Below are 228,973 nucleotides of genomic sequence, written 5' to 3' on the forward strand. Positions count from 1 at the left end.
TAGGCAACCGCACGGCGGTGCGCCCGGAGCAATTGGGGCCAGACTCTACGCGCCCGTGCCGGAACGCTTTGCCGCCTTGCCGCGGTGCGGCATTCTCAGTAGGCTTGCGGGATATCACCCGCTATTTTGTCTTCGACCAGGAGCAGCAATGATCGTGTTCGTCACAGGCGCGTCCGCCGGCTTCGGCGCCGCCATCGCCCGTGCCTTTGTCAACGGAGGCCACCGCGTCGTCGCGACCGCGCGTCGCAAGGATCGTCTCGATGCGCTCGCCGCCGAACTCGGCGATTCCCTTCTGCCGCTCGAGCTCGACGTACGCGATCGCGCGGCCGTCGAGGCCGTACCGGCCGCCCTTCCCGCCGAATTCGCGGCGATCGACGTGCTCGTCAACAACGCCGGCCTCGCGCTCGGCGTCGAGCCGGCCCAAAAGGCCAGCCTCGACGAATGGCACACGATGATCGACACGAACTGCACGGGCCTCGTCACGGTCACGCACGCGCTGCTGCCCGGCATGATCGAGCGCGGCCGAGGCCATATCTTCAATCTTGGCTCGGTCGCGGGTTCGTACCCTTATGCCGGCGGAAACGTCTACGGGGCGACCAAGGCTTTCGTCAGACAATTCAGCCTGAACCTGCGCGCCGACCTGCTCGGCACGCCGTTGCGCGTCACCGACGTCGAGCCCGGCCTGTGCGGCGGCACCGAATTCTCGAACGTTCGTTATCGCGGCGACAACGAAAAAGCGGCGAACGTCTACAACAACGTCCAGCCGCTCATGCCCGAGGACATCGCCGACACGATCTACTGGATCGCGACGCGCCCGGCGCACGTCAACGTCAACACGATCGAGCTGATGCCGATCGCGCAAGCACCCGGCGGCCCAACCGTCCACCGCGGCTGAAGCCCCGCTGGCCGGCCCCTCCGGGCCGGCCCGCAGTGTGCTGCCGCATACTACATTCCGTTACGAATCGGTTACGAATCAGGCTCCTGCCTTCCGGTAGAATGCGCGCCATGACCCAGCCTACCCGCTCCCCGGAAGCGCCCTCCGGCTTCATCTGGCCGGTGCGCGTGTACTACGAGGATACCGACGCAGGCGGCATCGTCTTCTATGCCAACTACCTGAAGTTCTTCGAACGCGCCCGCACCGAGTGGCTGCGCGCATGCGGCATCGACCAGCGTCGGCTCGCCGACGATACCGGTGCGATCTTCGTCGTCCGCAGCACGTCGCTCGACTACCGCGCACCGGCGCGACTCGACGACACCCTGGCGATCACGAGCCGGCCCGGACGCATCGGCCGCGCATCGGTGGAGTTCACGCAGGAAGCCTGGTGTGGAGACACGCTGCTCGTGGCCGGGCACATCCGCCTCGGTTGCGTCGACCGTACCGGCATCCGGCCCGCGGCGATCCCGCCGGCCGTGCTCGACGCGCTGGAACGCGGGCCCGTCATCGACGACGGACAGACTGCACTGTCAACGAAGCTCGCATGAGCGCCGTTTAGACACAGCCTATGAACTTGCCTTTCTGATTCGATACTAAGCAAGGTTCGGCGCCAGGCATGGCCGGCGCGCCGCGCCGCACGCATACCGGGCGCCCCGAAGGGACGTTACTCAAACCTCTATGAACACTTCTCAAGACCTGTCGATCATTTCCCTCGTCCTCAACGCGAGCGTGCTGGCCCAGGCCGTGATGGGGCTGCTGCTGCTGCTGTCGCTGATGTCGTGGACCTTCATCTTCCGCAAGTGGTTCGCGATCCGCCGCGCACGCGCGCAGACCGAACGCTTCGAGAAGGACTTCTGGTCGGGCGGCGACCTGCAGGCGCTGTACCAGAGCGCAGCCAACAACCGCCACACGATCGGCGCGCTCGAGCGGATCTTCGAATCGGGCATGCGCGAGTTCCTGAAGGCGAAGGAAAAGCGCATCAGCGATCCGGGCCTCGTGCTCGACGGCGCACGCCGCGCGATGCGCGCGTCGTTCCAGCGTGAAATGGACGTGCTCGAAGCGAACCTCGCGTTCCTCGCGTCGGTCGGCTCGGTCAGCCCGTACATCGGCCTGTTCGGCACGGTCTGGGGGATCATGAACTCGTTCCGCGGCCTCGCGAACGTGCAGCAGGCCACGCTCGCGAACGTCGCGCCAGGCATCGCCGAGGCGCTCGTCGCCACCGCGATCGGCCTGTTCGCCGCGATTCCGGCCGTGGTCGCGTACAACCGCTACGCGCACGACATCGACCGCCTCGCGATCCGCTTCGAGACCTTCATCGAAGAGTTCTCGAACATCCTGCAGCGTCAGGCCCAGTAAGGAGCGCGCCATGGCAGGAAGCCCCATCCGATCCAGCATGCGCGGCGGCCGCTCGCGCCGTGCAATGGCCGACATCAACGTCGTGCCGTACATCGACGTGATGCTGGTGCTGCTCGTGATCTTCATGGTCACCGCACCACTCGTCGCCCCGTCGATCATCAACCTGCCGACCGTCGGCAACGCCGCGCCGCAGGAGCAGACGCCGCCCGTCGTCGTCAACATCAAGGCCGATCGCACGATGAGCGTCAAGTACAAGGGCGACTCGGGCGCGACCCAGGAAGACACGATGACGAAGGCCGAGCTCGACAGCTTCATCGTGGCCCGGCAGGCCGATCATCCCGACCAGCCGGTCGTGATCGCGGCCGACAAGACCGTGCAGTACGATGCGGTCATGACCGTGATGTCCGATCTGAAGGCGCGCGGCGTCAAGCGCGTCGGCCTCCTCGTCAAATCGCAATGAACCGGCAGCAATCCACGCGCAGCTCCGCCTACCCGCCTCAGCCTCCCCGCGAGCGCGGTACCTGGCGCGCATTCGCGCTCGCCGCGCTGATGCACGTGCTGCTCGCGCTGTTCCTCTATCACGGCGTGCAGTGGCAGAACAGCACGCCGGCCGGCGCCGAAGCCGAGCTATGGACCGAGGTGCCCGACGTGCCCGCGCCGCGGCCCGTCGTCACGCCCACGCCGCCCGTGAAGGTCGCGCCGCCCGCTCCCCCCGTGCGCGACGAGCAGGCCGACATCGCGCTGCAGCAGAAGAAGCGGCAGCAGGAAGCGGCCGCGCGTGAAGCGCTGCTCGAGCAGCAGCGCCGCGCACAGCAGTTGAAGGCGCAACAGGAAGAGGAAGCGCGGCGCGCGCAGCTTGCCGCGCAGCAGGCAGCCGCACTCGCCGCGCAAAAGGCCGCGGAACGCGACCGGCAGAAACAGGCCGACAAGCTCAAGCAACAGCAGCTTGCCGAACAGCAGAAGCTTGAGCAGCAGAAGCTCGAACAGCAGAAACTCCAGCAGCAGAAGCAGGCGCAGCTCGAAGCGCAGCAGGCGGCGAAGGCGAAGGCCGACGCGGCCGCGAAGGCAAAGGCGGAAGCCCAGGCCAAGGCGAAGGCCGAAGCCACGGCACGCGCGAAGGCCAATGCGGCGGCGAACGCGAAGCTCGACCGCGAGCGCAGTGCGCGCCTCGCGCAGATGCAGGGCCTGTCCGGCGCCGGTGAAGGCGGCGGCGAAGGCCTCGCGAAAAGCGGCACCGGCACGGGTTCCGGCGGCAATGCCGCGACGCCCGGCTATGCCGACAAGGTGCGCCGCCGCGTCAAGCCAAACATCGTTTGGGGCGGCGAGCGGGCAGGCCTGACCACCGTCGTCAAGATTCGGTGCACGCCGTCCGGTGACGTATTGAGCGCATCGGTCTCCCGCTCCAGCGGGAATTCGGGGTGGGATCAAGCCGTGGTCAATGCGATCCACGCATCGGTCCCGTTGCCGCCCGATTCTAACGGTCGTACCCCGTCGGACATTACGATTACCTTCAAGGCGGCGGAGTGAAACGAAATGCGCTTACACTCCGGGCGTCGCTGTCGGACGGGAACGAATCGGGTATTTTTACTGTCTCTGCCGTTGCGCAGCGATCCAAGCCATACGGGAAGCAAGAAGCATGAGTTTGATGACAAAGCTAGGTTTCAGGGCACTCGTGGCCTCGTGTCTGATTACGGCGGGCAGCGCCGCTAACGCCCAGGTCAACGTGCTGATCACCGGTGTCGGGTCGACCCAGTTCCCCATCGCCACCGCGAATTTCGCGAACGAGGCGAACCTGCCGCAGCAGGTCACGTCGATCGTCCGCGCCGACCTCGCCCGCAGCGGCAAATTCACCAACATCGACGCAGGCAGCACGCCCGTGCCGGAAACCGCATCGGTCGATCTCGGCGCATGGAAGGCCAAGGGCGCCAATGCGTTCGTCGCCGGCAGCGTGAACCGCGAAGCGAACGGCCAGTACAAGGTCAACTTCATCCTGTACGACACCGTGAAGCAGCAAAGCCTCGGCGGCCTGTCGCTGACGGCCACCGACACCACGCTGCGCACGGCCGGCCACAAGATCGCCGACTACATCTACCAGAAGCTGCTCGGCGTGCGCGGCGTGTTCGCCACGCGCCTGTCGTACGTGATCAAGACCGGTAACCGCTACCAGTTGCAGATCTCGGATTCGGACGGCCAGAACGCGCGCATCGCGCTGTCGAGCACCGAGCCGATCATCTCGCCGTCGTGGTCGCCGAGCGGCACGAAGGTCGCGTACGTGTCGTTCGAGCGCAAGAAGCCGATCGTCTACATCCACGACCTGCCGACCGGCCGCCGCTACATCGTCTCCGACCAGAAGGGCAACAACAGCGCACCGGCATGGTCGCCGGACAGCAACACGCTGGCCGTCGCGCTGTCGCTGACGGGCAATACGCAAATCTATTCGGTCAATTCGACGGGCGGCGGCCTGCGCCGCCTCACGCAGAGCAGCTCGATCGACACCGAGCCGTTCTACTCGCCGGACGGCCGCTGGATCTACTTCACGAGCGATCGCGGCGGTGCGCCGCAGATCTACCGGATGCCCGCACAGGGCGAAAGCGCCGGCGCCGCGCAGCGCGTGACCTTCACCGGCAGCTACAACACGAGTCCGCGTATCAGCCCGGACGGCAAGCTGCTCGCTTACATCTCCCGCACGGGCGGGGGCTTCAAGCTGTACGTTCAGGATCTGCAATCGGGCGCGGCGAACGCCATCACGAATACGAATCGCGACGAATCGCCGAGCTTCGCGGCAAACGGCCAGTACCTTCTGTACGCTACCCAGTCGGGTGGTCGCAATGTTCTGGCAGCAGTGCCCTCCGACGGCAGCGCGCCGCCGCAAATCCTGTCCGTCCAGGGCGGCTCCGTACGTGAGCCGTCGTGGGGGCCCTTCATGCAATGACCACAAGGAGAGTAACCATGATGTCGAATAAAGCTCGTCTGGCCCTGGCCGTGATGATGATCAGCGCGCTCGCAGCGTGCAAGTCGGGCGTGAAGCTCGACGACAAGGCCAACAACGCGGGTGCGGTCAGCACGCAGCCGAGCGCCGACAACGTCGCGCAAGTGAACGTCGATCCGCTGAACGACCCGAACAGCCCGCTCGCGAAGCGCAGCATCTACTTCGACTTCGACAGCTATTCGGTGAAGGACGACTACCAGTCGCTGATGCAGCAGCACGCCCAGTACCTGAAGAGCCACCCGCAGCGCCACGTGCTGATCCAGGGCAACACCGACGAACGCGGCACGAGCGAGTACAACCTCGCGCTGGGCCAGAAGCGTGCGGAAGCCGTCCGTCGTGCGATGGCACTGCTCGGCGTGAACGATTCGCAGATGGAAGCCGTGAGCCTCGGCAAGGAAAAGCCGCAGGCAACGGGTCACGACGAAGCATCGTGGGCGCAGAACCGTCGCGCCGACCTCGTCTACCAACAGTAAGTAACGGAAGAATCGCCGTATGACGCACCGTGTATCCCTGCTGCGCGTTGCCGCAGCATTCTGCGTCGCGGGCGCGGCGTGGTCGGTCGCGCCGGCGCACGCCGGCGTGTTCGACGACAACGAAGCGCGCCGCGCCGTGCTCGATCTGCGCACCAAGACCGACAACCTGGCCAGCCAGTTGTCGGCCGCCCAGCGTACGATCCTCGATCAATCCGGCCGTCTCGACCAGCTGAACCAGCAGGTCGCGACGCTGCGCGGCGAGAACGAGGATCTGACGAACCGGCTGACGACGCTCGAACGGCAGCAGAAGGAGTACTACCAGGATCTCGACACGCGGCTCAAGAAGTTCGAGCCGCAGCAGGCGACGATCGATGGTGTCGAAGGCACCGTGCAGCCGGGTGAAACGGATGCGCTCAATGCGGCGCAACAGCAGTTCCGCAACGGCAACTTCAAGGCGGCCGCGGCTTCGTTCCGCGCGTTCATCGCGAAGTATCCGCAGAGCCCCTACCAGCCGACCGCGCAGTACTGGTACGGCAATGCGCAATACGCACTGCGCGACTACCGCGGTTCGACTGCAACGTGGCAAGGGATCGTCAGCAAGTTCCCGCAGCACCCGCGCGCGGCCGATGCCCTCGTGGCGATCGGCACGAACCAGCTCGAGCAAGGCCAGAAGGCGGCCGCGAAGAAGACGTTCGAGCAGGTCGTTTCGCAGTACGCCGGGTCGAATGCTGCACAGACGGCGCAAGGCAAGCTTGAAACGATCAAATAATTATCGCGGCGGGTTGTTGACAGCCTGACACTCCGTCGCTATAATCTTTTGCTCTTTGGGTCGTTGCCCAAGTTGTTCAAGCAACGAACCAACAGGTTTCAAGAACGTGGGGTGGTAACTCAGTTGGTTAGAGTATCTGACTTTTAATCAGAGAGTCGAGGGTTCGAGTCCCTCCCACCCTACCAACTATCTTTGATAGTGCAAATAAAGCCTCCCAAGCGGAGGCTTTTTTGCGTCTGTCGCATCCGTGTCGATGGCAGGCATCTCCGCGATGCCTGCCGCACTACCCAGCGCCCTCCCCCCGGCTTCGGCAGAAGCGACTTTCCCTTCAAGCCGGCGCAAAGAAAGCCATCGTGAACGCGATCGAGATGATCGACTCGAGCCACATGTTCGTGAACGTGTCGACTGTTGCGCCGGCTTGCGGCCTGGCCGGGTCGTAGCGCACGGGCACCGTGTCGCCGAACTCCACCGTCACGAAGCTCCCCGGAAACGATACGCGTTCGCCGCTTTTCGTCACGAGCTCGATCAACGGGTGATGCGCGCCGTGGGTCAACCGGACGACCGTCCCCTGCACGGCAACGGACGCTCCGATAACCGCGAGCCCCGTTCGTCGATCGTTTCCGCACCCCCACACCGCCAGGATCGTGCCGATCGCCAGCGCCACGTAATTGAACCTCGCAGGCTTGTCGACCATCATGTTCCTGGTATCGATCCGCTCATGATTCCCGCCCCGTCCACGCGTCAACGCGTCAACGCACGCTGACGTCGCGCAGCACCTCGCCATATCCCGCATACAGATTGCCGTCAGACAGCAACTGCCGCTGCACGAGCTGCCGATGCACGGCCGGCAGGTGATGGAACGGCATCCGCGTGAACAGGTGATGCTCGATGTGGAAATGAATCGCGTGCGGGCCGAACAGGAACGTCTGCCACGAACGCCGGGCGATCGTGCGCGCGTTGCGGCTCTGGTCGGCATCTGCCGGCAGCCCCGCGTGCTCGAAGATCGCGCGCACCTGCCCGGCGAGCGGCAGCAGCGTGACGGACGGCACGATCCACAACGTGACGTACAGCAGCGGATGTCCGGCCCACGCGAGCGCACCGAACAGCACACCGTTGCCTGCGAGCATCGACACGACCTCCCACGCGGCATACGCGCGCGACTTCCCGACCTTCGGCAACGCATGGGCGAACTCGCCGCGGGCGAGCTTCACGACACTCGTCACGTAACCGATCCCGCACGCGTACGCGAACAGGCGACCGATCAGGCGCCCGCGCGTCACCGGATAGTCGTGCACACCGAACAGCAGCGCGACGGGATCGTCCGGCTGCATCGGCGCGCGATGGTGCTTCAGATGGCCTGCACGATACGTACGCAGCGACAGCCACAGCGGGCCGGCCGCGAACAGCTGGCCCAGCGCGTCGTTGACGCGCTGGTTCCGCGCCAGCAACCCGTGCGCGCCTTCGTGCATCATGACCGCGAGCGCCAGCTGGCTGCGCGCGATCACGACCGCTGCCAACGCGTACACGAGCGGATGCACAAACGCGATCGCAACGGCGAACGCAGCGGCAATCATCAGCCAGTCGCCCGCCAGCGCCGCACCGACACGCGCCGCGCTCACGCGAAACAACGCGGGATCGGGCACGAACCGCGCCAGCTCAGCATTCGACCCGGCCGGGTGCACGCGGGTATCCATCAGGCGAGCCTCCTGCGCGGCGAACGCCGCTCGACCCACCACGCACTGACCATCGCGAGCGCCACGCCGCCCAGTACATCGGCGACCGTATGCTGCTTGAGCGTCAGCGTCGACGTGCAGATCAGCAGGCCGACCGTCACGGTCACGAGCCGCCGCCGGTCCGCCAGCATCCGGCAGGCCAGACACGTCACCGCGACGTGCAGGCTCGGAAAGCCGTTGGCCGCGAGATCGAGCTGCCACATGCGCGCGAGGCGGTGGCGTACGAACGCGTTGCCGATCTCCGCGACGTCGGGTCTCGGCACGGCTTCCGGAAACAACAGAAAACACACGACACCGAGCACGAACGCGATCAGCACCGCTTCCTTGAACGCGGCGAACGCAGGCGGCCGGGCATACCCGGCAAGCGCAATCACGAACGGAAAGAAGCCGACATAGACGAACCACGACCACGCGATGAACGGAATCCGCGCATCGATCGCCGTGGCGAACACATGGCGCGGCGTGACGCCGCGCTCCAGCAGAAAGAAGATCGCGAGACCGGCCGCCATGCCGAACGTCGCGGCCAGCATCTGCCGGATATCGGGCCGGCGATCGTCACGAAACGACAGTGAATTCATCGTGGTGCCGGCTCCTCGCATCGCGTATCCGCATCGGCCACCTGCGCGCACGGACGCAGCGCGAGGAGGCGCGACGTCCACGCATCCACGCGCGCACGCGCATGCTCGCGGCCGGCGATCGTTCCTGCCTGCGTACCGGGATCGCGCATCAGCTCGGCCGCGGCCTGCCCGACTTCCCGCCGGAACGCGGCCGCATCGCCGCGCCATGTGACGACGCGGTGCACGAGTTGCAGGCGTGCAGCGCGCGCGGCGTTGCTCGCCTGCTCGGGCTGGTCGGACTGGACGAGCAGGATCGGGCGGCGATACACGCGTGCGATCGACAGCGCGGCCATGCCGGGTGCCGACACGATCAGTGGTGCATGGGCGGCCCGCGTCACCCAGTCGGCATCGACGCCGGTCCAGCCGTCGTGCCCCGCATAGCCCTCGCCCACACGGTGTGCGGCGAGCCCCGCGTCGCGCATGCCGGCCGACAACGCATCGGCGAGCGCGATATCGCGGAAGTGCGGATTCAGATAGACGGCTGCGGCGGCCGGCTCCGAGGCCGGCCGTTCGGCAACGATCGGCACCGGAGTCGGCAGCCGGCAATGCGCGTGGGCCTGCCGGACTTCGTCGGCGGCATCATATGCGAAATCGTGTTCGATGCAGCCCCGCGCCGAATCGATCTGCCAGTCGACGATCCGTGCGAAAGCGCGCGCCAGCACACGCGGCAGCCGCGCATCGAAATTCGCGGTCAACGCGCGGCGCAGGCTGCCGCCGTACACGTGCACGACGCGGCGCCGCCAGCCCGGCATCGCGCCCATGAACAGCAGCGCCGGATGAAACGAGTCGTTGATCACGAGATCGGCATCGCGGCCGATCGCACGCAGCCGCGCGATGTCGCGCAGCATGCGCGTCGGCCGGAACACGTAATGCGCGACATTGCGATCGGTCGCATCGCGCAGCATGTTCTGCCGCTCGTCGAACTGCACCGCGTAGTGACGGGACAGCACGGCTGCGTCGATGTCGAACGCGGCCAGGAACGCCTGCCCCGCATCGGACGTCGTCAGCACGTCGACCTGCGCGCCGCCCGCACGCAACGCATGCACGAGCAGTTGTGCACGCATCAGGTGGCCGCGCGCGTCGGCCGTCGCGAGATAGACGATCCGCGGCATCATGCGCGCGGACGAAGCGACTGGAGCCAGCCGGCCGCGTACATCGCCAGCGCGCCCGTCACGCCGAAACCGGCTTCGATCGCGCGGATCTCGTCCAGCAACGCGGCGAGCCGCGCAAGCTCGGACGGCGCGACGAGACGGCGCAGCGTGTCCGCGCAGAGCCGGACGTGCCGCGTCTCGTCCGCGAGCACGCGCGAGAGCAGCGGATACAGCGGATGGGCAGCGCCGATCGTCGCGCAGTGGCGCGCGAGCACACGCATCGCCATCTGTTCCGCGCACAGCCCCGTCGCATAGGCCGGCACGAGCACGCCTTGCGCGAAATGCGGCGCATGGCGCTGCGCGAGCCGGCGCCACCGCATGATCTTGCGCCGGCTCAGCCAGTCCGGCTCGTGCGGCGCGGTCGACGGCGCGACGCCGCGTGCGCGCAGCGCATCGGCGAACGCGGCCGCGTGGCGACGCTCGTCCGCGAGATGCTGCTCGATCCGCGGCGCGAGCCAGTCCGGCGGCTGGCCGGTCCAGTCCTCGTGCAACGCGCACTCGGTCGCTTCCTCGCCGATCAGGTACATGCGCAGCACCCAGCGCTCGCCATGCGTGCTGCGATGAAGCTGCCGGATCGCCGCCCGCTTGATGCGATCGACGAGGTATGCGCGCACCCGCGCCGCACCGCGCGGCGCGGGCGCATCGAGACAGTCGAAGCGCCCATCGGGCGCCGCCGGCGGCGACGCGGGAAGCTCGCCTGCCGCGGTCATGCCGGCACGCCCCGTGCGGACGCGGATTTCGTCGCGGATGCCGCGGCGGCGGCCGGATCGCGACGCCATCCGAGGATCAGGCCGATGAAGCTTTCCTGCATGAACGCATACGCGGACGCGGTCGCCCCCGGGAATGCCTCCTCGCGGCCGTTCACGCGCAGGTAACCGTTGCCGTCGCGCGCGCCGAATTCGATCCGGTCGCTCTTGCGGAAACCGCGCTCGCGCACGTCTTTCAGCAGCGCACTGCCGTCGAGACCGAACAGGAACAGCTCGCGCTGCGCGACCCACACCGGAATGTGATCGCTCAGTGCGTCGAAACGGATCGACCACGTGCCCGATGCCAGTGCGCGATCGACGTCCGCATCGTGCGGCGCGCTCGACGTGAAGCTCGCGCGCGCGACCGACTTCGTCAAGCCGCCGACGCCGAGTGCGATCGTGATGTCGTCCGCGGACGGCTGCTTCGGATCGGTCGCGCTCACCTTCACGAGATGCCGCGCGAGCCGCGATGCCAGCGACGGATGCGCGAACAGCGCCAGCATTTCATCCGGCGTGAGCACGTCGTGCTCGCCATCGCCCTCCTTCACGCGCACGCGATACGGATCGATCCGGACATCGGTGAACGTGCCGTGCACGGGCGCATGTACGTACACGTCACGGTCCCATTTCGCGCCGTCGCGACGCAGCAGCAGGTGCACGCTCAACGGCACGCGCCGGCCGTCGCGGTCGACGCCCGTGCCCTGAAGCAGCACGTCGCCGAGCACGTCCTTCGTGCGGCGCGTCGCATCGCTCGAGAAGACGATCGCGTGCGCATCGGTATCGATGCTCGCGTGAACGTCGGGCGCATCGAGCGCGACGCGATTGCAGTCGGCGGCGGCCGCGTTCGCGAACGGGCAACCGCTTTGCGACGCGAAGTGGTAGATCCCGCGCCCCGCGTGATCGACCGGCGCGGCATGGGCGCCGGCGCTGGCGGCAAACAGGGCGACGCAGGCAACACGGGTGGCGAGAGAAGGCATGGTCGTGGTCGGAATGAAGGCAGGGTGCGGCGTATCGTGGCCGCGCGCGATGCGCGGCGCCGGTTCAATGACGGTGATAGGACAGCGCCTCGAGATCGCGCCGGGCCGATGCGCGCCCGACGAGACCGAAACCGCGCGCGAGCGCACCGAGCGTATCGACGGCGGACGCCGCGATCGTGACGCCGACGGCCGCGAGATAACGAAGAGCGCCGAGCCGCGGCAACTGCTGGCGATCGAGCGCGCGCAGGCTGTAGCCGAGCCGCATCGCCATCACGCAGAACGGGCCGAGCGGGCCGCTGCGTCCGAGCCACTGCCATCCGCGCGGCAGGTACGCGTTCACGAGATACGGCGTCAGCCCGACGCTGTCCTCTCCGCGCATCCAGCGCAGCTTCAGCGATTCGCGATGCGTGTCCGGCAGCCGATGCTCGGTATGCGCGGCCGGCGCGAATTCGACGGCCACGCCGGCCGCCTGCATCCGCAGCCCCATCACCTGGCAATGCGCTCGATAGACACCGTCGAGCGGCTCGTAGCGAAATTGCGCGAACACGTCGCGCCGGAACGCGACGTTGTTCGCGTAGAAGTTGCGCGTCGCGCTGGCGCGCAGCGGGCTCGGGAAATACATGAAATCGATCGACGTCAGCGCGATGCCAAGCACGTTCGGCGCATAGCTCGTGCGCCCCGCCACCGCGACGGGTGCATCGCCGGCTTCGCGTGCAAACGGCGCGAGCAGGTGCTCGAGCCAGTCGTCGGCCGGGCGGCAATCGGCGTCGCCGAACACGACGATGTCGCAGCGATCCGCGTCGACGCGATCGAACCCGTCGTTCTTCGCATCGTAGTAGCCGGTGCTCGCGCCGATCTCGACGAAGTCGATCGGGCAGCCGGCCAGCGCGACGATCTCCGCGCACGCATCGGCCGGCAGCCCGTCGTGCGTGATGATCCATTGCGCGAGTGCCGCGGGCGGCACGGTCTGCTTCGACAGCGCCGAAACAAGGCGCTTCAGGCTATCGACGGCCTGCGCGAGGCCGGCACCGCCGCGCAGGTTGTTCGTTTCCAGCACGAGCGCGGCCTTCGCCGCCACGGCGTGAGCCGCCGTGCGCGTGCGCGGCGAGGTTTCCGTGATGTCCGGCATCCTGAATGTCTCCATCGTCATGCGCGACGGCATGGATGAAACGAATGGGCGGCGAGCCCGCGCGCATTGGCGGATGCGGGTCGCCCGCGACCGTCGTCGCAAAACGGGCGGCCCGGAAGGCGCCCGCTTCGCGTGTGGTCACTCCTGGACGGACGGCGCCGATTCGGCGTCGGTATAGCGCGGCTTCGCGTTCTGCAGGTCGCGCGTGTTCTTCTGCACGGCCACCGAGCCGAACAGCGCGAGCACGAACGACATCGCGTAGAAGCCTTTCTCGCTCAGTTGCAGCGTCGCATTGAAGAGGCCGACGATCAGCAGCGCGATCGACAGCAGCAGCGCGATCCAGCTGAGGCCGTAGTAGATGCCGGTGACGGGAATGCCTTCCGCGCGGTCGCGCACGCTCTTCTGCAGCGAGATCGCCGCGTAGAGGCCGAACACCAGCACGGTGAAGTAGTAGCCCTTCTCGTTGAGCTGCATGCCGGCGTTCCAGAGACCGATCAGGAATGCCGCGAAACCGGCGAGCAGCGCGGCCCACGACGCGGCCACGAACGCGAACGACGGTTGCTGGATGGTGGTCTGGTTCATTGCTTTGCCCTCTCTTTCTTCTTGTTCGAAATCGTTTTCGTTGAACTGCGTTTCGCGCATGGTAGCAGCTTTGGCACGCGGCAAGACGGCTTGCTTGCAGTCTTACGATTCGCGCCGCGCGCGTCGCCAGCGCCCCGGCGTCGTGCCGAGCACCGCGCGAAACGCCTTGCCGAACGCGGCTTCCGACTGGTAACCGACCGCCTGCCCGATCTCCGCCTGCCCGCGCTGCGTGTCCTGCAGCAGCGCGCACGCATGCATCATCCGGATCTGCGCGACGAACGCGCCGACACTCATTCCGGCCCGCTCGCGGAAATGCCGGGCGTACGTCGCACGCGACATCGCGGATGTGTCGCCGAGCGACTCGACCGTCCACGGCTTCTCCGGCGCCTGCAGGACGGCCTGTACCGACGGGCCGAGCCGCGCATCGGCAGCGAGCGCAAGCCAGCCGGACGGCACGCGCGCGCCACGACCGTATGCGCGCAACGCATACGCGAGCAGCGCCTGCCCGAGCGCGTTCACGATCGCGCCGGCGCCCGGCTGCCCATTCGACGCCTCGGTACGCAGCACGCTCGTCAGCAGTTGCAGCGGTGCGAACCCCGATGCCTCGCGCAGCCCGACATGCAGCACGTGCGGCAGCGTACGCATCAGCAGTTCGCCCGCGCCGCGCGCATAGACGAACCGTCCGCAGAGCAGATCCACGCTTGCGCCGCCCGGTTCGGCCGGATCGAGATTCGTCTTGACCGGCAGCACCGCGCCGCCGCCGGCACCGTGTTCGCGCAGCGCCGCAACCGGCCGCGACCGGCCCGCGCCTGCGTCAAGCAGCTCGTGCGCGCCGCCCGCGGGCAGCAGCACGAAATCGCCGTCGGCGAGCTGCAGCGTGCGCCCTTCCGCGGTATGCAGCCGGCACGTTCCGGCCAGCACCAGGTGAAACGCCGCCTCGCCCGGCGGCAGCGGGTCGTGCGGCATCGCGAACGGCCCGCCGAGCAGGCAGCGCACGTCGAGCTCGACATGGCTGCGGCCCAGCGACAGCAGTTGACTCAGGGCATCCATGAGACGATTGCGCTAAAAATTGACACTCTAGCGTATCGAAACCCTCAGCGCGAACGATCAGAATAACCCTGCATCGCCCGAGATCGCGGCGGCCGCCGCCTTCCTCACCTCTTCTCGAAAAGGACGCATCATGCTGAACTGGAACGAATACCGGAAGGAACTCTCGACGCGCATCGGCGACATCGCCAAGCTGTCGCCGGACACGCTGGCCGGCTACCAGGCGCTGGCCGGCGCCGGCGCCAAGACAGGCCATCTCGACGCAAAAACGCGCGAGCTGATCGCGCTCGCGGTGGCGGTCACGACACGCTGCGACGGTTGTATCGCCGTGCACACCGCCGAAGCGACCAAGCATGGCGCGACGAAGGAGGAAGTGGCGGAAGCGCTCGGCGTCGCGATTGCGCTGAACGCGGGTGCGGCGCTCGTCTATTCGGCGCGCGTGATGGACGCGCTCGGCGACTGAACCTGACGGCCGCGGCGCTGCCGTCGCGTGGTGGCGCCCGGCTGCATGGCTTCAGGCTGCATGGCTGCCCGGTTGCTCACCGCACATCCGGGCAAATGACGTATGAAGATTGGCCAGCGCATCTGCCCGAATGGCTGGCCGGGCGCACGCAGGCGAGGATGCGCCGCGAAGTCGGCTACCATGCGCGAACGATCCATCGTGAAGGAGCGCTTCATGTGCCGCTGGCTCGCCTATACGGGTAATCCGATCCATCTGGAAACCGTGCTGTTCCGCGCGAAGCATTCGCTGATCGACCAGAGCCTGCATTCGGAGCTGGGGGCGACGACCACCAACGGCGACGGCTTCGGCATCGGCTGGTACGGGCGCCCCGACGAACTCCCGTTCCGCTACCGCTCCGTGCATCCCGCGTGGAACGACCGCAACCTGCGCGAAGCCGCACGCGCGATCCGCTCGCGGATGTTCATCGCGCATATCCGCGCGGCTACCGACACGCCGGTACAGGAAACCAACTGCCACCCGTTCCGCCACGGCCGCTGGCTGTTCGCGCACAACGGGCTGATCCGCGACTTCCACAAGCTGCGCCGCGACCTGACGATGAAGGTCGATCCCGCGCTGTTCCCGACGCTCGAAGGCTCGACCGACTCCGAACTGATGTTCCGCCTCGCGCTGACCTACGGCCTCGAGCAGATGCCGCTGCCCGCGCTCGAGCGGATGGTCGGCATGGTCGAGGAAACGGCCGCGCGGCACCGCGTGGACGAACCGCTCAACATGACGATCTGCGCGACCGACGGCGAGCGGATCATCGCGGTGCGTTATTCGAGCGAACGGCAGTCGCGTTCGCTGTTCCACAGCACGTCGTTTAAGCACCTCCATGAGCTGTATCCGCACAACCCGCGCATCGCCGAAGCCGGCGACGACGCGTTCATGGTCGTGTCCGAGCCGCTCGTCGACCTGCGCGGCGCGTGGGAGGAAGTGCCGGAGAGCATGGCGATCGTCGCGCAGGGTGCTGACGTGCAACAGCGGCCGTTCGCGCCGCGGCGAAAGTGACGCACTGCAGTCCTGACGAAATGAAGCGCATTCCGGTATCGAGCACGTCAGCGCGACATGGTAATCGCAGCCGTCCCGTTTTCAGGAGCCGGCACTCGCTACCGCGACGGTAACGGGAAGGGATGCGCACCCGCGCCCGAAAAAATAATAGAGCAGGACTCCGCCAATAATGCCCCAATTCAATAACTCAGCGACGGAGTAGAGCTACGGAAGCAAACCGCGAGAGCGTTTCTGCAGAATCCGCCGAATAAAAAATTAATACTCTTGCAATTTCATGCCAGCCAGGAATCGAGTGACATAATCAGCTGACGATCGGGGATGTTTGCAGGAATTCTGCGGCACCTCTCCTGGAAATCGTCGTCTTTCTTCTAACAAATACGGCACCAGTCGTTTGCTCTCCCGGCGCCCCCCCCGTGGCACAGGCCCCCACCGGGACTTGCGGCAAGCGCGACTGGAAGGCGAAAGGGGCAGAGATTCTACGCGCCTTTACACCTTCTCGGCCACGCGCGTTTATTTCGATCCGTTACGAAGAACCGGAAATCATTACCGAGCAGATACTGCGTGCAAGCCGTCGCACCACACATGGACAAAGCCTTATTCCTGATTAAAATATTCAAGTTACAAAAATTCAGAAGGCACGTTACAATTCGCCTACGGACGAATCCGAACCACAATAAAGTAGCGACGCAGTTTCCGGCACAACGAATCCGAGATGACTCAAGATCTCCAGACCTCTCTCCCTGTCACGCTGACGGGTAATCAATCCGTGCTTTCCAGCATGAAACAGGATCATGCCTTCGTGGTATGGCTCACCGGGGTTTCCGGTGCCGGGAAATCGACGCTATCGAATCTCCTGAAGGAACAACTCGATGCTCGAGGCCTTCGTTCCTTTCTGCTGGATGGCGACCAGCTCCGTGAAGGATTGAATCAGGATCTGGGATTCAGCGACGCGGACCGCCACGAGAATATTCGTCGGACGGCCGAGGTCGCGCGCCTGATGGTGAATGCAGGGCTTGTCGTTATCGTCGCCCTGATCTCGCCGTTTCAGGAAGCGCGCGCCCGGGCGCGCGCGCGCTTTGCGCCCGGGGAGTTTTTCGAAGTCTTTGTCGACGTTGAGCTGGATGTCGCGGAAGCGCGCGACCCAAAGGGGCTGTATGCGTTGGCAAGGCAAGGGGCCATTCGGCAGTTTACTGGCATCGAATCGACCTATGAAAAACCGGTGTCGCCCGACGTGCATGTGCGCACGGGTAAAGCAAGCCCGCTGGAATGCGTGCACGCAATCATTCAGAAATTGCCACTGAACGGCTGATACCGGCACGACCGCCGGCTCGTCTGCTCGCCTACTACCCTCACCTTTTTCGGCGCGCCATTTTGGCGGGCGACGGTTGAACCGCCTGCTGTAAGCCTCGCCGACCAACTGTCATGGTTGGCCGCGACGATCGAACCGCATCCGCACCGAATCAAGTCCGGCGGGCAGCCGGCGCGAACGGGCGCGCGGCCGCGGCAGCGCGGTGAACCCGAGCCGTTCGTACAGCGCGCGGGCCCGCACGTTGCGGGTCAGCACGTCGAGGACGACATCGCGGCTGCCGTCGGCCGGCAATGCCCCCGCGTCCAGCGCGTCGCGGAACAACGCACTGAAGATCCCCGTGCCGCGCTGTCGCTCGTCGGTTGCGCAATGCGCGACGAGAATCTGCGAACGCTTCGGCGCCGGAATTTCCGTTTCGAGAATCAGCCCGCGCAACAACTGCCCCATCGTGCGGCGCACGCCGAAGAAGCGCGCCAGTGCCCACACGACATGCACGTCGTCGAACATCGTCCGTTGCCCGTCGTGAATCGCCATCACGGCGAGCACGGTGCCGTCTTCACCGACCGCGACGCGATGCCGGAGCCACGAGAAGCGCCCATGGCGCGACCGGAATGCCTGCTGCAGGAAAGCGATGCAGCGCGCATCGCTTTCGCCGAGAAAAAACCCGAATTCCGCCACGCCGGACGCAAACACGAGCGGCCCGCACGACGCCGCGTCGTTCGCCTCGGCCGCACGAAACCGCACGCGCTCGCCGGCACGCGGAGCCGCTTGCGCGAACGCACCAGCCAGCGTCATGCGCTGCGCCCCGCGAGTCGCGACAACACGGCGACCGTCCGGCTGATCTGTTCCGGCTCGTGCGTCGAGCAGATGAAGAAGCGCAGGCGCGCAGCCTTTTCCTCGACGGCCGGATAGAAGATCGGCTGCACGTTGATCCCTTCGTCGAACATCGCATTGGCCCATTGCGCGGCCTTCAGCGAGCTCCCCGTGATCACCGGCACGACCGCGAACCCGGCACTCGTGCCGGTATTCAGCCCGGCGGCGCGCGCTTCGTTCAGGAACTGCCGCCCGCGCGCCTGAAGTTGCGCGACGCGCCCAGGTTCGGCCTGCAGGCGCTCGAGCGCGGCCAGCGACGCTTCGGCGAGCGTCGGCGCCAGCCCGACGCTGTACAGGAAGCCCGGCGCCAGATGGCGCAGCATGTCGACGAGCGGCTGGCAGCCGGCGATGAAGCCGCCGCAGCCGGCCAGCGTCTTGCTCATCGTGCCCATCCACATGTCGACCTGGTCGGGCGCGACGCCGCAATGCTCGCGGATGCCCTTGCCGGTCGCGCCGAGCACGCCGAGCGAATGCGCCTCGTCGACCAGCAGGAATGCACCGTGGCGCGTTTTCACGTCGACGAAGCGCTGCAGGTCGGGGAAATCGCCGTCCATGCTGTACAGCCCTTCGATCGCGATCAGCACGTGCCGGTATTCGCGGCGTACGCGCGCAAGCAGTTCGTCGAGCGCCTGCCAGTCGTTGTGCGCGAAGCTCAGCCGCTTCGCGCCGCTCAGCTGCGCGCCCTGCACGATGCTGTTGTGCGCGAGCGCATCGTGGACGATCAGGTCGCCCGGGCCGAACAGTGCGCCGATCACGGTCACGTTCGTCGCGTGGCCGCTCACGAACGCGACGCAGTCGTCGGTCTCGTAGAACGTGGCCAACGCACGTTCGAGATCGCGCTGCACCGGGCGTTCGCCCGCGACCATCCGGCTCGCCGATGCCGACGTGCCGTACCGGTCGATCGCGGCCTTCGCGCGCGCGGACACGTCCGGATCGCCAGCCAGGCCGAGGTAGTTGTAGTTCGCGAAGTTCAGGTATTCGCGTCCGCCGATCTGCGTCGTCGCACCGGCGACGCCGTCGTGCACGCGGAAAAACGGCGAGTCGACGCGCAGCTTCTCGCCCATCTCGCGCATGATCCGGACCTGCTGATACTGCGGCATCGATTCGAAGCGGCTGCGCGCCGATGCGGTCTGCGCTGCCTGCGTGCCGGGCACGCCCGGTGCCGCGGCAGCATCCGTCGCGCGCTCCAGCTGCCGTTTCAGCGCTTTCGCCGCCAGTTGCTGGCGAAGATGCTCTCCCAGTGCCATTGCTTCCTTCGCTTAATCTCGAAAAGACGCTATGTTACGCCGCGCGTCATGAAAAGACGTGGTGTCGCGCGTCGGAAAACTCGGCCCACTGCCACGCGTCGGGTGCGGCCAGCAGCGCGTCGACCAGCCGGAAATTCATCTCGTGGCTCGGCCGCAACGCGCTCACGCGCGCCAGCAGCGGCGCGCCGGCCAGCGCGAGATCGCCGACCAGGTCGAGCACGCGGTGCCGGACGAATTCATCCGGCAAGCGCATCCCGCCCAGCACGCGGCTGCCGACGATGGATGCGGTACACGACGGCCGTGCGCCGCGCAGGATCGGCACGCCGCGCAGATAGCCGGCGACGATCGCCGGCACGGCCCATTTCACGCGCCCGTACGAGCGCGACGGCGCGATTTCGGTTTCGAATGCGGCCGGCGTCAGCGCACCGTCCCAATGCATGTCGCCGAAGCCGCGCAGGTCGTTGCGCACGCTCAGTTCGTAACGCGGCGCCGGCTCGACCCGCATTTCGCGCCGCTGGTCGCCTTCGCCGTCCGTGACGACGACGGGCCGCAGCACGCGGATGAAGCGTTTCGGCGCATCGAGCGCGACCCGGCCGCACGCGTGGATGGCGTCCACCCACGGCGTGGCGCTGCCGTCGAGAATCGGCACTTCCTCGGCGTCGATCTCGACGATCGCGTGATCGATCTCGCATGCGAGCAGCGACGCGAGCAGATGCTCGATCGTGCGAACGCCGACGCCGTCGGCATTGCGCAGCATCGTGCAGAGCGGCTGGGCGCGGCGCAGCGCGGGATCGACCGGCAGCGTCGCGAGCGTGCGCCCCTGCGCGACGCGACGGAACACGACTCCCGTCACGCCGTTTTCCGGCCGCGCGGGCAGGATCCGCACACCCACCCGGCGCCCCGTGTGCAGCCCGTGACCGTCGATCGCCAGCGGACCTGCCAGCGTGCCCTGGCGCGTCGCCCAGCCGGACGGCGCGCTCATCGCGCGACCTCCAGCGTCGGCGACACCTGGCCCGCCACGGGCGCCGGCCGCGTATCGAGCATCGCGCGCGCCTCGCCTTCGATCGCGTGTTTCGCGGCAAGCGCCGCGACGGCTTCCTGAGCGGCATCGGTCGCCGCCCCGGCGTCGGACGCATCGGCCGACGCGCCGATCGAATCGACGATGCGTCCGGCCAGCGTCGTGACCGACGCGCCCTCGGCAATCGCCATCACCGACAGCTTGACCTCGAACGCTTCCTCGACCGCCAGGCCGAGTTCCATCCCCATCAGCGAATCCATGCCCATGTCGAGCACCGACTTGTCGAGCGCGATGCGGTCCGGCGTCATGTGCAGGATCCGCGCGATCTGTGCCTGCAGCGTCCGGGCAACCAGCGCGATCGCTTCGTCGCGCGGCAACGCCAGCACTTCTTCCCGCAACTGCGTGCCGCCGTCGCGCGCATCGCCGCCCTTCGCATGCGATTGCAGCAGCGAATACCGGCGTGCCTTCGCGGCGGGCATCCCGCGCGCCACGGCATGCCAGTCGAGCCGGACCACGGCTTCGCCGGCCGCACCCGCGACCAGCGCGCGCTCGAGCGCGGCCATCGCCTCGTCGGACGTGATCGATGCACCGCCGATCCGCGACTGCAACGCCTCGCGCGTATCCGCGTGGCGCGCGAGGAAGCCGACGTCCTCGAGCGGGCCCCACGCCATGAACGTGCCGGGCAACCCGGCCGCGCGACGATGTTCGACGAGCGCCTCGAGGAAAGTGTTGGCCGCGACGTAGTTCGACTGCCCCGGGTTGCCGAGATAGGTCGTCGCCGACGAATAGACGACGAACAGGTCGAGCGGCAGCGCGCGTGTCGCGCGATGCAGGTTCCACGCGCCGGCCACCTTCGGGGCGAGCACCGCGGCCATGCGCGCATCGTCGAGATTGCGCACGAGGCCGTCATCGATCGACATCGCGGAATGCAGCACGCCCTTGAGCGGGCTGCCGCGCCGCGCGATCGCGGCAATCATCGCATCGACCGCCGCGGCATCGGTCACATCGCACGAGACGACATCGACCGTGACGCCGAGCGTCGCGCGCCAGTGCTCGACCTCCTCTCGGGCCGCACCGGCAAGCTCGCCGGAACGGCTCGCCAGCGTCAGCCGGCGAGCGCCGCGCCCGACCATCCAGCGCGCGCTTGCAAACCCGAGCCCGCCCGTGCCGCCGACCACCAGGTACGTGCCACGCGGATCGAGCGCGAGCGAGCCCGCGCGCGTGACGCCGCGCGTCGGGGCCGGCGTGCCGGACGGATAGGTCACGAGTACCTTGCCGATCTGGCGCGCCTGCTGCATGTAGCGGAACGCATCTTCGGCCCGTTCAGCGGGGAACGCGCGATACGGCAGCGGATGCAGCACGCCCGCGGCGAACAGCGCCATCACTTCGCCGAACAGGCGTTCGGTCAGCTCCGGCAACGCACCCATCAACTGGTCGGCATCGATGCCGAAATAGCTGATGTTGTTGCGGAACGGCCGCAGCCCGATATGGCTGTTTTCGTAGAAATCGCGCTTGCCGAGCTCGAGGAAACGACCGAACGGACGCAGCGTGTCGATGCTGCGCACCATGGCTTCGCCGGCGAGCGAATTCAGCACGATGTCGATGCCCTGCCCGCCCGTCAGCACGCGAATGTCGTCGGCGAACGCGAGGCTGCGCGAATCGAGCACGTGGTCGGCACCGAGCAGGCGCACGAACTCGCGCTTCTCGTCGCTGCCGGCCGTTGCGAACACTTCCGCGCCGAAGTGGCGCGCAAGCTGGATCGCGGCGATCCCGACGCCGCCCGCGCCGCCGTGCACGAGCACGCGCTCGCCGCGGCGCAGCCGCGCGAGTTCGACGAGTGCGTAATACGCGGTGAAGAACGTGGTCGGCACGGTCGCCGCTTCCTCGAACGTCAGACGCTCGGGTTTCAGCGCGATCGCCTGCGCGCGCGTCCTGACGCGCGTCGCGAACGAGGCCGGCGCGAAGCCGAGAATCGCATCGCCCGGCGCGAATGCCGTCACGGCACCGCCCACCCCGACGACGCGGCCGGACAGTTCCATGCCGATCGTCGCGCCCGCGAAACCGGTCTCGACCGCCTCATCGGACAAGAGCCCCATCGCATACATCACGTCGCGGAAATTGAGGCCGGTCGCAACCGGCTCGATCTCCACCTCGTCCGCGCCCAGCTCACTTTCCGGCAACGCGAACCATTCGAGATTGCGCAACGAGCCCGGTGCATCGAACGCGAGCACGGCCGCACGCGCGATCGCGCCGTCGCTGCGGGCCGCGGCCTGCGCGGCCGTCAGCATGCGCGGCACCAGACGCCCGTGTGCGCCCAGGACGACTTCTTCCTCGACCGCCGAGCCGGTCAGCTCGCGAATCAGTGCGTCGGAAATTCCGTCCACCGCGCGATCGACGTCGATCAGGCGGCACGCGAGTTCAGGATGCTCGTTCGCCAGCACGCGACCGAGGCCCCACAGCGTTGCCTGTTCCGGATGCGCATTCGCAGCCCCGGCGAACGGCGCGCCGCCGCGCGTGACGACGGTCAAGCGCGTGGCCGCGTTCGGCTGCGCGCCGAGCGCGCGGACGAGCGCGGCCAGCGCGATCGCGCCGTGACGCTGCGCAGCCATCAGGCCGTCGCCCGTCGCCGATTCGACCAGCGGCGTTTCCGGTGCGCAGAACACCACGTGCGCCGGCTGCCCGGCCGGCAACGACGCGATCGCGTCGGCCGCATGCGTGATGTCCACGATGTCGGCCGGATAACCCGCGCGCGCCAGCGCATCGGCCAGCTGCCCGCCGAAACCGCCGGCCGCACCCGGCGCGTGCATCACGAGCCATTGTTCGTTGCGTGCGAGCGTATCGAGATCGCTCGGGTCGCCGGTGCGTTGCGCAGCAGCGGCGCTCGCGGGGTTGCGCGCGATGACGAACGTCGGCGTACCGTCCAGATCGAGCGATTGCTCGACGTGCCGCACGACGTCGACGTAGCCCGCGCGCGCGAGCGCTGCCTCGAGATCCGCCGGCGCCAGCGGCGCGGGGGCAGCGGCTTCCGTCGACGTTGCCTGCGAGGCGAACACGATGTCGGAGAAGCGGCCGTGGCGCGACTCGGCCAGCAGCAGCAGTCCGCCCGGCGCCAGCCACGACCGCATTGCATTCAGTGCATCGACCATATCATGACGGTCGCTCAGCGCGCGGTTCGCGACGATCAGGTCGTAAGGCCCGGCGTCATCGGCCGACAGCGACAGCCGCTCGCCCGACTGCAGTGCCACCGTGCGCACCGCCGCTTCCGCATCCGTGTCGAACCCGGCCAGCTGGCCGGCCGTCGCCGCGATCGTGTGGTCGCAGCGCGCGGCAGCGAGATGCATGCCGAGCGTCTGCAGCACGTCGCCGTCCGTCGCGCCCAGTTCGAGCACGCGCAGCCGGCGCGCCGGCTGCCATGCATCGACCGCCTGCTCGACGCTTGCGGTCAGCAACGCGTGCACGTGCTGCCACGTCGGCGACGCGGCAAGGAGCTGCTCGACCAGGCTGTGCCCGGTCGGCGACAGCAAGCGCGCGCCATCCTTCGCGCCGCCCAGCACGTCGGGCAACGCCGCACCGCAATGCGCGAGCAGCGTCAGTTCGGCCACGTGCCCCGGCGATTCGGCCAGCAACCCGCGCCACAGCTCGTCGAGCGGCGGCAACGCCGCACACGCTGCGTCGTCGCGCACGAGCAGCGCGCCGTCGCGATGAGCGAGACCATCCTCGACCAGCATGTCGGCAAGACGCGCGGCCAGCGCCGCACGCCCGGCCGCCGGCTGCCACGTGCCGGCGAATGCGCCGAGCGCATCGAACGCGCGGAGCGCATAGAGGCTCGCCAGCACGTCGAGCAGCGGCAGGATTTCGGTCAGATGCTGCGTCCGGCGGACGTCGTTACCGGTTGCGTCCAGCCGCACGACGGCCTGCGCGAGCAGCGCGTCGGGGGCCGGCAAACCGGCTGCATCGACGTCGCCCGGCAGCGGCATGTCTTCAAGGCGATAGACGAAGCGTGCAGGCAGGTTCTGCCGACGGCCGACGAGATCGACGCGCCGGAACCGGCAACCGCCGAGCCGCGCGACGATCGCGCCCTGCGCGTCGAGGAATTCGAAATGCGCGACGATCGAATGCGGGCTGTGCCGGTCGATCTGCACAAACACCCGCTCGACCGTGTCGCCGCGCAGATAGTCGACCCGGCCGATCTGCACCGGCACGTAAGCCGGATGCTCGCCTTCGCGTGCGTGCGCCGCCAGCAAGGCGAACAGCGGATGAAACCCGCTGTCCATCAGCGCCGGATGCAGCAGATACGCGGACAAGGCCTTCGCATCGCCGCATGCGGCCGGCGCGGCGACGTCCGCCAGCGCCGCACCGTCACTCGCGGCAACCCGCACGGTGCGAACCCAGCGGAACGCCGGCCCGTACCCAAGGCCGATGGCCGCGGTGTTTGCGTACAACGTGTCGCCGCCGGCCGCGGGCAGCGCGAGCAGACGATCGAGCGCGGCGGACGGCACGACGCTCGTATCGCCGAGCGTGTTGCCGCTTTCCAGCATCCGCCCGGTCACGTTCAGCGTCCACGCGCTGTCGGACATCCGGTCGCGCGTCTCGATCGTGAAGGTCGCGGTGCGCGGCTCGATCACGAGCCGGAACAGTTTCGCCTGCTGCGGCTGAAATACGACCGGCGTGCGGATCTCGACGTTTTCGAGCGCTGCATCCGGCGTATCGAAGAACGTCCGTGCCGCGGCGAGGGCCATTTCCACGTAACCCGCGCCCGGGAACGCCACGCCGCCGTCGACGACGTGATCGGCCAGCATCGGCAGCTTCGCCGGATCGAGCTGGTTTTCCCACGCGAATGCGTGCTCATGCAGGCGATAGCCGAGCAGCGGATGCTCGCGGCGGCGATTGACGAGGCCGTACCCTTCGACGGTAGGCGTCAGCCAGAAGCGGTCGCGCTGCCACGGATAGAACGGCAACGCGGCGCGCGATTCGCCCGGCGCGAAGCGGTCGGGATCGACGCTCGCGCCATGCGCGATCGCCGCGAGAATCGCTTGCCGCAGCGTCGCCGCGCTGCCGTGACCGCGCTTGAGCGTCGGCAGCGCCATGCCGGTTGCACCGGCGGCCATGAGCGCCTGCTTCACGTACGTACGCAGGATCGAATGCGGCGAAACCTCGACGAACAGGCGCACGCCCTGCTCGATCAGATGCGCGATGCCGTCGCCGAAGCGCACCGGCTCACGGATATTGCGCCACCAGTAGCGCGCGTCGAGCTCGGTGCCGGCAAGCGCGCCGCCGGTCACGGTCGACACGTACGTGCCGTTGCCCAACTGCGGCCGCAGGCTCGCCAGTTCGGCCAGCACGACCGGTTCGATGCGATCCATGTGGCTGCTGTGGAACGCGTAGTCGAGATCCAGCATCTGGAAGAACTTGCCGCTGCCGCGCAGCGCCGCCTCCAATGCCTGCAGACCCTGCAGCTCGCCCGCGAGCGTCACCGCGTCGGGGCTGTTGATGCCGGCGATCTCGACACGGCGCGCAAGCCCGTGGCGCGCGATCAGTTCGCGCGCCGCTGCATCGCCGATGCCGACGGCCGCCATCCGGCCGCTGCCGCGCGTCATCGCCTGCGCGCGGCTGCGGATCTTGATCACGCGCACCGCGTCGGCGAGCGACAGCGCGCCCGTTACCCACGCCGCCGCAATCTCGCCGACGCTATGGCCGATCGCCGCGTCGTAACGCATCCCGTGCGCGTCGATCACGCGGATCATGCCGACCTGGATCGCGAACAGCAGCGGCTGCGCGTTCTCCGTCGCGGCGAGCCATTCGGCGCCCTGGCCGGCCAGCCATTCCGCGCTCGGGCCACCGCGCATCACGTCGACCAGCGACGGGCTGCCGTCGGCGCACCACAGCGCGTCGACTTCGTCGAGCGCCGCGCGGAAGACGGCGTTCTCGGCATAAAGCTCGTTGCCCATCCCGACCCACTGGCAGCCGTTGCCCGAGAAGACGAGCGCGGTGCGTGGCGTGTCGGCCGGAGCCTGGCCGGTCGCCACGCAGGCGGGCAACCCTTCCGGTGCCGGCTGGGCCAGCGCCGAGAGTGCCGCACGGCCTTCGGCCGCGTCGGCCGGCGCGACGATCGCGCGATGCTCGAGCCATTGGCGGCGACGTGCGGCCGCGGCGGCAAGCGCCTGCCAGTCGCCGCCGTTGTCGAGCATCGACAGATAGCGGCCCGCGAGCGCACCGAGTGCATTCGCGCTGCGCGCGGTCAGGACGAGCGGAGACAACTGCGCGTGAGTCGGCTCGGGCGCGGCCGCCGACGTCTGGTTTGCAGCGGGCGCCTCGGTCAGCACGACGTGTGCGTTCGTCCCGCCGAAGCCGAACGAGTTGACGCCGACCGTCAGCGGCGCGTCGCCCGCGTCGAGCGGCATGAAGCGATCGACGACACGCAGACGCCCGCCGTCGAAATCGATGCCCGGATTGGGCGTGACGAAATGCAGCGAGCGCGGTACCGCGCGATGCTTCAGGCACAGCACGGCCTTCAGCAGCCCGGCCATGCCGGATGCCGTCTCGAGGTGGCCGATGTTGGTCTTCACCGAACCGATGAGCAGCGGACGATCGGCCGGGCGCTCGCCCGACACGACGTCGATCAGCGCACGCGCCTCGATCGGATCGCCGACCGCCGTGCCGGTGCCGTGCGCCTCGAGATACGCCAGGGACTGCGGATCGATGCCCGCGCGCGCGTAGACGCTGCGCAGCAGCGAGGCTTGCGCGGCCGCGCCCGGCACGCTGATACCGCCCGGCGAGTGGCCGACCGAGTTCACGCCGGAGCCGGCGATCACCGCATGGATCGTGTCGCCGTCGGCGAGCGCGCGATCGAGCGGCTTGAGCAGCACGAACGCGCCGCCTTCCGAGCGGACATAACCGTCGCCGGTTGCATCGAACGCGCGGCAACGGCCGCGCGGCGACAACATCGACGCCTTGGAGAAGCTGACGAAACCGAACGGGTGCAGCAGCAGGTTGACGCCGCCCGCGAGCGCCACGTCGGCTTCGCCGGACTGCAGCGCCTTGACGGCCTGGTGGAGCGCGACGAGCGACGACGAGCAGGCCGTATCGACGGACATGCTCGGGCCGCGCAGGTCGAACAGGTAGGACACGCGGTTCGACGCGATACTCAGGGTGTTGCCGGTCGCCGAATACGGATCGATCACGTTCAGATCGTCCATGTTGCGGTTGCCGTAATCCATGCTGGCGGCGCCGACGAAGACGCCGCAGTTGCTGCCGCGCATGTCGGCCGGGCGCACGCCCGCGTCCTCGAACGCTTCCCATGCGAGTTCGAGCAGCAGGCGCTGCTGGGGATCCATCTGGGCCGCTTCGCGCGGGGAAATGCCGAAGAACGCGGCGTCGAAGCCGGCGACGTTGTCGACGACGCCGGCCGAGAACGTGTAGCTCTTGCCCGGTTCGCGCTTGGACGGGTGCTGGTAGAAATCGGTGCCGAAGCGGTCGGCGGGGATTTCGGTCACTGCGTCGCGTTCGTCGCGCAGCAGTTGCCAGAAGTCGCCAAGATCGTTAGCGCCCCCGGGAAACCGACAAGCCACCCCAATTATTGCAATCTTACTGTTCATCTTTTATGTCGCTTTCTCGGATGCGCACGGTTGTTGCGTGCGGTTTCCGTCATCTTGTACCACATGCAAAAGTACCGACCCGAGCTCCTCGGCGGTCAGATTTCGGCACTCGGGAACGTCTGCGCCAAAATTTCGCCATATGAAGTAGTCGCTGGTTTGCGGAGATACGCCCAGCTTTTCGAATACACGAGGCAACGCGGGCACGTGGTCGCCGTAGAAGCAAACGACCGTTTCACGATCAGAGGTGCGCAAATGATCGAGCAAGCGACCAATCATTGCATCCGCATTTTCAATGTGCCGCAAGTATGCTGTCAGGTCGCGCCAACAGGCGTCTTCACCAAGAGTATGCCGTGAAGTCGATTCGCCGGGCAAAACCTGCTCGAGGTGCAGTGGCCCGTGGTTCTCCATCGTCATTGCGAACACAAAGCGCGGGCGGTCACTTCGTTCGTTCAACTTCGAGATAATTGTGTCAGCTACGGCAGAGTCAGCAACGTATGCGCCGACACGTGCCGCACGCTCAAAATGCCTGATATCGAGGAACCGTTCAAAGCCAAGCAACGGAAATACGCGATCACGGCCGAAAAAATCCGCGTAATACGGATGAATCGCAAACGTCGCGTAACCCTCGCGATCGAACCATCTCGCGAGTGACATACACGCGCGCCGAACAAATGCATACGGGTAAAACCGTGCGTAACCCAGCGCAGCAGAAGGAACTCCGGACAACACGGCAAACTCCGTGCGCATGGTGTTCGCCCCCCATGCCGGCACAGTCAACTCACCGAAATACACCGACTCTCGTCGTGCTCGCTCGAACTGCACAAATCCAGATGGTTCAACGGCGTCACACGCGCGCCGAATATCAAAGAAGGACTCGCTCTGAACGACAATCACGTCGGGGCAGCCCGGCAGTACACCTGCAGCAAAAGAACTTGCCGTCGTGGCCTGATGAAAGGCTTCCACCGTCACTCTGCTCAATCCATTCGATAGATACGCAACAAACACAGAAAAAAACCCGTGCCTCGACTGATCCACGCATGGCTCCAGTGAAAGGAGTAGTCGACTGGCGAGCGTTCTAATCGTGATGAACAGCAAGGCCAAAAGCAGCAAGGGCACCCATGCTCCCGCTCGCGAAGCTGCGGGCTCCGCAAAGAAACCACCGATTACGAGCACAACGCCAACCGCAATTGCGACAATCTTGCCAATGCTTAAAAATGGCAAATACAGGCGTGGATGTGAAAAAAGCTGGCTGAAGAGACTCAGATCCGTAAACACGAAAGGCTCGCGCAGCGACTCATATTTTGCGTTGCTGACTGCGACGACCAAACCGACAAGAGCCAATGCGATAAATGCCGAGAAGATCGGGCGAGATGTGATGACCAATACTAAGTCAGCAATCCATATAACCGAAAAAATGTGAAGCAATGACGCCGAAACGGATCGACGCAACCGAACATTCGGCTTCGCCCACCCATCCAAGACAAATGAAAGTGCGATTACGATGGCGATCGCCATCCAGAACGCGCCGTTCAATTGGAGTCCACCTTGCGCGGCACATAAGACAGGCGCGCAAGAATCGCGTCCGCAATCCCGGCTGGCAGCAGAGGCAACAGACGCATGCCAAACACGAGCGGCCCCGGAAACGCAATTTCGGCGCGCTCTACATCAAGCTTGCGTCGAATGTAGGCTGCCGCACGATCGGCTGTCCACATGAAACGCTTGCTCCCGGGAAACACATCGCTCATCGCTGTTTTGATGAACCCGGGAAGTATGATCGAAACACGGATCCCATCACGGGCTAGCAGCGGTCGAATAGAATCCCCATAAGCTTTGATTGCCGCCTTGCTCGCACAATATGCCGGTGAAATAGCCATGCCACGTAATGCCGCAATCGAACTGACCATCGCAACATGGCCCCTGCTACGTTCCCGCATCCGTTCGACAACCGGCAGCACAGCATGTACTACGCCGTAAAAATTGGTGTCCACAATCGAAGCAATTTTCTCTTGCCCCTCCCAATCCGACGCGGACGCGATTGTACTTGCGATGCCTGCATTGGCAATCAGCAAATCAATTGGGTGAATATGATCGAACTGGCGCAACCATTCCGCCAGCGTTGAGGAATCGCGCACGTCAAGGGAGGCCGTCACCACTTCCGCACCTCGCGCGCGGCATGCGACAGCAGTCTCTTCCAGTCGCCGCGCATCTCGCCCAACTAGCCCTAGCATGACTCCAGGCCCAGCGTAGGTTTGCGCCAAGGACCGCCCAAGCCCGGCACTTGCGCCTGTCACTATGATGGAGCGCACAGCCCTGCTAGTCATGCTTTGCCTCGAGACGCTTGATCGCTCCCGCCGTCGCCATAGCAATCCCACTCTGAGTGTAGAAATCACCGTTGATTTGGGTGTGATGCATCACATAGTCAAGAAATGACCGATACAAGTGCATGTCGGGAGGCGCCGCGCTCGACCAGAAATCATCGAGGTCTCCTTGCCAAGTCAAACCTGGAATCCCATATATAGCGGTACCAAGTGCAACCAGCGGTCGATGGTGGTGTAGCGCCGACAATCCAACCGTACTATTGACCACCACGACACCCCTCGCATGCTCGAGTAAGGTCGGCAAGTGCCCTCCGTCAATGAAGTGCAGTCGATCGCCCACTCCTAACACCTCGGCAAGACGCAAAGCATAGCTCCGGTAGTTGATCAATCCTGTGTCGAGTGGATGATTTTTTACGACGAGTCGTGCACCATCGGGAGCGCGGCTTGCAAACGATCGAATCACTCGATCAATGGCGTCTCGAACACCTTCGAACGGAGAATGAACTGCTATCTGAGCGTCGGAATTGAGTTGAAGTGGAAACAAAAAATAGGCGCTTCGCTCAAGAAGCAGTTCGCGCGTCACACGTTCTGCTTCAGCATCATATCCACGTTGGCGAAGCGCACGGGTAGCCAATCCAGCGTATTCGATCAAACCGTTTCGCGGTCGATGACTGCGGTAATGCGGAAAGCGCCTCGCATAGAATGCGTTGGCGCCTCGGTAACGGATATCATGATAAGCGCGCTCGTACAGATTGTAGCCTGTCGCACGAGCTGGCGGACTCGCTGGCGTCACTGCTCGATGAGCCCGGTACCAGTCTGGATCGCGGGGAAGCAGCGAACGGCCGTTGACACCGTAATGCTCAAGGGTAAGCCAATGAGGGCGCACGTACCCCTCCTCGAAGACGCTAACCCGAAGCCCAACCTCCGCCGATATCGGGTGCATGTGCCGATGCACTTCGCGACAATCACCGAACATGACCACGTCGGTGAACGCACCCGACCGCACGATGTTCGCATACCACTCCGGCAACTCATGAGCGTATCCGCTGAAGTTCAACGAGTTGCTCTGACCGTCGTATGCCAAATCTCCACCGCAAAAATTGACACGCTGAACTGCGTGGCCTCGCTCCCTCAGCCCATCGGCTAAACGGCTAAAAAAGGGGGAAGCCGTGCCCTGCAGGGCAAGGAATGAGCGAGACATGCGAGTGGTATAGACGACAGGAAAGGCAACGCAGACGCCTCGGAACCGCCGAGTGTCGCGCCCAAGTAAAGAACGCCGACTTTTGGTCAACACAGTTTTGAGTGCGGACAGAAGAATATCCCATAATCGAAGTGGGATGTATCAATTAGCGTAAAACTGACCTAGATTTGTTGCAGGCTGGCGCCCCCCTGCTGGCGCCCCGCGCGCTGGATCGCTATAATCATCCGCCCACTGAATCATGCAGTTCCCGCCTTCCGGACGGGGCACGTTTCGATGGCCGCCGCACCGCCAACAAAACGAACTACACGCTCAGTGTGACGCAAGTATGTAGAGCGGCGAGAACTCCCCATCTGATCAGCTGTTTTGGTTAGCGGGATTCGCGCCACACCGACCTTCGGCTCCTTGCCATTTTAATGCTCAGCGGTCAACGGCGAAAAAGGGGCGACTTCATCGTGGAAACAAGTTGGAAAATGCATCTACCGGCATGACGACTCCTCCCAGTGACAAGAAAAAGTCACTGATCGAGCGGCTGAGGAAAATTAATCGTCTCTTCGCATTCACCGTATTGGCCCCCACCGCCATTGCGGTGGTTTATTTTGGCTTTGTTGCTTCGGACATTTACATTTCCGAATCCAGATTCGTCGTTCGAGGTGCGCAGCGACAAACACAAACCAGCGTCGTCGGAGCATTACTTCAAGGAACGGGATTCTCGCGCGCCCAAGACGATACGTATCCAGTCATCGATTATATCGAATCACGCGATGCGCTGCGCGAATTAAATCAAAACGATCTCATTGCAGAGGCATACTCCAAGCACGGGGATTTTATTAGTCGTTTTCATAAATTTTTCGACGACAGTTTCGAAGGATTATGGAAGTACTACACATCCCATATCGTGTCAGTCGACTTCGATGCCACATCTGCTATCGCTACCCTGCAGATCCGTGCCTATACAGCGCAGGATGCATCTAAGATTAACGAACGACTTTTGGATATTAGCGAGCGCCTCATTAATCGCATGAACGCACGCGCGGCAACCGATACTGTTCAATTTGCACAGCACGAAGTTGACCTTGCCGCGAAACAAGCAAAAGACGCCGCAGCAGCACTAGCAACCTATCGAAATTCACATACGGTATTCGACCCCGAACGTCAATCTGCACTCCAACTGCAACAAGTCACAAGCCTGCAGACGCAAATGTTCGCCGCTCAGACACGACTCATGCAACTGCAGGCGATTTCACCTCAAAATCCACAAATTCCGGCCCTTCAGTCCAGCATCGATACCATTCAAAAGCAGATAAAAATTGCAACCGGCGATGTCACCGGCGGACAGGACTCCCTGTCTCAAAAGGCGGCCGGATACGCTCGCCTACAACTAGATGCCCAGTTTGCCGATAAGCAATTGGCCTCAGCACTAGCAGCCCTGGAAAATGCTCGAGGAGAGGCAGAACGGCAACAACTTTATCTAGAGCGCCTCGTACAACCCAACACGCCAGACAAAGCTCAAGAGCCGCGTCGCGTCAAACGTGTGATTGAAGTGTTTGCACTCGGAATGCTCGCCTGGGGTATCTTGAGCTTGTTGTTTGCAGGAATTCGTGAACACAGTGACTAAGACACCTAACACATCTTTGCGTCGAGGCGCGGTCGTTCAGACGCGCGTGATATTTGCATTGGTAATGCGAGAAATCATCACGCGCTACGGACGCAGCAATATAGGTTTTCTCTGGCTTTTTTGTGAGCCGATGCTATTTACAATCGGCGTCACATTACTATGGAGCTTTACTAAACATTTACAAAAAGGCCCCATATCCATTGTCGCTTTTGCAATAACAGGATATTCAACCGTCTTACTTTGGCGCAATACGTCCGGGCGATGCGTGCATGCTATCGAGCCGAATCTGTCACTACTCTATCATCGAAACGTCAAGGTCCTTGACGTCCTGCTGGCTCGTATCTTTCTAGAGATCGCCGGGGCGACCGCCTCTTTTACATTGTTGACGCTAGTCAGCTGGTTGCTGGGCCTCACTCATCTCCCAGCGGACATTTCCAAGGTACTCCTTGGCTGGGTTATGACCGCATGGTTTGGTATGTCGCTCGCACTTGTTCTCGGAGCCCTCAGCGAGCGAACAGATCTCGTCGAACGAACCTGGCACACAATCAGCTATTTATTGTTTCCACTTTCCGGCGTACTTTTTATTGTGGATTGGCTCCCAAAGGCTGCTCAAAAATACATTCTACTCCTGCCAATGGTCAACGGAGTAGAGATGATTCGCGAAGGCTACTTCGGTGGAGTTCAGAGATTTCACTACGATCTCCAATATATGCTTTTCGCATGCGCATCTCTGACTTTGATTGGTTTACTCTTAACCAGGATCGCCGAACGGCATCTGGAAATCACATGATCAGACTGGAAAATATTCGCAAGCGATATCGCACACAACATATGCAACGAGATGTGCTGCGGGACGTTAGCGTGACAATAAAAAAAGGCGAAAAACTTGGCATATTGGGTCGCAACGGCGCCGGCAAGTCTACGCTAATTCGCATTATTAGCGGAATTGAAAACCCAACTGCTGGGCACGTCACCCGAAATATGAGCATATCTTGGCCACTCGCCTTTAGCGGTGGATTTCAAGGAAGCTTAACTGGATTAGACAATCTTCGCTTTACCTGTCGGGTCTACGGGATCGACTACAAAAGCGTAATCGATTATGTTCAAGATTTCGCCGAACTCGGGAAATACTTTCGAGAACCCGTAAAATATTATTCAAGTGGGATGCGCGCCCGCCTCGCCTTCGCCTTATCAATGGCCATTGAATTTGATTGCTTCCTAATAGACGAAGTTGTCGCGGTAGGCGATCAGCGATTCAGAGAAAAATGTCATCGAGAGTTATTCGAAAATCGAAAAGATCGCTCAATTATTCTCGTCTCACATGAATTGCATGCAGTGCGAGAATATTGCGACCATGTGTCGATTCTGGATCAAGGCATTCTAAAATCATTCGATAGCATCGACGAAGGCCTCGCCTTTTATGAATCCCTTTAGCTCACTGAGCTTTGTTGGCCATGCAAATTCTTATCGACGGCTTAAATCTTGCACTTGAACAGGGAACCGGCATAAAGACTTATGCCCTCAATCTCGCCGCAACGGCGAAGGAACTAGGCCATTCCGTTCAATTGCTCTACGGAAAAAATGCGTCGACTTCTAGCGACCCCATCGTTAGAGAAGTCACATTTTACGACGCAGCCCTCCCCCGAAAAGGACTGCAATTACTCAAACCGTGGCAATTTACAAGAGACGCAGTCTCTGGATTTTATCCAGTAGATATTCCAAACAATTCCGTCGTCATAAAGAACGCTATTGAAACTCCCGGCTTTGGAGCATACAAAAAATACAACGCCCCCCGATTATTTCAACGAGCGAACGACATATTCCAGGCATTTTCACGCTTCAGCCGAGTACATCTACCTGAAAAAGTGAATATCGCACACTGGACATATCCAATGCCATTACGGGTAGATGGCGCAGCAAATGTGTACACTATTCACGACCTCGTTCCTCTGCGTCTCCCGTACACCACAACAGATAGCAAAAAGCGATTTTATAAGTTGTGCAGGCAAATTGCGGCAACTGCCGATCACATCATAACTGTTTCGGAAGCATCTCGACGAGACATTATCGATATTCTAGGCGTCGACGAAAAGAGAGTTACCAACACGTATCAGGCAGTTCAGCTCAACGCCGCAGATATGCCATCGGATACTGAATCGGCTAGGTTAATAGAGAAAATCTATCACCTCCCTCCAGGTGGCTACTTTTTGTTCTTTGGCGCTATCGAACCCAAAAAGAACGTCAAGAGGCTCGTCGACGCGTTCATTTCGAGCAAGGTCAAAGCGCCTCTTGTAATCATTGGAGCCAAAGCATGGCTATCCGATCGAGAACTGTCGACGCTTGAGGGGCTTCAAAAGGCCGGGCGAGCACCACAGAATATTATTCAACTAGAATATGTTCCAAGAAATATCCTATATGCATTCATCAAGCAAGCTAAGGCTGTTTGCTTCCCATCAATATACGAAGGCTTCGGATTACCGATTATCGAAGCAATGATGTTCGACACCCCAGTGCTTACGTCGAATGTTAGCTGTATGCCAGAAATAGCGGGTGATGCAGCGCTGAAAGTGGACCCATATGCGATACACGAAATCTCTAGAGCGCTCGAACAACTCGACACCAGTGCGACTTTACGTGACGAACTCATAACAAAGGGACGCGAACGCGCCAGCCTTTTTTCAGTCGATCGCTACCAAGCCGAATTGATAAATCTATATAAGAAAATTAGCTAAAATGCCGCAATCACCATTCATTTTAGACCAATTCCCTCGCGAGAGCGAAACCGCCCGACGCGTTATGTCGAGCCGCAGAATATTGTTCGACGGCAATTTCAAGGGCGACTATAGCCTCGCGATTGTTAATCGCGAGCTCGGGAAGGCCTTTGGAAATCTCGGAGTTCGGTGTGATTTTTATCCACACGACCACGATTGGCTCGACGATCCAGCAATAAATTCTGAAGTTGGTATCCGCACCAATTTGCTCTATAGCAAACCGGAAAGTGCCGACTATGACATTCACATTCGAAACACGTGGCCGCCACGCGCGGACGATATGCATGCGAATCTGAATGCGTACGTGTGCTTTGCGTGGGAAGAGACTGAATTACCAGCCAATATCGTTACGCACTTTAACCGTCACCTTGACGTCATCCTCGTGACGGCTAGTTTTGTCAAACAAGCCATGATTTTGTCTGGTATCACCATTCCAATTTGGATTGTTGGAAATGGTTGCGACCATCTGATTAAAAAATCCTCACCGCCCGACACCTCGTCGATCGCTCGCCGCTATCGACGCACTCCGAAGCGTTTTCTTCACATCTCGTCGTGCTTCCCAAGAAAGGGAGCCGAACTCCTTGTCGACGCATTTTGCGAAGAATTTGGCGACAACCCTGAATGGGAGTTGCTTATTAAGACCTTCCCAAATCCGCACAATAAAATAGAAAAATATGTCGCGAAGAAGGGGGACGGCAAGACCGGGCCATCCAACATTAAAGTTATAAATAAAAGTGTCGCAGCAAATGAGATTGCGGCTTTGTACGAGGACGCGATCGCTCTAGTGGCACCTAGCAGAGGCGAAGGGTTTGGTTTACCATTCGCAGAAGCCATGCTCTATGGACTTCCTGTAATTACCACCGGATTTAGCGGGCAAACTGACTTCTGCAACGATCAAACTTCGTGGTTAATTGATTTCACATTGCAACCGTCTAACGCGCACGTATCCGGCCCCAATAGCCTATGGGCCCAACCGGATATATCTGATTTGCGTCGGAAGCTACGCGAAGCTGGAAACAATCCCCAAGTCGCCGCAGCGAAATCCATTGCCGCGTACTCAATGGTCAGCGAGCACTTCACCTGGGAAAAAGTAGCCAAACGATCCATACTTTGCCTTATATATCCCGACCTCGGTGCCACGAAATTGCCTGAAATCAATATCGACTTGGTAAGCACTTGGCAGCAAGTGTGCGGCATCGCAACCTATGCGGAACATCTCTATACGACTCGCGCACTGTCAACTCGAACGAAAAATATATTCGCCCGTAGACTACACGGCGACGAACTCCCTTTTCCGCGTGAAGCTTTGGCCGATGCTCAAATCATTCGGCCGTGGGGATATACTAGCACCGAAATTCAGGCACTTTGCTCCGAGATAGATAGATCTCGAAACAATACAATTTGGATTCAACATCACCCTGGATTTTTTTCTGCGGAAGATGGCGCTCGCCTGATGAGCGCGATGAAGCGTGCGAAATACAAAACAAAGCTCATTACGCTTCATAACGTGAAGGATATGGATATCGAAAAATCAGCCTGGCTGACTGACTTCGACGCCATTTTTGTTCACACGGCAAATGATGCGGCCTTGCTTTCAAGTGGCAGACTAAAAAATATCTATGTTATACCTCACGGGATTTTAAATTTTCCGGACGGCGCGCACTCGCAGCCCAAAGACGAATTTACCGTTGGGACATTCGGTTTTCTGTACCCTCACAAGAAAATACTGAATTTACTGGCCGCAGCGCGCATTGCTCGCGAGTACATTCCAAATATTCGACTTAAGTTACTGACCGCCGTTAGAGCCGATACAAAATCAAGACTTGAACGGGCTACTGTTGAGACATATATCGACATGTATGCGATGACGGATTATGTCGAATCAAGTTTTGATTTTCTCGAAGAGGATCAAATCATTCGCGAGCTCTCCGAATGCAATGTCCTCGTCTTTCCCTATGACGAATCCACAGAATCTGCAACTGGAGCAGGAAGAATTGCCGTATCCACAAAGCGGCCGCTGCTTTCTTCCCGTTCGTCTGTACTCAGAGATCTCCACGATTATTCTCATGTTTTAAAGAACAACTCACCCGAATACATCGCGGAAACATTAATACAATTAAGCATCAACCCATCCGTACTCCACCTTCACGACAAAAAGCGAAACGACTACCTAGCGCTAAACGACTACGAATCCATCGCAAACCGATATTTGTCGATAATAAGTCAAATTGCAAATTAAATTAATCATGGAAACTAAAGACACCATACGCGCAGCGGATTTCGGCCTCGCACCCAACGAATTTGTTCGTCGTGTTTTTAAAGTAAAATTCGATCGTGACATTGACGAACTTGAAGATCAAATCAACTTTCTTGCATACCAACTCATGCAAGGAGTACCTCGCCTTGAAATTATTTCTGCCGTCGAGCGTTTAGCGCAAGGGCGAATCGGCGACAATGGGACTATCCCGAATTCACTAAGTCAACTCGAGCCCCCCTTTCTCAATGCCGACATTTTAGAGGCATTTTCGCCTGAAGATAACGAGGCATTTATCGATCTATGCTGCGATCGCATGCTTGGAAAAAGACTCCCTGCCGCGCTGCGTATCCAATCGTCTTTTGAACTTCGCAAAGGTTCGATTACGCGCAAGGATTTCATCAACTCGCTATTGAAATTCGCGAATTTCGATGGGAAAAATATTAATTTATTCGAGTTCGGAGCCAGCGCCAAGACTATTGAGCTGCAGCAGCATGTCATCAATGACGGTATCCTCGATGGTCAATACGTATTCGCTCGCCGATATCAGAATGGTCTTAGCGTGTTCAGCGCCGATGGTTGGCACCAAAAATTAGGGATCTCTGATATCAACCACCATATTCATCCTGGATGGTTGTTCTCCGGCCCCAAAAAGAATCTGCCCGCGGGAAAATGGGTAATTAGTCTCGACTGCGCACAAGGATCAAATGATCAACTTGTTCTCGACGTGGTAGCAGATTGTGGTTTAACCAATCTATTAGATGTCACACTTGAAGGATCGTGTGTCGCCAATTTCTCATTCCAAATCAAGCCAGAACATTCATTCATCGAGATTAGGCTACGGCGCACTGACAGAAGTGGAACGGGTATCGTTCGTGTCAATAATTTCAGCGTGATCCGAGGGGAAACGTAATGAATGCACTTCTTGTTCGCCTGCGATCTAGCCGAAAACCTACTCCGTATCGATCTGCGCTCGCAACTGCGGAACAGGAAATGCGAATGCGGGCATGGAGTAATGCAGCTGATGCGTATCAACGAGCATTTGATCTTTCGCCCAAGTCCGTGGAGCTTCTGGTACAGATCGGGCATTGCAAAAAGGAGTTGGGAGATTTTGCGTCTGCGGCATCTCATTACAACAAATATCTCACGATTCGTCCGAATGATGTTTCGGTTCGCGATCACTTGAGCTTCGTTATTGGGCGTCAGCGCGCTACGACGCCCATTGGGGATGTATCTTCCGAGAAATCTCATATTTCTCCTGGCGCAGTGACGGAGCGGGAAAAGGCGCTCGCCCTGCTGTCGGCCAAGCATTGGAAAGCAGCCGCAAAAGCACTCGAATTCCTATGCGGCGACGAAAATGAGAACCACGATGATCTATGGTGCCTTCTCGGTCACGCACGGAAAGAGTCCGCTGATTTCGACGGCGCGAAAGACGCTTATCAACGCTATCTTCATTATGCTTGCACATATTCGCCTGAAAAAATATCCGATGCATATTTACAGCTTGGACACCTCTGTAAAGTTGAAGGAGATTATCGGATGGCTTTCGATTTTTACATCAAAGCCACTGAACATATAGGTGATAGCAACGATCGAGGCGCTGATGAAATCGAAAATGAGTTACGCGAACTCGCCACCCTATTATTTCCGACATTCTCACCGATCAAATAAGATAAACTGAGATCACGATCACGCAAATAAAGCACATGATCTTCAGTTAAATTCAAATAATATTGAAAGATTTGCGGTCAGATTGTTAGAATAGCGAGAACTTGCACTTTACGCCCATCGTCGAGCATACATCAAAATTGCCTCCGATTTTGGGCGTCACTATTTATTTTAGCGATGTTTTTTAGCGCATCGCGCTCGCTCGATGAACATGGGGAAGGGATTTTATGCTCGCATTTATACACATTCCAAAATCGGCCGGCACATCCATTGTAAATTGGATTTCCAGAAATACGAACAATAAGGTACTCATCCTCGAACGCGATTGGTTCAGCCACACGGCCACACCCGAGGAAATGAGTGACGTAAATATAGTTTTTGGTCACTTTTCATACGACACTGCGAAATATCTAAACTATGATTCGCTGGCATTTTTCATGCGAAATCCGTTGAATCGTGTAATTTCACAAGTCGCAGATTGGCAGTACAAGCAAATCAATGCAATCGAATCAGATAATGTATCGCGCTATAGGCGAATAATTGACCCGGCACTCCCATTCGAGACCAATCTCGTCTCCCTGCTTGAATCCGAGTACGAGATGGAGCGTTTTCTCGACATTTCCAATACAGCAACCTACCAGCTTGGCGCACACGTTTACGATCGATCTATCGATATTGATTCCGCCATTTCCAGAAGCATGCACAATATCGAATGTGCAGAATTCATCGGTATTCATGAGCAGATGGCCGAAAGCCTTCACCACCTAGCGCATGTATTGAACCTTGATCCGTCAAATCCGATGGAAATGCGAAATCAAGGACGAGTGAACACAGCAAAGTTGGCGGAAACACTCAGCAAAGACACCATTAATTTGATAAAAAGGCACAACGAGGCCGATTTCTTTATTTACAATTATTCATTGGAGATTGCAAAATCAAGGCGCAAAGAAATTCGTTATTTCGACTTCTCCGCATCAAAACTCACCGAGGTCGAAAATAACGATCTGCAGCCTGCGTCTAACGTATTAGATGTTCACGAGGTAAGCGAACGCTGCACATTCAGCCAGAGATTCCTTCAAGTACTTAGTGACATTTATCACTGGAATTTAAATAGAACCAAGGTTCCCCATGTGTCCATCATCAATGGCTGTTCCGAACGCGAGCACAAGTTCTATAACGCGCTAGCAAATCCATCCAACGTTTTCATATTTCGCGAAGGCGAGCATACTTCACTCGCAAGCGTTTATGATCCGTTGGTTAACCCCATATACGGCACTCCGATCCCCACTCTTCCAGACATTTACAATACCAAATGTCAGTTGGTTGTCGTCACTGAGACCTGGGATGCCAACGCACTAAAATATGCATTGAAAAAAATAACGACCTCAGAAACAATCATTGTTCTCGGGCAAGTTATCAAAACAACCAAACCGATAAATATTACCGTTTTAAGCGAACTACTTTCGTCCAGCGAATTTGACCACGTACCGACGGCGCTTATCGACGGTAATTTATATTTAACATCAGCAAAAATTAAAATTCAGATACAGGACATTATTCGAGCAAAGCTTAATGGCCTCGAAATACTTCGCGGCAACCTATTTGGCCACATCTGCCTTATTGCATCGACCGATTACTGATCGAAAATTTAGCAATCACAGAAAATCCGCTGACAGCACTCAAAGAGTCGCCCCCTGATCGATCAAGGGGCGACTCATGATAAAACGCAATTCCACACGATTTACTTAAATGTCTGCACTCCCGTCACAACAGGATATACTACTGAAAACACCAAATTCAGAACCTTTTGCACCTCCGTTACCGGCGCATTCGACACATACAACACATCTTTGTTGTCCATCATAAAACTCTGCGAGACAAAAAACGAGTTCGGATCCTTAAGATTTATCCGATAAATGACTGGAACTTTCCCGTCAACTGTCGTTCGAATAGGCTGATTCGGCCAATTAAGCGCACTCGCATTCTCTAGACGAAAAACAAACACACCCTGAGCATCTGAACGCGAATCCTGAAGTCCACCGGAACGCGCCAACGCCTGCGCCAACGTAATTCCCTGTGCCTCGAAATTGATTTCTTCGTTCTTGCCAGTCGCCCCAAGCGACGTAAAGCTGTAGGGCTGAAATAGGGCGGTAACGACATCGCCGGCACGTAACGGAACATTTTCTCGGGGATTACGAATTACTGTCTCCATAGGCAGTGACGCCACTGTGTTACCGCGTGTCACCTGGAGCGTAATTTTGTCCACAGGCTGCCGCACGCCCCCCGCCGCTGCAAGTGCATCCAGCAATCGCTCACCACGTGCGCTCAGTTGCATACGTGTACTTCCCACGACATCACCGACGACCGTGACATAGGAGGTTTCGTTCTTTGCCAACCGCACAAGAACCTGCGGGTCATGCGCCTTGTTTTTTAGTTGACCAACTATGTAGTTTTGCAATTGTGTCGGCGTGCGACCTGCAGCTTTGATCGGTCCGACGAATGGCACATTGATGGTTCCATCTCCGTCGACCACCTGTGCTGGCAGCGTCGTTCCGCGTGCACCGCTCGGTGTACCTGCAATCGCAGTCTCCACAACATTGCCGCCAAACAAAGTCGCAGGTGGCGCCTCCCAGATCGAAATTTCCACGGCGTCGCCAACACCAAGTTGCTGACGGAACGCGGTGTCATTGCCAAGTATCGACGAAAAATCCGTGGTACCACGCTCGGCGTAGAGCTTTCGTGCCACTGCATCGGTTACATCGACAATCTGAATTCCTTCAGGATTGCTCTGCGCGGCGGCATTGCTGATCTGGGAGCGACTTGGCCCCGATGTTGGGACCATTGAACAAGCGCTAAGCCCTACCACGCCACCAACAATAATGGTCACCCACGCGCTGCGGTATAAAATTGACATTCTTTGTTGATCCAATCCGGTCATTCAATCGCGGCATGGATTGTCGCACGATGTAGAATGAAATACGCGCTTTATCGACGCGGACCTCAAACTTCCCGCCGTCGAAACGCACGGCACGTAACAGTGCCGACCACAAAAATACTGCACGCGTGTTAAACATCTTCCTCGACATCTCCCGCCTGCTTTCCCGTCTGGCCAACGGCCTTCACCCGACAGGGGTGGATCGTGTCAGCCTTGCGTACGTTGAGCGATACCATTCTCAGGCCCGCGCGATTCTGAGTGAACTCGGCTACTCCAAAACGCTTACCCGAAACGATTCCGAACGCGCATTCAGCCTGCTCCTCGGACCGATGCCCAGTCGCACTGCCATCCGAACTCTGGTTGCGCGCAGCGTCTTGACTCCGCATCGAGAACGTTTCGAACGGGCGGTACTGTTGCACACCAGTCACAATGGTATGGAACATCTTCGCTATTATCGTGCGCTGCAACGCCGCAACATCCGTTCGGTTTTCATGGTGCACGACCTGATTCCGCTCACACACGCCGAATATTGCCGCCCGGGCATCGACGAGGCACATCAACGGCGCATACATACGGCATTGCGTCATGCGGACGGCTTGATAGCAAATTCTCAAGACACTCTTGATGCATTGAACACGGAGGCGCGCCGCGCAGATCTGCCCTTGCCGCCCAGCGTTGTCGCCCGCCTCGCACCGGGCATCACCTCCCGCGCGCACGCGTCGCGCCCGCTCGAGCATCCGTATTTCGTGATGCTCGGTACGATTGAACCACGCAAGAATCATTGGTTTATGTTGCACATCTGGCGACGGCTCGTCGAAACACTCGGCGAACATGCGCCCAAACTCGTCGTGATTGGCCGCCGCGGGTGGGAATGCGAGAACGTCGTGGACATGCTGGAACGCTGCGAACCGATTCGCGGCGCGGTAATTGAAGAGACCGACTGTACGGACGAGCGCCTGCGTGCATGGTTACTACATGCGCGCGCACTGTTGTTTCCGTCCTTTGCTGAAGGCTACGGGATGCCGCTCGTCGAGGCGCTAACGCTTGGCGTCCCCGTGTTAGCCAGCGACCTTCGCGTGTTTCATGAGATCGCGGGAGATATTCCTGACTATCTTGATCCGCTCGACGGCCCAGGTTGGCTTGCACGCATCCACGCATTCGCACACCCTGATAGCGCAGACCGTACGGCCCAGTTGGCACGCATAGCTCACTTCCAAGTCCCGACGTGGCAGACACACTTTGATCACGTCGATCAGTTTCTGGAAACCCTCGTCCCGTGAACGCAAGCACGCCCACCCCCCCTCGCGTCTCTACTCGCGTTTGGCCGAATGGCATCATGCCACGCGAAAAAGGACCCGTGCTCTCGTGGTTCACCGCTCCCCTCGAGTCGCAAACTGCAGAAGCGTGGATTAATTGCATCGATGCCGAACACGAGACTTCACCAGCAATCGGCACCGCATTGGATACCGTGCGACTCATGAAACGATTCCGTGCTGCCAATGCATTCGATCCACCGAGTTGCGCAGCGCGCGTTCCGCCCGGCTTGCGCGAGCGCAGCACTGCGCAACGCGTGCTGGTGCTCGACGAACCCGCGTCGGTTTATTTGCAAGCACCACGCAAGGAAAGGGAACGACAGTTTGCCCGAATGCTCAATACCGTACGTATTGAGCAACCAGAAGCAGAAATTTGGTTCGCACGTAGCCGTATGCAGGACTCGGTAGAATGGCTTTCGTCAACTCATCCGGAAATCCTCACCTCAAAATGGCACATCGGCACCAACGAATCACTCTGCGCTTCCCTCCCGTATTTCAACCACGTCTATACACTCTCTGCGGTTGAAGGCATGCAAGCGTTGCTTTGCGGCGTAGCTGTACACGTATTCGGTTCGCCGTGCTACGCCGGCTGGGGACTGACACACGACAACGTGCCCCAACCAGCAAGGCGATCGCGCGCGACGCTGGAGTCATTGTTCGAAGCTTTGTTCATGCGGCTTTCCCGCCACCGCACCCCTGTTGGAACGACATCGGACTCTCTTGAAGCGCTCCTCGATACGATCGAGGCTCATCGCACGACCGTACTTCGCTTCGCCGATCTACGCCATGTGGCGGGCATCCGCTTTCAGTGGTGGAAACGCCCATTCGCTACCCCCTTCCTGACCGCAGGAGGCGGAACCCTACGCTGGATCAACGATGCAGGAAGGCTTCGCGAAGGCGAACATGCCGCATTCTGGGGCGCACGCAATACGGAAGAACTACCGCCCAACGCGTCGACGGTGCGCATCGAGGATGGTTTTCTGCATTCGACCGGACTCGGTTCCGACCATGTCGCACCGTACAGCCAAATTATCGATCGTCGCGGTCTTTATTTCGATCCAAGCCGCCCAAGCGACCTGACAGTAATCCTGAATGGAGTAGATTTCGGCGAAGCCGAACTCGCACGGGCTTGTACGTTACGCGAAGAAATCGTGCGACTGGGTTTGACAAAGTACAATCTCGGACGGCGTAAGCCGGCTTGGCGTGTGCCGACGGACAAACGCGTAGTACTCGTACCAGGACAAGTCGCAGACGATGCATCAATCCGCCTCGGAACACGAGGCATCACGACGGCCGAAGATTTACTCCGAACCGTTCGTGCCCAGCGCCCGGACGCATTTATTGTCTACAAACCTCACCCTGACGTCCTATCAGGTAATCGTCGCGGGTTACTTGAAGCGTCAGCTTTAGCCGATGTGATGGAGCAGGATTCGGATCTAATTTCGCTGATCGAGATAGCCGATGAAGTGCATACACTTTCCTCGCTCTCGGGTTTTGAGGCTCTGATTCGGCGAAAAACCGTGTACACATATGGCCTTCCATTTTATGCTGGTTGGGGGTTGACACACGATGCACTGACACTGCCATGGCGCGAACGCAAGCTCTCGCTCGACATGCTGACGGCCGGCGTATTGTTGAGATATCCGATCTACTGGGATTGGGCCCTCCAACTGTTTACGTCTCCCGAGATCATTATTCAAAAACTAGCTAAACCTGCGCAGCGACCACTCATGAAAATTCGTGGCAACCGTTTGCGCCCACTTCTGAAAGCCATTCGCTGGAGTAAGAATGGGATCCAGCACCTCGCATGGCGCTACAGGAAATAACGAGCACTCGGTCAATGATGGCAACCATGTCGTCCGACACAGCGACGAATCGATCTCAGCCAATAGCTTTTATACGATGGTATGAGTGTGAGAAAATAAGACACCTCTTTTAAATTTGCGATCTTCCATTAACACATACACTACGCCATCGGTATCGACGATATTTTTTCTTGTAATTTGCTAGACGTAGTCAAGACATTGGCGCACTTCAGTGTGCGCTTTACATCGGCAATTCGGAACCTTTCTCCATGAACATTCATCCGGTTATTCTGTGTGGCGGCAGCGGCACCCGCCTTTGGCCAATGTCGCGCGGCGGCTATCCGAAGCAATACCTGAAGCTGACGGGCGATCAGACTCTCGTCCAGCAGACAGCGTCCCGCCTTCAACACATTCCCGGCGCTGCGGCCCCCATCGTCGTCACCAACAACGAACAACGCTTCCTGGTCGCGGAACAGCTCCGCCAGGTCAACATCACTCCGTCATCGATCGTGCTCGAGCCGGTAGGTCGCAACACCGCGCCCGCAATCGCGATCGCCGCGCTGCTCGCTCTGCACGAATCCCCCGACGCACTGCTGCTGGTACTGCCGTCGGACCATGTCATCCTCAACGAGCCCGCATTCATCGCTGCGGCCAATGAGGCGGCGACCATCGCAGCAGATCAGCACCTTGTCACGTTCGGCATCACGCCGACGGAAGCGCACACCGGCTTCGGCTACATCCGCCGTGGCCCGGCCATCGCAGACGGCAAGCAGGTCTATAAGGTTGACGCGTTTGTCGAAAAGCCCGACGCACCGACGGCCGAGCGCTTCCTCAACGACGGCAACTACTACTGGAACAGCGGCATGTTCATGCTGAAGGCGTCCACGTACATGGAGGAGCTGCATCGCCATGCACCGGAAATCGCCCGCCACGCAGAACTCGCGTTCGAATCCGCCAAGCGGGATAACGACTTTCTCCGTCTCGACGCCGAAGCGTTCGCAGCCTGCCCGAATGTCTCGATCGACTACGCGGTAATGGAGAAGACCGAACGCGCAGCCGTCGTCGCGGCGGCCGACCTCGGCTGGAACGATATCGGGTCGTGGAGTGCGCTTGCAGATATCGCAGACGCCGACGATCAAGGCAACGCACTGATCGGCGACATCTTCACAGACTCGGTAAAGAACTCGTATATCCGCGCAGAGCACCGGATGGTTGCCGCCCTCGGCCTCGACAACATCGTGATCGTGGAAACCGCCGATGCCGTGCTGGTCGCCCATCGTGACAAGACCCAGGACGTCAAGAAAATCGTCGAATGGCTCAACGCCTCAGGCCGCCACGAATCGGTCACGCACCGCCGCGTCATCCGCCCGTGGGGCTCGTACGAAGGCATCGACCAGGGCGACCGCTTTCAGGTCAAACGCATCATCGTGAATCCCGGCGCACAGTTGAGCCTGCAGATGCACCACCACCGCGCGGAACACTGGATCGTCGTCAAGGGCACGGCAATGGTCACGAACGGCGACAAGGAAATCATGCTGACCGAGAACCAGTCGACCTACATCCCGCTCGGCGCGACCCACCGGCTGACGAACCCCGGCAAAATCCCGCTCGAACTGATCGAAGTCCAGTCCGGCGCGTACCTCGGCGAGGACGACATCGTCCGCTTCGAAGACACCTACGGCCGCGCAGCGTCGTAATCACCGCAAAATCCGGCTCGCGCGCCGCACACGGCCGCGATCCCGATACGCCTCCAAAACGGGCAGCACGCACCCGCGTCCTGCCCGTTTTCCATTACGTCAAGCAGTGTCAGACAGGTTGCCGCCCCTCCCGGCTCAGGTTATAAAAGCGCCACCCACCCGGTGCATGCGCCGCCCTTTCTACCCTTGACTTCGGAGAACGCATGATCGATCTCGCCACCGCCCAGCAATTCCTGATGACCCGCGGCCTCGACTTCGGCCTCAACCTCCTCGCCGCGATCGTCTTGTGGTTCGTCGGCCGCTGGGCGATCCGCATCGGTACCCGCCTGCTCGGCAAGGTCGTGCGCCGCAGCGGCAAGGTCGACCCGACACTCACCGACTACCTGACCTCCGTCGTCGGCGTGCTGCTGACGATCCTGCTGATCCTCGCGATCCTGCAGATCTTCGGCGTGCAGACCACCTCGTTCGCCGCGCTGCTCGCCGGCCTCGGCCTCGCGATCGGTACCGCCTGGGGCGGCCTGCTCGCACATTTCGCCGCAGGCGTGTTCATGCAGGTGCTGCGTCCGTTCAAGATCGGCGACGTGATCAGCGCGGGCGGCGTCACGGGCACGGTCAAGGAGCTCGGCCTGTTCGGCACGACGATCGTCACGCCGGACAACATCGTGACGATCGTCGGCAACAACAAGATCTTCTCGGACAACATCGCCAACTACAGCGCAACGTCGTATCGTCGCGTCGACCTGACCGCGAAGATCGCGAACGGCGTCGATGCCGTCGACGCGATCAACCGCCTGAAAGCGTCGATCCAGCAGATCCCGAACGTGCTGACCAGCCCGGCGCCGGACGTCGGCGTGCTTCAGTTCACGCCGGAAGGGCCGCTGCTGTTCGTGCGCCCGTCCACGCAGCCTGAAAACTACTGGCAGGTGTACTGCGACACCAACCGCGTGATCCTCGAAACGTTCCGCGACGCGCAATACCCGACGCCCGAAACGCCGCTCTTGCATCGCAGCGCATGACGGCGGCACCGGACGAAAAAAAAGCGTGGCACCCGCCACGCTTTTTTATTGCCTGAAACCGAAACGTCCGGGCTTACCGCCCGCCCGTCTTCTGCGCGTTATCCGACTGCTTCCCGCGCACCAGCTTCCACACCGCGCCGAGCGCGACCGGCACGATCGCCGCACCGATACCGACCAGCACGATCACGTTCAGGTACTGGCGGATGAACGGGATGTTGCCGAAGAAATACCCGAGCAGCACGAGCAGCAGCACCCACACCAGCGCACCGATCACGTTGAAGAGCTGGAAGCGCGCGACGCTCATCGACGACGCGCCCGCGACGAACGGCGCGAACGTACGCACGACCGGGATGAAGCGCGCGAGCACGATCGTCTTGCCGCCGTGCTTGTCGTAGAACGAGTGGGTCTTCTGCAGCGCGGCGCGGTCAAGGAAGCGCTCGAGCACCGGGATATGCGTATTGAACACCTTCGGGCCGACCCAGCGGCCGATCAGGTAGTTCACGGTGTTGCCGGCGATCGCCGCGACGAGCAGCAGCACGATCAGCGCGCCGACGTTCATTTCGCCCGTCGCCGCGAACGCGCCGCCGATGAACAGCAGCGAATCGCCCGGCAGGAACGGGAACACGACGAGCCCCGTCTCGCAGAACACGATCAGGAACAGCACGAGATAGACCCACGCGCCGTACTGCCGGATGAAATCGCCGAGGAAGGCGTCGATATGCAGGACAAGGTTGACGAAATGAAGCAGCGTATCCAAATGCGATTCCTCGAAGGCGATAGGGCCGGAACGGCCGAAACAGGCCAGACTTGGCGGAAGCGCCCGCCGGCCAAGGCGGCGCGCGAAACGGAGCCATGATACCGAAACTACCTTAAGGCTCCGTGAAAAAACGTAACGCTCCGCCGCCCCGGCACGCATCCGCCGCCTCGCTATAATTCGGCCATGTCCGAAATCACCGAAACGGCCGCGGGCGACACGCCCGCCCCTGCTCCGCGCCCGCTGCGCGCGATCCAGCCCCTGCCCGACCAGCTGATCAGCCAGATCGCCGCCGGCGAGGTCGTCGAACGTCCGGCGTCGGTCGTCAAGGAGCTGCTGGAGAACGCGATGGACGCCGGCGCCACGACGCTGCGCATCGTGCTGGAAGAAGGCGGCGTCAAGCGCATCTCGATCACCGACGACGGCTGCGGGATTCCGCCCGACGAGCTGGCGCTCGCGCTGATGCGCCATGCGACCAGCAAGATCCGCTCGCTCGAGGAGCTCGAGGCGGTCGCCACGCTGGGTTTCCGCGGCGAAGCGCTCGCGTCGATCGCGTCGGTGGCCGAGATGTCGATCACGAGCCGGACGGCCGATGCCGCGCATGCGATGAAGATCGACGCGCAGACGGGCGTGCTGTCGCCCGCCGCCGGCGCGACCGGCACGACGATCGAGGTGCGCGAGCTGTACTTCAACACGCCCGCGCGGCGCAAGTTCCTGAAGAGCGAGCAGACCGAGTTCGGCCACTGCCTGGAAATGATCCGCCGCGCGGCGCTCGCGCGGCCGGACGTCGCGATCTCGGTGCTGCACAATGGCAAGGCCGTCGAGCACTGGAATGCGACCGAGCCCGCGCAGCGCGTCGCGAAGATCCTCGGCGACGGCTTCGCGACCGCGCACCTGCCGCTCGACGAACAGGCCGGCCCGCTCGCCGTCTACGGCTGCGCAGGCCTGCCGACCGCAAGCCGCGGGCGCGCCGACCAGCAATATTTCTTCGTGAACGGCCGCTTCGTGCGCGACAAGCTGCTGACGCACGCGGTGCGCGCGGCCTATGAGGACGTGCTGCACGGCGACCGCTACCCGTCGTACGTGCTGTTTCTCGACCTGCCGCCGGAAGCCGTCGACGTGAACGTGCATCCATCGAAGATCGAAGTGCGGTTCCGCGATTCGCGCTCGATCCACCAGTACGTGTTCCATGCAGTCCAGCGCGCGCTCGCGCGCCATGCGGGCGCGTCGCCGGAAACCACGGCGGGCGGCCATGCTGCGCATATCGAACCGGCTCCGCGCGGGCCGTCGTCGTTCCTGGACACGCCGCTCGGGCAGAGCCAGGGCCACGCGACCGGCGGCACGGGTGGCACGGGCGGCAGCGGCTTCTCGTCGCCGTCGTCCTCGTCGGCAGGCAATACCTGGATGCGCCAGGCGCGGATGACGCAGGGCACGCTGCCCGTCGCGCAGCCGCTCGCGCTCTACGACGCGATGTTCGGCCGCAAGGATAGCGGCGCCGGCACGCCGGACGGCACGACCACCATTGCGCGCGACTCGGCCGACACGCCGCTCGCACCGCTGCCCGGCTTCACTGTATCGCCGATCGCCGCCACCGCGCACGACGAGCAGCCGCTCGGCTTCGCGCTCGGCCAGATCCACGGCATTTACGTGCTCGCGCAGAACGCGCACGGGCTCGTGATCGTCGACATGCACGCGGCACACGAGCGGATCCTGTACGAACAGTTCAAGAACGCGCTCGCCGACCGCTCGGTCGCCGTGCAGGCGCTGCTGCTGCCGATCTCGATGACAGCCACGCCGGTCGAAATCGGCACGGTCGAGGAAGAGCGCGACACGCTCGAGTCGCTCGGCTTCGACCTGGCGGTACTGTCACCGACGACGCTCGCGATCCGCGCGGTCCCGGCGCTGCTGAAGGATGCCGACCTGCAGTCGCTCGCGCGCGCGGTGCTCGCCGACCTGCACGCGTTCGGCGGCTCGCGCGTGCTTACCGAGCGCCAGCACGAGCTGCTCGGCACGCTCGCCTGCCACCACGCGGTGCGCGCGAACCGGCGGCTGACGCTCGACGAGATGAACGCGCTGCTGCGGCAGATGGAGGCGACCGAACGCGCGGACCAGTGCAATCACGGCCGGCCGACGTGGTATCAGCTCACGCTGAACGATCTCGACCGCCTGTTCATGCGCGGACAATGAGCGCTTCAACGCAGTCCTCTCCGACGACGATCGCCTGCCTGCTCGGCCCCACCGCCTCGGGCAAGACGGCCGCGGCGCTGGCACTCGCCGCGCGCCGCCCGATCGAGATCGTCAGCGTCGATTCGGCGCTCGTCTACCGCGACATGGATATCGGCACCGCGAAGCCTTCGCGCGAAGAGCGCGCGCGCGTGCCGCACCACCTGATCGACATCATCGATCCGGCCGACGCGTATTCGGCCGCGAGTTTCCGCGCCGACACGCTGCGCCTGATCGGCGAGATCGCCGCGCGCGGCCGCACGCCGCTGCTCGCGGGCGGCACGATGCTGTACTACAAGGCATTGACGCAGGGGCTCAACGACCTGCCCGGCGCCGATCCGGACGTGCGTGCGACCCTCGATGCGGAAGCCGCGCGCGATGGCTGGCCCGCGTTGCACGCGCGACTCGCGCAGGTCGATCCCGACACGGCCGCGCGGCTCGCGCCGAACGATTCGCAACGGATCCAGCGGGCGCTCGAAGTGTTCATGCTGAGCGGGCAGCCGATATCGGTACTGCTCGCCGCCCCGCGACGCAACGACGATGCGGCCGCCGCTTACCGCTTCGTGCCGGTCGCGCTCGAGCCGTCCGATCGCGCGGTACTGCACGCACGGATCGCACAGCGCTTCGATGCGATGCTCGACGCGGGCTTCATCGACGAAGTCGAGCGGCTGCGCCGTCGCGAGGACCTCCATCCCGACTTGCCGTCGATGCGCTGCGTCGGCTACCGGCAGGCTTGGGAATTCCTCGACGGCGACACCGACTACCGGACGATGCGCGACAAGGGCATCTTCGCGACGCGCCAGCTCTGCAAGCGCCAGATCACCTGGCTGCGCGCGATGCCGGAGCGGATCGTCGTCGACTGCATCGCGCCGGACGCCACGGCCCGCGCGCTCGACGCGCTCGAACGCGTGCTCGACGGCGGCACGCCGGCCTGACCGTCAGCCGCGCGCGCGTGCTGCCACGCGCGCGCGGGCGCCGTCGACGATCAGCGCGACGCCGCGCTCGAACGCTTCGTCGCCGCCGCGCGCGCGCAGCGCGGCCCAGCCCTTGGCGAGCAACGGAAACTCGGCCGCGTCCGGCAGCGGCGCATCGGCCTCGCCTTCGGGTTCCGCCTGTTCCTCCAGCACCCATCCAACCACGAAGCGGCCCAGCGCATACATCACGTCGACCGCCTCGTCCGGCGCGAAACCCGCTTCGCCGAGCAGCGCGACCTTGCGTTCGATCGAACTGAAATGCAACGCCCGTGGCCGGGTACCGGCATGCAGGCGCGCGCCGTCGCGATAAGCCAGCAGCGCGCGGCGGAAACTGCGTGCGTTGTCGAGAAGCCACGCATCCCACGCCTCGCCCGGCCGCGGCAGCGACGCATCGTGCCGCTCGAGCATGATCGCCTCGGCCATCGCGTCGAGCAGTTCGGCCTTGTTCCGGAAATGCCAGTAAAGCGTCGGCGACTGTACGCCGAGCCGCTCGGCGAGCCGCCGCGTCGACAGCCCATCGATGCCGACTTCATCGAGCAGGTCGAGCGCCGCGCGCAGTACCGTGTCGCGCGTCAGCCGCGCCCCTGTGTCCTTCATCTCTATCACCGATAGGGAAAGTTGTGGAATAATCGCCACTCTATCACCGATAGAGTTACACCCTTGAATCCGTCCCTGATTGCCATTCTGGCCACGGTCCTGCTCGACGCGATCGGCGTCGGGATCGTGATGCCGATCCTCCCCGGGCTCCTGCGCTCGCTCGCCGATGCGGGCAGCACCGACACCCACTACGGGATCCTGCTCGCGCTGTACGCGTTCGCGCAGTTCCTGTGTGCACCGCTGCTCGGCGCGCTGAGCGACCGCGTCGGCCGCCGGCCCGTACTGCTCGTGTCGCTCGCGGGCGCCGCGCTCGACTACCTGCTGATGGCGCTCGCGCCGACGCTCGCCTGGCTCTACGTCGGGCGGCTGATCGCGGGCATCACCGGCGCGAACGTCGCGGTCGCGACTGCATACGTCACCGACGTCACGGCCGAACCCGACCGCGCACGACGCTTCGGCCAGCTCGGCGCGATGATGGGCATCGGCTTCATCGCGGGCCCGTTGATCGGCGGCCTGCTCGGCGCGCTGCATGTGCGCGCGCCGTTCGTCGCGGCCGCCGTGCTCAACGCACTCAACCTCGTGCTCGTCTGGCGCGCGCTGCCGGAATCGCGGCCGCGTTCGGCCCGCGAAGGCCAAACGGCCTGCGCGCTCAACCCGTTCGCCAGCCTGCGCCGGCTGACCGGCTCACCGGCGCTCGTGCCGCTGATCGGCATTTACGTGATCGTGGCGCTGGTGTCGCAGGCGCCCGCCACGCTGTGGATCCTGTACGGCCAGGAACATTTCGGGTGGTCGACACCGATCGCGGGGCTGTCGCTGGCGGGCTACGGTGCGTGTCACGCGCTCGCACAGGCTTTCGCGATCGGGCCGCTGATCGCGCGGCTCGGCGAGCGCCGCGCGCTCGCACTGGGCCTCGCGGGCGACGCGCTCGGGCTCGTGGCGATTGCGTTCGCGACCGCCGCGTGGGTGCCGTTCGCGCTGCTGCCGCTGTTCGCGGCGGGCGGCATGACGCTGCCGGCGCTGCAGGCGATGCTCGCGCGGCAGGTCGACGATGCGCGCCAGGGTGAATTGCAAGGCGCGCTCGCGAGCGTGGCGAGCCTGATCGGTGTCGCGGGGCCGCTGGTCGTCACCGCAACCTATGCGGCGACACGCGCGACCTGGCCGGGGCTCGTCTGGGCCGCGGCCGCGCTGCTTTATCTGCTCGTCCCGCCGTTGCTGGCCGGTGCCCGGCCAGCGGGCGCGGCGCGGCCGTCCGCCTGAGCGCCGGCCGGCACCGTCACGCCCGCCGTCGTGCTCAATGCGCGAGCGTCACGAGATTGGCATCGCGGACGAGCTGCCAGCGGCCGTCGGCCTTGCGGAAGATCGTCAGCGTATGGCCCGAACGGCGGATCGTCTCGCCGCCCGGCGGAGTCGCCTCGATCTCGATGAAATTGCGCATGTACGCCCAGTCGCCCAGCACGCGCAGTTCGTCGATCCGGTAACGGCCGTCGATCGTCGGCGCAGGCCCGCCCCCGGCGTTCGCGTCACGCGATGCGGCCGCAAACGCCGCCTTGTCGAACGGCGGCCTGCCGGCCACCATGAAGATCGCGTCGTCGGCGATCAGGTCGAGCACGGTCGCCAGGTCGCCGCGGCGGCTCGATACGAACCAGTTGTCCACGAGCTCACGGATCGCGCGTTCGTCTTCGGTCATCGTCGCTCCTCCTTCAGCGGCGCGCGCCCGTACGCCGCGCGGCGCCCGAAAAAAAAGCCGCCCGGATCGACTCCGGGCGGCTTTCCTTGCTGCATCTGCTGCGGCCGTGCGTCAGACCACGACGGTCTGCGCCTCGCCTTCGCGGGTCGCACGGACGGTGCCGATCTTCCACACCTGTTCGCCGGCGGCGGTCAGGTCGGCGATCGCTGCGTCGGCATCGGCCGCCGAAACGATCACGGCCATGCCGATCCCGCAGTTGAACACGCGGTGCATTTCCGCGTCGGCAACGCCGCCGTGCTCCTGCAGCCACTTGAACAGCGGCGGCAGCGGCCACGCGTTCTGGTCGAGCTCGGCGGTGAGGCCTTCGCGCAGCACGCGCGGAATGTTCTCGACGAGGCCGCCGCCGGTGATGTGCGCCATGCCCTTCACCGACAGCTTCTGCATCAGCGCGAGCAGCGGCTTCACGTAGATGCGCGTGGGCGCCATCAGCGCGTCGGCGAGCGAACGGCCGTGGAAATCGGCCGACAGGTCGGGGTTCGCGCGCTCGATGATCTTGCGCACGAGCGAGAAGCCGTTCGAGTGGATGCCGCTCGATGCGAGGCCCAGCACCACGTCGCCCTCGGCGATCGTGCTGCCGTCGATGATCTTGCTCTTCTCGACCGCGCCGACCGCGAAGCCGGCCAGGTCGTATTCGCCGTCCGGGTACATGCCCGGCATTTCGGCCGTTTCACCGCCGATCAGCGCGCAGCCGGACAGTTCGCAACCCTGCGCGATGCCCTTGACGACCGTTGCCGCGGTATCGACGTCGAGCTTGCCGCACGCGAAGTAGTCGAGGAAGAACAGCGGCTCGGCGCCCTGCACGAGGATGTCGTTCACGCTCATCGCGACGAGATCCTGGCCGACGGTGTCGTGTTTGTTCAGATGAAAGGCCAGCTTGAGCTTGGTGCCCACGCCGTCGGTGCCCGACACGAGCACGGGCTCCTTGTACTTCTTCGGTACTTCGAACAGCGCGCCGAACCCGCCGATGCCGCCGAGCACGCCGTCGCGCAGGGTTTTCTTCGCAAAAGGCTTGATCTTGTCGATGAGCGCGTCGCCCGCGTCGATGTCGACGCCTGCGTCGCGATAGGACAGACCTTGGGCGTCGGGAGCGGATTTCGGAGGATTCATGGGGGAATGCGAGAAGGTCGGTAAAATGCGATTTTACCCGAAGCCGGCCCGTTGGCCGGAATTCCCAGCACCGAATCGTCAGGGATTGCATCTTGGTCAACACGTCCCCGTTTTCATCGCCGAGCGAACCGCGCCGAAACCGGCGTGGCGCCGTGCGTGCGGGCGCGCGTGAAGCCCGCGAAGGCGCAGTTCCCGGCGCGTGCCCGGCGTACGGCACGCGTATTTTCAACCGACCCGCATTGTGACTGTTGTGTCCCGTCAACTGACGCTCGATCTCGGCACGCCGCCGCCCGCCACGTTCGACAACTTCATCATGAACGAGGAGAACGACGAGCTCATCTCGCGCCTGCAGAAGCTCGACCTCGCGCTCGCGGCGGGCCCCGTGCCGGACCGGTCGTTCTATATCTGGGGCGAGCCCGGATGCGGCCGCACCCATCTGCTGCAGGCGCTCGTGAGCGACGCCTCGTACGGCTATGCGCGTTATCTCACACCGCAAAGCCCGCTCGGCGCGTTCACGTTCGACCCGCGCATCGGCATCTACGCGATCGACGACTGCGACCGGATGAGCGACACGCAGCAGGTCGCGCTGTTCAACCTGTTCAACGAAGTGCGCGCGCACCCGTCGAGCGCGTTCGTCGCGGCCGGCCCCGCGGCGCCGCTCGCGCTCGACGTGCGCGAGGATCTCCGCACGCGCCTCGGCTGGGGGCTCGTGTTCCACCTGTCGCCGCCGTCCGATGCCGGCAAGATCGCCGTGCTCAAGCTCGCGGCGAAGGAACGCGGGATCGCGCTCACCGACGACATCGCCGCCTACCTGCTGACCCATTTCCGCCGCGACATGCCGAGCCTGATGGCGCTGCTCGACGCGCTCGACCGCTTCTCGCTCGAGCAAAAACGCGCCGTCACGCTGCCGTTGCTGCGCCGCATGCTGGCGCGTCCCGGCGACGACATCACCCCACCGGGCACGGGCCCGAACCGCTTCGAGTAAAATGCGCTTCCATGACTAATCTGGCACTCTTTGACCTCGATCACACGCTGATCCCGACCGATAGCGACCACGAATGGGGTCGCTTCATGGTGAAGCTCGGCATCGTCGACGCGGAAAGCTTCTCGCGTCAGAACGACCAGTTCTTCGCCGACTACAAGGCCGGCAAGCTCGACATCCACGCGTACCTCACGGCGATGCTCACGCCGCTCGCGAAGTATTCGCGTGCGCAGCTCGCGCAATGGCACGAGCAGTACATGCACGAGGTGATCCGGCCCGCAATGACGCCCGCCGCGCTCGAACTCGTGCGCAAGCACCTCGATGCAGGCGACCTGTGCTGCGTCGTGACGGCGACCAACGAATTCATCACGCGCCCGATCGCCACCGCGTTCGGCGTGGACACGCTGATCGCCTGCGAGGTCGAGACGACCGACGGGCATCCCGATTCGCCGTACACGGGCCGGCCGACCGGCACGCCGAGCTATCGCGAAGGCAAGATCGTGCGGACCGAAGCGTGGCTCGCGTCGCTCGGCAAGCAATGGAGCGACTTCACGCACACCTACTTCTACAGCGACTCGCACAACGACATCCCGTTGCTCGAGAAAGTCACCGACCCGATCGCGACCAACCCTGACGACACGCTGCGCGCGCATGCAAGCAACCGCGGCTGGCGCATCCTCGATCTCTTCTGAACGTCGTGATCAAAAAATTCATTCGCAAACTGCTCGGCCAGGACGAAACCGAGCAAACCTCTCCCGCAGCGGCCCCGGCCGACGAAGCGGCCCCTGCTACCCCGCGTGCCCCGAAAGGCGCCCGCGGCGGCACGAAAAAGCCGCGCAGCAACCATGAGCCGACCGTCGTGCCGGCCAGCGTGCACGGCATCAACCCGGCACTGATCTCGAAGAATGCCGTGCGCGTGACCGACACGCTGCAGCAGGCGGGCTTCCGCGCCTTCATCGTCGGCGGTGCGGTACGCGACCTGCTGCTCGGCATCGCGCCGAAGGACTTCGACGTCGCGACCGATGCAACGCCCACCGAGGTGCAGCGCCTGTTCCGCCGCGCGCGCCTGATCGGCCGCCGCTTCCAGATCGTCCACGTGCAGTTCGGCCAGGAGCTGATCGAGGTGTCGACGTTCCGCGCGCTGGTCGATGCGCCGCCCGAGGCGGCCGCTGCCGAGCCGCCGAAGCGCCTGAAGCGCGACGAACTCGATCGCCGCACCCATGCGGTCGACGCGAGCGGCCGCGTGCTGCGCGACAACGTGTGGGGCGAGCAGCACGAAGACGCCGCACGCCGCGACTTCACGATCAACGCGATGTACTACGACCCGTCGACGCAGACGGTGCTCGACTACCACGACGGGATGGCCGACGTGCGCGCCCGCCTGTTGCGGATGATCGGCGATCCGGCCACGCGCTTCCGCGAGGATCCGGTGCGGATGCTGCGCGTCGTGCGCTTCGCGGCGAAGCTCGGTTTCGAGATCGAGCCGCACACGCGCGAGCCGATCAACGCGCTCGCCGACCTGATCAACAACGTGCCGGCCGCGCGCCTGTTCGACGAAATGCTGAAGCTGCTGCTGTCGGGCCACGCGCTCGCGTGCCTGCAGCGGCTGCGCAAGGAAGGCCTGCACCACGGGCTGCTGCCGCTGCTCGACGTCGTGCTCGAACAGCCGCAGGGCGAAAAGTTCATCACGCTCGCGCTGAACAACACCGATGCACGCGTGCGCGCCGGCAAGCCGGTTTCCCCGGGCTTCCTGTTCGCGACGCTGCTGTGGCACGACATGCGCCAGCGCTTCGAGCAATACACGGCCGAAGGCGAAATCCCGGTGCCGGCGCTCCATCGCGCGATGGACGACGTGCTCGACATGCAGACCGAGAAACTCGCGATCCACAAGCGCTACTCGGCCGACATGCGCGAGATCTGGGGCCTGCAGCTGCGCCTCGAGAAACGCTCGGGCCGCAGTGCGATGAGGCTGCTGGAACACCAAAGGTTTAGAGCGGGGTATGATTTCCTCCTGTTACGCTGCGAATCCGGCGAGCTCGATGCGGAAGTCGGACAGTGGTGGACGGATTTCATCGAAGGCGACGCGGCCGCTCGCGAGGCATTGCTCACGCAGGGCGGCTCGAAGGAAAAATCGCCCCGCAAGCGGCGCCGCCGCGGCGGTGCGCGAAACCGCAAGCCGGGTGAAGGTGCCGCCGAGCAGGCACCGGACACCTCGGGCGGTTCCGACGACTGACGCGCACGACGGCGAACGACGTAGGAAGTGATGCCATGACGGTTGCATATATCGGACTGGGGGCGAATCTCGGCGATGCGCGCCAGACCCTGAAGGACGCGGTGGTGTGCCTCGCGCAGCAGCGCACCATCTCGATCCTCGGCAAATCGAGCCTGTATCGCACGGCGCCCTTCGAAGCGGGCGGCGACGACTACTACAACTGCGTCGTCAAGCTCGACACGACGCTGTCGGCGCGCGAGCTGCTCGCGCTCTGCCAGAAGATCGAACATCACTTCGGCCGCGAGCGCCCGTATCGCAACGCGCCGCGCACGCTCGACCTCGACATCCTGCTGTTCGGCGCCGATTCGATCGACGAACCCGACCTGATCGTCCCGCATCCGCGCCTCACCGATCGCGCGTTCGCGCTCGTGCCGCTCGTGGAGATCGAGCCCGCACTCGACATTCCCGCGCGCGGCCGTGCCGATACCTTCCTCGCCGCCGTCGCGGATCAGCGTGTCGAGAAGGTGCAGACCTGCCAGTGCCTGATGCAGAAGGCGCTCGCCGCCAGCGAAGACGCCGACAAGAACCGCTGCCGATGACCCCGACACCCCTCACCGTCACTGCGCCCGACCTGCGCGCCCCGCACCGCTATCTCGTGATCGAAGGCCCGATCGGCGTCGGCAAGACGACGCTCGCGCGCCTGCTCGCCGAACGCTGGTCGATGCAGACGCTGCTCGAGCGCCCGCAGGACAACCCGTTCCTCGAACGCTTCTATCGCGATACCGCGCGCTACGCGCTGCCCGTGCAGCTGTCGTTCGCGCTGCAGCGTGCGCAGCAGGCACGCGAGCTGATCGGTGCGCTCGAAACGGGCCGCCCGGTCATCGCCGATTTCATGCCGCAGAAAAACGACATCTTCGCGCGGCTGAACCTGCCGGAAGACGAGTGGCAGCTCTACCGTTCGGTCGCCACGCACGTGGACGTGCCGCAGGCGCCGTCGCCCGACCTCGTCGTCTACCTGCAGGCGAGCCCCGAAGTGCTGTTCTCGCGCATCCAGAAGCGCGGGCTGCCGATGGAGCTGCAGATCAGCGACGCGTACCTGCGCTCGCTCGTCGACGCGTACAACGAATTCTTCTACCACTACGACCGCACGCCGGTGCTGACGGTCGCCGCGGAACACCTGAACCCGCAGGATTCCCCCGAAGATCTCGCCCTGCTGGTCGAGCGCATCGAGACGATGCGCGGCCGCAAGGAATTCTTCGTCAAGGGCGAGACGACGCGCTGACGCGTCCTCGCCTGTCGTTCCTCATCCATTCGAACCGGATTTCCCATGACCTATCTCCAGGAATCGAGCCGGCCTGCCGTCACGGTGCCCAAGCTGCAGGCAATGCGCGTCGCCGGCGAGAAGATCGCGATGCTCACCTGCTACGACGCGAGCTTTGCCGCCCTGCTCGACCGTTCGGGCGTCGACGTGCTGCTGATCGGCGATTCGCTCGGCAACGTGCTGCAGGGCCAAACGACCACGCTGCCCGTCTCGCTCGACGACATCGCGTATCACACCGCCTGTGTCGCCCGCGCGCAGCCGCGCGCGCTGGTCGTCGCCGATCTGCCGTTCGGCACGTACGGTACGCCGGCCGAGGCGTTCGCGAGTGCCGTCAAGCTGATGCGTGCCGGTGCGCAGATGGTCAAGCTCGAAGGCGGCGAATGGCTCGCCGAGACGATCCGCTTCCTCGTCGAGCGCGCGGTGCCTGTATGCGCGCACGTGGGCCTCACGCCGCAATCGGTGCACGCGTTCGGCGGCTTCAAGGTGCAAGGCAAGACCGAAGCCGGTGCTGCCCAGTTGCTGCGCGACGCGCGCGCGATCGAGGATGCGGGCGCGCAGCTCGTCGTGCTCGAAGCCGTGCCGACGCTCGTCGCCTCCGAAGTCACGCACATGCTCAAGATTCCGACGATCGGCATCGGCGCGGGCGTCGACTGCTCGGGCCAGGTGCTCGTGCTGCACGACATGCTCGGCGTGTTCCCCGGCAAGCGGCCGCGCTTCGTGAAGGATTTCATGCAGGGTCAGCCGAACATTCAGGCGGCCGTCGAAGCGTACGTGCACGCGGTGAAGGATGGTTCGTTCCCTGGGCCGGAACATTCGTTCTGACGTCCGTGGCGGGGCCTGCGGTGCGTGCGCCGATGCCTCGATGTAAAAAAGCGCGGCGCCCTTTGCGGGGCGCCGCGCTTTTTCTTTCATACGCTGCAAGTTGCCGGCTACCGGTTACTTCAGTACCGCGTCGAGCACGCCGCGCAGCGCGTTCGTCAGCAGCAGCGCCTCCGCACGCGCGAGATCGTCGCGGGTCACGACCCGCTCCGTCGCGCCGAACACGCGATCGTCGAGCAACACGCCACGCATCACCCCCGGCAGCACGCCGGATTCGAGCGGCGGCGTTGCCCACTGGCCGTCGAGCTTCACGAACACGTTCGAGCGCCCGCCTTCCGTCACCTCGCCGCGCTCGTTGACGAACAGCATGTCGAAGCACCCGAGCGCCTCCGCCGCCTGCCACGCGCGATCGTATTCGGCGCGGCGCGTCGTCTTGTGCAGCAGCAGCGCATCGCTCGCACGGGTCGATGCGAAGCCGTGCGCGGACGCCAGCAACACGCCGACCGGCCCCGCCGGCAATGGCTTGAGCGGTGCCGCGACGATCTCGATCGTGCCGTCCTTCGCGAGCGCGAGCTTCATCCGGCAGGTGACGTCGCCGTCGAGCGCCGCGCAGCGCGCGTCGATCTCGCGACGTAGCGCCTCGGGGTCGAAGCGGAAGCCGAACGCATCCGCGCTACGCTGCAGCCGCGCGAGATGACGATCGAGGTGCCGGATGCCGTCCGCACGCGTGGCGGCGGTCGTTTCGAACAGCTGGAAGCCGGGATCGGCATCCGTCAGGAATCGTGCTTTCAATTCGCACTCCGCATATTCGTCGGCCGCGACACTGTCGAGCACGATGCCCGCGCCGACCCCCATCGTGCCACGGCGCCGGCCGGCGATTGGCGTTGCCGGATTGCGTGCTTCGGCACCGGTCGCACCTTCACCGGTAGCATCGAGCGTCAGCGTCCGGATCGCGACCGACAGGCAAAAATCGCCACAACCGCCCAGGCGCTCACCCGGCGCGTCGGAATCGGCGCCTTGCTTCGCGGCGTCAAGCCAGCCGATCGCGCCCGTATAGAGGCCGCGCGGCGTCGACTCGATCGCATCGATCAACTGCATCGTCTTGTACTTCGGCGCGCCCGTGATCGATCCGCACGGAAACAGCGCACGCAGCATCTGCGCGAACGTCGTCCCTGCGCGCCAGCCGGCCTCGACCGTCGACGTCATCTGCCACACCGACGCATACGGCTCGACGGAGAACAGCGCCGGCACGCGAACCGTCCCGGTGCGCGCGATCCGCGATACGTCGTTGCGCAGCAGGTCGACGATCATCACGTTTTCCGCGCGGTTCTTCGGATCGTTCGCGAGGAACGCGGCCGCCGCCGCATCGTCGCGAGGGTCGGCCGAACGGGGTGCGGTGCCCTTCATCGGCCGCGCGCGCAGCACGTCGCCGTGCTTCTCGACGAACAGCTCGGGCGAACACGACACGACCCACGCCCCGTCGGGCAACGCAACCAGCGCGCCGTAGCGCACCGGCTGGCGCGCACGCAGCCGCCGGTACAGCGCGAGCGGCGTGCCGAACACGTCGAAGTTCAGCCGGTACGTGTAGTTGACCTGATACGAATCGCCCGCGCGCAGCGCGTCGTGCACCGCGGCGATCGCCGCATCGAACGCATCGCGCGACACGCTCTTCGCGACATGCGCGACACCCGCGATCGACGGCGCGTCGCTGCCGCCGTCCTGCTGCGCGAGCCACGCGTCGACTTCGTCGCGCGACAGGCGTTCGCAGCGCGCATACAGCAAAAAGCGCAGCGGGGCATGGCCCGGCTGCGCCCGTTGCAGGTTGCGTCCGAATTCGTAATCGCCGACGACGACCGCGTGCAGCCCGTCGCGCAGGTCCTGCGCCACCGCCGCATCGACTGCGTCGAGCCGCGCCGGATCCGTGCACACGCGTTCGCGCACGAATCCCGAATACAAACGACTCGACCGCGCGGACGCGGTCGAGTCGCAATCGTCCAAGAGCGCGAACGACGCGCTCTCGTTGCCTTCAGTCATGCTGTTACTCGAGTTACTCGAAGAAGCTCTTCACACGGTCGAACCAGCTCTTGCTCTGCGGGCTGTGACGCGCGCCGCCCTCGGCCAGCGACTTCTCGAACTGCTTGAGCAGGTCGCGCTGGTTGTCGGTCAGCTTCACGGGCGTCTCGACCTGCACGTGCACGTACAGATCGCCCGCGATGCTCGAACGCAGCCCCTTGATGCCCTTGCCGCGCAGCCGGAACGTCTTGCCCGACTGCGTGCCTTCCGGCACCGGGAACGATGCACGGCCGGCCAGCGTCGGCACCTCGATCTCGCCGCCGAGCGCGGCGGTCGTGAACGGGATCGGCATCTGGCAGTGGAGATCGTCGCCGTCGCGCTCGAACACCGAGTGCGGCTTGATGTGGATCTCGACGTACAGGTCGCCCGGCGGCCCGCCGTTGATGCCCGGCTCGCCGTTGCCGGCCGAGCGGATGCGCATCCCGTCGTCGATCCCGGCCGGGATCTTCACTTCGAGCGTCTTGGTTTCCTTCACCTTGCCCGACCCGTGGCAATGCACGCACGGCTCCGGGATGTAGGTGCCCGTGCCGTGGCACTTCGGGCAGGTCTGCTGGATGCTGAAGAAGCCCTGCGACATGCGCACCGTGCCCTGGCCATGACAGGTCGGGCAGGTTTCCGGCTTCGTGCCGGGCTTCGCACCCGACCCGTGGCAGACCTCGCACGACACCCAGCTCGGCACGCGGATCTGCGTGTCGTAGCCGTGTGCGGCCTGCTCGAGCGTGATTTCCATGCTGTAGCGCAGGTCGGCACCGCGATACACCTGCGGGCCGCCACGGCCGCCGCGCGCGGCGCCGCCCGCGGCCTGGCCGAAGATGTCGCCGAAGATGTCGCCGAACGCATCCGCGAAGCCGCCGAAGCCCTGTGCGCCCGCACCGCCCATGTTCGGATCGACGCCCGCATGGCCGTACTGGTCGTACGCGGCCCGCTTCTGGCTGTCCGAGAGCATTTCGTAGGCTTCCTTCACCTCCTTGAAATGCTCTTCCGCATCCTTGTTGTCCGGATTGCGGTCAGGGTGATACTTCATCGCAAGCTTGCGATATGCCTTCTTGATTTCGTCGTCGCTCGCATTCTTCGCGACGCCCAGAACCTCGTAGTAATCCCGTTTCGCCATATCGATTCACTGTGCCGCCACGCATCGCGCACGCGGCGGCTCCTTTCGCCCGCAGTAAAGTCTCTCGACTCGTCTGGCGCTGCGCCCGTCCGCGGACGGCTCGTGCAGCACCCGCCAAAAAACAAATGTGCCCGGAGGGCCGCAAAGCCCGCCAGGCGTGGAGTCGATCCGGCCATCCGGAAGGAAAGACAGACCGCTTGTCAGCCAGCCCGTCAGCCGCGCCGCGCGCGTGTTGCGCGCGCGGCGTGCGGCACCGGGGCAACCCGGCTTAGTCCTTCTTCACTTCCTTGAACTCGGCGTCGACGACATCGTCGGCAGCCTGTTGCGCGCCGCCCGCGTGGGCCGCACCTTCAGCTGCACCCGCTGCGCCGGCCGCACCCGCTTGCTGGGCCTGCATGTCGGCGTACATCTTTTCGCCGAGCTTCTGCGAAACCTTGCCGAGTTCCTCGACCTTCGCGTCGATCGCAGCCTTGTCGGCCGACGTGTCCTTCAGCACTTCCTCGAGCGACTTCAGCGACGCTTCGATCGCTTCCTTCTCGCCCGCGTCCAGCTTGTCGCCGTACTCGGTCAGCGCCTTCTTCGTGCTGTGGACCAGCGCATCGCCCTGGTTGCGCGAATCGGCCAGCTCGCGCAGCTTGTGATCTTCCGCTGCGTTCGCTTCCGCGTCCTTGATCATCTGGTCGATTTCAGCCTCGGACAGACCCGAGTTCGCCTTGATCGTGATCTTGTTTTCCTTGCCGGTCGCCTTGTCCTTCGCGCCGACGTGCAGGATGCCGTTCGCGTCGATGTCGAAGGTCACTTCGATCTGCGGCACGCCGCGCGGTGCGGGCGGGATGCCTTCGAGGTTGAACTCGCCGAGCAGCTTGTTGCCGGCTGCCATTTCGCGTTCGCCCTGGAACACCTTGATCGTCACGGCGCCCTGGTTGTCGTCCGCCGTCGAATACACTTGCGCGTGCTTCGTCGGGATCGTCGTGTTCTTGCTGATCATCTTCGTCATCACGCCGCCGAGCGTCTCGATACCGAGCGACAGCGGGGTCACGTCGAGCAGCAGCACGTCCTTGCGGTCGCCCGACAGGACCTGGCCCTGGATCGCCGCGCCAACCGCGACGGCTTCGTCCGGGTTCACGTCACGGCGCGGATCCTTGCCGAAGAACTCCTTCACCTTCTCCATGACCTTCGGCATGCGCGTCTGGCCGCCGACCAGGATCACGTCGTCGATGTCCGACACCTTGACGCCTGCGTCCTTGATCGCGATGCGGCACGGTTCGATCGTGCGCTCGACGAGGTCTTCCACCAGCGCTTCCAGCTTCGCGCGGGTGATCTTCAGGTTCAAGTGCTTCGGGCCCGACGCGTCCGCCGTGATGTACGGCAGGTTGATTTCGGTCTGCTGGCTCGACGACAGCTCGATCTTCGCCTTTTCAGCGGCTTCCTTCAGGCGCTGCAGCGCGAGCACGTCCTTCGACAGGTCGACGCCCTGCTCCTTCTTGAACTCGCCGATGATGTAATCGATGATGCGCTGGTCGAAGTCTTCGCCGCCGAGGAACGTGTCGCCGTTGGTCGACAGCACTTCGAACTGCATTTCGCCGTCGACGTCCGCGATTTCGATGATCGACACGTCGAACGTACCGCCGCCGAGGTCATACACGGCGATCTTGCGGTCGCCCTTCTCGGCCTTGTCGAGGCCGAACGCGAGCGCGGCTGCGGTCGGCTCGTTGATGATCCGCTTGACTTCGAGGCCCGCGATGCGGCCGGCATCCTTGGTTGCCTGGCGCTGGCTGTCGTTGAAGTACGCCGGCACCGTGATCACGGCTTCCGTGACCGGCTCGCCGAGGTAGTCTTCGGCCGTCTTCTTCATCTTGCGCAGCACTTCCGCCGAAACCTGCGGCGGCGCGAGCTTTTCGCCGTGCGCTTCGACCCATGCATCGCCGTTGTCGGCCTTGATGATGCTGTAAGGCATCAGGCCGATGTCCTTCTGGACTTCCTTCTCTTCGAAGCGGCGGCCGATCAGGCGCTTCACTGCGAACAGCGTGTTCTTCGGGTTGGTCACCGATTGACGCTTGGCCGGCGCGCCGACGAGCACTTCGTTGTCGTCCATGTAGGCGATGATCGACGGCGTGGTGCGCGTGCCTTCCGAGTTCTCGATGACCTTGACCTGGTTGCCTTCCATGATGGCAACGCACGAGTTCGTGGTGCCGAGGTCAATACCGATGATCTTTCCCATTTTTCCTAATCTCCAGAAATGCTTGTTTGCTGCGCAAAACCCCGCGTTTTGGGGCGGTTTCGCGCGCCAGAATTCAACTCTGTTCCCGAAATGCGTCCGGCCGATCCGTTTTCAAGACCCGCCGAGCGATGCGGATATTAAATTTTTTCAATCGCCGCCGGCTAGGGGATCGCTGCCCGCCGCTGCGATTTTCGCGCGCGCCGCCGACACGGCCGCCTGGAACTGCGCGAGGCCATGCCAGCCCGTCGCGCGGCCGAGCCGCTTGCCGCGGTGGAAGAAGAACCACGTCGGCACACCGTGCAGCCCGAAGCGGCGCCCCAGCTGGTGGTGTTCGTACACGTTGCAATGGAACCACTTCAAGCCCAGCGCGCGGATGGCGTCGGGCTGGGCGAGCATCGCCTTCTTCGCGATCTCGCAGTTGAAGCAGTCGACGCCCCAGAAGAACACCACCGCAAGCGCGTCCCCCGCGCCGTCGATCGCCGCGTCGAACGTGCCGGCGTCCAGCGCCTGCATGTCGAACGCGTCGAATGCGGCCGGATCGACGCCGGCGGGCACCATCGCGACGCCCTTACTTCGGCTGCGCGACGGTGACGAGCGCCGGACGCAGCACGCGGTCGGCGATCGTGTAGCCCTTCTGCAGCACCGTGACGACGGTGTTCGGCTCCTGCTCGGCCGGCACCATCGAAATCGCCTGGTGCTGGTGCGGATCGAACTTCTCGCCGACCGGGTTGATCGCGACGACGCGGCCCTTCTCGAGTGCGCTCGTCAGCTGGCGCAGCGTCAGCTCGACGCCTTCACGCACCTTCGCGATGTCGCCGGACGTATCGTTGACGGCCGCTTCCAGGCTGTCCAGCACGGGCAGCAGGTGCTCCGCGAAGCTCTCGATCGCGAACTTGTGCGCCTTCGAGACGTCGTCCTGCGCGCGGCGGCGGACGTTCTCGGTCTCGGCCTTCGCCCGCAGGTAGCTCTCCTGCAGCTCGGCGACCTTGGCTTGAGCCTCCGCGAGCGCCGCGTCGGCTGCTTCGGCGGCGGGAGCAGCGCCTTGCGCCGCCTGCTTCTCGCTGCCGATATCTTCGGCCGATTGGGTAGACGGGTTCTCTTGCGTGTTTTCCATGTCGCTGAAAGTCGATTAGAGGTTGAAGCCAAATCGGTAACCGCCGGACCGTATACCCGGCGGCACCGCACATTGCTGGTGCAAATAAGGGTGAAAACTGCGATTTCAAGAGGGTTATTCGCCGGCATTCTCCAATGCCGCGAAACAACCGCGCGTCGCACCGGTGCATCGCACGCATAGTCCGCCAAAGCAGGCGAAACGGGCTGTAACAACGCTTACCTGGCAAGTACTAGCTTGGCACAGTCCCGCTGCACTACACTCCACTCAAGCGTCGGAAAAGCGTGTTTACCCTTAGCTGACCGACGCCTTACAACCACCACCTGGCGCCGTTTTCACCCCTTCTCGAGGGGAGTACCGTGAAACTGACCTTTGCGATATCGGTGGTCGCGCTGGTACTCATTGCCGGCACCACCACCATCTGCCTGTCGGGAGCCGTCACCGACCGCACGACCGAATACGGGAGCGCGCGGGCGACGTTCGACCAGATGTTCAGCTCCCACCAGAAAATCTGTCGATGATGCGCCGGTCGCGCTTCGTCGGCCGGCCGTGCAATTCGGCCGCCGGCTCGCGATACGTGCGGCGCCGCTCCAGTTCGGCGAGCCGTGCGGCTCGCCCCGCTTCCGTTTCCTCGTAAAGCGTCTGCGCGACGCTCGCCGGCCCGCGCACGTCGCACACGCCGAGTACGGCAATGTGCCAGACGATGCCGTCGATCGCAATTTCGACCTCGTCGCCCACGCGCACTTCCTTCGCCGGCTTGACTGCAGCCCCACCGATCTTCACGTGCCCCTTGTCGACCGCATCGGTTGCAAGCGAGCGCGTCTTGAAGAACCGGGCCGCCCACAGCCATTTGTCGATGCGCAGCTTCGCGCCCGGTTCGGTCGAAATCTTGTAATTCATCGCACCTCACCCACCGTTTCGGGCTGCGCGGCCTTGACCGGCCAGCCCTGCAGATTCTCGGCGACGATCTCGCCAAGCGCGCCGATCCACGCGGGCGCGCCGTTCAGGCACGGAATCCGGTGGAATGCCTTGCCGCCACCGGCGAGGAACTCGTCGCGCACTTCCATGCCGATCTCCTCGATCGTCTCCAGGCAATCGGCCGTGAAACCGGGACAGAACACGTCGGCCCGCTGTACGCCGGCCTCGCCGAACTCGCGCAGCGTCGGCGCGGTATAAGGCTGCAGCCATTCGGCCTTGCCGAAACGCGACTGGAACGTGACGCGGCACTCGGTCGTCGACAACCCGAGCGCGGCCATCAGCAGCGCGCCCGTCTGCTGGCACTGGTCGTGATAGGGATCGCCGAGGTCGAGCGTGCGCTTCGGCACGCCGTGAAAGCTCAGCACGAGCTTGTCGCCGGCCGCGAAGTCCGGCCGGCCGTGCTGCGCCCAATACTGGCGCACCTGCTCGGCCAGCGCGTGGATATAGGCCGGATGGTCGGCGTAGTGCCGTATCGTGCGCACCTCCGGCTGGTTGCGCATGCGCGAGAGCGCGTCGAATGCGGCGTCGAATGCGGTGGCCGTGGTCGACGCCGAGTATTGCGGATACATCGGCATCAGCAGCACGCGCTCGACGCCGGCGCGCTTGAACTGCGCGAGCGCGTGCGAAATGTTCGGACTGCCGTAGCGCATCGCGTAGTCGACCTGCACTTGATAACCGTTCGACGCGAGCAGGTGCCGCACGCCGTCGGTCTGGCGCACGGTATGCACGCGCAGCGGCGAGCCCTCGGGCATCCAGACGGCCGCGTATTTCTTCGCGGACGCGCGGCCGCGCAGCGGCAGGATCAGCGTGCGCAGCAGCACTTGCCAGATGGCCTGCGGAATCTCGACGACCCGCGGATCCGACAGGAATTCGGCCAGATAGCGCCGCACGGCACGCGGCGTGGGCGCATCGGGCGTGCCGAGATTGATCAGCAGCACGCCGATGCGATGGGCAGCCGCGATACTCGAAGGCGGCTCAAGATCGAAACGCATGGGCAAGAACGTGCTCGGGGCACGGGACCGGACGGCTCTCAATTATAGCGGGCCGCCTCGCGCCGGTCGGCTGGCCGTTCGGCCGACTGTCGGCGCACGCGGCGCCGCGGCACGATGACGGGGCGGGATCGGGCTGGCGCTCGCAGGCTACTGCTGGCTCAGCGTGAGCGACAGGAGCCGCGCGGTGATGTCGACGATCGGGATCACGCGGTTGTACGCCATGCGGGTCGGGCCGATCACGCCGAGCGTGCCGACGATCTGCCCGTTCACCTCGTAAGGGGCGGTAACGACGCTCATTTCCTCGATCGGCACGAGCGTCGATTCGCCGCCGATGAAGATCTGCACGCCCTGGGCGTGGCTCGACACGTCGAGCAGTTGCAGGAGGCCCGTCTTTTGGTCGAATACGTCGAACAGCTTGCGCAGCCGGGCCATGTCGGACGAGAGATCCGCCACCTCGAGCAGGTTGCGCTCGCCGGAAATCAGCACGGTGTCCTCGGTGTCGGGCACCTCGGTGCTGGCCGTCACGGCCGCATGCATCAGCGTGGTCATGTCGCCGCGCAACTGGTCGATCTCGTCGCGCAGGCGACGGCGCACCTCGTCGAACGACAGTCCGGCGAAATGCGCGTTGATGTAGTTGGACGCCTCGGTCAGTTGCGACGGCGAGTAGTCGCGCGGCGTCGCGAGCATCCGGTTCTGCACGTCGCCCTCGGGCGTCACGATGATCAGCAGGATGCGCTTGTCCGACAGGCGCATGAACTCGATCTGCTTGAACACGTGGCTGCGGCGCGGCGTCAGCACGACGCCCGCGAACTGCGACAGGTTCGACAGCACGCTCGCGGCGGCCGCCACGACGCGCTGCTGCGGCTCGCCGGCCTGCAGCGTGTTCTGCACCTGCCGCGCGACGGCCTCGGCGTCGATCGGCACCTCGACCGTCAGCATCGTGTCGACGAACAGCCGGTAGCCGCGCGGCGTCGGCACGCGGCCGGCCGACGTGTGCGGGCTCGACACGAGGCCGAGCTCCTCCAGGTCGGACATCACGTTGCGGATCGTCGCCGGGCTCAGCTCGAGCCCGGAGTAACGGGACAACGTGCGCGATCCGACTGGCTGACCGTCGGCGATATACCGTTCGATCAGGGTTTTCAGGAGGGTTCGTGCGCGAGGATCTAGCATGGTGGAAAATTTTAGCGCAACCGCGCGACCGCGGCGAGTGGCGTCGGCCACCGATGCGCGGGCCGACCCGATCCGGCCCCGTCAGCGCACAGCCGGTTCTTTTCGTCAACGAGCTATGGTGTAATGCCGGCATGAAAACCGGTAATCAGTTCAACACTGTCGCGCTCGTCGGCCGGAGCAACACGCCGAACATCGCCGAGCCGCTCGCCACGCTGGCCGCCTGCATCGCCAAGCGGGGCTTCGAAGTCGTCTTCGAAGCCGAGACCGCGCGCGAGATCGGCATCACCGGCTACCCGGCGCTGACCCCGGCCGAAATCGGGGCGCGCGCCGACGTGGCGGTCGTACTGGGCGGCGACGGGACGATGCTCGGCATCGGCCGTCAGCTCGCGCCATACAAGACACCGCTGATCGGGATCAACCACGGGCGGCTCGGCTTCATCACCGATATCGCGGCGGCCGACATGCAGGCCCTCGTCCCGGTGATCCTGTCGGGCAAGTTCGAGCGCGAGGAGCGCTCGCTGCTCGAGGCCCGGATCATGCGCGACGGCGAACCGATCTACCACGCGCTCGCGTTCAACGACGTCGTCGTGAACCGCAGCGGCTTCTCCGGGATGGTCGAGTTGCGCGCGTCGGTCGACGGCCGGTACATGTACAACCAGCGTTCCGACGGCCTGATCGTCGCCACGCCGACCGGCTCGACCGCTTACGCGCTGTCGTCGGCCGGCCCGATCCTCCATCCGCAGCTGCAGGGCATCGTGCTCGTGCCGATCGCGCCGCACGCGCTGTCGAACCGGCCGATCGTGCTGCCCGACGATTCGAAGATCGCGATCCAGATCGTCGGCGGGCGCGACGTCAACGTGAACTTCGACATGCAGTCGTTCACGTCGCTCGAGCTGAACGACACGATCGAGGTGCGCCGCTCGAAGCACACGGTGCCGTTCCTGCACCCGATCGGCTACAGCTACTACGCGACGCTGCGCAAGAAGCTGCACTGGAACGAACACGCCTCGAACGAAGACGACAAGGCGTCCTGACGCCGCTCCGCCCGACACCATGCTCCGCCACCTCTCGATCCGCGACTTCGTCATCGTCGCCGCGCTCGATCTCGAATTCGACAGCGGCTTTTCCGTCTTTTCCGGTGAAACCGGCGCCGGGAAATCGATCCTGATCGACGCCCTCGCCCTCGCGCTCGGCGAACGTGCCGACGCGAGCGTCGTGCGCACCGGCTGCGGCCGCGCCGACATCACCGCCGAATTCACGCCGCACGACCGCGTCGCGCGCTGGCTCGACGAACACGCGTTCGACACCGAGGACACCGTGATGCTGCGCCGCGTGATCGACGCGAACGGCCGGTCGCGCGCGTTCATCAACGGCACCAGCGCGACGCTCGCGCAGCTGCGTGAACTCGGCGAAATGCTCGTCGACATCCACGGCCAGCATGCGCACCAGCTGCTGATGCGGCCCGACGCGCAGCGCGAGCTGTTCGACACGCACGCGGGGCTCGTCGCCGATGCGGCGAACGTCGCGCGCGCGTGGCGCGTGTGGCGCGACGCGACGCAGGCGATCGAGGCCGCGAAGGCGCACGAGCGGGAGCTGCAGCTCGAACGCGAAAAGCTCGCGTGGCAGCTCGCCGAGCTCGACAAGCTCGCGCCGCAGCCCGGCGAATGGGACGAGGTCAGCAACGAGCACAAGCGCCTGTCGCATTCGGCGAACCTGATCGACGGCGTGCGCGGCGCACTCAACGCGTTGTCCGAGGCCGACGACGCGATGCTCGCGCAGCTCGGCGCGATCGTGTCGAAGCTGCGCAGCCTGGCCGACTACGACACCGCGCTCGGCGACGCGCTCGCGTCGCTCGAACCGGCCGAGATCCAGCTGCAGGAAGCCGTCTACTCGCTGTCGCACTATGCGCAGCGCGTCGATCTCGATCCCGAGCGGCTCGCGCAGGTCGAAACGCGCCTCGATGCGCTGCACTCGACCGCCCGCAAGTTCCGGTTGCCGCCCGACACGCTGCACGAAGAACACGCGGCACGCCGCGCGCAGCTCGCGGCGCTCGACGCGGCCGCCGATCTCGGTGCGCTCGAGGCGACGCAGGCCAAGGCGCGGGAAGCCTACCTCGCCGATGCCGGGCATCTGTCTAAGGCGCGCGCGCAGGCCGCCAAGGCGCTCGGCACGGCCGTCACGGCCGGCATGCAGGAACTGTCGATGGCGGGCGGAAGCTTCGAAGTCGCGCTCGTCCCGCTCGCCGACGGCGGTCCGCACGGGCTCGAGCAGGTCGAATTCCGGGTCGCCGGCCACCCCGGCGTGCCGCTGCGGCCGCTCGCGAAGGTCGCGTCGGGCGGCGAACTCGCGCGGATCAGCCTCGCGCTCGCGGTGATCGCAAGCGCGGCGAGCCCGACGCCGACGCTGATCTTCGACGAAGTCGATACGGGGATCGGCGGCGGCGTCGCCGAAGTGGTCGGCCGCCTGCTGCACCAGCTCGGGCGCGATCGCCAGGTGCTGTGCGTGACGCACCTGCCGCAGGTCGCCGCGCGCGGCGACCACCACTTCCAGGTCGCGAAGGGCGCCGACGAGCGCGGCGGCACGGTGTCGACGGTCGTCGCGCTCGACCGCGCCAACCGGATCGAGGAAGTCGCGCGGATGCTCGGCGGGCTCGAGATCACGGCCACGACGCGCAAGCACGCGAAGGAAATGCTGGCGGCCTGACGCGGGCACCGCGTCGGCCGAATGCAAAAAGACCGGCGCATGCGCCGGTCTTTTTTTGCCGCACGGCCGCTCGCCCGATCGCGCCCGCCCTGCTCCGCGAATTCGAACGCCCGATTCGAACGTCCGACTCAAACGCCCGTTTCAGCCGTCCCGAACACGCGCGCCCACAGCGCCGTCACGGCTGCGCGCTCGTCGGCCACCACGGCCGGATCGACCCGCGCCTTCTCCATCCCGTCGAGCCGCAGCTTGTGCTGCAGCTTCCGGTACTTCCGGTAGGCCGCGCCGACGCGCTCGGCCTCGTCCTCGCCCATCAGCCCGAAGCGCGCGACCTCGCGCAGCAGCGCGATGTTGCCCGTGTTGCGGATCAGCTCGGCGTCGCTCGACGCGTGCAGCAGCACCCAGTACTGGACGATGAATTCGATGTCGACCATCCCGCCGCGATCGTGCTTCAGGTCGAACAGATCGGTCTGGTTCGGATGGCCGGCAAACACCTTGCCGCGCATGTCGACGATCTCCTTCGCGAGCACGCCGCCGTCGCGCGGCGTCGTCAGTACCTGCTGGCGGATCGCCTCGAAGTCCGCGCCGATCTGCGCGTCGCCCGCGCTGTAGCGGGCACGCGTCAGCGCCTGGTGCTCCCACACCCACGCGGTGTTCGCGGCGTCGCCCTCGCGCAGCTGGTAGCGGCGGAACGCATCGAGATCGGTGACGAGCAGCCCGGCCTCGCCGTTCGGCCGCAGCCGCAGGTCGATGTCGAACAGCGCGCCGGCCCCGGTCGCCGTGGTGAGCCACGTGATGAGCCGCCGCGTGAAGGTCGTGTAGACGTCCGCCGAGCGCTCGTCCGCGTCGTCGTACAGGAAGATCAGGTCGAGATCGGATGCGTAGCCTAGCTCCTTGCCGCCCAGCTTGCCGTACGCGATCACCGCGAACTTCGGCACGTCGCGATGGCGTTTCGCGAGCTGGGACCAGACGACTTCGATCGTCACGTCGAGCACGGCGTCGGCCAGCTCGGACAGCCGGTCGCTCACGTGCTCGACCGACAGCTGCCCGGCCAGGTCGATCAGCAGGATCCGGAACACCTCCGCGTGCTGCGCGTGCCGCAGCAGGTCCATCTGCTGCTCGGGGCCGTCGGCCGCCGCGAGGCGCGCGCGCAGCGCGTCCTTGAACGCAGGCCAGTCGAACGGGCTCGCGATCGCCTCGTCGTCGAGCAGCTCGTCGAGCAGTTGCGGGTGGCGGATCAGGTAACCGCCGCCCCAGCGCGTCGCACCGAGCACCGACAGCACGCGGTCGAGCGCGGCCGGATACTCGGTCAGCAGCGCGAGATAGACGCCGCGCCGGCTGACCGTCTCGAGCAGGTCGAACAGGCGCACGATCGTGTCGTCGCGGCGTGCGGCGTCGATGTTCGGCGCGGCCTCGAGCGCCCGCTGCGCGACGCTGTCGAAGCGCTGCCGGCTCTTTTCCGGCAGGCCCATGTAGCGCGTCGATTGCCAGATCGCACGCAGCCGCGCGAGCACGGCGGCCGGATCGGCGAAGCCGAGGCCGTCGAGGCGCCCGACCAGCGCATCGTCCTCGCCGTCGTCGCCCAACGCGCCGCTCCAGATCCATGCGGCGGCCGTGTCGTCACCCGCCGCGCAAGGGCCGCCGCCCTTCACCTTGTCCGCGAAGATCTGGTCGAACTGCGCCTCGACGAAGTTCCGGTGCTCATCCAGCACCGTCATCAGCGCCGCGTAGTCGGCAAAGCCGAGCGATGCAGCCAGCGCCGCGCGTTCGTCGGACTCGACCGGCATCGCGTGCGTCTGCGCGTCGTTGCGGTACTGCAGCCGGTGCTCGAGCGTACGCAGGAAGTTGTAAGCATCGGCCAGGCGCGCGCACACGTCCTCGCCGATCAGCCCGCGCGCCTGCGCATGGTGCAGCACCGCGAGCGTCGGCCGCACGCGGAATTCCGCATCCTGGCCGCCCCGGATCAGCTGGAATACCTGCGCGCTGAACTCGATCTCGCGGATCCCGCCGCGCCCGAGCTTGATGTCGTCCGACTTGTCGGGCCGCATCGACGCGCGGCGCGCGGCTTCCTGCCGGATCTGCTGGTGCAGCGAGCGGATCGCGCCGATCACGCCGAAATCGAGATAGCGGCGATACACGAACGGCTTGACGATCGACTCGAGCTGCGACTCCAGCCGTCGCGCCGCGTCGCTGTCGCCTTCCGACACGAGCCGCCCCTTGATCCACGCATAGCGCTCCCACTCGCGCCCCTGCACGTAGAAATATTCCTCGAGCATGCCGAGGCTGCAGACGAGCGGCCCCGAATCGCCGTTCGGACGCAGCCGCATGTCGACGCGAAACACGTAGCCGTCGGCCGTGACCTCGGACAGCACGCCGATCAGGCGCCGGCCGAGCCGCGTGAAGTATTCCTGCGTGGACAGCGGCGAACGCGCGCCGCCGGTCGTCTCGCCGTCGTCCTCGTAGACGAAGATCAGGTCGATGTCCGACGACACGTTCAGCTCGCGGCCGCCGAGCTTGCCCATCCCGACCACGCCGAGCACGACGCGCTGGCCGTCGGCGCCGCGCGGCTCGCCGTATAGCGCCTCGAGTTCAACCGACAGCAGCGCGAGCGAACGCTGCACGGCCACTTCGGCGAGATCGGTCATCGCGCCCGTGACCTCGGCGACGTCCGCCAGCCCGCGCAGGTCGCGTTCCGCGACCGCGCCGAACGCCTCGACACGCAACTGCCGCAGCGCGCACTTCAGTTGCTCCTCGGTCGGCGCGGCCGTGCCGGCCGGCGTCGCCAGCAGCTCGGTGAGGCGCGCGTCGAGCTGCACGCGGCCGAGCGGCGCGGCGGCCCACGCGGCGACCTGTTCGGCCAGCGCGGGCCGCGCGGCAGCCGCGCGAGCGAGGTATCGGGAATAGGACGTGCTGATCAGGGCGGAAGCGTCGGTCATCGAGAAGCGGGCCTGGCGGAAAGGCTGGCCGGCAGCGGCCGGCGCGTGCGCGCCCCGCTATCGGCCAGCCCCATGGATTCGGCGCGGCATCGCGGGACGCGCGTGCGCCCGCCGCGAAACCGCGCGCCGGAAAGCCCGTGCCGCGCTGCCGCAACGGCCGCCGGCACGAACCCGTGTGATACATTTCAACGTCAGTCTGCAAAACTACCATATCGCCGCCCGTCCGCCGCATGTCCGACCGTCAGGAATCCGCCGTAGCTGCGCCCGAAGCGGGACCTCCGAAGCACGATCATCCGGTCCTGCGCCGCGTGTTCCGGGTGACGCTGGCAGTCGGGCTCGGCACCTACTTCGTCGCGTCCGGCGCGTTCCTCGGGCTGCGCTACGTACTGCTGCCCCGCATCGACGAATTCCGCCCGCGCATCGAGCGCGCGGTGTCCGACAAGCTCCACGCGCAGCTTTCGATCGGCAAGCTTTCCCCGAACTGGTCCGGCATGCAGCCGGGCGTCGAACTCACGAACCTGACGATCCGCGGCCACGACGGCAAGGTCGCGCTGTCGGTGCCGCATGCAACGGCCGCGCTGTCTTGGATGTCGCTGCTGCGGCTGTCGCCCGCGCTGTCGAGCCTGATCGTCGACGAGCCCGACCTCGTCGTCGCGCGCGCGGCCGACGGCTCGCTGAGCGTCGCGGGCGTCGGCGTGGCAACCACTCATGGCGGCAACGACACGTTCGGTACGTGGCTGCTGAAGCAGGAAGCGATCGTGCTGCGCGGCGGCACGCTGCGCTGGCGCGACGCGCAGCACGACGCGCCGGAGCTCGTGCTGTCGGGCATCCGGCTCGCGGTGCTCAACGACGGCCGCGTGCACAAGGCCGCGCTGCAGGCGCCCGCGAACGGCACGCTGCTGCTCGGCCCGCTCGATTTCCGCGCGCGCTTCAGGCACAAGCCGCTCGCACCGGTCGGCAAGCCGTCGAACTGGTCGGGCGACGCGTACCTGTCGACGGGCCCGGTCGACCTGCAGACGCTCGGGCGCTACCTCGACATGCCGCTCACGATCCACGCGGGCCGGATCGACAACGCGATCTGGGCCACCTTCAGCGACGGCCACCTGCATTCGGCGGGCGGCGACCTGCAGGGCGCGGACGTCGCGCTGCGCGTGCGCCCGACGCAGCCGCGGCTCGACGTGCCGACGGTCGGCTTCGGCTGGGACATGCAGCTCGATGCCGGCCACGACTACACGCTGCACCTGACGCGCTTCAACGCGGAACTCGGCCAGCCGCCGCTGCCGGACGGCACACCGCTCGCCCGCTCGCTCGCGCTGTCGACGCTGACGGCCCGCTACCGTGTGCCGACCGCCAGCCAGGGGCAGCTGTTGAGCGTCGTCGGCGACCGCGTCGATCTCGGCATTCTCAGCGAGTTCATTCGCGGGCTGCCGCTGCCGGCGCGCCTGCGCAACGAGCTGATCAAGATCGACCCGCGCGGGATGGTGTCGAACTATCACATCGAGGTCGAACGCGCGAAGCCCGCGCGAGCCGACCTCGCCGACGAGGAGCGGCGCATGGGCGCCGCGCCGATCGTCCGCTATCGCTTCCTCGGCGATCTGCAGGGCATCAGCTTCGCCGCGCAGGAGCCGCCGCCCGGGCTGTCGCCGCGTGGCCACCCGCGGGCCGGCTGGCCGGGCGTCGAGAACCTGTGGGGCCGCGTCGATGCGAACGAGACGGGCGGCAGCGCGCATTTCGATACGGTCAACGCGGCGGTCACGGTACCCGGCGAATTCGACGAGCCGCGCCTGACATTCGACCGGCTGCGCGGCAACGCAAAGTGGGTGATCACGCCCGCGGCCGGCGAAAAGCATGCGCGCGTCGACGTGACCCTGCCCGACCTGCTCGTCTCGAACCCCGATGCCGAAATCGCGGTATCCGGCTCGTACACGAACCCCGGCCACGGCCGCGGCTCGCTCGACCTGCGTGCCGATTTCGCCCGCGCGTCGGTGGCGCGCATTCCGCGCTACCTGCCGACCGGGATGTCCGAACACCTGCGCGACTATCTCGGCCATGCGCTGCAGGCCGGCCAGGTGACCAAGGGTGCGTCGATCGTCGCGCGCGGCCCGCTCGAGAAATTCCCGTTCGAACACGAGCCGGACGCCGGCGTGTTCCACATCGTCGCGCCGTTCACCGGCGGCCGCTTCGAACCGACGCCGTACCCGCCGCGCAAGCTCGCGAACGGCACGCCGAGCGTCTGGCCGGCGCTCGACGGGATCAACGGCGTGTTCGAGCTCGCGCAGAACAAGCTGCGCTTCGACATCGATCGTGCGCACTACAAGCGCGTCGCGCTGACGAAGGTCGCGGGCCGCATCGACGATCTCGGCAACCCGAGCCACTCGCCGCTCATCATCGACGGTCATGCGCAGGGCCCGCTCGCCGACCTGATCGACTACGCGGACAACAGCTCGCTCGGCACGATGAGCGGGCATATCGGCCAGCGGATCGATGCGCAGGGGCCCGCGTCGCTCGCGCTCAAGATCACGATTCCGCAGCACGTCCCGCATCCGCACACGCACATCGAAGGCGCGCTCGCGTTCGGCGGCAACACGCTGACGACGAGCGGTGTGCCGCCGCTGTCCGCGCTGCGCGGCAGTGTCCGGTTCACCGAGGCCGGCGCATCGCTGCACGACCTGTCGGGGCGCTTCCTCGGCGGCCCGGTGCGCGCGAGCGGCAACTTCCAGTCGCACGGCCCGTATACGGTGGACGTCGACGGCCGGCTCGCGCTCGACGCCGCACGCGGCCTGAACCTGCACGGCCCGGCGGCCGCGCTGCTCGAGCACGTGGTCGGCGACGCGCCGTACAAGGTCGCCGTGCGCGGCGCGCCGGGCCGCCTGCCCGACATCAGCGCGCATTCCGACCTGACCGGCGTGGCACTGAATTTCCCCGCGCCGTTCGCAAAACCGGCCGGCACGCCGATGCCGTTCAGCTTCACGCTGCAGCCGGCGCCGCAGGCGGACGGCAAGCGCCTCGAGCACGCCGACCTGACGCTCGGCCCCGTGTCCGCGACCTACCTGCTCGACGCGACGCGCGGCCAGCCGCTGCGCGCGGTGCGCGGCGCGATGGGCATCCACCGGATGCCCGACATGCCGCAGGACGGCGTGAGCGCGGCCGTCGACGTCAACGAACTGGACGCCGATGCGTGGCTCGCGCTGGCCCATACGCTGAAGCCCGACACGCCGCGCGCGCAGGAGCCGCAAGCCGCGCCGCGCGTCGATTTCGCGAGCTTCGCGCCGAAGCGTTTCGCGCTCCATTTCGGCACGCTGAAGCTGCTCAAGCGCAACTGGGAAAACGTGATCGTCGGCGCGTCGCACGTCGACGAGCTCTGGCAGGCGAACATCGCGTCGAACCAGGTGTCGGGCTACCTGTCATGGGCGCCGGGCGGCGGCCACAACGGCGCGGGCGTGCTGAACGCGCGGCTCGCGAAGCTCGTGGTGCCCGACAGCGCGCAGCACGATCTCGTCGGCCGCGCGATGAACCTGCCGACGCCGACCGACCGCCCGATGCCGTCGATCGACCTGATCGTCGACCAGGTCGTCGCGCGCAACCACGACATCGGCCGTCTCGTCGTCAACGCGCGCAACATCGACGAAGCCGGCACGCCGGTCTGGCAGCTCGACAAGCTGGAGCTGTCGAACCCGGCCGCGAAGCTGACGGCGACCGGCAACTGGCGCACCTCGCGCCGCGCGCTCGCCCGCGGCGCCGATGAAAACGACGCACCGCGCCGCACCGTGTTCGACTTCAAGCTCGACATCGACAACGCGGGCGCGCTGCTCGACCGCGTCGGCCTGCCGCGCACGCTCGCGGACGGTCACGGCACCGTCACCGGCAAGGTCGGTTGGCGCGGCGGCCCGACCGCGGTCGACCTGCCGTCGCTCGGCGGCCAGATCGCGCTCGACCTCGAACACGGCCAGATCCTGAAGGTCGATCCGGGCGCGGCGAAGCTCCTCGGCGTGCTGAGCCTGCAGAGCCTCGCACGGTTCCTGACGCTGAATTTCCGCGACGTGATCGGCAAGGGGCTGCCGTTCGACAAGATCACGGGCACCGGCCGGATCTCGAACGGGATCGCCCGCACCGACGACTTCTCGATGATGACCGGGCCCGCGAACGTCACCGTGCGCGGCGCGGTGGATCTCGGCACCGAGACGCAGGACCTGCACGCGCACGTCGCGCCGAAAATCAGCGCGGGCGCGGCGGCGATCGGGGCGGCCATCGTCAACCCGCTGCTCGGCGTCGGCGTGCTGGCCGCGAACTACGCGCTGTCGGAGACGCTGTCGCGCGCGTTCGCGCTCGACTACACGATCACCGGCTCGTGGGCGCACCCGCACATCGAGCGGGTGAGGGGCGATCAGGGTAAGATGAATCACGGTCCGGCCGATGCGGCGAGCCATTGAACCGCGCGTCGGGCCGCGCACGGTGCCGGGCCGCACCCCATTTATGACGCAACCGATCCAGCGATGACCGACCACACCCGTTCCGCCACGCCCTTCCAGGTCGCCGCGCTGCAGATGGTGAGCACGCCGGACGTCGCGCGCAATCTCGCCGAAGCGCGCCGCCTGATCGCGGAAGCCGCCGGCGAAGGCGCGCAGCTCGTGCTGCTGCCCGAGTACTTCTGCTTCATGGGTCACCGCGACACCGACAAGCTCGCGCTCGCCGAACCTTACCGGGACGGCCCGATCCAGCATTTCCTCGCGGACGCCGCGCGTCGCCACGGCATCTGGGTGATCGGCGGCACGCTGCCGCTGAAGGCCCCGGAGCCCGATCGCGTGCTCAACACGACGCTCGTGTTCGATCCATCCGGCAATGAAGCCGCGCGCTACGACAAGATCCACCTGTTCAACTTCGAGAAAGGCGACGAGTCGTTCGACGAAGCGCGCACGATCCGCGCGGGCGATACGGTCGTCACGTTCAACGCGCCGTTCGGGCGGGTCGGCCTGTCCGTCTGTTACGATCTCCGCTTTCCGGAGCTGTATCGCAGGATGGGCGACTGCGCACTGATCGTCGTACCGTCGGCGTTTACGTATACGACCGGCCGCGCGCACTGGGAAACGCTGCTGCGCGCGCGGGCCGTCGAGAACCAGTGCTACGTGCTCGCGGCCGCGCAAGGCGGCAAGCACGAGAACGGCCGGCGCACCTGGGGCCACAGCATGCTGATCGACCCGTGGGGCGAGATCGTCGCGGTTCGCGACGTGGGCGCAAGCGTCGTGCGCGGCACGCTCGATCCGCAGCGCATCGCCGACGTGCGCCAGAGCCTGCCCGCGTGGCGGCACCGCGTGCTGACCTGAATCCGCCGCACCGCTTGAAACACCGCGCGGCCAACCCATCTGCCCAGAAGCACCCGACAACTTTTTGAGAAACCCCGATATCCGCATGAACATCATCGAACCCGGCATCCGCAACCTCGCGCTGGCGAAGGACATCCTGCTCACGCCGTACGGCCTCGACGAAAGCCTGCTCACGCGCACGATCGCCGACATCTTCACGCATCGCGTCGACTACGCGGACCTGTACTTCCAGGCGACCCGCAGCGAAGCGTGGAGCCTCGAGGAAGGCATCGTCAAATCGGGCAGCTTCAGCATCGACCAGGGCGTCGGCGTGCGCGCGGTCGCGGGCGACCGAACCGCGTTCGCGTACTCGGACGACCTGTCGCCGGAAGCGATCGCGCAGGCGGCCGCAGCTACCAAGGCGATCGCGGCGGCCGGCGGCGGCCGCCAGAAGATCAAGGCGGCCACGTCGCTGAAGGGCATCTCGGGCCGCGACCTGTACCTGCCGTCCGATCCGCTCGCGTCGCTCGACGCGACGGCCAAGGTCAAGCTGCTCGAGCGCATCGAGCAGATGGCGCGCGGCCGCGACCCGCGTGTCACGCAGGTGATGGCCGGCCTCGCCGGCGAATACGACGTCGTGCTGGTCGCGCGCAGCGACGGCGCGCTCGCCGCCGACATCCGCCCGCTCGTACGCGTGTCGGTCACGGTGATCGCCGAGCAGAACGGCCGCCGCGAAATCGGCTCCGGCGGCGGCGGCGGCCGCTTCGACTACGGTTACTTCACCGACGAAGTCCTGTCGCGCTACGTCGACGACGCCGTGCATGCGGCGCTCGTGAACCTCGACGCACGCCCCGCGCCGGCCGGCGCGATGACGGTCGTGCTCGGGCCGGGCTGGCCGGGCGTGCTGCTGCACGAAGCGATCGGCCACGGCCTCGAGGGCGACTTCAACCGCAAGGGCTCGTCCGCGTTCGCCGGCCGGATCGGCGAGCAGGTCGCCGCGAAGGGCGTGACGGTGGTCGACGACGGCACGCTGCCGAACCGCCGCGGCTCGTTGAACATCGACGACGAAGGCAACCCGACGCAGTGCACGACGCTGATCGAGGACGGCATCCTGAAGGGCTACATCCAGGACACGCTGAACGCGCGCCTGATGAAGATGCCGGTCACGGGCAACGCGCGGCGCGAATCGTACGCGGCGCTGCCGATGCCGCGCATGACGAACACGTACATGCTGAACGGCGACAAGGATCCGCAGGAAATCATCGCGTCGGTGAAGAACGGCCTGTACGCGGTCAACTTCGGCGGCGGCCAGGTCGACATCACGAACGGCAAGTTCGTGTTCTCGGCGTCCGAGGCGTACATGATCGAGAACGGCAAGATCACCTACCCGGTGAAGGGTGCGACGCTGATCGGCAGCGGCCCGGAATCGCTGAAGTACGTGAGCATGATCGGCAACGACATGTCGCTCGACACCGGTGTCGGCGTGTGCGGCAAGGAAGGCCAGAGCGTGCCGGTCGGCGTCGGCCAGCCGACCCTGCGGATCGACAAGATGACGGTCGGCGGTACGGCATAACCGCATCGCGGCGCAGACATTCCGCGCATTTTGAAGAAAACGCGCGGAATGTCCGCATTTTCGACGCTCCCCGGTTGCCAGCCGCCCGGCGACGGGGTATAAATTCCGAATCAACTTTTTTGACGAACCGAATCTCCGTCATGTCCGCCAAGTTTTACTTTTACTTTTTTTGGCATCTCAGACCGCTGGCGGATCGAGAGGGTTGATGGCGCGTAAAGCGCAACCGAAATTCCCGAAAAAACCGCCGGCGAACCCGGCGGTTTTTTTTCGCCCTTCGCTTCCCGGTCGCCGCCGCAGCGGTTCCGCAGCCCCGACCGAAACCACTGAATCGCTTGAATTGATGAATCTGCCGCACGCCCACTGATCGAACGGCGCCCGGAACCAAGGAGAAACAGCATGCCCCCGCACAACACCGACGACGTCCGCATCCGCGAACTCAAGGAACTGACGCCGCCCGCCCACCTGATCCGCGAATTCGCGTGCTCCGAAGCCGCGTCCGAGCTGATCTACAACTCGCGCCAGTCGATGCACCGCATCCTGCACGGGATGGACGACCGGCTGATCGTGGTGATCGGGCCGTGCTCGATCCATGACACGAAGGCGGCGATCGAGTACGCGGGGCGGCTCGTGAAGGAGCGCGAGCGCTTCAAGGGCGAGCTGGAAATCGTGATGCGCGTGTACTTCGAGAAGCCGCGCACGACGGTCGGCTGGAAGGGGCTCATCAACGATCCGCACCTCGACAACAGCTTCAAGATCAACGAAGGGCTGCGCACCGCGCGCGAGCTGCTGCTTCAGATCAACGAGATGGGCCTGCCGGCCGCGACCGAATACCTCGACATGATCAGCCCGCAGTACATCGCCGACCTGATCTCGTGGGGCGCGATCGGCGCGCGCACGACCGAATCGCAGGTGCACCGCGAGCTCGCGTCGGGGCTGTCGTGCCCGGTCGGCTTCAAGAACGGCACCGACGGCAACGTGAAGATCGCGGTCGACGCGATCAAGGCCGCATCGCAGCCGCACCATTTCCTGTCGGTGACGAAGGGCGGCCATTCGGCGATCGTGTCGACGGCCGGCAACGAGGATTGCCACGTGATCCTGCGCGGCGGCAAGACGCCCAACTACGACGCGGAAAGCGTGAACGCCGCGTGCGCGGACATCGGCAAGGCCGGCCTCGCCGCACGCCTGATGATCGACGCGAGCCACGCGAACAGCTCGAAGAAGCACGAGAACCAGATCCCCGTCTGTGCCGACATCGGCCGCCAGATCGCGGCCGGGGACGCCCGCATCGTCGGCGTGATGATCGAGTCGCATCTCGTCGAGGGGCGCCAGGACCTGAAGGAAGGCTGCGAACTGACCTACGGCCAGAGCATCACCGACGCGTGCATCGCATGGGACGACAGCGTGAAGGTGCTCGAAGGCCTCGCGGAATCGGTGAAGGCACGCCGCGTCACGCGCGGCAGCGGGAACTGATCGTCCGCGCCTGCACCGAAACGAAAAACGCCCGGCTCGCGCCGGGCTTTTTTTCGCAGGCCGCCGACTGCCGGTCAGCGCATCACTCGAGCGCGCCCGAACCGAAGATCTCGGTGTTGATGCGTTCCGGCGCGACGCCGAGCGCGACCAGCGCATCGCGTTGTGCCTTCATGAACGCGACCGGGCCGCAGACGTAGTAGTCGGCGTCCGGCACCAGCGCGTAGTGCCGCACGCGCTCCGGCGTGAGGCGCCCTTCCAGATCGTGGTCGACGCCGACGCGATCGTTCGGGCCGACCAGCTCGTACAGCACCGTGCGCTTGACGTTCGCATGCTCGCGCACCGTATCGTTCAGCCAGTCGCGGAACGCGTGCACCGCGCCCGAGCGGCATGCATGGACGAACCGCACGTCGCGCTTGCTGCCTTCGTCGACCAGCGTCGACGCCATCGACACCATCGGCGTCAGGCCGACGCCGCCGGAAATCAGCACCACCGGCGTCTCGACGCCGCGCTTCAGCGAGAATTCGCCCATCGGCGCAGTGACCTCGACGATCGCGCCCTCTTCCACGCCGTCGTGCATCAGCGTCGACACCTTGCCGGCCGGAATGACTTCCGGCCTGCCGGCTTCGCGCTTCACCGAGATGCGCAGCCACTTGCCGTGCGGCGCGTCGGACAGGCTGTACTGGCGCGGCTGGTCGACGCCGAGATCGCCGACGAAACGCTTCACCGTGATGTACTGGCCGGGCTCGAACGTCGGCGCCGCGCCGCCGTCGGCGGGCGTCAGGTAGAACGACGTGATCTCGTCGCTTTCGCGCACCTTGCGCTCGACCTTGAACGGACGGAACCCGCTCCAGGCGGCGCCCGCGTACAGATCGGCCTCGGTGCCGATCAGGATCTGCGCGAGCTGGCCGTACGCCACCCGCCACGCCTCGAGCGTGTCGGCATCGACCGCGTCGCCCAGCACCTCGACGATCGAGGCGAGCAGGTTTTCGCCGACGATCGGGTAATGCTCGGGGCGGATGTTCAGGCTCGCGTGCTTGTGCGCGATGTGCGACACAGCCCCGCCCAGCGCACCGAGATTGTCGATGTTCGCCGCATACGCGTAGACGGCCTTCGCGAGCGCTTCCGGCTGGCCGCCCGTCTTCTGGTGCGTCTGGTTGAACAGGTTCTTCAGTTCCGGATGGCGCGCGAACATGCGCTGGTAGAAGTGCTTCGTGATCGTCGCGCCGTGCACGGCGAGGACAGGGGCAGTGGCCTTCACGCGAGCCATCTGGTCAGCGGTGATGTGGGTCATGTTCGTTCTCCGTTAAACATGCACACACAATACCTTTTTAAAAATTCGATGCCCCTCGGGCAAATTGTCGCAGCGCGGCAAGGGTAAGGGGGCGAATCGTCAGCGGTCAGCGGACACGGCCGCGTTCCCACAGCACGTCCGATCCGCCGTCGGCACGGTTCAGCACGCGCGCCAGCACGAACAGCAGGTCCGACAGCCGGTTCACGTAGCGCCGCGGCGCATCGTTGAGCGTTTCGGTGCGCCCGAGCGCGACGATCGAACGCTCCGCGCGACGGCATATGGTTCGACACACGTGCGCGAGCGACGCCGCGCGCGAGCCGGCCGGCAGGATGAATTCCTTCAGCGGCGGCAGCGTCGCGTTGTAGTCGGCGAGCCAGCGATCGAGACGCGCGAGATGCGTGTCGTCGAGCACCGTATGGCCGGGAATGCACAATTCGCCGCCGAGATCGAACAGGTCATGCTGGATCGTCACGAGCGCCGTGCGGATATCGTCCGGCAGCGTTTCGGCGAGCAGCACGCCGAGGTTCGAGTTCAGTTCGTCGACGTCGCCGATCGCGGCGATCCGCGTATCGTCCTTGCCGATACGCCGGCCGTCGCCGAGGCCGGTGGTGCCGTCGTCGCCGGTACGCGTGGCGATCTTGCTCAAGCGGTTGCCCATGCGGATGTCCTCTCGTGCGCGGCCGCGACGCGGCCCGGTTGCGTTCGAACGCGATTATCGCAGCCCGCGACGGCGGGCGCAGCAGGCGTTACAGCGTAGAATGGGCCGAAACCCAGCAGCACGGGAGCCGGTTCGGCGCCAACGCGCTCATCCGGATCGACAAGGAGACGTTCGTGAATCACCCTGCCCCGCCGGCCGCCACGCGCCGCCCCCTTCCCCCCGCCATGCTCGATGCGCTGCGCGCCGCCTTCGGCGAGCGCGTGTCGACCGCCGACGCCGTCCGCGCCCACCACGGCCGCGACGAATCGCCGTTCGATCCGCAACTGCCCGACGCCGTCGTGTTCGCGCACAGCGCGGACGACGTGCGCGAAGTCGTGTCGCTGTGCTCGCTGTACAGCGTCCCGCTGATCCCGTACGGCGCCGGTTCGTCGCTCGAAGGCCACCTGCTCGCGGTGCGCGGCGGCATCTCGCTCGACCTGTCGGAAATGAACCGCGTGCTGTCGATCAACGCCGAAGACCTGACCGTGACGGTCGAGCCGGGCATCACGCGCAAGGCGCTCAACGAGGCGCTGCGCGACACCGGCCTGTTCTTCCCGATCGACCCGGGCGCCGACGCCAGCATCGGCGGGATGACCGCCACGCGTGCGTCGGGCACCAACGCCGTGCGCTACGGCACGATGCGCGAGAACGTGCTCGGCCTGACCGCCGTGCTCGCCGACGGCCGTGTGGTGAAGACCGGCTCGCGTGCCCGCAAGTCGTCGGCCGGCTACGACCTCACGCGCCTGTTCGTCGGCTCCGAAGGCACACTCGGCGTGATCACCGAGATCACGCTGCGCCTGCATCCGCTGCCCGAAGCCGTATCGGCCGCGATCTGCACGTTCCCGTCGATGGGCGACGCGGTGCGCACCGTGATCGAGACGATCCAGATCGGCGTGCCGATCGCGCGCGTCGAATTCGTCGATGCGCTCGCCGTGCGCTCGATCAACCGCCATTCGAACCTGACGCTCACCGAAGCGCCGACGCTGTTCTTCGAATTCCACGGCACCGAGGCCGGCGTGAAGGAACAGGCCGAGCTCGTGCAGGCGCTCGCGGGCCAGAACAACGGCCAGGGTTTCGAATGGGCAACCCGCCCCGAAGACCGCACGCGCCTCTGGGCCGCACGCCACAACGCGTATTTCGCGATGCTGCAATTGAAACCCGGCTGCCGCGCGGTGACGACCGACGTCTGCGTGCCGATCTCGCAGCTCGCCGCGTGCGTCGAGGAAACCGAAGTCGACCTGCGCGCCTCGTCGCTGCCCTGCCCGATCGTCGGCCACGTCGGCGACGGCAATTTCCACGTGGCGATCCTGATCGACCCCGACAAGCCCGAGGAAATCGCGGAAGCCGAGCACATCAACGACCGGATCGTCGAGCGCGCGCTGCGCCTCGGCGGCACCTGCACGGGCGAGCACGGCGTCGGGCTGCACAAGATGCGCTTCCTGCCGAAGGAGCACGGCGACAACGCGATCGACACGATGCGTGCAATCAAGCTCGCGCTCGATCCGCGCAACCTGATGAATCCGGGCAAAATTTTCACGTGCTGACACGGCGGCGCGACACCGCGCCGCCTGCTGCAGGAGACCCCATGAACGCTCCCGTCGAACTGTCGAGCGCGGCACGCGCGCAGCGCCAGCGCGAAGTTGTGCAGGCGCTGATGGCCGTGCTGCCGACGCACTGCCTGCTCTACCGTGACGAAGACACGGCGCCGTACGAATGCGACGGCCTGTCTGCGTACCGCCGCCTGCCGCTCGCGGTCGCGCTGCCCGAAACAGAATCGCAGGTGCAGCGGATCGTGCAGATCTGCCGCCGCATGGAGGTGCCGATCGTGCCGCGCGGCGCCGGCACGAGCCTGTCGGGCGGCGCGTTGCCGATCGCGCTCGGCGTCGTGCTGTCGCTTGCGCGCTTCACGCGCATCGTCGAAGTCGATCCCTACGCGCGCACGGCGACCGTGCAGCCCGGCGTGCGCAACCTCGCGATCTCGGAGGCCGCCGCGCCGTACGGCCTGTACTACGCGCCCGATCCGTCGTCGCAGATCGCGTGCACGATCGGCGGCAACGTCGCGGAAAATTCCGGCGGCGTCCATTGCCTGAAATACGGGCTGACCGTGCACAACGTGATGCGCGTGCGCGCGGTGACGATCGACGGCGAAATCGTCGAATTCGGTTCGCTCGCGCTCGACATGCCGGGCCTCGACCTGCTCGCCGTGATGATCGGCAGCGAAGGGATGTTCGCGATCGTCACCGAGGTCACGGTGAAGCTGATCCCGAAGCCGCAGACGGCCCAGCTCGTGATGGCGAGCTTCGACGACGTCGTCAAGGGCGGCGAGGCCGTCGCGGCGATCATCGCGTCGGGAATCATCCCGGCCGGGCTCGAAATGATGGACAAGCCGGCCACGCAGGCCGTCGAGGCGTTCACGCACGCGGGCTACGATCTCGAGGCGAAAGCGATCCTGCTGTGCGAATCGGACGGCACGCCGGAAGAAGTCGCGGAAGAGATCGTGCGGATGACGGCCGTGCTGCGCGAGCATGGCGCGACACGCATCCAGGTATCGCGCAACGAGCACGAGCGGCTGCGCTTCTGGTCGGGCCGCAAGAACGCGTTCCCGGCCGCCGGCCGCATTTCGGCCGACTACTACTGCATGGACGGCACCGTGCCGCGCCGCGCGATCGGCCCGCTGCTCGCGCGCATCGAGCAGCTCGAAACGCGCTACGGGCTGCGCTGCATCAACGTGTTCCACGCGGGCGACGGCAACATGCATCCGCTGATCCTCTACAACGCGAACGATCCGGACGAACTGCACCGCGCCGAGCAGTTCGGCGCGGAAATCCTCGAATGCTGCGTGGAGTTCGGCGGCAGCGTGACGGGCGAGCACGGCGTCGGCATCGAGAAGCTCAATTCGATGTGCGTACAGTTCTCGCCGCAGGAACGCGACGCGTTCTTCGCGGTCAAGCGCGCCTTCGATCCGGCGGGGCTGCTGAACCCGGACAAGGGCATCCCGACCCGCGCGCGCTGCGCCGAATACGGTCGCCAGCACGTGCGCGGCGGGCTGCTGCCGCACCCCGACCTGCCGCGCTTCTGAGCGGCCCGTGCGGGTCGCGGCCGGTGCCCGCGGCCGGGTCGCGGCGTTCGACCGTGCCCGCTCGGCCTGTTCATGCGGCGACGCGGGCAGACGGCCCGCGATACCGGTCTTAGGGATAGTCGCGATGTGGAATCGCGCCACCCCGGTACAATCGACCGAACAACAAGTCGAGGCAGCAACAGAACATGGAAGAGGACGACATCGTCGCCGGATGGGCCGACCGCGTCCGCGCCGCCAGCGCCGACGGCCGGCCGCTGCGGATTCGCGGCGGCGGCACCAAGGACTGGTACGGCCAGGCGCTCGAGGGCGAAATTCTCGACACGCGCGCGTTTCAGGGCGTCGTGTCGTACGACCCGGCCGAACTCGTCGTCACGGTCCGCGCGGGCACGCCGCTCGCACAGCTTGAAACCGTCCTCGCCGAGTGCGGCCAGATGCTGCCGTTCGAGCCGCCGCACTTCGGCCGCGCGGCCACCGTCGGCGGCTGCGTCGCGGCCGGCCTCGCGGGCCCGCGCCGGGCCACCTGCGGCGCGCCGCGCGATTTCATGCTCGGCGTCACGCTGATGAACGGTCGCGGCGAAGTGCTGCGCTTCGGCGGCCAGGTCGTGAAGAACGTCGCCGGCTACGACGTGTCGCGGCTGATGGCCGGCGCGCTCGGCACGCTCGGGCTGATGCTCGACCTGTCGCTCAAGGTGCTGCCGATGCCCGTCGCCGAAGTCACGCTGAAGTTCGAGATGACCGCGACCGACGCGGTGCGCAAGCTCAACGAATGGGGCGGCCATCCGCTGCCCGTCAGCGCGAGCGGGTGGCGTAACGGCACGCTCGTCCTGCGCCTGTCGGGCGCCGAAGCGGCCGTGAAATCCGCGAAGACGCTGCTCGGCGGCGAAGTCGTCGACGCGGTCGAGGCCGAGCGCTTCTGGGCCGGCCTGCGCGAGCATACCGACCCGTTCTTCCACGGCATCCCGCCCGGCTATGCGCTGTGGCGTCTCGCGCTGCCGTCGATCACCGAACCGATGCACCTGCCCGGCACCCAGTTGATGGAATGGGGCGGCGCGCAGCGCTGGTGGATCACCGACGCCGATGCGCAGACCGTGCGGATGAGCGCCAAGCAGGCCGGCGGCCACGCGACGCTGTTCCGCGCGGGCGACGCGTACGACCGCAGCGCGGGCGTGTTCACGCCGCTCCCCGCCCCGATGATGAAAATCCACCGCGGGTTGAAAGCCGCGTTCGATCCCGCGCGCATCTTCAACCGCGGCCGGCTCTATCCGGATCTCTGAGATGCAGACGAACCTCGCCGATTTCATCCGCAATACGCCCGACGGCGACGAAGCCGACGCGATATTGCGCAAGTGCGTGCATTGCGGGTTCTGCACCGCGACCTGCCCGACCTACCAGTTGCTCGGCGACGAACTCGACGGCCCGCGCGGCCGCATCTACCTGATCAAGCAGATGGTCGAAGGCGCGCCCGTCACGCGCAGCACGCAGCAGCACCTCGACCGCTGCCTCACGTGCCGCAGTTGCGAGACGACCTGCCCGTCCGGCGTCCAGTACGGCCGGCTCGTCGAGATCGGCCGCAAGCACGTCGAGGCACAGGTTCAGCGCCCCGTGCAGCAGCGTCTCGTGCGCCGCGTGCTCGCGAGCCTCGTGCCGAACGCCGCGCTGTTCTCGCCGGTGATGCGGCTCGGACAGCACGTCCGTCCGCTGCTGCCGAAGCGGCTGCGCGACAAGGTGCCGCCGCGCACGCGGCTGCTCGAATGGCCGCACCTGACGCATACGCGAAAGATGCTGATGCTCGGCGGCTGCGTGCAGCCGTCGATGCTGCCGAACATCAATATCGCGACCGCGCGCGTGCTCGACGCGCTCGGCATCGAGACCGTCGTCGCGCCCGATGCCGGCTGCTGCGGCGCGATCCGCCTGCACCTGAACTATCACGACGAAGCGCTCGACGACGCGCGCCGCAACATCGACGCGTGGTGGCCCCATGTCGAACAGGGTGTCGAGGCGATCGTGATGAACGCGTCGGGCTGCGGCGCGACGGTGCTCGAATACGCGCACCTGCTGCGCGACGACCCGGCCTACGCCGAGAAGGCGCAGCGCATCGTGTCGCTGACGCGCGACATCTCCGACGTGCTGCTCGCGTTCGAGGCCGAGCTCGCGACGCTCGCGCGCCGCCGCGCGGTTCATACGGTCGCGTACCACCCGCCGTGCACGCTGCAGCACGGCCAGCAGTCGCGCGGCAAGGTCGAACGCCTGCTCGAGACCCTCGGCATCGACGTGCGGCTGCCAGCGGACAGCCATCTGTGCTGCGGCTCGGCCGGCACCTATTCGCTGACGCAGCCGTCGCTGTCGTACCGGTTGCGCAAGCAGAAGCTGCTGAAGCTGCAGGCGCTCGAGCCGCAGATGATCGTCTCCGGCAACGTCGGCTGCATCGCGCACCTGCAGAGCGGCACGCAGATTCCGGTGGCCCACTGGATCCAGCTCGTCGAGCACCTGCTGTATGGCTAGGGCCTGTTCATACGAATGACGGGCGGGCCCTGGGCCTCGCGCCCGGCGTCCGTATAATGGGCGGATCGATGCGCCGCGTGCCGCGGCGCATCCGCTACATGCCCGCTTCCGTGCCTGCTTTCGTGCCCGTCATGTCCGATCTCGCCGCCCGCCTCGAATCCGTTCATCGCCGCATCGCCGACGCCGCCCGCGCGGCCGGCCGCGATCCCGCCACCGTATCGCTGCTCGCCGTCTCGAAGACGTTTCCCGCCGCCGACGTGCGCGCCGCGCATGCGGCCGGGCAGCGCGCATTCGGCGAAAACTACGTGCAGGAATCGATCGACAAGATCGACGCGCTCGCCGACCTGCGCGCGAGCCTCGAATGGCATTTCATCGGGCCGCTGCAATCGAACAAGACGCGCCCGGTTGCCGAACGCTTCGACTGGGTCCATTCGGTCGACCGGCTGAAGATCGCGCAGCGCCTGTCGGAACAGCGCCCCGCGCACCTGCCGCCGCTCAACGTGTGCGTGCAGGTGAACATCAGCGGCGAGGCGTCGAAGAGCGGCGTCGCACCGGCCGACGTGGCCGAGGTCGCGCGCGCGGTCGCCGCGCTGCCGTCGCTGCGGCTGCGCGGCCTGATGGCGATTCCCGAACCGGCCGGCGACACCGACGCGCAACGCGTGCCGCATCGCGCACTGCGCGTGCTGTTCGACGCGTTGCGCGCCGACGGCCTGCCGCTCGACACGCTGTCGATGGGCATGTCCGCCGATCTCGACGCGGCCGTGCTCGAAGGCGCGACGATCGTGCGCGTCGGCACCGCGATCTTCGGCGCGCGCGATTACTCGCACTGAACGCCGCGCCCTTTCCGCCCTCCCGTTCACTCACTCGCTCAATCGAACATCATGAAAATCGCATTCATCGGCGGCGGCAACATGGCCGCGGCCCTGATCGGCGGCCTGATCAAGCGCGGCGTCGCTGCTGACGGCCTGTACGCCATCGACGTCAACGAAGAGGTGCGCGCACGCGCCGCGCAGCAATTCGGCATCCGCACCGGCGCGGCCGTCGACGCAACGCTCGCCGACTACGACGCGATCGTGCTCGCGGTGAAGCCGCAGGTGCTGAAGGACGTCGCGCAGGCGCTCGCGCCGCACCTGAAGACACAGCTCGTGATCAGCATCGCGGCCGGCATCCGCGGCAGCGATCTCGCGCGCTGGCTCGGCGACTACGCACGCGTCGTGCGCACGATGCCGAACACGCCCGCGCTCGTCGGCATGGGCGTGACGGGCCTCGCCGCATTGCCGGGCGTCGATGCGGCGGGCCGCGAACTCGCGTCGAACGTGCTCGGCGCGGTCGGCGAGATCGTGTGGTTCGACGACGAGTCGAAGCTCGATGCCGTCACGGCCATTTCGGGCAGCGGCCCCGCGTATGTGTTCTATTTCATCGAAGCGCTGCAGGAAGCCGCGCGCCAGCTCGGCATGAACGACGAACAGGGCCGCGCGCTCGCGGTCGCGACGTTCACGGGCGCCGCGCAACTCGCCGCGCAATCGGGCGAGCCGGCAAGCGTGCTGCGCGAGCGCGTGACGTCGAAGGGCGGCACGACAGCCGCCGCGCTCGCATCGTTCGACGCGCAGGGCGTGAAGGACGCGATCGTGCGCGGCGCGCTCGCGGCCGAAGCGCGTGCGAAGGAAATGGGCGACGAGCTCGGTCGCGCGTAAGCGCCGCGCCCGCCCCGGGCCTCCCTTCCGGCACCGGCAACAAAAAAGCGGCCTCGGCCGCTTTTTTGTTGGCATCGCGCATCGCGCGCCGACGCGCGGCCGTTTCAGTTGGCCGCCGAACCCGCCAGCAGGTAGTGCGCGGCGATCCCCGCGAACAGCACGCCGCCGAGCCAGTTGTTGTGCCGGAACGCGGCGAAGCACGGCATCCGCTCGCGGCCCTTGATCAGCGTGTAGTGATACAGCGCGCAGCCGACCGCCGCCGCCCAGCCGGCCCAGTACGCGAGGCCGAAGCCGAGCGTCACGCCGATCCACACGTAGATGCCGAGCGTCGCCGCATAACACGCCATCACGGCCGCGACGTCGAAGCGGCCGAACGTCAGCGCCGACGTGCGGATCCCGATCTTGATGTCGTCGTCGCGATCGACCATCGCGTATTCGGTGTCGTACGCGACCGACCAGAAAATGTTCGCGACCAGCATCACCCACGCGATCGTCGGCACCGTGTCCTGCACGGCCGCGAACGCCATCGGAATGCCGAAGCCGAACGCGATCCCGAGATACGCCTGCGGAATCGCGAAGAAACGCTTCATGAACGGATACGAACCCGCGACGAACAGCGCGACGACGGACAGCTCCTTCGTCAGCATGTTGAGCGGCAGGATCAGCAGGAACGAGATGAATGCGAGCCCGACGGCGATCGCAACGGCTTCCCACGCACGGATCTTGCCCGACGTCAGCGGCCGGTCGGCCGTGCGCTTCACGTGGCGGTCGAAATCGCGGTCGGCGTAGTCGTTCATCGCGCAGCCGGCCGAGCGCATCAGCAGCGTGCCGAGCGAGAAGATCACGAGCAGCGGCCAGCGCGGATGGCCGTCGGACGCGATCCACAGCGCGTTGAGCGTCGGCCACAGCAGCAGCAGGCTGCCGATCGGCTTGTCCATCCGGACGAGCCGCAGATACAGGGGAAAGCGGGCAAGCATGGCGAGGCACCGGGAAGATAACCCCGGCATTTTAGAGCCGAGCGGTGCTTCGCGTCATGTCGGGGCGGCCCGCGGCGGCAGCCGCCCGGCGCGCCCGGGCCGCCCGGGCCCGCTGCGCAGGGCCGGGCCACGATTTGCGCCAATCAAGGGACGGATTCGATCACTCCGGATCGGGCGAGTCAGCGCGCCCTCCCCGGCCGCACCGTACTTACGCGAGCAGCGAGCGCAGCATCCACGCGGTTTTTTTTCATGCGTCTGCAGGTCGGCGGTCGGCTCGCCGCGTCGGCGATCGGGAAGATTCGCGCGCGCGGTTCGCACGACGGCCTCGTGCCCTTCGACGAACGGGCGGATCATGTCTTCCGCCGCCGGCACGCCCTTCGCTTCCGGCACCGACGACAGTTTCGCGAAATCGCCAAAGGTACGCGTTCCTGTCCTTCCGGATTCGACGCTACGCGCCGAACCGGATCGCGCCGTTCTCGATGGCAGCCTGGCTGCCGTATTGCCAGGTGATGTTGCGGTGTTCATGTCCGATCGGCAGACCCGAGTAGATCGGCAGGCCGAAGCCGCCCAGCACGTCGACAAGCATCTGCTCGAGCGTGAAATCCGCGCCGTCCGGGATCGGGCAGCGCGTGAATTGCCCGAGCACGAACGCACGGGCTCCGTCGAACGCGCCGCTCAGACGCAGTTGCGTCAGGCTGCGGTCGAGCCGGTAGCCCAACTCCGTCACGTCCTCCAGCAGCACGATCGCGTCGCGTGAGCGAAGCGACCAGCGCGTACCCGCGACGCTCGCGAGTACCGTCACGTTGCCGCCGCACAGACGTCCCCGCACGGCACCAGGGGCGCCGGACAAATGCCGCAGACTCAGCGCGGCGCGTTCGTCGCCGGTCAGCACAGCGCGAATGTCGGCGCGCGTCGCGTCGTCGACCTTGGTCGCCAGACTGTGAAATGTCGGGCCATGCAGCAAACGCACGCCGGGCCGATCCGCGAGTGCGCAGAACAGTGACGTTGCGTCGGAAAAGCCGATGATCGTCTTTGGCGTTGCGATCTCGTCGGGCAAGTGCTCAAGCAAATGCGCGCAACCGAATCCCCCCCGCGCGAGCCACACGATCTCGATCGACGGATCCATCAGGGTGCGCCGCAAGTCGTCCGCGCGTTCCTCGGCGGTACCGGCGAAATAGCGGTACCGGCTGCCGAGATGCGCGCCCGCCCTGACCTCGAAGCCCCAACTTTCGACGAGCGCAATGCCACGCGCGATGCCTTCCGGATCGGGCACACCCGCAGGCGCGACCACGCCCACTGCCTTGCGTCGTGATTCCATTGAATGGCTACCTGGATGATGGAGAACCTGCCGAATATATCCGACACCGCTTGCTGACGGCTCGGCCTTGTCACGCAGCGTCGTGCGCGCGGGGATGACGATCGCCGGCGTCCGCGAAACCGCTGCGTTGCCAGCGCCGCTTGAGAATCACCGTCGCGGCAAAATCGCCGGCCGATCGATGCGGATCCCGTTCGATCGACGAACCAGGCAGCACGTCGAGCGGATGCACCTCGGAGGCGCCGGCGTTGCGGGCCCTTCCCGGCGTCAACGCGTCGGTCGGTAACCAGTCAGCCATGTCGAACGCAGGGAATCGTACCCATCCCATCGGACGTACGCGCAAGCATTCAAGCAGGATGTGATCAGGGAGACGTTGGCGCCCGGCATGTCGGTGTCGATTGTTGCGCGCCGGCACGACATCAACGCCAATGTGGCGTCCGGATGGTGCAAGCAATATCGTCAGTGCACCGTCAACCGGGTAGATCTGGATCGATCGTGGGTCTTAGTGGACATATTGCGGACTCCTCACTCAACGAACCGGAGCAATTCACGCGAATCTGTTGCCCTGCATGCCGACACCGCACCACCCGTATGGCTCGCCACTGCAGCGTGGCGTGCGACCCGCCGCGCTCAGGCGGCGGCGATCGCGTGCAGCGCCTGCGACACCAGTTCGGCCGCACCGCCGACGACGATCGCGAATCCGACGACGTACCGCGCGATCTCGGCCGGCGCCCGCACCTTCGGTGCCGCCAGTGCGGCGCGCATGTTCAGCATCATTTGCGTCATGATCGTCACTCCTTCAATGAAATCCAGGATCGGGACGAAACGGCCGGCCGGACGACCGGCCGTTTCCCGTTACTGCCTCACCGTGCTACTGCACGGCAACGCTCACGCGAGGTCGAAGCGGTCGAGGTTCATCACCTTGTTCCAGGCCGCGACGAAGTCGCGCGCGAACTTCTCCTTCGCATCCGCGCTGCCGTACACCTCGGCCAGCGCACGCAGCTGCGCATGCGAGCCGAAGATCAGGTCGACGCGCGTGCCGGTCCACTTCACCTTGCCCGTCGCGCGATCGCGCCCTTCGAACACGTCGTTCGCGGCCGACACCGGCTTCCATTCCGTGCCCATGTCGAGCAGGTTCACGAAGAAGTCGTTCGTCAGCGCTTCCGGACGGTCGGTGAACACGCCGTGCTTCGCCTCGCCGGCGTTCGCACCGAGCACGCGCAGGCCACCGACGAGCACCGTCATCTCGGGCGCGCTCAGCGTCAGCAGTTGCGCCTTGTCGACCAGCAGCGCCTCGGCCGGCGTCTTGAACGCGCTCTTCAGGTAGTTGCGGAACCCGTCAGCCACCGGCTCGAGCACGGCCATCGCTTCGATATCGGTCTCTTCCTGCGATGCATCCGCGCGGCCCGGTGCGAACGGCACCGTCACCGCGACGCCCGCGTTCTTCGCGGCCTGCTCGACGCCGGCCGCACCGGCCAGCACGATCAGGTCGGCGAGCGACACCTTCTTGCCGCCCGTCTGCGCGTCGTTGAACGCCTTCTGCACGCCTTCGAGCGTCGCGAGCACCTTCGCGAGTTCAGCCGGACGGTTCACTTCCCAGTCCTTCTGCGGAGCGAGGCGGATACGCGCACCGTTCGCGCCGCCGCGCTTGTCCGATCCGCGGAACGTCGCGGCCGACGCCCATGCCGTCGACACGAGCTGCGACACCGACAGGCCCGTTGCCAGCACCTTCGCCTTCAGCGCGGCAACGTCGGCGTCGTCGATCAGCGGGTGATCGACTGCCGGGATCGGGTCCTGCCACAGCAGGTGTTCCGCCGGCACTTCCGGGCCGAGATAACGGGAGCGCGGGCCCATGTCGCGGTGCGTGAGCTTGAACCAGGCACGCGCGAACGCATCGGCGAACTCGGCCGGGTTCTCGTAGAAACGGCGCGAGATCTTTTCGTAGGCCGGGTCGAAACGCAGCGACAGGTCGGTCGTCAGCATCGTCGGGCGATGCTTCTTCGACGCGTCGAACGCATCGGGAATCACTTCGCCGGCGTCCTTCGCGACCCACTGGTGCGCACCGGCCGGGCTCTTCGTGAGCTCCCACTCGTAGCTGAACAGGTGCTTGAAGAAATCGTTGCTCCACTTCGTCGGCGTCGACGTCCACGTGACTTCGAGGCCGCTCGTGATCGCGTCCTTGCCCTTGCCCGTGCCGAACGTGCTCTTCCAGCCGAGACCCTGCTCCTCGAGGCCCGCGGCTTCCGGCTCGGGGCCGACGTTCGACGCCGGACCGGCACCGTGCGTCTTGCCGAACGTATGGCCGCCCGCGATCAGCGCGACCGTCTCTTCGTCGTTCATCGCCATGCGCGCGAACGTCTCGCGGATGTCATGCGCGGCGGCGACCGGGTCGGGGTTGCCGTCCGGGCCTTCCGGGTTCACGTAGATGAGGCCCATCTGCACGGCAGCAAGCGGGCTTTCGAGCTCACGCTTGCCCGAGTAGCGGCTGTTCGGGCCGCCGCTCAGTTCCAGCCAGATCTTTTCCGAGCCCCAGTAGACGTCGTCCGGTTCCCACGTATCGACGCGGCCGCCGGCATAGCCGAAAGTCTTGAAGCCCATCGATTCGAGCGCGACGTTGCCGGTCAGGATCAGCAGGTCGGCCCACGAGATGTTGCGGCCGTACTTCTGCTTGATCGGCCACAGCAGCCGGCGTGCCTTGTCGAGGCTGACGTTGTCCGGCCAGCTGTTGAGCGGCGCGAAGCGCTGCTGCCCGCCGCCCGCGCCGCCGCGGCCGTCGGCCGTGCGGTACGTGCCGGCGCTGTGCCAGGCCATGCGGATGAACAGGCCGCCATAGTGGCCGAAGTCGGCCGGCCACCAGTCCTGCGACATCGTCATCAGGGCGTGCAGGTCCTTCTTCACCGCCGCGAGGTCCAGCTTGCTGAACGCTTCCGCGTAGTCGAAATCCTTGTCCATCGGATCGGACAGCGCCGAATGGCGGTGCAGGATGTTCAGGTTGAGCTGATTCGGCCACCAGTCCTTGTTCGTCGTGCCGCCACCAGCGGTGTGGTTGAACGGGCACTTCGTTTCGTTCGACATGCGATTTCTCCTTGGCTTGCTCGTATGACTCCACCGGTTCGCTCCGGCAGCATGCCGGGCGCGGTTGGTGGAGTGTCATTGCGGGGATGGGAAACGGAACAGGTTGATTCTCCTGTCGTACTACGGGATGTCGCGCGGGACCTGTGACGCGCGTTCCCGCCGCGACGCGCCGCGGGCGGGACGCTCGGGGAACCGGCTGCCGGCAGGCGTCGTGACGACGCCGCGGGCGGAATTCCAGCTTTCGGACATGCGATGCTCCCTCATGGCTTGATGGCGGGTGAATCGGGGGAACACTGAACCGGCGCGCGGCGGCGTTCAACCGCCATACACACGATCCGCGAGGTACGCGAACGCAATCGGACGCAGGCTGCGAACCGCCGCCCTGGCGCGATGTACGACCGCGTCGCGCGGCGGGATGTTCCGCTGCGCGTGCTGCAATACCGACCGCATCATGACATCCTCCTTTGACGCTTGCACTCAGCGTGCAGACCGGTCGTCGACAGGACACCGATCCATGGAGAGGATTCTATATACGTCTATCGATTACTTGAATTTAATTAATTTCATCTATGCGATAGAGAAAAATAAACGGGGTCGCAAGACCCCGTTCATCGGGCTGCCGCACGCGCATGCCGCAGCGTGCTCAGTTCATCGTCGCCGGCATGTCGAGCTTCGCGACACCCGGCAGCTCGCAGGCGGAAATCGCGTCGCTGATCGCGTCGATCGCGGGCATCCGCGTGAAGCTCTTGCGCCACACGAGCACCACGCGGCGGTCGGGCACCGGCTCGTTGAACGGCACGTACGACAGCAGTTCGGCATCGGGGCCGTTCGCGCGCGGGCCGATCTCGGCAACCGACATTCGCGGCAGCACCGTGATGCCGACGCCGCTCGCGACCATGTGGCGGATCGTCTCGAGCGACGAGCCCTCGAAGGTCTTCTGGATGCCGTCGGCCGTCTGCGAGAAGCGCATCAGCTCCGGGCACACGCCGAGCACGTGATCGCGGAAGCAGTGACCGTTGCCGAGCAGCAGCATGGTTTCCTGCTTCAGGTCCTCGGCGTCGATCTCTTCGCGCTTCTCCCACGGATGGCCGGCCGGCAGCGCGACGACGAACGGTTCGTCGTACAGCGGGCGCACCATCAGGCCGGTTTCCGGAAACGGCAGCGCCATGATCGCGGCGTCGATCTCGCCCTGCTTCAGCAGTTCGAGCAGCTTGAGCGTGTAGTTTTCCTGCAGCATCAGCGGCATCTGCGGGACACGCTGGATCATCTGCTTGACGAGCGTCGGCAGCAGGTACGGCCCGATCGTGTAGATCACGCCAAGGCGGAACGGGCCGACCAGCGGATCCTTGCCCTGCTTCGCGATCTCCTTGATCGCGAAAGTCTGCTCGAGTACGCGTTGCGCCTGCGTGACGATCTGGTCACCGATCGGCGTCACGCTCACTTCGCTCGCGCCGCGCTCGAAAATCTGCACGTTCAGCTCGTCTTCGAGCTTCTTGATCGCCACCGACAGCGTCGGCTGGCTCACGAAGCAGGCTTCGGCCGCACGGCCGAAATGCCGTTCGCGCGCGACCGCGACGATGTATTTCAATTCAGTCAGCGTCATTGTGGGTCAATCAGAGATATACAGGCGATAGGTTTAATTTATACACCCTGTGACACCGGTTCGCCAAGTTTCTCTGCATCGGAATGCGTCGAATGGCGATTCCGGATCCGGCCCCAGCCCGCGGATCAGGCTTTCAGATACTGCTCCCGCGCGCCGAGCCAGCGCGCGAGATGCTGCGTGACGATTTCGGGATACGCGGCAATCAGCCGCGTCGCGGCTTCGCGGGCCGGATCGATCAGCCAGCCGTCGGTCTCCAGGTTCGCGAAGCGCAGCATCGCCGCGCCCGACTGGCGGGCGCCGAGGAATTCGCCGGGGCCGCGGATCTCGAGGTCGCGCCGCGCGATCTCGAAGCCGTCGGTCGTCTCGCGCATCGTCTTCAGCCGCTCGCGGCCGGTGAGCGACAGCGGCCCCGTGTACAACAGCACGCACACCGACGCCGCGGTGCCGCGCCCGACCCGGCCGCGCAACTGGTGCAGCTGCGCGAGGCCGAAGCGCTCCGCGTGCTCGATCACCATCAGCGATGCGTTCGGCACGTCGACGCCGACCTCGATCACGGTCGTCGCGACGAGCAGCTGCACTTCGTTGCGCGTGAACGCTTCCATCACGGCCGCCTTGTCGGCCGGCGACAGCCGGCCGTGCACGAGCCCGACCTTCAGCTCCGGGAGCGCGGCGGCCAGCGTCTCGTAAGTCTCGACGGCCGTCTGCAGCTGCAGCGTCTCGCTCTCCTCGATCAGCGGGCACACCCAGTACACCTGGCGCCCGGTCAGCGCGGCCTCGCGCACGCGGGCGATCACCTCCTCGCGCCGCGCATCGCCGACGAGGCGCGTCAGCACCGGCGTGCGGCCCGGCGGCAGCTCGTCGATCGTCGAGACCTCGAGATCCGCGTAATACGTCATCGCGAGCGTGCGCGGAATCGGCGTGGCCGACATCATCAACTGGTGCGGCTGGAAGTCGCGCGCGCCGTTGGCCGCGTTCGCGGCCTTCGCCCGCAGCGCGAGCCGCTGCTCGACGCCGAAGCGGTGCTGCTCGTCGACGATCACGAGGCCGAGCCGGGCGAATTCGACCGTGTCCTGGATGATCGCGTGCGTGCCGATCACGAGCTGCGCGGTGCCGAGCGCGGCCGCCTCGATCGCCGCGCGCTTCTCTTTCGCCTTCAGGCTGCCCGCGAGCCACGCAACCGTGACGCCGAGCGGCTCGAGCCACGCGCGCAGCTTGCGCGCGTGCTGCTCCGCGAGGATTTCGGTGGGCGCCATCAGCGCGGCCTGGTAGCCGGCGTCGATCGCCTGCGTGGCGGCCAGCGCCGCGACCACCGTCTTGCCGCTGCCGACGTCGCCCTGCAGCAGGCGCTGCATCGGGTGCGCGAGCGTGAGGTCGCGCGCGATCTCGTCGACGACGCGCGCCTGCGCGCCCGTCAGCGTGAACGGCAGCGCGGCATAGAGCCGGGTCGTCAGCGCATCGGCATCGCTCGCGGTGCGGCGCGGCATCGCGGGCGCCGCGCGCGTGCGGCGCTCCTCGTGCGCACGCTTGAGCGACAGCTGCTGCGCGAGCAGCTCCTCGAACTTGATGCGCGTCCACGCCGGATGCGAGCCGTCCATCAGCGCGGCTTCGTCGGAATCGACGCGCGGGTGGTGCAGGATGCGCACCGCCTGCTCGAGCGTCGGCACGTCGAGCGGCTTCAGGTAGTCGCGCTGGATCTCGGGCGGCAGCAGCTCGGGCAGCGGCGTGCGCTCCACCGCGTTCTCGATCGCCTTGCGCAGGTACGCCTGCGACACGCCGGCCGTGCTCGGATAGACGGGCGTGAGCACCTGCGGCAGCGGCGCATCGGCTTCAACGACGCGCACGGCCGGATGCACCATCTCCATCCCGAAAAAACCGCCGCGCACGTCGCCGCGCACGCGCAGCCGCTGGCCGACGGCCATCTGCTTGACCTGCGAGCCGTAGAAATTGAGGAAGCGCAGCACGAGCTGCTCGCCGTCGTCGTCCTGGATCTTCACGACGAGCTGGCGGCGCGGGCGATACGCGACCTCGTTGTCGAACACGACCCCTTCCGTCTGCGCGATGCCGCCCGGCAGCAGCTCGCCGATCGGCGTGAGCGTGGTTTCGTCCTCGTAGCGCATCGGCAGATGCAGCACGAGATCGATCGAGCGCGTGAGGCCGAGCTTCGCGAGCTTGTCGACGGTCTTCACGGGCTTGTCGGCGGCCGGCTTCTTCTTGCGCTTCGTGCCGGATGCGCCGGCCTCGCCTGCATCGCCCGCGGCGGCGCCGTCGGCATCCGGCGCGGCGGCCGCCGGCTGCGCGAGCCTGCCGTCGGCGCCGCGCTTCGGGCCGGCACGGCGTGGCACGGTGCGCGCCGCCGTGTCGTGCACGGGCGGCGCAGCATCCTCCGCGTCGAACGGATCGGCGGAATCGGCAACGGCAGCGGAGGAACGGCGTGGTGACACAGGCATCGGATCGTCTGGGTGCTTCGCAAGGCAAGTACAATAGCGGCTTTCACGTCGTCCGAACGAACGACGCCGGCCAGGCCGCGCATCCCGCCATCATAGCGGCTCGCGCGCCCCATTCATGCGTTTCCGCCCTGTCGGCGGCGCCCGCCGGCCGTTTCGAACCAGCCCGCATGTTCACGCTTTCCGATTTCGATTTCAATCTGCCGCCCGAGCTGATTGCGCAAACCGCGCTGCCCGACCGCACCGCGAGCCGCCTGCTCGAGGTCGACGGCACCGTCGAGCCCGCACGCCTCGTCGACCGCCGCTTCGCCGAGCTGCCGTCGTGCATCGCGCCCGGCGACCTGCTCGTGTTCAACGATACCAAGGTGCTGAAGGCGCGGTTCTTCGGCCAGAAGGCCAGCGGCGGCAAGATCGAGGTGCTGGTCGAGCGCGTGACCGGCACGCACACGGCGCTCGCGCAGATCCGCGCAAGCAAGTCGCCGGGCGCCGGCACGACGCTGCGTCTCGCCGATGCGTTCGACGTGACCGTCGGCGAGCGCGTCGAGCCGTTCTTCACGCTGATCTTCCCCGAGCCGTGCCTCGACCTGATCGAGCAGTACGGCCGCCTGCCGCTGCCGCCCTATATCGAGCACGATCCGGACGCGACCGACGAGACGCGCTACCAGACCGTCTACGCGAGCAATCCGGGGGCGGTCGCCGCACCCACGGCCGGCCTGCACTTCGACCAGCCGATGCTCGACCGGCTCGACGCGATGGGCGTCGAACGCGCGACGCTGACGCTGCACGTCGGTGCCGGCACGTTCCAGCCGGTGCGCGTCGACAACATCGCCGAGCACAAGATGCACAGCGAGTGGTACGACCTGCCGCAGTCGCTCGTCGACAAGATCGCCGCGACCCGCGCGCGCGGCGGCAACGTGATCGCGGTCGGCACGACGTCGATGCGCGCGCTCGAAGCCGCGGCGCGCGCCGCCGACGAAGCGGGCCGCCCGCTCGCGGCCACGCAGGCCGAGACCGACATCTTCATCACGCCGGGCTATCGTTTCCGCGTGGTCGACCGGCTCGTCACGAACTTCCACCTGCCGAAGTCGACGCTGCTGATGCTGGTGTCCGCGTTCGCGGGCGTCGAGACGATCCGGGCCGCGTACCGTCACGCGATCGCCGAACGCTACCGCTTCTTCAGCTACGGCGACGCGATGCTGCTCACGCGGCGCGACACGCCGGAGGCGCCGCGCGCCTAGCACGACAGGCGCGAAAATGCGGCGGCCCGCGATTGCGCAGCGGCCGTTGCGCTTCGCGCGGCCGCACGCCGCGCGGTTGTCTCCGCGCTGTTACCCCCGCGCGGTTGCCCCGTTTCCCTTGGTACGCGCTACGATGGCGCGCACCTGTTTTTCCCCGCCGCCGGCCTGCCGGCGGCGTTTCCAACATGCGCCGGACTGTTTTCCGGTAGCGAGGAGAATGACGCGATGACCGAAGGTTCATCCCACGATACGCACGATACGCACGCCCCCGTGCAGGACCGCCCCGCAAACGGGCTCGAATTCGAACTGCTGACTACTGACGGCCACGCGCGCCGCGGCCGCGTGAAGCTCAATCACGGCGTGGTCGAGACGCCGATCTTCATGCCGGTCGGCACGTACGGCACCGTGAAGGCGATCCAGCCGCGCGAGCTGCACGAGATCAAGGCCCAGATCATTCTCGGCAACACGTTCCACCTGTGGCTGCGCCCGGGCCTCGACACGATCGACGCGCACGGCGGCCTGCACGGCTTCATGGGCTGGAACAAGCCGATCCTGACCGACTCGGGCGGCTTCCAGGTGTTCTCGCTCGGGGACCTGCGCAAGATCACCGAGGACGGCGTCACGTTCGCATCGCCGATCAACGGCGACAAGCTGTTCCTGTCGCCGGAAGTGTCGATGCAGATCCAGAAGGTGCTGAACTCCGACGTCGTGATGCAGTTCGACGAGTGCACGCCGTACGCGACCAACGGCGTGCCGACCACGCACAAGGAAGCGGCCGACTCGATGCGCATGTCGCTGCGCTGGGCGAAGCGCTCGCTCGACGAATTCAACCGGCTCGGCAACCCGAACGCGCTGTTCGGGATCGTCCAGGGCGGCATGTTCGAGGACCTGCGCGACGAATCGCTCGCGGGCCTCGCGGAACTCGGCTTCCACGGCCTCGCGATCGGCGGGCTGTCGGTCGGCGAACCGAAGGAAGACATGATGCGCGTGCTGCACCACGTGGGCCCGAAGCTGCCGGCCAACAAGCCGCACTACCTAATGGGTGTCGGCACGCCGGAGGACCTGGTCGAGGGCGTCGCGAACGGCGTCGACATGTTCGACTGCGTGATGCCGACCCGCAACGCCCGCAACGGCTGGCTCTTCACGCGCTTCGGCGACGTGAAGATCCGCAACGCGACGCACAAGAACTCGCTGAAGCCGCTCGACGCGAGCTGCTCGTGCTACACGTGCCAGAACTTCTCGCGCGGCTACCTGCATCACCTGCACCGCGTCGGCGAGATTCTCGGCGCGCAGCTCAACACGATCCACAACCTGCACTACTACCTGCAGCTGATGAGCGAGATCCGCGACGCGATCGAGACCCACACGTTCGACGCGTTCCGCCAGCGCTTCGCGGAGGATCGCGCGAGAGGCGTCGACTGACGGGACGGTTGCCCGCGCCGCGGCCCGTCACATAGGACGAGTACTAAATAACGCGTCCCAACTGTCGAATCCGGCCGCCAAACATTACAATTGCCTTTCCAAACGAGTCGCAACGGTACCGGTTCGCGCTTTAACAGCTTGATCCGAAAGCGCATTTGCCGAGCCGTTTGCGCATGGGGCCGGTGGTAGAATAACCGGCTTATTTTTCGATCTTCCCCTACGGAGAGACCAACGTGCCGTTCATTTCCAACGCGTTCGCGCAAGGTGCCGGTGGCGCCGAATCGAGCCTGATGAGCTTCCTGCCGCTCATCCTGATGTTTGCCGTGCTCTACTTCATCATGATCCGTCCGCAGATGAAGCGTCAGAAGGAGCACCGCAACATGCTCGCGGCCATGGCCAAGGGCGACGAAGTCGTCACGAGCGGCGGCCTCGTGGGCAAGGTGACGAAGGTCACCGAAGGCTACATCGGCGTCGAGATCGCCGAAGGCACCGAAATCACCGTGCAGAAGGCCGCGGTCACGACCATTCTGCCGAAGGGCACGATCAAGTCGCTGTAAGCCCTTCACCGAGCGTCCGGCACCCCGCGCCGTGCCCGCCTGAGAGAGCGGGCCGCCGCGGCGCCGGACGCGACGCTTTCACGCCAACCACCCGTTCGGCTCCCTCATGAATCGTTATCCACTCTGGAAATATGTCGTGATGGTCGTGGCGCTCGCCATCGGCCTTCTGTACACATTGCCCAACTTCTTCGGCGAAGCGCCGGCGGTGCAGGTGTCGAGCGGCAAGGCCACGGTCAAGCTCGACTCGACCACGCTGACCCAGGTCGAATCGGCGCTCGCCGCCGCGCAGATCACGCCGGACGACGTCACCTTCGAGAACACGGCGACCAACGCGAACATCCGCGTGCGCCTGAAGGACACCGATACGCAGCTGCGCGTCAAGGACCTGCTGCAGAAGTCGCTGAACGCCGACCCGAACGATCCCCAGTACGTCGTCGCGCTGAACCTGCAGAGCGCGTCGCCGCGCTGGCTGACCGCGCTGCACGCGCTGCCGATGTATCTCGGCCTCGACCTGCGTGGCGGCGTCCACTTCCTGCTCCAGGTCGACATGACGGGCGCGCTCACGAAGAAGCTCGATTCCGACGCGTCCGACGCGCGCACGCTGCTGCGCGACAAGAACATCCGCGACGGCGGCGTGAGCCGCGTCGACCAGTCCGTGGTCGTCAATTTCAGCGATGCGCAGACGGCGGAAGACGCCCGCAAGGTGCTCGCGCTGTCGATCACCGAACTGCAATGGGCGACCCAGCCCGGCGGCGGCGGCACGCAGGTCGTCGGCACGTTTACGCCGGCCGTGCAGAAGTCCGTCGAGGACGCCGCGCTCAAGCAGAACCTGACGACGCTCCACAACCGCGTGAACGAACTCGGCGTGTCGGAGCCGATCCTGCAGCAGCAGGGCAGCGACCGTATCGTCGTCGAGCTGCCGGGCGTGCAGGACACCGCGAAGGCGAAGGACATCATCGGCCGCACCGCGACGCTCGAAGCGCGCCTCGCCGACCCGATCAACACGCACCCGAACCCGAACGACCCGGTGCCGCCGGGCGAAGAACTGTTCACGCAGGGCAACCAGGCGCCCGTGCTGCTGAAGAAGGAAGTGATCTTCACGGGCGACCGCATCATCGATGCATCGGCCGGTTTCGACGATCACCAGCGTCCGTCGGTCAACATCCGCCTCGATTCGGCGGGCGGCCGCTCGGTGCGCGCGGTGTCGCGCGAGAACATCGGCAAGCCGATGGCGATGGTGCTGTTCGAGAAGGGCAAGGGCGAGGTGCTGACGGTCGCGACGATCCAGTCTGAGCTCGGCGACCGCTTCCAGATCACGGGCCAGCCGACGCCGCAGGCCGCAGCCGACCTCGCGCTGCTGCTGCGCGCCGGTTCGCTCGCCGCGCCGATGGACATCATCGAGGAACGCACGATCGGCCCGAGCCTCGGCGCCGACAACATCAAGATGGGCGTCCACTCGGTGATCTGGGGCTTCTGCGCGATCGCCGTGTTCATGATCGCGTACTACATGCTGTTCGGCGTGATCTCGGTGATCGGCCTGTCGGTGAACCTGCTGCTGCTCGTCGCCGTGCTGTCGTTGATGCAGGCCACGCTGACGCTGCCCGGTATCGCCGCTATCGCGCTTGCGCTCGGTATGGCGATCGACTCGAACGTGCTGATCAACGAGCGCGTGCGTGAAGAACTGCGCGCCGGCCAGCCGCCGCAGCTCGCGATCCAGTCGGGCTACGCGCACGCATGGGCGACGATTCTCGACTCGAACGTCACGACGCTGATCGCCGGCCTCGCGCTGCTCGCGTTCGGCTCGGGCCCGGTTCGCGCGTTCGCGATCGTGCACTGCCTCGGCATCCTGACGTCGATGTTCTCCGCGGTGTTCTTCTCGCGCGGGATCGTCAACCTCTGGTACGGCGGCCGCAAGAAGCTGAAGTCGCTCGCGATCGGCCAGGTGTGGAAGCCGGAAGGCGCCGCTGCCGCCGCACCGTTCGCCGAGGCGGACGATGCGACCGACACCGCGCGTGCCGCGAAGCTCGCCGCGCCCGCGAAGGGCAACGCGCCGCGCACCGGCAAGCCGCAGCTGCGCAACCGCGCGCAGCAAGGCGTGTCGCCGAAGAAACCGGGCTCGACCCAATAAGGCCCCGGAGAAGACCATGGAATTTTTCCGCATCCGTAAAGACATTCCGTTCATGCGGCACGCGCTGGTGTTCAACGTGATCTCGCTGGTCACGTTCCTCGCCGCCGTGTTCTTCCTGTTCCACCGCGGGCTGCACCTGTCCGTCGAATTCACCGGCGGGACGGTGATCGAGGTGCAGTACCAGCAGGCGGCCGAACTCGAACCCGTGCGCGCGACGCTCGGCAAGCTCGGCTACGTCGACGCGCAGGTGCAGAACTTCGGCACGTCGCGCAACGTGCTGATCCGGCTGCAGCTGAAGGAAGGCCTCACGTCCGCTCAGCAGAGCGACCAGGTGATGAGCGCGCTGAAGGCACAGAGCCCGGACGTCACGCTGCAACGCGTCGAATTCGTCGGCCCGCAAGTCGGCCGCGAACTCGCGACCGACGGCCTGCTCGCGCTCGCGTGCGTCGTGATCGGCATCGTGATCTACCTGTCGTTCCGCTTCGAGTGGAAGTACGCAGTGGCCGGCATCATCGCCAACCTGCACGACGTCGTGATCATTCTCGGCTTCTTCGCATTCTTCCAGTGGGAGTTCTCGCTGGCGGTGCTCGCGGCCATCCTCGCGGTGCTCGGCTACTCGGTCAACGAGTCGGTCGTCATCTTCGACCGGATCCGCGAAACGTTCCGCCGCGAACGCAAGATGACCGTGCAGGAAGTGATCAACCACGCGATCACGACCACGATGTCGCGTACGATCATCACGCACACGTCGACCGAAATGATGGTGCTGTCGATGTTCTTCTTCGGCGGCCCGACGCTGCACTACTTCGCCCTCGCGCTGACGGTCGGCATCATGTTCGGCATCTACTCGTCGGTGTTCGTCGCGGGCTCGCTCGCGATGTGGCTCGGCATCAAGCGCGAAGACCTGATCAAGGAAAAGAAGACCGCGCACGATCCGGACGATCCCAACGCAGGCGCGCAGGTTTAAGCGCCACGCTGCTTCGGCACAGACGAAAAGCCGGCCCGGTTGGGCCGGTTTTTTTTCGCCCGTATGTTCGCCCGTACCGCCGGCGTGGAACGCGCAGCCCGCTCGCCCTGCCCGGTCACTCGCGTCGGCTACCGGCTACAATCGTGACCGTCCCGCCGGCCGTGCGCCGGCGGGACAGCACCTTCGCCCTCCGTTCCAACGTGCGGTCCCGATGATGCCTTCTACGCGTGCCGTTCTTCGCCTTGCCGTTTGCGCAGCCGCCACGGCCGCGTTGCTGCCGTGCGCGTCACCGGTCGGTGCGCAACAGCCGGCACCCGCCCCGCCCGCTTCTGCTCCCGCCGCCTCATCCTCGTCATCCGCCTCACCCGCCACCGCCCGGCCGCCTTCGCCCTGCCCGCCCGACTGGGAGCCGCAGATCTGCGAGCTCAAGGCGGCGGTGGAAGTGCTGAAGCGGCAGCACCTGACCGACGTCGACATCGGCGCGCTGCTCGACGCCACGACCCACGCGGGAATCAAGACGCTGCCGTACGCGCGTTTCTTCGATGCGAAGGAGGAGCAGGAGCGGCGCGAAGACGAACGGCGCGCGCGCGACGGCACGCCCGGCATCGGCATCGTCTTCGAGACGCGGCCCGACGGGCTGCACATCGTCGACGTGATTCCCGACGCGCCCGCGGAACAGGCCGGCGTGCGCCCCGACGATCTCGTCGTCGCGATGAACGATACGAGCGTCGTCGGCATCGACGCCGCCGACCTGACCAAACTCGCCAAGGGCGACGCGGGTGTGCCGCTGAAGCTCACGGTACAGCGCGGCCCGTCGCACGCGATGCTGAGCTTCGCGCCCGTGCGGACGATCCTCAAGCCGCACCCCGCGACCGCGAAACGGCTCGCCGGCGACATCCTGTACACGCGGCTGTCGAGCTTCCCGGAACCCGCCGTCGGCGCCTACATCGACGCGGTGCAGGCCGCACGCCGCGCGGGGCCGCCCGTGAAAGGCGTGATCCTGGACCTGCGCATCAACGGCGGCGGCGCGCTCAATGCGGCGATCGGCATCACCGCGCTGTACGTGGGCCGCGATCGCACCGCGATGGTGACGGTCGAGCGCGGCGACGCCAACCGGCGCCGCTACACGACCAACTGGCCCGATTACGCGTTGCCGGTCATGCACGGACAGGATCCGCTCGCGCCGTTGCAGGCCGACGACTGGTGGCGCACCGTGCCGCTCGTCGTGCTCGTCGACGGACAGAGCGCGTCGGCCGCCGAAGCGACCGCGGCGGCGCTGAAGGATCTCGGCCGCGCGAAGCTGCTCGGCATGCCGACCTACGGAAAGGGGCTCGCGCAAACGGGCGTCGACCTGATCGACGGCACGCGCCTGAATTTCACGTTCGCGCGCAACCTGCGGCCGAACGGCTGCCCGATGGACGGCTACGGCGTCGTACCGGACTGGCTGGTGCCGCCGCGCCGCGACTCGGACGTCGACGGCGTGCTGCTGTGGTACCGCGAAGCCGATCTCCCGCGCGCGCCGTATGCGGACCGGCTGGCGCCCGACCCGTTCGCGAAGGTGCGCAAGGAGCGGCAGAAGCTGCGCGAGCAGCGTGCGCTTGCAAAGATCGACTCGGCGAAAAGCGCGGCGCTGCCGCAGCGCGAGTTCGGCACGGCCTCCGACTGGCAGCTCGGGCAGGCCCTTGCCGCGCTCGCGGGGCGCCCCGTGCGAACGGTCGACGCCAAGCCGCAACTGATGCCCGCGCAACCCGTGTGCGAGCGCGCCGGCAACTGACGCGCGCCGCCTGCCCCGTTACCGGAAGCCGAACCGCCGGCGCAGCACGACCAGCGCCGCGAGGCTCAGCACGGCCGCGAACATCAGGTAGAAGCTCGGCGCCGTCTTCATCCCGGTTGCCTTGATCAGCCACGCGATGATGAACGGCCCGAAGCCGCCGAAGATCGTCACCGCGACGTTATAGGCGAGCGACATCCCGGTCGTGCGCGTCTGCACCGGGAACACTTCGGACAACAAACCCGGCAGCGCCGCGAAGTAACCCGTCATCAGGAATGCGAGCAGCACCTGCAGGGCGATCAGCGTGCCGAAGCCCGGATGGGCGACCAGGTACGCGAATGCCGGATAGATCAGCACGAGTATGCCGATCGCCGGCGCGATCATCACACGCACGCGGCCGTAAGTATCCGACCAGTGGCCGACGAGCGGTGCGAACACCATCTGGATCACGCCGACGACGAGGATCGCCGCGAATGCGGCCGACGGCGCGAGGCCGAGCTGCTTCACGCCGTAGGTCGGCATGAACAGCACGAGATAGGTCGCGACGGTGCCGAGCACGACCACGCCCATCGCGGCGACGAGACGCGCCTTGTGCGACGCGAACGTGTCGCGCAGCGGGTTCGCGGTGCCTTCCGCCGCGAGGAATTCGGGCGTCTCGTCGACCTTCGTGCGGATGTAGTAAGCGACCGGCCCGAGCAGCAGGCCGAAGAAGAACGGCACGCGCCAGCCCCACGACGCCATTTGCGCGGCCGAGAGCTGCGCGTTCAGCACGGTGCCGAAGCCGGCGGCGAGCAGCGTCGTGAGCCCCTGGCTCGCGACCTGCCAGCTCGCGAAGAAGCCGCGCCGGCCCGGCACGTGTTCGGCGAGGAACGCGGTCGCGCTGCCGAATTCGCCGCCGGCCGAGAAGCCCTGCATCAGCCTCGCGGCGACGAGGATCACCGGCGCCGCGACGCCGATCGCCCCGTAGGTCGGCAGCACCGCGATGATCAGCGTGCCGGCCATCATCAGCAGGATCGACAGCGTGAGCGCGGCCTTGCGGCCCGCGCGGTCGGCGTACGCGCCGAGCACGATCGCGCCGAGCGGGCGCATGAAGAACGACACGCCGAACGTGCCGAGCGTGAGCAGCAGCGACACGGTGTCGTTGCCGGCCGGAAAGAACAGCTTCGAGATCGTCACCGCGAAAAAACCGTAGACGACGAGATCGAACCACTCGAGCGCATTGCCGATCGACGCGGCGACCACCGCGCGCCACACGCGCGGCGACGAGGCAATGGGACGGGACTGCGTGACGGCATGCATCGGCGATCTCCTTGTCGTTGTACGTTCTGTTCGAGGCGGCCGCGGCCACGCGTGCGCCGTCGGCGCCGCCCGGGCGCCGCGAGCGGCGCTCGGGCGATTATAGGCGCGCAAAAAAAACCGCCGCGCCCGTGGAACGGGAACGCGGCGGTTGGCGCGCGACGGGCCGGCGCGGCGGCCGGCCCGGCTGGCGGTATTACTGCTGCTTGACGGCTTCGGCCGTGATCAGCAGCTTCGTCTTCATCTTGAAGCCGTACTGCTTGCCGTAGTCGAGGCCGAAATCGTCGCGGCTGAATTCGCCGACCGCGTCGACGCCGCACACTTCACGCTTGAGCATCGGATGCGGCATGCACTTGAACGAGTCGATCTTCAGCGTCAACGGCTTCGTGACGCCATGCAGCGTCAGGTTGCCGACCACCGACACCGGCTTGTCGCCGTCGAACTTGATCGTGCCCTTGTAGTTCGCCTGCGGGAACTTCGCGACGTCGAAGAATTCGTTCGTCTGCAGGTGCTCGTCGAGCTTCGCGCTGCCGGTGTGGATCGACGCGATGTCGGTCGTCACGTCGACCGTACCCGTCTTCGCCGCGCGATCGAGCGTCACGGTGCCGCTCGACTTGTCGAACTTGCCGCGCCAGACCGACAGGCCGCCGAAGTGGTCGGCCTCGAAGCTCGGGTACGTGTGGGACGGATCGAACTGGTAGGTTGCGCTGTCGGCGAATGCCGAGAACGACAGCGTGGCAGCCAGTGCGCCCGCGGCGATCATCAGATGCTTTTTCAACTCTTTCTCCTTGGAACGGCGCCGCGCCCTCGCGCGGCATTCGGGTGATGCGATGGTTCGCCGCTTACTTCGTGGCGACGAGATGGAACTTGATCTGCACTTCGTCCGCGACGACCGACGTGTCCTTCCATTCGCCGGTGCCGACGTTGAAGGCCGAACGCTTGATCGGCAGCACGCCGTCGAACGTCTGCGTCGCGCCGTTCTGCGTGACCGTGACGGGCACCGTGACGGTTTCGGCCTTGCCCTTGATCGTCAGCTTGCCGGTCACGTTGTACTTGTTGCCGCCGGCCGGTGCGATCGCCGACGACACGAACGTCGCCTGCGGGAAAGCCTTCGCGTCGAACCAGTCCTTGCCGGCGACCTGGTCGTTGTACATCTTGTCGCCGAGGTCATAGCTCGCGACGTCGATCGTCATCTGGGCGCTGCCCTGCGCGGCCTTCGCCGGATCGAACTTCACCTGCGCGGAAAACTTCTTGAACGCGCCTTCGGTCGGCACGTTCATCTGCTTCGACACGGCAGACACCTTGCTCTTCGCGAGATCGACATCGGCGTGCGCCGCGCCCGACGCGACAAGTGACACCGCGGCGAGCGCGGTCAGCATGGAGCGGGAGAAAGACACTTTCATGGGATCCTTCATTTGGCAAAGGGAAGCATCCGCGACAGCAGGCCGTCGCGGTCCAACAACTGGTGCTTGAGCGCCGCGAGCACGTGCATCGCGACGAGCGCAAGCAGAATGTAATTCAAGGACACGTGGAGCGTCTTGAAGGTTTCCTTCAGCACCGGATCGGGGTCGATCAGCCGCGGCAGCGGCACGATGCCGAGGTAGACGACCGGGATGTTCGAGGCCGAGCTGTACAGGTAGCCCGTCACGGGGATCACGATCATCAGCACGTACAGCAGCATGTGCACGCCGTGCGATACCGCGCGCTGCCACGCCGGCGTATCGGCCGGCAGCGGCGGCGGCACGTGGGTCGCCCGCCACAGCACGCGGATGACGGCCAGCGCGAACACCGTCACGCCGATCCACTTGTGCCACGAGAAGTACTTCAGCTTGGTCGGCGTGAAGCCGGGGATGTCGGTCATCACCCAGCCGAGCGCGAAGCCGCAGATGATCAGCAGCGCGATCAGCCAGTGCAGCGCGATCGCGGTATGCGCATAACGTGCCGGCACGGCCGGCGGCGATTTCGATACCATCCTGGATTCCTCAGTTCAGCGAACAGCCGCGCCGGCCATTCGTCCGACGCTTGTCAAGGGCGCCATGCTACCGCAACCTTTTGACGCGCGCGGACTCTGAGGACAGGCATGTCAGCCGGCCGACAGCTTCCCGTCATGTTACCGGCCGGTCACAAACCGCACGATCCTTGACACGCCGAAAAGGCCCTTTTGGTAAGATTGGCGCGGGTTCCGGCCCCGTCGACGCGTGTCCCCGGCCGTCGCACAACTGCCTTTTCCATGCAACGATACGACCTGATTGCCTGTCACGAGTGCGACGCACTGTTGCACAAACCGCGCCTGAGCGGCCGCGAAATCGCGCGTTGCCCGCGCTGCGACGCGCTGCTTTATCGCAACAGCGCGGCGCAGATCGAGCGGATCTGCGCGCTCGCGCTCGCGGCACTGATCACGTTCACGATTGCCCAGGCGTTCCCGATCCTCGAAATGGACGTGAACGGCAACCGCGTGCAGACCACGCTGATCGGCGCGATCGACTCGCTGTGGCGCCAGGACATGGCGATCGTCGGCGTGATGGTGTTCTGCTCGACCGTGCTGTTTCCGCTCGTCGAGATGGCCGCGCTGCTGTACCTGCTGCTGCCGATCCGCCGCGGCGTCGTGCCGCCCGGTTTCAACCTCGTGCTGCGCGCGATCGAGATGGTGCGGCCGTGGGGGATGATCGAGGTATTCATGCTCGGAATCCTCGTCACGATCGTCAAGATGGTGAGCCTCGCGCGCGTCGTGCCGGAAGCCGCGCTGTTCGCGTTCGCCGCGCTCACGCTGATGATCGCCGTGGTGCTGATGTTCGATCCGCGCACGCTGTGGGACATCGTCGACGACCTGCGCGCCGGGCGCTCGCCCGGGCAGCCCGACGCGCCCCCGTTGCCGGAAGCCGCCCGCCGATGACGATCCCGACCGCCGCCCGCGAGGGCTACGTCAGCTGCCACACGTGCGGGCTCGTGCAGACGCTCGACCATCCGCACGCGCATTGCGCGCGCTGCGGCAGCGCGCTCCATTTCCGCACGCCGAACAGCCTGATGCGCACGTGGGCGCTGCTGCTCGCGGCCGCGATCCTGTACATTCCGGCGAACCTGCTGCCGATCATGCGCACCGCGTCGATCGTCGGCTCGCAGGAAGACACGATCATGAGCGGCGTCATCTATTTCTGGGTGTCGGGCGACTGGCCGCTCGCCGTCGTCGTGTTCGTCGCGAGCATCCTCGTGCCGATGCTCAAGCTCGGCGTATTGCTGATCCTCGTGATCAGCGCGCAGCGCCGCACCGCATGGCGGCCGCAGCAGCGCACGCGGCTGTTCCGGATCGTCGAGCGCATCGGCCGCTGGTCGATGCTCGACATCTTCGTCGTGACGCTGACCGTCGCGCTCGTCCATTTCCGTTCGCTCGCCGTCATCACGGCCGGCCCCGGCGCACTCGCGTTCGGTTCCGTCGTGATCCTGACGATGCTCGCGTCGATGCAGTTCGATCCCCGCCTGATCTGGGATCCAGTCGAAACCTCAGGGAATCACCATGAATAGTCCACAAGGCCCGCAGCACGACGCGCCCCGGCCGCCCGATCCGACGATCTCGACGAAAAGCGGCTGGCTGCCGTCGCTCGTCTGGCTCGTGCCGCTGATCGCCGCGCTGATCGGCATCGGCCTCGTGATCAAGTCCGTGCGCGAACGCGGCCCGGAAATCACGATCAGCTTCCACAGCGCCGAAGGGCTCGAGCCCGGCAAGACCCAGGTCAAGTACAAGGACGTCGAGATCGGCATGGTCAAGACGATCAAGCTGTCGAAAGACCTGTCGCGCGTGCTCGTCCAGGTGCAGCTCAAGAAGGAAGCCGAGGACTTCGCGGTCAAGGGCTCGCGCTTCTGGATCGTGCGGCCGCGCGTCGGCGCGACCGGCGTGTCGGGGCTCGGCACGCTGCTGTCGGGCGCGTACATCGGCGTCGACGCCGGCCGCGGTCAGGACACGCTGACCGATTTCACGGGCCTCGAGACGCCACCGGCCGTCACGGGCGACCAGAAAGGCACGCAGTACGTGCTGCGCGGCGATTCGCTCGGCTCGGTCGACATCGGCTCGCCGGTCTACTACCGCCGCGTGCAGGTCGGCCAGGTGGTCGGCTTCTCGCTCGACAAGGACGGCACGGGCGTCACGTTCAACGTGTTCGTCAATGCGCCGTACGACCAGTACGTCGGCATCAACTCGCGCTGGTGGCAGGCGAGCGGCGTCGACCTGCGGCTCGATTCGAGCGGCCTGAAGCTGAACACGCAGTCGCTCGCGACGGTGATCCTCGGCGGCATCGCGTTCCAGACGCCGCCGAACCAGGGCTCCGGCACGACGGCGCCGAACAACACCACGTTCCGCCTCGCGTCCGACGAGGGCGACGCGATGCGCGACCCGGACGGCCAGCCGCTGCAGGTCGTGATGAACTTCAACCAGTCGCTGCGCGGGCTCGCCGTCGGCGCGACGGTCGACTTCCGCGGCATCGTGCTCGGCGAAGTGACGAACATCGGTATCGACTTCGATCCGAAGACGAAGAACTTCCTGATGCCGGTGACGATGAACATCTATCCGGAACGCCTCGGCCGGCGCTTCCGCGAAACGATCGAGAGCAAGGGAGAACCGGCCCGCCGCGAGATCGTCGAGCGGCTCGTCCAGCACGGGCTGCGCGGCCAGCTGCGCACCGGCAACCTGCTGACGAGCCAGCTGTACGTCGCGCTCGACTTCTTCCCGAAGGCGCCGGCCGTGAAGATCGACACGGCACGCCAGCCGCTCGAGCTGCCGACCGTGCCGAACACGCTCGACGAGCTGCAGCTGCAGGTCGCCGACATCGCGAAGAAGCTCGACAAGGTGCCGTTCGACCAGATCGGCGCGAACCTGAACAGCGCGCTCGCGAACGCCGACAAGCTGTTCAAGCAGCTCGACACGCAGGTCGCGCCGGAAGCACGCGACACGCTGTCGGCGGCGAAGCAGACCTTCTCGACCGCCGAAGCGACGCTGCAGCAGGATTCGCCGCTGCAGTCCGACGTGCGCGGCGCGCTGAAGGAACTCACGCGCACGCTGCAATCGCTGAACGCGCTCGCCGACTACCTCGAGCGTCACCCCGAATCGCTGCTCAAGGGCAAGCCAGGAGATCAACCATGACGACACGCGTGAACGGTTTCGCGAGCGGTGCTGCGGCGGTTGCCGCCGCCCTCGCGCTCGCCGCGTGCAGCTCGCCGCCCGCGCGGTTCTACACGCTCAGCCCGGCCGACGCCGCGGCGCCGCTGCGCACCGCGCCGGCCAACCCGGCGTTCCTGATCGAGGTGCCGTCCGTCGGCGTGCCCGAGCAGGTCGCGAAGAACCAGCTGGTCGTGCAGAAGAACGCCGCGCAGGTCGACGTGCTCGAGCAGGAACGCTGGGCGTCGCCGCCCGCCGACGAGATCCGCCGCGCGCTGTCGGACGATCTCGCCGCGCGGCTCGGCACGATCGACGTCGCGAATTCCGCCTATCCGCCCGGCGTGCCCGTGTATCGCATCAGCGTGAACGTGCAGCGCTTCGAGTCGTGGCCGGGCAAACGCGCGGCGGTCGATGCCGTGTGGAGCGTGCGCTCGCTCGCCACGCAGGCCGTGATGACCTGCCGCACGAGCGTCGCCGAACCGGTCGCCGACGGCTACGACGCACTCGTCGCCGGCCACCGGCGCGCGCTCGACGTGATCGCCACGCAAGCCGCGGCCGGCGTGCGTGCCATGGCCGCGCGCCGTGGCGCATCGGCTGCCGCGGCACCCGCGGCCGGCGGCAAGACGGCCGCCGCGCCGGTCGTGCCGTGCCCGGCCAATCCGGCGCCGGGCGGCGACGCCGGCGCGACGGGCAAGTCCGGCGCGTAAGCGTGCGGCGCGCAGGCGAACGCTCGACGGCTTAAGCGCCCGCGCGGCTTCGTCCAGCGCGGCGCGTCCGATAGCGACCGCCGGCCGCCATCGGCGTTGCGCTGCCGCGGCCGGCCCCCGGCCCCGCATCGCGCTCCCCGGCCGGACAGCCATGACATTGTTTGTCAAAGTCGGCCGGAACCGGCTTCGTGCAACGCGGTCGGCTTGCGTTTTCCGGCCCGATTGACGATCCTACGCACTTTCAGGCCCGCGCCGCTCGTCGTGCGCGCCAGCCAGCGGCGCCGGGCCGTGTTCGGCCCGACCGCCGTGCCGCCCGGCGCCCGCACCGTGCACCGCAGCGGGGCAGCCGCATCGCGGATCGCCTCGCATCGTCCGGCAACCTGCCCTGTCTCACCCGTTCTCCCCGGCGCCGCGCCGTTTCCCGGCCGGCATCCCGAACCCGCCCGCCGAGGGCTTTCGCTATTCCGTTTATGTTTCGTTCCCTGACGACCCTGATCAAGAAGTGGCGCGCGTCGCGCAATGCCGGTCACCAGCTCGATGCGCTGCTCGCGCACGCCGACGCCGATGCGTCGTACGCCGAGCGCAGCGAATGGCTGATCGAGCTCGCGCACTGGCTGCGCCGCACCGGCACGATGCAGGACGCGCCGGCCGATCGCGACGCCGATGCGCGCGCGTACCCGGCCCACGCGCGCTTGCGCTACCTGTTCCACGTGCTCGATCGCAACCCCGCATGGAAGGCGCACGCCGCGCGCATCCTGCGCGGCATCCTGCGCGAGTGCGACGGCATCTCGCTCCTGTGCGACGCCGGCATGCCCGTGCACTCGGGCTTCTTCGGCGCGCTGTTCGAGCGGATCGACTCGTCGCTGATCCCGCCGGCGCCGAACCGCCGCGAGCTGTCGGCGCTCTTCACGCTGATGTTCCCGACGCCGGAAGACGCGCAATGGATCGACGCGCTGCCCGACGATCTCCTCACGCGCCTCGCCGACCTGTTCTCGTTCGACGTCACCGACGAAGAGCGCCACGAGCCGGGTTCGTTCTCGCGCGACCTGCTGGCCGCGCTGCACAACCTGACCTGCCAGATCAGCTCGACCGGCCTGTCGCAGACGGTGCGCAGCCGGCTCTCCGACGACGACGCGCGCAAGCCGCTGGAAACGCAGCCGTTCTACCGCCTCACGCGCGCGATGCTCGCGGTCGAGACCGCGCACGCGGCCGTCGAGGACGGCGGCGACCCGAGCAAGCTGCTGCACGAGGTCAACTACCTGCGCGTGCTGCTCGACGAATGCCGGATCGCCGTCGACGAGGTGTTCTCGCACCTGTACCGCAACGGCGTGTCGGTCGACATCGTGTTCCAGGTCGAGCGGATGCGCATGCGCATCCTGCGCGCCGAGATGCTGCTCAACGCGTGGATGGCGCGCGACGACCTGCACGGGATGGCGCACCTGACGGCCGAGCTCGTCGACGCGAACCACAACAGCCAGAGCGTGTCGCACCTCGTGCGCAGCAACTTCTCGCTGTTCGCGCGCAAGCTCGTCGAAACCAACGCGGACACCGGCGAGCACTACATCTCGCGCGGCCGCGCCGAGTACCTGAAGATGCTGCGGATGGCCGCGGGCGGCGGCCTCGTCACCGTCGTGACGGTGTGCGTGAAGTTCGCGATCACGGGCGCGCACCTGCAGTCGATGCTCGAAGGGCTGCTCGCGGGCATCAACTACGCGGCCAGCTTCATGCTGATGCACTTCCTGCACTTCACGCTCGCGACCAAGCAACCTGCGATGACCGCGCCGACGCTCGCGCGCGAGCTGGACGACACGGGCCACGACGAAGGCGTGAAGGCGTTCGTGGCATCGGTGATCGCGCTGATCCGCACGCAGGCCGCCGCGATTTCGGGCAACGTGCTCGTCGTGCTGCCCGTGTGCCTGCTGGTGCAGCTGTTCGCCAGCAACCTGCTGCATGCGAACCTGATCTCGCCGGAGAAGGCGCACGCGACGCTGCACTCGTTCTCGCTGCTCGGCCCGACGCCGCTCTACGCGGCGCTGACCGGCGTGCTGCTGTGGGCGTCGAGCCTGCTTGCGGGCTGGGCCGACAACTGGTTCGTGCTGCACCGGGTCGGCGACGCGCTCACGTACAACCGCCGGCTGCGCCTCACGCTCGGCGCGGCCGGCGCCGCGAAGCTCGCGCACTTCTGCCGGTCGAACGTGGCCGGCGTGGTCGCGAACGTCGGCCTCGGCCTGATGCTCGGCCTCATCCCGGCGATCGTCACCGTGTTCATGTTCCCGTTCGAGGTGCGGCACGTGACGCTGTCGGCCGGTTCGATCGGGATCGCGCTCGGCGTGCTGGGCAAGGACGCGCTGGGCACCCCCGAGCTGTGGTGGGCCGGCGCCGGCGTGCTCAGCATGGCGATCCTCAACGTGCTCGTGAGCTTCGCGCTCGCGTTCACGATGGCCGTGCGCTCGCGCAGCCTGCGTCCGACCAAGGTGCGCGCGCTCGTCGCCGCGATCGTCCGCACGGTGCTGTCGAATCCGCTCGCGCTGTTCTGGCCGGGCAGCAGCCCGGCCGCCCGCGCCGGCCAGCCGGGCTCGCACTGAGCCCACGGCGGCCTGGCGGTGCCCGCCCGGGCGCCGCCGGGCCGCCCCCGGCACGCATGCGCGGCGCCCGGGCCCGCGCCGCGGCACCGAAACGCGACGCAACGCCGGCCCCGGCCGCCCGCGCCGCGTACAATAGTGGACTTTTGCACGTCCTCACCCGCCTTATGTCCTCGCCCACCCTGTACGAATTCTTCGCCCCCTGCCCGCGCGGCCTCGAAGCGGCGCTCGCCGCCGAGCTGGCCGAAATCGCCGGCCGCCACCTGAACGGCGCGCCGTTCACCGCGGGCGCGCAGGTGCCGGGCGGCGTCCACTTCAGCGGCGGCTGGGCCGCCGGCATGGCCGCGAACCTCCATTCGCGGATCGCGAGCCGGGTCCTGCTGAAGATCGCGCACCGCGCCTACCGCAACGAGCAGGACGTCTACGCGCTCGCGCTCGAGCAGCCGTGGGAGCGCTGGTTCGCGGCGACGCAGACGCTGCGCGTCGACATCACCGCGATCAAGTCGCCGCTGAAGAGCCTCGAATTCGCGACGTTGCGCGTGAAGGACGCGATCTGCGACCGGATGCGCGAGAAGACCGGCGCGCGCCCGAGCATCGATACCGGTGCGCCCGACGTGCGCGTGTTCGCGTTCCTGACGGCCAACGAGTGCACGCTGTACCTCGACACGTCGGGCGAGCCGCTGTTCAAGCGCGGCTGGCGCCTCGACAAGGGCGCGGCGCCGCTGCGCGAGAACCTCGCGGCCGGCATCCTGCGCCTGACGGGCTGGACGCCCGGCACGGCGCTGTACGACCCGATGTGCGGCAGCGGCACGTTCCTCGCGGAAGCCGCGCAGATCGCGCTCGGCGTGGCACCCGGCGTCGAGCGCCGGTTCGGCTTCGAGAAACTCAAGCAATACGACATCACCGCATGGCAGGGGCTGAAGGTCCCGGCGCTGGACGCGAAGCGTGCGGCGCGCGGCAAACGCGGCGAAGCGCTCGGCGTGTACGGCAGCGACATCTCCGGCGACATGCTCGAGAAGGCACGTGCGAACCTCGAGCGCGCGGGCGTGCCGTCGGTGTGGCTCAAGCAGGTCGACGCGCGCGGGATGACGCCGCCGTGCGACGGCCCGGGCATCATCCTCGCGAACCCGCCGTACGGCGAGCGGATCGAGGTGCGCGGCCGCAGCGCGCGCGGCGAGGTGCGCGAGACGGGCCGCAACCGCGGCAACGACGACGCGTTCCGCCGCACCCACACCGACGCACCGGACAGCGAGTTCTTCAACGCGCTCGGCGATGCGCTGAAGCAGCGTTTCACGGGCTGGCAGGCGTTCCTGCTGACGTCCGATCGTTCGCTGCCGGGCCAGCTGCGGCTGCGCGAATCGGCCAAGACGCCGCTGTTCAACGGCGCGCTCGAATGCCGGCTGTTCCGCTTCGACCTGATCGCCGGCAGCGTGAAGGCACGCCCGGCCACGCCGGAAGGCGACGCGTAATCCGCATCATGGTCGCGACGGGGCCGCCGATACGGCCCCTGCGCGGCAACCGGAACGCCGCCGTTACCGCATCCGCGGCAACGGCGGCGTTCCGTTTCAATGCTTCGATTTCTCCCGGCGCCCCGTCGTGAACGGCAGCGCCTGCCCCGTCTCGAGCAGCGTCTTGCGGCTCGACGGCACGACCGGCCACTCGCCGCGAATCCCGCGATCCATCTTCCATCTCCGAGCCCGGCACCAGCCCGTCGTGCGTGACGGTCGGCTTCACGACGCAGGTCACGCGCGATTCCCCACTCTCCCCCGACGAGCATGCGCCACGTGACGACCAGCCGGTGCGGCGGATCGTTCCCGACCTCTACTGACAATACGGTGTCAGCAGACCGCGATCACACTGCAATCCCGGCGCAATGCAAGGCTGGTTTCCGCACCGAACCCGAACAACAACGCAACAAGGAACTCGTCATGACGTCCGCAACTGCAACTGCCACCGCCACTGCCACCCCCGAGCGCGCGATCGCGTGGTTCGACATTCCGTCCCTCGATTTCGACCGGGCGATCCGCTTCTACGAAACCGTGCTGCAAACGACGCTGCAGCGCGAAGTCATCGGCGGCGTGCCGATGGCCACGTTCGACCGCGACGCATCGAGCACGGGCGGCAGCATCGTGTTCGATCCGCAGCAGATCAAGCCGAGCGCGAACGGCGTGCTCGTCTACCTGAACGCCGGCGAATCGGTCGTCGCGGCGCTCGAACGCGCGAAGCGCGCGGGCGGCGTCGTGCAGGGCTCCGTCGTCGAGCTGCCGAACAACTACGGCTACGTCGGCTACCTGATCGACACCGAAGGCAACCGCGTCGGCCTGCACTCGCCGAAATGCCACTGAGCGCAGCGGCCATCGGGCGCGCGCGGCGCTATCATCGCGAAGTCCCCATTGCCGTTGGAGCCGAGGTGCCGTCATGACGCGCCGTGCCGACCGCCTGTTCCAGATCGCCGAGCTGCTGCGCGGGCGTCGTCTCACGACCGCGCAGCAGCTGGCCGACTGGCTGTCGGTGTCGCCGCGCACGGTCTATCGCGACGTGCGCGACCTGCAACTGTCAGGGGTACCGATCGAAGGTGAAGCCGGCATCGGCTACCGGCTGAACCGCAACGCGAGCCTGCCGCCGCTCACGTTCACGGCCGAGGAGCTCGCGGCGCTCGCCGCCGGCGCACGCATGCTCGAAACCTGGGGCGGTGCGCGCTTCGCGAGCGGCGCACGCTCGGCGCTCGCGAAGATCGCGTCGGCGATGCCGGCCGACAAGCGCACGGCGCTCGACCGCCTGCCCGTGTTCGCGCCGTCGTTCCACATCGACGAGACGTTTTGCGCGAAGGTCGATGCGATCCACCAGGCCATCGATACGCGCCACGTCGTCAGCTTCGACTACCGCGACCGGCTCGGCGCGCATTCGCAACGCCGCGTGTGGCCGCTCGGGCTCGTCTACTGGGGCGGGCGCTGGACGATCGGCGCGTGGTGCGAGCTGCGCGGCGATTTCCGCACCTTCGACATCGCGCGGATGGGCGACATCGTCGTGCACGAGCAGTTTCCGGACATGGAAGGACGGCGAATCGCCGATTACATGCGGATCGCGGAAGCGCCGATGCGCTGACGCGGCACGGCGGCGGGCGCACCGCCGCCGTTCCTGTTCCGGGCCGCCCGCCGCACGGCGCCCGGCCCGCCTTTCCCTATGCGCCGAACACCACCGTGCGCTTCGGCCGCTCGTCGACGTGCAGCGAGAACACGTCGGGCCGCGCGTAATGCCCGACCACGTCGAAGTCGTAGCGCGCCCGCACGAGTTCGTCGGTATCGATACGCGCGGTCACGAGCCCGGCCGTGCCGATCAGCGGCTCCGTCAGCAGGTCGCCGAGCGGCCCGACGATCACGCTGCCGCCGCGGATCAGCGGCCGCTCCGGATCCCAGCCCGGCACGTCGATCCCGAGCGCGCGCGGCGACGGCTGCACCTGGCACGCGCTGACGACGAAGCAGCGCCCCTCGTGCGCGATATGCCGCATCGAGCTCTGCCACACGTCGCGCTCGTCGACGGTCGGCGCGCACCAGATCTGCACGCCTTTCGCGTACATCGCGCAGCGCAGCAGCGGCATGTGGTTCTCCCAGCAGACCGCGGCGCCCGCGCGGCCCGCGGCCGTGTCGACGACGGGCAGCGTCGAGCCGTCGCCCTGCCCCCAGATCAGCCGCTCGGTGCCGGTCGGCATCAGCTTGCGGTGCTTCGCGACGAGCCCGTCGCGCGGATCGAAGAACAGCGCCGTGCAATACAGCGTGCTGCCGCCGCGCTCGATCACGCCGACCACGAGGCTCGCGCCCGTGCGCTGCGACAGCGCGGCCAGTTCGTCGGTTTCCGGCCCCGGCACGTCGATCGCCTGCGCGGCGTAGCGCGCATACGCGTCGCGGCCCTCGGGCAGCCGGTAGCCGAGCCGCGTGCCGAAGATCTCGCCTTTCGGATAGCCGCCGAGCACGGCCTCGGGCAGCACGACGAGCGACGCGCCGCTGTCGCGGATCGCGGTTTCGTAGCCGAGGATCGTGTCGAGCGTGGCGCGCGTGCCGTCGGGCGATGCGCCGATCTGCAGCGCGGCGATGACTGAAGTGGACATGAAGGCGTCTCCGGTGAATGGGGTAACGCCATCTTTATCGATATGATGTCATCGATCAAATCGATAGAACGATAAGTGTCATGAATACGGATGATATCGCCAGTCTCGACCTGAACCTGCTGAAAGTGTTCGAGGCGCTGTACGAGGAAGGCGGCGCGAGCCGGGCGGCGCTGCGGCTCGGCCTCACGCAGTCGGCGGTGAGCGCGGCGCTCGCGCGGCTGCGCGTGATCTATGCCGATCCGCTGTTCGTGCGCACCGGCCGCGGGCTCGCGCCGACGCCGCGCGCGGACGAACTGAAACCGATCCTGTCCGACGCGCTCGACCGTTGCCGCGAAAGCCTCGCGATCGCGGCCGACGGCGGCGACCGCATCGGCCGCACGATCTCGATCGGGCTGTCGGACGACTTCGAGATCGCGCTCGGCCGCGCGCTGATCGACGCCGTTGCACGGGAAGCCGCCGGCATCCGGCTGATCTTCCGGCAGACGCACAGCGGCATCGCCGGCGACGCGCTGCTGCGCCACGGCGTCGACCTCGCGATCGCATCGGGCGGCTTCTCGGCGAACGGGCTCAGCCGGCGCGCGGTCGCGACGGGCGGTTATGCGTGCCTGATCGACCCGGCCGCCCGCCCACGTCCGCCGCGCACGCTCACGCTCGCCGATTTCCTGCAGCGCGACCACCTGCTCGTGTCGTCGGGCGGCGTGATCGGGATCGTCGACGAGGCGCTGGCCACGCTCGGCCACAAGCGGCGCGTCGCGGCGTCGACCACGCATTTCGCCGCGTTGCCGTACCTGCTCGCCGGCTCCGACGCGGTGGCGACGATTCCCTCGCACGCGGCGCGCGCGATCGCGCGATCCACACCGTTGCGCGCGCTCGCCTGCCCGGTCGACTTGCCGCATTACCCGGTCGAAATCGGCTGGCGCTCGAGCACGCAGCGCGACCCGGCGATCGTGCGCGTACGCGACACGATCGCCGCGTGCATCGCGAACCTCGTCGCACCATGAAAACGACCCGGCCGGCTTGCGCCGGTCGGGCCTGTCCTTCGAGGCTGCCCGTGAATCGGGGCAGGCCGCCTGCGTTACCGGCGCATGCATCAGTCGACCGCCTTCACCATGTCCTCGATGACCTTCTTCGCATCGCCGAACACCATCATCGTCTTGTCCATGTAGAACAGGTCGTTGTCGAGGCCCGCGTAGCCGGCCGCCATCGAACGCTTGTTGACGATCACCGTGCGCGCCTTGTACGCCTCGATGATCGGCATCCCCGCGATCGGCGATGCCGGGTCGTTCTTCGCGGCCGGGTTCACCACGTCGTTCGCGCCGAGCACGAGCACGACGTCGACCTGGCCGAATTCGCCGTTGATGTCGTCCATCTCGAACACGATCTCGTACGGCACTTCCGCTTCCGCGAGCAGCACGTTCATGTGGCCCGGCATCCGCCCCGCGACCGGATGGATCGCGTACTTCACGTCGATGCCCTTCTCGACCAGCTTGTCGGTCAGTTCCTTCAGCGCGTGCTGCGCACGGGCGACGGCCAACCCGTAGCCCGGCACGATCACGACCGTTTCCGCGTTGCCGAGCATGAATGCCGCATCGTCGGCCGAACCCGATTTCACCGGCCGCTGCTCCTTCGCGCCCGCGGCACCGCCGGCCGCCGCCTCGCCGCCGAAGCCGCCGAGGATCACGTTGAAGAACGAGCGGTTCATCGCGCGGCACATGATGTACGACAGGATCGCGCCCGACGAGCCGACCAGCGACCCCGCGATGATCAGCATCGCGTTGTTCAGCGAGAAGCCGATGCCGGCCGCCGCCCAGCCGGAGTACGAGTTCAGCATCGACACGACCACCGGCATGTCCGCGCCGCCGATCGGGATGATGATCAGCACGCCGAGCGCGAACGCGATCGCCGTCATGATGATGAACGGCAGCCACGACTGCGTGATGAAGAACAGGATGCCGAAGCCGAGCATCCCGAGCGCGAGCATCAGGTTGAGCAGGTGCTGGCCCGCATACACGACCGGCGCGCCCTGGAACAGCCGGAACGTGTACTTGCCCGACAGCTTGCCGAACGCGATCACCGACCCGGAGAACGTGATCGCACCGACGAACGTGCCGATGAACAGCTCGACGCGATTGCCGTACGGAATGAAGTCCGGCGCGACGGCGTCCTGCGGCACGAGCCCGAACGCTTCCGGCTCCGACACCACCGCGTACGCGATGCACACGGCCGCGAGACCGATCAGCGAGTGCATCGCCGCGACGAGCTCCGGCATCTTCGTCATCTCGACGCGCGCGGCGACGAACGCCCCCACGCCGCCGCCGACGATCAGCGCGCCGAGCACCAGCGCGAGGCCGAGCGGCAGGTTCGCGCCGAGCCAGGCCGCCTGCCTGGCGATCAGCGCGATCGTCGTGAGGATCGCGACAGCCATCCCGGCCATCCCGAACAGGTTGCCGCGCCGCGCGCTCGTCGGGTTCGACAGGCCTTTCAGCGCCTGGATGAAACACACCGATGCGACGAGGTACAGCAGCGTGACGACGTTCATGCTCATCGCGCGCCCTCCTTGCCGCGCCCGGGCTGCCGGGGCGCCTTCTTGCGGAACATCTCGAGCATGCGCCTCGTCACGAGGAAGCCGCCGAACACGTTGACCGCCGCGAGCGCGACCGCGAGCGTGCCGAACACCTTGCCGGTCGCGCCGACGGTGAGCGCGGCCGCGAGCATCGCGCCGACGATCACGATCGCCGAGATCGCGTTGGTCACGGCCATCAGCGGCGTATGCAGCGCCGGCGTTACGTTCCACACCACGTGGTAGCCGACGTACACCGCCAGCACGAAGATGATCACGTCGATCACCGTGTGATTGACGACTTCCATGGTCTCCTCCGTTATCGGCGCGCGACTTCGCCGTCGCGGCACAGGAGCGTCGCGGCGACGATGTCGTCGGTCAGGTCGATGTTCAGCGTGCCCTCCTTCGTGACGATCAGCTTCATGAAGTCGAGCAGGTTGCGCGCATACAGCGCCGATGCGTCCGAGGCGACCATCGACGCGAGATTCGTGTAGCCGGCGATCGTCACGCCGTGGTGCGCGATCACCTGGTCGGCGACCGTCAGCGGGCAGTTGCCGCTCTTGCGGCCGTCGAATTCCGGGCCGCGGCCGGCCGCGAGATCGACGAGCACCGAGCCCGGCTTCATCGACTGCACGGTTTCGACCGAGATCAAGGTCGGCGCCGGGCGCCCGGGAATCAGCGCGGTGGTGATCACGATGTCGGCCTGCTTCGCGCGCTCGTGCACGAGCGCGGCCTGGCGGCCGAGCCACGACGGCGGCATCGGGCGCGCGTAGCCGCCCACGCCCTGCGCAGCATCGCGCTCCTCGTCGGTTTCGAACGGGACGTCGAGGAATTTCGCGCCGAGCGACTCGATCTGCTCCTTCACGGCCGGCCGCACGTCGGACGCCTCGATCACCGCGCCGAGGCGCTTCGCGGTCGCGATCGCCTGCAGGCCCGCGACGCCCGCGCCGAGGATCAGCACGCGCGCGGCCTTCACCGTGCCCGCGGCCGTCATCAGCATCGGAAAGAAGCGCGGATACAGCGCCGCGGCGACCAGCACGGCCTTGTAGCCCGCGATGTTCGCCTGCGACGACAGCACGTCGAGCCCCTGCGCGCGCGTCGTGCGCGGCGCGGCTTCGAGCGCGAAGCCCGTCACGCCGGCCGCGGCGAGCTTCGCCGCCTGCTCGCCGTTGAACGGATCGAGCATGCCGACCAGCACGGCGCCGCGCTTGAGCAACGGCAGCTCGGCGTCGGTGGGGGCCTGGACCTTCAGCACGATGTCGACGTCGAACGCGGCCGACTGGCCGGTCAGTTCGGCACCGGCGGCCGCATAGGCTGCGTCGGGATAACTGGCCGCGAGGCCGGCCCCTCTCGCGATACTGACCCGATGCCCGGCCGCCGCGTATTTCTTCACGGTTTCCGGCGTCGCGGCCACCCGCGCCTCGTTCGCCCGCGTTTCGGCAGGCACGCCAATATGCATCGTCAGTCCCTCCAGTCATCGCCGGCAGGTCGTTTCCGGCGATTTCCACCGCGCAACGAGCCGGGCAGCCGGACTACCGGCTCGCGAGCGACGGCACTCACGTTTCACTTTAGGCGAAAGCGACGGCCGCACCCGCCTTTGCGCACGATCGCGCGAGATCGACGCGTCAGCCTGGCCGACGTGACCGCGCATCGGCGCGACGGACGATTACGAGGGTCGGATTCGTCTGACCGAACGCCGGGCAGCGTTCGGGCGCAACCGGTAAAATGCCGAACCATGAAACCCGAAATCTGGACCCCGCATGTGACGGTCGCGGCGCTCGTCGAGCATGCCGGCCGCTTTCTCTTGATCGAGGAAGAAACCTCGTCGGGCCTGCGCATCAACCAGCCGGCAGGCCATCTCGAAGCCGGCGAAACGCTGGCCGACGCCGTGATCCGAGAGACGCTCGAGGAAACCGCGCACCCGTTCACGCCCGACGCGCTCGTCGGCGTCTATCTGGCGCACTACGACCGTCCCGGCACCGCCGGCGCGACTTACCTGCGCTTCACGTTCTGCGGCACGGCCGGCGAGCCGGTCGCGGGCCACGCGCTCGACGACGGCATCGTCCGCACGCTGTGGATGACCGCCGACGAACTGCGCGCGTGCAGCGAGCGCCATCGCTCGCCCGCGGTGATGCGCTGCGTCGACGATTACCTCGCCGGGCGGCGCATTCCGCTCGATTTCGTGCATACGCATTCGGTCGCGCCGCGCCCCGAAGCATTCGAACGTCAGGCGGTCAACAAATGAGCAAGCGCCGTGTAGTGGTGGGCATGTCGGGCGGCGTCGATTCGTCGGTGACCGCGTGGCTGCTGAAGGAACAGGGTTACGACGTGGTCGGCCTGTTCATGAAGAACTGGGAAGACGACGACGACGGCGAATACTGCTCGACGCGCCAGGACTGGATCGACGTCGTGTCGGTGGCCGACCTGATCGGCATCGACGTGGAAGCCGTCAACTTCGCGGCGGAATACAAGGATCGCGTGTTCGCCGAGTTCCTGCGCGAATACTCGGCCGGCCGCACGCCGAACCCCGACGTGCTGTGCAACGCCGAAATCAAGTTCAAGGCGTTCCTCGATCACGCGATGTCGCTCGACGCGGAAATGATCGCGACGGGCCACTATGCGCGCGTGCGCGAGCGCGACGGGCGTTTCGAGCTGCTGAAGGCCTTCGACCATACGAAAGACCAGTCGTACTTCCTGCACCGGCTGAACCAGGCGCAACTGTCGAAGACGATGTTCCCGCTCGGCGAGATCCCGAAGACGAAGGTGCGCGAGATCGCCGCGCAGATCGGGCTGCCGAACGCGAAGAAGAAGGATTCGACCGGCATCTGCTTCATCGGCGAACGGCCGTTCCGCGATTTCCTGAACCGCTATCTGCCGACCAAACCCGGCCCGATGAAGACGCCGGACGGCAAGGTCGTCGGCGAGCACATCGGCCTCGCGTTCTACACGTTCGGCCAGCGCAAGGGCATCGGCCTGGGCGGCAGCAAGAGCGGCAGCGGCGAACCGTGGTTCGTCGCCGCGAAGGACATCGCGTCGAACACGCTGTACGTCGTGCAGGGCCACGATCATCCGTGGCTGCTGTCGCGCGAGCTCGTTGCCGGCAACGTGAGCTGGGTCGCCGGCGAGCCGCCGGCCGAGGGCTTCGCGTGCGGCGCGAAGACGCGCTACCGGCAGGCCGACGCGGCATGCGCCTTCGGCGCCGCCGTGCCCGGCCCGGCAGGCGAAGCACGCTTCTCGCTCGCGTTCGACGATGCGCAGTGGGCCGTCACGCCCGGCCAGTCGGCCGTGCTGTACGACGGCGAGATCTGTCTCGGCGGCGGCATCATCGAAAGCGCGGCAACCAGCGACCGGCAGGCGCTCGACGCGCCGGCACTCGCGGCCGCACGCTGACGCGCCGCAGGCGCCGGCCGAAAGCGGCCGCGCCCGCGGCCCCGCCCGCCTGTTCAGCGCATGTGCTGCACGGCCGCGTCGTAGCGCTCGCGCGCCGCGTCGAGCACCGGGAAATGGCGCTCGGCCCAGCGATCGAGCGCCACGAGCGTGTCCACCAGCGATTCCGCCACCGGCGTCAGCCGGTATTCGACATGCGATCGCCGCGCGGCGATCGCGATCCGTTCGATCAGCCCGTTGCGCTCCAGCTCGCGCAGCGTCTGCGTGAGCACCTTCTGCGAGATGCCGCCGATGCGCCGCAGCAGCTCGCCGTTGCGCAGCGGCCGCTCGGCCAGCGCCGGCAGGATCAGCAGCGTCCACTTGCCGGCGATCAGCGCGAGCGCGTCGCGCGCCGAACAGTCCGCCGCATAGACGTCGCCGGGAAAAGCCATGGTTACCTCCGGGTGCGTGATTGCGCGGCCCCGCTGCCGCCGGCCATCATCGTCGCACACTCACGGAGCCCGCCATGCATGCGCTGATCGTCGTCGCCCATCCCGAACCGCAGTCGTTCAACGCGGCCCTCTCCCATGCGGCGGCCGATACGTGGCGCGCCGCCGGCCATACCGCGACCGTCGCGGACCTGTACGCCGACGGGTTCGACCCGAGCGAGGCGCCGCGCCATTACGCCGATCGGCTCGACACGGCACGCTTCGATGCGCAACGCGAGCAGCGCCACCACTGGGAGCGCGGCACGCTCGCGCCGGAGGTCGGGCATCACGTCGGGCTGCTGCAGCAGGCCGACGCGCTGATCCTGCAGTTCCCGCTGTGGTGGTTCGGCGCGCCGGCGATCCTGAAGGGCTGGATGGATCGCGTGTTCGTCTACGGCGGCCTCTACAGCAGCCGCCGGCGCCATGACAGCGGCGTGTTGCACGGGCGCCGCGCGCTGCTGAGCGTGACGACCGGATCGTCGGCCGCCGCCTGCGCGCCCGACGGCCGCGAGGGCGACACGCGCCTGCTGCTGTGGCCGCTCATGCATGCGCTGCGCTACGTCGGCTTCGACGTGCTCGAACCGCACCTGATCCACGAGGTTCGCAGCGATCCGGCCGGCGACGCCGCGCGGCACCGCGACGCGCGCCTCGCGCAAGCGCTCGCGGACTACCGCGCACGACTGCGCGCCTGGCAGACGTGGCCGCGGGTGCCGTTCAACCGCGACACGGACTTCGAAGCCGGCGTCAGGCTGAAGCCCGACGCGCCCGCATACGGCCCGTTCATCCGTCACGCGCTCACCTGACGCGGCGGGCCGGCTCGGCAACGCGAGCTTCACGGGACCCGTAGTAGACTCTCGACCATCGTGGGCGCCGGCGGCGGCCAGGCACGGCTCGGGCACCCTGCCCGCCGGCCCGGCGCAACGCCGAGGGCGCCGACCTGCCGGCCGCCGCGCGACCGCTCGCGAGCGATGGCCATCCAGATAATTACGACGGAGTCCCCATGTTTTCCCGACGCTATCTCGCGATGTGGTGCGCGGTCCTGCTGTTCGTGGCCGTCGCGGCACTCGCCGCGCGGCACACGATCGCGTGGCTGTGGATCCTGATTCCCGCCGCCCTCGTCGCGCTCGGCCTGTACGACCTGAAGCAGGACCGCCACGCGATCCTGCGCAACTACCCGCTCTGGGGCCACTTCCGCTTCCTGTTCGAATTCATCCGACCTGAAATCCGCCAGTATTTCGTCGAGGACGACACCGACGAGAAACCGTTCTCGCGTGCGCAGCGCAGCCTCGTCTACCAGCGCGCGAAGAACGTCGCCGACAACCGCCCGTACGGCACCGAGCTGAACGTGAAGGCCGTCGCGCACGAATGGATCAGCCACTCGCTCGCGCCGACGAAGCTGCCGAACCATGATTTCCGCGTCCGCGTCGGCGCGAATCGCGCGCAACCGTACGACATTTCGATCTTCAACATCTCGGCGATGAGCTTCGGCTCGCTGTCCGCGAACGCGATCCGCTCGCTGAACCTCGGCGCGAAGAAAGGCGGTTTCGCGCACGACACGGGCGAAGGCTCGCTGTCGAAGTACCACCGCGAGAACGGCGGCGACATCATCTGGGAAATCGCGTCGGGCTACTTCGGCTGCCGCAACGACGACGGCACCTTCAACCCCGACAAGTTCGCGAAGCAGGCCGCCGATCCGCAGGTCAAGATGATCGAGGTCAAGCTGTCGCAGGGCGCGAAGCCCGGCCACGGCGGCGTGCTGCCGGCCGCGAAGATCACGCCGGAGATCGCCGAGACGCGCGGCGTGCCGATGGGCAAGGACTGCATCTCGCCCGCGACGCACTCGGAATTCTCGACCCCGCGCGGGCTGCTCGAATTCGTCGAACGGCTGCGCACGCTGTCGGGCGGCAAGCCGACCGGCTTCAAGCTGTGCGTCGGCCATCCGTGGGAATTCTTCGGGATCGCGAAGGCGATGCTCGAGACCGGCATCGTGCCGGACTTCATCGTCGTCGACGGCGCGGAAGGCGGCACGGGCGCGGCGCCGCTCGAATTCACCGACCACGTCGGCGTGCCGCTGCAGGAAGGGCTGCTGCTCGTGCACAACACGCTCGTCGGGATCGGCGTGCGCGACCGCGTGAAGATCGGCGCGAGCGGCAAGATCATCACCGCGTTCGACGTCGCCCGCACGCTCGCGATCGGCGCGGACTGGGTGAACTCGGCGCGCGGCTTCATGTTCGCGGTCGGCTGCATCCAGGCGCAGACCTGCCACACGGGCCGCTGCCCGACCGGCGTCGCGACGCAGGACCCGGTGCGCCAGCGCGCGCTCGTCGTGCCCGACAAGGCCGACCGCGTGTACAACTTCCACCGCAACACGCTGCACGCGCTGCAGGAGCTCGTGCAGGCGGCCGGCCTCGCGCATCCGTCGGAGCTGCGCGCGCATCACATCGTGCAGCGCATCGCGCCGCACGAGGTCCGGCTGATGTCGCAGCTGCTGAAGTACCTGAAGCCCGGCGCGCTGCTCGACGGCAACACCTGCGGCTTTACGCTGTACGACAAGTGGTGGCCGATTTCGCGCAGCGATTCGTTCACGCTCGGCGAGGCCGTCTACGCGTCGATCGAATGATGCATGCGAGCGCCCCCGCCGCGGGGCGGCCCGGCAAAAAGAAAAGCGCCCCGCGGGGCGCTTTTCTTTTGTCTGCCGAATGCGTGAATGCGTGTACGCGTCGCGTGCGGCTCAGTTCTGCGGCAGCGTGTCGGCGAACGACTGGCGCTGCAGCAGCTTCACGAAGTGCTTGTCGAGGTTCGGGTGGCGGTCGCGCCAGTTGAGCTCGGGCATCCGGAAGTCGAGATAGCCGAGCGCGCAGCCGAGTGCGATGTCGGCGAGCGTGTAATGATTACCGACGCACCACGTCTTGCCGCCGAGCCCTTGCGACATCGCGACGAGCGCGTCGTCGATCTTGCGCTGCTGGCGCGCGATCCAGCTCGCGCTGCGCTGCGCTTCGTCCCGCTGCGTGTATTCGAGACGAATCGCCACGGCCGCGTCGAGCACGCCGTCGCCCAGCGCTTCCCAGCAGCGCACTTCGACGCGCTCGCGCCCCGACGGCGGAATCAGCTTGCCGACCGGCGACAGCGTGTCGACGTATTCGCAGATCACGCGGGAATCGAACACCGCGGCACCATCCTCCATCACAAGGCACGGGACCTTGCCGAGCGGATTCGAAGCATGAATATCCGTCTCCGGCGCCCACACGTTCTCGAGCTCCAGCTTGTAGTCGATCTTCTTTTCAGCCAGCACGATCCGCGCCTTGCGGACGTACGGGCTGCTGAGCGAACCGATTAATTTCATCATCTGCCTTTTTAAGGGAACCGCCGAGAGTATACGTTGTCGCCGATCATAACCGGCCGGCGTCGCGCGACAGAAAATCGCCCGACCGGCCTGTGGATGGTTTGCAACAACCGTCACGCGGGCCGCCCGGCGCGGCTTCCCGCCCCCTCTCTCACGCGCGGCGTCACGCGGCGCTACAATCGCACGAATGAACGCGCCCCTCGATACCGCCATCGCCGTCGACGTCTACCGCCAGCGCCGTGAACGCGTGCTTGCCGCACTGCGTGCCGCCGGCGGCGGCGTCGCCATCGTCCCCACCGCGCCGGAACTGCTGCGCAACCGCGATACGGCCTACCCGTACCGGTACGACAGCTACTTCCATTACCTGACGGGCTTCACCGAGCCGGATGCCGTGCTCGTGCTGAACGCGGCCGCGCCGCACGGCGCGCCGGAGTCGATCCTGTTCTGCCGCGGCAAGAATGCCGACCGCGAGATCTGGGAAGGCTTCCACTACGGGCCCGAAGCCGCGCGCGATGCGTTCGGCTTCGACGCGGCGTTCGCGGTCGACGTGATCGATACGGAGATGCCGCGCCTGCTCGCCGACTCCGGCACCGTGCACTACCGGTTCGGCGCATCGGCCGACTTCGACCGCCGGCTCGCGGGCTGGATCGACGCGGTGCGCGCGCTGGCGCGCACGGGCGTCGCCGCACCGGACGCGATGCTCGACCTCACGCCGCTCCTCGACGACATGCGGCTCGTGAAGGACGAGCACGAGCTCGCGATCATGATGCGCGCCGCGCACATCTCCGCGCTCGCGCACCGCCGCGCGATGCAGGCGTGCCGCCCCGGCATCCGCGAATACGAACTCGAGGCCGAGCTGCTGTATGTGTTCCGCAAGCACGGCGCGCAGTCGCCCGCGTACGGCTCGATCGTCGCGGCCGGCGCGAACGCGTGCGTGCTGCACTACCCGGCCGGCAACGCAACCGCGAAGGACGGCGACCTGATCCTGATCGACGCCGCGTGCGAACTCGACGGCTACGCGTCGGACATCACGCGCACGTTCCCGGCCAACGGGCGCTTCTCGCCCGCGCAACGCACGCTGTACGACATCGTGCTCGCCGCCCAGCAGGCCGCGATCGACGCGACGCGCGCCGGCGTGCCGTTCGAAGCACCGCACGACGCCGCCGTGCGCGTGCTCGCGCAGGGGCTGCTCGACACCGGCATCATCCCGAAAACGCGCTTCTCGAACGTCGACGACGTGATCGCCGAGCGTGCGTACACGCGCTTCTACATGCACCGCACCGGCCACTGGATCGGCATGGACGTGCACGATTGCGGCGACTACCGCGAGCGGCTCGCCGAGCGCGACGGCAACGGCGCGCTGCCATGGCGCACGCTGAAGGCCGGCATGACGCTGACGGTCGAACCCGGCCTGTATGTGCGCGCCGCCGACGACGTGCCGCCCGAGTACTGGAACATCGGCATCCGCATCGAGGACGACGCGATCGTGCGCGAGCACGGCTGCGAGCTGATCACGCGCGGCGTGCCCGTCGCGGCGGACGAGATCGAAGCGCTGATGCGCGCACTCGCATGACCGGCTGCCGCCGACCGTTACCTCCGTTTCACGAATCAAGATGACGACCGCCTCCTCCCCGGCCACGCCGGACTACGACCTCGCCATCGTCGGCGCGGGCCCCGTCGGGCTCGCGCTCGCCGGCTGGCTCGCGCGCCGCAGCGCCACGCAGCACGCATCGATCGCGCTGATCGATGCGCGTGAACCGGCCGCGAGCGCAAACGATCCGCGCGCGATCGCCGTGTCGCACGGCAGCCGCGTGCTGCTCGACACGCTCGCGTGGCCCGCCGACGCGACGCCGATCGAACACATCCACGTATCGCAGCGCGGCCATTTCGGCCGCACGCTGATCGACCGCGACGAACACGACCTCGCCGCACTCGGTTATGTCGTACGCTTCGGCTCGCTCGTGCAGGCGCTCGCGGGCGCCGTGCGCGGCACCCGCGTCGACTGGCTCACGTCGACCACCGCGCGCGAGCCGCAGCAGGATGCCGACGGCGTCACGCTGACGCTCGATGGCCCGCAAGGCGAGCGCACGCTGCGCGCACGCATCGTCATCAATGCCGAAGGCGGGCTGTTCCACGAACAGCGGGCCGATACCGGCAAGCATCGCCGCGACTACGGCCAGACCGCGATCGTCGGCACGGTCACGGTATCGGCGCCGCGCCCGAACGTCGCGTGGGAACGCTTCACGCACGAAGGCCCGCTCGCACTGCTGCCGCTTGGCGGCCCGCGCCAGGCCGAGTATTCGCTCGTGTGGTGCTGCACGCCCGACGAAGCGGCGCGCCGCGCCGCGCTGCCCGACGACGCGTTCCTGCGCGAACTCGGCAGCGCGTTCGGCGAGCGCATGGGCGACTTCGTCGCGATCGCGGGCCGCGCGTCTTTCCCGCTCGGCCTGAACGCCGCGCAGACGCTCGTCAACGGCCGCGTCGCGATCGTCGGCAATGCCGCGCAAACCCTGCACCCCGTCGCGGGCCAGGGGCTCAACCTCGGGCTGCGCGATGCGCATACGCTCGTCGACACGCTGTCCACGCAAGGCTTCGAAGCGACCGCGCTCGCCACCTTCAACGCGCGCCGCGCACTCGACCGGCGCTTCACGATCGGCGCGACCGACACGCTGGCACGCCTGTTCACGATCGACTCGGGCCCGCTCCCGCTGCTGCGCGGTGCCGCGCTCACCGCACTCGAGTTCGTGCCGCCGCTCAAGAAGGTGATCGCGCGCCAGATGATGTTCGGCCAGCGCAACTGACGCGCGGCGCGCACAGTCGCGCCACTCAAACCGGGTCAAATCGGCGGGGCATGGGAATACGGTAAAATGCGCGTTTCCGTCTGCCCTTTTCATGCCCGCGCCCGCCGCGGGCGGTGCCATTGCGATGCCCGTTATCGGCTCTCACGTATTGCGTAACAACCTGTTCGTCGCCCCGATGGCCGGCGTGACGGATCGTCCGTTCCGCCAGCTCTGCAAGCGGATGGGGGCCGGTTACGCCGTGTCCGAGATGGTCGCGTCCAACGCGCAGCTGTGGAAAAGCGCGAAGACGATGCGGCGCGCGAACCACGAAGGCGAGGTGGAGCCGATCGCGGTCCAGATCGCGGGCGCCGATCCGGCGATGATGGCCGAAGCGGCCCGCTACAACGTCGACAACGGCGCGCAGATCATCGACATCAACATGGGCTGCCCGGCGAAAAAGGTCTGCAACGTCGCGGCCGGCTCCGCACTGCTGCAGAACGAGCCGCTCGTGCAGCGCATCGTCGAGGCGGTCGTCGCGGCGGTCGGCACGGGGCCCGATGCGGTGCCCGTCACGCTGAAGATCCGCACGGGTTGGGATCGCGAGCACAAGAACGCGATCACGGTCGCGCGCCTGGCCGAAGCCGCCGGCATTTCGATGCTCACCGTGCACGGCCGCACGCGCGCCGACCTGTACCGCGGCGACGCCGAATACGACACCATCGCGGCCGTGAAGGCGGCGGTGCGGATTCCGGTGGTCGCGAACGGTGACATCACGTCGCCCGCGAAGGCGAAGGCCGTGCTCGACGCGACCGGCGCCGATGCCCTGATGATCGGTCGCGCCGCGCAAGGTCGGCCATGGTTGTTCCGCGAAATCGATCATTTCCTGCAAACCGGCGAGCTGCTGCCCCCGCCGCGGATCGACGAGATCCAGCACGTGATGAACGAACACCTGGAAGACCACTACGCCTTCTATGGTGAATTCACGGGAGTCCGTACTGCGCGCAAGCACATCGGCTGGTACACTCGCGGCCTTTCCGGTGCCAACGGGTTCCGGCACAGGATGAACACGCTCGATTCCACCCGCGAGCAGCTCGCCGCCGTCAATGCATTCTTCGAGGCGCAAAAGGCGCTGTCGGACCACCTCGTCTATGTCGACGACGAAGAGGAAAACGGCCAGGGCGAGTCGGACGACCATAACCAGTTAGCAGCATGAGCAAGCACAACATCGAACAATGTGTCCGCGAGAGCCTGGACGTGTATTTCCGGGATCTAGACGGCTCCAATCCGCACGACGTCTATGAAATGGTGATGTCCTGCGTCGAAAAGCCGATGCTCGAGGTCGTGCTCGTACAGGCAGGCGGCAACCAGTCGCTCGCCGCGGAGTACCTCGGCATCAATCGCAATACGCTGCGCAAGAAGCTGCAGCAGCACGGCCTGCTGTAGGCAGCCGTCCCGTCCCCGTTTCCCTGGCTATTGGTGGTTCCATCATGATCAAGCAAGCGCTCATTTCCGTTTCCGACAAGACCGGCATTGTCGACTTCGCGAAGTCGCTGTCCGACCTCGGCGTCAAGCTGCTGTCGACGGGCGGCACCGCGAAACTCCTCGCCGACGCCGGCCTGCCCGTGACCGAAGTGGCCGATTACACGGGCTTCCCGGAGATGCTCGATGGGCGCGTGAAGACGCTCCACCCGAAGGTGCACGGCGGCATCCTCGCCCGCCGCGACCTGCCCGAGCACATGCAGGCGCTGGAACGGCACGACATCCCGACGATCGACCTGCTCGTCGTGAACCTGTATCCGTTCGTCGCGACGATCGCGAAGGACGACTGCACGCTCGCCGACGCGATCGAGAACATCGACATCGGCGGCCCGACGATGCTGCGCTCGGCCGCGAAGAACCACCGCGACGTGACGGTCGTCGTCGATCCGGCCGACTACGCGGTCGTGCTCGATGAAATGAAGGCGAACGGCAATGCGGTGGGCTACGCGACCAACTTCCGCCTCGCGACGAAGGTGTTCGCGCACACCGCGCAATATGACGGCGCGATCACGAACTACCTGACGAGCCTGACCGACGAGCTGAAGCACGCTTCGCGCAGCACGTACCCGGCCACGCTGAACCTGGCGTTCGACAAGGTGCAGGACCTGCGCTACGGCGAGAACCCGCACCAGAGCGCGGCGTTCTACCGCGACCTCGCGACGCCGGCCGGCGCGCTGGCGAACTACCGCCAGCTGCAAGGCAAGGAACTGTCGTACAACAACATCGCGGATTCCGACGCGGCGTGGGAATGCGTGAAGACGTTCGACGCACCGGCCTGCGTGATCATCAAGCATGCGAACCCGTGCGGCGTTGCAGTTGGCAACGATTCGGCCGACGCGTACGCGAAGGCGTTCCAGACGGATCCGACGTCGGCCTTCGGCGGCATCATCGCGTTCAACCGCGAAGTCGACGAAGCGGCTGCCCAGGCCGTCGCGAAGCAGTTCGTCGAAGTGCTGATCGCCCCGTCGTTCTCCGACGCCGCGAAGCAGGTGTTCGCCGCGAAGCAGAACGTGCGCCTGCTCGAGATCGCGCTGGGCGACGGCCACAACGCATTCGACCTGAAGCGCGTGGGCGGCGGCCTGCTCGTGCAGTCGCTCGATTCGAAGAACGTGCAGCCGAGCGAGCTGCGCGTCGTCACGAAGCGCCAGCCGACCGCGAAGGAAATGGACGACCTGCTGTTCGCATGGCGCGTCGCGAAGTACGTGAAGTCGAACGCGATCGTGTTCTGCGGCAACGGCATGACGCTCGGCGTCGGCGCCGGCCAGATGAGCCGCGTCGATTCCGCGCGCATCGCAAGCATCAAGGCGCAGAACGCGGGCCTGACGCTGGCCGGTTCGGCCGTCGCGTCGGATGCGTTCTTCCCGTTCCGTGACGGCCTCGACGTCGTCGTGGCGGCCGGCGCGACCTGCGTGATCCAGCCGGGCGGCTCGATGCGCGACGACGAAGTGATCGCCGCAGCCGACGAGCACGGCATCGCGATGATCCTGACGGGCGTGCGTCACTTCCGTCACTGATCGCGGCATGCGGCCCGCGCGGCCGCTGCACGACAACCCGGCGGCATTGCACCCGCCGGGTTTTTTATTGTGTTGCGCCGGCGCACGCAACCGTGCGGCCGGCGCCGCACACCATTCGTTGTAGTATCGCTGCATCACGCCATTCTCCTCACTCATGCGAATTCTCGGCATCGACCCCGGCCTGCGCGTCACCGGTTTCGGCATCATCGACGTCAGCGGCCACCGGCTCGCCTATGTCGCGAGCGGCGTGATCCGTACGCCGACCGCCGACCTGGCCACCCGGCTCGGCACGATCTTCCAGGGCGTCTCGACCATCGTGCGCGAGCACGCACCCGATCAGGCCGCGATCGAAAAGGTGTTCGTCAACGTGAACCCGCAGTCGACGCTGCTGCTCGGCCAGGCGCGCGGCGCCGCGATCTGCGGCCTCGTCGCGGGCGGCCTGCCCGTCGCCGAATACACGGCGCTGCAGCTCAAGCAGGCCGTGGTCGGCTACGGCCGCGCGACCAAGACGCAGATGCAGGAGATGGTCACGCGGCTGCTCAATCTCTCCGGACAGCCGGGCTCCGACGCGGCCGACGCGCTCGGCATGGCGATCTGCCACGCGCACGGCGGCGACACGCTCAACACGCTCGGCGGCCTCGCGCCGGCGCTCGCGAAGAAAGGGCTGCGCGTACGGCGCGGGCGGCTGGTCGGCTGACCTCGCGCGTGCCGGCGTGCGGTCTGCCGGATCGACCGTGTCGACCGTTTCGACCGGACGCGGCACACCCACGACACCCGTTGCCCCGGCCTGACGGCCGATCCCGTCGGCATTGCGCCGCACGTGCGCTACACTCGCGCTTTATTCCTCGCATCCCGCCCTCCATGATCGGTCGCATCGCCGGCATCCTGCTCGAAAAGAACCCGCCTCACCTGCTCGTCGACTGCAACGGCGTCGGCTACGAAATCGACGTGCCGATGAGCACCTTCTACAACCTGCCGCAAACGGGCGAGCGCGTCGTGCTGCTCACGCAGCAGATCGTCCGCGAGGACGCGCACCTGCTGTACGGCTTCCTGACGCCTCAAGAGCGCACGACCTTCCGCGAACTGCTGAAGATCACCGGCATCGGCGCGCGCATGGCGCTCGCCGTGCTGTCCGGCATGAGCGTGCAGGAACTCGCGCAGGCCGTGACGATGCAGGACGCCGCACGCCTCACGCGCCTGCCCGGCATCGGCAAGAAGACGGCCGAACGCCTGCTGCTCGAACTGAAGGGCAAGCTCGGCGCCGATCTCGGCGCGCTCGCCGGCGCCGCGTCGCCGTCCGACCACGCAACCGACATCCTCAACGCGCTGCTTGCGCTCGGCTATTCCGAAAAGGAAGGCCTGGCCGCGATCAAGAACGTGCCGGCCGGCACCGGTGTATCCGAAGGCATCAAGCTCGCACTGAAGGCGTTGTCGAAGGCGTAACGCGCGTTCAATCCGGCCGTCGAAACCAGTGTCGCGCGGCGCGGCATCGCGCGCCAGTCGGCCGTTCGGCCAGGTGGGCGGGAGTGCGGCGCGCGGTACAATGGCCGCATGATTGAAACCGACAAACTCGCCACCGAGCAGCGGATCATCGCCGCCACGCCCGCCTCGTCGCACGAGGAGGTGTTCGAACGTGCGCTGCGGCCGCGCCAGCTCGACGACTACGTCGGCCAGGAAAAGGTGCGCGGCCAGCTCGAGATCTTCATCGAAGCCGCCAAGCGCCGCTCCGAGCCGCTCGACCACGTGCTGCTGTTCGGGCCGCCGGGCCTCGGCAAGACGACGCTCGCGCACATCATCGCGCGGGAAATGGGCGTGAACCTGCGCCAGACGTCCGGCCCCGTGCTCGAGCGCGCGGGCGATCTCGCCGCGCTGCTGACGAACCTCGAGGCGAACGACGTGCTGTTCATCGACGAAATCCACCGGCTGTCGCCGGTCGTCGAGGAAATCCTGTATCCGGCACTCGAGGATTACCAGATCGACATCATGATCGGCGAAGGCCCGGCCGCGCGCAGCGTGAAGCTCGACCTGCAGCCGTTCACGCTGGTCGGCGCCACCACCCGCGCCGGGATGCTGACCAACCCGCTGCGCGACCGTTTCGGGATCGTCGCGCGCCTCGAGTTCTACGACGCCGATCAACTGTCGCGCATCGTGCGGCGCTCGGCATCGCTGCTGAACGCGCAGATCGATCCGAACGGCGCGCTGGAAATCGCGAAGCGCTCGCGCGGCACGCCGCGGATTGCGAACCGGCTGCTGCGCCGCGTGCGCGACTTCGCGGAAGTGAAGGCCGACGGCCAGATCACCGCGGCCGTCGCCGATGCCGCGCTCGCGATGCTCGACGTCGATCCGGTCGGCTTCGACCTGATGGACCGCAAGCTGCTCGAGGCGATCCTGTACAAGTTCGACGGCGGCCCGGTCGGTATCGACAACCTCGCGGCGGCGATCGGCGAAGAGCGCGACACGATCGAGGACGTACTCGAGCCCTACCTGATCCAGCAGGGCTTCCTGCAGCGCACGCCGCGCGGGCGCGTCGCGACGCTGCTCACGTATCGCCACTTCGGGCTTTCCGTGCCCGACGCCGGCCGCACCGAACGCGGCGAGTGGGATACCCCCGACGGGAAGTAACCCGTCGCCCGAGCCGCACCCGCCATGACGACGCCGCCCAGCCGCCACCCCGCCGCACCTGCACCGGGCCCGCGCTGGGCCGAGCCGATCCGCAAGCGGCTCGTGGCCGGCGTCACGCACCTGACGGCGGGCGGCGGCGGCCCGTCGCTCGACCTCTCCTCTCCGCCCGGAGACCCGGGGCTGTTCGGCCCCGACGCCGTCTGCTGGCGCGTACATGCCGACTTCACGTCGATGATGACGGGCGGCATCGCCGCACTGCTGCTGCAGGCGCTCCATCCGCTCGCCCTCGCGGGCGTCTGGGATCACTCGTCGTTTCGCACCGACATCCTGGGTCGCTTGCGGCGCACCGCCACGTTCATCACCGGTACGACCTTCGGCAGTCGCGCGGACGCCCTCGCACTGATCGAGCGCGTGAAATCGATCCACGCGCACATATCGGGCACCGCACCGGACGGCCGGCCGTATCGCGCCGACGATCCTGCGTTGCTGACCTGGGTGCACGTCGCGGAAGTATCGAGTTTCCTCGCCGCACATCTGCGCTACGTGAATCCGGCCCTGCCGGGTGAATTGCAGGATCGCTACTACGCCGAGACGGCACTGGTCGCCGAACTGCTCGGCGCACACGAGGTTCCCCGTTCGCGTGCCGAGGTGGCCGCGTATCTCGCACGCATGCAGCCCGAACTCGAGGCCGGGCCGCGTACGTTCGACGTGATGTCCATCCTGCTGAACGTGCCGGTCGCGAAGCCGGTGCTGCGGCCGGCCGCGTCACTGGTGATGCATGCCGGAATCGACCTGCTGCCGCCGTGGGCGCAGCGCATGCTCGGCGTGTCGACGTTCGCGCCGCTGCGGCGCGCGGTGGTCCGGCCCGGCATACGGGTCGTCGCGCCCGTGCTGCGCTGGGCGCTCGTGAACGGCGCGTCAAAGCGTGCGCGCCGCCGCGCGACGGCAGCACCGCCCGACGGCACCTCGTCCACCTGACGATCCGCTTCTTCCCGTCATTTCAATTTGCTGTCAAATACCTGTGACAAGCTGACGGGCTTGCACCCGCGCACGGTCGCACGCGCCGTCCGTCCCGCCTGTCCGTGACCCGCGCGGTGTTCCGCCAATCCGACCGACACCCGATACCCGCGATGCCACGCCTGCCGATCCGTTTCGCCCTCGCCGCCAGCCTGTCCGCCGTCCTCGCCCTCGGCGCCTGTGGAGGCGACGATGTCGCCGCCGTCGCGCGTTCGGACGCGCAAACGCCGTCCGGCGGCACCCCGACCGCGCCTGCCCCGGCGCCGCCCGCCACCGTCACGCCACAACCGGGCAAGTGGAAGGCTGCCCGAGCGGGCGACCTGATCGACGTGACGCTCGGCGACCTCCATCCGACGCAGGGTGCAATCGGTTACGACCAGATCTACTACAAGCTCGGCCGCTACGAACTGCAGCCCGACAAGAAATTCGACGACTTCTGTGCGGACGAAGGCCTCGGCGGTGTCGCTTCGGCGGGCTACACGGCCAAGTCGGTGCTGCGCGATCCCGCCAGCTACGCGTGCAAGACGACCGACGCGAACGCCCGCGACCGGTCGGTGCTGAACCCGGTCGTGATCGGCCCGAACGGCGATGCGCTGTACCTGACCGACGGCCACCACGGCCTGTCGACCTACTACGAGACGCCCGACGGCGGCCCGGCGCTGCACGTGCACGTCGTCGTCAAGGACAACCTCAGCGACTACTCGGGCGACGCGTTCTGGCAGCAGATGCAGAGCCGCGGTTATCTGCGCCTCAAGAACGGTGACGGCAAGCCGATCACGGCCGCCCAACTGCCGACCGGGCTCGGCCTGAAACTCGGGATGACGAACGACCGCTACCGCTCGCTCGTCTATTTCACGCGCGACATCGCCTACAGCAAGCCCGCACAAGCCACCGACTACCTCGAGTTCTACTGGGCCGACTGGCTGCGCGCGCAACCGGGCACGTTCTCGCTCGACGGCTACGACCTGACGCGCGCCGGCGCAACCGATCCCGATCCGGCAAAGGCCGACACGGGCTACCTGAACGCGGTCTGGAATGCGTCGGCGCGCATGGTCGCGGCCACGGACCCCGTGATCGACGGCAAGACGGGCGCCGACCTCGGGCGCGCGGACGCGATCAACGGCGGGAAGAAATACAACAAGGGGGAATTCGACAAGCTGCGCCAGCCGATCGCGGCGGACAAGCCCGGCAAGATCGCGTACGCGCTCGACTACAAGACCCGCCACGCGCTGCCGCAGTAAGCGGCGAGCGCCACGCAGGAAGGAAGCCCCGGCCGGCCATGCCGGACGGAGCCTGCCGGTTCAGAGCACCTTGCGGTACCCGTCGTCGTCGCTCGCGGCGTCCAGGTGCGAGACGTCGGCCCACTGCACGACCTGCGCGCGGCCATCCGCGTAATCGACGACGTTGATGCTCGTGTTGAGCAGCTGATAATTGCGGGGCGCCGACAGTTCGATGCCGTTTGCAAACCGGTACACGCTGTCGAGCACGCCGCCGTGCGCGACACACGCGATCCGGCCGCCCGGGTGCGCGGCCACGATCGGCTCGAGCGCGTGCAGCACGCGGTGATAGAACTCACGCTGCGACTCGCCGCCCTCCGGCGCGAAGCCCGGATCGCGCGTCTGCCACGCCGCGTATGCGTCCGGAAACAACGCCTCGATCTCGGTACTGTCGTGCCCCTGGAATGCGCCGTACGAGCGTTCCCGCAGCCCTTCCCGCAGCCGCAGCGGCAACCCGAGCGCATCGGCGAAGGGCTGTGCGGTCTGTTGCGCGCGCATCAGGTCGCTCGAATAGACCGCGTCGATCCGTGCACCGTCACGCGCGTCGCGTGCGAGCCGCGCGGCCAGCTTTTGGGCCTGCGCGAGCCCGGTGTCGGCCAGCGGGATGTCGATATGGCCCTGGATGCGCTTGATGCGATTCCAGGCCGTCTCGCCATGGCGGATGAAAAGAATCTGCGTGGTGGCCATCGCGGGGCGTCTCCGGGGAGGAATCAGGGCCGCACTTGCAGCCAGAATGTCACGGGGCCGTCGTTGACGAGCGACACCTGCATGTCGGCGCCGAACTCGCCCGTCTCGACGACCGGATGGCGCGCACGCGCGGCCGCGACGAAATAGTCGAAAAGCCGCGCGCCTTCGTCGGGCGGCGCGGCCGGCGTGAAGCTCGGACGCAGCCCGCTATTGGTATCGGCCGCCAGCGTGAACTGCGACACGAGCAGCAGGCCGCCTGCGCGGCCCTCGCCGTCGATATTCGACACCGGCAGGTTCATCTTGCCGGCGGCATCGCTGAACACGCGGTAGCCGAGCATTTTCGCGAGCAGCTTGTCGGCCGCTGCGTCGGTGTCGCCGCGCTCCGCGCAGACGAGCGCGAGCAGGCCCGCACCGATCTCGCCCGTCGTGCGGTCGCCGACGCGCACGTCGGCGCGCTTCACGCGCTGGATCAGCGCGATCATGCGGTCAGCGTGACACGCGCGAAGCGGCGCTTGCCGACCTGGACGACGAACTCGCCGGCTTCGACCTTCAGGCCCTTGTCCGACACGGTCGCGCCGTCGATCTTCACGCCGCCCTGCTCGATATTGCGCAGCGCTTCGCTCGTCGACGGCACGAGGCCCGCCTGCTTCAGCAACTGGCCGATCGCGAGCGGTGCGCCCGCGAGCGTGACCGACGGGATGTCGTCCGGCACGCCGCCCTTCGCGCGGTGGTTGAAGTCCTCGAGCGCACGTTCGGCGTCGGCCTGCGAGTGGAACCGCGCGACGATTTCCTGCGCGAGCAGCACCTTGAAGTCGCGCGGGTTGCGGCCGCCTTCGGCCTCGCGCTTGAAGCCGGCGATCTCGTCGAGGCCGCGGAACGACAGCAGTTCGAAGTAACGCCACATCAGCGTGTCAGAGATGCTCATCAGCTTGCCGAACATGTCGGTCGGCTTCTCGCTGATGCCGACGTAGTTGCCCTTCGACTTCGACATCTTCTCGACGCCGTCGAGGCCTTCGAGCAGCGGCATCGTGAGAATGCACTGCTGTTCCTGGCCGTACTGCTTCTGCAGCTCGCGGCCGACCAGCAGGTTGAACTTCTGGTCGGTGCCGCCCAGCTCGAGATCGGCGTTCAGCGCGACCGAATCGTAGCCCTGCATCAGCGGGTACAGGAATTCGTGGATCGAGATCGGCACGCCGCCCTGGAAGCGCTTCGTGAAATCCTCGCGTTCGAGGATCCGCGCAACCGTGTAGCGCGATGCGAGCTTGATCATCCCGTCCGCGCCGAGCGGCATCGACCATTCGCTGTTGTAGCGGATCTCGGTCTTCTCGCGATCGAGCACGAGCGCGGCCTGCTCGAAATAGGTCTTCGCGTTCGACTCGATCTGCTCGCGCGTGAGCGGCGGGCGCGTCGCGTTGCGGCCCGACGGATCGCCGATCAGCGACGTGAAATCGCCGATCAGGAAAATCACCGTGTGGCCGAGGTCCTGCAGCTGACGCATCTTGTTCAGCACGACGGTGTGGCCGATGTGGATGTCGGGTGCGGTCGGGTCGAGGCCGAGCTTGATGCGAAGCGGCGTGCCCGTGGCCGCGCTGCGCGCGAGCTTCTGCGCGAACTCTTCCTCGATCAGCAGTTCGTCGACGCCGCGCTTCGTGACGGCGAGCGCATGCCGGACTTCGTCGGTGATCGGGAAAACAGGCTTGGAACTGGGTTCGGTGCTCATCGGTGCCAGGAAGAATGTCGCAAAAACAGGGATTTTCCCATAACTTGCGCGCCCATCGCTTAACGGCGCGCCGCGTTGCGCGGATAATCGGGCGCAAGGCGCGCGGCACCGGCCCGCGCCGCACGATCCAGGAGAACCCAACGTGCCGCAACGACAGCCGCAAAACGCCCATCCGGCCGACGGCATCTACTTCGGGCTGATGTCGGGAACCAGCATGGACGGCGTCGATGGCGTCGCCGTGCGTTTCGAGGCCGGCAAGGCGCCGGTCGTGCTCGCGGAAGCGTTCGTCGGCTTCGCGCAATCGCTGCGCGACGTGCTGTTCGCGCTGCAGCAGCCCGGCGACGACGAGATCGACCGCGAATCGCTCGCCGCGAACGCGCTGGTCGCGCGCTATGCGGTGTGCTGCCACGAATTGCAGCGCACGGCCGGGCTGTCGCGCGACGAGATCCGCGCGATCGGCGTGCACGGCCAGACCGTGCGCCATCGCCCCGAGCGCGGTTATACGCGGCAGATCAACAACCCGGCACTGCTCGCCGAGCTGACCCAGGTCGACGTGATCGCCGATTTCCGCAGCCGCGACGTCGCGGCAGGCGGCCACGGGGCGCCGCTCGCGCCGGCCTTCCATGCAACGGTGTTCGGCGCGGCGGGCGAGACGCGCGTCGTCTGCAATCTCGGCGGGATCAGCAACATCACGATCCTGCCCGGCGAAGGCGGCGACGTGCGCGGTTTCGACTGCGGCCCCGCGAATGCGCTGCTCGACGAATGGGCGACCCGCCATCTCGGCAAGCCGTACGACGACGGCGGCAAGTTCGCGGCGCGCGGCACCGTCCATGCAGCGCTGCTCGACGCGCTGCTCGACGAGCCCTATTTCGCCGCACCGCCGCCGAAAAGCACCGGGCGCGACCTGTTCAATCCCGCCTGGCTCGACGCGAAGCTCGCCACGTTCTCACACGTCGCGCCGCAGGACGTGCAGGCCACCCTCACCGCGCTCACTGCCGTTTCGGTCGCGCGCGAGATCGCACAGCACGCAGCGGGCTGCAAGGCCGTGTTCGTATGCGGCGGCGGCGCACGCAATCCGGTGCTGCTCGATGCGCTCCGGCACGCGCTGCGCGAGGCCGGCGTGCCGGCCACGGTCGATACGACAGCGGCACTCGGCGTGCCGCCTCAGCAGGTCGAGGCACTCGCGTTCGCGTGGCTCGCGTACCGTTTCACCGCGCGCCAGCCCGGCAATCTCGCGACGGTCACCGGTGCGGCCGGCAACCGCGTGCTCGGCGCACTCTATCCGCGCTGATGCGATGCCGGCCGCGCGGCGAGCGCCGCATGGAAAACGGGCACAAAAAACGGGGCATGATGCCCCGTTTTTCATTCCGGCGAACCGGCGTGGATCTGTCGTGCGCTCAGACCGAGAACGACGAGCCGCACCCGCAGGTGGTGGTCGCGTTCGGGTTCTTGATCACGAACTGGGCGCCGTTGAGGTCGTCCTTGTAGTCGATCTCGGCGCCGACCAGGTACTGGTAGCTCATCGAGTCGATCAGGAGCTGGACGCCGTTCTTGTTCATCACGGTGTCGTCCTCGTTGACTTCCTCGTCGAACGTGAAGCCGTACTGGAAGCCGGAGCAGCCACCGCCCTGCACGAACACGCGCAGCTTCAGGTCGGGATTGCCCTCTTCGTCGATCAGTTGCTTGACCTTGTCGGCTGCGGCGTCGGTGAAGACGAACGGAACCGGCATTTCGGCCGTCGTTGCTGCGGATTCGGTAACAGCGTTCATTGCGAACTCTCCAAAAAGCTTTAGCCGCTATTGTAGGGCCGATCAGAAGATCGTGCTGAAGTCCATGAAATCAATAGGTTCTTGTCGATTTCATCAAACACGCATGCGCAGGCCGCGGCAGCACGCGCCTGGAAACGGACATAAAAAAACCGCCAGCGCAAAAGCTGGCGGTTTTTCCGGCGGACGCCGCCCGGGAGCGGCGCGGCCATGAAGCGGAAATTAACGCTTCGAGAACTGCTTGGCGCGGCGCGCCTTGCGCAGACCGACCTTCTTACGCTCGACTTCACGTGCATCGCGCGTGACGAAGCCTGCGTTCGACAGCGACGGCTTCAGCGTCGCATCGTAGTCGATCAGCGCACGGGTGATGCCGTGGCGCACTGCACCTGCCTGACCCGTTTCGCCGCCGCCGTTCACGTTCACCTTGATGTCGAACGTCTGGCCGTGGTTCGTGAGTTCCAGCGGTTGACGCACGATCATCAGCGACGTTTCGCGCGAGAAGTAGTCAGCGATGGGCTTGCCGTTGACGATGATGTCGCCCTTGCCAGCCTTGATGAAGACACGTGCGACTGCGCTCTTGCGGCGGCCCGTACCGTAGTTCCAGTTACCGATCATGTGGGTCCCCTTAGATCTCGAGCGCCTTCGGCTGTTGAGCCGAGTGCGGATGCGTCGCTTCTGCGTAGACCTTCAGCTTCTTGATCATCGCGTAACCGAGCGGGCCCTTCGGCAGCATGCCCTTGACCGCCTTCTCGAGCGCGCGGCCCGGGAAGCGTTCCTGCATCTTGCCGAACGTCGTTTCATAGATACCGCCCGGGTAGCCCGAGTGACGGTAGTACTTCTTGTCCAGAGTCTTGTTGCCCGTGACCTTCAACTTGCTCGCGTTGATGATGATGATGAAATCACCAGTGTCGACGTGCGGGGTGAACTCAGGCTTGTGCTTGCCGCGCAGACGGCGTGCCACTTCGCTGGCAACACGGCCGAGAACCTTATCCGTCGCGTCAATCACGTACCATTCGCGCGTCACCTCATGGGCTTTTGCGGAAAACGTCTTCATGATCGATCCAAAAAAATTGCTTTGCCCGATGTGTTCTTCCTGCTTGTCTGTGTGCGCTTCGAGGCGCGGTGCAGGCTCTCCCTGTTCTTTTTCCGTGGGCATGAATGCGGAAAAGCCCTGAATTATAAAGGAAATACCGCAACGCGGTCAAAGGGAATCCGCTCCCCGTGTCCACGGCGGCCGAAATGGGCCAAAATCCGGTCGTGCCCCGACAAGCCAGGCGAACCGAGCGCCCGGGGAGGCACCCATCGACACGCGGCACATGACCTTGCCGCGCCAGACCGGCCGAACACGGAAAACAACAAACAAGCATGATGAATCAACGACTTACACCCTTCTTCGCGGCCGTGATGCTGGCCGCCGCGGCACCTGCCGTCGCCGCCCGCGCCGACTGCGAAGCCAAGCTCGAAGCCCTCGATACACGCCTTGCCGAAGCCCGTGCCGCGCATGCCGAGGATCGCGTCGCCCGCCTGCGCGCGGTGCGCGAACGCGTCCGCCACTTCTGCGCACGCGGGCACGGGCATGCGTCGGCCGTCCACGCGCCGGCGCCCGATGCGCGCCCGCGCGGCACGCCGCCCGACGCGACCTCGCAGCCTGCCGCAAGGCAGCCCGCGTGACCCTGTCGGCGCGCGCAAACCGCGCGCCGATGTTTGCATGGGACGAAAAAAAGCCCGAACGGCTGGTTCGGGCTTAATCCACCATAGGAGGAGGGTGGAGGAGACATTCGGAGGTTGCCGCAGCGCGACAACCAATGAGGCTCATTATACGAACGCGTCGTCGACTCCACAAGAAAATTTGCATTGCGAAATCAAACGCCACAATATGAAATTTAATGCGGCGCGTTTGAATCACGATTTTTCTCTTTTAAATCAATGGACTGATCCCGTAAAGCACGATCAGGAGCCGCCCACATCTAGAGCAAAACCCCTAAGTCCGGAGGGGAATTGGCTGTCCGGGGCGCCGCTCGCGCGGTACCCGCGTTGCGCGTCGTGCACCGCATCAGCCGGTCGTTGCGCCGCGGGCTACAATGCCGGATCGAATCCGAATCAGGCAACGCTGGAGTGCAAGCATGGAATGCAAAGTAAGCTGGATGGGTCAGGACGGCATGGCGTTTTCCGCCGAGACCGGCAGCGGCCACCTCGTCGCGATGGACGGCGCGCCCGAAGGCGGCGGTCACAACCTCGCGCCGCGCCCGATGGAGATGGTGCTGCTCGGCACCGGCGGCTGCACGGCCTATGACGTCGTGCTGATCCTGAAGAAGAGCCGCCAGGAAGTCAGCGGCTGTTCGGTCACACTGAAGGCCGAACGCGCGAGCGAAGACCCGAAGGTGTTCACGAAAGTGCACTTCCACTTCACCGTCACCGGCCGCAACCTGAACCCGGCCACGGTCGAACGCGCGATCAACCTGTCGCACGACAAGTATTGCTCCGCGTCGATCATGATCGCGAAGACGGCCGAACTCACGCATTCGTTCGACATCGTCGCCGGCTGACCGCACGGCGAGCGCACATGAAAAAAGGGCCGGCGCTCCGTTGGGAGACGCCGGCCCTTTCGCATTCGAACGGCAAAGCAGGCCGATAAGCCGGATTCTGTGCACGCTGCGCGCCGAAGCACGCAACGCGTGGCAGCCATTCCTCTAGGCGCGCCATTGCTGACGCGCTCAAGCTTCCTACCCGCAGACGAGACGGGGGCCCCGTCCTGCATCCGAAGATGCGCGCCTGCCTACTTGGAATTGCTCCGGGTGGAGGTTACCGTGCCGGCGAACGTCGCCGTCGCCGCGGTGCGCTCTTACCGCACCGTTTCACCCTTACCTGATCCCGGCTTGCGCCGGGCCATCGGCGGTTTGCTTTCTGTTGCCCTGTTCCGCGTGTCGCCACGGATGGCCGTTAGCCATCACCCTGCCCTGTGGAGTCCGGACTTTCCTCGCCCCCGCGCGCCCGAAGGCGGCGAGGCCGCGACTGCCTGGCCTGCTTTGCGACGCGCATTCTAGCACTGCGCGCCGCCGCCGGCAGCGCGCGAGCGGCGGCCGCTGCGAAATACGGCCGGATCGTCGTAGAACGCAGGCTCGACATTCGCATCGCACCAGCCCGGCACGCCGAGCACCGGAAGCGGCGCGAAATCGCGGCTCGTCAGCGCGCGCGTCGCGAGTTCCGCGGCGACACGGGCGTCGACATGCGCGATGCGTTGCGCGTCGGGCCACGAAAAATAGTCGGCGCCCACTTCGACGATCCACGTGTGCGCGGTGCAGGATTTGTAAGGCGCGACGAGTTTCTCGAGCAGCGCATGGCCGACCAGCCGCGCCTCGCAGCGCGTGCCCCACGCATCGCGCGCGGCGACCAGCAGCCGCGGCCAGTCGAACCCGCGCAGCGCGTCGGCGAGCGCACGGTCGGCCGTCACGAACAGCGCGGCGTTCTCGTCGAACAGCGTGAGCGCGTCGCGCAACGTGCCGCGCACGGGGCCGACCCCGCCCGCCGCGTCGATCGCCGCGGCCTGGCGCGCATTCAGTGCGGCCTTGACGCGCGGATATGCGAACCAGACGAGCGCGTTGAAGAAGTCGTGCAGATTGTGGCGGGTCGGGACACCGCCCGTCTCCGCGATATGGGTCTCGTACGCGACGCCGGGCGGCAATGCTGCCTGCGGCACGAACCGCAGCGGCCGGCCACGGCCGCTGGTGCGCGGGGCGTCGGGCCCGGTATCGCCCAGGGCGCCGTTCAGCGCGTCGAGCAGCGCGGCCTCGCCCGCCCTTGCGGCCGCCTGTACAACGCGGCCGGGGTCCGCGTAGGGCGCGAGCCACGGCACGGACCAGTCGATCCGCGCAAAATCCGCCGCCCCGCTACCGGCCGCCTGGCCAGGTTCGCGCGGCGGCGCGAAGGTCACGCCAGTTTCCAGCCGATCGTCTCGCCGCCGCGCAGCGGCACGACGGGCGTATCGCCCGCGAAGATCTCGCGCGGCAACTCCCATGCCTCGCGACGCAGCGTGACCGTCTCGGCGCTGCGCGGCAGCCCGTAGAAATCGGCGCCGAAGAAGCTCGCGAAACCTTCCAGCTTGTCGAGCGCACCGGCGTGGTCGAACGCTTCCGCATACAGTTCGAGCGCATGCAGTGCCGTATAGCAGCCCGCGCAGCCGCACGCGGTTTCCTTCGCGTCGCGCGCATGCGGCGCGCTGTCGGTACCGAGGAAGAAGCGCGGGTTGCCCGACGTCGCGGCCTCGACCAGCGCGACGCGATGCGTCTCGCGCTTCAGCACCGGCAGGCAGTAGTAATGCGGGCGAATCCCGCCGACGAACAGCGCATTGCGGTTGTACAGCAGGTGATGCGCGGTGATCGTCGCGCCGAGCAGGCCGGGCGCCGCATCGGCGTCGCGCACGTAGTCGGCCGCGTCCTTCGTCGTGATGTGTTCGAACACGACCTTCAGGCCCGGGAAATCGCGGCGCAGCGGCGTCATTACGCGGTCGATGAAGACCTTCTCGCGGTCGAACAGGTCGATCGATGGATCGGTCACCTCGCCGTGCACGAGCAGCGGCATGCCGGTTTCCTGCATCGCCTCGAGCGTCTTCGCGCATTTCGCGAGATCGGTGACACCGTGGTCGGAATTCGTCGTCGCACCGGCCGGATACAGCTTCACGCCGTGCACGAAGCCGCTTTCGCGCGCGCGGCGGATCTCGTCGGGCGGCGTGTTGTCGGTCAGGTACAGCGTCATCAGCGGTTCGAACGTCATCCCGGCCGGCAGCGCGGCGAGGATCCGCTCGCGATAGGCCTGCGCCTGCGCGGTGGTCGTCACCGGCGGCTTCAGGTTCGGCATGACGATCGCGCGGCCGAACTGGCGCGCGGTGTGCGGCAGCACGGCGGCCAGCATGTCGCCGTCTCGCAGGTGCAGGTGCCAGTCGTCGGGACGGGCGAGCGAGAGCGTCGCCGGGGAGGAAGCGTTCGAGGCAGTCATAGGAGGCGTCGTGAGGAACGTGCTTGCCGTTGGCGGGGCCGGAACACGCGTGCGCGGGCCGACTGACGGCAAACCGCAACACGGGGCCTTTGGCCAGCGGAATCCGCTTTTTACCGCTCAGGGCTCGGTGATATGCTAGAAGCCGCATTGTACCGGGGTTCGCCCGGTTCGTTACCCCCCGCCTGAGCCTGCTGCCCCAAGTAAAATGTGCCAACTCTTAGGAATGAACTGCGCCGCGCCGACGGACGTCACATTCTCCTTCACAGGTTTCGCGGCCCGGGGCGGGCTCACCGATCACCATGCCGACGGCTGGGGCATCGCGTTCTTCGAGGACAAGGCCTGCCGCCTGTTCATCGATCACCAGGCATCGGCCACGTCGCCGATCGCCGAAATGGTGAAGCGCTACCCGATCAAGTCCAAGAACACCATCGCGCACATCCGCAAGGCGACGCAAGGCCACATCCTGCTCGAGAACAGCCATCCGTTCATGCGCGAGCTGTGGGGCCGGCACTGGATCTTCGCGCATAACGGCGACCTCCAGGACTACGCGCCGGACATGGACGGCAGCGTCTATCATCCGGTCGGCACGACCGACAGCGAACAGGCGTTCTGCGTGCTGATGCAGGGGCTGCGCGAAGCGTTTCCCGGCGCGCAGCCGCCGTTGCCCGAGCTGTTCGAGCGCGTCGGCGAGCTGACACGCGGCATCACCGATCACGGCGTGTTCAATTTCCTGATGTCGAACGGCCAGGCGCTGTTCGCGCACTGCTCGACGCGGCTGCACTACCTCGTGCGGCGCTGGCCGTTCTCGACCGCGCATCTCGTCGACGAAGACCTGTCGATCGACTTCGCGAAATACACGACGCCCGAGGATCGCGTCGCGGTGATCGCGACGCAACCGCTCACCGACAACGAAGTCTGGACCCCGTTCGAGCCGGGCGAACTGATCATGTTCCAGTGCGGCGACGTCGCCGCGCGGATGCGGATCCCGGTGCCCGAACGCGTGCTCGAGAAGCTGCGCAATCCGGCGCTCGACGCATCGGCGTCGGCGCCGCGTGACACACGCGAGGCGCTCGCCACCGCCGCCGACGTCGATTCCGACGACGCGATCGACTTCTGAGCCCCGCGCGCCAGCGCCCTTCCCCTGTCAGCCGCTGTCCGGCAAGTCGACGGCTCGCCGCCGGGTCATATCGCTCGCCCCGCGCCGATTCCGGTTCATCCGGGCCAGATTCCCGTATATCGAAGCGAAGCGAAGCAGCACAACATTCGCCCGATTCGATTCGTTTCAATATAAAACGATCCAGGCGAGAAAATAATAAATCACTCAATCGGAATGCAGATAATCCGGAAACCGCATTTTAACGTATCGACCTGACGCAAACCGTGCGCCACCCCACTGATCCCGCGATCGTAAATTCGTACGCAAATAATCGGTCGAACCCTTACCCCGCAAGGCGTTCAGTTCGATTCGTCACACAATCAAAAAATACCGAATAAAAGCAGCACTATTGCCGCATTTGTTAGCTTCCCGACAATTCACCTCCTTCCCGATCAGTAGAGTCCGCTCATCCTCGGTGTAACGAATCGCGAATGACGGAGATACGGCCACGGACGCCACACATCCATTCACGCCATTCTCCACCGCGGATTGCGATTTCACCGCACCGCGGTGAAAACCACATCAAAACAAGAGAGAGGGGCTTGTCGTGAATCACTCATTTCGATCGATATGGAGCGAGACCACCGGCTGCTGGGTCGCGGTTGCGGAAACGGCGCGGGCGCGCGGCAAGCGGTCGGGCAGCCCATCCGGCGCAGGCCTTCGCGCCGCCCACGCGGCAGCGCGCCGGACGCCGCTTCGCGCCGCGGCACTCGGTGCCGTGCTGGCCATGCTGTCGGCAAGCTCCGCGTACGCGTCGACGTGCGGCAGCGGCGCGGCCGTCGCGAGCGGCGGTACCTGCGCGCTCGGCAGCTTCAGCCCGACCGTCAATGACAACCTTGCCGGCGCCACGACCGTGTCGGGCGGCGACCGCGTCGGCCTGACGGGCGCATGGACCGGCGCAACCGGCGACATGGGCTACACGCCGATGCCGTTCGCCAACACGCCCATCATTTCAGGCAATCCGGATCAGCCGCTGGTGTCGCTCGGCGGCAAGACGCAGAGCGTCGGCACCCCCGACTCGATCACGGGCGGCCATACGTCCGTCGCCACTTACGACTCGACCGCGTTCGTCGCGTCGAACGCGGGCTCGACCGTCGTGCAGGTCTATCACGACGTGAACGGCGACCAGTACGTGAACACGCGCATCGGCACGGTCGCGAATTCGGGCGGCACGCTCGACGTATCGATCGGCAATCCCGCGAACGCGCCCGCGGCGACCGGCAACGCGATCACGATCGCGGCCAAGCAGACCGACCTGACCTACGCGGACGGCACCGGCTCGACACCGAGCGTCATCAACTGGAATTCGCGGAACCAGGTCTGGTTCATCACCGGCGACTATCTGGCAAGCGGCGGCCCCGTCGGCCGCATCGAGCTCGACGTGCCGACCTACGCGGGCACCTTCACCGCGTTCGACGGCAGCAAGTGGACCGTCACCGACGCTGCGTCGCTCGCCGCGTACAACAACTTTCTCGTGCGTTCGGTCCAGAACGGCGCACTCGGCTCGCAGGCAGCCTACGACAATGCGTTCGGCCAGGCCGTGACGTTCGCCACGCAAACCTTCGAGTATGCGAACAACGTGTCGCCCGACGACAAGAACGCGCTCCCCAGAAACTATCCGTCGGTGATGCACGGCACGGGCGCGAACGCGACGCTGCACATCGGCAAGGACGGCCAGATCGACTTCCGCGGCGCCAATACGATCGACGCGAGCGCGGCCGTCGTCGCGGAAAACGGCGCGCACTTCGTCAACGACGGGCGCCTGTCGGGCGACTTCACCCTGGTGCGCCTGTTGAGCGGCGCGAGCGGCGTCAACAACGGCGTGATTTCGTCCGGTTACACGTCGGGCGACAATGTCGGCACGGGCGGCACCGTACCGCCCGACAATTTCGGCCTCGATACGTACGTCGAAGGCAGCGGCGTGTATGCCAACGGTACGGGCACCACGTTCGTCAACTACGGCGTGATGAACGTCGGTGCGTGGAATCTCGACCACAACCGGCTCGACCTGCAGAACTACGCGATCGCCGCGACCGACGGCGCGAGCGCATCGAACGCCGGCACGATCAACGTCGGCGTCAACGCGACGACGCTCGACAGCCAGGTGATCGGCGGCCTCGTCGCCGGCGGCAGCTTCACGAACGAAGCCGGCGGCACGATCTATCTCGGCCGCGCGGCCCAGTACGATGCCGGCGCGCCGGAGGCCGCGAACGACGTCGCGCTGTCCACGCACGCATACGGCATCCTGCTCGGCCCGTCGGGCACCGCGAACAACCTCGGCACGATCGTGATCGGTTCGCAGACGCAGAACGGCGCCGCCATGGCGAGCATCAACTCGTCGTCCGGCACGCTGACCAACGCGGGTTCGATCGTCGTCAACGGTGCCGCGCCCGGCACGCCGCTCGCCAACGTCGGCATGCTCGCGGCCAACACGGCGGCGACCGTGACCAACACCGGCACCATCACGCTGAACGGGGTAAACGGCATCGGCATCATGGTCGTCGGGACCGGCACGAACGCGACGGCCGCGACCTCGACCGGCACGATCAACGTGGCCGGCGGCCTCGATCCCGCATCGGGCACACGAAACTACGGCGTGTGGGCCGAGGGGCCGCACGCGAAAGCCACGCTCGACGGCGCACTCAACCTGACGGGCACCGGCGCGATCGGCGTGCACGCGCGCTCGGGCGCGACGATCGACGTCGGCGCCAACGCGGTGCCGGCGTTCATGTCGGGCACCAGCCAGATCGGCTTCTATGCCTATGGCGCCGGCTCGAAGATCAACGTCGCCGCGCAGCACCTGAGCGTCGACACCGACGATTCGACGCTGTTCCGAGTCGCAGGCGGCGCTGCCTACACGGGCGCGTCGGCAGCCGGAACGCTGACGACCGACGTCAACGGCCAGCGCGCGCACGGCGTGCTCGCGACCGACGCCGGCACCGTGCTGTCGACCGGTAACGCGATCTACAACGTCAACGGCGCGAACGGGATCGCGATCGGCGTCGAGGGCGGCGCGCAAGGCACGATCGACGCGGGCGCGACGATCAACCTGAATGCCGCAGGCGCGATCGCAGGCGTCGTCGACGGCCAGGCGCACGACCTCGCCGGCGCCAATGCCGGCGCGCCGGTCGCGACGACGCTGACCAACGACGCGGCCGTTACGTCGTCGACCGCGGGCGTGACGGGCTTCGTCGCGCAGAACCTCGGCACGCTCGAGAACCGCGACTCGGTGCTGCTGACGGGCGCCGGCTCGACCGGCGTCGTGGTCGGCACGCTCGGCACGGTGAACAACGCGTCGACGATCCGCGTATCGAACGGCACCGGTGCGCTCGTGCAGGGCGCGTCGGCCACGCTGGCCAACGCGGGTTCGATCGAAGCCGATGACGGCGTCGCGGGCGTGCGTCTGACGGGTGCCGGCGCATCGGTCGCGCTGTCGGGCACCGGCACCGTGATCGCGAACGGCAGCGCCGACGGCGTGCTGATCGACTCGACCGTATCGGGCGGCGGGATCGCGGCCGGTGCGACGTCGATCGCGGCCGGCGGTTCGGGCAGCGGGATTCACAACCTCGGCACGAATACGACGATCGCGCTGTCCGGCACACAGGTCACGACGACCGGCGGCGGCGCGGACGGCATCGTGTCGACGGGCGGTGGCGCGCGCATCGCGGCCGATGCGGCGACGGTCGTGCGCACCGCCGGCAGCAACGCGCTCGGCGTCCACGTGACGGGCGCGGATTCGACGCTTGCGGCGACCGGCACGACCGTCGCGACGACGGGTGCCGGCGCACACGCGATCGTCATGGATGGCGGTGCGACGGCCCTGCTGTCGGCCGCGAAGATCGCCGCATCGGGCAGCCTGGCCGACGGCATCGTCGCACGCAACGGCGGCCGCATCGGCGATACGGGCTCGACGATCGCCAGCGCCGCCGGCAACGGCGCAACCGCCGACAGCGGCGGCGTGCTCGCACTGACCGGCACGACGCTCAAGGGTGCGGCGGCCGGCGTGCTGACGTCCGATACGCTCGCAAACGGCGCGACGAGTTCGGTGCTCGTCGACGGCGGCAGCGTGACGTCCGCGACCGGCCCGGCCTTCGCCGCGCGCGGCGGCACGGCCGACATCGCGGTGCGCAACGGCACGGTCGTGACGGCCGGCAACGGTACGCTGCTCGACCTGTCGAACGGCAGCAACGCCACCTTCACCGCCTCGGCCGTGAACCTGGCCGGCGACATCGTCTCGGACGCCTCGAGCACCGGCAACGTGCGCCTCGCGAACGGCACGACCCTGACCGGCAAGATCGACCCGGTCGCACTGACCGTCGACCCCACCAGCACGTGGCGCATGACGGGCAGCTCCGTGCTGAGCAGCCTGAACAATGCGGGTCTGGTCGCATTCGCCGCACCGACCGGTTCGCCGACGCTCGCGGGCAGCTACAAGACGCTCACAACCGGCAGCTACGTCGGCAACGGCGGCACGATCGCGCTCAACACGTTCCTCGGCGCCGACGCATCGCCGACCGACCGGGTGATCGTGAACGGCGGCACGGCAAGCGGCACGACGGGCCTGAAGATCGCCAACACGGCCGGCACCGGCGCGCAGACGAAGGGCGACGGGATTCCGGTGGTCGTCACGACCAACGGCGGCACGACCACCGCATCGGCATTCCAGCTCGCCGGGCCCGTGCAGGCGGGCGCGTACGAATACCGGCTCTATCGCGGCGGGCAAGGTGACGCGAATGGCTGGTACCTGCGCTCGCAACTCGATCCGTCGGACCCGGGCGACCCGATCCACCCGTCCGGTGGCGGCGACGGCGACGGGAACGGCAGCGGCAGCGGCGGCACGCTCGCGTATCGGCCCGGGGTCGCCGGCTACGCGCTCACGCCGCTGCTGAACGCCGACTACGGCTTCTCGACGCTCGGCAAGCTGCACGAGCGCGTCGGCGACATCGCCAACCTCGACAAGCAGCAGCCCGGCAATCGCGACGGCGTGTGGGGGCGTATCGGCGGCCAGAGCCTCGACGCGAACGCGGGCCGCTTCGCGGCCGACGAGCGCACCTTCTTCGCGCAGTTCGGCAAGGACTGGACGCTCGACCAGGCGCCGAACGGCGCCGGCAGCACGCATGCGGGCGTGACGGCCAGCATCGGCGTGTCGAACGCGAGCTTCAGCGACATGGCGCGCGCCGATACGGCCAACCTGTCGACGTCGACGGGCTCGGTCGAGATGCACGCGCAGAGCGTCGGCGGCTACTGGACGAAGTACCTGTCCGACGGCACGTACTTCGACAGCGTCGGGCAGGTCACGCACTACGGCAACCGCTATCGCGACAGCTACGGCAACGAGGCGTCGCAAAACGGCTTCGGCGTCGCGCTGTCGCAGGAAGTCGGCAAGCCCTTCGCGATCGGCGGCCTGCCGGTCGCGGTCGAGCCGCAGGCGCAGCTGATGTACCAGTACCTGAAGCTGAACGGGTTCAACGACAACGTATCGGCGGTATCGGGTACGACGACGAACGCGCTGCGCGGCCGCGTCGGGGTGCGCATCTTCCGGCCGAACCTGCAGTCCGCTTCGGGCGGCAGCGCTGCCACGCCGTACTTCACGGCCGACGTGCTGCACGACTTCCTGTCGCCGGGCCAGACCGTCGTCGGCGGCACGCCGTTCGCGACGCATCTCGGCCGCACGTGGTACGAGCTCGGCGTCGGCGTGACCGCGAGCTTCGGCAAGTCAGGCGAGCTGTACGCGAACGCGAAGATCGCGCGCAACATCGGCGGCGACTATCGGCGCGGCATCGTCGGGCAGGTCGGCTACCGCTACAGCTGGTAACGCCCGCGAACGGCGGACAGCGGACGAAAAAAAACCGCCCGGCGCTCGGCCGGGCGGTGTTCGCATCGACGCGCGTGACGCGCGTGACCCGCGCGAACGCTCAGTGCAGGATCTTCGCGAGGAAGTCCTTCGCGCGTTCCGATTTCGGATTCGAGAAGAAATCGTCCTTGCGGTCGTCCTCGACGATCGCGCCCTTGTCCATGAAGATCACGCGATGCGCGACCTTCTTCGCGAAGCCCATCTCGTGCGTGACGACCATCATCGTCATCCCTTCCTGCGCGAGTTCGACCATCACGTCGAGCACTTCGTTGATCATCTCGGGGTCGAGCGCGGACGTCGGTTCATCGAACAGCATCGCGATCGGATCCATCGACAGCGCGCGCGCGATCGCGACACGCTGCTGCTGGCCGCCCGACAACTGGCCCGGGAACTTGTGCGCGTGCGCCTTCAGGCCGACGCGGTCGAGCAGCTTCAGGCCCTTCTCGTTCGCCTCGTCCTTGCCGCGGCCGAGCACCTTGATCTGCGCGAGCGTCAGGTTCTCGGTGATCGACAGGTGCGGGAACAGCTCGAAATGCTGGAACACCATCCCGACCTTCGAGCGCAGCTTCGACAGGTTCGTCTTCTTGTCGCCGACCGACTGGCCGTTCACGAGGATCTCGCCCTGCTGGAACGGCTCGAGACCGTTCACGGTCTTGATCAGCGTCGACTTGCCGGAACCCGACGGGCCGCACACGACGACCACTTCGCCTTTCTTGACCTCGGTCGTGCAGTCGGTGAGGACCTGAAACTGGCCGTACCACTTCGAAACGTTCTTGATGGAAATCATCTTGTGACCTTTTTCTGGAGACCCTTGACGAGAGCAGACGCCAACGAGCAAATCACGAAATAGCATGCGCCGGCGAACAGGACCATCTCGACGGTCGTGCCGTCGCGATCGCCGATGTTGGCGGCCGTGCGGAAGAAGTCCGCGAGGCTGATCACGTACACGAGCGACGTATCCTGGAACAGGACGATCGCCTGCGTGAGCAGCAGCGGCACCATCGCGCGGAACGCCTGCGGCAGGATCACGAGGCGCATCGCCTGCGCGTAGTTCATGCCGAGCGCGAACGCGGCGTTCACCTGCCCGCGCGGCACCGCCTGGATACCGGCGCGGATGATCTCGGAATAATACGCGGCTTCGAACAGCGAGAACGCGACCATCGCCGATGCAAGCCGGATGTCGATCGTCGGCGACAGCCCGAGCACGCCCTGCAGCACCTGCGGCACGATCAGGAAGAACCACAGCAGCACCATCACGAGCGGGATCGAGCGGAACACCGTCACGTACGCCTTCGCGAACCACGCGAGCGGCTTCACGCCGGACAGCCGCAGCAGCGCCAGCAGCGTGCCCCAGACGATGCCGACGACGATCGCGATCAGCGTGATCTTGAACGTGACGACCGCGCCCGTCCACAGCGTCGGTATCGCGCCGGGAATACTACTCCAGTCGAACTGATGCATCACTTGCCTCCGATATAGCCGGGCAGCCGCGTGCGGCCTTCGATCCAGCGCATGAACGCCATCACGACGAGGTTGATGATCACGTAGGCGAGCGTCACCGCGATGAAGGATTCATACGTCTGCGCGGTGTAGTCGACGAGCTGGCGCGCTTGCGCGGACAGGTCGAGCAGGCCGATCGTCGACGCGACCGCGGAGTTCTTGAAGATGTTCAGGAATTCCGACGTGAGCGGCGGCACGATGATCCGGTACGCGACGGGCAGCAGCACATAGCGGTACGTCTGCCATTGCGTGAAGCCCATCGCGAGGCCGGCGGCGCGCTGGCCCTTCGGCAGCGCGTTGATCCCCGAGCGCACCTGTTCGCACACGCGCGCGCCCGTGAACAGGCCGAGACAGATGATCGACGCGGTGAAGAACTGCGTGGTGGGCGGCAACTGCTTGATCCAGGTGCCGATCGACGCAGGCAGCAGCTCGGGTATCACGAGATACCAGACGAAGAACTGCACGATCAGCGGAATGTTCCGGAAGATCGACACGTACACGGTGCCGATCGCGGACAGCCACTTGTTCGGCATGGTGCGCAGTACGCCGAACAGCGACCCGACGATCAGCGCGATGACCCAGGCGACGAGCGACACTTCGATCGTCACCCAGAAACCGGACATCAGCCATCCGAAATAAGTCGTCGGCTCGCCGGTCGACACGGGGCTCAGGAAGATGCCCCAGTTCCAGTGGTAAGACATGGGCAAGACTCCAGCAAAAAGAGACGGAAGAAGCGTGGCCTCTTCCGTCTCATTAGCGTCATTTCTGCATCAACGGCCGTGCGGTCAGTCGAGCGCCTTGTCGTTCGGGTTCGCGTACAGCTTCTTCATCGAATCGGACAGCGGGAAGTTCAGGTTCAGCCCCTTCGGCGGGATCGGGTTCTCGAACCACTTCGCGTAGATCTTCGCGGCTTCGCCCGACTTCTCGACTTGCGAGATCGCGTCGTCGACGACCTTCTTGAAGTCCGCATCGCCCTTGCGCATCATGCAGCCGTACGCTTCTTCCGATTGCGGCGTGCCGACGATCACCCACTCGCCCGGCTGCTTCGCCTTCGCGCGCTCGCCTGCGAGCAGCGCGTCATCCATCATGAACGCGACCGCGCGGCCCGATTCCAGCGTGTTGAAGGAATCGCCGTGATCCTTCGCGCTGATGATGTTCATGCCGAGTTGCTTGTCGTTGTTCATCTTGCGCAGCAGGCGCTCCGACGTCGTGCCGGCAGTCGTCACGACCGTCTTGCCCTTCAGGTCGGCGAAATCCTTGACGCCCGAATCCTTCTTCGTCATCAGGCGCGTGCCGATCACGAAGATTGTGTCGGAGAACGCGGCCTGCTGCTGGCGCTCGGTGTTGTTGGTCGTCGAGCCGCACTCGATGTCCACCGTGCCGTTCTGCACGAGCGGGATGCGGTTCTGCGACGTGACCGGGATGTTCTTGACCTGCAGGTTCGGCAGGTTCAGCTTCTTCTTCACCGCGTCGACCACCTTCAGCTGGAATTCGCGCGAATAGCCGACAACCTGCTGGTTCTGGTCGTAGTAGGAGAACGGAATCGACGATTCGCGGTGGCCCAGCGAGATCACGCCCGTGTCCTTGATCTTCTTCAGCGTGCCCGTCTCCTGAGCATGCGCGCCGCTTGCGAACGCGCAAAGCGCCGCGACCATCAGGACTGCCTTTTGGTATTTCATTTTGGTCATCTCCTTGGCTAAAACCCGCGCCAGTGTATCAAAGTAATATTTTTGAAAGTACTGTTGTTTACCGCACGTCGCAGCACCCCTGACAAAGCCTTCCTCCCGGCTCCAGGCGCCCTGAATGCGCGCGCGGGCGATGCCGGATTCGGCACCGCCCGCGAGGGTTCATATCCGCAACCGGGTGGATTGCGTCATGAATGGATCATAGTCAATGATCAGGGGTAGAGGCCACGCATTTCGCGCGCCATCAGGATGCGCTTGCACGCCACGATGAACGCCGCCGTACGCACCGACACCTTGTGCTCTTCCGCGACCGCCCACACGCCGGAGAACGCTTCGCGCATCACGCGCTCGAGACGGTGGTTGATCTCGTCTTCCGTCCAGAAGAAGCTCGAGAAATCCTGCACCCACTCGAAGTACGACACGGTCACGCCGCCCGCATTCGCGATCACGTCGGGGATCACGAGCACGCCGTTCGCGGTCAGGATGTCGTCCGCCGCCGTCGTCGTCGGGCCGTTCGCGCCTTCGACGATGATCTTCGTGCGGATCTTCGCTGCGTTCTTCTCGGTGATCTGGTTTTCCAGTGCCGCCGGGATCAGGATGTCGGTTTCGACCGTCCAGAACTCGTCGTTCGGCATCGGCTCCGCGCCTTCGAAGCCCGCGACGCCGCCCGTGCGGGCAACGTGGTCGAGCAGCTTGTTCGAATCGAGGCCGGCCGGCTGGTAGATCGTGCCCGTGTGATCCTGCACCGCGATCACCTTCGAACCCGCTTCCTGGAACAGCTTCGCCGCGATGCCGCCGACGTTGCCGAAGCCCTGCACCGCGATGCGTGCGCCTTCGATTTCCAGGCCCTTCTTCTTCGCCGCTTCGGAGCCGACGACGAACACGCCGCGGCCCGTTGCTTCCTTGCGGCCGAGCGAACCGCCGAGCGCGATCGGCTTGCCGGTCACGACGCCGGTCGACGTCTGGCCCTGGTTCATCGAGTACGTGTCCATCATCCACGCCATCACCTGTTCGTTGGTGTTGACGTCCGGTGCCGGAATGTCGGTGTTCGGGCCGATGATGATGCCGATTTCGCTGGTGTAGCGGCGCGTGACGCGCTCGAGCTCACCACGCGACAGCTTGCGCGGGTCGACGCGGATGCCGCCCTTCGCGCCGCCGTACGGCACGTTCACTGCTGCGTTCTTCACGGACATCCATGCCGACAGCGCCATCACTTCCGACAGCGTCACGTCCTGGTGGTAGCGCACGCCGCCCTTGCCCGGGCCGCGCGACACGTTGTGCTGCACGCGATAGCCCTCGAAGTGCGCGACGGTACCGTTGTCGAGCTCGATGGGGCAGTCGACGATCAGGATACGCTTCGGACGCTTCAGCGTTTCGAGCCAGCGCGACAGCGAGCCGAGGTACGGTGCGACGCGATCGACCTGCTGAAGGTAGTTGCCCCACGGGCCGAGATCGTCGGCGTGCAGGTAGGACGGGATGGACTGCTGTTGCGAAGACATGGATGCTCCAACGTTCAACGAAGTGCGCACATTGTCGAAAAACCCGTTTTTTTTATCCAATGCCGTTTGCTTATTCGATTATGCGTTTCTTGCATGATCGCGATTTTTCGCAAATCTGCGGTCGATTTGCGCAAGAACGCCCGCGATCGGCCGTGCATCGCGTGCTCGAAAAATCGTGTTGCGCGGGCGCGGGCCGGCCGCCGGGAAGGTGCCCGACAGGCACCGCAAGCCCGACGACAGCCGGCCGGGCCGGACGATCGACGGTTAACCGCCCACGGTTAACCCGCGGATTCGCGCAGTTCGTCGCGCACGACGTCCCACAGCGCACGCACGAGCTTCTGTCGTGGATCGTCGCCCTGCAGCGCGAGCTTGTCGCAGTACAGCCGGATCTCCATCGTCAGCGTGAACGGATGCGCGCCGCCGCGCACCGACCGGTCGAGCCGGATCAGGCGGCCGCCCGCCACCGCATCCTCGACCGCGCTGTGCGGCAGGAACGCGACGCCGTGGCCCGCGAGCGCCATCGCCTTCAGCCCTTCGGCCATGTCGGTTTCATAGACGCGATCGAGGAACAGCGGCGTCGACGCATTCGCGACGATGACCTCCGTCATCCGGCCGAGATACGCGTTCGGCGTATATGACAGGTACGGCACGCGCGCGTCGGCCGTGCCGGGCAGCGTATAGCGCGGCCGCCCCGCGCGGCCCGGCGCCGAGAACGGGCTGATCGGCTCGCTGCCGAGGATCAGCATGTCGTAGCGCGCCGGGTCGAGCGCGACGGGGTGGCTCGGATGGTGGTAGCCCATCACGAGATCGCAGCCGCCCTCGACGAGCGACAGCACCGCATCGTGCACGTTCAGCGCGCGCAGCCGCGTGTGAACCTGGCCCATCTTCGCCTCGATCCGCTGCAGCCAGCGCGGGAAATACGTGAGCGACAGCGTGTGCGGCACCGCGAACTCGATCGTCGGCACCGGCGCGCCGACGTGGCCGCGCAGCAGCGTGCGCGCCTCGTGCGCCTGCGACAGCATCGTCAGCGCCTGCTCGTAGAAGATCTGCCCGGCCTGCGTCAGCCGCGTCGGATAGACCGAACGATCGATCAATTCGGTCGCGAGCCATGCCTCGAGCGCCTGGATACGCCGCGAAAACGCCGGCTGCGACACGTGCCGCAGCTCGGCGGACCGGCTAAAGCTGCGCGTTTCCGCGAGCGAAACGAAGTCTTCGAGCCATTTCAGTTCCATGCAGGCGGGCGCGGCGGGCGGCGGTCGGGAAGAAGCCTGCATTCTACCGGCGGGCGGGCCCGGCCGGCGGCCGCGCAAGCGGCCCGGCGCGCTGCCGGATGCGGGCGCCGGCATGGCGTCGGCACGCGGCGGCGGCAGCTCGCCGGGCGCGGCCGGAATCGTCCCGCGCCGATGGTAAAATGCCGGATTCTCCCTCCTCGCTCGACCCGGCCCTCAAAGCCCGCCCGATCATGTCCGACACTCGTCCCGATACGCTTTTCGCCCTCACCGCGCTCTCGCCCATCGACGGCCGCTACGCCAGCAAGACCGAAGCGCTGCGCGACTGGCTCTCCGAAGCCGCCTTCATGCGCCACCGCGTCACCGTCGAGGTGCACTGGCTGATCGCGCTGTCGCGCGCCGGCTTCGCGGAAGTCCCGCGCTTCTCGGAAGCCTCCGAGCAGTTCCTGCTGCAGCTCGCCGAGCGCTTCACCGCCCACGACGCCGCGCGCATCAAGGAAATCGAGCGCGTGACGAACCACGACGTGAAGGCCGTCGAATACTGGCTGAAGGAATCGGTGAAGGGCCAGGAAGAACTCGAAAAGGCCAGCGAATTCATCCACTTCGCGTGCACGTCCGAGGACATCAACAACACGTCGCACGGGATGATGCTCGCCGGTGCGCGCACGCACGTGATCGTGCCGGCGCTGCGCACGGTCCACCAGCGCCTCGTCGCGCTCGCGCACGCGCTGGCCGACCAGCCGATGCTGTCGCGCACGCACGGCCAGCCGGCCAGCCCGACGACGCTCGGCAAGGAGCTCGCGAACGTCGCGGCCCGTCTCGACCGCGCGATCGCGCGCATCGAGAAGGTCGAGATCCTCGGCAAGATGAACGGCGCGGTCGGCAACTTCAACGCGCACCTGTCCGCGTATCCGGAATTCGACTGGGAAGCGTTCTCGCGCGACGTGATCGAAAACCGCCTGAAGCTCACGTTCAACCCGTACACGATCCAGATCGAGCCGCACGACTACATGGCCGAGCTGTTCGACGCCGTGGCACGGGCGAACACGATCCTGCTCGACCTCGACCGCGACGTGTGGGGCTACATCTCGGTCGGCTACTTCAAGCAGAAGACGAAGGCCGGCGAGATCGGCTCGTCGACGATGCCGCACAAGGTCAACCCGATCGATTTCGAGAACTCGGAAGGCAACCTCGGCCTCGCGAACGCGACGCTGCGCCACCTCGCCGACAAGCTGCCGGTGTCGCGCTGGCAGCGCGACCTGACCGACTCGACGGTGCTGCGCAACATGGGCGTCGCGCTCGGCTACTCGCTGCTCGCATACGACTCGCTGATCCGCGGCCTCGACAAGCTCGAAGTGAACCCGCAGCGCCTGAACGAAGATCTCGACAACTGCTGGGAAGTGCTCGCCGAGCCGGTGCAGACGGTGATGCGCCGCTACGGCATCGAGAACCCGTACGAGCAGCTGAAGGAACTGACGCGCGGCAAGGGCATCACGCGCGAAGCGCTGCAGGAATTCGTCGGCACGCTCGCGATCCCGCAGGACGCGAAGGATCGCCTGCTCGCGATGACGCCTGCGTCGTACATCGGCAAGGCCGTCGAACTCGCGAAGCGGATCGCGTAAGCGTCCGTCTCCGTACGTAAAAAAGCCCGATGCGAGCAATCGCATCGGGCTTTTTCATGGCGTGCCGCGTCCGCTCAGAACGAAATCATCCGCCCCGGATTGAGCGCGCTCATCACGCTCATCGCAGCCTTCGCCGCCGGGATCGCGATCGGCGACAACTGGCGGCCAAGCGGAATCGCGCGATGGTCGATGCCGGTCAGCATCGAGAAATCGTCGTTGCGTCCGACGAAATCGTCGCAGATCGCCTTGCCGATCCGCACCGTCTGCGCGACGCCGTGGCCGCTCCAGCCCTGCACCATGTACATCGGCACGCGGCCGTCGGTCTTGCGGCTGTCGGTCGCGCCGTTCAGCGTGAAGTCGCTGACGCCGCTCCAGCAGTAATCGAGCGCGAACTGGCCGTCGACCTGCGGGAACACCGTGTTCAGCCGCGTCAGCAGATACGCGTTGACGTCGGGCTGCGCCCAGCACGTGCCGGTGCCCTGCCCGCCGAACAGCAGGCGGTTGCCGCGTACCGGCCGGTAGTAGTCGATCTGGAACTGCGTGTCGTACACGGGCATGCCGGCCGGCATCAGCGTCGCGACGTCGACGTCGAGCGGCGCCGTCACGCTCACATAGGTAAAGAACGGCACGGTCGTCGCGGCGCCGTCGTCGAGCAGCCGGAACGTCGTGTTGTGCAGCGCGAGCACGACGCCCTTGCGGGCGGTGATCGTGCCGCCCGGCGTCGTCGCGACGACGCCCGCGGGCGTCTCGTCGAGCTCGAGTACCTCGGTGCCTTCGTACAGCGTGCCGCCGTTAAGGCGGAAACCGTGGACGAGCCCGCGCACCAGTGCGAGCGGATGGATCTGCCCGCCGATCGCATCGATCGCCGCGCCGTGGTACAGCCCCGAACGCACGTATTCGTCGTGCAGTTGATGGCGGCCGACGAGCGTCACGCCCGCGTCGCCGAGATGACGGCGCGCATCCGCGCCGTCCAGCAGCGCACTCATGTGGCCGGGGTGGACGGCCGCCGTGATGTGCCCGCGTTTGCGGTCAAGCTCGAGCGCGTAACGCGCACCGATCGTATCGATCAGGTCCATCGATTCGGTCGACGCGAAGCGCCACAGCCGCTTCGCGTCGTCGTGCGACAGGTGGTCGATCATGTCGGCCGCTTCCCAGCGCGCGAGGCCGGGCGTCAGTTGCCCACCGTTGCGCCCCGATGCGGCCGAGCCGACGTGGTGCTTGTCGACGAGGATCGTGTCGACGCCCGCTTCGGCGAGATGCAGTGCGGCCGATGCGCCGAGCAGACCCGCGCCGATCACGAGCACGTCGCATACCGCGTCGTGCGCGAGCGGCGCGGTGTTTTCATGGCGCGACAGCGACGCCTCGTACCAGTTCGCCGGGCGCTCGCCGTCGTGACGGGCCGGATCGCACCAGTTCCAGTTGTCTTTTTCGATGTTCAGTTGCGTTTGCTCGAAACGCGATTCGCCCTGGATCAGGGGTTGATTGTTGAAAGTCATGATTGCACTTGCATGGTCTTGGGCCGCCTGTCGAAGAGCCTTCTGGCTTCGCGGGTGGGGCAGCCGGTTCCACATGGGTGTCAACGAGAAAAGGGGCGCGATGGCCCGTGTTGACGGCGGGCACGCTCGTGCCGCCTGGATCCCGGACTGTGCGAAAGCACGTATTGAAAGGTGCCGGGACACCCAATTTCTACACCGCAGAAATAATTCTACAGTGTAGAATCAGCTTTCGTCAAGTTTACAGCCGGTGCCGCACCGGCACACCGGCCCGCATCGATGAAAGACAAACCCGCCCAGGGCCCGCGCGGCCTCGACAAGGATGCGATCGTCGCGGCAGCGCTCGCGCTGCTCGAAGACGTCGGCGAAGCCGCGTTCAGCGTGCGCAAGCTCGCGCAGTCGGTCGGCTGCGACCCGATGAGCGTGCTGTACCACTTCAAGTCGAAGGAAGGCCTGAGCCGCGCGATCGCGAACGCGCTGTCGCGCTCGCTCGTGCCGGTCGACGCCACACTGCCGTGGCGCGAACGGCTGCGAGACCTCGCGCGCCAGTACCGCGCGCTCGCGCTGCGCTACCCGGCCGCGTTCGCACTGCTGCAGCGGCACATGAGTACCGGGCCGGCCGATCTCGCGCACATCGAGGCCGTGCATCGCGCGCTGGCCGACGCCGGCATCCCGCGCGCGGCGCTGCCATCGGTTTGCGTCGGCTGGTATGCGAGCGTGATCGGGCTTGCCGCGGCCGAAGCCGGCGGCCTCACGCGCGCCGCGAACGACGTCGAGCTCGCGGAAATGGAGGCGCTGTCGGACGCCGCGCATCCGCTCGTCAAGGCGGCCGCCCCGCTCTACGCGCAGCTCGATCCGGCAGCCGTGCACGACACGATGCTCGACGTACTGCTCGACGGCATCGCGAAGCAGGCGCCCACGGCCTGACCGGCCCGCCGGCCAACAACGCAAAAGGCGCCCCGAGGGGCGCCTTTTGCGTGATGAATGCCGCGAACCGCGCTCAGTGCTGCTGCGCGATGCCGATCTTCAGCATGACCTGATCGACGATCTGTTCGGGCGTCAGCTCGATGCTGACCTCGATCGCTTCGTCCGGGCCCGGTTCCTCGAGCGTGTCGAGCTGGCTCTTCAGCAGCGACGGATCGAAGAAATGGCCGGTGCGGCTCTTCAGGCGCTCGTGCAACACCTCGAACGAACCCTTCAGATACACGAACCGCACGTCGGTGTCGGTGCCGCGCAGCACGTCGCGGTACGACCGCTTCAGCGACGAGCACGTGAACACGGCCGTCTCGCCCGCGCGCTGCTTTTCCTCGATGGCCGCGCGGATCGTGCGCAGCCACGGCCAGCGGTCGTCGTCGGTCAGCGGAATGCCGTGGTGCATCTTTTCCTTGTTCGCCGCGCTGTGAAACGCGTCGCCGTCGGTATAGCTGCACGACAGGCGTTCCGCCAGCATTTCGCCGATTCGCGATTTGCCCGCGCCCGACACGCCCATTGCGATCAGAATCATTGACTACCCCTTGTTACAAAACCATGCTCAGCAGCAGCGTGAAGCTCAGGCCGAGAATCGAGATGATCGTTTCGAGCAGCGTCCAGGTCTTGAACGTCTGGCCGACCGTCATCCCGAAATATTCCTTGATCAGCCAGAAGCCGCCGTCGTTCACGTGCGAGAAGATCAGCGAGCCCGAGCCCGTTGCGAGCACCAGCAGCTCCGGACGGACCGCCGCCCCCGATGCCGCCGCGATCGGTGCGACGATGCCGCAGGCCGTCGTCATCGCGACCGTTGCCGAGCCCGTGGCCAGACGAATCAGCGCGGCGACGAACCAGCCGAGCAGCAGCGGCGACAGGTGCGCCTGCGTGGCCGTTGCGACGATCTGCTGCGAGATCCCGCTATCACGCAGGATACCGCCAAAGCCGCCGCCCGCGCCGACGATCAGCGTGATCCCGGCGATCGGCGCCAGGCACTCGCCGCAGAACTTCTGGATCTGGTCGCGGTTGAAGCCCTGCAGCTTGCCGAACGTGAAGAAGCTCACGAGCACGGCGATCAGCAGCGCGACGTCCGAGTTGCCGGCAAAGCGCAGCAGGTTGTTCGGCAGCGTCTTCGGCGCGAACAGCAGGTCGGCCCAGCTGCCGACCAGCATCAGGATCACCGGCAGCAGGATCGTGAACAGCGTGATGCCGAAGCCCGGCAGTTCGCGCTTCTTGCCTTCGGTGTGCGTGTCGACGAATTGCGCGGCGAGCGGGTTGTTCTCCGGCAGCTTCACGAACTTCGAGATCGTCAGCGCGAACAGCGGGCCCGCGACGATCGCGGTCGGCACGCCGACGATCAGGCCGAATGCGATCGTCTTGCCGATATCGGCGCCGTACTGCTGGACCGCGAGCAGTGCGGCCGGGTGCGGCGGGATCAGCCCGTGCACGACCGACAGGCCGGCCACCATCGGCAGGCCGACGACCAGCAGCGACTTGCCGGTGCGCTTCGCGACGTTGAACGCGATCGGGATCAGCAGCACGAAGCCGACTTCGAAGAACACCGGCAGGCCGACGATGATCGCGACGAACATCATCGCCCAGTGGATGTTCTTTTCACCAAACCAGTCGATCAGCGTGGTCGCGATCCGTTCGGCGCCGCCCGATTCGGCCATCATCTTGCCGAGCATCGTGCCGAGGCCGACGACGATCGCGATGTGGCCGAGCGTATTGCCGTTGCCCGTCTCGAACGACTTGACGATCTTGTCCATCGGCATCCCGACCACCAGGCCGAGGCCGAGCGACACGATGATGAGCACCAGGAACGGATAGATCTTGAACCGCGCGATCATCACGATCAACGCCACGATCGCGATCACGGTATAGATGAGCAGCATGCTGCCTTGGACAGCCCCCATGTGGACTCCTCCTTGGGATTATTCGAACCGGGCGATCGTTGCGAGTATGCCCGGCTATGCAGGTCTCCGAAACAGCGGGGAGACCCCCACCGTCAGGACGCTGAATTTTACTTATCTTTACGGTTCGCGGATAGAACCGGTTCCATCAGCAAAAACCCTCGGTAAAACAAGCACTAAGCGCTTGTCTTCCGAGGGTCAAACCATCATTCCGTACAAGTCTTAACGGGGAAGCTGGCTCGCGGCTTGCGCGAGACGCGTGACTTCGGCCCAGTCCTGCGCGGCGAGCGCGGCCTTCGGCGTGAGCCACGAGCCGCCGACGCACACCACGTTCGGCAGCTTCAGGAAATTCGGGGCGGTTTCGACCGTGATGCCGCCGGTCGGGCAGAACTTCAGCGCCGGGAACGGGCCGTGGAACGCCTGCAGCATCGGGACGCCGCCCGCTTGTTGAGCGGGGAAGAACTTCACGATCTCGTAGCCGAATTCGAGTGCCTGGATGATGTCGCTCGGCGTCATCACGCCCGGCAGCAGCGGCAGGCCCGCGTCGAGCGACGCGAGGTGCAGCTCTTTCGTCAGGCCCGGCGACACGCCGAACTTCGCGCCCGCGCGCTTCGCCTGCTCGCAATGCTCGGGCTTCGTGATCGTGCCGACGCCGACGACGATGTCGTCCGCGAGCTGGCTCGCGCGCTGGATCGCTTCCAGGCCGGCCGGCGTGCGCAGCGTGATCTCGAGTACCTTCACGCCGCCCGCGTGCAACGCGCGCGACACGTGTTCACCCTGCTCGACCGAGTCGAATGCGAGCACCGGGATGACCGGGCCCAGCTTCACGATTTCAGCAATCGTCTTCATTGAATTGGCTCCTTGAAATTCATGCGGCGACGTGGGCGGCCGATTCGCCGACCAGCGCGCCGAATACCGATGCGCCCTGCTCGGCCGGCGCGGCGGCCGCGCGGAACACGCCGAACAGTTCACGCCCGAAACCGACCTCGTTCTCGGCCTGGTGCAGCGGCTGCGCGACCGGGCGCACCTGCCACTCGGCGGCGTCGACCTCGATGTCGAGCACGCCGGCTTCGGCGTCGATCACGAGCGTATCGCCCGTCTTCACCTTGCCGAGCGGGCCGGCCAGCAGCGCTTCCGGCGACACGTGGATCACGGCCGGCACCTTGCCCGACGCGCCCGACATGCGGCCGTCGGTGACGAGCGCGACGTGGAAGCCCTGATCCTGCAGCACGCCGAGCAGCGGCGTCAAACGGTGCAGCTCGGGCATCCCGTTCGCGCGCGCGCCCTGGAAGCGCACGACCGCGACGAAATCGCGCTTCAGCTCGCCGCGATCGAAGGCTTCCTGCACGGCTTCCTGCGAATCGAACACGATCGCGGGCGCCGTCACCTTGCGGTGCTCGGGCGCGACCGCCGAAATCTTGATGACGCCGCGGCCGAGCCGGCCCTGCATCAGGCGCAGGCCGCCGTCCGGCTGGAACGGGTCGCGGATGCCGCGCAGTACCTTCGTGTCGTGGCTCTCGGCCGCGCCGTCGACCCACGTCAGCTTGCCGTCGATCAGCTTCGGCTCCTTCGTGTAGTGCGACAGGCCCTTGCCCGCGACGGTCGTCACGTCTTCATGCAGCAGCCCGCCTTCGAGCAGGTTGCGCACCAGGAAGGCCACGCCGCCCGCGGCGTGGAAGTGGTTCACGTCGGCCTTGCCGTTCGGGTAGATCTTCGCGAGCAGCGGCACGACGGCCGACAGTTCGTCGAAGTCGTTCCAGTCGATCAGGATGCCGGCCGCGCGTGCGATCGCGACGAGGTGCAGCGTGTGGTTGGTCGAGCCGCCCGTCGCGAGCAGCGCGACGATCCCGTTGACGATCGCCTTCTCGTCGATCACATGGCCGATCGGCGTGTAGTGGCCGCGTTCGACGGTCAGGTCGAGCACGCGGCGCGCGGCCTCGGCCGTCAGCGCGGTGCGCAGCGGCGTGTGCGGATGAACGAATGCCGAGCCCGGCAGGTGCAGCCCCATCAGCTCCATCAGCATCTGGTTGCTGTTCGCGGTGCCGTAGAACGTGCAGGTGCCGTGGCCGTGATACGCGGCCGATTCGGCTTCGAGCAGCGCGTCGCGGCCGACCTGGCCGGTCGCGAACTGCTGGCGGATCTTTGCCTTGTCGTCGTTCGACAGGCCGCTCGTCATCGGGCCGGCCGGCACGAAGATCGTCGGCAGGTGGCCGAACTGCAGCGCGCCGATCAGCAGGCCCGGCACGATCTTGTCGCAGATGCCGAGGCAGAGCGCCGCGTCGAACATGTTGTGCGTGAGCGCGATCGCCGTGCCCATCGCGATTGCCTCGCGCGAGAACAGCGACAGCTCCATCCCCGGGTTGCCCTGCGTGACGCCGTCGCACATCGCCGGCACGCCGCCCGCGAACTGCGCGACGCCGCCGTTCTCGCGCGCGGCCGCCTTGATGATGTCGGGGAAATCCTTGTACGGCGCGTGCGCGGACAGCATCTCGTTGTACGAGGACACGATGCCGATGTTCGGCTCGCGGATCGCCTTGATCGAGAACTTGTCGTTGCCCTCGAGGCCCGCGAAACCATGCGCGAGGTTCGCGCACGACAGTGCGCCGCGTGCCGGGAACTTGCCCTGCGCGCCGTCGATGCGCTGCAGATAGGCGGAACGGGTCGATTGGCTGCGGGCGATCACGCGTTCGGTGACCTTCGCCAGAGTGGGGTGCAGCGATGTCATGCTGGGCGCTCCTGTATGCCGGCCGACACCGGCGGTTGGAATCGTGGGAACGATCGAGTGCGTCGAACGAACGAAGCCAGTCTAGTAGAAAAACTACAAGCGCGCAATGTCGATCCGCATACGCGCAACCCTTATTCCCGCCACCAGCAAGGCTTTACCTAGTGAAAACCCTAATCATCGGTATCCCACGTGCCATGAAATGCCGACAAATCAGCTAGTAATTTGATGTAGATTTTCTACAATTCGATTGCGATACACTCGCTCATCCGAACCCGATTTCTGCCTGCCCGTCCATGCTGCCCCGCATAGAAGCGATCCGCGCCGAGTTGCGCCCGTCCGAGCGCAAGCTCGCCGACTACATCCTCGCCGCGCCGCGCGAGGTGCTCGACCTCGCGATGACCGAGCTGTCGACGCGCGCGGGCGTCAGCCAGCCGACGATCGCGCGGTTCTGCCAGGCGCTCGGCTGCAGCGGCTTCCGCGAATTCAAGATCCGGCTCGCGCAGAGCGTCGCGCCGGGCGTGTCGTCGGTCTATCGCGACGTCGAGCCCGACGAACCGGCGCCCGGCATCATCGGCAAGGTGTTCGACCGTACGATCGGCGCGCTGATCGAGGTGCGCAACAGCCTGTCGGCCGGCAGCGTCGCCGAAGCGATCGCGCTGCTGTCGAACGCATCGCGGATCGAGTTCTACGGCGCCGGCGGCTCCGGCATCGCCGCGCAGGACATCCAGCACAAGTTCTTCCGGCTCGGCGTGCCGAGCGTCGCGTATTCGGACCCGCACACGTTCTCGATGTCGTCGGCGCTGCTCGGGCCGCACGACGTCGTCGTCGCGATCTCGAACACCGGTCGCACGCGCGACATCGTCGACGCCGCGCGCTCCGCGCTCGCGTGCGGCGCGAAAGTCGTCGCGATCACGCAGAGCCATTCGCCGCTCGCGAAGCTCGCGACGGTGAGCCTCGCGTCGAACGTCGCGGAGGAAACCGACGTGTTCTCGCCGATGACGTCGCGGATGTCGCATCTCGCGATCGGCGACATCCTCGCGGTCGGCGTCGCGCTGTCGCGCGGCCCCGCGCTCATGGAACGGGTCGGCCGCGCGAAGGAGGCGATCACGCGCCGCCGGATCGACGACGGCACGAAGGATTGAGCAGGCGGCAGGCAGCGCGCGCGTAAACGACGAACGGCGCCCCGAGGGGCGCCGTTGCGCAGGGTTCCGCACCGGCAACCGCGCCGGCCGCGCCGCTCAAAACGGCTTGATCACGACCAGCGCGACCGCCGCGAGCATGCCGAGCACCGGCAGCTCGTTGAACACGCGATACCACTTGTCGGTGCGGCGGTTCTCGCCACGCTCGAACACCCGCAGCAGGTGCCCGCAATAGGCGTGATAGACGATGAGCAGCAGCACGACCGTCACCTTCGCGTGGATCCAGCCCTGCCCCTGCCCGATGCCGATCGAAAGCCACAGCCACAACCCGCAGGCCAGCGCCGGCACCGCGATCATCGTCATGAAGCGGAACAGCTTGCGCGCCATCAGCAACAGGCGCCGCACGGCGGCCGGATCGGTTTCCATCGCCAGGTTCACGTAGATGCGCGGCAGGTAGAAGAGCCCCGCGAACCACGCGGCGATCAGAACGATATGGAACGTCTTGACCCAGAGCATCGCCATCGGTTGTGTGCCTCGCTTGTTATTGGCGGCCTTCGCCGTGCCCGAGCACGACGTACTTCAGCGACGTCAGCCCTTCCAGGCCGACGGGGCCGCGTGCGTGCAGCTTGTCGTTCGAGATGCCGATTTCCGCGCCGAGGCCGAATTCGAAACCGTCCGCGAAACGCGTCGACGCGTTGACCATCACGCTCGCCGAATCGACTTCGCGCAGGAACCGCATCGCGCGGTCGTGATCCTCGGTGACGATCGCATCCGTGTGATGCGAGCCGTAATGGTTGATGTGCTCGATCGCGGCGTCGAGGCCGTCGACGACCTTGATCGCGAGCACCGGCGCGAGATACTCGGTGTGCCAGTCTTCCTCGGTGGCATCGACGAGCGGGCCGACGCCCGCATCGGCGAGCACCGCGCGCGCGGCCGCATCGACGCGCAGCTCGACCTGCTTGTCGCGATACAGCTGGCCGAGCGGCGGCAGCAGCTTCGCCGCGACACCGCTCGCGACGAGCAGCGTCTCCATCGTGTTGCAGGTGCCGTAGCGGTGCGTCTTCGCGTTGTCGCAGACGGTCAGCGCCTTGCCGAGGTCGGCGCGATCGTCGACGTACACGTGGCAAATGCCGTCGAGGTGCTTGATCATCGGCACGCGGGCCTCGTTGATCAGGCGCTCGATCAGGCTCTTGCCGCCGCGCGGCACGATCACGTCGACGTATTCGGTCATCGTGATCAGCTTGCCGACTGCCGCGCGATCGGCCGTCGCGACGACCTGCACCGCGTCCTGCGGCAGGCCGGCGGCTTCGAGCCCTTCGCCGATCAGCTTCGCGAGCGCCGCGTTCGATTCGAGCGCTTCGGAGCCGCCGCGCAGGATCGTCGCGTTGCCCGACTTCAGGCACAGCGCGGCCGCGTCGATCGTCACGTTCGGGCGCGATTCGTAGATGATGCCGATCACGCCGAGCGGCACCCGCATCTGGCCCACCTGGATTCCGCTCGGGCGGTACTTGAGGTTGCCGATCTCGCCGATCGGATCGGCCAGCGACGCAACCTGGCGCAAGCCCTCGACCATCGTCTTCAGCGCCTTGTCCGACAGCGTCAGGCGATCGACGAACGCTGCATCGAGCCCCTTTTCACGGGCACGGGCGACGTCGCGGGCATTCGCGTCCTTCAGTGCCTGCGCGTCGCGTTCGATCGCGCGAGCCACGGCGTCGAGTGCCGCGTTCTTCGCGGCCGTGCTGGCGCGCGCCATCGCGCGGGAAGCGTGCCGGGCGCGACGGCCCAGGTCGGTCATGTACTGATCGATATCCATCGTGTGACTCGAGAAGCGCGCCGCGCTGGGCGGCATGAATTCGTGGGGAAGCGTGGACGGCGGCCGGAGAGCCGCGCCCGTGATCGAAACATTGTATGCGGGTTGCGCAGCGCGCGCTGAAGGCCCGGACGGGACTTAGCGTCGCACGCGACCCGCGGTCGGCGGTCGCTCGCCGCGGGCACCGGCCACCGTCATCGCGAGCTGGAACAGCCCGTCCCACGGATCGGGCGGCGGCTCGTCCTGCGTGCGGCGGCCCGGCACGACGGCCGTGAGCCCCTTGACCTGCCGGTCGAGCTTCGCGGCAAACGCGAGTGCCTTCTCGAGCACGGCTTCCGACACACGGTTCAGCGCGGGGCCGATCAGCCGCTCGCGCGGCCCCCACACACGGTTCTCGCGCAGCAGCGTCGCCAGCGGCTTGCCGGCCGTCGTGCCGCGCTTGATCCGCAGCAGCGTGCGCAGTTCCTCGACGACGGCCCACATCACCAGCACGATCGCCTCGCCCTCGCCCTTCAGCCCGTCGATCATCCGTGCGAGCCGCGCGGCGTCGCCGGCGAGCATCGCTTCGTTCAGCTTGAAGACGTCGTAACGCGCGACGTTCAGCACCGCGTCGTGCACCTGTTCGAACGACAGCGCGCCCTGCGGATACAGCAGCCCGAGCTTCTGGATTTCCTGGTGCGCGGCGAGCAGGTTGCCTTCGACGCGCTCGGCGATGAACTGCAGCGCGCGCCGCCCGTCCTCGCCGGGCGCGGCGCGCTGGCCCTGCATCGCGAGACGTTGGCCGATCCAGTTCGGCAGCTGCGCGCGGTCGACCGGATCGATCTTCAGCGCGACGCCACCGTTCTGCAGCGCGGTAAACCAGGCGGATTTCTGCGTGGCCGCGTCGAGGCGCGGCAACGTGACGAGCATCAGCGCGTCGGGGTTGGGCGTGGCCGCGAGCGTCTTCAGTGCGTCGGCGCCTTCCTTGCCGGGCTTGCCCGACGGAATGCGCAGCTCGATCAGCTGGCGCTCGCCGAACAGCGACATCGCCTGGGTCGCGCCGAGCAGCACGCTCCAGTCGAAACCGCGCTCGACCGTATGCACCGAACGCTCGGTGAAGCCGGCCGCACGCGCGGCCGCACGAATGCGGTCGCACGCCTCCTGCGCGAGCAGCGGCTCGTCGCCGTACACGGTATAGAGCCCGGCCAACCCCTTCGCGAGGTGCGGCTCCAGTGCATCAAGTCGCAATTGCATCGGTGCGTATGCCGTCGATCAGAGCGGCGGCGGCGGCAACGGCGCGCGCGGCGCGACACCCGGCACCACGTCTTCCGGCGCCGGCGTCAGCGAGTGGACGATCGCGAGACGCCGCATCAGCTGGTCGACCGCGTCGTTCTGCATGTCGCCGTACAGGATGTCGGCTTCCTGCGCCTTCGCGTTCGTGTACTGGTCGCTGTACGTCATCGCGCGATTCAGCGCGATCGCGCTCGGCGGGATCAGCACGGTGCCGTCCTTGCTCGTGAGCGTGTAGCTCAGCGTATAGAACAGTGCGTATTCCTGCGCCGAGCCGAACTTGTTGAGCGTCAGCGTATTCTGCCCGCGCGACTCCCACATGCGCAGCACGGCATCGGCGTCGTCCGCCGACTTGACGATCTTCGTGTCGCTGCCGGCCTCGACGAGGCGCACGAAGCGCGCCTCGACCGGCGCCGGCGCGCCGACGATCAGCAGGTGCTTGAACGCGTAGTCCTGCTGGCCGCGCAACTGGAAGCCGCATGCCGACAGCGCGACCGCGCTGCCGACGGCGAGCATCAAAAACGATCTGCGGATCACCTTCGCTCCTTCTGGGTACGTCCGACGGCCGGCGGCCGTCAGACGACGATGTTCACGAGGCGGCCCGGCACGACGACGATCTTCTTCGCCGGCTTGCCGTCGCTGAACTTCGCGAACGCTTCGTCGGCCACCGCCGCAGCTTCGATCGCCTCGCGGCTCGCGTCCTTCGCGACCTTCAGCGCGCCGCGCACCTTGCCGTTCACCTGCAGCACGAGTTCGATCTCGGCCTGCTCGAGCGCGGCCTCGTCGACCTTCGGCCACGGTGCGTCGAGCAGCGGGCCGAATTCGTCCGCATAGCCGAGCGCCTTCCACAGCTCGAACGTGACGTGCGGCACGACCGGGTACAGCACGCGCAACAGCACGCCGTACGTTTCGCGCAGCACGCCGGGCGTCGCGCCCTTCGCGCCGTCGATCGCGTTCAGCATCTTCATCGCGGCCGACACGACCGTGTTGTACTGCAGGCGCTGGTAATCGAAATCGGCCTGCTTCAGCACGCTGTAGATTTCGCGGCGCAGCGCCTTGTCGGCTTCGCCGAGCGCGGCCGCATCGAAGCCCGCGCGCGCGGCGAGCGCTTCACGGTTCGTCGCACCGAAGCTCCACACGCGGCGCAGGAAGCGGCTCGCACCCTCGACGCCCGCGCCCGACCACTCGAGCTGCTGCTCGGGCGGCGCGGCGAACATCGTGAACAGGCGCGCGGTATCGGCGCCGTACTGGTCGATCAGCACCTGCGGATCGACACCGTTGTTCTTCGACTTCGACATCTTCTCGATGCCGCCGAGCACGACCGGCTGGCCGTCCGTGTTCAGCGTCGCGCCGACCGGGCGGCCCTTGTCGTCGTGCGTGACCGTCACGTCGGCCGGGTTGTACCAGGTCTTCTTGCCGGAAGCGTCTTCACGGTAGAACGTCTCGTTCAGCACCATCCCCTGCGTGAGCAGGTTCTTCGCCGGCTCGCCGAACTTCACGAGGCCGAGGTCGCGCATCACCTTGGTCCAGAAGCGCGAATACAGCAGGTGCAGGATCGCGTGCTCGATGCCGCCGATGTATTGATCCATCGGCATCCAGTAATCGGTGCGCGCGTCGACCATCGTCTCGGCGTCCGGCGCCGTGTAGCGCGAGAAGTACCACGACGAATCGACGAAGGTGTCCATCGTGTCGGTTTCGCGCTTCGCGGCCGCGCCGCACTTCGGGCACGAACAGTTCAGGAACGCTTCCGACTTCGCGAGCGGGTTGCCCGAGCCGTCCGGCACGAGGTCTTCCGGCAGCACGACGGGCAGATCCTGCTCGGGCACCGGCACGTCGCCGCACGACGGGCAGTGGATGATCGGGATCGGCGTGCCCCAGTAGCGCTGGCGCGATACGCCCCAGTCGCGCAGGCGCCACGTGACCTGCTTGTCGCCGAAACCGCCGGCGTTCAGGTCGGCCGCGACCGCGTCGACGGCTTCCGTGTAGCGCAGGCCGTCGTACTTGCCGCTGTTCACGCAGACCGCGGTTTCCTTGTCGCCGTACCACTCCTGCCATGCGTCGAGCGAGTACTGCTGGCCTTCGGCCGAGATCACCTGCCTGATCGGCAGATCGTATTTCTTCGCGAACGCGAAATCGCGCTCGTCGTGGCCCGGCACGCCCATCACCGCGCCTTCGCCATAGCTCATCAGCACGTAGTTGCCGATCCACACCTCGACCGGCTCGCCGGTCAGCGGGTGCGTGACCGAGAAGCCCGTCGCGACGCCCTTCTTCTCCATCGTCGCGACGTCGGCCTCGGCGACACCGCCGCGCTTGCATTCGTCGATGAACGCGAGCAGCTCGGGCTTGTCCTGCGCGAGGCGCGTGGCCAGTGGATGCTCGGCCGCGATCGCGCAGAACGTGACGCCCATGATGGTATCGGCGCGCGTCGTGAACACGCGCAGCAGCTTCTTCTCGCCGTCGAGTTCGTACGGGAAGCCGAAGTTCACGCCGAAGCTCTTGCCGATCCAGTTCTGCTGCATGATCTTCACGCGCTCGGGCCAGCCGAGGCCGTCGAGGTCGTTCAGCAGCTCATCCGCGTACTGCGTGATGCGCAGGTAGTACATCGGGATCTCGCGCTTCTCGACGAGCGCGCCCGAGCGCCAGCCGCGGCCGTCGATCACCTGCTCGTTCGCGAGCACGGTCTGGTCGACCGGGTCCCAGTTCACGGTGCCCGTCTTCTTGTACGCGATGCCCTTCTCGAGCATCTTCAGGAACAGCCACTGGTTCCACTTGTAGTAGTCCGGCTTGCACGTCGCGATCTCGCGCGACCAGTCGATCGCGAGGCCCATCGACTGCATCTGGCCCTTCATGTAGTCGATGTTGTCGTAGGTCCACTTCGCGGGCGGCACGCCGTTCGCCATCGCGGCGTTCTCGGCCGGCATCCCGAACGCGTCCCAGCCCATCGGCATCAGCGTGTTGTAGCCGTTCATCCGCAGATAGCGGTACATCACGTCGTTGATCGTGTAGTTGCGCACGTGACCCATGTGCAGCTTGCCGGACGGGTACGGCAGCATCGACACGCAGTAGAACTTCGGCTTCTGCGAATCTTCCTGCGTCTTGTAGGCATCGGCTGCGCGCCAGTCGCCCTGGGCGGCGGCTTCGACGTCGGCGGGTACGTATCTCTCGTGCATGGTGTGGTTCGGACTAGGCTTTAAGCGGCGCGACGGCGCGCGCAGGAGTGGATCGAAAATCGTGCTTGCCCGGCGGACCGGCAGGTTCGCTGTTGCCGACCTGTTCACGGTTCCCGGGAATTTTCCGGGCAACCCGCAGCATGCCCGGGTAGCCTGGAAAATTCCGGGTTACCTGAAAAGAGCCTGCCAACCGGGAAAAACGTTGATTATACCGCCCGCGCCGGCCCATTCGACCGGTCTTGCGGCGGGCGGCCCGATCCTGCGCCAGGGGCAGGCCCGCAGGAGCCGCTCAGCGGTTGGCCGGCACGGCAGGCGCCGCCGCGGAACCGCCCGCCTGCGGCGGCACGTCGGTCACGAAGCCGATCCGCGTCAGGCCGGCGGCCTGCGCGGCGCCCATCACCTGCGCGATCACGTCGTAGCGGGTCGCGCGCGACGCTCGCAGCCGCAGCTCGGGCGGCGCACCGCCCGCGGCGGCGGCCCGGAAGCGCGCGGGCAGCGCGTCGAGCGCCACCGGCGTGTCGTCCCAGTACAGCTTGCCCGCGTCGTCGATCGACAAGGTGACGGATTGCGGCGTGTCGCGCGCGACGCTGGCCGCGACCTTCGGCAGGTCGAGCCGGATCGCGTGCGTCATCAGCGGCGCGGTGATGATGAAAATGACGAGCAGCACCAGCATCACGTCGATCAGCGGCGTCATGTTGATCTCCGCCATCGGCGCGGACGTCTTGTGGTGCTCGAGTCCGCCGAATGCCATGGTCGCTCCTCCGGAATGGACGCGTCAGGCTTCCTGCGCGCAGACGAACACGTGCAGGTCGCGCGCGAAACCGTCGAGTTCCTCGGCGAGCTGCCGCACGAGCCGCCCGAGGATGTTGTAGGCCAGTACCGCGGGAATCGCGACCACGAGCCCGAACGCGGTCATGATCAGCGCCTCGCCGACCGGCCCCGCGACGCTCTCGATCTGCGCCTGCCCGCTCGCGGCGATGCTGCCGAGCGCGTGATAGATGCCCCACACGGTGCCGAGCAGCCCGACGAACGGCGCGGTGCTGCCGATCGACGCGAGCAGCACCTGGCCGAATTCGAGGCGCCGCTGCGAGCGCAGCATCGCGTGCCGCAACGCACGCAGCACGCGTTCGCCGCGCTCGACGCGCGCGGCCAGCGCGGCCGGGTCGTGATCGTCGGCCGCATCGCGCGCGGCTTCGGCGAGCGGCACGAACACGCGCTCGCGATCGGCGCCGGCGAGCGCGGTTATGCCCGCGTCGAGCGACGGCGCGCGCCAGAACGCGGCGAGCGCGCGCGGCCCCTGCCGCTTCGCGCGGACCAGCAGCCAGGCTTTCATGAGGAGGAAGCACCAGCTGGCGACGGACATCGCCAGCAGCACATAGGCGACGGCATGCGTGATCGCATCACCGCTTTCGAGGTAGTGGACAACGCCGGTGGGTATCGCCATCGGAGTTTCCCCGTGGGGTCAGCGCAGGCCGAGCACGTCCTGCATGTCGAACAGGCCGGCGCCGCGCGCCGACAGGAAGCGGACCGCGCGCAGCGCGCCCTGCGCATACGACACGCGGCTCGACGACTTGTGCGTGATCTCGATGCGCTCGCCGATCCCGGCGAACAGCACGGTGTGATCGCCGACGATGTCGCCGCCGCGCACCGCCGCGAAGCCGATCGACGACGGATCGCGTTCGCCCGTCACGCCGTGGCGGCCGTACACCGCGCAATCGTCGAGCGAGCGCCCGAGCGCGCCGGCGACCGCTTCGCCCATCATCAGCGCGGTGCCCGACGGCGCGTCGACCTTGTGGCGGTGATGCGCCTCGATGATCTCGATGTCGTAGCCGTGCGAGAAGTGCTTCGCCGCGAATTCGAGCAGCTTCAGCGTGACGTTCACGCCGACGCTCATGTTCGCCGCGAACACGATGCCGATCTTGCCCGCCGCGGCCTGCAGCCCGGCCTTCTGCTCGGCGGTGAAGCCGGTCGTGCCGATCACGAGCTTCACGTCGTGGCGCAGCGCGGCCTCGATATGGGCCATCGTGCCTTCCGGACGCGTGAAGTCGATCAGGTAGTCGGCCTGCGCGAACACGGCGTCGAGATCGGCGGTCAGCCTGACCCCGGTTTCCTTGCCGAGGAACGCGCCGGCATCCTGGCCGAGGAACGGCGAATCGGCGCGGTCGAGCGCGCCGACGAGCTGCGCGTCGGAATCGTTGAGAACGGCTTCGATCAGCATCCGGCCCATACGGCCCGATGCGCCGGCAATCGCAATCTTCATGGCTTTCTACACGACAGGTCTAAAGGCGGGCGGCGCATGCCGCCCTGTTTCCGCGCGCGGGCTTATTGCGCCGGCGCGGTGAGCGGCTGGTTCTGCAGCGTGTCGGAGCCTTGCGGGCCGACCGGCGGCGACGCCTCGTTCGACGCGTTCGGCGGCGGCGGACGATGGAACTGGAACTGCGGCTGGATCGCCGGAACCGCGCCCGGCGGCTGGCCGCCCGGCACCGGCGCACCGCCGGCAGCCTGCGTGGACGGCGTGAACCGCCGCGCAGCCGTGCCCTGGCCCGACACCTGGTTGGTCGCGCGGTTCGCCGCGCGGGCGGCCTGCGCGTTCGCATCCTGGTCGACCACCGCGCCGGACGCCGGCACGGTGGACGGGCTCGCGACCGTCTCCGGCGCCGGCGCGCTCGCCGCCTGTGCGGCGCTCGCGGCGGCGGCAGCCTCGGCGGCCTTCTTCGCCGCTGCGGCCGCCTTCGCCTTCTTGCCGCCACGGTCGCCGTCGATGTCGGCCAGCAGGTCGAGTTCCGAAGGCAGGTTGTCCGCCCCCGTCCAGCCCGCGACGCGATCGCCCGAGAACGTCACGACGAGATCGCGCTGCTGGACGACCGCCGTCGAGCCGCGCTTGAAGTAGAAGAGGTAATCCCAGCGGTCGGCGTGGAACATGTCCGCCAGCAGCGGGGTGCCGAGCAGCGCGCGTACCTGCTCGCGCGACATGCCGACCTGCAGCTGCGAGGCTTTCTCCTGCGACACGAAGTTGCCTTGCACGACGGTGATCCGGTAGGGGGTGATGCTCTGCGCGATGCGCTGCGTCACGCTGTCGTACGACGAACAACCAGCCAGCGCGGCAACGGCGGCGGCAGCGATGATGACACTCCGCATGCGGCTCCTCTGAAAGTGCGAAAGAGATTCTGGAATCATTTCCCTCACCGTGCAGGCCCGCGTCGCAGGCCGCGCGTGTTTCTGGAACGGCGAAAAGCCGGTAACATTGAAGCCCTGCATTGTACTCTAGGGATGCCTAGCCATGACCAATCCGACGGATCTCAAGAATATCGGGCTAAAGGCCACCCTACCGCGCCTCAAGATTCTCGAGATCTTCCAGCAAAGCCCGGTGCGCCACCTGACCGCAGAAGACGTCTACCGGAACCTGCTCAACGAGCAGCTCGACATCGGGCTTGCCACCGTCTACCGCGTGCTGACGCAGTTCGAGCAGGCCGGCCTGCTGTCGCGCAGCAACTTCGAATCCGGCAAGGCCGTGTTCGAACTGAACGAAGGCTCGCACCACGACCACCTCGTGTGCCTCGATTGCGGCCGGGTCGAGGAATTCTTCGACGCCGAGATCGAAAGCCGCCAGCAGGCGATCGCGAAGGAGCGCGGCTTCCGGCTCCAGGAGCACTCGCTCGCGATGTACGGTTCCTGCACGACCGAGAACTGCCCGCACCGCAAGCACTGAGATCCAGCCGCGCGCGCGGCGCATCCAGGACGGCCCGGACGGCGATTCGCCTTCCGGGCCGTCTTCTTTTCGGGATACGCAGGAGGCGCCCGCCCGGGGAAACCGGCGGCGCACCGCCGCCCCACGGGCGGGCCCGCCCAGGCTTTCGCACACCCTTCGCGTTGCCTGCCCGGGCGGCCCCGGGTGACATCAGGCCGCCGGAGGGGCCGGCCTGCCCGCCTTCGTCATGCCGCGCCCGCGCAGGCCGGTTCGAACTCCAGCGCCCACGCGCGCTCGAGCGGGATTTCGTCGCAGTTCGGCTGCGGGCCGCCGCGATCGACGATCACGAAATCGCTGACCGCATCCAGCGCGAGCAGCGGATGGTGCCAGACGCCCTTCGCATAATTCACGCCCTGCCAGCCTTCCGCGAGGAACGCGCGCATTGCGTCGGGCCGGAACTCGCCGGCCGGCGCGACGACGATCGCGTAACGCGACACCGCCGCGAGCGGGATGAACGCCTGGCTGCCATGCGGATGGCGCTCCATCAGCGTGACCGCAACCGGCAGCGCACGCGGCTGCGCGCGGAACACACTGACGAGCGGGCGGCCGCCGTCCGCGCACACGTCGATCGTCGCGAGATCGTGGAAGCGCTCGGTCGTGCCGCCGTTGATCGGGAAATGGCGCGCGCCTTCGAGCGCGATCACGTCGCCGAACGGCGCGAACGCTTCGCGGGTCAGGCGCTCGACGCGCAGGATGCGGGATCCGCTCATGCCGTTGCCCTCCTTCAAGCCGGCTCGCCCCACAGACGCAGGCGCGACACGCCGCCGTCCGGGAAGATGTTGAAACGCACGTGCGTGACGGGGCCGAGCGCCGCAAGCTGGTCGAACGTGTGGACGTGGTCCATCGACAGCTTCTGCTCGCCGAGCAGTTCGGCCCAGAACATCGCCTGCGTGACGAGCGAGTCGTCGGTGCCGCCCGCCACCCTCGCGGCCTGCAGCGAGCAGCGGTCGGGGAAATTGCCCTTGAAGAACGCGGTATCGACCTCGACGCGCCGGATGATGCCCGGCCGCGCGAGCGCGACGATCGCCCAGTCGTTGCCGGGCTCGCGGCGGCGCCGCGTTTCCCAGCCGTCGCCCATGTTCGCGCCGCGCCCCGGCATCAGCATCTGCGATGCCGGGCCGAAGTGCTGGTTGTTCGCGGCCACCAGGTAGCCGCCGTTCTCGATCGCCGCGAGATCGACGAGCTCGCCGGCCGGCACCTGGCGCCAGTCGCGCTGCGGCTGGCCGTACACGCGCAGCCGCGCGAGGCCGCCGTCCGGGTACAGGTTCACGCGCAGGTGCGTATAAGGCTGCGCATCGTCGACGCTCACGTAGCGATGCGAATTGCCCTGCAGCGTCGTCGCCGGGACGATCGTGCGCCATTCGGCGTTGTCGGACGGCGTGTCGCCTTCCGCGACGCACGCGTCGATCGACGCGGCCGGCGGGAAGTTGCCGGTGAAATGGCTCGTGTCGAGGTCGACGCCGTGAATCACGCCCGGCCGCGCGAGCCGCACCACGCAGAAGTCGTGGCCGGTCGTGCGCTTGCGGCGCGTTTCCCAGCCGTCCATCCACTTGCCGTGGTCGTCGTACTTGCCGGGGATGAACACGGCCGGCTCGGGATTCAGCATGCGCTCCTTCGGCGCGAAGAACTCGTCGCTGGCAAAGAGCGCCTGCGCCCCGAGGCGCGGGTCGGCGAGGTTCATGTAACGCCGCGTAAACGCCGGCGCATCCGGATCGAGGATGGGGGCTGCCATGTCGTCTCCTGTAGTTTGATGAAGGGCCGGCGCATCGAGGCGCCGGCCACATGAATGCCAGGTGCGCGGGGCGGCCCGGGGCAAAGCCGCCCGCGCGGGGTCGCGCTCAGAGCGCGTGAGCCTGATCGCCGGCGACCGGCGCCGTGCGGTCTTCCTCTTCGGCCGGCACGTAGCGCAGCTCGCGGTTCAGCACGCGCTTCGCGCGGGCCCGGTCGATGTCGTTCTCCCACACCGCGACGACCACCGTCGCGACGCAGTTGCCGATCAGGTTGGTCAGCGCACGGGCGATGCCGACGAACCAGTCGACCGGCAGGATCAGCACGAGGCCGAGCACGGGAATTGCGGGGATCGCCGACAGCGTCGCCGCGAGGATCACGATCGCCGAGCCCGGGATCCCGTGCGCGCCCTTCGACGTGACGAGCGACACGAGCAGCACGACGATCAGGTCGTGCGTCGACAGCGGCGTGTTGGTGGCCTGCGCGATGAACAGCACGGCGAGCGTCAGGTAGATCGAGAAGCCGTCGAGGTTGAACGAATAGCCGGTCGGGATCACGAGGCCGACCGTCGAATCCTTCACGCCCATGTATTCGAGCTTGCGCATCACCTGCGGCAGCACCGCGTCCGACGACGCCGTGCCGAGCACGATCGACAGTTCCTCGCGCAGGTAGCGGATCAGCTTGAACACCGAGAAGCCCGCGAGCCGCATCACCACGCCGAGCACGACCGTGACGAACACGAAGCAGCTCAGGTAGAACACCGCGACCAGGTAGCCGAGCTGCTTGAGCGACGCGACGCCGTACTTGCCGGTCGTGAACGCGATCGCGCCGAGCACGCCGAGCGGCGCGAGCTTGATGATGAAGCCGATGATCCGGAAGAACACGTGCGACAGTTCCTCGATCAGCGAGTTGACGCGTTGCGCCTTGTCGCCGAGCAGCGACAGCGCGGAACCGAACAGCACCGCGAACACGAGGATCTGCAGGATGTCGCCCTTCGCGAACGCGTCGATCGCGGTCTCGGGGATGATCTTCATCAGGTAGCCGGCCGTGTCCTTCAGGCTCTCGGCGTTCTTCGCGTACGACGCGAGCGACGACGCGTCGAGCGAGCGCAGGTCGATGTTCATCCCGACGCCCGGGCGCGTGACCCACGCGAGCACGAGGCCGATGCCGAGCGCGAGCGTCGTCATCACCTCGAAGTAGATGACGGCCTTCAGGCCGACCCGGCCGACCTTCTTCAGGTCGCCCGCGTTCGCCATCCCGCTGACCACGACGCAGAACACGATCGGCCCGATCACCATCTTGATGAGCTTCAGGAAGCCGTCGCCGAGCGGTCGCAGCGACTCGGCGAAATGCGGGAAGAACGCGCCTAGCGCGATCCCCAGGATCAATGCGACGACTACCCGGCCAAACAGCGAATTGAGGAATTTCGACACGGCGCTCTCCCGATCCAACGGTTGCAGTTTCGTCTGTTCATACTGGTAAGACCAGTGATGTTATGGTCGATAGTAGGAAGCCGATATAGTGGCGTCAAGGACGGACAAAATAGGGATTTCCCACCCCCTCCCCACCCGCCTGACACGCACCTAACAGGGGCAGATCGTGGCTTTCCCGTAGGGCGTCCATGCACCGCCTGCGTGCGGATTACAATGCCGGTCAGACCGGCCAAAGTTCACCTCATGAAAAACGTTCCGCATACCGTGACCGACGCCGCCATCGCGACGATCCGCGACCGGATCGAGGCAGGCGTGTATCCGGTCGGCAGCCTGCTGCCGGCCCAGCGCCAGCTCTCCGAGGAGCTGGAGATCAGCCGCGCGTCGCTGCGCGAGGCGCTGTCGACGCTCGAGGCGCTCGGGATGCTGCGCATCCGCGCGGGCAAGGGCGTGTATGTCGAAAGCGCGCAGGCCACGGCCGCCCATGCGTGGCGGTTCGCCGAGCAGTCGTCGCCGCCCGATACCTACCAGATGCGCTACGCGCTCGAAGGATTCGCCGCGCGAATGGCCGCGCACGTCGTCACCGACGACGACATCGCGTGGTTCGAGGACAATCTCGCCGACCTGCACGTCGCGCTCACCGAAAGCGAGCTCGACGCGGCATCGCAGCTCGACTTCGACTTCCACATGCGGATCATCCATCTCGCGGGCAACGCGGCGATCGAATCGATCCTGCGCAGCAGCGCCGACATCATGAAGGAAAGCCAGCGCATGCCGTTCTACCGGCGCGAGCTGCTGCTGTCGACGTGGACCGAGCACCGCGCGATCGTCGACGCGCTGATCGCACGCGATGCGGCCGCCGCGGGCACCGCGATCGAAACGCACATCGCGAACGCCGCGCAGCGCGCGGGCATCTTCTTCCCGACACCGCGCACCTGACGGCCCGGGCGGCCACGCGCCGCGCGCGCCGCCCCGTCGCACCGGTCAACCTCCCGACGGATCCCGATACGCGAGCGCACGCTCGATGAACGCGCGCGCCGCGACGCTGCGGTACGCGCCCTTGCGTGTCAGCAGCGCAGCCGTGCGCGCGGGCAGCGGCGGATCGATCTCCAGCGCGCACAGGTCGGCACTCTCGCGCGCGACCGCGTCGGGCAGCACCGTCGCGAGCCGGCCGCACCGCACGAGCTCCAGCACCGCGCTGACCGTATTCGTCTCGATCGCGATCTTCGGCCTCGCGCCGTGCTCGATGAAATAGCGGTCGATGCTCTCGCGCGTCGCGAACGCGCGGCTCAGCAGCACCAGCGGCTCGCCGCCGAGCTCGGCCGGCGTCAGCGCGCGGCGCCGCCGCGCAAGACGGTGCGTACGGCCCGTCACGAGCGCGAGCGGCTCGTCCCACAGCGGCAGTGCGTCGACGTCCGGCGCGCGCGGCGGCATGAACGCGAAGCCCGCGTCGAGCCGGTCGTCGGCGAGCAGCGCCTCGATGCGTTCCTGCGGCATCGCGTCGATCGTCAGCGCGACGTTCGGATAGTCGGCATGGAACGCGTCGATCAGCGAGCCGCTCAGGTAGGCCGCGAAGGTCGGCATCATCGCGAGCCGCAACGACCCGCCGCCGAGGCCGGCGACGTCGTGCAGCGCGCGCTGCCCCGTATCGAGTTCGTGCAGCGCGGCACGCGCGTGGCGCGCATAGACCTCGCCGAACTCGGTGAGCTGCACCGTGCGGCCCGATCGGTCGAACAGCTGCACGCCGAGCGTTTCCTCGAGCTGGCGGACCTGCTGCGACAGCGTCGGCTGCGACACATGCAGCGCGTCGGCCGCGCGCGTGAAACTGCGCTGCTCGGCGACGGCCAGGAAATAGCGGATGTGGCGGAGTAGCATGGCGGCCGACGTATTGGTTTTGCCAATGAAGAGCATAACGATCCAGTCTTGGACGCTATGGTTCGATTCCCGCATCATACGCACATCCGTTCCGGCGCATCGCACCTGCTTTCCGCACCGGAACGGCCCGCCCGGGCCCGCCTGCCTGCGCCCGCCGCACGACGATCCGCCGCCCGCCCGATCCGGGCCCGGCCGCGATCCGCCCGGCGCGCATCGGTTCACCGCCGATCCGTTGACGCCGGCCCCGATTTCCGTCACCCCGCGCAGCCGACGGCCCCGTGCCGCCGGCCGGCGCCGCTGTTTTTCGCGACCATGGAACCGCATCAAGACAACCACCCTCCCCTGACCCGCGGCATGACGCTGCTGTTCGCGTGCGCGTGCGGCATCGTCATCGGCAACATCTATTACGCGCAGCCGCTGCTCGCCGCGATCGCGCACAGCTTCGGCCGCGCGCCGACCGAACTCGGCTATCTCGTCACGCTGACGCAGCTCGGGTATGCGGCGAGCCTGCTGCTGATCGTCCCGCTCGGCGACGCGGTCAACCGCCACACGCTGATCGTGCGGCTGCTGATGCTCAACGTCGTCGCGCTGGCAGCGGTCACGTTCAGCACGAACTTCACGATGTTCGTCGTCGCGAACGTCGCGGTCGGCTTCGTCACCTGTTCGACGCAGCTGCTGGTGCCGTTCGCGGCGTCGCTCGCCGACGCGCGCTCGCGCGGCCGCGCGGTCGGCACCGTGATGAGCGGGCTGCTGCTCGGCATCCTGCTCGCGCGCGTCGCGGCCGGTGCGATCGCCGACGGGTTCGGCTGGCGGGCCGTGTACGGCATCGCCGCGGTGATGGTGCTCGCGCTGACGGCCGTGCTCGCCGTGAAGCTGCCGAAGGATCGCCGCGACGCGCGCCTCGACTATGCGGCGCTGATGAAGTCGCTCGTCGCGCTGGTGCGCGCGCAACCGCTGATCGCGCTGCGCTCCGCCTACGGCGCGCTCGTGTTCGCGTGCTTCAGCCTGCTGTGGACGGGCCTCACGTTCCTGCTGAGCCAGCCCCCGTACAGCTATTCCGAAGGGCAGATCGGCCTGTTCGGCGTCGTCGGCGCGGTGGGCGCGCTCGCGGCGACGTCGGCCGGCCGGCTGGTCGATCGCGGACACGGCAATGCCGCGACGGGGTTGTTCGCGGCGGCCGTGCTCGCGTCGTTCGCGCTGATCGCGACCGGCGCGCACTCGCTCGCGGCGCTGATCGCGGGCATCCTGCTGCTCGACGTCGGCGTGCAGGGCGTCCACATCTCGAACCAGAGCGTGATCTATGCGCTGGCCGGCAACGCGCGCAGCCGCGTGACGACGATCTACCTGACGAGCTACTTCATCGGCGGCGCGCTCGGGTCGTTCGCGGCGAGCGTCGCGTACGGCATCGACGGCTGGCGCGGCGTGTGCATCGCGGGCGCGGCGCTCGCGGGCGTGCTGGTCGTGTCGTGGCTCGCGTCGCAGCGCGCCGGCGCGCGGCAGGTCACGCAGTAATTCAGCGGGGCGTTTTCTCGTCACCATGAAAAAGGGCACGCCCCGCGAAGCGCGGGCGTGCCCTTTTCACGATCGCGTCGAGACAGTCGCGAGCTAGCGCGTGACCGTCACGCAGCCTCGTCGACGAAATCGATCAGCACCTTCATCGCACGCTGCCGGTCGCCGGCCAGTTCGAACGCGAGGTTCGCGTCGCGCATCGGGAACACGCGCGTGACGGCCGGCCGCAGGTCGACGCGCCCCGCATTGATGAGCTGCACCGCGAGCGCGAATTCCGCGTGAAAACGGAACGAACCGCAGATCGACAGCTCCTTCGCGACCACGACGTTCTGCGGCAGGCTGACGTCGCCGCCGAGCCCGAGCTGCACGACGACCCCGCGCGGACGCATCACGTCCAGCCCGTCGCGCAGCGCGCGCGCATTGCCCGAACACTCGATCATCACGTCGAACGTGCCCTTGTCGGCGCTGTAGCGCTCGACCCATCCGGCGTCGGCCGCCGCGTTGATCGTGCGGTCGGCGCCGAGCGCGCTCGCCACTTCCAGCGGCGCCTCGACGACGTCGGTCGCGACGATCTCAGCCGCGCCGTGCGCGCGCGCCGCCGCGACGGCGAGCACGCCGATCGGCCCGCAGCCCGACACGAGCACGCGCTTGCCGATCAGCGGGCCCGCGCGCGACACCGCGTGCAGCCCGACCGCGAACGGTTCGGCGAGCGCCGCGAGCGACATCGGCACGTGATCGGCAACCTTCACGCACTGCACCGCGTCGCACACGAGCGCGTTGCGGAATGCGCCCTGCACGTGCGGCATCCGCATCGCGCTGCCGTAGAAGCGCATGTCGAGGCACTGGTTCGGCAGCCCTTCGAGGCAGTAGCGGCACGCACCGCACGGCCGGCTCGGATTGACCGCGACGCGATCGCCGACCTTCACCGACGTCACGTCCGGCGCGACTTCCGCGACCGTGCCGGCGACCTCGTGGCCGAGCACCATCGGCTGCTGCAGCCGGATCGCACCGAAGCCGCCGTGCCGGAAGTAATGGAGATCGGAGCCGCAGATGCCGCCCATCGCGACCTCGACGCGCACCTGACCCGGGCCGATCTCGCCCGCGTCCTGCTCTTCCACCCGCAGGTCGTTCGGCCCGTGGATCACGACACACATGCAACGCATACGCATGACAGCCTCCTCAGACGACCGGCGTGACCAGCGGCGCGCCGGCGAAGTGCGCGGCAAGGTTGTCGCGCACCAGCCAGCCCATCGCCTGGCGCGTCTCGATCGTGCCGCTCGCATGGTGCGGCTGCAGCAGCACGTTCGGCAACGCGAGGAAACGCGGGTCGATGCGCGGCTCGTTCCAGAACACGTCGAGCGCCGCACCGGCGATCGCACCGCGCTCGAGCGCGTCGAGCAGCGCGGGTTCGTCGACGGTCGTGCCGCGCGACACGTTCACCAGATAGCCTTGCGGCCCGAGCGCGTCGAGCACGGCGGCGCCGACGAGGTGACGCGTCGCCGGCCCGCCCGCGAGCGTGACGATCAGCAGGTCGCACCAGCCGGCCAGCTCGGCGAGGTCGCCGAAGAAGCGGTGCGGGCTGTCCGCGCGCGGCGCGACGTCGAAGTAGCCGAGCTCGACGTCGAAGCCCGACAGCCGGCGCGCGATCGTCGAGCCGATCCGGCCGAAGCCGACCACGCCGACGCGCTTGCCGTACAGCCGCGTGACGAGCGGCATGTCGCCGTCGCGCCAGGCGCCGGAACGCACGTACGCGTCGCCGGCGCCGATGCGGCGCATCATCGCGAGCGCGAGCCCGACGCCGAGGTCGGCCACGTCGCCGGTCAGCACGTCGGGCGTGTTCGTCACGCGGATGCCGCGCTCGCGCGCGGCGGCCAGGTCGATCGCATCGGTGCCGACGCCGTAGCACGCGATGATCTCGAGCTTCGGCAACGCGGCGATCAGCGCGGCATTCGCGCCGAGATCGCCGCGCGTCGCGATCGCGCGCACGCCGGCGCCGTGTTCGGCGAGGAACGCCGCGCGGTCGGCGGCTTCCCACAGCCGGTGGACGTCATAGCCTGCCGACAGCCATGCGTCGTCCCACGGCTGGTAAGGGCCCGTCATCAGCAGTTCGGGCCGCTGGGTCGATTCGTGCGCCATCTGCGCTTGCTCCTGTCGAGATAAGTTGAATGCGAAGGCAGGCCGGGCCGCGTCAGCCGCCCGGCCCGTTCATGCATGCCGCGCGAGCGCATCGGCGCCCGGGGCCTGCGCCACCTGTGCCGCGTCGAGCGGATCGTCGAGATCGCGGTTCAGCGTTTCGGGCATCCGCGACGTCGTGAACAGCGTGATCAGCGTCAGCAGCACCAGGTACGCGGCGATCGGCACCCAGGCGCGCACGCCGGCCGCGTGATCGCCGCCGTGCAGCGCGATCACGGTCGCGATGATCGTCGCGCCGACGAGCGGCGCAATCCCGCCCGCGAGCACGGCCGACACTTCGCGCGAGAACGACACGCCCATGTAGCGATGCCGCGCGCCGAACAGTTCGGGCAGCAGCGCGGCCTGCGCGCCGAGCATCCCCCAGTTCGCGAAGCCCTGCGCGACCGAGATCGCGATCACGCTCGCGACCACGTTCCCCTGGCTGAAGATCCACCACACCGGGAACGCGAGCGCGAGCTGCAGCCACGCGAACGTGCGATACACGCGCACGCGGCCGAAGCGGTCGCTGAGCCGGCCCGCCAGCGGCACCGTACACGCGCCGACGGTCGCCGCGCACACCAGCGCGAGCGCGCCGATCGGCCCCTTCATGCCGATCACGCCCGCGAGATAGCTGACGGCGAGCGCCTGGTAGATCGACGAGCCGCCGTTCTCGGCCATCCGCAGGCCGATGCCGATCAGCAGCGAGCGCTTCGAATGCTGCACGGCGCTCTTCAGCGGATTCGCCAATACCTGCGCACGCTTTTCGAGCCGCACGAAGGTCGGCGACTCGTGCAGCCGCACGCGCATGTAGATCCCGACCGCGACGATCACCGCGCTGAACAGGAACGGCACGCGCCAGCCCCAGCCGTCGGTGACGCGGTCGAGGTTCGCGAGCAGCAGGAAATAGACCGCGGCCGCCAGCACCGTGCCGAGCTGGATGCCCAGGAACGGCAGCGACGCATAGAAGCCGCGCTTGCCGGGCGGCGCGTATTCGGTCATCAGCACCGCGGCGCCGGCCTGCTCGGCTCCGGCACCGAGGCCCTGCAGGATGCGCAGCAGCACGAGCAGCCCGGGGGCCCAGTAGCCCGCCGTTTCGAAGGTCGGCAGCACGCCGATCAGCGTGCTCGCGACGCCCATCAGCAGCACCGTCGCCGTCAGCACGAACTTGCGGCCGATCCGGTCGCCGAGCACGCCGAACACGACCCCGCCGAGCGGGCGCACCGCAAACCCGACGAAGTAGGTGCCGAAGCTCGCGATCAGCCGCATCTCGGCGGTCTGCGCGGGAAAGAACAGCGGCCCGAAAACCAGCGCCGATGCGAGCGTGTACAACGCGAAATCGTAGTATTCGAGCGCGCTGCCGAGCGAGCAGGTCCATGCCGCGCGGTTGAGCTGCTTCGTGTCGACGCCGCGGCGCTCGACGGTCTCGCCCGGCGCACCGGACCCTGCATCGTGCCGCGCGGGCGGCGGGGAAATGCGATCCATCGTTGTCTCCTGTCTCCTGCCTTCCGTTCCGGAACCCGGCGCGTACCGCGACCGGGACATCGGCCCGCTCGTGCGGCGGGCTCTTCTGGGAATTCGGATGCCGGCCGCGGCCGGCGCAACGGCGCTGCGCGCATGGCGCGCTCGCGCCGCCGCTCAGACGGCGCTGGTCAGGCCGCCGTCGACGAACAGCGTCTGGCCGTTCACGAAATCGGACGCGGCCGATGCGAGGAAGATCGCCGCCCCGCACAGCTCGTCGACGCGCCCCCAGCGGCCGGCCGGCGTGCGCTTGCACAGCCAGTCCGAGAACGCGGCGTCGTCGACCAGCGCGCGGTTGAGTTCGGTTTCGAAATAGCCGGGCGCGAGGCCGTTCGCCTGGATGCCGTGGCGCGCCCAGTCGGCGCACATCCCTTTGGTCAGCATCCGCACCGCGCCCTTGGTCGCGGCATACGGCGCGATCGTCGGCCGCGCGAGCTCGCTCTGCACCGAGCAGATGTTGATGATCTTCCCTCGGCCGCGCGCGATCATGTGCCGCGCCACCGCCTGCGCGACGTTGAACACGCCGTCGAGGTTCACGCGCATCAGCGCCTGCCAGTCGTCGGGTTCGAATGCGTCGAGCGGCGCGCGGCGCTGGATGCCCGCGTTGTTCACGAGGATGTCGATCGCGCCGACGCGCGCCTCGAAATCGTCGATCGCCGCACGCACCTGCGCGTGCTCGGCGACGTCGAATACCGCGTAGTCGGCCGTGAAGCCTTCCTCGCGCAGATGCCGCACGAGCGTCGCGGCCTTCTCCTCATTGCGATCGTTGATGACGATCGCCGCGCCGGCTTCGGCCAGCCCGCGGGCGAGCGTCAGCCCGATCCCGCGTCCGGAACCGGTAATCAGTGCGCGGCGGCCGTCGAGGCGGAACCGTTCGAGCGCGTGGGTCATGCGTGTCTCCTCGTGCCAGTCGAGCCGGCGGCCCATCGCGGCCGGTCTCGCGTTGACGGTATCTTCGGCCGCCGGCCGGGCACCGCGCCAATGGTCTTTTTTGATCCGGTTATCATGAAATCTGATTACCGCTCACGCCTGCCCGCCGCCCATGGAACTCAAGCAATTGCGCGCCTTCGTCACGCTCGCGGAAGAACTGCATTTCGGGCGCGCCGCGCAGCGCCTGTTCATCGTGCAGCCCGCGCTGAGCATGCAGATCAAGGCGCTCGAGGAAGAACTCGGCGCGCGCCTGTTCGAGCGCGACCGGCACAAGGTCGAACTGAGCGAGACGGGGCGCGTGTTCCTGCCCGAGGCACGCGCCACGCTGCAGCAGGCCGCGCGCGCGGAACAGATGGCGCGGCTGTCGAGCCGCGGCGAAATCGGCACGCTGCGGATCGCGTTCGTGTCGTCGGTGCTGCCCGCGCTGCTGCCGGCCGTGCTGCGCACGATGCGCGAGCGTTATCCGCTGATCACGCTCGAACTGAAGGACATGCCGACGCCCGACCAGGTCGCCGCGCTGCGCGACCGGCGGATCGATTTCGGGATGATCCGGCTGCCGGCCGCGTATGCGGGCATCGACACGCGCGTGGTGCTCGAGGAAGGCTTCGTCGTCGCGCTGCCGCTCGACCATCCGCTCGCCGCGCACGACGCCATCCCGCCGGCCGCGCTGCGCGGCCAGCCCGCGTTCGTGCTCGCGCGCCGCTACGCGCCGGGCTTTCACGACGACATGCTGCTCGCGCTGAGCCGCGCGGGCACGACGCTCGAGATCGCGCAGGAGTTCGGGGAGTTCACGACGATGCTCGCGCTCGTCGCGGCGGGGATGGGAATCGGGCTGATGCCGGCGGAGGCTGCCAGCGCGCTGCCGCCGAACGTGCTCGCGCGGCCGCTCGACCTGGCCGGACACCGCACCGGTATCGGCCTCGCGTGGACCGATCTCGACAGCCCGCTGAAGCGCGCGTTCGTCGACGCGCTCGAACACGTGACGGCGAACGCCGGGCAATAAAAAACCCGGCCGGAAAACCGGGCCGGGCTCGTTCGCCACGCCGGCCGCCTTGCGGCGGCCGCGCAACGTGCGGGATTACTTCGCGTTCGCGAATGCGACAGCCGTATCCAGCATGCGGTTCGAGAAACCCCACTCGTTGTCGTACCAGCTCGACACCTTCACGAGGCGGCCCGACACCTTGGTCAGCGTTGCGTCGAACGTCGACGAAGCCGGGTTGTGGTTGAAGTCGATCGACACCAGCGGTGCGTCGTTGTAGCCGAGGATGCCCTTCAGCGCGCCTTCCGATGCTTCCTTCATGATCGCGTTGACTTCCTCGACCGTCGTGTCGCGCTTCGCGATGAACGACAGGTCGACGATCGACACGTTGATCGTCGGGACGCGGATCGCGTAACCGTCGAGCTTGCCGTTCAGTTCCGGCAGCACGAGGCCGACGGCCGAAGCCGCGCCCGTCTTCGTCGGGATCTGGCTGTGGGTAGCCGAACGCGCGCGGCGGAGGTCTTCGTGATAGACGTCCGTCAGCACCTGGTCGTTGGTATACGCGTGGATCGTCGTCATCAGGCCGGTTTCGAGGCCGATCTTGTCGTTCAGCGGCTTGACGAGCGGCGCGAGGCAGTTCGTCGTGCACGATGCGTTCGAGATGACGGTGTGCTCGGCCTTCAGCACGTCGTGGTTCACGCCGTAGACGATCGTCGCGTCGACGTCCTTGCCGCCCGGTGCCGAGATGATGACCTTCTTCGCGCCGCCCTTCAGGTGCGCGCTCGCCTTTTCCTTCGTCGTGAAGAAGCCCGTGCATTCCATCACGACGTCGACGCCCAGCTCGCCCCACGGCAGTTCTGCCGGGTTGCGGTTCGCCAGCACGCGGATCTTGTCGCCGTTCACGACGAGGTAATCGCCGTCGACCGACACTTCGCCCGGGAACTTGCCGTGCGCGGTGTCGTACTGGGTCAGGTGCGCGTTGGTCTTCGCATCGCCCAGGTCGTTGATCGCGACGATCTCGAGATCGTGCTTCTTGCCGTTTTCATAGAACGCGCGCAGCGTGTTGCGGCCGATACGGCCGTAGCCGTTGATTGCGACGCGAATCGTCATGGTCTATCTCCTGATGGCTGAAAAAATTCGTTTCGTGCAGCTTCACGTGCGACGCGCGCGAGGGGCGGCGCGCGTCGCGTATGTCTTTAGGCCAGCACGGCCTTGGCGGTCTCGACGACGTGCTCGACGGTGAAGCCGAAGTACTTGAACAGTACGCCGGCCGGTGCCGATTCGCCGAACGTGTCGATCCCGACGACGCCGCCTTCGAGGCCGACGTACTTGTGCCAGAACGCGGTCACGCCCGCTTCGATCGCGACACGGCGCACGCCGTGCGGCAGCACGCGTTCACGGTATTCGGCGTCCTGGCGGTCGAACACGTTGGTCGACGGCATCGACACGACGCGTGCCGCGATGCCTTGCTGCGCGAGCGGCTCGACGGCCTTCATCGCGAGTTCGACTTCCGAGCCCGTCGCGATCAGGATGATCTTGCGCGCGACGATCTCTTCGTCCCAGTCCTTCAGCACGTAGCCGCCCTTGTCGATGTTCGCGATCTGCGCATCGGTACGCGGGTTGAATGCCAGGTTCTGGCGGCTGAAGATCAGGCTCGACGGACGGTCGGCGGCGACCGCGTGGGTCCACGCGACGGCCGTCTCGACCGTGTCGGCCGGACGCCACACGTCGTGGTTCGGGATCAGGCGCAGGCTCGACACGTGCTCGATCGACTGGTGCGTCGGGCCGTCTTCGCCGAGGCCGATCGAATCGTGCGTGAACACGAAGATCGACGGCACCTTCATCAGCGCGGCCACGCGCAGCGCGTTGCGGCTGTAGTCGGAGAACGTCAGGAACGTGCCGCCGAACGGCTTGTGGCCGCCGTGCAGCGCGAGGCCGTTGATCGCGGCGCTCATGCCGAATTCGCGCACGCCGTAGTTGATGTGGTTGCCCAGCACGACGCCCGGGCCTTCCGGATTCGCGCGGACGGCCTTCGACGCCTTCCAGTTGGTCAGGTTCGAGCCGGTCAGGTCGGCCGAGCCGCCGAGCAGCTCCGGCAGTGCGGCGGCCAGCCCTTCGATCGCCTGCTGCGACGCCTTGCGGGTCGCAACCGTCTCGGCGCGCTCGTTCGCGCCGGCGATGATCGCCGCGGCCTTTTCAGCCCAGTCGGCCGGCAGCTTGTTGGCCATCCGGCGCTCGAATTCGGCGGCTTCTGCCGGGAACTTCGCGCGATAGGCGGCGAAGGTCGCGTCCCATTCGGTTTCCGCGCGCTTGCCGGCTTCCTTCGCATCCCATGCCGCGTAGACTTCCTGCGGGATCACGAACGGCTCCCACTTCCAGCCGAGCGCTTCGCGCGTCTTCGCGATTTCTTCCGCGCCGAGCGCCGCGCCGTGCACGTCGTGGCCGCCGGCCTTGGTCGCCGCGCCCTGGCCGATCACCGTCTTGCAGCAGATCAGCGTCGGCTTGTCCGACAGCTTCGCCTTCGCGATGGCCGCGTCGACCGCGTCGACGTCATGGCCGTTCACGTTCGGGATCACGTTCCAGCCGTAGGCTTCGAAGCGCTTCGGGGTGTCGTCGTGGAACCAGTTCACGACGTCGCCGTCGATCGAGATGCCGTTGTCGTCGTACAGCGCGATCAGCTTGTTCAGCTTCAGCGTGCCGGCGAGCGAGCAGGCTTCGTGCGAGATGCCTTCCATCAGGCAGCCGTCGCCGAGGAACACGTACGTGTGGTGATCGACGATCTTCGCGCCGTCACGGTTGAACTCGTCGGCCATCAGCGCTTCGCCGAGCGCCATGCCGACCGCGTTCGCGAGACCCTGGCCGAGCGGGCCGGTGGTCGTCTCGACGCCCGGCGTGATGCCGTATTCCGGGTGGCCCGGCGTCTTCGAGTGCAGCTGGCGGAAGTTCTTCAGTTCTTCCATCGGCAGGTCGTAGCCGGTCAGGTGCAGCAGCGAGTACAGGAGCATCGAGCCATGGCCGTTCGACAGCACGAAGCGGTCGCGGTCCGCCCAGTGCGGGTTCGTCGGGTTGTGCTTCAGGTGGCGCGACCAGAGCGCGACGCCGATTTCGGCCATGCCCATCGGCATGCCGGGGTGGCCGGAGTTCGCTTGCTGGACGGCGTCCATCGCGAGCGCGCGGATCGCGTTGGCCATCAGGGTGGTGGAGGCGGGAGACGAAGTCGTCATGTCGAGTCCGGAGAACGAGTCGAGGAAACGGGGCACGGCGGCATCCGGAAGCTCGGGCGTCGATCGTTCCCGGCGCGCGGTGCGGCGCCTGACGGACGCGAAGCGGACGGAGCCTACGGACGAGGCTGCAAAGCTCGTCATTTTAACAGATGGCCTGACATTTCCCTTGTCGGCGCGTAGTGTTCCGGCACGGTTTTCCGTCAAACCGCCCGCCTCCTATAATTCAGACGTCGGAACTCCCTGCCCTGGCGGCCCGCCCGTGAGCACGACCCTTCTCTTTCATCCCACGCCCGACGCCGCGTACGGCTTCCCGAACGCCCGTCGGCTCGCGCACGTCGCGTCGCCGCACCAGCAGATCGAAGTCTGGGAAACGCCGCAGCTCGGCCGCCTGTTTACGCTCGACGGCCGGCCGATGACGTCGGTCGGCGACGAATACGTGTATCACGAGTGCATGACGCACCCGGCCGCGCTCGCGCATCCGTGCCCGAGGAAGGCGCTCGTGCTCGGCGGCGGCGACGGCGGCGCGGCGCGCCAGTTGCTCAAGCACGCATGCATCGAGCGGATCGTCGTCGCGGAGCTCGACGACGAGGTGGTCGGCATGGCGCGTCGTTATCTCGACGACGTGCACCAGGGCGCGCTCGACGATCCGCGCGTCGAGGTCGTGATCGGCGACGCCGCGCATTTCGTCACGTCGACCGTCGAGCACTTCGATCTCGTCGTGTTCGACCTCACGCCGCCCGATTCGCCGGCGGCCGGCCTCTATACGCGCGAGTTCTACGCGCGACTCAAGCGGATCCTCACGCCGTGCGGCGCGATCTCGATGCACCTCGGCTCGCCGCTGTTCCACACGGCGCGCATCGCCGCGCTGCTCGACGACCTGCGCGCGAGCTTCTCGGTCGTCGATCCGTTGTCCGCGCACGTGCCGCTGTACGGCTCGCAGTGGCTGATGGCGATCGCGAGCGACACGCTCGACGCGGCCGCGCTGTTCGCGCACGACGTCGACGAACGGCTCGCCGCCCGCCGCGTCCAGGGTTTGCGCTACTACGACGCCCGGCTGCATGCGTCCCTCTTTGCCCTGCCGCGCGCGCTGCGCGATACACTGGGCGTTCGCCGCTGAGCGTCGGCGCGGCGCCTCGCTCCGCTTTCCCGTCGTGTCTTCGCAAAATGCGTGACGTGCGGCACGGGGCGAATCGCCCCGGACGCCGCGCCGCCCCCTGAACGAACGCCGAAGCATGGAATCAGCGCAAGCGCCGAAGCGCCCACACAGGAGATTTTCATGACCGATCCACGTCCGGCCAACGTGCCTTGGTTGACACCCTACCTGGCCGTACGCAACGCGCGCGCGGCCATCGATTTCTTCAAGGCCGCATTCGGCTTCGAGCTGCGCGACGTGCACGACGAGGACGGCGCGATCATGCACGTCGAGATGGCCTACCGCGGCCAGTTGATCGTGATGTTCGCGCCCGAGGGTGCGTTCGGCTCGACCGCCCTCACGCCGAAGAGCGCGAACGCCACCGCGCCGCAGTCGTTCTACCTGTATGTCGACGACGTCGACGCCACCTGGCAGCGCGCGCTCGACGCGGGCGCGAAATCGCTGAGCCCGCCGCAGGACCAGTTCTGGGGCGACCGGTTCGCGCAGATCGAGGATCTCGACGGCTACCGATGGGCGCTCGGGCGCCGTCTCGACGCATGACCCCAACCGCTACACGCATGAACGAAGCCACCACCACCGCGGCCGTGCCGCGCTTTTTCGTCGACGCGGCACTGCGCGCCGACGCCACGCTCGCGTTGCCGGCCGATGTCGCGCGCCACGCGCAGGTGCTGCGCCTGCAGCCCGGCGACGTGCTCGCGCTGTTCGACGGCACGGGCGGCCAGTACCGCGCGCGGCTCGTCGAGATCGACAAGCGCAGCGCGCTCGCGCAGATCGACACGTTCGAGCCGGCCGAAGCCGAGCCGCCTTATCGCGTGACGCTCGCGCAAGGCATCGCCGGCGGCGACAAGATGGACTGGGTGATCGAGAAAGCCGTGGAGCTCGGCGTTGCCGCGGTCGTGCCGCTGTCGACCGCGCGCGGCGTCGTGAAGCTCGCCGGCGAGCGCGCGGACAAGCGCGTCGCGCACTGGCGCGGCGTCGTGCGCGCGTCGTGCGAACAATGCGGGCGCAACCGCGTGCCCGACGTCGCGCAAGTCGCCGGCTTCAACGCGTGGCTCGATACGCTGCCGGCCGCACCGGCCGACGGCGAGCTGCGGCTGTTGCTGTCGCCGCGCGCGAGCATCCCGTTCGCGTCGCTGCCCGACGCGCCGCCTGCGGCAACCGTCACGCTGCTGATCGGGCCGGAAGGCGGGCTGTCGCCCGACGAGGAAAACGCGGCCCGCGCACGCGGGTTCACCGCGCTGTCGCTCGGGCCCCGCGTGCTGCGCACCGAGACGGCCGGCGCGGCCGTGCTCGCCGCGCTCGCGGCGCGCTGGGGCGGGTGGTGATCGCGAGGCGCGGCCGGGCACGCCCCGCGGCATGACGCCGGCGCACGGCGACGCGTGTCAGCGCGCCGCGCTGAACGGCTCGATGTCGATGACGGGGGAAGTCTGGAGCGCGGATGCCAGCGCGTCGAGGTTGTCCGAGTCGAGCGCGAGCGTCGGCCCGGTGATCCGCAGTTTGCGCGCTGGCGGCGTCGCCCGGATCGCCGTGATCAGCGGGCCGCGATAGCGCAGGTTCATCATCATCTGCACCGCCTGCACGATGCTGACCGGCCTGCCGCCCTGCTGGAACGTGGCCGCGTCCACCGTATCGTTCCAGCCCTGGATGAAGCCGCCGGCGTCGATCCGCGTGTTCAGGTCGATCCACCGCTGCTTCTTCGCGTCCGCGCTGTCGTCCGACGCCCGCAGCGCGTCGGACGCGCGGCTCACGTCGGCATCGTGCTTCGCGCGCCATGCCATGTAGCCGAGCGCGAACACCATGTTGTCCGGCAGGATGTCGTCGTCCTGCACGACGTCGAACAGGCGCCGCGGCGCCTGTTGCGCGACGAACGCCGGCGTCAGGATCCACACGCTCCCGTTGCGCAACGCGCCGGTCGTCCTGCCGAGCGCGGGCTCGCCGCTGTCGACCGCGATGCGCGTCAGCAGGCCAGCGTCGACCAGTTCGTCCAGTTGCGCCGCCAGCGCCGGCGACGCGTGAATCGCGGCGGCCACCGCCGCGTACTGGTCCGGTGTCGAGCGCGTGCGCAGATCGGCGAGCAGCCGCTCGACGGCCGCGTGCGCCGCCGGCGAAACCGGCAGCGCGACCGGCTCGGCGGCGTTGTCGCCCGCCACAGCCGCTCCGCACATCGAAACGGCCACCGCGACAACCAGCATCCCTCGCGTGAGGATCTTCATCGTTCACTCCCCGTTCGAATGCACGGCATGCCGGCCATGTGCAGCGGCCGGGATCGCGTCGCTCACTTGTCGGCTTCTCCGCCCGCCGAGCCGATCGGCCCCAGCAGCGCATCAACCAGCGGCGACAGCACGTCACCCGGAGAACCCGTGAGCCAGCCCTTCTCGTTCGTGCCGTAGAGATCGACCTGCCCCGTCACGGGGCGGCCCATCGGGGCCTCGTCGTAGACGCGCGCCATGCCCGAGAAAAACGCGGCGAGGAAGGCCGTCCGGGCCTTGTCGGTCTTCAGGCGCGGGTTGCCCAGCTTCTCCTTCAGCGCCTTCACGCCGGGCTCCACATCGACAACACGGCACGAAAAATCGACCGTCGCGATCGATTCGCCCGCTACGTACTCGTTCGGCTTCTGCGTCGAACCGGTCGCCTTGCATTCGGAACGGGCCAGCACATGCTGATACGACGTGATCGACGCACTGATCGGTTCGCGCAATGCCGCACGAGACCTGGCCGGCATCTTCGACAGCAGCGCAGCGATCATGTTGTCGCGCATCGTGTCGCCGAGCTTCGGGATCGCCGCGACGTCGAGTGCGTCCTTGCCGTCGAAGCGCGTGCGCATGGCATCGTTGAACTGCGCCGCCTTGGCGACGTCGCCGTTGACGAAGGTGCCGAGATACAGATCGGTGGTCTGCTCGGGCGTCAGCACCGCCGCGTGCGCGGCACCGCCCGCGACGAGCGCGGACAGCACGGCCGCGCGCGTCGCGCGGAACAACGGAAAACGCGCGCCGCGGCGCGCATGAAGGGAAACGTCCATCGGTCGGGTCATGTCGGTATCGAATCAATCGGGCCGGCGCGGCAGCCTCATTGCTGGCTGGCGGCGACCGCCGCGACAACCGGGCCGGACAGCGCATCGACGACGGGCTTCAGCAGGCTTTCGGGGCTGTCGGTCGTCCAGCCCTTGCTGTCCGAACCGACCATCTCCACCTGCCCCTTGATGCGCCGGCTGACCGGAGCGTCGTTGAACGCGCGCGCCACGTCCGTGAACGTCGTCCTGACAGCCGCGAAGCGCTGCTGGTCGGTTTTCGCGTTCGCGCGCGCTTTCGTGGCCGCGTCGCCCGGCGGCGTGACGTCGGCCACCTTGCACTCGAAACTGACCGTGGCGCGTTCCTGCCCCTTCCCGCCTGCACCCGGCGTGCGCTTGACGCCGGTGACGTTGCATTGCGAGCGCCGCAACGCCCCCGTGTACGCGACCAGCATCGAGTCGAGCGACGGCGCCAGCGCCTCGCGCGCGGATTCCGACATCAATGCCAGCGTCTGCCCGAGCATCTGTTCGCGCATGTCGCCGTACATGTCGGCCGGCAGCAGCATGTTCCGGGCCTCCTTCGGATCGGCGGCCTCGCGCACCGTGTCGTTGAATTGCTCGACCTTGGCCGCGTCGTTGTTGACGATGGCGCCCAGATAAACGTCGACGGTCTGTTCGGGTGTGAGCGCCGCGGCCTGCGCGGCAAGCGGGATGCCGAGCGACAGCGCGCACGCTGCCAGCGCGTGCGCGAGCGGACGACGCGCACGGGCGCGCGCCGCAAATCGGGTAGCGGTCATGGGAAAACGGCCCTCTCTCGAATGATTGGTGTTGTGCGCCCGGCGCGGCGGCCGCGGCCGGGCTGACCGATTGTCGCGGAAAAAGGTGCGCGATGAAAGGCTTTTGTCGGGCCGGGCGCGGCGCCGTGCAGCGCATCGCGCGCGGACGCAAAAAAGCCCGCTCGAAGCGGGCTTTGGGCGGGTGTTTCGCCGGATCGGCCGTTGGCCGACCCGTGCTTACGCGAACGAGTAGAACACGCGGAACGCGACCTTGCGCTCGGCCCAGAATTCGGCCGCCTCGCGGAATACGTCGAGCAGCGTCTCGCGCCCTTCCTTGTCGAATTTCTGCGCGATCGGCAGCCCTTCGAGGACGATCACGAAACCGGGCTGCGCGCCCGCCTTCGCGACGAGGTCGGTCAGGCAGTCGTACAGCGCGTCGTAGTTCTTCCCGAAATGTTTCGGGAACAGGAACGATGTCGCGATCGTTTCCATCACTTCCTGCTTCGACTGCGCGGCGCCGCAATACGCATACAGGAAATGCTGGCCGAGCCGGCCGGCTTCGTCGGCAAGATCCTGCACGCGGAACGCGCGGATCGACTGCACGAGATTGGGTCGCACGGTCGTGAAAAGGCTCATAGGCTCCTCGTTCGATGAAAGCCCGGGCTCGGCTTCCTGTTGCTCCGGCGTGCCGCCGGCCTGCGCCGCCGCGTGCAGTTGAATCACGCGCTGAAACAGGTTGCCGTCGCCGGCCGCGAACAGTTCCGCCGCCGCCGTTTCGTGCGCGTAGATGGAGTCGCTCATGCCATTCGTCCCGAAGTCATTCAACAATACGTTTAAAACTGTTGTAGTGGTCGCCCGTGTAATAACAGTTGTCGATCCGGCGCAACGGCCCGCCACAGACGATCCGGCGCGCGCCGCGATTGCGGGCACGCGGCGTCGGTACCGTGTACTCATGGTAGTAGCCGCGCTTCGCTTTTGGCAGGATCCGCTCGCGGTTGCCAAACACGACGCCGTCTTTCTCGTACGGATAGGGGCCGCCGGCGCCGATCAGGCCCAGCGTGGTCACGGCCTCGCGCGGAAGACTGGCGGTCGGGATCGTATCGAGCCCGCTCGCCGCGACGTCGGCCGGAACGGCCTCCCGTGCGTAAGCGGCGGAAACCAGACTGCCCGTCGGCGTGCCGACGATACCCATCGCGAACATCGCGAAGACGGACGCGAGCGCGCCGTTGCGGAGCCACTTGCGTGCCATGAACCAGGGTTCCCGCTGTTAAATCAAGTAGTTGACGACCAACAAAGGCGTTAGCGTAGCGTTATTGGCCGCGCGAATCAATGTCCGTTTGGGAATCGAAAGCATCGCGATGTCCGGAATTACGCATTTTTTACCGAAATCACACTACATTTATCTTGCACGGGATAAAATAAAGGCGGCATCTCTCGTACGGCAAGACCTGCCTCCTTGCCGCGCTCGCTACCAGGAGTGGAGAGATGCTGCTGTTGCCTTGAGGGAAGCGCGTTTGCGCCCTGCCCGCGGCGTGCCCATTGCGGGCACGCCTCTTTTTGCTTTTGTTTACAATTTCGCCCGACGCGCCACGCCGGTTCGACCGGCCTGGCGCGTTCGTTTTGGCTCAGCGCGCGGCGTTCACGTCGGCGACCAGCAGCGCCGCCATGTTGACGATGCGACGAACGGTCGCCGATTCGGTCAGCACGTGCACCGGCTGTGCGGCACCCAGCAGGATCGGCCCGATCGCGATGTTGTTGCCCGCAGCCGTCTTCAGCAGGTTGTACGCGATGTTCGCGGCGTCGATGTTCGGCAGGATCAGCAGGTTCGCTTCGCCTTCCAGCGTCGATTCCGGCAGGATTTCCTTGCGCAGCGCCGCGTCGAGCGCGACGTCGCCGTGCATCTCGCCGTCGACCTTCAGCTCCGGTGCACGTTCCTGCAGGATCGCGAGCGTATCGCGCATCTTCTTCGCCGAAGGTGCGTTGCTCGTGCCGAAATTCGAGTGCGACACCAGCGCGACCTTCGGCTCGATGCCGAAGCGGCGCACTTCTTCCGCGGCCATGATCGTGATCTCCGCCAGTTCCTCCGGGGTCGGATCGACGTTCACGTGCGTGTCGACGAGGAAGATCTGGCGGCCCGGCAGCACGAGGCCGTTCATCGCCGCGTACACGCTGCAGCCCGGGCGCTTGCCGATCACCTGGTCGATGAAGTGCAGGTGGCGGTGCGTGGTGCTGATCGTGCCGCAGATCATCCCGTCCGCTTCGCCCTTCTTCACCAGCATCGAGCCGATCAGCGTGGTGCGGCGGCGCATCTCGACGCGCGCGAGCTGCTCGCTGATGCCCTTGCGCGCCATCATCTTGTAGTACGTCTGCCAGAAGTCGCGGTAGCGCTCGTCGTGTTCGGTGTTGACGACCGTGAAATCGGTGCCCGGCGTCAGGCGCAGGCCATAGCGCTGGATACGGTGCTCGATCACCGACGGGCGGCCGATCAGGATCGGCTTCGCGAGTTTTTCGTCGACGATGATCTGAACGGCACGCAACACGCGCTCTTCTTCGCCTTCCGCGAATACAACGCGCTTCTTCTCTTCCGGCGCGGCGCGCGCGATCTGGAAGATCGGCTTCATCGTCGTGCCGCTGTGGTACACGAACTGCTGCAGGTGCTGCTTGTAGGCTTCCATGTCCTCGATCGGGCGCGTCGCGACGCCGCCGTCCATCGCGGCCTGCGCGACGGCCGGCGCGATCTTCACGATCAGGCGCGGATCGAACGGCTTCGGAATCAGGTATTCGGGCCCGAACGACAGATCCTGGATGCCGTATGCGGTCGCGACGATGTCGCTCTGCTCGTGCTGCGCGAGCTCGGCGATCGCGTTGACGGCCGCGATCTCCATTTCACGCGTGATCGTCGTCGCGCCGACGTCGAGTGCGCCACGGAAGATGAACGGGAAGCACAGGACGTTGTTGACCTGGTTCGGGTAGTCGGTGCGGCCGGTCGCGAGGATCGCGTCGGGGCGCACTTCGAGCGCCGCTTCCGGCAGGATTTCCGGCGTCGGGTTCGCGAGCGCGAGGATCAGCGGGCGCTCGGCCATGCCCTTCACCATCTCCGGCTTCAGCACGCCGGCGGCCGACAGGCCGAGGAAGATGTCCGCGCCGTCGATCACTTCGGCCAGCGTCCGGGCTTCCGTTTCGCGGGCGAAACGCTCCTTGTCCGGGTCCATCAGCTCGGTGCGGCCCTTGTAGACCACGCCGGCCAGGTCGGTCACCGTGATGTTCTCGAGCGGCAGGCCGATGTCGACCAGCAGGTCGAGACACGCGAGCGCGGCCGCGCCCGCGCCGGACGCGACGAGCTTGACCTTCTTGATGTCCTTGCCGACGACCTTCAGCCCGTTCGTGACGGCCGCGGCCACGACGATCGCGGTGCCGTGCTGGTCGTCGTGGAACACCGGGATCTTCATCCGCTTGCGCGCTTCGCGCTCGACGATGAAGCAGTCAGGCGCCTTGATGTCTTCCAGGTTGATCCCGCCGAAGGTGGGCTCCAGCGCGGCGATCACGTCGACGAGCTTGTGCGGATCCGACTCGTTCAGCTCGATGTCGAACACGTCGATGCCCGCGAACTTCTTGAACAGCACCGCCTTGCCTTCCATCACCGGCTTCGACGCGAGCGGCCCGATGTTGCCGAGGCCGAGCACTGCCGTGCCGTTCGTGACGACGCCGACCAGGTTGCTGCGCGCGGTGAAGCGTGCCGCGTTGAGCGGATTCTCGACGATCTCCTCGCACGCGTACGCCACACCCGGCGAGTACGCGAGCGCGAGGTCGCGCTGGTTGATCATCTGCTTGGTCGGGGCGATCGCGATTTTCCCGGGGGTCGGGAATTCGTGATAGTCGAGGGCGGCTTCGCGGAGCTTGGCTTTGGAGGAGGATTGGGTGGACATGTGTCTCGTGACGGGCGGATTAGAATAACTGTTCGACGGCATTGTAGCGCCAATCATCGGCCGCCAGACCGGCGATTCGGGTGCAACAGCCGCGACAAAAATGTACCGGATGGTGCAGAAGCGCCGCCGTTCGCCTCGTACAATGCCGTTCCTTCAACCGTTCCGGATCGCCCGCCGTGCCAGCCGCCCTCTCCGAGTTTTCACTGATCGAACGCTTCTTCACGCGCCGCGCCGCGCAGGGGGCGCGCGCGTCGACGCTCGGCATCGGCGACGATTGCGCGCTGATCGCGCCGCGATCCGGGAAATTGCTGGCCATTTCGACGGACATGCTGGTGGAAGGCCGCCACTTCTTCCCCGATGTCGCGCCCGATGCGCTCGGCCACAAGACGCTCGCGGTCAACCTGTCCGACCTCGCGGCGATGGGCGCAGAACCGCGTGCCTTCACGCTCGCGTGCGCGCTGCCGCGTGCCGACGCGGCGTGGCTGGAAGCGTTCAGCAACGGGCTGTTCGCGCTCGCCGAGCGCTACGGCTGCGAGCTGATCGGCGGCGACACCACGAGCGGCCCGCTGAACCTGTGCGTCACCGTATTCGGCGAAGTCGCGCCCGACGCCGCACTGCGGCGCGATGCCGCGCGCGACGGCGACGACGTCTGGGTGTCCGGCACGCTCGGCGATGCGCGCGCCGGCCTCGGCGTCGCGCGCGGCGAATGGGCGGCCGGCGCGGCCGAAGCCGCTGCGTTCCGGCGCGCGCTCGAGCGCCCCGAGCCGCGCATCGCGCTCGGCCTGGCGCTCGCCGGCGTCGCGCACGCGGCGCTCGACATCTCGGACGGCCTCGCCGGCGACCTGCAGCACATCCTCGCCCGCTCGCACGTGCGCGCCGAGATCGATGCCGACGCGGTACCGCGCTCGGCCGCGCTCGCGACGCTGCCGCCCGACGTGCAGCGACGCTGCACGCTGGCCGGCGGCGACGACTACGAACTGTGCTTCACCGCGCCGGCGGCGGCCCGCGCGGCGGTCGAAGCGGCCGGCCTGACGGCCGGCGTGCCGGTCACGCGAATCGGTACAATACGCGCGTTGTCCGCGCCGTCGGAACAGCCCGCGATCGCGTGGCGCGACGCCGCCGGCGCGCCCCTCGCCCTCACGTTGCACGGCTTCGACCACTTCCATGCAGACTGACCCGACGCCCGCGCACGCCGCGGCCGAGCCCGGCGCCGCACCTGGCGGACACGCGCCGCGGCGCGCGACCGCGCGCTTCATGCTGTCGCACCCCGCGCACCTCGTGTCGCTCGGCTTCGGCAGCGGGCTCGCGCCGCTCATGCCCGGCACGTTCGGCTCGCTGTTCGGCTGGCTCACGTTCGTCGTGCTCAACCGCTACCTGACGGTGCCCGAATGGTGGGCGCTGATCGCGGTCGGCTTCGTGGCGGGCACGTGGCTCACCGGCTTCACCGCGAGAAAGATGGGCACGTCCGATCCGGGCGCCGTCGTCTGGGACGAAATCGTCGCGATCTGGCTCGTGATGCTGTTCGTCACGCCCGCGACCTTCATCGGCCAGCTATGGGCGTTCGTCGCGTTCCGCATCTTCGACATGCTCAAGCCGCCGCCGATCCGCTATTTCGAGCGCCGCCTGAAAGGCGGGCTCGGCATCATGGTCGACGACCTGGTCGCCGCGTTCATGACGCTGCTCGTGATCGCCCTGTGGCGCTCCGTCGTCGGCTGACCGATTTCCCGACTCCCGTTTCCCGACGCGCATGCCAACCGATTCCGTCGTCCACCAGCTTGCGATCCGCGCAGGCAACAAGCTGCGTGACGAGCACCTGACGCTCGCCACCGCCGAATCCTGCACCGGCGGCATGATCGCCACCGCGATCACCGACATCTCCGGCAGCAGCCAGTGGTTCGAGCGCGGCTTCGTCACGTACTCGAACCAGGCCAAGATCGACATGATCGGCGTGCCGCCCGACCTGATCGACAAGCACGGCGCCGTCAGCGAGCCCGTCGCGCGCGCGATGGCCGAAGGCGCGCTGCGCAACAGCCGCGCGCAGGTCGCGCTGTCCGTCACCGGCATCGCGGGCCCGGCCGGCGGCAGCGAGAAGAAACCGGTCGGCACCGTGTCGTTCGGCTGGAGCAACCGGCTCCATACCGATGTCGAGACGCTCGTGTTCAAGGGCGACCGCGATCAGATCCGCACGCAGGCGGCCGCGCATGCCCTGCGCGGGCTGCTGAAGCTGCTCGACGAGCGCGAGGGCTGACCGGGCCGGGGCGCCCGCCGCGCCCCTGCCGGCCCGCTTACTGGATCGCGTCGGGCTTCACGACGATCCAGTTCTTGTCCGCCGTGACCGGCAGGCCGAGCGACTTCTGCCGCGCGGCCGATTCATCCGACCACGCGCGGATCTGCGCCATCTGCTTGTCCTTCTTGTTCACCCACACGCGCACGCCGCCGCGCGCGACGTCGGTCGCGTTCAGCAGCATGTAGCCGTCGGACGTCGGCGTGTCGCCCGCGACGAGCACCGGCTTCTTCCACTGGTCGATCCAGCCGACGATCGAGCCGAGCTTGCCTTCGTACCACGTCATCGGGTTCATCAGGAACGGCGTGATCACGAGGCTGCGGTTCGCGGCCTCGTCGTACTTGCCGGCCTTGATCTGCAACCGGGACGTCGTCAGCGCGCCGGTCGCCGGGTTGCGCAGCAGCGTCGTCACGCCGATCACGTTCTGCGGCTTCACGTTGTAGCCGTACTTCGGGTCGGACAGCACGAGCCGCGCGAGCTCCTCGTGCGCGGCCGTCATCACGTAGACCTCGATCCCGTTCTCGCGCAGCGCGTTGTACAGCTCCTGCATCCCGCGGAAGAAACGCGGCGGGTTCACCGTGCCGTCGGCCACCTTGTCGCCCTGCCAGTAGCGGATCGGGATCGGCTTGCCGTCGGCGAGCATCGCGTCGACGTGGCGCTTCAGGTCGGCCAGCGACTGCCCGGCGAACGCCTGCGCGATCCACGGGTAGCAGACCAGATCGTCGATCTCGCAGAGCCGGTAGTAATAGCTCGTCAGCGATTCCTTGTAGTCGGCGGAATCCTTGAACGGGATCAGCTTCAGCGACGGGTCGAGCGTGTCGCGCGTCAGCACGCCGCGGTTCTCCAGGTACGGCAGCAGCGACTCCTCGAGGTCGTAGCGGTAGGTCGTGTTGTCGGCGTCGAACACCGCGTAGTCGCCGCGGTGCGCGTGCGCGGCGATCATCGCGTTCAACGCCTTCGCGCTGTCGGCCGGCCAGTGCGACAGGTCCGCCGCGTGGGCGAAGCTCATGCACAACGACGCGGCAAGCGCGCTCAGAAGACGTCGGGACAGCTTGAGCATGGCGTCACTCCCTTTCTTGACGGTTTCGTTACAGATCGATGACAAGCGCGAGCATCGCGCGATTGGCGCGCGGGCATGCGGTGCGGAAACGACGGGAAATTGCCCGTGCGCGTCAGTGCGACGGCCGGGAACGAGGGAAACGGAGGCGGTAAAGCGGAGAAAGCGGCACGGGCCCGCGAACGCGGGCCTGCCGGAACCGGCTGCCCGCGCGGGCAGCCGGCGCCATTCTCGATCAGCGATGCGCGTTGATCGTGTCGCGGGTCTTCTGCGCGGCGAGCGCCGCGGCTTCGGCGAAATCCTCGCCCTTGCTCGCGTACAGGATCGCGCGCGACGAGTTGATCATCATGCCGGTGCCGTCGGCCGTGCGGCCTGCGTTGACGGTCGCCTGCACGTCGCCGCCCTGCGCGCCGATGCCGGGGATCAGCAGCGGCATGTCGCCGACGATCCCGCGCACGATCTCGATTTCCTTCGGGAACGTCGCGCCGACCACGAGGCCGAGCTGGCCGTTCTTCGCGTTCCACTTGTTCGCCGCGAGATCGGCCACGACCTGGTAGAGCGGCCGGCCGTTCGTGTCGAGGAACTGCAGGTCGGAGCCGCCCGGGTTCGACGTGCGGCACAGCACGATCACGCCCTTGCCTTCGTGCTCGAAGTACGGCTCGACCGAGTCGTAACCCATGTACGGGTTCACCGTGACGGCGTCCGCGCGATAGCGCTCGAACGCTTCGCGCGCGTACTGCTCGGCCGTGCTGCCGATGTCGCCGCGCTTCGCGTCGAGGATCACGGGCAGGCCCGGGTGCTGGAGGTGGATGTGCGCGATCAGGCGCTCGAGCTGGTCTTCCGCGCGATGCGCGGCGAAGTAGGCGATCTGCGGCTTGAACGCGCTCGCGTATTGCGCGGTCGCGTCGACGATCTGCCGGCAGAATTCGAAGATCGCGTCGGGCTGGCCCTCGAACTGCACGGGAAAGCGCGACGGCTCGGGATCAAGGCCGACGCACAGCAGCGAATTCGTGCGCTGCCACGCGGCGCGCAGCGATTCGATGAAAGTAAGCGGGGAAGACATGGCGGGTACTCGCGGCAAACCGTTGGTAGACCGCGTATTTTACCCGCGTCGCCGGCGCGCCTCGCGTGTCGCGCCATTGCCGCGCGCATCGGCGCGCTCGACGGTGAACGCGAACCGCCGCGTGAGCCGCTCGCCGGGCGCGAGCAGCGTCATCCCGTGCGCGGTCGCGCCGCCCGGCAGGTTCACCGCATTGATCGGATGATCGACCGGCTCGAAGCAGAAGAAATCCTCGCCGGGCGGGGTATAGAGCACGTACGCATCGGCGTCGGCCGCCACCGTCAGCGACAGTCCGCGGCGCGGCCAGCTCACCGTCGCGTGGCCGCCCCAGCCGGTGAATGCATGATTGACGAGCGCGGCCGGCAGCGGATACGCGACGCCGAACTGCCAGGCCGGCGGCACGCTCACGTGCCGCACCGGCAGGAAATCGGCGCCCGACAGCCACAGCCCGCCGGCGGCCGCGGCCAGCTCGGTCACGTCGTCGCGCACCAGGAACGGATGCACGCCGAGCCCGAACGGCAATCGCGCGCGCCCCGCATTCTCGATCGTCAGCGCGATCGACAGCGTCGTATCGTCGAGCTCGAACGACTGGATCGCGCGGAACGCATACGGCGCACCGGCGGTGCGATCGAGCGACAGCTGCAGCGACGTGGCGGTCGCATCGTCCACCTGCCATGGCGCGAGCCAGCCGTCGCCATGGATCGGCAGCGGCTCGTCGCGGCGGTTGCGCGGCACCGCGACGCTGCGCCCGTCGCATTCGAAACGCGCGCCGCCGATGCGGTTCGAGTAAGGCAGCAGCGGGTAGCACGCGAGCTGGTTCGGGTCCGTCGCCGTCTCCGGGTGGTCGCAGCGGCGGAACACCGGCATCAACGCGCCGTTGTCGCCGCGCCAGTCGAAGCGCGCGATGCCGCCGCCGAGATGCGGCAGCACGTCGAGCCGCAGCGCCGCGTTCGACAGCGTGACGGCCGCCGCATGCGCGGCGCCGACGCCCTGCGCGAAGGCGGCCGTCTGCGGGCCGGGGCTGACCGGCTGCGCGGCGGCGGCCAGGCGCGCGCGGCGCGACTGGCTGGTGGACGACGATGCGCGCGAGGACGTGGCGGTCATGATGAACTCCTTTCCTTCGTCGAAGAAACGATGCGGGTCGTGCGAACGGTCAGGCCCAGCCGCCGTCGACGATCACGTCCTGCGCGGTGATCATCCGGCTGTCGTCGGCCGCGAGGAACAGCGCCATCCGCGCGAGATCGGCGGGCAGCAGTTCGGCGTCGATGCACTGGCCGGCCTTGATCGCCGCGCGGCCCGCGTCGTCGAGCCACAGCCGGCGCTGCTTGTCGGTCATCACCCAGCCCGGCACCAGCGAATTCACGCGGATGCCGAACGGGCCGAGGTCGCGCGCGAGACCGCGCGTCAGCCCCTGCACGGCCGCCTTCGCCATCACGTAGACGGGATAGCCGCCGTTCTTCAGCATCCAGCTGATCGAGCCGAGATTGATGATCGCGCCGCCGCCCTGCTGCTTCATGTCGTCGATCACCGCCTGCGCGGCGAAGAACTGGTGACGCAGGTTCACCGCGATGCCCGCGTCGAACGATTCGGGCGTCACGTCGCCGATCGCGTGGCGCGCGTCGTTCGCCGCGTTGTTCACGAGCACCGCGATCGCGCCGATGCGCGCGCGGATCGCGTCGATCGCATGGCGCAGCGCGCCGACGTCGGTCAGGTCGCACTGGATGAACAGCGGCGCATGGCGTACGTGCGCGAGGCTGTCCGCCAGCGCGGCGCCGGCGGTCGCGTCGAGGTCGACGAACGCGACGCGTGCACCCTGCAACGCGAAGTGTTCGACGAACGCCGCGCCGATGCCGGTCGCGCCGCCCGTGATCAGCACCGCGCGATCCTCGAGGCTCGGATACCGTGCATAGCGCGCGTGGCTCGTGGTGTGCGCGTCGTGCGCGGAAATTTCGATGGTCATGCGGTTCGTCTCCGTCAGGGCAGGCCGGGTCAGTCGCGAACGCCGCGGTTCTTCAGCTGGTCGAGCAGCACGGCCGCGAGCAGGATCGCGCCGCGCACGAGGTACTGGTAGAACGCGTCGATGTTCAGCAGGTTCATCACGTTCTCGACCGTGCCCATGATCAGCACGCCGATCACGACGCCGGAGATCGTCGCGCGGCCGCCCATCAGCGACACGCCGCCGAGCACGCACGCGGAGATCACGTTCAGCTCGAAGCCCTGCGCGGCGTTCGGCTGGCCCGACGTGATGCGCGACGCGAGGATCACGCCCGCGAGCGCCGTCACCGCGCCCTGGATCAGGAAGATGTATACGCGCGTGCGTTCGACGTTGATCCCCGCGAGACGCGATGCCTCGGGATTGCCGCCGATCGCGAGCGTGTTGCGGCCATACACCGTCTGGTTCAACAGCACGCCGAACGCGATGAAGCACAGCAGCGTGACCCAGATCGGCAGCGACACGCCGAAGAGCGTGAGCCCGCCGAGCGCGATGAACGTATCCGACGACACGCCGACCGCCTGCCCCTTCGACACGATGAAGCCGAGCCCGCGCACGATCTCCATCGTCGCGAGCGTCGTGATCAGCGCGTTGATGCGCAGGTACGCGATCACCGCGCCGTTCACGAAGCCGATCGCGGCGCCGGCCGCGACCGCGGCGACGATCGCGACGAACGTGTTGTCGGTCGCGTTCAGCACCATCGCGCACAGCACGCCCGAGAACGCGACGGTCGAGCCGATCGACAGGTCGAAGTCGCGCGACGCGAGACAGAACATCATCGTGCACGCGACCATGCCGATCTGCGAGATCGACAGCGCGAGGCCGAGCATGTTGTCGATCGAGAAGAAGTGATCGACCGTCAGCGACATCGTGATGAACATCACCGCGAAGATCGCGATCAGGCTGTATTCGGTCAGGTGCTGCCACCACTTCTGGCGGTCGCTCTGCTGCGGCACCAGCGCGTCGGCCGTGGGCTTCACGGCGGCGCTGCCGAGGTTTTCGTTGACTTGCATGATTGTGTCTCCTGCTCCTGCATCGCGCGGCCCGTGCCGCGCGTCCGATTCGATTGTCGTGTCCCGCGTCAGGCCGCCTCGACGGCGCTCGTCTGCGGCAGCGCCAGGCTCAGCACCGCGTGCTCGTTCGCCCGTTCGCGCGGCAGCTCGCCCGCGATCCTGCCTTCGCGCATCACGACGATGCGGTCGGACACGCCGAGCACTTCCGGCAGCTCCGACGACACCATCACGATCGCGCAGCCGCGCTCCGCAAGCCGGTAGATCACGTCGTAGATCTCGTGCTTCGCGCCGACGTCGATCCCGCGCGTCGGCTCGTCGAGGATCACGACCTTCAGGTCGGGCTCCGCGAGCCAGCGCGACAGGATCGCCTTCTGCTGGTTGCCGCCCGACAGGAAGCGGATCTTCTGGCGCCGGTTCGGCGTCTTGATCTTGAGCCGCTGGATGAAGCGGTCGGCGGTTTCGCTTTCGGCCTTGCTGTTGATGAACAGCCCCGCGCGCAGCGAATGGCGGCGGCAGCTGATGTTGATGTTCTCCGCGACCGACGCGATCGCGATGATCCCTTCTTCCTTGCGGTCCTCGGGGCACAGCACGATGCCGTGGCGAATCGCGTCGCCGGTGCGCTTCACGTCGATGCGCGCGCCGTCGAGCGTCAGCACGCCCGCGCGCCGGTGGTCCGCGCCGTACACGAGCCGCATCAGCTCGCTGCGGCCCGCGCCGACCAGCCCGAAGAAGCCGACGATCTCGCCCGCGCGCACCGAGAAGCTCGCGGGTTCGCGCAGGGCATGGCCGTCGACGCCTTCGGCGGAGAACCGCACGTCGCCGAGCGTGCGCGGCGCGTAATGGTAGATATCCGAAATCTCGCGCCCGACCATTTCGGCGACGAGCCGTTCGCGCGGCACGTCGCCGAGCGATTCGTGCGACGCGATCTTGCGCCCGTCGCGGAAGATCGTGCACGCGTTGCAAAGCCGGTAGATCTCGTCCATCCGGTGCGAGATGTAGATCAGCGCGCGGCCCTGCGCGCGCAGGTCGTCGACGAGCTTGAACAGCACCTCGGTCTCGCGATGCGACAGCGAACTGGTCGGTTCGTCGAGCGCGATCACGCGCGCATTGCGCATCAGCGCCTTGCAGATCTCGACCATCTGCCGCTGCGCGATCGACAGCCGCCCGAGCTTCGCATCGGGATCGAGATCGACACCCATCGCCGCGAGCCGCTCGCGCACGTAGCGCTTCGCCTCGCGCTTCCGCACCCAGCCGAACGCATTCGGCAGGCGGCCGAGCAGCAGGTTTTCCGCGACCGTCAGGTCGGGCACGTACTGCAGCTCCTGGTGAATCACCGCGATGCCGGCCGCGATCGACGCGGCCGCATTCGCGAACTGAACGGGCCGGCCGTCGACCAGCACGCTGCCCGCATCGGGCTGGTATTCGCCGCCGAGAATCTTCAGCAGCGTCGACTTGCCCGCGCCGTTCTCGCCCATCAGGCCATGCACCTCGCCCGCGTGCACGTCGAACGAGATGCCGTCGAGTGCGCGCACGCCGGGAAATACCTTGCCGATATTGTCAAAACGCAGTGCCGCTGACACGTCGCCTCTCCACTTCCGGAATCGATCGACCGCCGGCCGCCGCATCGCCGCGGCAGCCGGCGGGCCGCTTACTTCGACGCGAGCCCCATCTCGTCGCGCACCTTCGACACGTTGTCGCGCGTCGCGAGCATGCCCGTCGTCAGCGTCAGCGCCGGCGGTGCCTTGCCCTGCGTGATCCACGCGTACATCAGGTCGGAGGTTTCCTCGCCGTGGCGCTTCGGGCTGATGATCACGGTGCCGTAGAAGCCCGTCGGCTGCGGCTTCTTGAACTCGTTCAGCGCCGAATCGGAGCCGCCGATGCCGATGCCGATCATGTTGTCGGCCTTGAAGCCGCGCCCTTCGGCCGCGCGCACCGCGCCGAGCACGGCCTCGTCGTTCAGGCCGTACGCCACCCAGTGCTTGAACTGCGGGTTCTTCGTGAGCGCGATGTTCGCCGCGTTGAACGCATTCTCCGTGTCGGTCTTCGCCTGCGGCGCGGCGATCACGTTCGTCTTCGGGAAGCCGGCGGCCACCAGCGCGTCGGTCGCGCCGCTCGTGCGGTCGTGCGCGGTCGGCAGCTGCTCGTAGGTGATGTCGATCGCGCCGACATCCTTCATGTCCCAGCCGCGCTTCTTGATCTCGGCCGCGATGCCGTCGCCGACCTGCTTGCCGATGTTGTACGCGGAGATCCCCATGTGCGGCACCGACTCGATCGGCTTGCCCGCGCCGTCGACGAGGCGGTCGTCGACCGTCATCATCTTCAGGTTGTGCGACTTCGCCTTCGCGACGATGCCCGGCCCGAGCTTCACGTCGGGCGTACAGATGATGAAGCCCTGCGCCTTCTGCGCGGACAGGTTGTCGATCGCGCTCATCACCTTCTCGCCGGACGGCGCGCCGATCTTCACGAGCGTGAAGCCTTTCGCCTTCGCCGCCATCTCGGCGAACTTCCACTCGTCCTGGAACCACGGCTCTTCCGGCTGCTTCACCAGGAAGCCGATCTTGACCGGATCGGCCGCATGCGCAACCGGGCTCCCGATCACCACTGCGGCCGCGGCGGCCAGCGTTACGAACGTTCTGCGTTTCATCTCCAGTGTCTCCTTGTCTTCATCGAACAGGATGCAGCCGCTTGTTGGTTTCGACGCAGCGTGCGCGCGGCCGTCGCACGTGCGGTCTTTCGAATCGCTACGTCAATCGTGTCAGTCGTGGTACAGCGCCGCACGCCCGCCGTCGACGGTGATGCATGCGGCATTGATGAACGGCGCCTCGTCGGACGCCAGGAACACGGCCGTCATCGCGACCTCCTCGGGCCGGCCGATCCGCTTCATCGGCTGCAGCGCGAGCGTGTCGGCGCGCGCGGCGGCCGGGTCGGGCTGCGCGTCCCACCAGTCGCGCGTGAGCTGCGTCTCGATGTAGCCCGGCGCGATCGCGTTCACGCGGACGTTGCGCGCCGCGTATTCGATGCCGAGCGCACGCGTGAGACCGAGTACGCCGTGCTTCGCGACCGGGTACGGAAAGCAGCCCGGGATGATCCTGAATGCATGCGTCGACGCGATGTTCACGATGCTGCCGCGACCGCGTTCGACCATCCCTTCCAGCGCCGCGCGGCAGCCGTGCCACACGCCGTCGAGGTCGACCGCGAAGCAGCGGCGCCAGTCGTCGTCGGTCATCGTCAGCGGATCGGCGAACACGTTGATGCCCGCGTTGTTCACGAGCACGTCGAGCGGACCGAACGCCGCCTCGGTCCGCGCCACGGCATCGCGCACCGCATCCTGGCGCGCGACATCCGCCTGCAGCGCCAGCACGCGCGCGCCGGCGATGTCGTGTGCAATCCCGGCGGCCGTGTGCTGCGCCTGCGGGAGGTCGAGATCGACGAGCGCGACGGCCGCGCCCTCGCGAACGAACGCGCGGGCGATCGCGGCGCCGATGCCTCGGCCCGCGCCCGTCACCATCGCGACCTTGTCCGCGAGGCGGCCCATCATGCGGCCCCACCGCGCGCCGCGCGCAGGCCCGCCTGGAACGCACGCGCGTTCGCGGCAGTCTCGTCGGCCGGCTGGCCGGGCCGGTACAGCGCCGAACCGAGCCCGAAGCCGTTCGCGCCGGCCGCGAGGAACGGCTGCATGTTGTCGGGTGCAATCCCGCCGACCGGGATCAGCGGCACCGCGCGGTCGATCACCGCGCGCCACGCCTTCACGACGACCACGCCCAACTGCTCGGCCGGGAACATCTTCAGCACGTCCGCGCCGTTCGCGAGCGCCGCGAACGCTTCCGTCGGCGTCGCGACACCCGGCGCGCTCGCGAGGCCGCGCTCGCGTGCGCGGCGGATCACGGCCGCGTCGCTGTGCGGCATCACGATCAGCGAGCCGCCCGCATCCTGCACGCGATCGACATACTCCGCGCGCAGCACCGTGCCCGCGCCGACGATCGCGTCGTCGGGCAGCGCGCGCCGCAGCGCCGCGATGCTGCCGAACGGCTCCGGCGAATTGAGCGGCACCTCGACGATCCGGAAGCCGGCTTCGTACAGCGCACGGCCGTGGTCGGCCGCTTCGGCGGGCGTGATCCCGCGCAGGATCGCGATCAGCGGACACGCGTCGAACGCGCGCATCAGCGCGGCGTGAGGCGTGTACGGCGCGGGTAGCGTAAGGTCGGACGGCATCAGGGGTTCCTCTGCAATCGGTTCATTGGTCGGCGCAGACGGGCTCGCCGTCCGCGCGCACAAGCCCGGCGCGTGACGCGATCCGCCACAGGCCGCGCTCGGTCGCATGCGCGACGACTCGCGCGTGCGGGTGGCCGAATTCCTGGAGCGCATCGGCATAGCGCGCGCACAGGCCGTCGTCGCCGATCAGCAGCAGCGGCTGGTCCGCGAGCGCGATGCCGCGCTCCGCGAGCATCGCGTCGAGCGCGTTGAGCTCATGGCCGATCAGCAGGCCGGACAGGTAGTCGCCCTGCGCATCGGGCGCGAGCCGGTCTGTCAGGCCAAGCGTGCGCGTGCTGAAAATCGTCGCGAGCAGCCCCGTGTGCCGCGCGCCGCGCGCGACCGATACGCCGCGCACGAACGCCGCGCGATCGGGCGACGCACCGGCGCGCATCGTGCGGCCGAGGATCGTGTGGTCGCGCAGCACCGCGAACAGCTCGCCGGTCATGAAGGTCTGGAACCGCTCGATCAGCCCGTCCGTCACCCACGCCCATTTCGCATGCGTCCCCGGCAGGCCGATCAGTACCCCTGAACGATCGGCGCCAAGCGTGGGATCGCTCGCGAGTGCGCCGACTATCTGCGTTTCTTCGCCGCGCATCACGTCGGGCAATTCGCCCGTGGCGATCACGCCCGGCACGATCGAGATCGTCGCCCCGCGCGAGGTCGTCACCGTGATGAGGCCCGCGACGAGCGCGTCGGCGCCGGCCGGCACCGCGACATACGGCGCCTCGCGCCAGCCCTGCGCGCTGCCGACCATCCCGGCGGCGAGCACCGGCAGGCCGGGCGAGCGGTCGAGCCAGTCGCCGCAGGCTTCCTCGAACACCGCGTCGAACGCGCGCGCGCCGCCGCCCGGCACATGCATGACGCCCGCCGGACGGCTGCGCGTGTCGATGAGCGCGCCGTGCGCGTCGTACAGATACGCGCGCAGCGAGGTCGTGCCCCAGTCGAGCGCGATCAGCGACGGGGTGGCGGAGGTGGCATCCGGAACGGGCCGGGTCGAAGTCGTCATCGTTTGATCCTGCGGGTACCCTGCGGCGGGCTCCAGCCCAGCTCCGCGGAAATGGCTCGCGCTTCGCGCTGCACGAGCGGAATCAGTTCGTCCATCCGGTCGTGCGGCATGTACGGAATCGTGCTCGCCACCGACACCGCCGCAACGACCGCCCCCGATGCGTCACGGATCGGCGCCGCCACGCAGCGGATCGACGCCTCGTTCTCCTCGAGGTCGAACGTATAGCCGCCCGCTGCGTAATGGGCCATGCGCTGCAGGAACGCGCTCGTCTCGGGCCGGTTGTCGGGCTTGAAATTGACGCCGGCCAGCGCGCGCCGTGCGGCCTCGAACAGCGAGCGCCACAGGTCGGGATCGAGGTCGAGCATCATCGCCTTGCCGATGCCGGTCGACGCGAGCGGCATCCGGTGGCCGACGCGCGAGCGCATCTCGAGGCCGCGCGTACCGGGAATCTTGTCGATGTACAGCACGTCGTCGCCGTCGCGCACGCCGAGATGGATCGTGTCGAGCGTCGCTTCCGCGAGCGCTTCGAGGTGCGGGCGCGCGACCGCGGTGAGCGGCATCTGCTCGAGCGCGATCGTGCCGAGCTCGATCAGCTTCGGGCCGAGCAGGTAGCCGCCCTGCACCTGGCGCAGGTAGCGCGCCTGCACGAGGCTGCTGACGAGGCGATGCGTCGTGCTGCGCGTCGTACCGAGCGCGGCGCCGATCGCGCGCATGTCGCGCGCGCCGTTCGCGATCGCCTCGAGGATCGCCAGACCGCGCAGCAGCGTCTGCGTACCGGCCTGCTGGGCAGCGAGATCGAGCGGCGTGCTGGTCGCGCCGATGCTGTCGGTCAGCGACGCATCGTCCGGCGTCGCGCGCCGGGCGTCGAGGGCAAGGGAGTCGGGCATCTTGGTCATGGGGCGGGCTTCTTCAACGGAACCGGTGAAGCCGTTCGTGCGACGCCGGAACTGCGTCCGGCATCGCGGCGAGGCGGCGGTCGATGCACCGAATAAAGCGCCCGGCGAACTTCATGGAAGGTGTCTCCGTGTGCGTCGGGCGCCGCGCGATGCGTGGGTCCGAAGCTGTCGATGTGCTTCGGATTGTAGGAGCGCACGCACTCGCCTCCAATATTTGAATGCGTTGCCCAGATAATGAGAATTCGGCGGAAATCCGCGGCAGGCACGCCGTAACGGCCGCGCCATGTGCACGGGGGCGGAACCCGCCGTGTCGCAGGTTCCGCCCCCGTTGGTTCACCGCGCGCCGCGCTTACTGCTGGCTCGTGCTGCGTGCCTGCATGTAGCGCTGTACGTCCGCGAACGACACGCGGCCGTTGCCGCTCGAGTCGATCTGCCGGAAGTGGTTCGCGACATAACCGAGGCCGGCCGCGCGCGCCTGCGATTCGGTGATCGAACCCGTGTTCTGCGAGTCGGCCGCGCTGAACTGCCGCGCGAGCTTGCGCACCACCTGCGCATGCAGCGCGGCGCCCGTCGTATGCGTGCCGGCGGTCGGCTTGCGCGCGGCCGGCGGCACGTACGGATCGCCGAGCTGCGCCTGGCGCGCTCGCGCCGGCGCGGCGGCGTCGCTCGCCTGCGCGAACGCGGATACGGATGCTGCGGCGCCGACACATGCGAGCGCCGCGGCAACGACGATGAAACGATTCTTCATATCAGGCTCCAGTCTGGAATGAGGTCGTCGACGGCCGGCGCGGCGCCACCGCGGGCGCCTGTCGCCGGCCGGCGCAGCATCAGTGCGCGGCCGCGTTGTAGAAGGTCACGAGGTCGGCTTTCTCCTGCGGACGCGACGTATCGTCGAGATAGACCATGTGTCCGCCCTGATAGTCCCTGATCGTCAGGTTCGGTTGCGTCCCGAGCCGCGCGAGGTCGAGCTCGGTCTGGTAGAACGGCGTCGCGATGTCGTGATACCCGTTCAGCGACAGCACCTTCAGTTGCGGATTCAGCGTCAGCGCCGCGGCGAGGTCGGGGATCGTGTCGGGCATCGCGAGCCCGTCGTGCGTCCAGTCCCACGTGTTGATCGCGTTGCTGCTCAACGAATACGCCGACTGCGCGGTGTACTTCAGCTCGTTCGGCAGGTACTTGCCGATCGTGTCGGTGAACGGCTTCGTGATGAACGAGCTCGACGGATCGCCGTCCGCGGCAAGCGGGCTCGACACCGGCACGTTCACGCGCGCGTCGTAGCGGCCGATCAGCGTGCCCGGGATCAGCGACAGCTGGAAGCTGTTGTCGAAGAAGGTCGGGATCACGTTGAAGTCCGCATTCCACAGCGACTGCTTCACGCCGGTCGAATTCACCATCGTCGTGACGAGGGCCGGCGGCGGCGGCGTATGGCTCGCCAGGTACGCGTTCACGGCGGGCGCGTAGCTGCCGGCCGTCAGCAGGCGCATCTGGTCCGCATACTGCGGCAGGTTCGACGGGTTCGGGTTGTCGAGCTGGTAGTACGCACCGACGGTGCCATACGACGGCACGAAACCCGCGCAACTCACCGGGCTCGACCCGTTGTTCGAGTTGCCGATGTAGTCGCTCGCCATGTCGCAGTTCGTGTTGTAGTTCAGGATCGACGACTGCAGCACGATGCCGTCGAGCTTCACGCCGGCCGTCTCGAGCAGGTTCGCGAGCACGTCGGTGCGCGGCGTGCCGTACGACTCGCCGAACAGGTATTTCGGCGAGGCACTGCGCTGGTTCACGGCGAGGTAGCGCGTGACGAAATCGCGGAACGCGCCGCCGTCCTGGTCGACGCCCCAGAACGTCTGGTTCGTGTTCGGCGCGATCGCTTCGGAGAAGCCGGTGCCGATCGCATCGACGAACACGAGGTCGGTCGTGTCGAGCAGGCTTTCCTGGTTGTCGACGAACGGGAATGTCGACGTGTTCGCGTTCGGGTCGCCCGTCTGGATCCGGCGCGGGCCGAACGAGCCGAGGTGCAGCCACACCGATGCCGAGCCGGGGCCGCCGTTGTACAGGAAGGTGACGGGCCGCTTCGCCGCGGGCTGGTTGTCGGCCGTATAGGCGACATAGAAGAACGAGGCTTCGGGTGCGCCCGTCTGCGGATTGCGCGCGACGAGGTGGCCGGCCGTGGCCGTGTAGCGGATCGTCTTGCCGTTCAGCGTGATCTGGTGATGCGTGACGGCGGCCTTTTCAACCGCGGCGGAGGCGTCGAGCGACGCGTTCGCGCTCGACGAATAACTGTTCGGATCGTTGTACGCCCTGTCCACCTGACCGGCGGGATCGGCTGAGTTGTCGGCGCTGGCAGCAGCGGACGATGTCACGTCGTCGTTGCAGGCCGTCAGAATCAGCGAAGAAAACACCACTCCCAACAACAGCTTCGCTTTGCTCGCTGGCATCGTTGCTTTCCTTCTCTCGGATGTTTTTTGTATCGAGCAGCCGGATAAGCCGCCCCCCGCCTCGATCGCGGCCGATAAGCCGAGGCGCTGGCCAATATACGCGAGCCCGTCAGCTTTGAAAAATTTTGAAATATTTGGCCGGCGGCCTGTGCGGCGCACACCTTTCAGGAATGCTTCGGTTCGCGAAACGTTGCATTTCACGTGCCTTTCACGGACTTTCGCGTTTACCCTGGAATACTAAAAATTCCAGGATTTCGTGCCATATCAGCCAACAAACGCGCGTGATCGCGAGCATTGCTCAGCAAAGCGAAATAGACGGATTCGTCTAATGGATGTGACCCGAAATGCGCGTGACGCGCATGCGCTGCAGCGCACAAACGGCCCGCGCGCGACCCGAGTGCAGCGCACGGGCGTCGAAACGGTCAATGTGACGGCGCGCTCGCGCCGTTCACTCCGATTGCGGCAGTTCGGCCGCGCCCATCCGGCGGGCGATGACTGCCGCGCGCTGCGCCTGGTAGGCCGAGCCGCGGTGCGCGTCGAACCAGCGCGGCTTCGGCAGCATCACCGCGAGGCGCGCCGACTGCCACGCGCCGAGCCGGCTCGCGGGAATCCGGTAGTAATAGCGTGCGGCCGCCTCGGCACCATACACGCCGCGTCCCCACTCGACGGAATTCAGGTAGATCTCGA

General features: G+C 66.6%; 199 protein-coding genes, 1 tRNA gene, 1 other RNA gene and 3 pseudogenes (1 of these 204 cut by a window edge). 94 read left to right on the forward strand and 110 right to left on the reverse strand.

The window, feature by feature from the left end; genetic code table 11:
• Window positions 1-148: 148 nt before the first annotated feature.
• The 9 genes from ACTJLD_RS18380 to ACTJLD_RS18420 all read left to right on the forward strand — a co-directional run bounded on the left by ACTJLD_RS18380 (window position 149) and on the right by ACTJLD_RS18420 (window position 6,706).
• Entirely contained in the window at window positions 149-895 is a 747-nt protein-coding gene (locus ACTJLD_RS18380) for an SDR family NAD(P)-dependent oxidoreductase (protein WP_027788264.1), read from the forward strand.
• A 101-nt stretch (window positions 896-996) separates the two neighbouring features.
• Complete coding sequence (gene ybgC / locus ACTJLD_RS18385) at window positions 997-1,482, forward strand: tol-pal system-associated acyl-CoA thioesterase (protein ID WP_042973175.1); 486 nt, start codon at window positions 997-999, stop codon at window positions 1,480-1,482.
• Between the two features lie 130 nt (window positions 1,483-1,612).
• On the forward strand, window positions 1,613-2,290 hold the full coding sequence (gene tolQ / locus ACTJLD_RS18390) for a protein TolQ (protein ID WP_021157170.1): 678 nt from the start codon (window positions 1,613-1,615) through the stop codon (window positions 2,288-2,290).
• A 10-nt stretch (window positions 2,291-2,300) separates the two neighbouring features.
• Window positions 2,301-2,750, forward strand: coding sequence for a protein TolR (gene tolR / locus ACTJLD_RS18395; protein WP_011351075.1), 450 nt, complete (start codon window positions 2,301-2,303; stop codon window positions 2,748-2,750).
• Entirely contained in the window at window positions 2,747-3,817 is a 1,071-nt protein-coding gene (gene tolA / locus ACTJLD_RS18400; RefSeq protein ID WP_059698891.1) for a cell envelope integrity protein TolA, read from the forward strand. The genes tolR and tolA overlap by 4 nt, the downstream gene beginning before the upstream one ends.
• Window positions 3,818-3,926: 109 nt before the next feature.
• On the forward strand, window positions 3,927-5,222 hold the full coding sequence (gene tolB / locus ACTJLD_RS18405) for a Tol-Pal system beta propeller repeat protein TolB (protein ID WP_027788267.1): 1,296 nt from the start codon (window positions 3,927-3,929) through the stop codon (window positions 5,220-5,222).
• Window positions 5,223-5,239: 17 nt separating this feature from the next.
• Window positions 5,240-5,752: a peptidoglycan-associated lipoprotein Pal gene (gene pal / locus ACTJLD_RS18410; RefSeq protein WP_021157174.1), complete on the forward strand. Its 513-nt coding sequence runs from the start codon at window positions 5,240-5,242 to the stop codon at window positions 5,750-5,752.
• Window positions 5,753-5,771: 19 nt separating this feature from the next.
• Window positions 5,772-6,521 (forward strand): tol-pal system protein YbgF, encoded by a 750-nt coding sequence (gene ybgF / locus ACTJLD_RS18415; protein ID WP_021157175.1) that lies wholly within the window; start codon window positions 5,772-5,774, stop codon window positions 6,519-6,521.
• A gap of 108 nt (window positions 6,522-6,629) precedes the next feature.
• Window positions 6,630-6,706, forward strand: a tRNA-Lys gene (locus tag ACTJLD_RS18420).
• A gap of 143 nt (window positions 6,707-6,849) precedes the next feature.
• Here the strand turns inward: ACTJLD_RS18420 and ACTJLD_RS18425 are convergent.
• From ACTJLD_RS18425 to ACTJLD_RS18465, 9 genes are all read right to left on the reverse strand, one after another.
• The gene (locus ACTJLD_RS18425; protein ID WP_440659404.1) at window positions 6,850-7,215 is read right to left on the reverse strand and encodes a DUF3592 domain-containing protein; all 366 of its coding nucleotides are present in this window, start codon (window positions 7,213-7,215) and stop codon (window positions 6,850-6,852) included.
• A 55-nt stretch (window positions 7,216-7,270) separates the two neighbouring features.
• On the reverse strand, window positions 7,271-8,215 hold the full coding sequence (locus tag ACTJLD_RS18430; RefSeq protein WP_440659405.1) for a fatty acid desaturase family protein: 945 nt from the start codon (window positions 8,213-8,215) through the stop codon (window positions 7,271-7,273).
• Window positions 8,215-8,832 carry a phosphatase PAP2 family protein gene (locus ACTJLD_RS18435; RefSeq protein ID WP_124533975.1) on the reverse strand — a complete coding sequence of 206 codons (618 nt, stop codon included), beginning with the start codon at window positions 8,830-8,832 and terminating at the stop codon, window positions 8,215-8,217. Before ACTJLD_RS18435 ends, ACTJLD_RS18430 begins: the two co-directional genes overlap by 1 nt.
• A complete protein-coding gene (locus ACTJLD_RS18440) occupies window positions 8,829-9,986 on the reverse strand; it encodes a hypothetical protein (RefSeq protein WP_440659406.1) in 1,158 nt (385 codons plus the stop codon). The genes ACTJLD_RS18435 and ACTJLD_RS18440 overlap by 4 nt, the downstream gene beginning before the upstream one ends.
• The gene (locus ACTJLD_RS18445; RefSeq protein WP_440659407.1) at window positions 9,983-10,732 is read right to left on the reverse strand and encodes a hypothetical protein; all 750 of its coding nucleotides are present in this window, start codon (window positions 10,730-10,732) and stop codon (window positions 9,983-9,985) included. The genes ACTJLD_RS18440 and ACTJLD_RS18445 overlap by 4 nt, the downstream gene beginning before the upstream one ends.
• Window positions 10,729-11,745, reverse strand: a complete 1,017-nt coding sequence (locus tag ACTJLD_RS18450; protein ID WP_440659408.1) for a hypothetical protein — start codon at window positions 11,743-11,745, stop codon at window positions 10,729-10,731. The genes ACTJLD_RS18445 and ACTJLD_RS18450 overlap by 4 nt, the downstream gene beginning before the upstream one ends.
• 64 nt (window positions 11,746-11,809) lie before the next feature.
• A complete protein-coding gene (locus ACTJLD_RS18455) occupies window positions 11,810-12,874 on the reverse strand; it encodes a glycosyltransferase (protein WP_440659409.1) in 1,065 nt (354 codons plus the stop codon).
• Between the two features lie 138 nt (window positions 12,875-13,012).
• Complete coding sequence (gene yiaA / locus ACTJLD_RS18460) at window positions 13,013-13,456, reverse strand: inner membrane protein YiaA (protein ID WP_027788274.1); 444 nt, start codon at window positions 13,454-13,456, stop codon at window positions 13,013-13,015.
• Between the two features lie 102 nt (window positions 13,457-13,558).
• On the reverse strand, window positions 13,559-14,506 hold the full coding sequence (locus ACTJLD_RS18465; RefSeq protein WP_060193565.1) for a cupin domain-containing protein: 948 nt from the start codon (window positions 14,504-14,506) through the stop codon (window positions 13,559-13,561).
• 130 nt (window positions 14,507-14,636) lie between these two features.
• Here ACTJLD_RS18465 and ACTJLD_RS18470 point away from each other — a divergent pair, with 130 nt between their 5' ends.
• The 3 genes from ACTJLD_RS18470 (at window position 14,637) to cysC (ending at window position 17,322) form a co-directional block, all read left to right on the forward strand.
• Entirely contained in the window at window positions 14,637-14,966 is a 330-nt protein-coding gene (locus ACTJLD_RS18470; protein ID WP_059698881.1) for a carboxymuconolactone decarboxylase family protein, read from the forward strand.
• A gap of 213 nt (window positions 14,967-15,179) precedes the next feature.
• Window positions 15,180-16,013 (forward strand): class II glutamine amidotransferase, encoded by an 834-nt coding sequence (locus ACTJLD_RS18475; RefSeq protein ID WP_060313833.1) that lies wholly within the window; start codon window positions 15,180-15,182, stop codon window positions 16,011-16,013.
• A gap of 778 nt (window positions 16,014-16,791) precedes the next feature.
• Complete coding sequence (gene cysC / locus ACTJLD_RS18480; RefSeq protein WP_124819737.1) at window positions 16,792-17,322, forward strand: adenylyl-sulfate kinase; 531 nt, start codon at window positions 16,792-16,794, stop codon at window positions 17,320-17,322.
• A 111-nt stretch (window positions 17,323-17,433) separates the two neighbouring features.
• On the opposite strand, the gene ACTJLD_RS18485 is transcribed toward cysC, so the two are convergent.
• The 7 genes from ACTJLD_RS18485 to ACTJLD_RS18515 are packed head-to-tail and all read right to left on the reverse strand — an operon-like array spanning window position 17,434 to window position 31,571.
• Window positions 17,434-18,114 (reverse strand): GNAT family N-acetyltransferase, encoded by a 681-nt coding sequence (locus ACTJLD_RS18485; RefSeq protein ID WP_440659410.1) that lies wholly within the window; start codon window positions 18,112-18,114, stop codon window positions 17,434-17,436.
• Window positions 18,111-19,439 carry an aminotransferase class I/II-fold pyridoxal phosphate-dependent enzyme gene (locus ACTJLD_RS18490; RefSeq protein ID WP_322077081.1) on the reverse strand — a complete coding sequence of 443 codons (1,329 nt, stop codon included), beginning with the start codon at window positions 19,437-19,439 and terminating at the stop codon, window positions 18,111-18,113. Before ACTJLD_RS18490 ends, ACTJLD_RS18485 begins: the two co-directional genes overlap by 4 nt.
• A gap of 46 nt (window positions 19,440-19,485) precedes the next feature.
• Complete coding sequence (locus ACTJLD_RS18495) at window positions 19,486-20,421, reverse strand: UDP-3-O-acyl N-acetylglycosamine deacetylase (RefSeq protein WP_440659411.1); 936 nt, start codon at window positions 20,419-20,421, stop codon at window positions 19,486-19,488.
• Window positions 20,418-28,052, reverse strand: coding sequence for an SDR family NAD(P)-dependent oxidoreductase (locus ACTJLD_RS18500; protein ID WP_440659412.1), 7,635 nt, complete (start codon window positions 28,050-28,052; stop codon window positions 20,418-20,420). Before ACTJLD_RS18500 ends, ACTJLD_RS18495 begins: the two co-directional genes overlap by 4 nt.
• Before the next feature lie 3 nt (window positions 28,053-28,055).
• A complete protein-coding gene (locus ACTJLD_RS18505; RefSeq protein WP_334010118.1) occupies window positions 28,056-29,567 on the reverse strand; it encodes an LTA synthase family protein in 1,512 nt (503 codons plus the stop codon).
• 14 nt (window positions 29,568-29,581) lie between these two features.
• Window positions 29,582-30,373, reverse strand: coding sequence for an SDR family NAD(P)-dependent oxidoreductase (locus tag ACTJLD_RS18510; RefSeq protein ID WP_175853400.1), 792 nt, complete (start codon window positions 30,371-30,373; stop codon window positions 29,582-29,584).
• Entirely contained in the window at window positions 30,366-31,571 is a 1,206-nt protein-coding gene (locus tag ACTJLD_RS18515; protein ID WP_175853402.1) for a capsule biosynthesis protein, read from the reverse strand. The genes ACTJLD_RS18510 and ACTJLD_RS18515 overlap by 8 nt, the downstream gene beginning before the upstream one ends.
• 484 nt (window positions 31,572-32,055) lie before the next feature.
• Between ACTJLD_RS18515 and ACTJLD_RS18520 the strand changes: the two genes are divergently transcribed.
• The 8 genes from ACTJLD_RS18520 to ACTJLD_RS18555 all read left to right on the forward strand — a co-directional run bounded on the left by ACTJLD_RS18520 (window position 32,056) and on the right by ACTJLD_RS18555 (window position 41,519).
• Window positions 32,056-33,186 (forward strand): hypothetical protein, encoded by a 1,131-nt coding sequence (locus ACTJLD_RS18520; RefSeq protein ID WP_175853469.1) that lies wholly within the window; start codon window positions 32,056-32,058, stop codon window positions 33,184-33,186.
• Window positions 33,170-33,976, forward strand: coding sequence for an ABC transporter permease (locus tag ACTJLD_RS18525; RefSeq protein ID WP_226257436.1), 807 nt, complete (start codon window positions 33,170-33,172; stop codon window positions 33,974-33,976). The genes ACTJLD_RS18520 and ACTJLD_RS18525 overlap by 17 nt, the downstream gene beginning before the upstream one ends.
• Complete coding sequence (locus tag ACTJLD_RS18530) at window positions 33,973-34,620, forward strand: ABC transporter ATP-binding protein (protein ID WP_175853404.1); 648 nt, start codon at window positions 33,973-33,975, stop codon at window positions 34,618-34,620. The genes ACTJLD_RS18525 and ACTJLD_RS18530 overlap by 4 nt, the downstream gene beginning before the upstream one ends.
• 20 nt (window positions 34,621-34,640) lie before the next feature.
• Window positions 34,641-35,918: a glycosyltransferase family 4 protein gene (locus ACTJLD_RS18535; protein ID WP_440659413.1), complete on the forward strand. Its 1,278-nt coding sequence runs from the start codon at window positions 34,641-34,643 to the stop codon at window positions 35,916-35,918.
• 1 nt (window position 35,919) lies between these two features.
• Window positions 35,920-38,196 (forward strand): glycosyltransferase family 4 protein, encoded by a 2,277-nt coding sequence (locus tag ACTJLD_RS18540; RefSeq protein ID WP_440659414.1) that lies wholly within the window; start codon window positions 35,920-35,922, stop codon window positions 38,194-38,196.
• Between the two features lie 7 nt (window positions 38,197-38,203).
• A complete protein-coding gene (locus ACTJLD_RS18545; protein WP_334010110.1) occupies window positions 38,204-39,124 on the forward strand; it encodes a hypothetical protein in 921 nt (306 codons plus the stop codon).
• Window positions 39,124-39,882, forward strand: a complete 759-nt coding sequence (locus ACTJLD_RS18550; RefSeq protein WP_440659415.1) for a hypothetical protein — start codon at window positions 39,124-39,126, stop codon at window positions 39,880-39,882. Before ACTJLD_RS18545 ends, ACTJLD_RS18550 begins: the two co-directional genes overlap by 1 nt.
• Window positions 39,883-40,106: 224 nt before the next feature.
• Window positions 40,107-41,519 (forward strand): sulfotransferase family 2 domain-containing protein, encoded by a 1,413-nt coding sequence (locus ACTJLD_RS18555; RefSeq protein WP_440659416.1) that lies wholly within the window; start codon window positions 40,107-40,109, stop codon window positions 41,517-41,519.
• A gap of 101 nt (window positions 41,520-41,620) precedes the next feature.
• Here the strand turns inward: ACTJLD_RS18555 and ACTJLD_RS18560 are convergent, their stop codons facing one another.
• Window positions 41,621-42,793: a polysaccharide biosynthesis/export family protein gene (locus tag ACTJLD_RS18560; RefSeq protein ID WP_081057225.1), complete on the reverse strand. Its 1,173-nt coding sequence runs from the start codon at window positions 42,791-42,793 to the stop codon at window positions 41,621-41,623.
• Between the two features lie 149 nt (window positions 42,794-42,942).
• Here ACTJLD_RS18560 and ACTJLD_RS18565 point away from each other — a divergent pair, with 149 nt between their 5' ends.
• The 4 genes from ACTJLD_RS18565 (at window position 42,943) to ACTJLD_RS18580 (ending at window position 48,645) form a co-directional block, all read left to right on the forward strand.
• Complete coding sequence (locus ACTJLD_RS18565; protein WP_175853416.1) at window positions 42,943-44,094, forward strand: glycosyltransferase family 4 protein; 1,152 nt, start codon at window positions 42,943-42,945, stop codon at window positions 44,092-44,094.
• A gap of 56 nt (window positions 44,095-44,150) precedes the next feature.
• On the forward strand, window positions 44,151-45,953 hold the full coding sequence (locus ACTJLD_RS18570) for a capsular polysaccharide export protein, LipB/KpsS family (RefSeq protein ID WP_440659417.1): 1,803 nt from the start codon (window positions 44,151-44,153) through the stop codon (window positions 45,951-45,953).
• A gap of 248 nt (window positions 45,954-46,201) precedes the next feature.
• The gene (locus ACTJLD_RS18575; protein WP_175853420.1) at window positions 46,202-47,629 is read left to right on the forward strand and encodes a mannose-1-phosphate guanylyltransferase/mannose-6-phosphate isomerase; all 1,428 of its coding nucleotides are present in this window, start codon (window positions 46,202-46,204) and stop codon (window positions 47,627-47,629) included.
• Window positions 47,630-47,832: 203 nt separating this feature from the next.
• A complete protein-coding gene (locus tag ACTJLD_RS18580; RefSeq protein ID WP_027788301.1) occupies window positions 47,833-48,645 on the forward strand; it encodes a mechanosensitive ion channel family protein in 813 nt (270 codons plus the stop codon).
• Between the two features lie 73 nt (window positions 48,646-48,718).
• Here ACTJLD_RS18580 and ACTJLD_RS18585 read toward each other — a convergent pair whose 3' ends face one another.
• Complete coding sequence (locus ACTJLD_RS18585; RefSeq protein WP_021162200.1) at window positions 48,719-49,402, reverse strand: DedA family protein; 684 nt, start codon at window positions 49,400-49,402, stop codon at window positions 48,719-48,721.
• Window positions 49,403-49,585: 183 nt separating this feature from the next.
• Here ACTJLD_RS18585 and mutL point away from each other — a divergent pair, with 183 nt between their 5' ends.
• Together mutL and miaA are read left to right on the forward strand one after the other, a co-directional pair.
• Window positions 49,586-51,586, forward strand: a complete 2,001-nt coding sequence (gene mutL, locus ACTJLD_RS18590; RefSeq protein WP_060193603.1) for a DNA mismatch repair endonuclease MutL — start codon at window positions 49,586-49,588, stop codon at window positions 51,584-51,586.
• The gene (gene miaA / locus ACTJLD_RS18595) at window positions 51,583-52,557 is read left to right on the forward strand and encodes a tRNA (adenosine(37)-N6)-dimethylallyltransferase MiaA (protein ID WP_440659418.1); all 975 of its coding nucleotides are present in this window, start codon (window positions 51,583-51,585) and stop codon (window positions 52,555-52,557) included. The genes mutL and miaA overlap by 4 nt, the downstream gene beginning before the upstream one ends.
• Before the next feature lie 3 nt (window positions 52,558-52,560).
• On the opposite strand, the gene tetR is transcribed toward miaA, so the two are convergent.
• Window positions 52,561-53,193, reverse strand: a complete 633-nt coding sequence (gene tetR, locus ACTJLD_RS18600) for a tetracycline resistance transcriptional repressor TetR (RefSeq protein WP_060349038.1) — start codon at window positions 53,191-53,193, stop codon at window positions 52,561-52,563.
• Between the two features lie 63 nt (window positions 53,194-53,256).
• Between tetR and tet the strand changes: the two genes are divergently transcribed.
• Entirely contained in the window at window positions 53,257-54,450 is a 1,194-nt protein-coding gene (gene tet, locus ACTJLD_RS18605) for a Tet(A)/Tet(B)/Tet(C) family tetracycline efflux MFS transporter (protein WP_063807483.1), read from the forward strand.
• 34 nt (window positions 54,451-54,484) lie between these two features.
• Here tet and ACTJLD_RS18610 read toward each other — a convergent pair whose 3' ends face one another.
• Both ACTJLD_RS18610 and purM read right to left on the reverse strand, forming a co-directional pair.
• Window positions 54,485-54,880 (reverse strand): YybH family protein, encoded by a 396-nt coding sequence (locus tag ACTJLD_RS18610; RefSeq protein ID WP_027788306.1) that lies wholly within the window; start codon window positions 54,878-54,880, stop codon window positions 54,485-54,487.
• A gap of 111 nt (window positions 54,881-54,991) precedes the next feature.
• Window positions 54,992-56,047 carry a phosphoribosylformylglycinamidine cyclo-ligase gene (purM, locus tag ACTJLD_RS18615; RefSeq protein ID WP_006484927.1) on the reverse strand — a complete coding sequence of 352 codons (1,056 nt, stop codon included), beginning with the start codon at window positions 56,045-56,047 and terminating at the stop codon, window positions 54,992-54,994.
• Window positions 56,048-56,297: 250 nt separating this feature from the next.
• Here purM and hda point away from each other — a divergent pair, with 250 nt between their 5' ends.
• From hda to panB, 6 genes are read left to right on the forward strand one after another with little or no spacing between them, the layout of a single operon-like run.
• Complete coding sequence (gene hda, locus ACTJLD_RS18620; protein WP_006484992.1) at window positions 56,298-57,032, forward strand: DnaA regulatory inactivator Hda; 735 nt, start codon at window positions 56,298-56,300, stop codon at window positions 57,030-57,032.
• 11 nt (window positions 57,033-57,043) lie between these two features.
• On the forward strand, window positions 57,044-57,721 hold the full coding sequence (locus ACTJLD_RS18625; RefSeq protein ID WP_021162206.1) for an HAD family hydrolase: 678 nt from the start codon (window positions 57,044-57,046) through the stop codon (window positions 57,719-57,721).
• A gap of 5 nt (window positions 57,722-57,726) precedes the next feature.
• Complete coding sequence (pcnB, locus tag ACTJLD_RS18630; RefSeq protein ID WP_060193610.1) at window positions 57,727-59,262, forward strand: polynucleotide adenylyltransferase PcnB; 1,536 nt, start codon at window positions 57,727-57,729, stop codon at window positions 59,260-59,262.
• 35 nt (window positions 59,263-59,297) lie between these two features.
• Window positions 59,298-59,840, forward strand: a complete 543-nt coding sequence (folK, locus tag ACTJLD_RS18635) for a 2-amino-4-hydroxy-6-hydroxymethyldihydropteridine diphosphokinase (RefSeq protein ID WP_059685172.1) — start codon at window positions 59,298-59,300, stop codon at window positions 59,838-59,840.
• Window positions 59,837-60,523 carry a deoxynucleoside kinase gene (locus tag ACTJLD_RS18640; RefSeq protein WP_027788310.1) on the forward strand — a complete coding sequence of 229 codons (687 nt, stop codon included), beginning with the start codon at window positions 59,837-59,839 and terminating at the stop codon, window positions 60,521-60,523. Before folK ends, ACTJLD_RS18640 begins: the two co-directional genes overlap by 4 nt.
• 45 nt (window positions 60,524-60,568) lie before the next feature.
• A complete protein-coding gene (panB, locus tag ACTJLD_RS18645) occupies window positions 60,569-61,384 on the forward strand; it encodes a 3-methyl-2-oxobutanoate hydroxymethyltransferase (RefSeq protein ID WP_059698828.1) in 816 nt (271 codons plus the stop codon).
• Window positions 61,385-61,498: 114 nt separating this feature from the next.
• On the opposite strand, the gene ACTJLD_RS18650 is transcribed toward panB, so the two are convergent.
• The 5 genes from ACTJLD_RS18650 to grpE form a co-directional block, all read right to left on the reverse strand.
• Window positions 61,499-63,415: a chorismate-binding protein gene (locus ACTJLD_RS18650; RefSeq protein WP_440659419.1), complete on the reverse strand. Its 1,917-nt coding sequence runs from the start codon at window positions 63,413-63,415 to the stop codon at window positions 61,499-61,501.
• A gap of 13 nt (window positions 63,416-63,428) precedes the next feature.
• Complete coding sequence (gene dnaJ, locus ACTJLD_RS18655; RefSeq protein ID WP_021162212.1) at window positions 63,429-64,565, reverse strand: molecular chaperone DnaJ; 1,137 nt, start codon at window positions 64,563-64,565, stop codon at window positions 63,429-63,431.
• 268 nt (window positions 64,566-64,833) lie between these two features.
• A complete protein-coding gene (dnaK, locus tag ACTJLD_RS18660) occupies window positions 64,834-66,786 on the reverse strand; it encodes a molecular chaperone DnaK (RefSeq protein WP_021162213.1) in 1,953 nt (650 codons plus the stop codon).
• Between the two features lie 147 nt (window positions 66,787-66,933).
• Entirely contained in the window at window positions 66,934-67,344 is a 411-nt protein-coding gene (locus ACTJLD_RS18665) for a thioredoxin family protein (protein WP_059528987.1), read from the reverse strand.
• 10 nt (window positions 67,345-67,354) lie between these two features.
• Window positions 67,355-67,900 carry a nucleotide exchange factor GrpE gene (gene grpE / locus ACTJLD_RS18670; RefSeq protein ID WP_027788315.1) on the reverse strand — a complete coding sequence of 182 codons (546 nt, stop codon included), beginning with the start codon at window positions 67,898-67,900 and terminating at the stop codon, window positions 67,355-67,357.
• 356 nt (window positions 67,901-68,256) lie between these two features.
• Between grpE and ACTJLD_RS18675 the strand changes: the two genes are divergently transcribed.
• Window positions 68,257-68,418, forward strand: coding sequence for a hypothetical protein (locus ACTJLD_RS18675; protein ID WP_006476841.1), 162 nt, complete (start codon window positions 68,257-68,259; stop codon window positions 68,416-68,418).
• On the opposite strand, the gene ACTJLD_RS18680 is transcribed toward ACTJLD_RS18675, so the two are convergent.
• From ACTJLD_RS18680 to hrcA, 3 genes are all read right to left on the reverse strand, one after another.
• Entirely contained in the window at window positions 68,390-68,797 is a 408-nt protein-coding gene (locus tag ACTJLD_RS18680) for an RNA-binding S4 domain-containing protein (protein WP_021162216.1), read from the reverse strand. The two genes, ACTJLD_RS18675 and ACTJLD_RS18680, sit on opposite strands and share 29 nt — an antisense overlap.
• The gene (gene hemH, locus ACTJLD_RS18685) at window positions 68,794-69,867 is read right to left on the reverse strand and encodes a ferrochelatase (protein WP_059698977.1); all 1,074 of its coding nucleotides are present in this window, start codon (window positions 69,865-69,867) and stop codon (window positions 68,794-68,796) included. Before hemH ends, ACTJLD_RS18680 begins: the two co-directional genes overlap by 4 nt.
• A 147-nt stretch (window positions 69,868-70,014) precedes the next feature.
• Window positions 70,015-71,037, reverse strand: a complete 1,023-nt coding sequence (gene hrcA / locus ACTJLD_RS18690) for a heat-inducible transcriptional repressor HrcA (RefSeq protein WP_021162218.1) — start codon at window positions 71,035-71,037, stop codon at window positions 70,015-70,017.
• Window positions 71,038-71,168: 131 nt separating this feature from the next.
• On the opposite strand from hrcA, the gene ACTJLD_RS18695 reads away from it, so the two are divergent.
• Window positions 71,169-72,071: an NAD kinase gene (locus ACTJLD_RS18695; RefSeq protein WP_027788318.1), complete on the forward strand. Its 903-nt coding sequence runs from the start codon at window positions 71,169-71,171 to the stop codon at window positions 72,069-72,071.
• Between the two features lie 19 nt (window positions 72,072-72,090).
• Window positions 72,091-73,740: a DNA repair protein RecN gene (gene recN / locus ACTJLD_RS18700; RefSeq protein ID WP_059698824.1), complete on the forward strand. Its 1,650-nt coding sequence runs from the start codon at window positions 72,091-72,093 to the stop codon at window positions 73,738-73,740.
• Between the two features lie 128 nt (window positions 73,741-73,868).
• Here recN and glnE read toward each other — a convergent pair whose 3' ends face one another.
• Window positions 73,869-76,673 carry a bifunctional [glutamate--ammonia ligase]-adenylyl-L-tyrosine phosphorylase/[glutamate--ammonia-ligase] adenylyltransferase gene (gene glnE, locus ACTJLD_RS18705; protein ID WP_440659420.1) on the reverse strand — a complete coding sequence of 935 codons (2,805 nt, stop codon included), beginning with the start codon at window positions 76,671-76,673 and terminating at the stop codon, window positions 73,869-73,871.
• Between the two features lie 230 nt (window positions 76,674-76,903).
• Here glnE and ACTJLD_RS18710 point away from each other — a divergent pair, with 230 nt between their 5' ends.
• The 3 genes from ACTJLD_RS18710 to tldD all read left to right on the forward strand — a co-directional run bounded on the left by ACTJLD_RS18710 (window position 76,904) and on the right by tldD (window position 83,546).
• Window positions 76,904-81,103 (forward strand): YhdP family protein, encoded by a 4,200-nt coding sequence (locus tag ACTJLD_RS18710; protein ID WP_136472112.1) that lies wholly within the window; start codon window positions 76,904-76,906, stop codon window positions 81,101-81,103.
• A 63-nt stretch (window positions 81,104-81,166) separates the two neighbouring features.
• Window positions 81,167-81,994, forward strand: coding sequence for a carbon-nitrogen hydrolase family protein (locus tag ACTJLD_RS18715; protein ID WP_136472114.1), 828 nt, complete (start codon window positions 81,167-81,169; stop codon window positions 81,992-81,994).
• A gap of 85 nt (window positions 81,995-82,079) precedes the next feature.
• Window positions 82,080-83,546: a metalloprotease TldD gene (gene tldD / locus ACTJLD_RS18720; RefSeq protein WP_021163847.1), complete on the forward strand. Its 1,467-nt coding sequence runs from the start codon at window positions 82,080-82,082 to the stop codon at window positions 83,544-83,546.
• Window positions 83,547-83,656: 110 nt separating this feature from the next.
• Here the strand turns inward: tldD and ACTJLD_RS18725 are convergent, their stop codons facing one another.
• Window positions 83,657-83,944: a hypothetical protein gene (locus ACTJLD_RS18725; RefSeq protein ID WP_168799602.1), complete on the reverse strand. Its 288-nt coding sequence runs from the start codon at window positions 83,942-83,944 to the stop codon at window positions 83,657-83,659.
• Between ACTJLD_RS18725 and aroG the strand changes: the two genes are divergently transcribed.
• On the forward strand, window positions 83,943-85,016 hold the full coding sequence (aroG, locus tag ACTJLD_RS18730; protein ID WP_027788323.1) for a 3-deoxy-7-phosphoheptulonate synthase AroG: 1,074 nt from the start codon (window positions 83,943-83,945) through the stop codon (window positions 85,014-85,016). The genes ACTJLD_RS18725 and aroG overlap by 2 nt on opposite strands.
• Window positions 85,017-85,098: 82 nt before the next feature.
• Here the strand turns inward: aroG and hmpA are convergent, their stop codons facing one another.
• Together hmpA and ACTJLD_RS18740 are read right to left on the reverse strand one after the other, a co-directional pair.
• A complete protein-coding gene (hmpA, locus tag ACTJLD_RS18735; protein ID WP_440659421.1) occupies window positions 85,099-86,307 on the reverse strand; it encodes an NO-inducible flavohemoprotein in 1,209 nt (402 codons plus the stop codon).
• Between the two features lie 106 nt (window positions 86,308-86,413).
• Window positions 86,414-86,965 (reverse strand): cob(I)yrinic acid a,c-diamide adenosyltransferase, encoded by a 552-nt coding sequence (locus ACTJLD_RS18740; protein WP_440659422.1) that lies wholly within the window; start codon window positions 86,963-86,965, stop codon window positions 86,414-86,416.
• On the opposite strand from ACTJLD_RS18740, the pseudogene ACTJLD_RS18745 reads away from it, so the two are divergent.
• The 6 genes and pseudogenes from ACTJLD_RS18745 to proC all read left to right on the forward strand — a co-directional run bounded on the left by ACTJLD_RS18745 (window position 86,964) and on the right by proC (window position 94,279).
• A pseudogene (locus ACTJLD_RS18745) lies at window positions 86,964-88,548 on the forward strand (FAD-binding oxidoreductase). The gene ACTJLD_RS18740 and the pseudogene ACTJLD_RS18745 overlap by 2 nt on opposite strands.
• Before the next feature lie 41 nt (window positions 88,549-88,589).
• Window positions 88,590-90,083: an FAD-linked oxidase C-terminal domain-containing protein gene (locus tag ACTJLD_RS18750; RefSeq protein ID WP_011351007.1), complete on the forward strand. Its 1,494-nt coding sequence runs from the start codon at window positions 88,590-88,592 to the stop codon at window positions 90,081-90,083.
• Window positions 90,084-90,268: 185 nt separating this feature from the next.
• On the forward strand, window positions 90,269-91,357 hold the full coding sequence (gene glcE / locus ACTJLD_RS18755; protein WP_059685198.1) for a glycolate oxidase subunit GlcE: 1,089 nt from the start codon (window positions 90,269-90,271) through the stop codon (window positions 91,355-91,357).
• Window position 91,358: 1 nt separating this feature from the next.
• Window positions 91,359-92,585 carry a glycolate oxidase subunit GlcF gene (glcF, locus tag ACTJLD_RS18760; RefSeq protein ID WP_021163859.1) on the forward strand — a complete coding sequence of 409 codons (1,227 nt, stop codon included), beginning with the start codon at window positions 91,359-91,361 and terminating at the stop codon, window positions 92,583-92,585.
• Between the two features lie 131 nt (window positions 92,586-92,716).
• Window positions 92,717-93,415 (forward strand): YggS family pyridoxal phosphate-dependent enzyme, encoded by a 699-nt coding sequence (locus ACTJLD_RS18765; protein WP_060174729.1) that lies wholly within the window; start codon window positions 92,717-92,719, stop codon window positions 93,413-93,415.
• 51 nt (window positions 93,416-93,466) lie between these two features.
• Window positions 93,467-94,279, forward strand: a complete 813-nt coding sequence (gene proC, locus ACTJLD_RS18770; protein WP_027788329.1) for a pyrroline-5-carboxylate reductase — start codon at window positions 93,467-93,469, stop codon at window positions 94,277-94,279.
• 104 nt (window positions 94,280-94,383) lie between these two features.
• Here proC and ubiA read toward each other — a convergent pair whose 3' ends face one another.
• The 4 genes and pseudogenes from ubiA to ACTJLD_RS18790 all read right to left on the reverse strand — a co-directional run bounded on the left by ubiA (window position 94,384) and on the right by ACTJLD_RS18790 (window position 96,803).
• Complete coding sequence (gene ubiA / locus ACTJLD_RS18775; RefSeq protein ID WP_334004653.1) at window positions 94,384-95,256, reverse strand: 4-hydroxybenzoate octaprenyltransferase; 873 nt, start codon at window positions 95,254-95,256, stop codon at window positions 94,384-94,386.
• Between the two features lie 208 nt (window positions 95,257-95,464).
• A pseudogene (locus ACTJLD_RS18780) lies at window positions 95,465-95,676 on the reverse strand (DNA starvation/stationary phase protection protein); the annotation flags it as partial.
• 28 nt (window positions 95,677-95,704) lie between these two features.
• On the reverse strand, window positions 95,705-96,574 hold the full coding sequence (locus ACTJLD_RS18785) for a S66 peptidase family protein (RefSeq protein WP_060174568.1): 870 nt from the start codon (window positions 96,572-96,574) through the stop codon (window positions 95,705-95,707).
• Window positions 96,575-96,644: 70 nt separating this feature from the next.
• Window positions 96,645-96,803, reverse strand: a complete 159-nt coding sequence (locus tag ACTJLD_RS18790) for a hypothetical protein (RefSeq protein WP_440659423.1) — start codon at window positions 96,801-96,803, stop codon at window positions 96,645-96,647.
• Between the two features lie 108 nt (window positions 96,804-96,911).
• Here ACTJLD_RS18790 and ACTJLD_RS18795 point away from each other — a divergent pair.
• Window positions 96,912-97,019: pseudogene (locus ACTJLD_RS18795) on the forward strand (transposase); the annotation flags it as partial.
• A gap of 182 nt (window positions 97,020-97,201) precedes the next feature.
• On the opposite strand, the gene ACTJLD_RS18800 reads toward ACTJLD_RS18795, so the two are convergent.
• The 4 genes from ACTJLD_RS18800 to recG form a co-directional block, all read right to left on the reverse strand.
• Complete coding sequence (locus ACTJLD_RS18800) at window positions 97,202-97,357, reverse strand: hypothetical protein (protein WP_021163864.1); 156 nt, start codon at window positions 97,355-97,357, stop codon at window positions 97,202-97,204.
• Window positions 97,358-97,459: 102 nt separating this feature from the next.
• Window positions 97,460-99,646 carry a catalase/peroxidase HPI gene (gene katG, locus ACTJLD_RS18805; RefSeq protein ID WP_060193627.1) on the reverse strand — a complete coding sequence of 729 codons (2,187 nt, stop codon included), beginning with the start codon at window positions 99,644-99,646 and terminating at the stop codon, window positions 97,460-97,462.
• 643 nt (window positions 99,647-100,289) lie between these two features.
• The gene (locus ACTJLD_RS18810) at window positions 100,290-101,249 is read right to left on the reverse strand and encodes a hydrogen peroxide-inducible genes activator (RefSeq protein ID WP_060084059.1); all 960 of its coding nucleotides are present in this window, start codon (window positions 101,247-101,249) and stop codon (window positions 100,290-100,292) included.
• Between the two features lie 125 nt (window positions 101,250-101,374).
• Window positions 101,375-103,696 (reverse strand): ATP-dependent DNA helicase RecG, encoded by a 2,322-nt coding sequence (gene recG / locus ACTJLD_RS18815; RefSeq protein ID WP_440659424.1) that lies wholly within the window; start codon window positions 103,694-103,696, stop codon window positions 101,375-101,377.
• A gap of 167 nt (window positions 103,697-103,863) precedes the next feature.
• Between recG and queA the strand changes: the two genes are divergently transcribed.
• The 6 genes from queA (at window position 103,864) to ACTJLD_RS18845 (ending at window position 111,779) form a co-directional block, all read left to right on the forward strand.
• Window positions 103,864-104,931 (forward strand): tRNA preQ1(34) S-adenosylmethionine ribosyltransferase-isomerase QueA, encoded by a 1,068-nt coding sequence (gene queA / locus ACTJLD_RS18820; protein ID WP_059698802.1) that lies wholly within the window; start codon window positions 103,864-103,866, stop codon window positions 104,929-104,931.
• A gap of 225 nt (window positions 104,932-105,156) precedes the next feature.
• A complete protein-coding gene (gene tgt / locus ACTJLD_RS18825; RefSeq protein ID WP_440659425.1) occupies window positions 105,157-106,353 on the forward strand; it encodes a tRNA guanosine(34) transglycosylase Tgt in 1,197 nt (398 codons plus the stop codon).
• Between the two features lie 233 nt (window positions 106,354-106,586).
• Window positions 106,587-106,910, forward strand: a complete 324-nt coding sequence (gene yajC / locus ACTJLD_RS18830; RefSeq protein ID WP_006476868.1) for a preprotein translocase subunit YajC — start codon at window positions 106,587-106,589, stop codon at window positions 106,908-106,910.
• 106 nt (window positions 106,911-107,016) lie between these two features.
• The gene (gene secD / locus ACTJLD_RS18835) at window positions 107,017-109,038 is read left to right on the forward strand and encodes a protein translocase subunit SecD (protein ID WP_021163786.1); all 2,022 of its coding nucleotides are present in this window, start codon (window positions 107,017-107,019) and stop codon (window positions 109,036-109,038) included.
• Between the two features lie 16 nt (window positions 109,039-109,054).
• Window positions 109,055-110,005 (forward strand): protein translocase subunit SecF, encoded by a 951-nt coding sequence (secF, locus tag ACTJLD_RS18840; protein WP_027788337.1) that lies wholly within the window; start codon window positions 109,055-109,057, stop codon window positions 110,003-110,005.
• Between the two features lie 211 nt (window positions 110,006-110,216).
• On the forward strand, window positions 110,217-111,779 hold the full coding sequence (locus tag ACTJLD_RS18845; RefSeq protein WP_440659426.1) for a S41 family peptidase: 1,563 nt from the start codon (window positions 110,217-110,219) through the stop codon (window positions 111,777-111,779).
• 18 nt (window positions 111,780-111,797) lie between these two features.
• On the opposite strand, the gene ACTJLD_RS18850 is transcribed toward ACTJLD_RS18845, so the two are convergent.
• The 4 genes from ACTJLD_RS18850 to ACTJLD_RS18865 all read right to left on the reverse strand — a co-directional run bounded on the left by ACTJLD_RS18850 (window position 111,798) and on the right by ACTJLD_RS18865 (window position 115,044).
• Window positions 111,798-113,075 (reverse strand): MFS transporter, encoded by a 1,278-nt coding sequence (locus ACTJLD_RS18850; RefSeq protein WP_059685217.1) that lies wholly within the window; start codon window positions 113,073-113,075, stop codon window positions 111,798-111,800.
• Window positions 113,076-113,268: 193 nt separating this feature from the next.
• Entirely contained in the window at window positions 113,269-113,850 is a 582-nt protein-coding gene (locus ACTJLD_RS18855; protein WP_027788340.1) for a YceI family protein, read from the reverse strand.
• Window positions 113,851-113,914: 64 nt separating this feature from the next.
• On the reverse strand, window positions 113,915-114,475 hold the full coding sequence (locus ACTJLD_RS18860) for a YceI family protein (protein ID WP_027788341.1): 561 nt from the start codon (window positions 114,473-114,475) through the stop codon (window positions 113,915-113,917).
• Window positions 114,476-114,483: 8 nt separating this feature from the next.
• On the reverse strand, window positions 114,484-115,044 hold the full coding sequence (locus tag ACTJLD_RS18865; RefSeq protein WP_060174566.1) for a cytochrome b: 561 nt from the start codon (window positions 115,042-115,044) through the stop codon (window positions 114,484-114,486).
• Window positions 115,045-115,302: 258 nt separating this feature from the next.
• Between ACTJLD_RS18865 and ACTJLD_RS18870 the strand changes: the two genes are divergently transcribed.
• The 8 genes from ACTJLD_RS18870 to ACTJLD_RS18905 all read left to right on the forward strand — a co-directional run bounded on the left by ACTJLD_RS18870 (window position 115,303) and on the right by ACTJLD_RS18905 (window position 124,612).
• On the forward strand, window positions 115,303-115,965 hold the full coding sequence (locus ACTJLD_RS18870) for a paraquat-inducible protein A (RefSeq protein WP_027788343.1): 663 nt from the start codon (window positions 115,303-115,305) through the stop codon (window positions 115,963-115,965).
• A complete protein-coding gene (locus tag ACTJLD_RS18875) occupies window positions 115,962-116,591 on the forward strand; it encodes a paraquat-inducible protein A (protein WP_021156371.1) in 630 nt (209 codons plus the stop codon). The genes ACTJLD_RS18870 and ACTJLD_RS18875 overlap by 4 nt, the downstream gene beginning before the upstream one ends.
• Window positions 116,584-118,203 carry a PqiB family protein gene (locus ACTJLD_RS18880; protein ID WP_027788344.1) on the forward strand — a complete coding sequence of 540 codons (1,620 nt, stop codon included), beginning with the start codon at window positions 116,584-116,586 and terminating at the stop codon, window positions 118,201-118,203. The genes ACTJLD_RS18875 and ACTJLD_RS18880 overlap by 8 nt, the downstream gene beginning before the upstream one ends.
• Window positions 118,200-118,925, forward strand: a complete 726-nt coding sequence (locus ACTJLD_RS18885) for a PqiC family protein (protein WP_027788345.1) — start codon at window positions 118,200-118,202, stop codon at window positions 118,923-118,925. Before ACTJLD_RS18880 ends, ACTJLD_RS18885 begins: the two co-directional genes overlap by 4 nt.
• A gap of 470 nt (window positions 118,926-119,395) precedes the next feature.
• The gene (locus ACTJLD_RS18890; protein WP_059693801.1) at window positions 119,396-121,510 is read left to right on the forward strand and encodes a site-specific recombinase; all 2,115 of its coding nucleotides are present in this window, start codon (window positions 119,396-119,398) and stop codon (window positions 121,508-121,510) included.
• 164 nt (window positions 121,511-121,674) lie between these two features.
• The gene (locus ACTJLD_RS18895; protein WP_021164196.1) at window positions 121,675-122,976 is read left to right on the forward strand and encodes a THUMP domain-containing class I SAM-dependent RNA methyltransferase; all 1,302 of its coding nucleotides are present in this window, start codon (window positions 121,675-121,677) and stop codon (window positions 122,974-122,976) included.
• A 459-nt stretch (window positions 122,977-123,435) separates the two neighbouring features.
• Window positions 123,436-123,852: a VOC family protein gene (locus ACTJLD_RS18900; RefSeq protein ID WP_027788347.1), complete on the forward strand. Its 417-nt coding sequence runs from the start codon at window positions 123,436-123,438 to the stop codon at window positions 123,850-123,852.
• A gap of 73 nt (window positions 123,853-123,925) precedes the next feature.
• Window positions 123,926-124,612, forward strand: coding sequence for a helix-turn-helix transcriptional regulator (locus ACTJLD_RS18905; protein ID WP_027788348.1), 687 nt, complete (start codon window positions 123,926-123,928; stop codon window positions 124,610-124,612).
• 76 nt (window positions 124,613-124,688) lie between these two features.
• Here the strand turns inward: ACTJLD_RS18905 and ACTJLD_RS18910 are convergent, their stop codons facing one another.
• A complete protein-coding gene (locus ACTJLD_RS18910) occupies window positions 124,689-125,612 on the reverse strand; it encodes a carbon-nitrogen hydrolase family protein (RefSeq protein WP_059693802.1) in 924 nt (307 codons plus the stop codon).
• A gap of 80 nt (window positions 125,613-125,692) precedes the next feature.
• Here ACTJLD_RS18910 and ACTJLD_RS18915 point away from each other — a divergent pair, with 80 nt between their 5' ends.
• Window positions 125,693-126,613, forward strand: coding sequence for a LysR family transcriptional regulator (locus ACTJLD_RS18915; RefSeq protein WP_060193640.1), 921 nt, complete (start codon window positions 125,693-125,695; stop codon window positions 126,611-126,613).
• 89 nt (window positions 126,614-126,702) lie between these two features.
• Here ACTJLD_RS18915 and ACTJLD_RS18920 read toward each other — a convergent pair whose 3' ends face one another.
• The 3 genes from ACTJLD_RS18920 to ACTJLD_RS18930 are packed head-to-tail and all read right to left on the reverse strand — an operon-like array spanning window position 126,703 to window position 129,631.
• Entirely contained in the window at window positions 126,703-128,157 is a 1,455-nt protein-coding gene (locus ACTJLD_RS18920; RefSeq protein WP_060207123.1) for an NAD(P)(+) transhydrogenase (Re/Si-specific) subunit beta, read from the reverse strand.
• Entirely contained in the window at window positions 128,154-128,480 is a 327-nt protein-coding gene (locus ACTJLD_RS18925) for an NAD(P) transhydrogenase subunit alpha (protein WP_027788352.1), read from the reverse strand. Before ACTJLD_RS18925 ends, ACTJLD_RS18920 begins: the two co-directional genes overlap by 4 nt.
• Before the next feature lie 11 nt (window positions 128,481-128,491).
• Window positions 128,492-129,631, reverse strand: coding sequence for a Re/Si-specific NAD(P)(+) transhydrogenase subunit alpha (locus tag ACTJLD_RS18930; protein WP_321941126.1), 1,140 nt, complete (start codon window positions 129,629-129,631; stop codon window positions 128,492-128,494).
• Between the two features lie 276 nt (window positions 129,632-129,907).
• Between ACTJLD_RS18930 and ACTJLD_RS18935 the strand changes: the two genes are divergently transcribed.
• Both ACTJLD_RS18935 and mnmA read left to right on the forward strand, forming a co-directional pair.
• A complete protein-coding gene (locus tag ACTJLD_RS18935) occupies window positions 129,908-130,417 on the forward strand; it encodes an NUDIX hydrolase (RefSeq protein WP_060174152.1) in 510 nt (169 codons plus the stop codon).
• The gene (mnmA, locus tag ACTJLD_RS18940; protein ID WP_059487115.1) at window positions 130,414-131,562 is read left to right on the forward strand and encodes a tRNA 2-thiouridine(34) synthase MnmA; all 1,149 of its coding nucleotides are present in this window, start codon (window positions 130,414-130,416) and stop codon (window positions 131,560-131,562) included. Before ACTJLD_RS18935 ends, mnmA begins: the two co-directional genes overlap by 4 nt.
• Before the next feature lie 53 nt (window positions 131,563-131,615).
• Here the strand turns inward: mnmA and ACTJLD_RS18945 are convergent, their stop codons facing one another.
• Window positions 131,616-131,990 carry a winged helix-turn-helix transcriptional regulator gene (locus tag ACTJLD_RS18945; protein ID WP_027788355.1) on the reverse strand — a complete coding sequence of 125 codons (375 nt, stop codon included), beginning with the start codon at window positions 131,988-131,990 and terminating at the stop codon, window positions 131,616-131,618.
• A 74-nt stretch (window positions 131,991-132,064) separates the two neighbouring features.
• On the opposite strand from ACTJLD_RS18945, the gene ACTJLD_RS18950 reads away from it, so the two are divergent.
• Window positions 132,065-132,829 carry an NAD(P)H-dependent oxidoreductase gene (locus tag ACTJLD_RS18950; RefSeq protein WP_440659427.1) on the forward strand — a complete coding sequence of 255 codons (765 nt, stop codon included), beginning with the start codon at window positions 132,065-132,067 and terminating at the stop codon, window positions 132,827-132,829.
• A 197-nt stretch (window positions 132,830-133,026) separates the two neighbouring features.
• Window positions 133,027-134,646: an FMN-binding glutamate synthase family protein gene (locus tag ACTJLD_RS18955; protein ID WP_060193650.1), complete on the forward strand. Its 1,620-nt coding sequence runs from the start codon at window positions 133,027-133,029 to the stop codon at window positions 134,644-134,646.
• Window positions 134,647-134,757: 111 nt separating this feature from the next.
• Here the strand turns inward: ACTJLD_RS18955 and ACTJLD_RS18960 are convergent, their stop codons facing one another.
• On the reverse strand, window positions 134,758-135,369 hold the full coding sequence (locus ACTJLD_RS18960; RefSeq protein ID WP_027788357.1) for a glutathione S-transferase family protein: 612 nt from the start codon (window positions 135,367-135,369) through the stop codon (window positions 134,758-134,760).
• A gap of 187 nt (window positions 135,370-135,556) precedes the next feature.
• Here ACTJLD_RS18960 and ACTJLD_RS18965 point away from each other — a divergent pair, with 187 nt between their 5' ends.
• From ACTJLD_RS18965 to ACTJLD_RS19010, 10 genes are all read left to right on the forward strand, one after another.
• Window positions 135,557-136,942, forward strand: coding sequence for an aminopeptidase P N-terminal domain-containing protein (locus tag ACTJLD_RS18965; protein ID WP_060174148.1), 1,386 nt, complete (start codon window positions 135,557-135,559; stop codon window positions 136,940-136,942).
• A gap of 40 nt (window positions 136,943-136,982) precedes the next feature.
• Window positions 136,983-138,170: a UbiH/UbiF/VisC/COQ6 family ubiquinone biosynthesis hydroxylase gene (locus ACTJLD_RS18970; RefSeq protein ID WP_027788359.1), complete on the forward strand. Its 1,188-nt coding sequence runs from the start codon at window positions 136,983-136,985 to the stop codon at window positions 138,168-138,170.
• A gap of 124 nt (window positions 138,171-138,294) precedes the next feature.
• Window positions 138,295-139,362, forward strand: coding sequence for a tRNA dihydrouridine synthase DusB (gene dusB / locus ACTJLD_RS18975; protein ID WP_042977079.1), 1,068 nt, complete (start codon window positions 138,295-138,297; stop codon window positions 139,360-139,362).
• On the forward strand, window positions 139,359-139,592 hold the full coding sequence (locus tag ACTJLD_RS18980; protein ID WP_006476892.1) for a Fis family transcriptional regulator: 234 nt from the start codon (window positions 139,359-139,361) through the stop codon (window positions 139,590-139,592). Before dusB ends, ACTJLD_RS18980 begins: the two co-directional genes overlap by 4 nt.
• A gap of 44 nt (window positions 139,593-139,636) precedes the next feature.
• Entirely contained in the window at window positions 139,637-141,202 is a 1,566-nt protein-coding gene (gene purH, locus ACTJLD_RS18985) for a bifunctional phosphoribosylaminoimidazolecarboxamide formyltransferase/IMP cyclohydrolase (RefSeq protein WP_440659428.1), read from the forward strand.
• 154 nt (window positions 141,203-141,356) lie between these two features.
• The gene (gene ruvC / locus ACTJLD_RS18990) at window positions 141,357-141,899 is read left to right on the forward strand and encodes a crossover junction endodeoxyribonuclease RuvC (protein WP_027788361.1); all 543 of its coding nucleotides are present in this window, start codon (window positions 141,357-141,359) and stop codon (window positions 141,897-141,899) included.
• 164 nt (window positions 141,900-142,063) lie between these two features.
• The gene (gene ruvA / locus ACTJLD_RS18995; protein ID WP_021162490.1) at window positions 142,064-142,645 is read left to right on the forward strand and encodes a Holliday junction branch migration protein RuvA; all 582 of its coding nucleotides are present in this window, start codon (window positions 142,064-142,066) and stop codon (window positions 142,643-142,645) included.
• A 108-nt stretch (window positions 142,646-142,753) separates the two neighbouring features.
• Entirely contained in the window at window positions 142,754-143,824 is a 1,071-nt protein-coding gene (gene ruvB / locus ACTJLD_RS19000) for a Holliday junction branch migration DNA helicase RuvB (RefSeq protein WP_021162489.1), read from the forward strand.
• Window positions 143,825-143,848: 24 nt separating this feature from the next.
• Entirely contained in the window at window positions 143,849-144,802 is a 954-nt protein-coding gene (locus tag ACTJLD_RS19005) for an oxygenase MpaB family protein (protein ID WP_124818210.1), read from the forward strand.
• Between the two features lie 152 nt (window positions 144,803-144,954).
• Window positions 144,955-146,082: a ParB/Srx family N-terminal domain-containing protein gene (locus tag ACTJLD_RS19010; RefSeq protein WP_175756326.1), complete on the forward strand. Its 1,128-nt coding sequence runs from the start codon at window positions 144,955-144,957 to the stop codon at window positions 146,080-146,082.
• A gap of 60 nt (window positions 146,083-146,142) precedes the next feature.
• Here ACTJLD_RS19010 and ACTJLD_RS19015 read toward each other — a convergent pair whose 3' ends face one another.
• Genes ACTJLD_RS19015 through tyrS form a run of 3 tightly spaced genes read right to left on the reverse strand, consistent with a single transcriptional unit; the run spans window position 146,143 to window position 148,525 of the window.
• Window positions 146,143-146,805, reverse strand: a complete 663-nt coding sequence (locus tag ACTJLD_RS19015; RefSeq protein ID WP_119337813.1) for a histidine phosphatase family protein — start codon at window positions 146,803-146,805, stop codon at window positions 146,143-146,145.
• A 23-nt stretch (window positions 146,806-146,828) separates the two neighbouring features.
• Entirely contained in the window at window positions 146,829-147,287 is a 459-nt protein-coding gene (gene dtd / locus ACTJLD_RS19020; RefSeq protein WP_011350959.1) for a D-aminoacyl-tRNA deacylase, read from the reverse strand.
• The gene (tyrS, locus tag ACTJLD_RS19025) at window positions 147,284-148,525 is read right to left on the reverse strand and encodes a tyrosine--tRNA ligase (protein WP_059685236.1); all 1,242 of its coding nucleotides are present in this window, start codon (window positions 148,523-148,525) and stop codon (window positions 147,284-147,286) included. Before tyrS ends, dtd begins: the two co-directional genes overlap by 4 nt.
• 142 nt (window positions 148,526-148,667) lie before the next feature.
• Between tyrS and ACTJLD_RS19030 the strand changes: the two genes are divergently transcribed.
• Complete coding sequence (locus tag ACTJLD_RS19030; RefSeq protein ID WP_060065912.1) at window positions 148,668-149,816, forward strand: anhydro-N-acetylmuramic acid kinase; 1,149 nt, start codon at window positions 148,668-148,670, stop codon at window positions 149,814-149,816.
• Between the two features lie 106 nt (window positions 149,817-149,922).
• Here the strand turns inward: ACTJLD_RS19030 and erpA are convergent, their stop codons facing one another.
• The 3 genes from erpA to rplM all read right to left on the reverse strand — a co-directional run bounded on the left by erpA (window position 149,923) and on the right by rplM (window position 151,345).
• Entirely contained in the window at window positions 149,923-150,294 is a 372-nt protein-coding gene (gene erpA / locus ACTJLD_RS19035; RefSeq protein ID WP_006751888.1) for an iron-sulfur cluster insertion protein ErpA, read from the reverse strand.
• A 219-nt stretch (window positions 150,295-150,513) separates the two neighbouring features.
• Window positions 150,514-150,906: a 30S ribosomal protein S9 gene (rpsI, locus tag ACTJLD_RS19040; RefSeq protein WP_011883283.1), complete on the reverse strand. Its 393-nt coding sequence runs from the start codon at window positions 150,904-150,906 to the stop codon at window positions 150,514-150,516.
• A 10-nt stretch (window positions 150,907-150,916) separates the two neighbouring features.
• Window positions 150,917-151,345, reverse strand: coding sequence for a 50S ribosomal protein L13 (gene rplM / locus ACTJLD_RS19045; protein ID WP_009687896.1), 429 nt, complete (start codon window positions 151,343-151,345; stop codon window positions 150,917-150,919).
• A 311-nt stretch (window positions 151,346-151,656) separates the two neighbouring features.
• On the opposite strand from rplM, the gene ACTJLD_RS19050 reads away from it, so the two are divergent.
• Both ACTJLD_RS19050 and ACTJLD_RS19055 read left to right on the forward strand, forming a co-directional pair.
• On the forward strand, window positions 151,657-151,962 hold the full coding sequence (locus ACTJLD_RS19050) for a DUF1090 family protein (protein WP_060174144.1): 306 nt from the start codon (window positions 151,657-151,659) through the stop codon (window positions 151,960-151,962).
• Window positions 151,963-152,372: 410 nt separating this feature from the next.
• On the forward strand, window positions 152,373-152,837 hold the full coding sequence (locus tag ACTJLD_RS19055) for an OsmC family protein (RefSeq protein WP_027788367.1): 465 nt from the start codon (window positions 152,373-152,375) through the stop codon (window positions 152,835-152,837).
• Between the two features lie 70 nt (window positions 152,838-152,907).
• On the opposite strand, the gene rnpB is transcribed toward ACTJLD_RS19055, so the two are convergent.
• From rnpB to pyrC, 3 genes are all read right to left on the reverse strand, one after another.
• Window positions 152,908-153,319: RNase P RNA component class A (rnpB, locus tag ACTJLD_RS19060), an RNA gene on the reverse strand.
• Between the two features lie 12 nt (window positions 153,320-153,331).
• Complete coding sequence (locus ACTJLD_RS19065) at window positions 153,332-154,222, reverse strand: DUF3025 domain-containing protein (protein ID WP_440659429.1); 891 nt, start codon at window positions 154,220-154,222, stop codon at window positions 153,332-153,334.
• Window positions 154,219-155,283 carry a dihydroorotase gene (gene pyrC, locus ACTJLD_RS19070; protein WP_440659430.1) on the reverse strand — a complete coding sequence of 355 codons (1,065 nt, stop codon included), beginning with the start codon at window positions 155,281-155,283 and terminating at the stop codon, window positions 154,219-154,221. Before pyrC ends, ACTJLD_RS19065 begins: the two co-directional genes overlap by 4 nt.
• A gap of 205 nt (window positions 155,284-155,488) precedes the next feature.
• Here pyrC and ACTJLD_RS19075 point away from each other — a divergent pair, with 205 nt between their 5' ends.
• Together ACTJLD_RS19075 and ACTJLD_RS19080 are read left to right on the forward strand one after the other, a co-directional pair.
• Window positions 155,489-156,400 (forward strand): class II glutamine amidotransferase, encoded by a 912-nt coding sequence (locus ACTJLD_RS19075; RefSeq protein ID WP_060207134.1) that lies wholly within the window; start codon window positions 155,489-155,491, stop codon window positions 156,398-156,400.
• A 586-nt stretch (window positions 156,401-156,986) separates the two neighbouring features.
• On the forward strand, window positions 156,987-162,254 hold the full coding sequence (locus tag ACTJLD_RS19080; RefSeq protein WP_440659431.1) for an autotransporter outer membrane beta-barrel domain-containing protein: 5,268 nt from the start codon (window positions 156,987-156,989) through the stop codon (window positions 162,252-162,254).
• A 100-nt stretch (window positions 162,255-162,354) separates the two neighbouring features.
• Here ACTJLD_RS19080 and ACTJLD_RS19085 read toward each other — a convergent pair whose 3' ends face one another.
• From ACTJLD_RS19085 to ACTJLD_RS19110, 6 genes are all read right to left on the reverse strand, one after another.
• Entirely contained in the window at window positions 162,355-163,080 is a 726-nt protein-coding gene (locus tag ACTJLD_RS19085) for an amino acid ABC transporter ATP-binding protein (RefSeq protein ID WP_027788372.1), read from the reverse strand.
• The gene (gltK, locus tag ACTJLD_RS19090; protein ID WP_059697820.1) at window positions 163,077-163,754 is read right to left on the reverse strand and encodes a glutamate/aspartate ABC transporter permease GltK; all 678 of its coding nucleotides are present in this window, start codon (window positions 163,752-163,754) and stop codon (window positions 163,077-163,079) included. Before gltK ends, ACTJLD_RS19085 begins: the two co-directional genes overlap by 4 nt.
• On the reverse strand, window positions 163,754-164,494 hold the full coding sequence (locus ACTJLD_RS19095; RefSeq protein ID WP_440659432.1) for an amino acid ABC transporter permease: 741 nt from the start codon (window positions 164,492-164,494) through the stop codon (window positions 163,754-163,756). The genes gltK and ACTJLD_RS19095 overlap by 1 nt, the downstream gene beginning before the upstream one ends.
• A gap of 84 nt (window positions 164,495-164,578) precedes the next feature.
• Window positions 164,579-165,472: a glutamate/aspartate ABC transporter substrate-binding protein gene (locus ACTJLD_RS19100; protein WP_027788375.1), complete on the reverse strand. Its 894-nt coding sequence runs from the start codon at window positions 165,470-165,472 to the stop codon at window positions 164,579-164,581.
• Between the two features lie 218 nt (window positions 165,473-165,690).
• Window positions 165,691-166,977 (reverse strand): Glu/Leu/Phe/Val family dehydrogenase, encoded by a 1,287-nt coding sequence (locus tag ACTJLD_RS19105; RefSeq protein ID WP_021163078.1) that lies wholly within the window; start codon window positions 166,975-166,977, stop codon window positions 165,691-165,693.
• A gap of 278 nt (window positions 166,978-167,255) precedes the next feature.
• Window positions 167,256-168,209: a LysR substrate-binding domain-containing protein gene (locus ACTJLD_RS19110; RefSeq protein WP_027788376.1), complete on the reverse strand. Its 954-nt coding sequence runs from the start codon at window positions 168,207-168,209 to the stop codon at window positions 167,256-167,258.
• A 230-nt stretch (window positions 168,210-168,439) separates the two neighbouring features.
• Between ACTJLD_RS19110 and purB the strand changes: the two genes are divergently transcribed.
• Entirely contained in the window at window positions 168,440-169,828 is a 1,389-nt protein-coding gene (gene purB / locus ACTJLD_RS19115; RefSeq protein ID WP_027788377.1) for an adenylosuccinate lyase, read from the forward strand.
• A gap of 74 nt (window positions 169,829-169,902) precedes the next feature.
• Here purB and ACTJLD_RS19120 read toward each other — a convergent pair whose 3' ends face one another.
• Complete coding sequence (locus tag ACTJLD_RS19120) at window positions 169,903-171,324, reverse strand: NAD(P)/FAD-dependent oxidoreductase (RefSeq protein ID WP_027788378.1); 1,422 nt, start codon at window positions 171,322-171,324, stop codon at window positions 169,903-169,905.
• 276 nt (window positions 171,325-171,600) lie between these two features.
• Here ACTJLD_RS19120 and ACTJLD_RS19125 point away from each other — a divergent pair, with 276 nt between their 5' ends.
• Window positions 171,601-172,248: a TetR/AcrR family transcriptional regulator gene (locus ACTJLD_RS19125; protein ID WP_027788379.1), complete on the forward strand. Its 648-nt coding sequence runs from the start codon at window positions 171,601-171,603 to the stop codon at window positions 172,246-172,248.
• A gap of 73 nt (window positions 172,249-172,321) precedes the next feature.
• Here the strand turns inward: ACTJLD_RS19125 and ACTJLD_RS19130 are convergent, their stop codons facing one another.
• From ACTJLD_RS19130 to edd, 4 genes are all read right to left on the reverse strand, one after another.
• Window positions 172,322-172,825 carry a gluconokinase gene (locus ACTJLD_RS19130; RefSeq protein WP_027788380.1) on the reverse strand — a complete coding sequence of 168 codons (504 nt, stop codon included), beginning with the start codon at window positions 172,823-172,825 and terminating at the stop codon, window positions 172,322-172,324.
• 13 nt (window positions 172,826-172,838) lie between these two features.
• The gene (locus ACTJLD_RS19135; protein WP_027788381.1) at window positions 172,839-174,200 is read right to left on the reverse strand and encodes a GntP family permease; all 1,362 of its coding nucleotides are present in this window, start codon (window positions 174,198-174,200) and stop codon (window positions 172,839-172,841) included.
• Window positions 174,201-174,419: 219 nt separating this feature from the next.
• Window positions 174,420-175,046, reverse strand: coding sequence for a bifunctional 4-hydroxy-2-oxoglutarate aldolase/2-dehydro-3-deoxy-phosphogluconate aldolase (eda, locus tag ACTJLD_RS19140; RefSeq protein ID WP_011350938.1), 627 nt, complete (start codon window positions 175,044-175,046; stop codon window positions 174,420-174,422).
• A 19-nt stretch (window positions 175,047-175,065) separates the two neighbouring features.
• A complete protein-coding gene (edd, locus tag ACTJLD_RS19145) occupies window positions 175,066-176,922 on the reverse strand; it encodes a phosphogluconate dehydratase (RefSeq protein WP_440659433.1) in 1,857 nt (618 codons plus the stop codon).
• 293 nt (window positions 176,923-177,215) lie between these two features.
• On the opposite strand from edd, the gene ACTJLD_RS19150 reads away from it, so the two are divergent.
• Entirely contained in the window at window positions 177,216-178,064 is an 849-nt protein-coding gene (locus ACTJLD_RS19150) for a MurR/RpiR family transcriptional regulator (protein WP_021158790.1), read from the forward strand.
• Window positions 178,065-178,160: 96 nt separating this feature from the next.
• Here ACTJLD_RS19150 and ACTJLD_RS19155 read toward each other — a convergent pair whose 3' ends face one another.
• From ACTJLD_RS19155 to bamE, 9 genes are all read right to left on the reverse strand, one after another.
• Window positions 178,161-178,583, reverse strand: a complete 423-nt coding sequence (locus ACTJLD_RS19155; RefSeq protein WP_011350935.1) for a CopD family protein — start codon at window positions 178,581-178,583, stop codon at window positions 178,161-178,163.
• Window positions 178,584-178,602: 19 nt separating this feature from the next.
• On the reverse strand, window positions 178,603-179,874 hold the full coding sequence (locus ACTJLD_RS19160; protein ID WP_060085815.1) for a glutamate-5-semialdehyde dehydrogenase: 1,272 nt from the start codon (window positions 179,872-179,874) through the stop codon (window positions 178,603-178,605).
• A 135-nt stretch (window positions 179,875-180,009) separates the two neighbouring features.
• On the reverse strand, window positions 180,010-181,104 hold the full coding sequence (gene holA / locus ACTJLD_RS19165) for a DNA polymerase III subunit delta (protein ID WP_027788384.1): 1,095 nt from the start codon (window positions 181,102-181,104) through the stop codon (window positions 180,010-180,012).
• Between the two features lie 18 nt (window positions 181,105-181,122).
• Window positions 181,123-181,677, reverse strand: coding sequence for an LPS-assembly lipoprotein LptE (locus ACTJLD_RS19170; RefSeq protein WP_027788385.1), 555 nt, complete (start codon window positions 181,675-181,677; stop codon window positions 181,123-181,125).
• A gap of 38 nt (window positions 181,678-181,715) precedes the next feature.
• Window positions 181,716-184,310 carry a leucine--tRNA ligase gene (gene leuS, locus ACTJLD_RS19175; RefSeq protein WP_059697827.1) on the reverse strand — a complete coding sequence of 865 codons (2,595 nt, stop codon included), beginning with the start codon at window positions 184,308-184,310 and terminating at the stop codon, window positions 181,716-181,718.
• Window positions 184,311-184,599: 289 nt separating this feature from the next.
• Complete coding sequence (locus ACTJLD_RS19180) at window positions 184,600-185,061, reverse strand: ExbD/TolR family protein (RefSeq protein ID WP_059697829.1); 462 nt, start codon at window positions 185,059-185,061, stop codon at window positions 184,600-184,602.
• 24 nt (window positions 185,062-185,085) lie between these two features.
• Window positions 185,086-185,754 carry a MotA/TolQ/ExbB proton channel family protein gene (locus ACTJLD_RS19185; protein ID WP_027788388.1) on the reverse strand — a complete coding sequence of 223 codons (669 nt, stop codon included), beginning with the start codon at window positions 185,752-185,754 and terminating at the stop codon, window positions 185,086-185,088.
• 18 nt (window positions 185,755-185,772) lie between these two features.
• Complete coding sequence (dapB, locus tag ACTJLD_RS19190; protein ID WP_021159286.1) at window positions 185,773-186,570, reverse strand: 4-hydroxy-tetrahydrodipicolinate reductase; 798 nt, start codon at window positions 186,568-186,570, stop codon at window positions 185,773-185,775.
• A gap of 62 nt (window positions 186,571-186,632) precedes the next feature.
• Window positions 186,633-187,448: an outer membrane protein assembly factor BamE gene (gene bamE, locus ACTJLD_RS19195; protein WP_059697831.1), complete on the reverse strand. Its 816-nt coding sequence runs from the start codon at window positions 187,446-187,448 to the stop codon at window positions 186,633-186,635.
• A gap of 142 nt (window positions 187,449-187,590) precedes the next feature.
• On the opposite strand from bamE, the gene fur reads away from it, so the two are divergent.
• Window positions 187,591-188,019: a ferric iron uptake transcriptional regulator gene (gene fur / locus ACTJLD_RS19200; protein ID WP_006400349.1), complete on the forward strand. Its 429-nt coding sequence runs from the start codon at window positions 187,591-187,593 to the stop codon at window positions 188,017-188,019.
• 224 nt (window positions 188,020-188,243) lie between these two features.
• Here fur and ACTJLD_RS19205 read toward each other — a convergent pair whose 3' ends face one another.
• The 3 genes from ACTJLD_RS19205 to ACTJLD_RS19215 all read right to left on the reverse strand — a co-directional run bounded on the left by ACTJLD_RS19205 (window position 188,244) and on the right by ACTJLD_RS19215 (window position 191,219).
• Window positions 188,244-188,768, reverse strand: coding sequence for an ureidoglycolate lyase (locus ACTJLD_RS19205; protein ID WP_059687211.1), 525 nt, complete (start codon window positions 188,766-188,768; stop codon window positions 188,244-188,246).
• Between the two features lie 14 nt (window positions 188,769-188,782).
• The gene (gene alc / locus ACTJLD_RS19210) at window positions 188,783-189,790 is read right to left on the reverse strand and encodes an allantoicase (RefSeq protein ID WP_060169927.1); all 1,008 of its coding nucleotides are present in this window, start codon (window positions 189,788-189,790) and stop codon (window positions 188,783-188,785) included.
• Between the two features lie 106 nt (window positions 189,791-189,896).
• Window positions 189,897-191,219, reverse strand: a complete 1,323-nt coding sequence (locus tag ACTJLD_RS19215; RefSeq protein ID WP_021159282.1) for a C4-dicarboxylate transporter DctA — start codon at window positions 191,217-191,219, stop codon at window positions 189,897-189,899.
• Between the two features lie 213 nt (window positions 191,220-191,432).
• Between ACTJLD_RS19215 and ACTJLD_RS19220 the strand changes: the two genes are divergently transcribed.
• On the forward strand, window positions 191,433-192,155 hold the full coding sequence (locus ACTJLD_RS19220) for a FadR/GntR family transcriptional regulator (RefSeq protein WP_021159281.1): 723 nt from the start codon (window positions 191,433-191,435) through the stop codon (window positions 192,153-192,155).
• A gap of 45 nt (window positions 192,156-192,200) precedes the next feature.
• Here the strand turns inward: ACTJLD_RS19220 and cynR are convergent, their stop codons facing one another.
• Window positions 192,201-193,091: a transcriptional regulator CynR gene (gene cynR, locus ACTJLD_RS19225; RefSeq protein WP_027788392.1), complete on the reverse strand. Its 891-nt coding sequence runs from the start codon at window positions 193,089-193,091 to the stop codon at window positions 192,201-192,203.
• A 312-nt stretch (window positions 193,092-193,403) separates the two neighbouring features.
• Here cynR and ACTJLD_RS19230 point away from each other — a divergent pair, with 312 nt between their 5' ends.
• Complete coding sequence (locus ACTJLD_RS19230) at window positions 193,404-194,603, forward strand: MFS transporter (RefSeq protein WP_059697834.1); 1,200 nt, start codon at window positions 193,404-193,406, stop codon at window positions 194,601-194,603.
• Between the two features lie 107 nt (window positions 194,604-194,710).
• Here the strand turns inward: ACTJLD_RS19230 and ACTJLD_RS19235 are convergent, their stop codons facing one another.
• The 4 genes from ACTJLD_RS19235 to ACTJLD_RS19250 form a co-directional block, all read right to left on the reverse strand.
• Window positions 194,711-195,769, reverse strand: coding sequence for an L-idonate 5-dehydrogenase (locus tag ACTJLD_RS19235; RefSeq protein ID WP_334004597.1), 1,059 nt, complete (start codon window positions 195,767-195,769; stop codon window positions 194,711-194,713).
• Between the two features lie 10 nt (window positions 195,770-195,779).
• Window positions 195,780-196,736, reverse strand: coding sequence for a 2-hydroxyacid dehydrogenase (locus ACTJLD_RS19240; protein WP_059697838.1), 957 nt, complete (start codon window positions 196,734-196,736; stop codon window positions 195,780-195,782).
• A gap of 69 nt (window positions 196,737-196,805) precedes the next feature.
• Window positions 196,806-198,254, reverse strand: a complete 1,449-nt coding sequence (locus ACTJLD_RS19245; RefSeq protein WP_060194628.1) for an MFS transporter — start codon at window positions 198,252-198,254, stop codon at window positions 196,806-196,808.
• Window positions 198,255-198,407: 153 nt separating this feature from the next.
• Window positions 198,408-199,181, reverse strand: a complete 774-nt coding sequence (locus ACTJLD_RS19250; protein WP_027788397.1) for an SDR family NAD(P)-dependent oxidoreductase — start codon at window positions 199,179-199,181, stop codon at window positions 198,408-198,410.
• 151 nt (window positions 199,182-199,332) lie between these two features.
• On the opposite strand from ACTJLD_RS19250, the gene ACTJLD_RS19255 reads away from it, so the two are divergent.
• A complete protein-coding gene (locus ACTJLD_RS19255) occupies window positions 199,333-200,223 on the forward strand; it encodes a LysR substrate-binding domain-containing protein (protein WP_021159274.1) in 891 nt (296 codons plus the stop codon).
• Between the two features lie 75 nt (window positions 200,224-200,298).
• Here ACTJLD_RS19255 and gap read toward each other — a convergent pair whose 3' ends face one another.
• Complete coding sequence (gene gap, locus ACTJLD_RS19260; RefSeq protein WP_006485712.1) at window positions 200,299-201,309, reverse strand: type I glyceraldehyde-3-phosphate dehydrogenase; 1,011 nt, start codon at window positions 201,307-201,309, stop codon at window positions 200,299-200,301.
• An 86-nt stretch (window positions 201,310-201,395) separates the two neighbouring features.
• Window positions 201,396-203,423: a transketolase gene (gene tkt / locus ACTJLD_RS19265; RefSeq protein WP_049098284.1), complete on the reverse strand. Its 2,028-nt coding sequence runs from the start codon at window positions 203,421-203,423 to the stop codon at window positions 201,396-201,398.
• Window positions 203,424-203,682: 259 nt separating this feature from the next.
• On the opposite strand from tkt, the gene speE reads away from it, so the two are divergent.
• The 3 genes from speE to ACTJLD_RS19280 all read left to right on the forward strand — a co-directional run bounded on the left by speE (window position 203,683) and on the right by ACTJLD_RS19280 (window position 205,901).
• Complete coding sequence (speE, locus tag ACTJLD_RS19270; RefSeq protein WP_027788400.1) at window positions 203,683-204,540, forward strand: polyamine aminopropyltransferase; 858 nt, start codon at window positions 203,683-203,685, stop codon at window positions 204,538-204,540.
• 159 nt (window positions 204,541-204,699) lie between these two features.
• Complete coding sequence (locus tag ACTJLD_RS19275; protein WP_021159271.1) at window positions 204,700-205,116, forward strand: VOC family protein; 417 nt, start codon at window positions 204,700-204,702, stop codon at window positions 205,114-205,116.
• Between the two features lie 17 nt (window positions 205,117-205,133).
• Window positions 205,134-205,901 carry a 16S rRNA (uracil(1498)-N(3))-methyltransferase gene (locus ACTJLD_RS19280; RefSeq protein ID WP_226152280.1) on the forward strand — a complete coding sequence of 256 codons (768 nt, stop codon included), beginning with the start codon at window positions 205,134-205,136 and terminating at the stop codon, window positions 205,899-205,901.
• 57 nt (window positions 205,902-205,958) lie between these two features.
• On the opposite strand, the gene ACTJLD_RS19285 is transcribed toward ACTJLD_RS19280, so the two are convergent.
• The 6 genes from ACTJLD_RS19285 to ACTJLD_RS19310 form a co-directional block, all read right to left on the reverse strand.
• Window positions 205,959-206,789, reverse strand: a complete 831-nt coding sequence (locus ACTJLD_RS19285; protein WP_440659434.1) for a hypothetical protein — start codon at window positions 206,787-206,789, stop codon at window positions 205,959-205,961.
• 62 nt (window positions 206,790-206,851) lie between these two features.
• Complete coding sequence (locus tag ACTJLD_RS19290; protein WP_226129132.1) at window positions 206,852-207,607, reverse strand: hypothetical protein; 756 nt, start codon at window positions 207,605-207,607, stop codon at window positions 206,852-206,854.
• A gap of 35 nt (window positions 207,608-207,642) precedes the next feature.
• Window positions 207,643-208,380, reverse strand: coding sequence for a hypothetical protein (locus ACTJLD_RS19295; protein ID WP_440659435.1), 738 nt, complete (start codon window positions 208,378-208,380; stop codon window positions 207,643-207,645).
• A gap of 216 nt (window positions 208,381-208,596) precedes the next feature.
• Window positions 208,597-209,160, reverse strand: coding sequence for a barstar family protein (locus ACTJLD_RS19300; RefSeq protein ID WP_021159266.1), 564 nt, complete (start codon window positions 209,158-209,160; stop codon window positions 208,597-208,599).
• Between the two features lie 16 nt (window positions 209,161-209,176).
• Window positions 209,177-209,608: a ribonuclease domain-containing protein gene (locus ACTJLD_RS19305; protein ID WP_006476946.1), complete on the reverse strand. Its 432-nt coding sequence runs from the start codon at window positions 209,606-209,608 to the stop codon at window positions 209,177-209,179.
• A 376-nt stretch (window positions 209,609-209,984) separates the two neighbouring features.
• Window positions 209,985-212,327 (reverse strand): NADP-dependent malic enzyme, encoded by a 2,343-nt coding sequence (locus ACTJLD_RS19310; RefSeq protein ID WP_027788406.1) that lies wholly within the window; start codon window positions 212,325-212,327, stop codon window positions 209,985-209,987.
• Window positions 212,328-212,461: 134 nt separating this feature from the next.
• Between ACTJLD_RS19310 and thiL the strand changes: the two genes are divergently transcribed.
• The 3 genes from thiL to ACTJLD_RS19325 are packed head-to-tail and all read left to right on the forward strand — an operon-like array spanning window position 212,462 to window position 214,533.
• The gene (gene thiL, locus ACTJLD_RS19315; protein WP_060085806.1) at window positions 212,462-213,460 is read left to right on the forward strand and encodes a thiamine-phosphate kinase; all 999 of its coding nucleotides are present in this window, start codon (window positions 212,462-212,464) and stop codon (window positions 213,458-213,460) included.
• Window positions 213,450-214,001, forward strand: coding sequence for a phosphatidylglycerophosphatase A family protein (locus ACTJLD_RS19320; RefSeq protein ID WP_059697853.1), 552 nt, complete (start codon window positions 213,450-213,452; stop codon window positions 213,999-214,001). Before thiL ends, ACTJLD_RS19320 begins: the two co-directional genes overlap by 11 nt.
• A 31-nt stretch (window positions 214,002-214,032) precedes the next feature.
• Entirely contained in the window at window positions 214,033-214,533 is a 501-nt protein-coding gene (locus ACTJLD_RS19325; RefSeq protein ID WP_021161868.1) for a CinA family protein, read from the forward strand.
• Between the two features lie 37 nt (window positions 214,534-214,570).
• Here ACTJLD_RS19325 and ACTJLD_RS19330 read toward each other — a convergent pair whose 3' ends face one another.
• The 14 genes from ACTJLD_RS19330 to mtgA all read right to left on the reverse strand — a co-directional run.
• Window positions 214,571-215,629 carry a haloacid dehalogenase-like hydrolase gene (locus ACTJLD_RS19330; RefSeq protein ID WP_440659436.1) on the reverse strand — a complete coding sequence of 353 codons (1,059 nt, stop codon included), beginning with the start codon at window positions 215,627-215,629 and terminating at the stop codon, window positions 214,571-214,573.
• A 232-nt stretch (window positions 215,630-215,861) separates the two neighbouring features.
• The gene (gene pyrF, locus ACTJLD_RS19335) at window positions 215,862-216,689 is read right to left on the reverse strand and encodes an orotidine-5'-phosphate decarboxylase (RefSeq protein ID WP_059697855.1); all 828 of its coding nucleotides are present in this window, start codon (window positions 216,687-216,689) and stop codon (window positions 215,862-215,864) included.
• A 39-nt stretch (window positions 216,690-216,728) separates the two neighbouring features.
• A complete protein-coding gene (locus ACTJLD_RS19340; RefSeq protein ID WP_059697857.1) occupies window positions 216,729-217,790 on the reverse strand; it encodes an aldose 1-epimerase in 1,062 nt (353 codons plus the stop codon).
• A 49-nt stretch (window positions 217,791-217,839) separates the two neighbouring features.
• Window positions 217,840-218,646 carry an SDR family NAD(P)-dependent oxidoreductase gene (locus tag ACTJLD_RS19345; protein ID WP_440659437.1) on the reverse strand — a complete coding sequence of 269 codons (807 nt, stop codon included), beginning with the start codon at window positions 218,644-218,646 and terminating at the stop codon, window positions 217,840-217,842.
• Window positions 218,647-218,675: 29 nt separating this feature from the next.
• Window positions 218,676-219,692: an L-arabinose ABC transporter permease AraH gene (araH, locus tag ACTJLD_RS19350; RefSeq protein WP_048026113.1), complete on the reverse strand. Its 1,017-nt coding sequence runs from the start codon at window positions 219,690-219,692 to the stop codon at window positions 218,676-218,678.
• Window positions 219,693-219,760: 68 nt separating this feature from the next.
• Window positions 219,761-221,272 (reverse strand): L-arabinose ABC transporter ATP-binding protein AraG, encoded by a 1,512-nt coding sequence (gene araG, locus ACTJLD_RS19355; protein ID WP_440659438.1) that lies wholly within the window; start codon window positions 221,270-221,272, stop codon window positions 219,761-219,763.
• Between the two features lie 68 nt (window positions 221,273-221,340).
• The gene (locus ACTJLD_RS19360) at window positions 221,341-222,336 is read right to left on the reverse strand and encodes an arabinose ABC transporter substrate-binding protein (RefSeq protein ID WP_440659439.1); all 996 of its coding nucleotides are present in this window, start codon (window positions 222,334-222,336) and stop codon (window positions 221,341-221,343) included.
• Between the two features lie 111 nt (window positions 222,337-222,447).
• Complete coding sequence (locus ACTJLD_RS19365; protein ID WP_059697903.1) at window positions 222,448-223,227, reverse strand: SDR family oxidoreductase; 780 nt, start codon at window positions 223,225-223,227, stop codon at window positions 222,448-222,450.
• Entirely contained in the window at window positions 223,227-223,904 is a 678-nt protein-coding gene (locus ACTJLD_RS19370) for a 2-dehydro-3-deoxy-6-phosphogalactonate aldolase (protein ID WP_060372815.1), read from the reverse strand. Before ACTJLD_RS19370 ends, ACTJLD_RS19365 begins: the two co-directional genes overlap by 1 nt.
• A 22-nt stretch (window positions 223,905-223,926) precedes the next feature.
• Window positions 223,927-224,952, reverse strand: coding sequence for a 2-dehydro-3-deoxygalactonokinase (locus ACTJLD_RS19375; RefSeq protein WP_060169902.1), 1,026 nt, complete (start codon window positions 224,950-224,952; stop codon window positions 223,927-223,929).
• Window positions 224,949-225,848 (reverse strand): IclR family transcriptional regulator, encoded by a 900-nt coding sequence (locus ACTJLD_RS19380; protein WP_021161879.1) that lies wholly within the window; start codon window positions 225,846-225,848, stop codon window positions 224,949-224,951. Before ACTJLD_RS19380 ends, ACTJLD_RS19375 begins: the two co-directional genes overlap by 4 nt.
• Window positions 225,849-226,197: 349 nt before the next feature.
• Complete coding sequence (locus ACTJLD_RS19385; protein ID WP_440659440.1) at window positions 226,198-226,596, reverse strand: EF-hand domain-containing protein; 399 nt, start codon at window positions 226,594-226,596, stop codon at window positions 226,198-226,200.
• A gap of 79 nt (window positions 226,597-226,675) precedes the next feature.
• Entirely contained in the window at window positions 226,676-228,286 is a 1,611-nt protein-coding gene (locus ACTJLD_RS19390) for a S10 family peptidase (protein ID WP_027788420.1), read from the reverse strand.
• A gap of 448 nt (window positions 228,287-228,734) precedes the next feature.
• Window positions 228,735-228,973, reverse strand: the 3' end of a protein-coding gene (mtgA, locus tag ACTJLD_RS19395; RefSeq protein ID WP_042976647.1) for a monofunctional biosynthetic peptidoglycan transglycosylase. Its footprint extends 499 nt past the window's final position; 239 of the gene's 738 nt are visible here — the last part of the coding sequence; its start codon lies off the right edge, out of view; its stop codon occupies window positions 228,735-228,737.

It is taken from the genome of Burkholderia sp. 22088, from assembly GCF_052045915.1.
Taxonomy (GTDB): domain Bacteria; phylum Pseudomonadota; class Gammaproteobacteria; order Burkholderiales; family Burkholderiaceae; genus Burkholderia; species Burkholderia cepacia.

Excerpts from the sequence above, each read along its gene's own strand:
- ACTJLD_RS18910 (WP_059693802.1), bottom strand. The coding sequence starts at position 125,612 with ATGTCCACTTCAGTCATCGCCGCGCTGCAGATCGGCGCATCGCCCGAC.
- ACTJLD_RS18435 (WP_124533975.1), bottom strand. The coding sequence starts at position 8,832 with ATGAATTCACTGTCGTTTCGTGACGATCGCCGGCCCGATATCCGGCAG.
- ACTJLD_RS19360 (WP_440659439.1), bottom strand. The coding sequence starts at position 222,336 with ATGAAACGCAGAACGTTCGTAACGCTGGCCGCCGCGGCCGCAGTGGTG.
- ACTJLD_RS18440 (WP_440659406.1), bottom strand. The coding sequence starts at position 9,986 with ATGATGCCGCGGATCGTCTATCTCGCGACGGCCGACGCGCGCGGCCAC.
- ACTJLD_RS19295 (WP_440659435.1), bottom strand. The coding sequence starts at position 208,380 with ATGACCGCTACCCGATTTGCGGCGCGCGCCCGTGCGCGTCGTCCGCTC.
- ACTJLD_RS19275 (WP_021159271.1), top strand. The coding sequence starts at position 204,700 with ATGACCGATCCACGTCCGGCCAACGTGCCTTGGTTGACACCCTACCTG.
- ACTJLD_RS19305 (WP_006476946.1), bottom strand. The coding sequence starts at position 209,608 with ATGGCACGCAAGTGGCTCCGCAACGGCGCGCTCGCGTCCGTCTTCGCG.
- ACTJLD_RS18920 (WP_060207123.1), bottom strand. The coding sequence starts at position 128,157 with ATGAGCATGAACGTCGTCACGCTGCTGTACCTCGTCGCATCGGTGTGT.
- ACTJLD_RS19280 (WP_226152280.1), top strand. The coding sequence starts at position 205,134 with ATGAACGAAGCCACCACCACCGCGGCCGTGCCGCGCTTTTTCGTCGAC.
- ACTJLD_RS19370 (WP_060372815.1), bottom strand. The coding sequence starts at position 223,904 with ATGCCGTCCGACCTTACGCTACCCGCGCCGTACACGCCTCACGCCGCG.
- ACTJLD_RS19325 (WP_021161868.1), top strand. The coding sequence starts at position 214,033 with ATGCCAACCGATTCCGTCGTCCACCAGCTTGCGATCCGCGCAGGCAAC.
- ACTJLD_RS19055 (WP_027788367.1), top strand. The coding sequence starts at position 152,373 with ATGCCGGATCGAATCCGAATCAGGCAACGCTGGAGTGCAAGCATGGAA.
- ACTJLD_RS18710 (WP_136472112.1), top strand. The coding sequence starts at position 76,904 with ATGTCCGACCGTCAGGAATCCGCCGTAGCTGCGCCCGAAGCGGGACCT.
- ACTJLD_RS18850 (WP_059685217.1), bottom strand. The coding sequence starts at position 113,075 with ATGCATGCCGTCACGCAGTCCCGTCCCATTGCCTCGTCGCCGCGCGTG.
- gap (WP_006485712.1), bottom strand. The coding sequence starts at position 201,309 with ATGACGATTCGCGTCGCAATCAACGGCTACGGCCGTATCGGCCGCAAC.
- secF (WP_027788337.1), top strand. The coding sequence starts at position 109,055 with ATGGAATTTTTCCGCATCCGTAAAGACATTCCGTTCATGCGGCACGCG.
- mnmA (WP_059487115.1), top strand. The coding sequence starts at position 130,414 with ATGAGCAAGCGCCGTGTAGTGGTGGGCATGTCGGGCGGCGTCGATTCG.
- recN (WP_059698824.1), top strand. The coding sequence starts at position 72,091 with ATGCTCCGCCACCTCTCGATCCGCGACTTCGTCATCGTCGCCGCGCTC.
- ACTJLD_RS18880 (WP_027788344.1), top strand. The coding sequence starts at position 116,584 with ATGAATAGTCCACAAGGCCCGCAGCACGACGCGCCCCGGCCGCCCGAT.
- ubiA (WP_334004653.1), bottom strand. The coding sequence starts at position 95,256 with ATGCTTGCCCGCTTTCCCCTGTATCTGCGGCTCGTCCGGATGGACAAG.
- ACTJLD_RS19125 (WP_027788379.1), top strand. The coding sequence starts at position 171,601 with ATGAAAGACAAACCCGCCCAGGGCCCGCGCGGCCTCGACAAGGATGCG.
- rpsI (WP_011883283.1), bottom strand. The coding sequence starts at position 150,906 with ATGATCGGTAACTGGAACTACGGTACGGGCCGCCGCAAGAGCGCAGTC.
- tkt (WP_049098284.1), bottom strand. The coding sequence starts at position 203,423 with ATGACGACTTCGTCTCCCGCCTCCACCACCCTGATGGCCAACGCGATC.
- bamE (WP_059697831.1), bottom strand. The coding sequence starts at position 187,448 with ATGCGGAGTGTCATCATCGCTGCCGCCGCCGTTGCCGCGCTGGCTGGT.
- ACTJLD_RS18800 (WP_021163864.1), bottom strand. The coding sequence starts at position 97,357 with ATGACGCAAATGATGCTGAACATGCGCGCCGCACTGGCGGCACCGAAG.
- ACTJLD_RS18980 (WP_006476892.1), top strand. The coding sequence starts at position 139,359 with ATGAGCAAGCACAACATCGAACAATGTGTCCGCGAGAGCCTGGACGTG.
- ACTJLD_RS19135 (WP_027788381.1), bottom strand. The coding sequence starts at position 174,200 with ATGGGGGCTGTCCAAGGCAGCATGCTGCTCATCTATACCGTGATCGCG.
- tldD (WP_021163847.1), top strand. The coding sequence starts at position 82,080 with ATGAACATCATCGAACCCGGCATCCGCAACCTCGCGCTGGCGAAGGAC.
- ACTJLD_RS19010 (WP_175756326.1), top strand. The coding sequence starts at position 144,955 with ATGCCACGCCTGCCGATCCGTTTCGCCCTCGCCGCCAGCCTGTCCGCC.
- ACTJLD_RS19385 (WP_440659440.1), bottom strand. The coding sequence starts at position 226,596 with ATGAAGAATCGTTTCATCGTCGTTGCCGCGGCGCTCGCATGTGTCGGC.
- ACTJLD_RS19255 (WP_021159274.1), top strand. The coding sequence starts at position 199,333 with ATGGAACTCAAGCAATTGCGCGCCTTCGTCACGCTCGCGGAAGAACTG.
- ACTJLD_RS19015 (WP_119337813.1), bottom strand. The coding sequence starts at position 146,805 with ATGGCCACCACGCAGATTCTTTTCATCCGCCATGGCGAGACGGCCTGG.
- ACTJLD_RS18530 (WP_175853404.1), top strand. The coding sequence starts at position 33,973 with ATGATCAGACTGGAAAATATTCGCAAGCGATATCGCACACAACATATG.
- ACTJLD_RS19290 (WP_226129132.1), bottom strand. The coding sequence starts at position 207,607 with ATGACCCGACCGATGGACGTTTCCCTTCATGCGCGCCGCGGCGCGCGT.
- dusB (WP_042977079.1), top strand. The coding sequence starts at position 138,295 with ATGCCCGTTATCGGCTCTCACGTATTGCGTAACAACCTGTTCGTCGCC.
- ACTJLD_RS19180 (WP_059697829.1), bottom strand. The coding sequence starts at position 185,061 with ATGGCATTCGGCGGACTCGAGCACCACAAGACGTCCGCGCCGATGGCG.
- ACTJLD_RS18640 (WP_027788310.1), top strand. The coding sequence starts at position 59,837 with ATGACCCCGACACCCCTCACCGTCACTGCGCCCGACCTGCGCGCCCCG.
- ACTJLD_RS18870 (WP_027788343.1), top strand. The coding sequence starts at position 115,303 with ATGCAACGATACGACCTGATTGCCTGTCACGAGTGCGACGCACTGTTG.
- ACTJLD_RS18625 (WP_021162206.1), top strand. The coding sequence starts at position 57,044 with ATGACTAATCTGGCACTCTTTGACCTCGATCACACGCTGATCCCGACC.
- proC (WP_027788329.1), top strand. The coding sequence starts at position 93,467 with ATGAAAATCGCATTCATCGGCGGCGGCAACATGGCCGCGGCCCTGATC.
- ACTJLD_RS18750 (WP_011351007.1), top strand. The coding sequence starts at position 88,590 with ATGAACGCTCCCGTCGAACTGTCGAGCGCGGCACGCGCGCAGCGCCAG.
- ACTJLD_RS18555 (WP_440659416.1), top strand. The coding sequence starts at position 40,107 with ATGCTCGCATTTATACACATTCCAAAATCGGCCGGCACATCCATTGTA.
- ACTJLD_RS19150 (WP_021158790.1), top strand. The coding sequence starts at position 177,216 with ATGCTGCCCCGCATAGAAGCGATCCGCGCCGAGTTGCGCCCGTCCGAG.
- ACTJLD_RS18550 (WP_440659415.1), top strand. The coding sequence starts at position 39,124 with ATGAATGCACTTCTTGTTCGCCTGCGATCTAGCCGAAAACCTACTCCG.
- ACTJLD_RS18505 (WP_334010118.1), bottom strand. The coding sequence starts at position 29,567 with ATGGCGATCGCCATCGTAATCGCACTTTCATTTGTCTTGGATGGGTGG.
- ACTJLD_RS18970 (WP_027788359.1), top strand. The coding sequence starts at position 136,983 with ATGACGACCGCCTCCTCCCCGGCCACGCCGGACTACGACCTCGCCATC.
- ACTJLD_RS19340 (WP_059697857.1), bottom strand. The coding sequence starts at position 217,790 with ATGACCGCCACGTCCTCGCGCGCATCGTCGTCCACCAGCCAGTCGCGC.
- ACTJLD_RS18865 (WP_060174566.1), bottom strand. The coding sequence starts at position 115,044 with ATGGTATCGAAATCGCCGCCGGCCGTGCCGGCACGTTATGCGCATACC.
- queA (WP_059698802.1), top strand. The coding sequence starts at position 103,864 with ATGTTCACGCTTTCCGATTTCGATTTCAATCTGCCGCCCGAGCTGATT.
- ruvA (WP_021162490.1), top strand. The coding sequence starts at position 142,064 with ATGATCGGTCGCATCGCCGGCATCCTGCTCGAAAAGAACCCGCCTCAC.
- ACTJLD_RS18915 (WP_060193640.1), top strand. The coding sequence starts at position 125,693 with ATGAATACGGATGATATCGCCAGTCTCGACCTGAACCTGCTGAAAGTG.
- ACTJLD_RS18500 (WP_440659412.1), bottom strand. The coding sequence starts at position 28,052 with ATGAACAGTAAGATTGCAATAATTGGGGTGGCTTGTCGGTTTCCCGGG.
- ACTJLD_RS18540 (WP_440659414.1), top strand. The coding sequence starts at position 35,920 with ATGCCGCAATCACCATTCATTTTAGACCAATTCCCTCGCGAGAGCGAA.
- fur (WP_006400349.1), top strand. The coding sequence starts at position 187,591 with ATGACCAATCCGACGGATCTCAAGAATATCGGGCTAAAGGCCACCCTA.
- ACTJLD_RS19085 (WP_027788372.1), bottom strand. The coding sequence starts at position 163,080 with ATGATTTCCATCAAGAACGTTTCGAAGTGGTACGGCCAGTTTCAGGTC.
- ACTJLD_RS18430 (WP_440659405.1), bottom strand. The coding sequence starts at position 8,215 with ATGGATACCCGCGTGCACCCGGCCGGGTCGAATGCTGAGCTGGCGCGG.
- ACTJLD_RS18575 (WP_175853420.1), top strand. The coding sequence starts at position 46,202 with ATGAACATTCATCCGGTTATTCTGTGTGGCGGCAGCGGCACCCGCCTT.
- ACTJLD_RS18810 (WP_060084059.1), bottom strand. The coding sequence starts at position 101,249 with ATGACGCTGACTGAATTGAAATACATCGTCGCGGTCGCGCGCGAACGG.
- ACTJLD_RS19320 (WP_059697853.1), top strand. The coding sequence starts at position 213,450 with ATGCAGACTGACCCGACGCCCGCGCACGCCGCGGCCGAGCCCGGCGCC.
- tolB (WP_027788267.1), top strand. The coding sequence starts at position 3,927 with ATGAGTTTGATGACAAAGCTAGGTTTCAGGGCACTCGTGGCCTCGTGT.
- ACTJLD_RS18740 (WP_440659422.1), bottom strand. The coding sequence starts at position 86,965 with ATGGGCAACCGCTTGAGCAAGATCGCCACGCGTACCGGCGACGACGGC.
- recG (WP_440659424.1), bottom strand. The coding sequence starts at position 103,696 with ATGCCTGTGTCACCACGCCGTTCCTCCGCTGCCGTTGCCGATTCCGCC.
- ACTJLD_RS18445 (WP_440659407.1), bottom strand. The coding sequence starts at position 10,732 with ATGACCGCGGCAGGCGAGCTTCCCGCGTCGCCGCCGGCGGCGCCCGAT.
- ACTJLD_RS18895 (WP_021164196.1), top strand. The coding sequence starts at position 121,675 with ATGTCCTCGCCCACCCTGTACGAATTCTTCGCCCCCTGCCCGCGCGGC.
- purM (WP_006484927.1), bottom strand. The coding sequence starts at position 56,047 with ATGAATCCTCCGAAATCCGCTCCCGACGCCCAAGGTCTGTCCTATCGC.
- ACTJLD_RS19365 (WP_059697903.1), bottom strand. The coding sequence starts at position 223,227 with ATGGGCCGCCTCGCGGACAAGGTCGCGATGGTGACGGGCGCGGGCCGA.
- ACTJLD_RS18885 (WP_027788345.1), top strand. The coding sequence starts at position 118,200 with ATGACGACACGCGTGAACGGTTTCGCGAGCGGTGCTGCGGCGGTTGCC.
- ACTJLD_RS19155 (WP_011350935.1), bottom strand. The coding sequence starts at position 178,583 with ATGGCGATGCTCTGGGTCAAGACGTTCCATATCGTTCTGATCGCCGCG.
- ACTJLD_RS18875 (WP_021156371.1), top strand. The coding sequence starts at position 115,962 with ATGACGATCCCGACCGCCGCCCGCGAGGGCTACGTCAGCTGCCACACG.
- ACTJLD_RS18465 (WP_060193565.1), bottom strand. The coding sequence starts at position 14,506 with ATGGATGCCCTGAGTCAACTGCTGTCGCTGGGCCGCAGCCATGTCGAG.
- ACTJLD_RS19220 (WP_021159281.1), top strand. The coding sequence starts at position 191,433 with ATGCCGGTCAGACCGGCCAAAGTTCACCTCATGAAAAACGTTCCGCAT.
- ACTJLD_RS18945 (WP_027788355.1), bottom strand. The coding sequence starts at position 131,990 with ATGGCTTTTCCCGGCGACGTCTATGCGGCGGACTGTTCGGCGCGCGAC.
- araH (WP_048026113.1), bottom strand. The coding sequence starts at position 219,692 with ATGCAAGTCAACGAAAACCTCGGCAGCGCCGCCGTGAAGCCCACGGCC.
- ACTJLD_RS18495 (WP_440659411.1), bottom strand. The coding sequence starts at position 20,421 with ATGAGCGCGCCGTCCGGCTGGGCGACGCGCCAGGGCACGCTGGCAGGT.
- cynR (WP_027788392.1), bottom strand. The coding sequence starts at position 193,091 with ATGCTACTCCGCCACATCCGCTATTTCCTGGCCGTCGCCGAGCAGCGC.
- ACTJLD_RS19075 (WP_060207134.1), top strand. The coding sequence starts at position 155,489 with ATGTGCCAACTCTTAGGAATGAACTGCGCCGCGCCGACGGACGTCACA.
- ACTJLD_RS18785 (WP_060174568.1), bottom strand. The coding sequence starts at position 96,574 with ATGGAATCACGACGCAAGGCAGTGGGCGTGGTCGCGCCTGCGGGTGTG.
- ACTJLD_RS18900 (WP_027788347.1), top strand. The coding sequence starts at position 123,436 with ATGACGTCCGCAACTGCAACTGCCACCGCCACTGCCACCCCCGAGCGC.
- ACTJLD_RS18380 (WP_027788264.1), top strand. The coding sequence starts at position 149 with ATGATCGTGTTCGTCACAGGCGCGTCCGCCGGCTTCGGCGCCGCCATC.
- ACTJLD_RS19110 (WP_027788376.1), bottom strand. The coding sequence starts at position 168,209 with ATGGAACTGAAATGGCTCGAAGACTTCGTTTCGCTCGCGGAAACGCGC.
- ACTJLD_RS18845 (WP_440659426.1), top strand. The coding sequence starts at position 110,217 with ATGATGCCTTCTACGCGTGCCGTTCTTCGCCTTGCCGTTTGCGCAGCC.
- tolR (WP_011351075.1), top strand. The coding sequence starts at position 2,301 with ATGGCAGGAAGCCCCATCCGATCCAGCATGCGCGGCGGCCGCTCGCGC.
- ACTJLD_RS18965 (WP_060174148.1), top strand. The coding sequence starts at position 135,557 with ATGAACGCGCCCCTCGATACCGCCATCGCCGTCGACGTCTACCGCCAG.
- tgt (WP_440659425.1), top strand. The coding sequence starts at position 105,157 with ATGACCGAAGGTTCATCCCACGATACGCACGATACGCACGCCCCCGTG.
- ACTJLD_RS19245 (WP_060194628.1), bottom strand. The coding sequence starts at position 198,254 with ATGGATCGCATTTCCCCGCCGCCCGCGCGGCACGATGCAGGGTCCGGT.
- hemH (WP_059698977.1), bottom strand. The coding sequence starts at position 69,867 with ATGCGTTTCGATCTTGAGCCGCCTTCGAGTATCGCGGCTGCCCATCGC.
- ACTJLD_RS18425 (WP_440659404.1), bottom strand. The coding sequence starts at position 7,215 with ATGGTCGACAAGCCTGCGAGGTTCAATTACGTGGCGCTGGCGATCGGC.
- purB (WP_027788377.1), top strand. The coding sequence starts at position 168,440 with ATGTCCGACACTCGTCCCGATACGCTTTTCGCCCTCACCGCGCTCTCG.
- secD (WP_021163786.1), top strand. The coding sequence starts at position 107,017 with ATGAATCGTTATCCACTCTGGAAATATGTCGTGATGGTCGTGGCGCTC.
- ACTJLD_RS19380 (WP_021161879.1), bottom strand. The coding sequence starts at position 225,848 with ATGACCAAGATGCCCGACTCCCTTGCCCTCGACGCCCGGCGCGCGACG.
- panB (WP_059698828.1), top strand. The coding sequence starts at position 60,569 with ATGACCTATCTCCAGGAATCGAGCCGGCCTGCCGTCACGGTGCCCAAG.
- mutL (WP_060193603.1), top strand. The coding sequence starts at position 49,586 with ATGTCCGAAATCACCGAAACGGCCGCGGGCGACACGCCCGCCCCTGCT.
- ACTJLD_RS18960 (WP_027788357.1), bottom strand. The coding sequence starts at position 135,369 with ATGAAATTAATCGGTTCGCTCAGCAGCCCGTACGTCCGCAAGGCGCGG.
- ACTJLD_RS18475 (WP_060313833.1), top strand. The coding sequence starts at position 15,180 with ATGTGCCGCTGGCTCGCCTATACGGGTAATCCGATCCATCTGGAAACC.
- ACTJLD_RS18930 (WP_321941126.1), bottom strand. The coding sequence starts at position 129,631 with ATGCATATTGGCGTGCCTGCCGAAACGCGGGCGAACGAGGCGCGGGTG.
- ruvC (WP_027788361.1), top strand. The coding sequence starts at position 141,357 with ATGCGAATTCTCGGCATCGACCCCGGCCTGCGCGTCACCGGTTTCGGC.
- ACTJLD_RS18455 (WP_440659409.1), bottom strand. The coding sequence starts at position 12,874 with ATGCCGGACATCACGGAAACCTCGCCGCGCACGCGCACGGCGGCTCAC.
- ACTJLD_RS19300 (WP_021159266.1), bottom strand. The coding sequence starts at position 209,160 with ATGAGCGACTCCATCTACGCGCACGAAACGGCGGCGGCGGAACTGTTC.
- ACTJLD_RS19390 (WP_027788420.1), bottom strand. The coding sequence starts at position 228,286 with ATGCCAGCGAGCAAAGCGAAGCTGTTGTTGGGAGTGGTGTTTTCTTCG.
- leuS (WP_059697827.1), bottom strand. The coding sequence starts at position 184,310 with ATGCACGAGAGATACGTACCCGCCGACGTCGAAGCCGCCGCCCAGGGC.
- ACTJLD_RS19345 (WP_440659437.1), bottom strand. The coding sequence starts at position 218,646 with ATGACCATCGAAATTTCCGCGCACGACGCGCACACCACGAGCCACGCG.
- ACTJLD_RS18580 (WP_027788301.1), top strand. The coding sequence starts at position 47,833 with ATGATCGATCTCGCCACCGCCCAGCAATTCCTGATGACCCGCGGCCTC.
- tetR (WP_060349038.1), bottom strand. The coding sequence starts at position 53,193 with ATGAAGGACACAGGGGCGCGGCTGACGCGCGACACGGTACTGCGCGCG.
- ACTJLD_RS18665 (WP_059528987.1), bottom strand. The coding sequence starts at position 67,344 with ATGGTGCCCGCCGGCGTCGATCCGGCCGCATTCGACGCGTTCGACATG.
- ACTJLD_RS18890 (WP_059693801.1), top strand. The coding sequence starts at position 119,396 with ATGTTTCGTTCCCTGACGACCCTGATCAAGAAGTGGCGCGCGTCGCGC.
- ACTJLD_RS18905 (WP_027788348.1), top strand. The coding sequence starts at position 123,926 with ATGACGCGCCGTGCCGACCGCCTGTTCCAGATCGCCGAGCTGCTGCGC.
- dnaK (WP_021162213.1), bottom strand. The coding sequence starts at position 66,786 with ATGGGAAAGATCATCGGTATTGACCTCGGCACCACGAACTCGTGCGTT.
- gltK (WP_059697820.1), bottom strand. The coding sequence starts at position 163,754 with ATGCATCAGTTCGACTGGAGTAGTATTCCCGGCGCGATACCGACGCTG.
- tolA (WP_059698891.1), top strand. The coding sequence starts at position 2,747 with ATGAACCGGCAGCAATCCACGCGCAGCTCCGCCTACCCGCCTCAGCCT.
- ACTJLD_RS19235 (WP_334004597.1), bottom strand. The coding sequence starts at position 195,769 with ATGCGTATGCGTTGCATGTGTGTCGTGATCCACGGGCCGAACGACCTG.
- ACTJLD_RS18935 (WP_060174152.1), top strand. The coding sequence starts at position 129,908 with ATGAAACCCGAAATCTGGACCCCGCATGTGACGGTCGCGGCGCTCGTC.
- ACTJLD_RS19095 (WP_440659432.1), bottom strand. The coding sequence starts at position 164,494 with ATGTCTTACCACTGGAACTGGGGCATCTTCCTGAGCCCCGTGTCGACC.
- dnaJ (WP_021162212.1), bottom strand. The coding sequence starts at position 64,565 with ATGGCGAAACGGGATTACTACGAGGTTCTGGGCGTCGCGAAGAATGCG.
- grpE (WP_027788315.1), bottom strand. The coding sequence starts at position 67,900 with ATGGAAAACACGCAAGAGAACCCGTCTACCCAATCGGCCGAAGATATC.
- tyrS (WP_059685236.1), bottom strand. The coding sequence starts at position 148,525 with ATGAGCACCGAACCCAGTTCCAAGCCTGTTTTCCCGATCACCGACGAA.
- ACTJLD_RS19120 (WP_027788378.1), bottom strand. The coding sequence starts at position 171,324 with ATGACTTTCAACAATCAACCCCTGATCCAGGGCGAATCGCGTTTCGAG.
- ACTJLD_RS18765 (WP_060174729.1), top strand. The coding sequence starts at position 92,717 with ATGTCCGATCTCGCCGCCCGCCTCGAATCCGTTCATCGCCGCATCGCC.
- dapB (WP_021159286.1), bottom strand. The coding sequence starts at position 186,570 with ATGAAGATTGCGATTGCCGGCGCATCGGGCCGTATGGGCCGGATGCTG.
- ACTJLD_RS18715 (WP_136472114.1), top strand. The coding sequence starts at position 81,167 with ATGACCGACCACACCCGTTCCGCCACGCCCTTCCAGGTCGCCGCGCTG.
- yiaA (WP_027788274.1), bottom strand. The coding sequence starts at position 13,456 with ATGAACCAGACCACCATCCAGCAACCGTCGTTCGCGTTCGTGGCCGCG.
- ACTJLD_RS19230 (WP_059697834.1), top strand. The coding sequence starts at position 193,404 with ATGGAACCGCATCAAGACAACCACCCTCCCCTGACCCGCGGCATGACG.
- ACTJLD_RS18485 (WP_440659410.1), bottom strand. The coding sequence starts at position 18,114 with ATGACGCTGGCTGGTGCGTTCGCGCAAGCGGCTCCGCGTGCCGGCGAG.
- ACTJLD_RS18470 (WP_059698881.1), top strand. The coding sequence starts at position 14,637 with ATGCTGAACTGGAACGAATACCGGAAGGAACTCTCGACGCGCATCGGC.
- ACTJLD_RS18725 (WP_168799602.1), bottom strand. The coding sequence starts at position 83,944 with ATGCTGTTTCTCCTTGGTTCCGGGCGCCGTTCGATCAGTGGGCGTGCG.
- ACTJLD_RS19375 (WP_060169902.1), bottom strand. The coding sequence starts at position 224,952 with ATGACGACTTCGACCCGGCCCGTTCCGGATGCCACCTCCGCCACCCCG.
- ACTJLD_RS18925 (WP_027788352.1), bottom strand. The coding sequence starts at position 128,480 with ATGGAAGTCGTCAATCACACGGTGATCGACGTGATCATCTTCGTGCTG.
- ACTJLD_RS19285 (WP_440659434.1), bottom strand. The coding sequence starts at position 206,789 with ATGAAGATCCTCACGCGAGGGATGCTGGTTGTCGCGGTGGCCGTTTCG.
- ACTJLD_RS19205 (WP_059687211.1), bottom strand. The coding sequence starts at position 188,768 with ATGAGCGGATCCCGCATCCTGCGCGTCGAGCGCCTGACCCGCGAAGCG.
- glcF (WP_021163859.1), top strand. The coding sequence starts at position 91,359 with ATGCAGACGAACCTCGCCGATTTCATCCGCAATACGCCCGACGGCGAC.
- ACTJLD_RS19185 (WP_027788388.1), bottom strand. The coding sequence starts at position 185,754 with ATGGCGATACCCACCGGCGTTGTCCACTACCTCGAAAGCGGTGATGCG.
- glcE (WP_059685198.1), top strand. The coding sequence starts at position 90,269 with ATGGAAGAGGACGACATCGTCGCCGGATGGGCCGACCGCGTCCGCGCC.
- aroG (WP_027788323.1), top strand. The coding sequence starts at position 83,943 with ATGCCCCCGCACAACACCGACGACGTCCGCATCCGCGAACTCAAGGAA.
- ACTJLD_RS19005 (WP_124818210.1), top strand. The coding sequence starts at position 143,849 with ATGACGACGCCGCCCAGCCGCCACCCCGCCGCACCTGCACCGGGCCCG.
- tolQ (WP_021157170.1), top strand. The coding sequence starts at position 1,613 with ATGAACACTTCTCAAGACCTGTCGATCATTTCCCTCGTCCTCAACGCG.
- pal (WP_021157174.1), top strand. The coding sequence starts at position 5,240 with ATGATGTCGAATAAAGCTCGTCTGGCCCTGGCCGTGATGATGATCAGC.
- rplM (WP_009687896.1), bottom strand. The coding sequence starts at position 151,345 with ATGAAGACGTTTTCCGCAAAAGCCCATGAGGTGACGCGCGAATGGTAC.
- hrcA (WP_021162218.1), bottom strand. The coding sequence starts at position 71,037 with ATGCTAGATCCTCGCGCACGAACCCTCCTGAAAACCCTGATCGAACGG.
- cysC (WP_124819737.1), top strand. The coding sequence starts at position 16,792 with ATGAAACAGGATCATGCCTTCGTGGTATGGCTCACCGGGGTTTCCGGT.
- ACTJLD_RS19160 (WP_060085815.1), bottom strand. The coding sequence starts at position 179,874 with ATGGATATCGATCAGTACATGACCGACCTGGGCCGTCGCGCCCGGCAC.
- edd (WP_440659433.1), bottom strand. The coding sequence starts at position 176,922 with ATGACATCGCTGCACCCCACTCTGGCGAAGGTCACCGAACGCGTGATC.
- ACTJLD_RS18535 (WP_440659413.1), top strand. The coding sequence starts at position 34,641 with ATGCAAATTCTTATCGACGGCTTAAATCTTGCACTTGAACAGGGAACC.
- miaA (WP_440659418.1), top strand. The coding sequence starts at position 51,583 with ATGAGCGCTTCAACGCAGTCCTCTCCGACGACGATCGCCTGCCTGCTC.
- pyrC (WP_440659430.1), bottom strand. The coding sequence starts at position 155,283 with ATGACTGCCTCGAACGCTTCCTCCCCGGCGACGCTCTCGCTCGCCCGT.
- ACTJLD_RS18860 (WP_027788341.1), bottom strand. The coding sequence starts at position 114,475 with ATGAAAGTGTCTTTCTCCCGCTCCATGCTGACCGCGCTCGCCGCGGTG.
- ACTJLD_RS18560 (WP_081057225.1), bottom strand. The coding sequence starts at position 42,793 with ATGTCAATTTTATACCGCAGCGCGTGGGTGACCATTATTGTTGGTGGC.
- ACTJLD_RS19100 (WP_027788375.1), bottom strand. The coding sequence starts at position 165,472 with ATGAAATACCAAAAGGCAGTCCTGATGGTCGCGGCGCTTTGCGCGTTC.
- ACTJLD_RS18680 (WP_021162216.1), bottom strand. The coding sequence starts at position 68,797 with ATGAATTACAAGATTTCGACCGAACCGGGCGCGAAGCTGCGCATCGAC.
- ACTJLD_RS18570 (WP_440659417.1), top strand. The coding sequence starts at position 44,151 with ATGCCACGCGAAAAAGGACCCGTGCTCTCGTGGTTCACCGCTCCCCTC.
- pyrF (WP_059697855.1), bottom strand. The coding sequence starts at position 216,689 with ATGTCTTCCCCGCTTACTTTCATCGAATCGCTGCGCGCCGCGTGGCAG.
- ACTJLD_RS18520 (WP_175853469.1), top strand. The coding sequence starts at position 32,056 with ATGACGACTCCTCCCAGTGACAAGAAAAAGTCACTGATCGAGCGGCTG.
- alc (WP_060169927.1), bottom strand. The coding sequence starts at position 189,790 with ATGGCAGCCCCCATCCTCGATCCGGATGCGCCGGCGTTTACGCGGCGT.
- purH (WP_440659428.1), top strand. The coding sequence starts at position 139,637 with ATGATCAAGCAAGCGCTCATTTCCGTTTCCGACAAGACCGGCATTGTC.
- ACTJLD_RS18490 (WP_322077081.1), bottom strand. The coding sequence starts at position 19,439 with ATGGCACTGGGAGAGCATCTTCGCCAGCAACTGGCGGCGAAAGCGCTG.
- ACTJLD_RS19250 (WP_027788397.1), bottom strand. The coding sequence starts at position 199,181 with ATGACCCACGCGCTCGAACGGTTCCGCCTCGACGGCCGCCGCGCACTG.
- ACTJLD_RS18450 (WP_440659408.1), bottom strand. The coding sequence starts at position 11,745 with ATGCCTTCTCTCGCCACCCGTGTTGCCTGCGTCGCCCTGTTTGCCGCC.
- ACTJLD_RS18950 (WP_440659427.1), top strand. The coding sequence starts at position 132,065 with ATGCATGCGCTGATCGTCGTCGCCCATCCCGAACCGCAGTCGTTCAAC.
- ruvB (WP_021162489.1), top strand. The coding sequence starts at position 142,754 with ATGATTGAAACCGACAAACTCGCCACCGAGCAGCGGATCATCGCCGCC.
- ACTJLD_RS19105 (WP_021163078.1), bottom strand. The coding sequence starts at position 166,977 with ATGTCTTCGCAACAGCAGTCCATCCCGTCCTACCTGCACGCCGACGAT.
- ACTJLD_RS18695 (WP_027788318.1), top strand. The coding sequence starts at position 71,169 with ATGAAAACCGGTAATCAGTTCAACACTGTCGCGCTCGTCGGCCGGAGC.
- eda (WP_011350938.1), bottom strand. The coding sequence starts at position 175,046 with ATGAAGACGATTGCTGAAATCGTGAAGCTGGGCCCGGTCATCCCGGTG.
- ACTJLD_RS18510 (WP_175853400.1), bottom strand. The coding sequence starts at position 30,373 with ATGACTAGCAGGGCTGTGCGCTCCATCATAGTGACAGGCGCAAGTGCC.
- ACTJLD_RS19240 (WP_059697838.1), bottom strand. The coding sequence starts at position 196,736 with ATGGCGCACGAATCGACCCAGCGGCCCGAACTGCTGATGACGGGCCCT.
- ACTJLD_RS18955 (WP_060193650.1), top strand. The coding sequence starts at position 133,027 with ATGTTTTCCCGACGCTATCTCGCGATGTGGTGCGCGGTCCTGCTGTTC.
- dtd (WP_011350959.1), bottom strand. The coding sequence starts at position 147,287 with ATGATCGCGCTGATCCAGCGCGTGAAGCGCGCCGACGTGCGCGTCGGC.
- ACTJLD_RS19330 (WP_440659436.1), bottom strand. The coding sequence starts at position 215,629 with ATGCTCAAGCTGTCCCGACGTCTTCTGAGCGCGCTTGCCGCGTCGTTG.
- katG (WP_060193627.1), bottom strand. The coding sequence starts at position 99,646 with ATGTCGAACGAAACGAAGTGCCCGTTCAACCACACCGCTGGTGGCGGC.
- hmpA (WP_440659421.1), bottom strand. The coding sequence starts at position 86,307 with ATGACCCACATCACCGCTGACCAGATGGCTCGCGTGAAGGCCACTGCC.
- glnE (WP_440659420.1), bottom strand. The coding sequence starts at position 76,673 with ATGACCGACGCTTCCGCCCTGATCAGCACGTCCTATTCCCGATACCTC.
- ACTJLD_RS19130 (WP_027788380.1), bottom strand. The coding sequence starts at position 172,825 with ATGATTCTGATCGCAATGGGCGTGTCGGGCGCGGGCAAATCGCGAATC.
- erpA (WP_006751888.1), bottom strand. The coding sequence starts at position 150,294 with ATGAACGCTGTTACCGAATCCGCAGCAACGACGGCCGAAATGCCGGTT.
- ACTJLD_RS19310 (WP_027788406.1), bottom strand. The coding sequence starts at position 212,327 with ATGCCGTCGAACAGTTATTCTAATCCGCCCGTCACGAGACACATGTCC.
- ACTJLD_RS18650 (WP_440659419.1), bottom strand. The coding sequence starts at position 63,415 with ATGACTGAAGGCAACGAGAGCGCGTCGTTCGCGCTCTTGGACGATTGC.
- holA (WP_027788384.1), bottom strand. The coding sequence starts at position 181,104 with ATGCAATTGCGACTTGATGCACTGGAGCCGCACCTCGCGAAGGGGTTG.
- folK (WP_059685172.1), top strand. The coding sequence starts at position 59,298 with ATGACGGTTGCATATATCGGACTGGGGGCGAATCTCGGCGATGCGCGC.
- ACTJLD_RS18545 (WP_334010110.1), top strand. The coding sequence starts at position 38,204 with ATGGAAACTAAAGACACCATACGCGCAGCGGATTTCGGCCTCGCACCC.
- ybgF (WP_021157175.1), top strand. The coding sequence starts at position 5,772 with ATGACGCACCGTGTATCCCTGCTGCGCGTTGCCGCAGCATTCTGCGTC.
- ACTJLD_RS19050 (WP_060174144.1), top strand. The coding sequence starts at position 151,657 with ATGATGAATCAACGACTTACACCCTTCTTCGCGGCCGTGATGCTGGCC.
- ybgC (WP_042973175.1), top strand. The coding sequence starts at position 997 with ATGCGCGCCATGACCCAGCCTACCCGCTCCCCGGAAGCGCCCTCCGGC.
- ACTJLD_RS18610 (WP_027788306.1), bottom strand. The coding sequence starts at position 54,880 with ATGACCGAAGACGAACGCGCGATCCGTGAGCTCGTGGACAACTGGTTC.
- ACTJLD_RS18515 (WP_175853402.1), bottom strand. The coding sequence starts at position 31,571 with ATGTCTCGCTCATTCCTTGCCCTGCAGGGCACGGCTTCCCCCTTTTTT.